The sequence below is a fragment of the Streptosporangium amethystogenes subsp. fukuiense genome (genome assembly GCF_042665875.1).
Lineage (GTDB): Bacteria > Actinomycetota > Actinomycetes > Streptosporangiales > Streptosporangiaceae > Streptosporangium > Streptosporangium fukuiense.
Genome location: NZ_JBHTEE010000001.1, coordinates 3,261,404 through 3,492,089, shown reverse-complemented (window position 1 = coordinate 3,492,089; position 230,686 = coordinate 3,261,404). Strand labels below are relative to the sequence as shown.

Sequence of the window (230,686 nt, the reverse complement as noted above, 5' to 3'; positions counted from 1 at the left end):
TCGTGTCGCCCAGCCGCCGTGGCCACCGCGCTCGATCCGGCGGAAGGCGTTTCGGCAGCTCACGACAAGTCCTCGATCAGCTGGCGGTCGGAGCTTACGTCCGCCAACACTAGGGGAATTACCTGATCGGCTGAGGCACAATCACCTGAACGGAACCCCTTGGTCTGGGGGAATCACATGATCGCCGACGCCGTGTTTCCGTCCAAGTTGTCCGCCAGAGATGAGGCAGGTAACGCGGATGAAGGAGTATCAGATGCGAATCCTGGTCACTGGCGGAGCTGGGTTCATCGGATCCCATTTCGTACGGTCGATGTTGGACGGCCGGTACCCCGGCCACGAGGACACCCGAATCACCGTTCTGGACAAGTTGACCTACGCCGGCAGGAGGGAGAACCTGCCCGAGGCGCATCCGAGGTTGACCTTCGTGTGTGGCGACATCTGCGACCGGGAACTGCTGGCCGATCTCCTGCCCGGACACGACGGAGTCGTGCATTTCGCCGCCGAGTCGCACGTCGACAGGGCGGTGAACGACGCGGAACCTTTCGTGTGGGCCAATGTGGTGGGCACCCACCGCCTTCTCGAACAGTGCGGGACGAGTGGAATCCAGCGCGTCGTGCACGTGTCCACCGACGAGGTGTACGGGTCGATCGAGCAGGGATCATGGACGGAACGGTTTCGGCTCGAACCCAACAACCCGTACTCGGCGTCGAAGGCGGCCAGTGACTGCCTCGCCCGATCGCACTGGCGCACTTACGGTCTGGATCTGTCGATCACCCGATGCTCCAACAACTATGGCCCCCGGCAGCATCTGGAGAAGATCATCCCCCGCTTCGTCACCCGCCTGCTCCAGGGCCGCGACCTCACGCTGCACGGCGATGGCAGTGCCGTCCGGGAATGGCTGCACGTCGACGACCACTGCCGCGGCATTTCCATGGTCCTCGACAAGGGCCGCGCCGGCGAGATCTACAACATCGGCGGGGGAGTGGAACTCACCAACCGTGAGCTGACCGGCCTGCTGCTCGAACTGGCCGGAGCCGACTGGGATCGTGTCCGCTACGTGCCGGACCGGCGGGTTCAGGACCACCGGTACTCGCTTGACTTTCGGAAGATCACCGAGGAGATCGGGTTCGAACCCGTGATCGATTTCAAAGAAGGTCTCGCGGACGCCGTCACCTGGTACCGGGAGAACCAATCCTGGTGGGCGTCTCTTGACGCGTAGTGATCGAGACCGGAAGCCCCGGTGACGGTTAGCGGGTTGGTGTGCGGAGCGATCCCGCGCGGCGGTGCGATTTCCAGCAGCCCGCCGCACGGGGACACGCGGGTACTCGTGCGCCCACCGTGATCAACGGTCTTCGTGTCCGGAACCGCCGGACCCACACCTGCCGCGATGGCGCCCTGCCCGACCTGGAGCGCACGGGCTCCGGTCATAGCGGATCGGGCGGGCACGCCGCGCTGTGACCGGAGCCGCTTCTACCTGGCCACGAACACGTCCTCGATCGCGCGAACCGCCATCCCCGCCCCGTCTTCCTCGCGGATCGCGGTGCCGAGCGCCCGAGCGCGGGCGGCCATACCGCTGTCGGTGAGCAGGCGATCGAGCGTGCCGCGCAACCAGCCGGCCCTGAGGGCGTGGTGGTGGCGAGGCGGGGGCCCGACGCCGAGCTGCGCGATCCTCCTTCCCCAGTGGAGCTGATCACCTTGGAGCCACACGACCGCCTGCGGGATACCGGCCCGGAACGCCGCCGCGGTCGTCCCGGCCCCTCCGTGATGGACGACGCACGCGGCGCGGGCATAGAGCCACCCGTGCGGGACGAAATCCGCCAGAAAGATGTTGGGCGGCAGCTCCTGGTCTCCGAGCCCCGCCCAGCCGGATTGCAGGACGACACGCCGGCCCAGGCCGCGAACCGCCTCAAGCAGCTGCTTTGTGACCGCACGGGCGTCGAACCCGTTGTTCGAGCCAAAGCCGATCACCACCGGCGGCTCGTCGGCGATGAACGCCGCGAGGTCGTCCGGGGGTACGTACTCCGGTTCCTCGAGAAACCAGTATCCCGTGGTGCGGTAGGTGGACTCGAAGAGTGGATCGTGCTTGAGAACGCTCGGGCTGATGGCGATGAGGTTGAGCAGGCGCGAATGGCTCGCGTCGAAGAGAACGTCGCGCCAGGGCGGAAGGCCGGCCGCGGCGACGACGGGGTTGAGCAGCTTGTCGGTCGCGAGCCTGACCCCTCCGCCAACGACCGACCACGCCAGGGCGTTGCCGACGGGCCCGAAATCGATGTTGTTCGGGCCATGCCCGCGCGCTCGGTGCAGTGGCCAGGTGTGGTGCACGCTCACCTGAGGCGTGCCGACCGCGCGCGCCGCGGCGACCGCGCCGATGGCCAGCGGTGAGTTGATGACGACGTCGGCCTCACGGGCCAGCGCCATCAGCTGCGGTACCGCGGCATGCTGCTCCTGCGCCAGGAATTCGATCACAACCGTCAGTTGCCGCAGCTTGTTCTTCTCGCTGAGAATACGGAGGTAGTTCGCCTGGAATTCCGCCTCGTTCCAAGACGGCCGGCCGGCGAAGGGAACACCGACGGCGTCGGCGCGTGCCGCGTAACCGTCGGAGGCCGAGAGCCTGACGTCGTGGCCCTCCGCGAGCAGGCGCTTTCCGAGGGCGAGAAAAGGCTGGAGATCCCCCTCCGAGCCGACGGTTACTATGAGGACACGCATCGTGTCAAAGCCGGACAGTCGAGGGTCGGATCAGCGGCGGTCGGAGTCGGGTTCACTCTTGATTGCCTCCCTGGATCGGCTGCCGAAGTGACATGTGCGACGGATCCGAGCAGCGATCTTGTTTTCCTGTCCGGCACATCCTGGTGCGACCGATTCCCGGAAATCATTAGAATCACGGCGCCGATGCGGGTGCTCGCCGCCGCACCGGGAAGCGGCACGCCGTCCCTCGTGGCCGGGGGCTTGCTCGTGCCGAGGAGGCGCTCCGTTATGGCCGGACGCCGTAGACCGCCGGCCACTTCGGGCGGGACGTAGGAGCGCCGCCTCGCGTCGTGCTCTGTCTCGGGCGGTCAGTCCACCGCCTTCGAAATACCGCATAACTCCGGCATATCTAATGCAAGGTCACCTAACGGTCATAAATCGCTTTTAATGATCTAAGTCACTAATTTCCGCCTTATTCACCAAGTCCTACTAGGTGTTCTCCTAGAAAAGTGTCCATAGCATCACCCATCGGCAAGGGGCCGGGGTCGGTGCCTGCATTACCGGAGCGGAGGTGGACGATGACGTTTTCCTGGATATCGTCCGAGCCTTCAATCGACAGGTGAGTGTCGGATGCCGGCCGCCTCCCGATGGAAGGTCAGGTCCGCTGCAGATCTCTCAACCTGCATGAAGTGGTCCGCTGGGATCTGACCAAGCAAACCGCTCACAAGAGCCGCGGTCGATTTCTGTAACGGACAAGGAGAGGGCCGGTTATGTGCGGGATCACGGGTTGGGTGTCCTACGACGCGGAGCTGACCGAACAGCAGGCCATGATCGACACGATGACCGCCACCATGGCGCTGCGTGGGCCCGACGCCTCCGGAACGTGGCTGCAACGGCATGTCGCGCTCGGTCACCGAAGGCTGGCGGTCATCGACCTGGAGGGTGGCGTGCAACCGATGGAGTTCGCCACGCCGAACGGTCCGGTGGTCCTGGTGTACAGCGGCGAGGCCTACAACTTCATCGAACTACGAAAGGAACTGCAGGCCCGAGGGCACCGGTTCCGTACCTCGAGCGACACCGAGGTCGTGTTGCACGGTTATCTCGAATGGGGGGAAAGTGTCGCCGATCACCTCAACGGAATGTTCGCATTCGCCGTCTGGGATACCCGTGATCAGAAGCTTGTTATGATTCGCGACCGGCTGGGGGTCAAGCCGCTCTACTACTACCCGACCCGTGACGGTGTGCTGTTCGGATCGGAACCGAAGGCGATTCTGGCCAACCCTCTCGCTCGCAGGGCGGTCGACCTCGACGGGATACGCACGGCGGTGACCGGCATCGGGCAGGGCCAGGCGATCTGGAAGGGAATGTACGAGGTCGAGCCGGGCACGGTCGTCACGGTCGACGCGAGCGGAATCCGCGACAGGACGTACTGGAGGCTCCAGACGGTGCCGCACACCGACGACCGGAAAGGCACGATCGAACGAGTGCGGCAGCTGCTCGGCGACACCGTCGGCCGGCAGCTGATCTCTGATGTGCCCCAGTGCGTTCTGCTTTCCGGCGGGCTGGACTCCAGCGCGATCGCCGGTCTCGCGTCGCCCAGGCTGGCCGCGGCCGGTGGACGGTTACGCACGTTCTCGGTCGACTTCGTCGACCACGTCGATCGCTTCAGGCCGGATGTGTTTCGGACCACCCCGGACGCGCCGTTCGTCAAGGAAATGGTCGACCTGATCAAGCCGGTACACCGGCAGGTGGAACTGAACGCGGAGGATCTGTCCGATCCGACCATTCGCCGTGCCGTGATCACGGCACGGGACACGCCGAACGCGTTCGGTGAAACAGACATCTCGATGTACCGGCTGTTCCGAGAAATACGCGCCGAGTCGACGGTGGCCCTGTCCGGCGAGGCGGCGGATGAGAACTTCGGTGGCTACCAGTGGTTCCACAACGACCTTCGCGAACTTCCCGTCTTTCCTTGGATGGCGGCGGTACTCGGTCCGCAGTCCAGCACCCCCGGCATCATGCCTTTCACCGCGGAAGCGCTGGCGGCCATGGAATTGGAAAGCTACCTGGGAGACCAGTACACGACGGCGGTGGCGGCTGTCGATCACCTCGACAACGCGTCGCGCATCGAGCGCCAGATGCGCGTCATGTTCCACATGCACCTGACCCGGTTCCTGCGGATGCTGCTCGACCGTAAGGACCGTCTCTCCATGGCGGTCGGCCTTGAGGTGCGGGTTCCGTACTGTGATCACCGTCTCGTCGAGTACGTCTACAACACGCCGTGGAAGCTCAAGTCGTTCGACGGCAGAGAGAAGAGCCTGCTGCGGCACGCCGTAAAGGATCTGCTTCCACCGTCGGTGGCCAATCGGGTGAAGAGCGGTTACCCGACGATGATGCATGACACGCGTTACTCGAACACCCTGCAGATTCAGGGCAAGGAGATGCTGGCGGACGCCCATAACCCGCTGTTCACGCTGTTCAACCGGGAATGGCTGAAGTACGCGGTCGAAATGGACTCGTCGAAGATATCGCACGGAGAGAAACTTCTCCTGGACAAAATAATCGACATGTACTACTGGATTGACATCTACTCGCCCGAGTTCGCCCTGTCCTGACCACTCTGCCGTGGGCCGTCCGCCAGGCGGCTCGGCGGTGGACGCGGTGATCGTCCAGCGGGTGCCCGCGGCCGGGCCGTCAGGCGGCTCGGCGGCACCGGAGCACCGGCTTCTAGTGATTTTGCGAGTTGTTGCCGGGGTTCACTGGTCTTCAGTGGTATTCGGCGCAATGAAGGGGCCAATGGATCGTGAGTATCGCCGACGACGTCAGCACCGAATGGGTCCGTCGCTATCATCCGGCGGCGGGGGCGGGTAAGCGCCTGGTGTGTTTTCCGCACGCGGGGGGATCGGCGAGCTTCTTTCGTCCGGTCTCGGCCAGGTTCTCGCCGGGGGTCGATGTGGTGGCGGTCCAGTATCCCGGGCGGCAGGATCGGTTGCGGGAGCCGTGCGTCACCGACATCGGTGTTCTGGCGGATCGGATCGTCGACGAGCTGATCACGTTGTCGGAGAAGCCGACGGTCTTCTTCGGTCACAGCATGGGGTCGGTGATCGGTTTTGAGGTGGCCTGCCGGCTTGACCGCAAAGGTGTCGGTGCGCCGTACGCGCTGGTCGCCTCGGGCCGTCGTGGGCCGTCGACCTGGCGGGACGAGTCGGTGCATCGGCGTGATGACGACGGTATCGTCGCCGAACTCAAGCTGCTGAACGGTACCGATGCCGGCTTGCTGGGTGACGAGGAGATCCTCCGGATGGCATTGCCCGCGCTGCGGGGTGATTATCGGGCGATCGAGACCTACCGTGGGGATCCGGGGCAGCGTATGTGTGGTTCGGTCACGGTGTTGACCGGGGACGCCGATCCGAGGACCACGGTGGAGGAGGCGGAGGCCTGGGAGCGGCACACCTCGGGGCGGTTCCGGGTCCGGGTGTTCTCCGGTGGTCATTTCTTCCTCACCCGGCATCAGCAGGCGGTGAACGAGGAGATCGCCCGGGAACTCGGGGTGTAGCGCGAGACATACGGCAAGGCAGAAGCGGATCTTCAGCGAAGCCTTCCCCGTCTCGCCCCAGGAGGCGGTCGCCACGCCTGTGAACCTGTCGTCACCGGCCACCGAGGCCGTGCCGCGGCGGCGACTCGGTGCTCCTGACGCGGCCGGATCCTGTATCGAGGGAACCGTCCTCGACGTGAACGTTCCCGTGCGGGAACCGACGGCGCCGTGATCGGCGGCCATGGCCTACGTGAGGGTGGGTGACGGATGAACGAGTCTGTCGTGAAGACGCCGGAGGCGACCGCGCCGGAGGGTGCCATCGCGCCTCTGGCGTGGGGTCCCGTTTCGGCCATCGCCGGAGCGGTCGCGGTGTTGCTGCTGGTGACCAGCGGCCGATACGGCTACTTCGCCGACGAGCTGTACTTCGTGGCGTCCGGTGGGCATCTGAACTGGGGATACGCCGATCAGCCGCCACTGCTGCCGCTGATCGCACACGTGATGGACACGCTGTTTCCCGGATCCCTTGTCGCGCTGCGACTTCCGGTGACGGTGCTCACGGCGTTGGGGGTCGTCGTCGCCACCCAGATCGCCCGGGAACTGGGCGGCCGGCGCCGGGCGCAGGTGATGACCGCCGCGGTGTCCGCCATCGGCATGGTCGTCAACGGTCACCTCCTGGCCACGAACGCCTTCGACGCGTTCCTGTGGGCGGTGGTCTCATGGCTGGTGGTCCGCTGGGTCCGGTTGCGGGAGGAAGGGCGGCAGGACGACCGCCCGCTGCTGTGGGCGGGGGTCGCCACGGCCGTCGCCCTTCAGGTCAAGTTCCTGATCCCGGTGCTGTGGCTGGCGCTGGCAGCCGGCGCGCTCGCGGTGGGACCACGGGACCTGCCGCGCAGGCCGCTACTGTGGGCCGGTGCCGCGATCACCCTGCTGACGCTGGTTCCCGGACTGGCCTGGCAGGCCGGCAACGGATGGCCGCAGCTTGGGATGATCCAGGCGGTGTCCGCGGAGGGAAGCCTGAACGGCGGCCGCGCGTTGTTCCTCCCGCTCGTGCTCGCCCAGCCCGGTCTGCTGATCGGGGCCGTGCTGGCCTGGTACGGCCTGTGGCGGCTCCTGCGGTCCACGCTGCTCAGGGCCTACCGGTTCTACGGCGTGGCCGCCGTCGCGGTGATCCTGATCTTCTGGCTGGCCGGTGGCCGATGGTACTACGTGATCGGGCTGTTCCCGGTGCTGTGGTCCGCGGCCGCGGTCGAACTGCAGCGGCGCCGGCCGGCGCGCTGGTGGCGTTGGGTGCCCACCTGGCCGGTCTTCGCGCTGTCGGTGCTGCCGGCCCTCTACTGGCTACCGGTCCTGCCCGCGGCCTGGGTGCAACAGCCCAAGGCCGGCGAGAACCTCGGGGTCAGCCTCATCACGATCGGCCAGTTCGGCTGGCCGGAGTTCACCGACACGGTCAGCCGGGCGTACCGGACACTGCCGCCGGACGAACGGCGGAACGCCGTAGTGATCACCAGCGTCTACTGGCAGGCCGCCGCCATCGAGTTCTACGGCGACGAGCGGGGGCTGCCGAAGCCGTACAGCGGCAGCCGTGGCTACTGGTACTTCGGCATGCCCCCCCAGGAGGCCGGCACGGTGCTGTACGTCGGCGATGAGGGTGAGCGGCTGCGAACGTACTTCGGCGACGTACAACAGGTGGCCACCGTGGACACCGCTCTTGGCCTGGAGGTCGGCACGCGCATCTGGCGGTGCCGCGATCCGCGGGCGTCGTGGCCGGAGCTGTGGCCGGAGTTCCGGCGGTTGACCATCTGAGGCGCACCGGCCGAGGACGCGAGAGGATCGGCCGGTCAGGCCGCCGAGTAGAACTCACGCACCTTCCCGATCACCCGGTCCTGGTCGGACTCGGTCAGCCCGGGGTCGGTGGGCAGATAGAGACCGTCGGCCGCGAAGCGGGCGGCGTTCAGCGCCGGCCAGTCGGGGTTGAAGTACATCGGCTGACGGCTCATGGGCTGGAAGAACGGCCGGGTCTCGATCCCCGCGGCGGTCAGGAACTCCCGCAGTTCCTCCCGCCGCCCCGCCCGGATGTCGTACATCCACAGGACGTCGCGGGGCGGCATGACGGTGATCCCGTCGATGCCGTCGAGCCCGCTGTCGTAGTGCTTCTCGATCCGCTTGCGGATGGCGAGTATCTCGTCGATCCGCTCCAGCTGGGCCAGGGCGACCGCGGCCTGCATGTTGGTCATGCGGAAGTTGTAGGCCAGCTTCTTGTGGATGAAGTCGTGTTCCTTGCTGAAGGCCATGCTGCGCAGGTGGGCCATCTGCTGGGCGAGCTGCTCGCTGTTCGTGACGCAGACACCCCCCTCACCGGCAGTGATGATCTTGTTGGCGAACAGCGAGAAGCACGCGATGTCGCCCACCGGGCGCACGCCGTGCGCCTCCGCCGAATCCTCCACCACCCTCAGGTTGTACTCGTGCGCGAGCTTCATGATCGCGTCCATGTCGCACCGCCGGCCATAGACGTGCACCGGCATGATGACCTTGGTGCGGGGGGTGATCCGAGCCTCGATCAGCGAGACGTCGATGTTGAGGTCGTCGGCGCAGTCCACGAACACCGGCACCGCGCCGGTGTAGGTGACCGCCCACGCGGTGGCGACCATGGTGAACTCGGGCACCAGGACCTCGTCGCCGGGGCCGACGCCGAGCGCCCGCAGCGCGAGGGTGAGAGCGGTCGTGCCCGAGGAGCACGCGACGCCGTACGAGACGCCGTTGTACTGGGCGAACTCCTCCTCGAAGCGCCTGACGAAGGGGCCCTGCGAGGATATCCAGCCGGATTGGACGGCCTCGGTGAGGTACTCCAGTTCCCGTCCTGCGAGGTACGGCTTTGACACCTGATATTCGAACGCCATGGAGTTCCTCACTCATCAGCCAGCCGGCTCGTCGGCACGGGGTGACAAGAGGCGCAAGGAAAGTCCCGCCTTCCCCGCCGCGCCGCGACGCGGGACTCTCCGGACACGCGCCGGGTCGACTACAGAAGAACCCGGGTGGCACTCGTGAAAACACTAGGATCCGCGCGCCACGGGGTATGAGACCGGGCCGGCTCACGAACGGCGCGGGGGCGTGGCCGGTGGGACGCCTGGCCTGATGAGGCGCCGAAGGCGGCTCCTTCCGCGTCACCGGGGCGCGGTCACGCCCGCACCGTCTTTTTCGCGCGGCCTGACCTGCGGCGCAGCACAACTAGTGAAACGCGCAGCGTGTGATCGGCATAGTTCGTGCTGGCCGTGAGGCCACGAGCCGGATGCGGCGATTCGAGCGCCCGCCCCTGCCGGGCGGCGAATCGAGTTTCCGCATGTCGGCATGACGACGTGTATGGGGAGCGGCGCGTGAATCGATCCGAGTCCATGCCTGGCCATGACTCCGGCACGGATGACGATCGCATCGCGATCGTCGGAGTGTCCTGCCGGTTGCCCTCCGCGCCAGGTCCGGCGGAGTTCTGGCGGCTGCTGCGCGACGGCGTGAGCGCCGTCTCCACGGTGCCGCCCGGCCGCTGGAGCGCGGATACGGAACTCGGCCCCGGCGCGCACGGCGCGTTCCTGGACGAGATCGACCGGTTCGACGCCGGGTTCTTCGGGATCTCACCCCGTGAGGCCCGCGCGATGGATCCCCAGCAGCGGCTGACGCTGGAGCTCGGCTGGGAGGCGCTGGAGAACGCGCGCACCGCGCCCGACTCCCTCCGCGGCACCGACGTCGGCGTGTTCATCGGCGCGATGGCCGACGACTACGCGTTGCTGAGCCGCCGGAGCGGCGCGGCGGGAATCGGCCATCACTCGCTCACGGGCGTCAACCGCAGCATCCTCGCCAACCGGGTCTCGCACTTCCTGGCGCTGACCGGCCCGAGCATGGCCGTGGACACCGGCCAGTCGTCATCGCTGGTGGCGGTGCACCTCGCCTGCGAGAGCATCCGCCGCGGCGAGTCCGACATGGCCCTCGCGGGCGGGGTCCAGCTCAACCTCGCCGCGGAGGGCGCCCTGGCGGCCGCGGAACTCGGCGCGCTGTCCCCGGACGGCAGGTGCTTCACCTTCGACGCGCGGGCGAACGGTTACGTCCGCGGCGAGGGTGGCGCCGTCGTCCTCCTCAAGCCGCTGTCGCGTGCCCTCGCGGACGGCGACCACGTGTACTGCGTCATCGCGGGCAGCGCGGTCAACAACGACGGTTCCGGCGAGGCGCTCACCACCCCGAGCTCCCGGGCACAGGAGCGGGTGCTGCGGTCGGCGTACCGGCGCGCCGGCGTGGACCCGGCGAGTGTCGGCTACGTCGAGTTGCACGGCACCGGCACCAGGGTGGGTGATCCCGTCGAGGCCGCCGCCCTCGGCGCGGTGCACGGCGCGGGCCGTTCGGACGCGCCGCTGTGGGTGGGATCGGCCAAGACCAACGTCGGCCATCTGGAGGGCGCCGCCGGCATCGTCGGGCTGCTCAAGACCGTGCTGGCCATCGAGCACCGCCTGCTGCCGCCGAGCCTGAACTTCGAGCGCCCGAACCCCGCGATCCGCTTCGACGAGTGGAACCTGCGGGTGGTGGGGATTCCGACGCCCTGGCCGGTGAGCCACGGCGACGGTGACGGCCGGCTCGTCGCGGGCGTCTCGTCCTTCGGCATCGGCGGCACCAACTGCCACCTCGTGCTGACCTCCGCCCCGGAGCGCGTCCACCCGATCCCGGTGACCGTCGAGGAGCGGCCCGAGACGTCGTCACCGGTGTCCTGGCCGCTGTCCGGCCACACCGAGAGCGCGCTGCGGGCACAGGCGGCCCGGCTCGCCCGCCACCTCAGGGAACGGGAGGACCTCACGACCGGCGACGTGGCCTGGTCGTTGGCGACGACGCGAGCCGGCCTGCGCCACCGGGCGGTCGTCATCGGGGACGGACGCGAGCGACTGCTCCAGGGGCTGGAGGCGCTGTCGGAAGGACGCCCCGCGCCGGGGCTGGTACGCGGCAGGACCGACGCCGATCCCGGTTTCGGTGGCATGCCCGACACCACGCCGCCGACCGGCGTACGGCGACACCCCGGCAGGCAGGTCTTCGTCTTTCCCGGCCAGGGATCGCAGTGGGCCGGGATGGGGGTGGAACTGCTCGACTCGTCGCCGGCGTTCGCCGCCGCCATGGCGGAATGCGAGGCGGCGCTGGCGCCGTTCGTCGACTGGTCGCTGACCAGCGTCGTGCGGGGGGAGCCCGGTGGCCCGCCCAGGGAACGCGCCGACGTGATCCAGCCGGTGCTGTGGTCGATCATGGTCTCCCTGGCGGCACTGTGGCGGTCGTACGGTGTGGAACCGGCCGCGGTGGTGGGCCACTCGCAGGGGGAGGTCGCCGCCGCGTGCGTCGCGGGCGCGCTGTCGCTGGAGGACGGTGCCTGGCTCGTGACCGCCAGATCGAAGCTGATCACCGAGGTCCTCTCCGGCAGGAGCGGCATGGTCTCGGTCGGGCTCCCACCGGAGGTCGTGGAGGACCGGCTGGCCCGCTGGGCGGGCCGCCTGTGTGTCGGCGCCGTGAACGGCCCCTCCTCCGTGGTGGTGTCCGGGGACAACGAGGCGCTGGCCGAGATGATGGCCGAGTGGGCGGACACGGTGCGGATGGGCCGGGTCAACATCGACTACGCCTCGCACTCCTCCGTGGTCGAGCAGCTCGAGGAGCGCCTGGCACCGCTGCTGGCGTCGATCCGGCCACGCAGCTCGGAGATCTCCTTCTACTCGACGGTGACCGGCTCCCCGCTGGACACGGCGGAGCTCGACGGTGACTACTGGTACCGCAACCTGCGCAGGCCGGTCGACTTCCAGGGCGCGGTCGAGCGGCTGCTTGCCGACGGTTTCGGACCCTTCATCGAGGTGAGCCCGAACCCGGTACTGGTCGGCAGCATCCAGGAGAGCGCGCGGACCGCCGGCCGTCCGGCGGTGGCCGTCTGCACCCTCCAGAGGAACAACGCCGGGCTCTCCCGGGTGACGACCTCGCTCGCCGAGCTCCACGTGAACGGGGTGGAGATCGGCTGGGAGAGGTTCCTGCCCGCGGGGTCCCGGGTCGAGCTGCCGACGTACGCGTTCCAGCGTGACCGCCACTGGCTGGAGGAACCCGGCCCGGAACGACAGCGGCAGGAAGCGAGGCCGCGGCCGGAGCCGGTCACGGCGGACGACGAAGGACCCGACGCCGGCCGGCGGCCCGGCTCCGGCGACCCGCTGGACCTGGTCCGCGACGCGTGCGCGGCGGTCCTCGGCACCTACGACCCCGATGGGATCGATCTCGGCCTGCCCTTCAAGGAGCTCGGCTTCGACTCCGCGATGCTCGTCGAGCTCACCGCCCGGCTCGGTTCGGCCGACGGGCCGGCGCTGACCGCCACCGCTCTCTTCGATCACCCCACGCCGGCCAGACTCGCCGCCTTCCTGGGGCCAACAGCCGCCACCGGTTCCGGCCCCCTGCCGCCGGAGCCGGTGGCCTCTCCTCCGACGGCCGACGAGCCCATCGCGATCATCGGTATGGCCTGCCGCTATCCGGGCGGGATCGACTCGCCGGAAAGCCTGTGGCGGCTGGTCGACGCCGGTGTGGACGCCGTGTCGGCGCTGCCCGCCGACCGGGGCTGGCGGATGGGGGACCTCGCCGCGGACCACCCCGGCGGCTTCCTCCACGACGCGGGAGACTTCGACGCCGCGTTCTTCGGGATCTCGCCGCGTGAGGCGCTGGCGATGGACCCGCAGCAGCGGCTGGCGCTGGAGGTCACCTGGGAGGCGGTGGAGCGGGCCGGAATCCCGCCGTCGTCGCTGGACGGCACCCGGACCGGTGTGTATCTCGGCGCGATGGCGCAGGACTACGGGGTCCGGATGCACGAGGCGTCCGGCGACGCCGAAGGCTACACGCTGACGGGCACCTCGCCCAGCGTCCTGTCCGGCCGGGTGGCGTACACCCTGGGGCTGGAAGGCCCCGCGATCACGGTGGACACCGCGTGCTCGTCGTCGCTGGTCGGCCTGCACCTGGCCGCGCAGGGGCTGCGGTCGGGGGAGTGCTCGCTGGCACTGGCGGGCGGGGTCACCGTCATGTCGACGCCGGGCATCTTCCTGGAGTTCGCCAAGCAGGGCGGCCTCTCCCCGGACGGGCGGTGCAAGGCGTTCGCCGACGCCGCCGACGGCACGGGATGGGCCGAGGGCGTCGGCGTGCTCGTGCTGGAACGCCTGTCGGACGCCCGCCGCAACGGCCACCGGGTGCTCGCCGTGCTTCGCGGGTCGGCCGTCAACTCCGACGGCGCCTCCAACGGCCTGACCGCTCCCAGCGGCGTCTCCCAGCAGCGGGTGATCCGGCAGGCCCTGGCCGGCGCCGGGCTCTCCCCCGCGGACGTGGACGTGGTGGAGGCGCACGGTACGGGCACCAGGCTGGGCGACCCGATCGAGCTCGGGGCCCTGCTGGCGACGTACGGTCAGGACCGGGACCGGCCGCTGCTGCTCGGGTCGATCAAGTCGAACATCGGTCACACCCAGGCGGCCGCGGGGGTCGCGGGCGTGATCAAGATGGTGATGGCCATGCGGCAGGGGATCGTGCCGCGAACCCTGCACGTCAACGCCCCCACGTCGCACGTGGACTGGTCGGCCGGCGCGGCCGATCTGGTGACCGAGCGCGCCGAGTGGCCGGAGACCGGGCGGCCCCGCCGGGCCGGGGTGTCGTCGTTCGGGATCAGCGGCACCAACGCGCACGTGATCGTCGAGCAGCCGTCCGGACAGGACGAGCCCTCCGGGTCCGGTACGACACCCGGTACGACATCGGGGGCGTCCACCGTGGTGCCCTGGGTGGTCTCCGGCAGGACCGAGGCCGCGCTCGACGCCCAGATCGATCGGCTGACGTCCTCCGTGGCCGGGGGCGGAGTGGGTCCGGCCGACATCGGCTACTCGCTGGTGACGGCCCGCTCGGAATTCGCCCACCGGGCGGTGCTGCTGGCAGGAGGCGACGGCGTGGCCGAGGTGGCGCGCGGCGTCGCCGGCGCCCCCGGCCCGCTGGCGGTGCTGTTCGCGGGGCAGGGCGCGCAGCGGATCGGGATGGGCCGCGATCTCGCCGTCCGGTTCCCGGTCTTCGCCCGCGCGCTGGACGACGTGTTCGCACGACTGGCCGACAGGCTGGAGAGGTCCCCGATCGAGGTGATGTTCGGCGCGGACGCCGCGCCACTGGACCGCACCGAGTACGCCCAGCCGGCGCTCTTCGCGATCGAGGTGGCACTCTTCCGCCTGGTCGAGTCCTGGGGCGTGACCCCGGATCTCCTGGTGGGGCACTCGATCGGCGAGATCGCCGCCGCCCACGTGGCCGGTGTGCTGTCGCTGGACGACGCCTGCACGCTGGTCGCCGCCCGGGGCCGGTTGATGCAGCGCCTGCCCGAGGGCGGGGCGATGGTGTCCGTCCAGGCCGGCGAGGCGCAGGTCGAGCCGGTGCTGGAGGACGGGGTCGTCATCGGCGCGGTGAACGGTCCGTCGTCCGTCGTGATCGCCGGAGCCGAGGACGCCGTCCTGCGAGTCGCCGCGCGCTTCGACAGGACCGTCCGCCTGCGGGTGAGCCACGCGTTCCACTCGCCGCTGATGGAGCCCATGCTGGCGGAGTTCCGGGAGATCGTCGAAGGGCTGACCTTCCAGCGTCCGGGGACGCCGATCGTCTCCACCGTGACCGGCGGGCCGGTCGACGCCGCCTACCTGTGCTCGCCGGAGTACTGGGTGGACCACGTCACGCGTCCGGTGCGCTTCGCCGACGCGATCCGCGCCGCCGGGGCGGCGGGGGCGGAGACGTTCCTGGAGCTCGGTCCGGACGGCGGGCTGTCGGCACTCGTCCACCAGAACCTGTCGGGACCGGTCGCCTTCCCCATCCTGCGCAAGGACCGTGGCGAGGAGGCCGCGGCACTGGCGGCGGCCGCCCGGCTGTACGTGCACGGGACGCCGGTGCGGTGGCCGGAGTTGTTCTCCGGTACGGCGGTTCACCGGGTGGACCTGCCGACCTACGCGTTCCAGCGGGAGCGGTACTGGTCCGAACCCGCCGCGGCCGTGGGCGACGTCGCCTCCGCCGGACTGGACCGGCCGCGACACCCGCTGCTCGGCGCGGCCGTTGAACTGCCCGACACCGGTGGATTCCTGTTCACCGGTCTGGTCTCGACAGCCGCGCACCCTTGGCTGGCCGACCACGTGGTGGCCGGACAGGTGCTGTTCCCCGGCACGGCCTTCGTCGAGCTGGCCGTACGGGCGGCCGCCGAGGTCGGCTGCGGCCTGGTGGAGGAACTCACGCTCACCGCGCCGCTCGTACTGGCCGAGCGGGGCGAGGTGCGACTGCAGGTGGCGCTCAGCGCCGCCGAAGACGGCGGCGGCCGGACGATCGGCGTGTACTCCCGGCCGGCGGACGAGCCGGACGCGCCCTGGGTTCGGCATGCCACCGGGCTGCTCACCCCTGGCGTGCCGCGCGTCCCCGACCCCGGCATGGACGTGTGGCCCCGCGCGGACGCCGTCCCGGTGGACCTCGGCGGTTTCTACGAGCGGCGGGCGGAGGCGGGCTTCTCCTACGGCCCCGCGTTCCAGGGGGTGCGCGCCGTCTGGCATACCGACCGGGAGGTGTTCGCCGAGGTCGCCCTGCCCGAGGGCCTGGCGGCCGACGCGGTCTCGTACGGACTGCACCCGGCCCTGCTCGACGCCGCGCTGCACGTGGCGTCCCTCGCCGGGCTCGACGAGGCGGGCGGCGGGCTGCTGCCGTTCTCCTGGACCGGGGTGGCCCTGCACGCGTCCGGCGCCTCGACGCTCCGGGTCCGGATGAGCGGGGCCGGTACGGACGCGATCACGCTGGTCGTGGCCGATGCCGAGGGCGGCGTGGTCGCCTCGGTGCGCTCCCTCGCGCTCCGGCCGAACGATCCGCGGCGCGCGGTGCGCACCGGCGGCGGACCGCTGTTGCGACTGGACTGGCCGCTCGCGCCGGAATCCGAGAGCGAGGAGCGCCCGGCCAGGCGCTGGTCGGTGCTCGGCTCCGACGATTGGGGTCTCGTCGCCGCCCTGCGCGCGGCCGGGCAGGCGGTGGACCTCGCGGGTGAGCCGGACCCGGCCGCGGACGTGACGCTCGTCGAGGTCCCGTCCCCGGCGGGGGACGACGTGCCGGCCGCCGTGCGGTCGGTGACCTCGGCGGTCCTGGCCCGGCTGCGGGAGAACCGGCGCGACGAGCACGCCGACACTCCTGTGATCTTCGTGACCCGTGGAGCGGTGGCCACCGATGCCGATACCGCTCCCGACCCCGTCGCGGCGGCGGTCTGGGGCCTGGTCCGCTCGGCGCAGCTGGAGGATCCGGAGCGGTTCGTCCTGCTGGACCTCGACGCCGAGCGGGTGACCGGCGAGACGCTGGTCGCGGCGGTCGATTCCGCCGAGCCGCAGATCGCGGTACGCGACGGCCTGCTCCGGGTGCCCCGGCTCATCGGGGTCGACGGTGACGTCACCTCGCCGACCCCGGAGACCTTCCGGGACACCGACGGCACCGTGCTCGTCACCGGAGGCCTGAGCGGACTGGGCGCGCTCGTCGCCCGCCACCTGGTGACCGAGCACGGCGTACGTCACCTGACGCTGGCCGGCCGGCGCGGCCCGGACACCGAGGGCGCCGCGGAACTGGTGGCGGAGCTGACCGCCGAGGGGGCCGAGGTCACGGCCGTCGCCTGTGACGTGTCCGACCGCGACGCCCTGGCCGGGCTGATCGCCGGAATCCCACCGGAGCACCCGCTCACCGGGGTGGTGCACGCCGCCGGCGTGCTCGACGACGGACTGGTCGGGGCACTGACGCCCGAGCGGATCGACACCGTGCTGCGGCCGAAGGCGGACGGCGCCTGGCACCTGCACGAGCTCACCCGCGACCTCGATCTGGCCGCGTTCGTGGTGTTCTCCTCGGTGTTCGGGACGCTCGGCAACGGCGGACAGGCGAGCTACACCGCGGCCAACGCGTTCCTCGACGCCCTCGTACGGCAGCGTGCCACTCAGGGGCTGGCGGGCCTGTCGATCGGCTGGGGGCCGTGGCCGCAGGACACCGGGATGACCGCCGCCCTCACCGAGACGGACCTGCGGCGCATGGCCCGGGTCGGGCTGCGCCCCCTGACCGGCGAGCAGGGACTCGCCTGGTTCGACGCCGCGATGGCGAGCCCCGAGCCGGTGGTGGTGGCGGCGCGGCTGGACCGGGCCGCACTCCGGGCGCGGAGCCACGTCCCGGCCGTCTTCCGCGCCCTGGTGCCCGCCCCCATGCGGCAGGCGGCTGTCGCGTCCGCCACCTCCGACGCACTCGGTGCCCTGTCGGGAGAGGCACTCGCCGAGGCCGTGTCCACGCTGGTGCTCGGGCAGGTGGCCGCCGTGCTGGGACATGCCTCGGCGAACGCGATCTCGCCGGACCTGACCTTCCAGGACCTCGGCCTCGACTCCCTCACCTCCGTGGAACTGCGCAACCGGCTGATCGAGGCGACCGGTATCCGACTGCCCGCCACGCTGGTGTTCGACCGGCCCACCCCGGCGGCGGTGACCGGCTTCATCCGGGAGCGACTCGACGACGTCGACGCGGTCTCCGCGCCGCCCGCCCCCGTCACGGCCCCCGTCACGGCCCCGGTCACCGGGGACCCGATCGTCATCGTCGGCATGGCCTGCCGGTATCCGGGCGGCGTCACCTCTCCGGAACAGCTCTGGGAGCTGGTCACCGAGGGCAGGGACGCCATCTCGGACTTCCCGGCCGACCGAGGCTGGGAGCTTCCGGACGCGTCCTTCGCCCGCGCGGGCGGATTCCTGCACGACGCCGCCGAGTTCGACGCGCGGTTCTTCGGGATCTCGCCGCGAGAGGCGCTGGCGACCGACGTCCAGCAGCGGCTGCTGCTGGAGACCTCCTGGGAGGCCGTCGAACGGGCCGGCATCGACCCGCTCACCCTGAAGGGAAGTCCGACGGGTGTCTTCGCCGGGCTGATGTACCACGACTACCCGTCAACGGGCGACGGGGCACCGGACGAGCTGCGGGGGATCGTGGTCAACGGGACCACGGGCAGCGTGACCTCCGGGCGGGTGTCGTACACGCTGGGCCTGGAGGGTCCGGCGGTGACGGTGGACACCGCGTGCTCGTCGTCGCTGGTGGCGCTGCACATGGCGGCGCAGGCGCTGCGCTCGGGCGAGTGCTCCCTGGCGCTGGCCGGTGGCGTGACCGTGATGTCCACCCCGAACACCTTCATCGACTTCTCCCGCCAGGGCGGTCTGAGCTCTGACGGACGGTGCAGGGCGTTCTCCGATTCCGCTGACGGCGTCGGCTGGTCGGAGGGCGTCGGAGTGCTGGTGCTGGAACGCCTCTCCGACGCGCGGCGCAACGGTCATCGAGTTCTCGCGGTCGTGCGCGGCTCGGCTGTCAACCAGGACGGGGCGTCGAATGGTCTGACGGCGCCCAACGGCCCTTCACAGCAGCGGGTGATCCGGCAGGCCCTGGCCGGCGCGGGATTGTCCTTCGCCGATGTCGACGTGGTGGAGGCGCACGGGACCGGGACGACGCTGGGCGACCCGATCGAGGCGCAGGCGTTGCTGGCGACCTACGGTCAGGACCGGCCGGAGGATCGGCCCGTGCTGCTGGGGTCGATCAAGTCGAACATCGGTCACACCCAGGCCGCGGCGGGTGTGGCGGGTGTGATCAAGATGGTCATGGCGATGCGCGAGGGCGTGGTGCCGCGCACGTTGCACGTGGACGAGCCGTCCTCGCACGTGGACTGGAGCGAGGGCGCGGTCGAGTTGGTGACCGAGGCACGATCGTGGCCGGAGTCCGGGCGCCCGCGCCGGGCCGCGGTGTCGTCGTTCGGGATCAGCGGTACCAACGCGCACGTGCTGCTGGAGCAGGTGGAGCAGGCGGCGCCCGCGGATGGCGGCGAGAGCGGGGCAGGGGTCGTTCCATGGGTGGTGTCCGCACGTTCCGAGGAGGCGTTGCGGGCGCAGGCGGCCCGGTTGTTGTCGCATGTGGAGAGCCTCCCCTGGGTGGGATCGGCCGAGCTGGGGGTGTCGCTGGCGACGGCTCGTTCGGTGTTCGAGCATCGGGCGGCGGTGGTGGGGGTTGAGCGTGCCGAGTTGATGCGAGGTCTGGCCGCGCTGGCGGAGGGGGTCCCGGCCGCAGGTGTGGTGACCGGTCCGACCCGGGGTGCGGCCAAGCCGGCGTTCTTGTTCACCGGTCAGGGCAGTCAGCGGGCGGGGATGGGCCGGGAGTTGTATGCGCGGTTCCCGGTGTTCGCGGCGGCGTTGGACGAGGTGGTCGCGGAGCTGGATCCGTTGCTGGGCGGGTCGTTGCGTGGGGTGTTGTTCGCCGAGCCTGGTTCGGCGGAGGCGGAGCTGCTGGATCGGACGGGGTGGGCGCAGCCAGCGCTGTTCGCGGTGGAGACCGCCCTGTTCCGGCTGGTGTCCTCGTGGGGGGTGCGGCCGGAGGTGCTGGCCGGCCACTCGGTCGGGGAGATCACCGCCGCCCATGTGGCGGGGGTGCTGTCGCTGGCCGACGCGTGTGCGCTGGTGGCGGCGCGGGCGCGGTTGATGCAGGCGTTGCCGTCCGGTGGGGCGATGGTGGCGGTGCGGGCCGCAGAGGAGGACATCGAGTCGTTGCTGGCCGGGCGTGAGGACGAGGTGTCGGTCGCGGCGGTGAACGGCCCGGCCTCGGTGGTGATCTCCGGGGTGGAGGAGGCGGTGCTGGAGGTCGCCGCCGCTTTGGAGGAGCGGGGGGTCAGGACGAAGCGGTTGCGGGTGTCGCACGCGTTCCATTCGCCGCTGATGGACCCGATGCTGGAGGACTTCCGCACGCTGGCCCGGACGTTGACCTACGGTGCGCCGCAGATCCCGGTGGTGTCCACGCTGACCGGTGAGGCGGCCACGGCCGAGCGGTTGTGCTCGCCGGACTACTGGGTGGACCAGGTCCGAGGTGCGGTCCGGTTCGCCGGCGCCGTCCGGACGCTGCACGCCCAGGGGGTGCGGGCCTATCTGGAGCTCGGCCCCGAGGGGGTGTTGACCGCGATGGCGGCCGACACCCTCGCCGCCGACCCGGATCGGCCCGTCGCGGACGCGGCGCTGGTGCCGGTACTGCGCGGGGACCAGGACGAGCAGACGGCGATCATGACGGCGCTGGCCAGGCTGCACGTCCACGGGGTGCCGATCGACTGGCGGGCGGTCTTCCCCGGCGCCCGCCAGGTGGAACTGCCCACGTACGCCTTCCAGAAGGAACGATTCTGGCCGAGCGGCCGGCGCGGCGGGGACGCGCGAGGCCTGGGGCTTGAGACGGCGCTCCACCCGCTGCTGGGAGCGGTGATGGTGTCGCCGGAGTCGGACGGGGTGATCCTGACCGGACGGCTGTCGGCGTCGACCCATCCGTGGATCTGCGACCACGAGGTGCTGGGACGGGTACTGCTGCCCGGGACGGGATTCGTGGAGCTGGTGGTCCGCGCGGGCGACGAGGTCGGCTGCGCGGTGCTGGAGGAGCTGGCACTGCAGGCGCCGCTGGTACTGCCCGAGACCGGCGGGGTGCGGATCCAGGTGGTGGTCGACGGCCCCGGCGAGACCGGCAGGCGCGCGGTCCGGGTGTATTCCCGGGCGGACGAGCCAGATGGTGGCGACTGGACGCTGCACGCTCAGGGAGTGCTGGCGGAGCGGACGGTGGAGCCGGAGTTCGATCTGACGCAGTGGCCGCCGGCGGGAGCGGCCGAGGTGGACATGACAGGGGCCTACGAACGGCTGGCCGGGATCGGTTATGGCTACGGACCGGCGTTTCAGGCGTTGCGCGCGGCGTGGCGCCGAGGGGAGGAGCTGTTCGCCGAGGTCGTACTGGGTGAGCGGGCGGCCACCGAGGCCGGGCGGTTCGGGATGCACCCGGCCCTGCTGGACGCGGCGATGCACGTGTCACTGATCGACCCGTCGGGCGTGGCGAGCGGCGGCCGGGCGGTGTTGCCGTTCGTGTGGCGGCAGGTGGTGCTGCACGCGGCGGGTGCCTCGACGCTGCGGGTACGGGTGCGGCATTCGGGCGAGCACACGTTGACCTTGGACGTGGCAGATGAGAACGGCCGTCCGGTGCTGTCGGCGGGGTCGATGGTGGGGCGTCCGGTGTCGGCGGAGCAACTGGGTGCGGCAGGGGAGCAGTCCCTGTTCCTGGTGGAGTGGAACCCGATCGAGACGCCCGTGGCCGGTGCGGCACGGGTGACGGAGTGGTCCGCGCTCGCCGCCGGCCGGTCACCTGACACGGCTGTCGATGCCGCCGATTCGGTTGCGGTGGTGGACTGCACGACACCGCCGGCCGGAGAGACGCCGGATGTGGTGCGCTCGGTGGCCGGCGGCGTGCTTGAGGCGCTGCAGGCGTGGCTGGAGCGGGAGGGCCCGGGGGCGGCACCTCTGGTCGTGGTGACCAGGGGTGCGGTGTCGGTGGAGGCGGGTGCGGACGTGGATGTGGCGGTCGCGCCGGTATGGGGGTTGGTGCGGGCGGCGCAGGCCGAGCATCCCGGCCGGTTCGTGCTGCTGGATCTGGAGGAGGGCCAGGAACGGGACGCGGCGGTCCGGGCGGCGGTGGCCTCCGGCGAACCGGAGACGGCGCTGCGCTCGGGGACGTTCCTGGCGCCCCGGCTGGTCAGAACGGCCCAGCCGGAGCGGTCCGTTCTGGACTCTGTCGAGCAGCCCGAGGGCTCCGTCGGGCTGGCGGCGGGGACGGTGCTGGTGACGGGTGGTACGAGCGGGTTGGGGGCGTTGCTGGCTCGCCGTCTGGTGACCGACCACGACGTGCGTTCCTTGCTGCTGGTGAGCCGGCGGGGACCGTCGGCCGAGGGGGCCGGGACGCTGGTGGCGGAGCTGACGGCGCTGGGGGCGGAGGTTCGCGTGACGGCGTGCGATGTCGGGGATCGGGACGCGCTGGCACAGGTCGTGGGGTCGATTCCTGATTCGGCCCCGCTGGTGGGCGTGGTGCACGCGGCGGGAGCGTCGGACAACGGTGTGGTGGAGGCGTTGTCGCGGAGCCGGCTGGACACGGTGCTGCGACCGAAGGCGGATGCGGCCTGGCACCTGCACGAGCTGACCAGGGAGCTGCCGCTGGCGATGTTCGTGCTGGTGTCCTCGGCCGGTGGGCTGGTCCTGGCGGCGGGACAGGGCAACTACGCGGCGGCCAACGTGTTCCTGAACGCGCTGGCGGCCTATCGGCGGTCGCGGGGGCTGGTGGCGACGTCGCTGGCGTACGGGCTGTGGGATGTGGCCACCGGAATGAGCTCCGAGCTGTCCGACGCCGACCGGGACCGGCTGGCCCGGCTCGGGTTGCCGGCCCTGTCCGCCGCCGAGGGGCTGCGGCTGTTCGACGTGAGCGTACGGACGGATGCGGCGATGACGGTGCCGCTGCGGGTGGACGTGGAGGTGTTGCGGGGCCGCGGCGGCGAGGTGCCGGCGTTGCTGCGAGGGTTGGTACCGGCGAGGCGGCCGGTCCGGGCGGCCGCCGGCGGCGGCGGAGAAGGCGGGCTGCGGCGGCGGCTGACCGGCCTGGACGTGGGCGAGCGCGAGCGGGCGCTGGAAGAGCTGGTACGGCGGCAGGTGGCGGTGGTGCTGGGTCACGCGTCGGGAGACGCGGTGGAGCCCGATCGGGCCTTCAGCAAGATGGGACTGGATTCGCTGGCCGCGGTGGAGTTGCGCAACCAGCTGGCCGCGGCGACGGGGTTGTCGTTGCCCGCGACACTGGTCTTCGACTACCCGACCTCGTACAGCGTGGCGGAATTCCTTTACGGGGAGCTGTTCGGCTCGGTGGACTCCGAGCAGGTCGCGGATCTGCCCGTGGTGCGGTCGGTGGCCGACGATCCGGTCGTGATCGTGGGGATGGCGTGTCGTTATCCGGGTGGGGTCTCCTCTCCGGAGGATCTGTGGCGGCTGGTCGTTGAGGAGACCGATGCGATCACTGGTTTCCCGACGAATCGGGGGTGGGATCTGGAGGGGATCTATGATCCGGATCCTGCTCGGGTGGGGACGTCGTATACGCGTCATGGTGGGTTTTTGCATGATGCCGATGAGTTCGATCCGGGGTTCTTCGGGATCTCGCCGCGTGAGGCGTTGGCGGTCGATCCGCAGCAGCGGTTGTTGCTGGAGGTGTCGTGGGAGGCGGTGGAGCGGGCCGGGATCGAGCCGGGGACGTTGCGGGGGAGCCGGACCGGGGTGTTCACCGGTCTGATGTACAACGATTACGGTCTGGCGCTGGGCAACGCCGCAGGCCGGGTCCACCAGGCCGTCGTCGGTGAGGTGGTCGAAGGGCTCGGCCAGCGCGATGCCGTCGAGGGCTACGAAGGTACCGGGACCGCGCCGAGTGTGGCCTCGGGCCGGGTGTCGTACACGCTGGGGTTGGAGGGGCCGGCGGTGACGGTGGACACGGCGTGTTCGTCGTCGCTGGTGGCGGTGCATCTGGCGGCGCAGGCGCTGCGGTCGGGGGATTGCTCGCTGGCGTTGGCGGGTGGGGCGACGGTGATGTCCACTCCGAACACCTTCATCGGGTTCGCCCGGCAGCGTGGTCTGTCGGTGGACGGGCGGTGCCGGTCGTTCTCCGAGTCGGCCGACGGGGTCGGCTGGTCGGAGGGTGTGGGTGTGCTGGTGTTGGAGCGGTTGTCGGACGCTCGGCGTAACGGTCATCAGGTGCTGGCGGTGGTGCGGGGTTCGGCGGTGAATCAGGACGGTGCGTCCAATGGGTTGACGGCGCCGAACGGTCCTTCGCAGCAGCGGGTGATCCGTCAGGCGCTGGCCGGGGCCGGGTTGTCGGCGTCGGATGTCGACGTGGTCGAGGCGCACGGCACCGGGACGCGGCTGGGTGATCCGATCGAGGCGCGGGCCCTGATGTCCACCTACGGGCAGGGCCGCGACGCCGTGGAGCCGTTGCTGCTCGGGTCGATCAAGTCGAACATCGGCCACACCCAGACGGCCGCCGGTGTGGCCGGGATCATCAAGATGGTCATGGCGATGCGCGAGGGCGTGGTGCCGCGCACGTTGCATGTGGACGAGCCGTCCTCGCACGTGGACTGGAGCGAGGGCGCGGTGGAGTTGGTGACCGAGGCGCGGTCGTGGCCTCGGGTGGAGCGGTCACGCCGGGCCGCGGTGTCGTCGTTCGGGATCAGTGGTACCAACGCGCATGTGATCTTGGAGCAGTCTCCGGTGTCGGTGGAGGCCGGGGTCGGTGAGGTTGATCGTGGGGCCGACGGCGAGGTTGTTCCGTGGGTGGTGTCGGCGCGGTCGGAGGTGGCATTGCGGGCACAGGCGGCTCGGTTGTTGTCGCATGTGGAGGGGGCGCCTGGTCTGGGGTTGGCCGAGGTGGGGGTGTCACTGGCGACGGCCCGGTCGGCGTTTGAGTATCGGGCGGTGGTGGTGGGTGCTGAGCGTACGGAGTTGGTGCGGGGTCTGGCCGCGGTGGCGCAGGGGGTGCCGGGTCCGGGTGTGGTGACCGGTTCGGTGCGGGGCGGGGCCAAGCCGGCGTTCTTGTTCACCGGTCAGGGGAGTCAGCGGGCGGGGATGGGCCGGGAGTTGTATGCGCGGTTCCCGGTGTTCGCGGCGGCGTTGGACGAGGTGGTCGCGGAGCTGGATCCGTTGCTGGGCGGGTCGTTGCGTGAGGTGTTGTTCGCCGAGCCGGGGTCGGCGGAGGCGGGGTTGCTGGATCGGACCGGGTGGGCGCAGCCTGCGCTGTTCGCGGTGGAGACGGCGCTGTTCCGGCTGGTGTCCTCGTGGGGTGTCGAGCCGGGTGTGCTGGCGGGGCATTCGATCGGGGAGATCACCGCGGCGCATGTGGCCGGGGTGCTGTCGCTGGCCGACGCGTGTGCGCTGGTGGCGGGCCGGGCGCGGTTGATGCAGGCGTTGCCCGCCGGTGGGGCGATGGTGGCGGTGCGGGCGTCCGAGGAGGAGGTCGCCGGGCTGCTGGCGGGGCGTGAGGGTGAGGTGTCGGTCGCGGCGGTGAACGGCCCGGCCTCGGTGGTGATCTCCGGGGTGGAGGAGGCGGTTCTTGAGGTCGCTGCCGCTTTGGAGGAGCGGGGGGTGCGGACGAAGCGGTTGCGGGTGTCGCACGCGTTCCATTCGCCGTTGATGGAGCCGATGCTGGAGGACTTCCGGGCCCTGGCCCGGACGCTGACCTACGGTCCGCCGCGGATCCCGGTGGTCTCCACCCTGACCGGGGAAACCGCCACCGCCGAGCAGCTGTGCTCGCCGGACTACTGGGTGGAGCAGGTGCGTGGCGCGGTCCGGTTCGCCGACGGCGTGCGCACGCTGTATGCCCAGGGGGTGCGGGCGTATCTGGAACTGGGCCCCGACGGGGTGCTCACCGCCATGGCCGACGACATCCTCACCGCGCTCACCGACCCGAACACGGACAGCGGTGGGGTAACGCGGGTGACCGCGCCTGTGGGTTCGGCGCGCGACGCCGAGGCGGGTCCGGTGGCGGACCTGGACGTGGTGCTGGTAGCGGCCCTGCGCGGAGGCCAGGACGAACAGAAAACGATCATGGCGGCGCTGGCCGCCCTGTACGTACGTAAGGTGCCGGTGAGCTGGCCGGCCATGTTCCCCGGTGTTCGCCGGGTGGAACTGCCCACCTACGCCTTCCAGCGTGAGCGGTTCTGGCCCGATGGCGGGGGCTCCCAGGTGGGAGACGTGACGGCGGCGGGACTCGCGGCCGCGAGCCATCCGCTGCTGGGAGCCGCCGTGGAGGTGGCCGGTTCGGACGGGGTGTTGCTGACCGGTCGTATCTCGCTGGGGTCGCATCCGTGGCTGGCCGATCACGCGGTGGGCGGGGTGGTGGTCTTCCCGGCCACCGGGTTCCTGGAGTTGGTGGTGCGGGCGGGTGATGAGGTCGGTTGTGATCTGGTCGAGGAGCTGACCCTGACCGCGCCGCTGGTGCTCGGCGAGCGGGACGCGGTGGCGGTGCAGGTGTGGGTGAGCACACCGGATGAGTCGGGTCGGCGTGAGGTGAGCGTTCATGCCCGGCCGGCCGGGGCTGGTGATCAGGAGGTGTGGGTGCGGCACGCGGTCGGTGTGCTGGTGGCCGGTGGCCAGGTCGGGGAGCGGTTCGATGTCGGGGTGTGGCCGCCGCGGGGTGCGTCGGTGGTCGAGTTGGACGGGTTGTATGAGCGGCTGGCCGAGGGTGGGCTGGGTTATGGGCCGGTGTTCCAGGGGGTGCGGGGAGCTTGGCGGGGTGCGGACGGTGTGATGTTCGCGGAGGTGGTTTTGCCGGAGCAGGTGGGTGATGCCGGTTTGTTCGGGTTGCATCCGGCGTTGCTGGATGCGGCGTTGCATGTGGTGGCCTTCGCCGGGTTGGAGGGTGCTGGGGGTGTGCGGTTGCCGTTCTCGTGGGGTGGGGTGTGTCTGCGGGCGGGTGGGGCGTCGGTGTTGCGGGTGCGGTTGGCCTGGGTGGGTGAGGATGCGGTGTCGTTGGTGGCGGTGGACGCGGCCGGGGAGCCGGTGCTGTCGGCGCGGTCGCTGCTGCTGCGCCCGATCGCGGTTGACGACCTCTCCGGTGCCGATGGTCGGGCGCCGGGGCGGGACGCGTTGTTCCGCCTGGAGTGGGTGAGATCGCCGGAGACGGCGTCTGGCCCCGTCACTCGTACGGCCGAGCTGATCCTGGATCCGGTGTCGGATCCGGTGGCGGAGTTGGCGGCGTTGGAAGTGGTGCCGGAGGTGGTGTCCGTTGTGGTCGGATCGGCCGGGTACGGGGATGTGGTGGGGGCGGTGCATGTGTTGGCCGCTCGTGTTCTGGGGTTGGTGCAGGGGTGGCTGGCCGATGAGCGGTGTGGTGGTTCGCGGCTGGTGGTGGTGACGCGGGGTGCGGTGTCGGCGTGGGCGGGGGATGTGGTCGCTGATCTGGGGGCCGCGGCGGTGTGGGGGTTGGTGCGGTCGGCGCAGTCGGAGAATCCTGGCCGGTTCGTGCTGGTCGACCTGGACGGGCAGGAGCTTTCGGCGTCGGTGCTGTCCGGGGTGCTGGCCTCGGGTGAGCCGCAGGTGGTGGTGCGTGGGGGTGAGGTGCGGGTTGCCCGGTTGGTGCGGGTGACATCCGGCTCCGGTTCAGGTTTCGCCGGTGGCTTCGGTGCTGATCCTGGTTCTGGTTCGGGTGAGGGACGTGTCTGGGATCCGGAGGGGACGGTGTTGATCACTGGTGGGACGGGTGGTCTGGGGGCGTTGTTCGCGCGGCATGTGGTGGCCGAGCGGGGGGTGCGGCGTCTGCTGCTGGCCGGCCGCCGGGGTCTGGACGCGCCCGGCGCGGTGGAGTTGCGGGCGGAGTTGGTCGCGCATGGGGTCGAGGTGGAGATCGCCGCGTGTGATGTGGCCGACCGCGACCAGGTGGCGGCGCTGCTGGCGCGGGTTCCGGCCGATCACCCGTTGACCGCGATCATCCATACCGCGGGTGTGCTGGACGACGGGACGATCCCGTCACTGACGGCCGGGCGGTTGGACGCGGTGTTGCGGCCGAAGGTGGACGCGGCCTGGCACCTGCACGAACTCAGCGCGGACCTGGATCTGGCGGGCTTCATCGTGTTCTCGTCGGTGGCGGGGACGTTCGGTGGGGCGGGGCAGGGCAATTACGCGGCGGCGAACGCGTTCCTGGACGCGCTGGCGGAGTTTCGGCGGGCGCAGGGTTTGGCGGGGTTGTCGCTGGCGTGGGGTCCGTGGGCGCAGGAGGCCGGGATGACCGGCGGGCTGGATGAGGTCGATCTGCGGCGGATGGCGCGGATGGGGATGCTGGCCCTGACGGTCGAACAGGGACTGGCGTTGTTCGACGCGGCGGGTGCGGTGGATCGCGCGGCGGCTGTGGCTCCGGTCCGGCTCGATCTGGCGGCGGTGCGGGCGGGTGGTGAGGTGCCGTATCTGCTGCGGGGGTTGGTGCGCGGGGTTCGCCGGTCGGCGGTGTCGGGGTCGGGGTCGGGTGACGGTGTGCTGGTGCGGCGGTTGGCCGGGTTGGGTGAGGCTGATCGGGTGCGGTTCGTGGTGGAGTTGGTGCGGGCGCAGGTGGCGGTGGTGCTGGGGCATGTCTCGTCGGAGTCGGTGGAGGTGCGTCGGGAGTTTCGGGAGTTGGGTTTCGACAGTTTGACCGCGGTGGAGTTGCGTAATCGGTTGAGCGGTGTGACGGGGTTGCGGTTGCCGGCGACGTTGGTGTTCGACTATCCGACGCCGGTGGTGCTGGCGGAGTTCCTGCTGGGTGAGTTGCTGGGGGAGCGGGCCGATGAGGGTGTGCTCTCGCCGGTGGTGCGGTCGGTGGCCGATGATCCGGTCGTGATCGTGGGGATGGCGTGTCGTTATCCGGGTGGGGTCTCCTCTCCGGAGGATCTGTGGCGGCTGGTCGTTGAGGAGACCGATGCGATCACTGGTTTCCCGACGAATCGGGGGTGGGATCTCGGAACGTTGTACAACCCGGATCGGGAGAGCCGGGGCACCAGTTACGTGCGTGAGGGTGGCTTCCTGCACGAGGCCGGGGAGTTCGATCCGGGGTTCTTCGGGATCTCGCCGCGTGAGGCGCTGGCGATGGACCCGCAGCAGCGGCTGCTTCTTGAGGTGTCCTGGGAGGCGGTCGAGCGGGCCGGGATCGATCCGGTCTCGCTGCGCGGCAGCCACACGGGCGTGTTCGCCGGGGTCATGTACCACGACTACGCGACCGGTGTGGAGTTTCCACCGGAGGTGATGAGCTTCTCCGGTACCGGGAGCGCCGGCAGTGTCGCGACCGGCCGGCTGTCCTACACGCTCGGCCTGGAAGGGCCGGCGGTGACCGTGGACACCGCGTGCTCCTCCTCACTGGTGGCGATGCACCTGGCCGCGCAGGCACTGCGCTCGGGTGAGTGCTCGCTGGCGCTGGCCGGTGGCGTGACGGTGATGGCCACGCCGAACTCGTTCATCGACTTCAGCGCACAGGGCGGTCTGGCCGCAGACGGGCGGTGCAAGGCGTTCGCCGACAGCGCCGACGGCGCGGGTTGGGCCGAGGGCGCGGGCATGCTGGTGCTGGAGCGGTTGTCGGACGCTCGGCGCAACGGTCATCAGGCGCTGGCGGTGGTGCGGGGTTCGGCGGTGAATCAGGACGGTGCGTCGAACGGGTTGACGGCGCCGAACGGTCCGTCGCAGCAGCGGGTGATCCGCCAGGCGCTGGCCGGGGCTGGGTTGTCGGCGTCGGATGTCGACGTGGTCGAGGCGCACGGCACCGGCACCACGCTGGGTGACCCGATCGAGGCGCAGGCCCTGCTGGCGACGTACGGTCAGGACAGACCGGACGACCGGCCGCTGTTGCTGGGTTCGATCAAGTCGAACATCGGTCACACCCAGGCCGCGGCGGGTGTGGCGGGTGTGATCAAGATGGTCATGGCGATGCGGCATGGGGTGCTGCCCAGGACGCTGCACGTGGATGCACCCTCGTCACATGTGGACTGGGCCTCGGGGGCGGTGGAACTGCTGACCGAGCCGACGGAGTGGCCGGAGGCCGACCGTCCGCGTCGGGCGGGTGTGTCGTCGTTCGGGATCAGTGGCACCAACGCGCATGTGATCGTCGAGCAGGGGCCGGAGGAGGCGCGGGTCGCGGTCGAAGCGCGGGACCGGGTGCCGGATGTCGTCGTGGAGCCGTCGGTGGTTCCGGTGGTGGTGTCGGGTCGTACGGCGGAGGCGTTGCGGGCGCAGGCCGGGCGGTTGGCGTCGTATGTGGGCAGCGACCCGGGTCCGGTGTTGAGGGATGTGGCGTTCTCGCTGGTGGCGACGCGGTCGGCGTTCGAGCATCGGGCGGTGGTGCTGGCCGAGGGCCGTGATGGTGCGCTGACCGGTCTCGGCAGGCTGGCCGAGGGCCTGCCGGGTGCGGGTGTGGTGTGCGGGGTGGCCGGGGCGGAGCCGCGCCTGGCGGTGTTGTTCACCGGTCAGGGGAGTCAGCGGGCGGGGATGGGCCGGGAGTTGTACGCGCGGTTCCCGGTGTTCGCGGCGGCGTTGGACGAGGTGGTCGCGGAGCTGGACCCGCTGCTGGACGGGTCGTTGCGCGAGGTGCTGTTCGCCGAGCCGGGCACGGCCGGGGCGGAGGCGCTCGACCAGACCGGGTGGGCGCAGCCGGCGTTGTTCGCGCTTGAGGTGGCGTTGTTCCGGTTGGTGTCCTCGTGGGGGGTGCGGCCGGGTGTGCTGGCGGGGCATTCGGTCGGGGAGATCACCGCGGCTCATGTGGCCGGGGTGCTGTCGCTGGCCGACGCGTGCGCGCTGGTGGCGGCGCGCGGCCGGTTGATGCAGGCGCTGCCGCAGGGCGGGGCGATGGTGGCGGTGCGGGCCTCCGAAGAGGAGATCGCCGGGCTGCTGGCGGGGCGTGAGGGTGAGGTGTCGGTCGCGGCGGTGAACGGTCCGGCTTCGGTGGTGATCTCCGGTGCAGAGGAGTCGGTGCTGGAGGTGGCCGCCGCCCTGGAGGCTCAAGGGGTTCGAGCCAAGCGGTTGCGGGTGTCGCACGCCTTCCATTCGCCGTTGATGGACCCGATGCTGGAGGACTTCCGGGCCCTGGCCCGCACCCTGACCTACGGCCCGCCGCAGATCCCGCTGGTGTCGACGGTGACCGGGCAGGTGGCCACGGCCGAGCGGTTGTGTTCGCCGGATTACTGGGTGGAGCAGGTGCGTGGCGCGGTCCGGTTCGCCGACGGGGTGCGCACGTTGCACGCCCAGGGGGTGCGGGCGTATCTGGAACTGGGCCCCGACGGGGTTTTGACCGCGATGGCCGATGACACCCTCGCCGGCGTGGACGAGGCTGTCCATTCGCGGGTGGCCACCGAAGGCTCGGACCCGGTGTTGGTGTCGGCGCTGCGCGGGGGCCAGGACGAGCAAACGACGATCATGATGGCTCTGGCCGGGCTGCACGTACGCGGGGTACCGGTGAGCTGGCCGGCCGTGTTCCCGGGTGCCCGCCGGGTGGAGTTGCCGACGTACGCCTTCCAGCGTCAGTGGTTCTGGCCGAGTGGCAGGCGGGCCGGAGATGCCGAAGGCCTCGGACAGGTTGTGGCGGGGCATCCGCTGCTGGGTGCCGCCGTGGGCCTGGCCGACACCGATGAGGCGCTGCTGACCGGTCGTATCTCGCTGGGGTCGCATCCGTGGCTGGCCGATCACGCGGTGGGCGGGGTGGTGGTCTTCCCGGCCACCGGGTTCCTGGAGTTGGTGGTGCGGGCGGGTGATGAGGTCGGTTGTGATCTGGTCGAGGAGCTGACCCTGACCGCGCCGCTGGTGCTGGGGGAGGACGACGCCTTCGCGGTGCAGGTGCGGGTCGGGCCCGTGCGCGGGGCGGGTCGGCGTGAGGTGAGCGTTCATGCCCGGCCGGCCGGGGCTGGTGATCAGGAGGTGTGGGTGCGGCACGCGGTCGGTGTGCTGGTGGCCGGTGGCCAGGTCGGGGAGCGGTTCGATGTCGGGGTGTGGCCGCCGCGGGGTGCGTCGGTGGTCGAGTTGGACGGGTTGTATGAGCGGCTGGCCGAGGGTGGGCTGGGTTATGGGCCGGTGTTCCAGGGGGTGCGGGGAGCTTGGCGGGGTGCGGACGGTGTGATGTTCGCGGAGGTGGTTTTGCCGGAGCAGGTGGGTGATGCCGGTTTGTTCGGGTTGCATCCGGCGTTGCTGGATGCGGCGTTGCATGTGGTGGCCTTCGCCGGGTTGGAGGGTGCTGGGGGTGTGCGGTTGCCGTTCTCGTGGGGTGGGGTGTGTCTGCGGGCGGGTGGGGCGTCGGTGTTGCGGGTGCGGTTGGCCTGGGTGGGTGAGGATGCGGTGTCGTTGGTGGCGGTGGACGCGGCCGGGGAGCCGGTGCTGTCGGCGCGGTCGCTGATGCTGCGGCCGGTCGCAACAGAGCGGTTGGCCGTCTCCGGCAGCGGCGGTGCCGTTGGGGACGCACTGTTCCAGGTGGAGTGGACGGCCATGGCCGGTGTACCGGAGGCCGATCCGGTGTCGGTGGCGGTGCTTGGCCTGGACGTGTTGGATGTCGCCGGGGCATGTCAGGCGGACGGACAAGCGGCCGCGGCTTACCCGGATCTGGCGTCGTTGGTGAAGACGGGGCCGGTGCCGGGTGTGGTGGTGGCCGGGCTGGTGTCGGATCCGGCGGGTGGGGTTGTGGAGTCCGCGCATGGGCTGGCCGCTGACGCTCTGGGTTTGGTGCAGGGGTGGCTGGCCGATGAGCGGTGTGGAGATTCGCGTCTGGTGGTCGTCACGCGGGGCGCGGTCGTGGTGGGGGATGGGGAGGTGGTCGCGGACGTGGCGGCCGCGGCGGTGTGGGGTCTGGTGCGGAGTGCGCAGTTGGAGAATCCGGGCCGGTTCGTGCTGGTCGATGTGGATGGGCGGGAGTCTTCACGGTCGGTGCTGCCCGGGGTGTTGGCCGGGGTGTTGGCGTCCGGTGAGCCGCAGGTGGCGGTGCGTGATGGTGAGGTGCGGGTGCCGAGGTTGGCGCGGGTGGCGCCCGGCTCTGATGTGAACGGGGGCGGTGTCCGGGTCTGGGATCCGGAGGGGACGGTGTTGATCACTGGTGGGACGGGTGGTCTGGGGGCGTTGTTCGCGCGGCATGTGGTGGCCGAGCGGGGGGTGCGGCGTCTGCTGCTGGCCGGTCGGCGGGGTCTGGAGGCTCCGGGTGCGGTGGAGTTGCGGGCGGAGTTGGTCGCGCATGGGGTCGAGGTGGAGATCGCCGCGTGTGATGTGGCTGATCGCGATCAGGTCGCGGGTCTGCTGGCGCGGGTTCCGGCCGATCATCCGTTGACCGCGATCATCCATACCGCGGGTGTGCTGGATGACGGGACGATCCCGTCACTGACGGCCGGGCGGTTGGACGCGGTGTTGCGGCCGAAGGTGGACGCGGCCTGGTATCTGCACGAGCTGACCCAGGACATGGATCTGGCTGGGTTTGTGGTGTTCTCGTCGGTGGCGGGGACGTTCGGTGGGGCGGGGCAGGGCAATTACGCGGCGGCGAACGCGTTCTTGGACGCGCTGGCGGAGTTTCGGCGGGCGCAGGGTTTGGCGGGGTTGTCGCTGGCGTGGGGTCCGTGGGCGCAGGACGCCGGAATGACCGGGGGTCTGAACGATGCTCAGATGCTCCGGTTGACCCGTGTCGGCATGTCGGCGCTCACCCCGGATCAGGGGGTCGCGCTGTTCGACGTGGCCGTCCGTTCGGGTGAGTCGGCTGTGGCTCCGGTCCGGCTCGATCTGGCGGCGGTGCGGGCGGGTGGTGAGGTGCCGTATCTGCTGCGGGGGTTGGTGCGCGGGGTTCGCCGGTCGGCGGTGTCGGGGTCGGGGTCGGGTGACGGTGTGCTGGTGCGGCGGTTGGCCGGGTTGGGTGAGGCTGATCGGGTGCGGTTCGTGGTGGAGTTGGTGCGGGCGCAGGTGGCGGTGGTGCTGGGGCATGTCTCGTCGGAGTCGGTGGAGGTGCGTCGGGAGTTTCGGGAGTTGGGTTTCGACAGTTTGACCGCGGTGGAGTTGCGTAATCGGTTGAGCGGTGTGACGGGGTTGCGGTTGCCGGCGACGTTGGTGTTCGACTATCCGACGCCGGTGGTGCTGGCGGAGTTCCTGCTGGGTGAGTTGCTGGGGGAGCGGGCCGATGAGGGTGTGCTCTCGCCGGTGGTGCGGTCGGTGGCCGATGATCCGGTCGTGATCGTGGGGATGGCGTGTCGTTATCCGGGTGGGGTCTCCTCTCCGGAGGATCTGTGGCGGCTGGTCGTTGAGGAGACCGATGCGATCACTGGTTTCCCGACGAATCGGGGGTGGGATCTGGAGGGGATCTATGATCCGGATCCTGCTCGGGTGGGGACGTCGTATACGCGTCATGGTGGGTTTTTGCATGATGCCGATGAGTTCGATCCGGGGTTCTTCGGGATCTCGCCGCGTGAGGCGTTGGCGGTCGATCCGCAGCAGCGGTTGTTGCTGGAGGTGTCGTGGGAGGCGGTGGAGCGGGCCGGGATCGAGCCGGGGACGTTGCGGGGGAGCCGGACCGGGGTGTTCACCGGTCTGATGTACAACGATTACGGTCTGGCGCTGGGAAACGCCGCAGGCCGGGTCCACCAGGCCACGACTGACGAGCGGGTCGTTCAGCGCGACGCCGTCGAGGGCTACGAAAGTACCGGGACCGCGCCGAGTGTGGCCTCGGGCCGGGTGTCGTACACGCTGGGGTTGGAGGGGCCGGCGGTGACGGTGGACACGGCGTGTTCGTCGTCGCTGGTGGCGGTGCATCTGGCGGCGCAGGCGCTGCGGTCGGGGGATTGCTCGCTGGCGCTGGCGGGTGGGGCGACGGTGATGTCCACTCCGAACACCTTCATCGGGTTCGCCCGGCAGCGTGGTCTGTCGGTGGACGGGCGGTGCCGGTCGTTCTCCGAGTCGGCCGACGGGGTCGGCTGGTCGGAGGGTGTCGGGGTGCTGGTGTTGGAGCGGTTGTCGGACGCTCGGCGCAACGGTCATCAAGTGCTGGCGGTGGTGCGGGGTTCGGCGGTGAATCAGGACGGTGCGTCGAACGGGTTGACGGCGCCGAACGGTCCGTCGCAGCAGCGGGTGATCCGCCAGGCGCTGGCGAGCGCGGGGCTGAACTCGTCCGAGGTGGACGCGGTGGAGGCGCACGGCACCGGCACCACGCTGGGTGACCCGATCGAGGCGCAGGCCCTGCTGGCGACGTACGGGCAGGACAGATCGGACGACCGGCCGCTGTTGCTGGGTTCGATCAAGTCGAACATCGGTCACACCCAGGCCGCGGCGGGTGTGGCGGGTGTGATCAAGATGGTCATGGCGATGCGCGAGGGCGTGGTGCCGCGCACGTTGCATGTGGACGAGCCGTCCTCGCACGTGGACTGGAGCGAGGGCGCGGTCGAGTTGGTGACCAAGGTGCGATCGTGGCCGGAGGCCGACCGTCCGCGCCGGGCGGGTGTGTCGTCGTTCGGGATCAGTGGCACCAACGCGCATGTGATCGTCGAGCAGGGGCCGGAGGAGGCGCGGGTCGCGGTCGAAGCGCGGGACCGGGTGCCGGATGTCGTCGTGGAGCCGTCGGTGGTTCCGGTGGTGGTGTCGGGTCGTACGGCGGAGGCGTTGCGGGCGCAGGCCGGGCGGTTGGCGTCGTATGTGGGCAGCGACCCGGGTCCGGGGGTGAGGGATGTGGCGTTCTCGCTGGTGGCGACGCGGTCGGCGTTCGAGCATCGGGCGGTGGTGCTGGCCGCTGATCGTGATGGTGTGCTGACCGGTTTGGGTTCGCTGGTCGAGGGCCTGCCGGGTGCGGGTGTGGTGTGCGGGGTGGCCGGGGCGGAGCCGCGCCTGGCGGTGTTGTTCACCGGTCAGGGGAGTCAGCGGGCGGGGATGGGCCGGGAGTTGTATGCGCGGTTCCCGGTGTTCGCGGCGGCGTTGGACGAGGTGGTCGCGGAGCTGGATTCGCTGCTGGGCGGGTCGTTGCGGGAGGTGTTGTTCGCCGAGCCGGGGTCGGCCGGGGCGGAGGCGCTCGACCAGACCGGGTGGGCGCAGCCGGCGTTGTTCGCGGTGGAGACGGCGCTGTTCCGGCTGGTCGAGTCCTGGGGGGTGCGGCCGGAGGTGCTGGCCGGGCACTCGATCGGGGAGATCACCGCGGCGCACGTGGCCGGGGTGTTGTCCCTGTCGGACGCCTGCGCGCTGGTGGCGGCGCGCGGCCGGTTGATGCAGGCGCTGCCGCAGGGCGGGGCGATGGTGGCGGTGCGGGCAGCCGAGGAGGAGGTCGCCGCTCTGCTGGCCGGGCACGAGGACCAGGTGTCGGTCGCGGCGGTGAACGGCCCGACCTCGGTGGTGATCTCCGGTGCCGAGCAGCCGGTCCTCGATGTCGCCGCCGCTTTGGAGGAACGGGGGGTCAGGACGAAGCGGTTGCGGGTGTCGCACGCGTTCCATTCGCCGCTGATGGAGCCGATGCTGGAGGACTTCCGGGCCCTGGCCCGGACGCTGACCTACGGCCCGCCGCGGATCCCGGTGGTCTCCACCCTGACCGGGGAAACCGCCACCGCCGAGCAGCTGTGCTCGCCGGACTACTGGGTGGAGCAGGTGCGTGGCGCGGTCCGGTTCGCCGACGGCGTGCGCACGTTGCAGGCCCAGGGGGTGCGGGCGTATCTGGAACTGGGCCCCGACGGGGTGCTCACCGCCATGGCGCAGGACGTTCTGACAGCCGAGGCCGGTACGGACGCGCCCGCGGGTTCGGCGCGCGACACCGGGACAGGGCCGGCGGATCCGGACGTGCTGCTGGTGCCCGTGCTGCGCGGGGGCCGGGACGAGCCGAACACGGTGATGACGGCGCTGGCCGCCCTGCACGTGCGCGGGGTGCCGGTGGACTGGTGTGCGGTGTTCCCCGGCGCCCGCCGGGTGGAGGTGCCCACCTACGCCTTCCAGCACCGGCGTTTCTGGCCGAGGCCTTCGCCCGCTCGCGCCGGCGATGTGACCGACGCCGGGCTCGGCGCGCCGGACCATCCCTTGCTGGGAGCCGCCGTTGAGCTGGCGGGCGGCGACGAGGTGCTCTTCACCGGCCGGTTGTCGGTGCGTTCCCAGCCGTGGCTGGCCGATCACGTGGTGTCGGGCCGGGTGGTGGTACCGGCGACGGCGTTCCTGGAACTGGCGATCCGAGCCGGTGACGAGGTCGGCTGCGCGCGGGTGGACGAGCTGACCCTGGCCGCGCCGTTGACGCTGCCCGAACAGGGCGGTGTCCAGGTACAGGTGCGGCTGGGCGAGCTCGACGAGAGGGGACAGCGGCCACTGAGCGTGCACGCGCGGCCGGAAGGCGAGGAGGAGCGTCCCTGGACGCGACACGCGGGCGGTCTCCTGGCAGTCGACGAGCCTCTTACCGCCCCCGATGCCGCACCGCCGTTCGACACGACGGTGTGGCCACCGGCCGGTGCGGAGCCGATCTCGTTGGAAGGCTTCTACGAGGGACGGGCGGCGGACGGTTTCGACTACGGGCCGGCGTTCCGCGGTCTGACCGCGGCCTGGCGATGCGGCTCGGACATGTACGCCGAAATCGGTCTGCCCGAGCAGGACGCGGCCGAGGCGGGTTCGTTCGGTGTGCATCCGGCGCTGCTGGACGCGGTGCTGCACCTGTGCCTGCTCCTCGACCAGAGCGAGGAGGCCCGGCGTAAGGTGCCCTTCGCGTGGGAGGGCGTGTCCTTGCACGCGGCGGGAGCGTCGGCGGTCCGGGTGCGGTTGTCCTGGGCCGGACCGGACGCGATGTCGATCGCGATCGCCGGCGCGGGCGGTCCGGTGGCCTCGGTCAGGTCGCTGACCCTGCGAGCCCTCTCGGACGAGCGGGCCGCCGGCTCGCGGGCGATCGGCAGGGACTCCCTGTTCCGGCTGAACTGGGTCCCGCCGGTCGCCCCGACTCCGCCGGTATCCGCGGTGTCGCCGAACACGCTGGCAGTAGTGGGTCCGGACGACTGGGGTCTCGCCGAAGCCCTCGCCGCCGCCGTGGGCGGCCCCATCAGGACAGGTGCCGACCTGCGGTCGCTGGGAGAGGCGTACGACGGCGGTGCTCTCGTGCCGCGCACGGTGCTGGTAGCGGTGGCCGGAGACCCGGGCGACGAGATGCCGGCGGCCGCGCACAGTCTGGCGTCGTCCGTGCTGGACCTGGTGCGATGCTGGCTCGCCGATGAGCGGTTCGCCGGTTCGCGACTGGCGTTCCTCACCCGGGGTGCGGTGGACGGCGACGAACCGGCTGCGGCGACGGTGTGGGGGCTCGTGCGTGCCGCCGAGGCGGAGCACCCAGGCCGGTTCGTACTGGTCGACCTCGACCGTGACCACACGGGCGCGTCGGCGGCCTCGATCGCCGCGCTGCCGCCGGCCCTGGCCGCCGCCGAGCCGCAGCTGGTGATCCGGGACGGTGCCGTGCTGGCCGGTCGGCTGGTCCGGGTCTTCCCGCCCGCTGAGCCACCGGGCCTGGCCTGGGACCCCGCGGGCACGGTGCTGATCACCGGCGGCACCGGCGGCCTGGGCGGCATGCTGGCCCGCCACCTGGTGACCGCGCACGGCATCAGACACCTGATGCTGGCGAGCCGTCGCGGTGACCGGGCGGAGGGTGCCGGCGAGCTGGTGGCGGAGCTTACCGGGCTCGGTGCCCGCGTGACCGTCGTGGCGTGCGATCTGGCGGATCGCGACGCCGTCGCCGGCCTGTTGGCCGGGGTGACCGCCGAGCACCCGCTGACCGCGGTGGTGCATACCGCGGGCGTACTGGACGACGGTCTGATCGGCACGTTGACGGAACGGAGCCTGGAGACGGTGTTCCGGTCCAAAGTGAACGCGGCCTGGCATCTTCACGAGCTGACCCGAGACGAGAATCTGTCCGCATTCGTACTGTTCTCGTCGGTGGCGGGGACGTTCGGGACGGCGGGCCAGGCCAACTACGCGGCGGCGAACGCCTTCCTGGACGCGCTCGCCCGCCGCCGCCGGGCCGAGGGCCTGCCGGGGCTCTCACTGGGATGGGGCCCGTGGGCCCAGGCCGGTGGCATGACCAGCGGCCTGAGCGAGGCCGACATGGGCAGGCTCGCCAGGCGCGGGATGCTCCCGCTGTCTCCGGATCACGGTCTGGCGTTGTTCGACGTGACGGTCACGGGCGACGAACCGGCCCTGGTGCCCGCGCGCCTGGATCTGGCGGCATTCCGTACCGGCCAGGACGTCCCATTCCTGCTCCGGGGGCTGGTCCGGTCGTCGGCCCGCCGGCAGGCGACGGCCGCAGCGGCGACCGCGCTCGCCGATCGCGTCGCGCCGCTTGGGGCGGGTGAGCGGACGGCCGCCCTGCTGGAGCTGGTCCGCGACCAGATCGCCCTGGTGCTGGGCCACGCGGACGGCGACGCGATCGAGCCGCTGAGCAGCTTCCAGAGCATGGGCTTCGACTCGCTGACCGCCGTCGAGGTGCGCAACAGGCTGTCCGCGGCCACCGGGCTGCGCCTGCCCGCGACACTGGTGTTCGACTACCCGAACGTCACGGCGCTGACGGAGTTCCTGCTGGCGGAGTTGCTGGGCGAGCACGGCGGCTCGGTGGCCGCGCGGACGGTCGCGCAGACGGACACCTCGGCCGGTGACGATCCCGTGGTGATCGTGTCGATGGCATGCCGGTACCCGGGCGGAGTGACCTCCCCCGAGGACCTGTGGCGGCTGGTCACCGAGGGCGCGGACGCGATCTCGGCGTTCCCGGCCTCTCGTGGCTGGGATCTGGAGTCGCTGTACGATCCCGGCCGCGAGCGCCGGGGCACCAGCTACGTCCGCGAAGGCGGATTCCTGCACGACGCCGGGGAGTTCGATCCCGGGTTCTTCGGGATCTCGCCGCGTGAGGCGCTGGCGATGGACCCGCAGCAGCGGCTGCTTCTTGAGGTGTCCTGGGAGGCGGTCGAGCGGGCCGGGATCGATCCGGTCTCGCTGCGCGGCAGCCACACGGGCGTGTTCGCCGGGGTCATGTACCACGACTACGCGACGAGCGCCGATTTCCCGCCGGACGTGGTGAGCTTCATGGGCACCGGCACGGCCGGCAGCGTCGCGTCCGGCAGGCTGTCCTACACGCTCGGCCTGGAAGGGCCGGCGGTGACCGTGGACACCGCGTGCTCCTCCTCACTGGTGGCGATGCACCTGGCCGCGCAGGCACTGCGCTCGGGTGAGTGCTCGCTGGCGCTGGCCGGTGGGGTGACCGTGATGGCCACCCCGGGGGCGTTCATCGACTTCAGCGCGCAGGGCGGGCTGGCCGGCGACGGCCGGTGCAAGTCCTTCTCCGAGGCCGCCGACGGTGTCGGCTGGTCCGAGGGCGTCGGGATGCTGGTGCTGGAACGCCTGTCCGACGCGCGGCGCAACGGCCACCAGGTGCTGGCCGTCATGCGCGGGTCGGCGGTGAACCAGGACGGCGCCTCCAACGGGCTGACCGCGCCGAACGGTCCCTCGCAGCAGCGGGTGATCCGCCAGGCACTGGCCGGCGCCGGGCTGGCAGCGGCGGACGTGGACGTGGTGGAGGGGCACGGGACCGGGACGAGACTGGGCGACCCGATCGAGGCGCAGGCGCTGCTGGCCACCTACGGTCAGGACCGGCCGGATGACCGCCCGCTGCTGCTGGGCTCGATCAAGTCGAACATCGGCCACACCCAGGCGGCCGCGGGCGTCGCCGGTGTGATCAAGATGGTCATGGCGATGCGCCACGAAGTGCTGCCGGGCACGCTGCACGTGGACACGCCCTCGTCGCACGTGGACTGGGACCAGGGCGCGGTGGAGCTGCTCACCGAGCACCGCCCCTGGTCGCAGATCGGGCGGCCACGGCGGGCCGGGGTGTCGTCGTTCGGCATCAGCGGGACCAACGCACACGTGATCCTCGAACAGGTGCAGCCGACCGTGGACGCGGCAACCGGTTCGGCGCCGGGTGCCGTGCCGGGTGTGGTTCCCCTGCTGCTCTCGGGGAAGACGAGTGACGCGCTGCGGGCCCAGGCGGCACGCCTGCTGTCGCGGATCCAGGACGATCCGGACGCCTCCCCCGTGGACATCGGGTTCTCGCTGGCGACGACCCGCTCGGCGTTCGAGCATCGGGCGGTGGTGCTGGCCGGTGACCGGGACGAGCTGCCGGCGGGCCTGGCGGCGGTGGCGGACGGGCATTCGGCGCCCGGGGTGGTCCACGGACGTGGCACGCGGCCGGGCAGGCTCGCGCTGCTGTTCACCGGGCAGGGCGCGCAGCGGGCCGGAATGGGCCGCGGGCTGTACGAGCGGTTCCCGGCGTTCGCCGAGGCTTTCGACGCCGTGCTCGCCCACCTGGACCCCGAACTGGACCACCCGCTGCGCGAGGTGATGTTCGGCGACACCGGACTGCTGGACCAGACCGGCTACACCCAGCCGGCGCTGTTCGCGCTGGAGGTGGCGCTGTTCCGGCTGGTGGAGTCCTGGGGCGTCGAGCCGGACTTCCTGTCCGGGCATTCGATCGGCGAGATCACGGCCGCGCACGTGGCCGGCGTGCTGTCGCTGGAGGACGCGTGCCGGCTGGTGGCGGCGCGCGCCCGGCTGATGCAGGCGCTGCCGCCGGGCGGGGCGATGGTCGCCGTCCAGGCTCCGGAGCAGGAGGTGCTGCCGCTTCTCGCCGGGCACGAGAACGAGGTCTCCGTCGCATCGGTGAACGGTCCCGCCTCGGTGGTGATCGCGGGCGCCGAGGGGCCGGTCGCCCGGATCGCCGCCCGGCTGGAGGCCGAAGGGCGCAGGACGACGCGGCTGAGGGTGAGCCACGCGTTCCATTCGCCGCTGATGGAGCCGATGCTGGCGGAGTACCGGCGGGTGGCCGAGGGCCTGGTCTTCGCGCCGCCGCGGATCCCGGTGGTCTCGAACGTGACCGGCGAGCCGGCATCGGCCGAGGAGCTGTGCTCGCCGGGCTACTGGGTGCGGCAGGTACGGAGCGCGGTCAGGTTCGCCGACGGCGTGGGGACGCTGCAGAGGCAAGGGGTCACCGCGTACCTCGAACTGGGACCCGACGGGGTGCTCACGGCGATGGCCGAGGACACCGTGTCGGCTGGGCCGACCCAGGTGGGCGCGGTGCTGGTCCCGGCGCTCCGCAGGGACCACGACGAGCAGACCGCGATCATGACGGCGGTGGCGAGGTTGCACACGCACGGTGTCGCGGTGGACTGGCCGGCCGTGTTCGGGACCGCGTTCGCCGGTGCCCGCCGGGTGGACCTGCCGACGTACGCCTTCCAGCATCGATGGTTCTGGCCGAGCGGGCGGCGGGTCGGGGACGTCCGGGATCTCGGGCTCGCCGCGGCGGCGCACCCGCTGCTGGGAGCGGCGGTGGAGCTGGCCGGGTCGGACGGCGTCGTGCTCACCGGCCGTCTCTCGCTGCGGTCGCACCCGTGGCTCGCGGACCACGCCGTTGGCGGGGCGGTGGTCTTCCCCGGCGCGGGGTTGCTGGAACTCGCCATCCGGGCCGGAGACCAGGCCGGGTGCGACCGGGTGGAGGAACTCACCATGGCCGCCCCGCTCGTGCTCGGCGAGCGGGACGCGATGGCCGTACAGGTGTCGGTGGGCGCGCCCGACGCGTCGGGCCACCGCGAGCTCGGCGTCTACGCGCGGCCCGCCGACGCCGCCGATGACGAGCCATGGGTACGGCATGCGACCGGTGTTCTCTCCGGCGGCGGCCGCGCGACCGCGGGCCGGGCCTGGGCGTTCGACACCGAGGTGTGGCCGCCGCGGGGAGCGTCCGCCGTCGAGCTGGACGGCCTCTACGACCGGTTCGCCGAAGGCGGGTTCGCCTACGGGCCGGTGTTCCAGGGGCTGCGCGCGGTCTGGCGGCGCGGCGATGAGGTGTTCGCGGAGATCGCCCTGCCGGAGCAGGTCGGCGACGCCGACGCGTACGGCGTGCACCCGGCGCTGCTGGACGCCGCCTTGCACGCGGTGCCGTTCCTGGAGGCGGCCGAGCCTGAGGCGGGACGCCTGCCGTTCGCGTGGGGCGGGGTGCACCTGCACGCCGGCGGTGCGACGATACTGCGCGTGCGCGTGACCAGGACCGGTGCGGACGCGGTGTCGGTGACCGCGGTGGACCTGGCGGGAGCGCCCGTGCTCACCGCCGAGTCGCTGGTGTCACGCCCGGCACCGCCCGGCGGGCCGGGCAGTGCCGGTGACCGTCGAGCACCACGGGACGCGCTGTTCCAGCTGGAGTGGACACCTCTGCCCGAGGGGCCGGTCTCCGTCGCGGAGTTGGACGCGACGGTGCTGGACGTGACGGTGCTGGACGTGACGGTGCTGGACATGGCGCTGCTGACCGGGGACCTCGCCGCGCCGGACGGCCCGCTCGCCGCCCGGCCGGCGGGGGCACCGGACGCGGTGCGGGACGGTGCGCCGCGTGCCGTGGTCGTGGACGTGGGCTCGTTCCGCACCGCGGACTCCGCCCGATCCATGGACGTCGTCGCCGCGGTGCGCGAGTCCACCGCCCGCGTTCTGGGCCTCCTGCAGCGCCGGCTCGCGGAGGACCGGTTCGGCGACACCCCTCTCATCGTGGTGACGCGCGGCGCGGTCACCGTCCCAGACCACGACCCGGACCACGACCGCGTGATCGACCTGGCGGGGGCCGCCGTGTGGGGTCTGGTCCGTGCCGCGCAGGCGGAGGACCCCGGCAGGTTCGTGCTCGTCGACCTCGACCTGCCGGGGGAGCCGTCCAAGGCGCTGCTGTCGGCCGTGCTGGCCTGCGGTGAGCCGCAGGTCGCGGTGCGTGACGGGGTGCTGAGCGTGGCGCGCCTGGCGCCGGTGGCGCCGGGCGAGGACGACGGCGACACCGTACGGCGGTGGGACCCCGAGGGCACGGTGCTGATCACCGGTGGTACGGGCGGTCTCGGCGTCGAGGTGGCGCGGCATCTGGTGAGCGGGCACGGGGTACGGCATCTGCTGCTGGCGGGCCGCCGGGGGCCGGAGGCGCCGGGCGCCCCCGCGCTGCGGGCCGAGCTGGCCGCCTGCGGTGCCGAGGTCACCATCGCCACGTGCGACGTGTCCGACCGGGACGCGCTCGCCGGCCTGCTGGCCGCCGTCCCCGCCGAGCATCCGCTGACCGCGGTCGTCCACGCGGCGGGGGTGCTGGACGACGCGACGATTCCCTCCCTGACGCCTGAGCGGCTGGACACCGTGCTGTTGCCCAAGGCGGGGGCCGCCTGGCATCTGCACGAGCTCACCCAGGGCATGGATCTCGCCGCGTTCGTGCTCTTCTCGTCGGTGGCCGGCCTGGCCGGGGGCGCGGGACAGGGCAACTACGCCGCGGCCAACGCCTTCCTCGACGGCCTGGCCCACCACCGGCGGGCCGCCGGGCTGCCCGCGACGTCGCTGGCCTGGGGGCCCTGGGCGCAGGACACCGGGATGACCGGTGGCATGACCGGCGGGCTTGACGACACCGATCGGCGGCGGATGGCACGCGCGGGTATCCGTCCGCTGTCGGTGAGGCAGGGGCTCCGGCTGTTCGACGCGGCCGTCGCCGTGGACCGCCCGGTGCTGGCGCCGGTCCGGCTCGACCTGCCGGCGCTGCGGGCGGGTGAGGACGTTCCGCCGCTGCTGCGGGGCCTGGTGTCCGCCAGGCGCCGTACGGCCACGGGCGGGCGGCGACAAGAACCGGAGACCCTGGTGCGCGGCCTGACCACGCTCGGCGCCGCCGAGCGTGCCGAGGTGCTCCTGGATCTCGTACGCGCCCAGGTGGCGGGCGTGCTCGGGCATGCCCGAGCCGACTCCGTCGAACCGGACCGCGCCTTCAAGGAGCTGGGCTTCGACTCGCTCACCGCCGTCGAGCTGCGCAACCGGTTGAACGGCGCCACCGGGCTGCGCCTGCCGGTCACCCTGGTGTTCGACCACCCCACGCCGCTCGCTCTCGTGGACCACCTGCTCGACCGGCTCGGCCTGACCGAGCTGACGGGGTCCGCGGCGCTCCTGGCCGAGCTCGCGAAACTGGAGAAGGCCTTCACCGAGATGACCGTCGACATCGACGTGCACAAGCAGGTCGCGGCGCGGCTGGATATCTTGAAGGCCAAATGGGCGGCGCTGTCGCACGATTCCAGCGGCACGGAGTTCGACCTCGATTCGGCCACGGACAGCGAGATGTTCGAGATCCTCGACAACGAGCTCGGCCTGTCGTGAACCCGTCACCGCTCCGGGTCGTGCGGAAGCCGGCCAGATCATGAAGGCGCCGGTGAGTGCCCTGCAGGTCGCCTGCGCCGAGAATCGGGGTGGAACCTCCCGTCCGGCACGGCCGGCCGTACCGGCCTCCGAACTCACGCCATGATCGAGGCTCTGCTGCCCTGCGGGATCATCTCGTCGGAGGCGTTCGACGATTCGCGGCCGTGCGCCCTGTTCCTCGCCGAGGAGGCAGTGATCAGCGGGGCGGTGGAGAAGCGCCGCCGCGAGTTCACCACGGCGCGCTGGTGCGCCCGCGACGCCCTGGGCCATCTGGGATACCCGCCGGTGCCGGTGCTGCCGGGAGCGAAGGGCGCACCGGTCTGGCCCTCGGGGGTCGTCGGCAGCATCACCCACTGCGCCGGATACCGTGCCGCCGCCGTCGCCCGGTCCGGCGACGTCGCGACCCTGGGGATCGACGCCGAGCCGAACAAGCCGCTGCCCTCAGGCATCCTGGAGGTCATCACGGTCGACGAGGAGCTGCGCCGGGTGACGGACCTGTTGCGGCGCGACCCGTCGGTGCGGTGGGACCGGCTGCTGTTCAGCGCCAAGGAGTCCGTCTACAAGGCGTGGTTCCCACTGGCCCCGCTGCGGGAACCACGCCTCGACTTCACGGAGGCGTCGATCACCTTCGATCCGGTCTGGGGCGGCTTCCAGGCCCGGCTGCTGGGCGAGGGACCGAGGCTGAGCGACGGTGTCGAGTTGACGGAGTTCTCCGGTCGCTGGCTGGTGGGCAGGGGTCTTGTGATCACGGCTGTCGCGGTCGTGGCCGCTCCCTCGGACGACCGGGATCCTGCCTCGCGCGGAGTCGCCGAGCGACAAAGGATCCGTTTCTGACCGGTGAGGTCACCGGTGTCGGCGGCGGATCGCAAGGCGTCCGGCCGTGAGCTCGCGACCACTTCCGAACGAAGCGCTCCAGGCCGATCCGGCTCCGGGGCGGGCTCGGAGGGTGGTGCAGGCGGTTCCGTTCAGTGCGAAGGCGGTGGGCAGGAGGTAGCCGAAACCCCGGGGGGCGTTTCGGATGATACTGGCGTATTACGGAGTGAATCAATGGCATGAATTGGCTAGCAAAAATCTAATATCCGGTCACAGAATATACCTCTTGACGCGAAAGTCCACAGGGGTAAAAATATGGTGACATCGTCCAGAAACCCGATATGTACTCTCCTTAACCATATTGCGGACCTAGTGTTTCATTTCGGGTGACTTGACAGGATGGCGCAAAGCCATTCCGGCCCATCGGACTCGCGGCCGCCGCCCGTCGAGTCCCTCCAGCCTGCCGACGAAATCCAACCTGAAGGTGTGAAGGAGAGACCTGTGCTGTCGGTCATCGAGAGGCTCAGCGACCGGTTACTCACCCGCTTCGTCCCCAAGGCGGAGGCTTCCGCCGGAAGCTGTACGTGCAACTGCGCTTACAACTATTACTACAGCTGCAAGAACTGCGTTAAGTGTTACCGCTGCACCGACTGCACGTCCGGTGGGACCTGCCTGCGGTGCAGCGACTGGGACGCCTGCTGCTGACCTTGGTGAACTACCTCTCCATCGGCTGCGCCTGCCTGATCATCGCCGTCTTCGCGCTGTCGGCGTTGAGTAAGTTGCGCAGCCGCAAGGCGTTCGGCGAGTTCCTGGCGGCGACGCGGACGCTGCTCGCCACCTCGGTCCGGGCGTCTCAGGTGAGCGGCACCGCAGCCAGGACCGCAGGGATGATGGTCGTCGCCGCCGAGGTGGCGATCACCGTGCTGGTCGCCTTGCCGTCGACCGCCCGTGCCGGGTTCGGCGTGGCGGCTCTCCTGCTCCTCTGCTTCAGCGTAGCCATCGTGGCGACCCTGCGCCGCGGTGTCCGTACGGAATGCCGGTGTTTCGGTCCGTCATCGGCACCGCTCTCTCGCCGGCATCTGGTGCGCAACGGGGTGTTGCTGGTGGTCGCACTCGGCGGACTGATCACAGCCGAAGGGCGTGGGGAGCGGGTTCACCCCGCAGGCGTGGCCATCGCGGTCGGCGCCGCGCTGGTGGCCGCCGCGCTGGTGGTCCGCTTCGATGACCTGGCCGATCTGTTCGTGACCCCCGCCAACGAGCGCCGGGGGTCATAGAGAAGGGAACACGATGCCGTTTCTCACCGCCGCGGTGGTCCTGGTGGGGATGCTGTGCCTGCTGGATCTGCTGCTGACCTTCGGAGTCATCCGGCGGCTCCGGGAGCACACGGCGCACCTGGAAAAACTCCTGGGTGACTCCCGGAGCAACGATCCCTTCCCGGTGCTCGGGGAGCGGGTCGGTGAGTTCGCCGCGACGACCACTGACGGCGAGCCGGTCTCCCGCGACCTGCTGGCCGGGGAGACCGTGGTGGCCTTCTTCAGCCCCGGCTGCGGGCCGTGCCGGGAGAAGGTTCCGGTCTTCGTCGAGCTCGCCCGGGAACGGTCTCTCGACCGGCAGCGGATCCTCGCGGTCGTCGTCGACGAGACCAAGGAGCCGGCGGGAACGGCGGGAACGGCGGGAACGGCGGGAACGGCGGGAACGGCGGGAACACAGTCGGGGGGCGTCGAGGCGAAGGAGATGGCCGAGGCGCTGGCACCGGTCGCCCGGGTCGTGCTGGAGGGCGAGGAGCACCCTGTGGCGACGGCTTTCACGGTGCATGCCTTCCCGGCGTTCTGCCTGGTCGACGCCGAGGGCGTGGTGCGGGCGGTCACATCCGACCTGGACCGGCTCCTGGTCGCGGCGCAGCCGTGAGCGTCGGCCAGGCCGCCGCCGGCGGTGTCCGGCCTGGCCGACGGGCACTGCTGGTCAGCGGGACGAAGGCGCTGCGGCTGGTGTGGCGTTCCGCGCCGGGCCAGATGCTGGGCTTCTCGGCGATCGCCGTGGCAGGCGGAGTCATCCCGATCGTGGCGGCGTGGTCAACCAAGATTGTTCTCGACCGCCTGGTCTCCCCGGGACCGGTCGGCGTCGTGGTCGGTCTCGCGATCGGCCTGGCCTGCGTCGGGGTGATCGGCGCGGTGAGCGCGCAACTCGGCCGGTATCTGCAGGGAGAGGTGGACCGGCGGGTCGGACTGCGTGCCCAGGACGAGCTGTTCACCGCCGTGGAGGGGTTCGCCGGCCTGGGCAGGTTCGAGGACCCGGCCTTCCTGGACCGGTTGCGGCTCGCGCAGCAGAGCGCCGACTCGGCCGGGCAGATCGTGAACTCGGTGTTCGGTCTGGGCCGCGACGCGATCACCCTCACCGGATTCGTCGGCTCCCTGGCGGTGATCAGCCCGGTGTTCACGGCGGTCGTCGTGGCGGCCGCGTTTCCCGCACTGATCGTCGAGCTCCGGGCCTCCCGGCGGCGGGCCGAGATGATGGTGCGGATCGGACCCGCAGAACGGTGGAGGTTCTTCTACGGCAACCTGCTCACGACGGTCGACGCCGCCAAGGAGATCCGGCTGTTCGGCCTCGGCCCCTACCTGCGCGGCCGGATGAACGACCAGCTGCGGGCGGCCGACGCCGCGCACCGGGACATGGACCGGCGGGAGCTGGCCACCCAGGGCGTCCTGGCTCTGGCGTCGGCGCTCATCTCCGGTGGCGGGCTGATCTGGATCCTGGTGGTCGCGGGCCGCCAGGGGTTCACCGTCGGCGACGTGTCCGTCTTCGTCGCGGCGACGGCCGGTGTGCAGAGCGCGCTGGGCGGCCTGGTTCACACCACCGCCATGACTCATCGGCAACTGCTGCTCTTCGATCACTACGTCGCGATCGTCGGGGCCTGCCCGGATCTCCCGGAGCCGGTGGCACCGCGGAGTCTGCCGCCGCTGCGCCACGGCATCGAGCTGTGCGACGTGTGGTTCCGCTACAGCGACGAGCACCCCTGGGTGCTGCGCGGCATCGACCTGTACATCCCGTGCGGCCGCTCGGTGGCGCTGGTCGGCCGCAACGGGGCCGGTAAGAGCACGCTGGTCAAGTTGCTGTGCCGGTTCTACGACCCGACGAAGGGCACGATCCGGTGGGACGGCGTGGACATCCGGGAGGTGCCGGTCACCGAGTTGCGTGAGCGCGTCGGCGCGGTCTTCCAGGACTTCATGGCGTACGACTTCAGCGCCGCGGACAACATCGCGATGGGCGATCTGGGCGCGATCGGCGACACCTCCCGGATCGAGGGCGCGGCCCGCCACGCCGGCGTCCATCACACCCTCGCGGCGCTGCCGCACGGCTACGACACGCTGCTGACCCGGACGTTCGCGAGCGCGTCCATCGACGACGACCCGCAGGTCGGCGTCACGTTGTCGGGCGGGCAGTGGCAGCGGGTGGCGCTGGCCAGGGCCTTCCTGCGCGAAGACCGGGACCTGATGATTCTGGACGAGCCCAGCGCCGGACTGGACGCCGAGGCCGAGCACGACGTCCACACGAGGCTGCGGCAGGTGCGAGCCGGTCGTACCAGCGTGCTCATCACCCATCGGCTCGGCGCCGTACGGGACGCCGATCTCATCGTCGTCATCTCCGGCGAGGAGATCGTCGAACAGGGCGACCACCCGGAACTGATGGCCGCGGGCGGCGCCTACGCCCGGATGTTCGCCCTGCAGGCGGCCGGCTACGTCGCCGCGCGGGAGGCCCCGGTGGACTCCGCCGATCTCAGCGGGGAGCGGCGATGAGCGCCCGACCGGTCGCCGTCGTGGCGGTGTGCGGTCCGCTGCTCCTCGCCGCCGCCACGCTGCTGTGGCTGCGCCGTCGCTACGTAGTGATCACGGTGAACGGGCTGAGCATGCATCCCACCTACGGCGACGGCGAGCGGGTGCTGATCCGACGGGTCCCGGTCCACGCGGTGCGGCCCGGCCAGGTCGTGGTCTTCGCCGCGCTACCTGACCGCGCGCGGCAGGAGCTGGAAGCCGAGGTGGGCGGCCGGGGGTCGCCTGAGGATCCCGTCCGCGTCGATGTTCCCCGATGGATGATCAAGCGGGCGATCGCGGTTCCCGGCGACCTCGTGCCGCGGCGAGAGTGCCCGGCGCTGCGTTCCGTTCCCGAGCCGACCGTTCCCGCCGGCCACCTCGTCGTTCTCGGCGACAATCCGAAACGGTCGTACGACTCACGGCAGTCCGGCTACGTGGCGCCGGGCAGGCTGATGGGTGTCGTCGTGCGCCGGCTGTCGCTTCCGCCCGGGAGCGCCCAGCGCGTAGCCCAGGGTCGCGGGCACCGACCGGCCGATGTGCCCCCACCGCCTCTCGGTCTCTAAGCCCGCGCCGTTGAACCACGAGTCCCCGGTCTCCACGAGCGGCGTCGTGTCCGAAGCGATCGGTGAGCTTATCTGGCGCGCTCTCGGCGCGGCTCCACCGCGTTCTGACGGCCATTCCGATGTGAAGTATTTCGAAACTTTCACTCCTCTGATTGCGCACTTCCAGGTCAGCTTGATGTGATCTTAGTGGCGCTTGATGGTTGAAATATTTCTGTGATGCTCAGAAGGTTTCAAGAAGAGGAGAGCAGATGAAACGACTCCTGGGCATCGTGGCGGCGTTGCTCGTCGCCGTCGGCCTGATGACGGCGCCGCCCGCCGGGGCCGCCTCGCTCGTCGAGGTGACAGGCTTCGGCACGAACCCGACCAACCTTCGCATGCACCTGTACGTCCCGAACAACGTCGCCGCGCGTCCCGCGATCCTGGTGGCCGTGCACTACTGCACCGGGTCGGGGCCGGCGTTCTACTCCGGCACCGAGTTCGCGTCGCTGGCCGACCGGTACGGCTTCATCGTCATCTACCCGTCGGCCACCCGCAGTGGCTCCTGCTTCGACGTCTACTCGCCCGGAGCCCTCACCCGCAACGGCAACAGCGACCCCGTCGGCATCGTGTCGATGGTCAACTACGTGACGTCCCGCTACAACGCCGACACCGGCCGGGTGTTCGTCACGGGCGCCTCCTCCGGCGGCATGATGACCAACGTCCTGCTGGGCGACTACCCCGACGTGTTCAAGGCCGGGGCGGCGTTCATGGGTGTGCCGTTCGGCTGCTTCGCCACGACCGACGGCTCGACGTGGAACAGCGCCTGCGCCAACGGGCAGGTGACGAAGACGCCGCAGCAGTGGGGAGACCTGGTCCGCGGTGCCTATCCGGGCTACACGGGGGCGCGCCCGAGGATGCAGGTCTGGCACGGCACCGAGGACACGACGCTGCGCTACCCGAACTTCACCGAGGAGATCAAGCAGTGGACCAACGTCCACGGCCTCTCCCAGACCCCCACCTCCACCGACAATCCCCAGCCGACCTGGACCCGCACCCGGTACGGGTCCGCCGTCGAGGCCATCAGCCTCCAGGGGGTGGGGCACAACCTGCCGCTGGGCGGCCAGGCCGCGATGGTCGTCTCGTTCTTCGGCCTGGACGGCACGCCCTCGCCGAACCCGACCCCCACCCCGACCCCCACTCCGACGCCGACCCCCACCCCGGGAACCGCGCCCTGCCGGGTCGCCTACACCACCAACGCGTGGAACACCGGCCTCACGGCCTCGGTGATCGTCACCAACACCGGCAGCTCCGCGATCAACGGCTGGACCCTGGGCTTCACGCTTCCTTCGGGCCAGACCGTCACCTCGGCGTGGAACGCCACGATCACGCCCGCGAGCGGCGCCGTGACCGCGAGGAACATGAGCTACAACGCGGCCATCCCGGCGGGTGGTTCGACCTCGTTCGGCTTCCAGGCCGGCCACACCGGCAACACCGGTGTACCGGCATCGTTCACCCTCAACGGCACGAACTGCACCACCTGATATCCGGCGGGCCGCCGACGCCGGGCACCGCCGTCGGCGAATGCCCGGTGAACGGCCTGGATCAGTCGTCGCGGCCCCCGCGGGGTTCCACCGCCCGACGTGACATCCGCCCGGTCGATGCCCCGCTCCTGTCACGTCGGCTGAGGCCGGCACGCCCCGATGCCGTGAGGACCGTCCACGTCACCGGGGCGTTCCCCTCAAAGGGCCGCTGCGGTCCCGTGCCAGGAGCGCCGTGCGGCTAGGTACAGGCCGGGTGAATCGATCACGGAGTGCCTGAGTATCTTGGCAAGGCCAGGCGCTACCGGCACGGGTCGCGCGGAATCGATCCGGAAGGAACAGCCGATGGCCGATCTTCACGGGACCGGCGTACCGCCGCTCGTCACCAAGGGGGAGGACCGGGCGCGGTCTTTCGGAGGTCGCGGATGAGCGCCACCCGCGCCGCCTACCTCGTCTCCGGGGTCCGCACCCCTGTCGGCAGGTACGCCGGCGCCCTCGCCGAGGTACGCCCCGACGACCTCGCGGCCCATGTCGTCCGCGAGCTGACCACCCGGTACGGCGGTGTCGACTGGGAGGCGACCGACGAGGTCGTCTTCGGCTGCGCCAACCAGGCGGGGGAGGACAACCGCAACGTCGCCCGGATGGCCGCCCTGCTGGCCGGCCTGCCGGTGGCCGTGCCGGGGGTGACGGTGAACCGGCTCTGCGGGTCCGGCCTAGACGCCGTGGCATATGGAGCCCGCGCCATCGTCGCGGGCGACGCCGACCTCGTCATCGCGGGCGGCACGGAGAGCATGAGCCGGGCGCCGTTCGTGCAGCCGAAGGCGGCCACCGCCTTCGGCCGTACCGCGGAGATCCACGACACGACGATCGGCTGGCGCTTCGTCAACCCCGAGATGCAGCGGACGTACGGCACGGACGCCATGCCGCGCACCGCGCAGAACGTCGCCGACGACCACGGCATCAGCCGCGAGGACCAGGACGCCTTCGCGCTGCGCTCCCAGGAACGGGCGGCGAAGGCACAGGCGAGCGGACGTCTGGGGCGCGAGATCGTCCCCGTGCCGGTGCCCCGGCGCAAGGGCGACCCCGTGATCGTCGCCGACGACGAGCATCCCCGCGAGACCTCGCTGGAGCGGCTCGCCGCGCTGCGGCCCCTCTTCGAGGGGGGCTCCGTCACCGCGGGCAACTCCTCAGGGGTCAACGACGGCGCCGCCGCCCTGCTCCTGGCCTCGGAGCGGGCGGTGTCCCGCCACGGGCTGGAACCTCTGGCGCGGATCGTCGCGACGACGAGCGTCGGCGTGGAGCCGCGGGTCATGGGCATCGGCCCGGTACCCGCGGTGCGGCGGCTCACCGAGCGGACCGGTGTCGGCCTGGACCGGGTCGGGACCATCGAGCTCAACGAGGCCTTCGCCGCCCAGTCCCTGGCGGTGCTGCGCGGGCTCGGGCTGCCCGACGACGCCGAACACGTCAACCCGCACGGCGGCGCGATCGCGCTCGGCCACCCGCTCGGCATGAGCGGCGCCCGCCTGGCGCTGAGCGCCGCGATGACCATGGCCGACGAGGGACACGAGCACGCCATCGCCACGATGTGCGTCGGCGTGGGGCAGGGGATCGCGACCCTTCTCGCACGCCCGTGACGCGCGGTGGCCGCCGGATCGGACGTCGCGTCCTGGTCCGGCGGCCACCGGAGCGACCGCCGGGTCCGGGGTCCTCCGCTCCCGGCAGCCGGCCGGCGGGCGGGCGTGCCGGGGAGGCGTCACGCGTAGAGGAACCAGAGGCCGTTCTGAGGGGTGCAGGTGTAGGAGGTCCACCAGCCCTCCTGGATGCCGAGGTTCCCGACCCGGTGGCAGTCCCAGTCGTAGTAGTAGACGTTCCTGAGTGTGGCGGCCTGCGCGGGCAGCACACCAACCGACAATGCCAGGCCGGTGGCCAGGAAGACCGAAACGAGTAAAGCTCGCACTCTGCGCATCAATTCTCCTGAGGCATCAACGAAGTGTGTTTCCCGGCACCGGAAGTATCACATCGGCGGCCGCCCGAAAGTAGGCGGCCACCAGCGCCGACTTCCAGTACGGGGATGACCTGCCAAAGCTTCGAAAAGGCGTGCGGCGAGCATGAAACATTCATTTGGCAGGCGTTTCACAGCGGACCTCCCGTCACGGCGAACGGCCGAAGGGACGCGCCCTCCCGCTGGGAGGAGGCGCCGCGACCGGCCGGGGAAGGACCGCTGTATCTGTTGGATGACCAGCGGATATCGTGTCCTCTGTGTCAGAGTCCCGCTCCCCCCTGCCCACCGTCGATCTTGCCCGTACGGTCGTCTTCGCCGCCTTCATCGCGGTGCTCGGGATCTTTCCCGGAATCTACGTCGGCGGTTCGAGCGTCCCCATCGTGATCCAGAACGCCGGCCCGTTGCTGGCCGGCAGCATCCTGGGCGCACGCCGTGGCGCCGCGTCCGTCGTGCTGTTCCTCGGGCTGGTCGCGATCGGCCTGCCGCTGCTCTCCGGCGGGCGGGGTGGTATCGCCTCGTTCTCCGTGCCGAGCAGTGGATTCCTGATCGGCTGGGTCCTGTCGGCGCTGGTCGCAGGTCTGATCGTGTCGCGCGCCCGGCGCGTCGGGCTGCCGGTGCTGCTGCTGGCCAACGCGGCAGGGCTGGCCGCCGACTACCTGATCGGCATCCCCTTCCTCGGCGTGTACATCGGGGACCTGCCGGCGGCCGCGCTGCAGTCGCTGATCTTCGTGCCGGGTGATCTGGTCAAGGTGGTGGCCGCCGCGCTGATCGCCGGCGTGGTGCATCGCGCCCTGCCGGGCCTGTCGGCGAGACCGGCGACGCGGACCGGATGAGGTGGAAGACGGCTCCGTGATCGAGTTCGAGAATGTCGGGCACGGCTACGGCGAGCGGGTCGTGCTGTCCGAGGTGAACCTCCGCCTGTCCGAGCGGCGGGTGGCCTTCGTCGGCGCGAACGGTTCCGGCAAGTCCACCCTGGCCCGCATGATCAACGGCCTGGTGCTGCCGAGCACGGGCCGGGTGCTGGTCGACGGGCTCGACCCGAGTCGCAAGGGTCGTGAGGTACGGCGGCGCGTCGGGTTCGTCTTCACCAATCCGGACAGCCAGATCGTGATGCCGACCGCGGGGGAGGACGTCGCCTTCTCCCTGCGGCGCAGCGGGCTCTCCGCCGGGGAGCGGGCCGCGCGGGCGGCCGAGATCCTGGCCGAACACGGGCTCGGCGGCTACGCGGACCACCCCGCGCACCAGCTCTCCGGCGGGCAGAAGCAGTTGCTCGCGCTGTGCGGGATGCTCGTGCTCGACCCCGACGTGCTCGTCTGTGACGAGCCGACGACGCTGCTCGACCTGCGGAACAAGAGGCAGTTCTGCGCCCTGCTCGCGAGGCTGAGGCAGCGGGTGGTGCTGGTTACCCATGATCTTGACCTGCTCGGCGACTTCGACCGGGTGATCGTGCTCGACGGGGGCCGCGTGGTGGCCGACGACGAGCCGGAACCCGCGCTGCGCCACTACCGGAAGCTCGTCGGCTGATGGTGGGCGGATGGTACGAGCCGGGATCGAGTCCGCTGCACCGGACACCGGCCGGCTGGAAGCTCCTCGCCCTGCTCGGGCTCGCGGCGGTGGTGTTCGTCCTGCGCTCTCCCGCCTGGCTCGGCGGGATCTGCGCCGCCGTGGTCCTGGGATACGCGCTGGCACGGGTCTCGCCCGGGCGCTGCCTGCGTCTCGCCCGCACACTCGGGATGCTGGTGGCGTTCATGTTCGCGCTGCAGTGGTGGCTGCTCGGCCCAGGCGCGGCCGTGCTGGTATGCCTGCGGATCGCGGCCGCGCTGACCGCGGCGAACCTGTTCACGATCACCACCAGGGTCGACGACGTGGTGTCCGCCGTCGAGCGCGGGCTGCGGCCGCTGCGGCGGTTCGGGGTGCGTCCGGACCGGGTCGGCCTGCTCGTCGGGCTCACCCTGCAGTCGGTGGCCGTGCTGTCCAAGATCGCCGCTGAGGTGGGCGAGGCGGCGAGGGCCCGCGGGGCGCAGCGCTCGGTCATCGCGTTCGCGGTGCCGTTCCTGATCCGTACCCTGCGGCACGCCGACGAGCTGGGCGAGGCCCTCGCCGCACGCGGCGAGGGCGATCGCTGAGCCGGCGTCATCCGCCCACCGGGTCGTACGTCCGGTACGCCAGGTCGCGGATCAGCAGGGTGCCAAGGTGCTCCAGGTCGGCTTGGAGCAGCTTGCCGATCTGGGCGAGCCGGTATCGCAGGCTGTCGCGGTGCGCGTGCAGAACCCGGGCCGTCATGTGCTGTCCGGCGTCCAGACGCAGGCAGATCCGCAGGGGGTGGAGCAGCTCGCCGCCGGCCTCGGCGTCGTGATCGATCGGCGGCCGCGGGAACTCCCGCGCGGCGTGCAGCCCATACCCGGTGTGTCCCGGCGTGGAACGCCCTGATCGTCCGTCCGGACGACCCCGGTCCGGGCTCCCCCCGTTGGAGCCGGGACCGGGGCGCTCAGCCGGTAACCAGGTGCTCGGCCTCGTGGTGCAGTACCTCGACCAGGATCAGCTCCAGACGGAGGTCCTGGTCCGCGACCATCTCGGATGATGCCATCGAATAACCTCCAGCCTCGCTAGTGGGGACGCTTCGCGCGCCGTGCGGGTTATCCGTCATAGCGGGCCGGTATGGACGGTGAGCGCCCGCCGGGAGCGGTAGGTCCCGGCGAGCCGGCCGAGAAGGCGGGTCAGCGGCCGGTGGGGGTCTCGGTAATATCTGCGGAGTTTTCAACGGATACGCAGGTCAGAGCTCCCTTAGGAACCTTCGGGCACAGCTTGGAAAGTGAGCCGATGCCGACCAGTATCGCCGGCCCGACCTTGTCTATCCAGGTCAGCCACTGTCTCGATGTCAGTTGGGCGAAGCCGACACCGGCTCGGCGAGGCAGTCGCCGAACCAGATTCGCAGCGCGTCGTCCAGGGTGTCGTCCGGGGTCCCGGCCCAGGCCACATAGCCGTCGGGTCGCAGGAGCAGTGCCGGCGGTGCCTGCACGGGCACCACGTCCACGCGCGAGTGCCGGACCCGGAGGCTGCCGGTGGGGTCGAGCAGCAGCGGCCGGGCCTTCGATGCGGGCTCGTGGAGCCGGGCGGGCAGGTCCGTCAGGAATCGGCCGAGGAGCGGGTGCGGCGGGGCGGGCATCGGGTAGGGCAGGTCGGCGCCGGCCAGGAGGGTGGCGATGCGGCGGCGGTTGACCTTCTCGGACAGCAGCTCGCCGAACAACTCGCGCAGCGCGGTGATCTCTGGCCCGGGGGCGGTCAGGGCGAGCTGGGCCTTGGAGTGCATCGCGACGCGCAGGGCGGCCGGCCGACGTTCGGCCTGGTAGGTGTCCAGCAGGCCGTGCGGGGCCCAGCCCCGCACGGCTGCGGCCAACTTCCAGGCCAGGTTCACAGCGTCCTGCAGGCCCAGGTTGAGCCCAGGGGCGCCCATGGCCGAGTGGACGTGGGCAGCGTCACCGGCCAGGAACACCCTGCCCTGGCGGTAGCGGTCGGCCACGCGGGTGTTGCGGCCGTTCAAGCGGCGCAGCAGATGTGGGCCATCCCCGGCGGGGGCGGCCAAGGGCAGGTCCGCACCGGCCACCCGGGCGAGGCTGGTGCGCAGCTCGGCAATGGTCATCGGCACTTCGTCGCCGGGCGCCGCACCGTCCCACTCCATCACGCTCACGGTCAGGACACCGGGTCCGGTGGGCAGCATGGCGTACGCGCCGCGCTCGGTCCGGTGCCAGGCGTACAGCCCGAACGTTCCGATCCCCGGCATCTCCAGCTCGGCTCGTTCAGGCCGCAAGGTTGCGCCAGGCACGCTGACCTGGGCGGCGCGGCTGACGATATCGCTCTGGCTCACCCCGGGGAAACCGATGCCGGCGAGCTTCCTGACCGTACTGTGTCCGCCGTCGCAACCGATCAGGTAGCGGGCGCGCAGCTCGTACGGGCCGTCGGGACCGGTCAGGCGTAGCGTCACGCCCTCAGCGTCCTGCGTCAGGCCGGTCAGCTCGTGTCCGCGCCTGATCCGCGCGCCCACCTCTACCGCCCGGCACTCCAGCTGTTCTTCAAGCTCTGGCTGCTTGATCTGCATCCCGGTCAGAGGGTTGTCCTCGAGGTCGGTCAGATTCAACGGCAGCGCGCCGAAGGCGAAGGCGGGCGCGGGTTCGGGCCGACCGCTGCCCAGGCCGCGTCGGTGCAGCAGATTCACGACCTGGCCGATGACGGCATTGGCCTTGGGCTGGTCACTGCGGCGCGGCAGGCGTTCGATGACCGGCGGCCGGATTCCGGCCAGGCCGAGCTCGCAGGCCAGCATCAGGCCATTGGGGCCGCCGCCGACGATGACGATGTCCGCGCTCATGTGTCTCCTGGTGTCGATGGGGCGGGAAGACCCGCCGCCAGCTGGCGCAACGCGTCTCGGAACAGCGGAACGATCGGGACAGGCGGGTCAGCGTGCAGCCAGTGCCCCACGACGGCCTGCACCGCAGCAGTCACGGTGACGGCGACCAGGTGGGGGTAGAGATCACGGTCGGGATCGCTGCCCGTGCGTTCGGCCACCGCGACGGCCAGCTCCCGTTGGGAGGCGAAGGTCAGCTTCAGCGCCTCGGCCTGCAGGCTGGGTTCGTCGACGAGCAGCCGGGTGGCCGCAAGCCGCTCCGGCCCTGGAGCAACGGGTTGGGGGCCCGTGTGCCGTTCCCATGCCTGGACCGTCGCCTCGGTCATCGCCTGCCACAACGGTTCCTGGGCGGGGCGCGCACGCAGCGCCGCGACTTGGTACGCGGCTCGGTCGGTGTGGCGAGCGGCCAGCACCTCGTACTTGCTGGAGAAGTAGTTGCTGAACGTTCGCGGGGACACTCCGGCCTCGGCGGAGATGTCCTCGATCCGTACGTTCTCCAGCCCTCGTTCCAGCGTCAGCCGCAGCGCCGCACTCATCAGCGCCTCGCGCGTGGCCTGCTTCTTGCGTTCCCTCAGCCCGCTCACACGATCGATCGTATCGAAACGTGCAGAGTCCGCAAATTTTCCGAAGCCGCAAATTATAGCTTTCGGACTCGGTCTTCTCCGGTGGCGAGGACGGCCGCGTGCATGAGCCGTCCCGGATCGGTGTCGGGGTCGTCGCGGACGACCGCCACGTCCAGGCCGGCGGCGGCCAGGCGGCCGAGTGACGCGGCGGCGTCGGCGGCCGTCCCGGCGGCGGCGAACAGGTCGAGCAGCGCGTCGTCGACGAGGTCGGTGCGCGGAGCGTCGGAAAGCCACCCCTCGCGGAACGCGGCGCACAACCCCGCGTCGAGCCCCGCGGTTCTGGTGATCTCGTGGTCGCCGTGCACGCCGAGGTAGGTCGCCACCATGGGGCGCAGCCGGTCGCGGGCCGCGCGCGCGTCCTCGCCCACCGACAGACCGACGTAGGCGGCCAGTTCCACCCCGGCTCCGACGCGCTCGCGGACCGAGGAGACGTAGGGCGCGGAGGAGAGGATGGACAGCAGCAGGCCGTCCGCCCGCTCGGCGGCCAGGGCCAGCGCCCGCGGACCCTTGACCCCCAGCACGATCGGCGGGGTGCGGCGTGGCGGGGTGAAGGACAGCCCGGCCGACACGCGGAAGTGCTCGCCCCGGTGGTCGACGCGCTCGCCGGTCATCATCGCCCTGACGACGTCGACCGCCTCGGCCAGGCGGCCGATCGGCCGGTCGAAGGGGATGCCGAGCTGGTCGGTCATCCAGCGGGAGTTGCTCGCGCCGAGGCCGAGGATCGCGCGCCCGCCGCTGATCTCCTCCAGGGCGGCGAGCTCCATGGCGATCAGCGCCGGGTGGCGGGTCCAGGGATTGACCACCCCGATGCCCACCCGGATCCGCCCGGTGACCGCGGCGATCGCGCCGGCCAGCGCGAAGGCGCCGCGCTCGCAGTAGTCCTCGGTGATCCACACGGTGTCGAACCCGGCATCCTCGGCGAGCCTGGCGACCGCGACGGCGGAGGCGGCGTCGCGGTGCCCGGAGATGGAGAACGCGAGTCTCATCGGTCGCCCTCCGCGCCGAGGCCGCCGCCCCGCCGGTCGAGTGCGGCGAGCCCCTGGTCGAGCGCGGCGGGCGTGGGTTCCACGACGGGCACCGGCGGCAGGGCGGCGGCGGTGGCCCCGACGTCCTTCAGGCCGGTGGAGGTGCCGACCACGACCACCGTGGCGTCGGCGGGCAGCGCGCCGGAACCGGCCAGGTCCTCCACCGCGACCAGCGCGGTGACGGACGATGCCTCCAGGTACAGGCCGGCCTCCCGGCCGAGCCTGCCCTGCGCGCCGAGGATGCGCGCGTCGTCAGGGACGGACACCGCCCGGCCGCCGGTCGCCCGCAGCGCGGCCAGGCCCTGGAAGGTCCCGTACGGCGAGGCGATGGAGAACGCGACCGACGGGGTGATCGGCACCGGTCCCGCGGTGTCCGTGCCGGCGGCCAGAGCGGTGCCGTGCGGGCCGAACGGCTCGGCCGCGACGAGGACCGGCATCCGGTCGGCCAGCCCGGCCTCCACGAGGTCGGCGAAGCCGCGCCGGATCCCGGCCAGCCCGTCGGCGTAGGCGACGGGCACGACCACGTGGTCGGGAGTCCGGCCGAGGTCGGCGACGATCTCGTAGGCGATCGTCTTGTAGCCGTCGATGCCGTAGGGGATGGACCCCACCGGTGGGTCGGCGTGCCCGGACATCGCCAGCCAGCCCCGCTCCTCGACGAGCCGCCGCATCAGGCGCCACCGATCCGGGGGGTTCTCCAGGGCGACGACGCGAGCACCGTACACCTGCATGAGGGTCTTCATCGTGGCCGGTACCGCCGCCACGGTCAGCACCACGCAGGGCAGCCCCGCGCGCGCCGCGTAGGCGGCGACCGCCGCCCCGTGGTTGCCGGTGCTCGCCACGACCACCGCGGGGGCGCCCAGTTCCACGGCCTTGGTGACCGCCACGGCGGCCAGCCGGTCCTTGTAGGACCAGGTCGGGTTGCGGGTCTCGTCCTTGACGAGGACCGCGCCGAGCCCGAGGCGTTCGGCGGTGCGGGGGAGCGGCACCAGCGGCGTGCCGCCCTCGCCCAGGCTCACCGCGGGTGTGGCACCGTCCAGCGGCAGCAGCGCGCGGTGGCGGAACAGCCCCGGCTGGGCGGGGTCACAGGGCAGGCCGCGCAGGCCGCCGAGGTCGTAGACCGGGAGCACGTTGGCGGGCGCCCCCTCCTTCTCACAGGCCGGGCAGCCGCGCCCGACGAGCTCCAGTGAGGGGTCGGGGTAGGTCGCCGAGCACCGCTGGCAGGCAAGCCGACCGAGGTAACGGGAGGCCGGGGTCATGCCGGCACCACCGTCAGCTCCCTCGGCGAGCGGGTGAACAGCTCCGCTCCGTCGCCGGTCACCACCAGGGTGTCCTCCACCATCATCCCGCCCCATCCGAGGTTGTAGTACGGCGTCTCGAAGCAGAATGTCATGCCCGGTTCCAGTGCCGTCTCCACGCCGGGGGAGACGATGGGCGGTTCGTAGACGGCGAGGCCGATGCCGTGCCCGCAGTGCTGGCGGCGGTAGGGCGTGACCCCCTCCCGCCGCACCGTCCGCATCGCGACGTCGAAGACCTCCGAGGCGGTCACGCCGGGGCGGGTCAGGGCGACCTGCTCGTCCAGGCCGGCGAGGATCGCCGCGTAGTGACCGGCCTGGCGCGCGTCGGGCGCGCCGAGCACCGCGGTGCGCCCGATGTCGGACCAGTAGCCGGCGTACAGGCAGCCGATGTCGAAGCGGGCCAGCTCGCCGGGGCGCCAGCGCCGGTCGGTCGGGTGGGCGTCGGCCAGGGCGGAGCGCGGGCCGGTGGTCGCCACCACGAAGCGGGGCTCGGCGCCCCCGGCGACCATCGTGGCGGCCACCGCCCGGGCGAGCTCGTGCTCGGTCACTCCCGCCACGGCGATCTCCAGAGCGGCGTGGACTCCGGCCTCGGCGAGCCGGGCGGCGTGGCGCAGCAGCGCCACCTCGCCGGGGAGCTTCACTCCGCGGACCAGGCTCGCCCAGCCGGTGGCGTCGGCGGCGGCGGGATCGCCCGCGGCCTCGCGCAGGGCCGGGTCGCCGTCGAGCCCCTCGACGCCGTAACGGAGCCCCGCCCCGGCGGCGCGGGTCGCGGTGGCGAGCGCCGCGTACAGGTCGGGGTGCCGGTCGGCGGCACCGGTGAGGGGCGTGGGACCGGACGACTCGAAGTAGAACCGGCCGAACGGCACCACCCGGTCCTCCGGCACGCCGCCGTCCACCGCGGGGGCGGTGTCGGCGGCCGGGCATACCAGCCAGCAGTCGTCGCCGGTCACCACGGCCGCCATCCGGTGGGCGCGGAACAGCGCCCCGGCCACGCTGCGGTAGCCGGTGGCGTACAGGACGCTCTCCGGAGTGGTGAGGACGACGGCGTCGAACGGAGCCTCGGCCAGGGCACCACGCAGCCGGGCGACCCGCTCCGACGCCAGCCGGCGCAGGTCGACGTCCGGGGCGGGGGGAACGGCGCTCATGACGGTGCTCATGGCTGCCCTCCCGCCTGCTTGGCGATGACGGTCTCGCTGAACTCGTGCATGGCGTCGAGCGTCTCCGGTACGGTGTCGGCCGCGAACAGCAGCCCGGCGAGGGTGTCGACGCCGGCCTGCCGGTAGGCGGCGATCTGCTCGGCCACGCTGTCCGGAGTGCCGATGAGGTTGCGGCTCGCCAGGTCGGAGACGCCCTGGTCCTTCAGCGTCGTGCCGGACAGCGAGACCATGTGGTTGTGGAGCTGGGAGGCGCGGAATCTGCGCCAGGCCTCCTCATGGGTGGGCGCCACGCAGACCGCCACCTGCAGCGCGACCTCGAACCCGCCGGGCAGCTCGCGGCCCGCGGCCGCCGCCTGCGCCCTGATGTCGGCGATGCCTGCGGCCACCTCGCCGGGGGTGAGGCAGGCGGGCAGCCATCCGCCGGCGTGCAGCGCCGCGCGGGTGCGGGAGCCCGGCGCGTTGCCGCCGGACAGGATCGGCAGCGCGGGCTGTGCCGGCTTGGGGTAGGACTCCACGTCCTCGAACTCGACCCAGCGTCCCTTGAAGGAGGCCCGCCGCTCGGTGAACAGCGCGTTGAGCGCCTGGATGGCCTCGGCCGCGTGCTCACCCCTGTTGATGCGCCGCCCGGGGTTCATCGCCTCGAACTCCTCGCGGTAGGCGCCGATGCCCACGCCCAGCACGGCCCTGCCTCCGGACAGCCGGTCGAGGGTGGCGACCTGCTTGGCGGCCACCACCGGGTTGCGGAACGGCAGCACCATGATCGCCGTGGCCAGCCGGATCCGGCTGGTGAGCGCCGCGACGTAGCTCAGATAGGCGAACGGGTCGTAGTAGCGGGGCGGGGTGTCGAACTCCTCGCGCACGTAGCCCTGCGTGGTCACGTGGTCGTTGCCCCAGACCGAGTCGAATCCCAGCCGCTCGGCCTGGACGGCCAGCTCGACCGCCTCGGCGGCGTCGGCGTAGGGGACGGGATACATCAGTCCCTCCGTGCCCGTGGGCACCCCCAGACCGAATCTCATCGAACATCTCCTTCCCGTGCGTCGGCCGTGACCGGGACCGGGGCGTTCCGCCTGAGAGCGGTCACCGCCCAGCCCAGTACGGCATAGCAGACGAACCCGTAGACCAACCCCTCGATCGCGTCGGTCAGCAGGACGTCGGTGTACTTCGCCAGCAGCGCCGCCACGACCCAGGCCACCAGGGCCTCGGCCCGCACGGCCGGTGCCGACTCCAGCAGCTGGTCGCCCGTGCGGTGGCGGGCCAGGATCCAGAAGTGCGCGATGAGCACGCCGGCGAACGGCGGTGCGATGATCGCGATGACGTTCAGGAAGACGAGGAACTGGGCGGCCAGGCCGGCGAAGGCGACCAGGACCGCGATGACGATCGAGATGATCGTCCAGGCGGGTTTGCCGACCCGCAGCCCCAGGGTGTTGGAGGCGTTGGTGAAGGCGAGCGAGGCCGAGTAGAGGTTGTTGTCGGCGGTGTTCCACAGGGCCAGCACCAGCATCACCGCGGCCGGGGCCAGCAGGCCCAGTCCCTGCATGACCAGCACGAAGTTGCTGTTGCCCACGGACATGGCCGAGACGGTGGCGATGATCTCGAAGACGCCCGCGCCCACGACGAACCCGGCGAAGCAGGAGATGATCACGTCGCGGCCGCGGGAGGCGAAACGCGTCACGTCCCCGACGAGCGCGGCGCCGGTGATCCAGGTCGAGATGACGGCGCCGACCGCGACGGCGAAACCGATGGGCACCGCGGGCTGCTGGGCGGCCACCTCGGCGAACCCGCCGTCCCCACCGCCGATCTTGAAGAGCGCCAGCAGCGCGATCGCGACCTCGATGGGCACCGCGATCGCGGAGAACTTCGCCAGCCCCTTGAACCCGAAGATCGCCGTCGTGGTGATGGCGGCGCCGAACGCCAGAATGAAGGCCCATGGCGGGATCGCCGGGATCAGCTTGTGCACCGCCCCGCTCCAGGTGTCCATCAGCACCCCGATGAACCCCATGGCGATCACACCGAGCAGCAGCGAGACCACGACGGCGCCCTGGCGGCCGAAGACGACCCTGGCGGCGAGGTAGCTGGACAGACCGGTCCGGTAGCCGACCAGTCCGATCAGCGCGGACACGGCCACCAGGACCAGGTTGCCGACGAGGATCGCCGCCATTCCCTCGCCGAAGGTGGTCCCGCCTCCCACGACACCACCGACGAGGAAGCTGCTGACGCTGATGTTCCAGCCGATCTGGACGATGATCATCTGGATCAGGGACTTGCGCCGGTGTGCGGGCACAGGTTCCAGCGCGTGGTCGTCGAGGTCGGTGGCGATCGACTCCGACTCCACTTTTGTACTCATAGCGCCCTCCTTGACTGGGACTGTGCCCTGGGATAGTCCATAGTCCATTAAGGGGCGTATGCCCAACTACGTGGCTCTGCCGGAAGATGGAGAGATCGCTTTTGTGGACATGACACAAAAGGCCCGCGGCCTCCTCGCACAGGTCGAGGAGATCGCGGCCACCCTGGTCGGTACCGTCTGGGAGCGCCTGCCCGGATATGACCAGGCGCGGATGGAGGTCGAGGACCTCACCGGGGTGGTCGCGCCCAACCTCACCGCCGTGCTCTCGGCGGTGGCCGAGCGGCGGGCCCTCACCGAGGCCGAACTGCTGTCCGCGGCGGCGCTCGGCCAGCGGCGGGCCATCCAGGGCGTGCCGATCGAGAGCCTGGTGGCCTCCTGGCACACCGCCGAGCGGGCGTTGCTGGAGCGGCTTGCCGCCGCGGCCGGGCCGTCGGCCCAGGGCCACGACCTCGCCGGACTCGTGCAGCGGCTGGCCGCGCTGACCGATTCCATGATCGACGCCTCGACCGACGCCTACCGTCAGACCCGCAGCGAGGCCGCCGCCCATCTCGACCAGATCGCCACCGACCTGGTGTCCCGGCTCGCCGGCGGGGAGCCGCTGGATCCCGCCGACGTCGAGGAACGCGCCCGGCTCGTCGGAGTGCCCGCCCAGGTGCCGCACCGCGCGGCCGCGATCGGCATGGCCGAGGTGACCAGCCCGCTCGCGCTCGCCAGGGCGCAGAAGGCGGTGCTCGACTCGCTGCGCCCCCGGCTGCGCAGCCGGATCCTCGCCGGGAGCAAGGGAGCCACCACGCTGCTGCTGCTCGCCGACGCGCCCGGCCTCGACGAGGCGCTGACCCGCGCCGCCCGCCGGCCGGGCATCCCGCCGGGCCTCGTCCTGGGCCTCGGCGAGCCGCGGCCCAGGCTCGGGGAGGCGGGCGGGTCGTGCCGGGAGGCGCTGGCCGCCCTGGAGGCCGGGCTGCGAATGGGGGCCGATCGTGTGGTCGTCCACTTCGAGCGTGTCATTCCCGAGGTGCTTCTCATCGGCAACCCCCTCGACGCCGGCCGCCTGGTGGACACGGTGCTGACCCCGTTGAGACCCAGTCCGGTGCTCATCGAGACCCTGCGGACCTACCTCGCCTGCGGCCTGTCGGTACGGCTGACCGCGCAGCACCTGTCGATCCATGAGAACACCGTCAGCTACCGGCTGCGCCGCATCCTCCGGCTACTGGACCTGGACGCCCCCTCCCGGCTGCTGCGCCCCGACGTCCTCCTCGCGCTGCGGGCCGACGAACTCGGTCAGGGCAGGCAGGACGCGCGCCTCGACGACCGCGGTCCGGAGTGACCGGCCCCGGCCTGCCAGGAGCGCCGGGCAAGGAGACGACGGCGTGCGCCGTGCTTCCCCCGCCCCGGCCCACGGCGGCCGAGGCCGGCGGATCCCGTTGAGGACACCGCGGCCGGTCGGACGATGAGCCGGACCTCACCGGGAGGCGTTCACCTGCGTCCGCACCGTCAGTCGAGGCCCGGTTCGGCCCAGAAGACCGTCCCGGAGCCGCGCAGGCGGACCGGTCCGGCGGCGCGGACGAAGACGGACTCGCCCGGCCGCAGCATCTGCCCGCCGACCTCGACCTCGCCCTCGGTGCACACCAGGATGCGCGGCACTCCGCCCTCCAGGGGGAGCCCGGAGCCCGGAACGGCCGTGCCGAGGCGGAACTCCGGGGCGGGAGTGCGGTAGAGGTTGCCGACCGGCTCGACCGGCAGGGGCGAGATCGAGGGGTCGGTGACGCGCAGCAGTTCGTCGATGTCCATCGGCTTGCTCGTCAGCCCCGCGCGGAGCACGTTGTCGGAGCTGCCCATGATCTCCACACCGAAACCGCCCAGGTAGCAGTGCAGGACTCCCGCGCCCAGGAACAGCGCCTCGCCGGGCCGCAGCTCGTGGCGGCGCAGGAAGAGCGGGGCGAGACAGGCCGGGTCTTCCGGATGGATACCGGTCAGGCGTACCACAAGTTCGCGGTCGGGGCCGCCCGCGGCCGACGCGGCCCGCGCGATCGCGGCCACCAGGTCCGCCCTGCCCTCCTTCGGCCACTCCACCAGCGCGCGGAGCGCGGCGGAGGCGTCCCCGGCGGCCAGCGGCGCCACGACGGGCTCCAGTTCCGGGACGCCAAGCCCGCCGATGAGCGCCGCGGCCTCCGCGGGCGGGCGGAATCCGGCCAGCGCGGTGAACGGGGTCAGCGCGCAGATCAGCTCGGGCTTGGGGAACGGGTCGACGTAGACGCCCCTGGCGTAGCCCTCCGCCGCCTGCTGCCGCGACGGATGAACCTGCAGCGACAGCGGCAGGTCCACGGCGATCAGCTTCAGCAGGTACGGCAACCGCGAGCCGAACCGCTCAACGGTCCTCTCTCCAAGCTCGGCCATCGGATCGGCGGCCACCGTCTCGGCGAGGGAGTGCCACGTCCCCCGTCGCAGCACCGACGAGGAGCCGGACGGGTGGGTGCCGAACCACATCTCCGCCTCGGGCCGCTCCGCGGGGGAGGGGCGCCCGGCCAGCGTGGCGATGGCCGTGCGCGAGCCCCAGTCGTAGTTCTTCACGGGATTGCGCAGCAGGCTCGTCACGACGCCTCCACCGTCTCCGCCGTCTTCGGCAGGGGAGAGCGCCGCGACGCGGGGATCTCGCCCGGCCCGGTCCGGTCGGCCGCCGCGCGGGCGGCGGGGATGAAGGGGCCGTTCATGATCCTCCGAGTCCATGAGTCCGAGCAGGAAACGAATGAAAGCCGCAGAACGCCGATGCTACGCGTCTTCGGTGGCTCCAGGCGGCCAATACGCGGCCAAGACCGGGTGAACAAGTCCGTCGACCGCGGGACCTCACCAGCCGGGGCGCCGCACCGCCACGCGACGGTCCTTACCGTGCCGGACCGCGGGCCGGATCCGGCTCCGCGTCGTACGCCGCCCCTTTCTCCCGGCCTTCCACCAGGACGGCGAGACCGTCGAGGAGGCGCCGCAGGCCGAACTCGAACCACTCGTCGATGTCGATCACGTCCCCCCGCTCCGTGTGGAGTCTGGACAGTATCGGGAACCGCCCGGACTCCAGGATCTCCAGGAGCGCCGGCGCCCTCGACACGCGCCACTGCCCGGCCGTGACCCCGGTGCGACGCTCGGCCTCCACTTCGTTCACCAGCAACAGGGCCGCGCCCTGCACCTGGGCGCTCACCGTCATGGCCACCCAGTGCGTTGTCGTCGGGTCGAGACCGAGGCCGTCCATGGCGCGCATCGCCCACTCGACATCGGCCAGCACGTTCGGCCCGATCGGCGGCCGGGGGGTGGCGATGACCCGCAGCACCCAGGGGTGCCTGGAGTACATGCGCCACTCCCGCCTCGCCGCGGCCTCCAGCCCTGTGCGCCAGCCACCGGGAACGGAGCCCGGATGCGGGTCCTCGCCGAAGACGGCCTCGACCATCAACTCGACGAGTGCGTCCTTGCCCGGCACGTAGCGATACAGCGACATCGCGCCGGTGCCCAACTCGGTCGCGACGCGCCGCATCGACAGCGCGTCCAGCCCCTCGGCGTCGGCGATCCGGACCGCGGTGCGCACGATCCGCTCGGTGCTCAAGCCGGCTGGGGGCTCGTGCCGTCCCGCCGGATCGCCGGTGCTCGGCGGGGGCGTGGGGAGAACGGTCCGCGGCGCGGGCTCGGCGCGGCGCGCGGCTCGTCCGGCGGTGCGGATCCGGTAGGCCCGTGCCTGACAGGCACGGGAGCAGTACCGCGGGCGTCGCCCCCGAGGCGCGGCGTCCAACGGCTTTCCACATTGCGCACACGTCAACATGCGTCCTCGTCCAATTCCGGCACACCCACTGGTGTGACGAAATTCTAACACGTGTTTTTTGTGACGTAATGAAAGGCGGCGGCGTGACGTTATGGCGAGTGAGATACGCCGTCACCTGGCTGGACTGCCTTGTTTTGAGGATATTTCTGCACGTTAGTGCGTGCCATCTTGGTCTGGATGACAGCTCTTGCGTGCGTCCAAAAATTTTGCGTACGATGTATATGCATATTTGGCGTACAGGGTATCCGAGGAGGTTTCGGCAATGGTGCGAACGGTGGCCACGGCAGGGCGGAGGGAATGGCTCGGACTCGCGGTGCTCGTCCTGCCCGTCCTGCTCGTCTCGGTGACCGTGACGGTGCTCTACTTCGCGCTGCCCTTCCTGAGCGCGGACCTCATGCCGACCGGCTCCCAGCTGCTGTGGATCGTCGACGTCTACGCCTTCCTGCTGGCCGGTCTGCTGATCACGATGGGTGCCCTGGGGGACAGGATCGGCCGCCGGAAGCTGCTGCTGATCGGAGCCGCCGCGTTCGGCGTCACGTCGGTCATCGCCGCGTACGCCCCCAACGCCGAGTCGCTCATCGCGGCCCGTGCCCTGCAGGGTGCCGCGGCGGCGAGCCTGATGCCGCCCACCCTCGCGCTGATCCGGGACATGTTCCGCGATCCGCGGCAGCGCCGGATGGCCGTCGCGGTATGGGCCGCCGGCTTCGCCGGGGGCAGCGTGCTGGGGCCGATCGTGGGCGGCCGGCTGCTGGAGCACCTCTGGTGGGGGTCGGTGTTCCTGATCAACGTGCCGGTCATGGTCCTGCTGCTGGTGCTGGGGCCGATCGTGCTCCCCGAGTACCGTGATCCGCGCCCCTGGAGGTTCGACCTGCCCAGTGCCGTGCTCTCACTGGCGGCCGTGCTGCCGACGGTCTACGGGATCAAGCAGTTCGCCGTCGACGGCCTCGGCCTCCAGGCGCTGCTCGGCGTCGTCGCCGGGTCGGTGTTCTGCGTCGCCTTTCTGTACAGGCAGCGGACGCTGCCCACCCCGATGCTCGACCTGAGACTGTTCGCCGACCGGGGCTTCACCGTGTCCCTGATCACGAGCACGCTCGCGGTCTTCGCCCTGGTGGGGCTGTTCTACTTCGTCGCGCAGTACCTGCAGATGGTGCTCGGGTTACGGCCGTTCGTCGCGGGGCTGCTGACCCTGCCCGCGGCCGGAACCGCCCTCGCCGGCTCGATGCTGGCCGCCGTGATCGCGCAGCGGGTACGCCCGGGACACATCATGGGCGGCGGCATGACGCTCGTCGCCGGAGGCTTCCTGGTGATGAGCGGGATCGAGGTGGACTCCGGGCGGTGGCCCCTCATCGGCGGCCTGCTCCTGCTGGGGACGGGGATCGGAGCGGTGCAGGCGACGGCCTCCGACATGATCGTCGCTGTCGCCCCGCCGGAGCGCGCGGGCTCGGCGTCCGCGATCATGGAGGCCGCCACAGAGCTGGGCGGCGCGCTCGGCGTCGCGATCCTGGGCAGCATCGGGCTGGCCGTCTACGGCGAGAGACTCACCGCGGCGGATCCCGTACTGCCCCCCGAGTACGCCGAGGTGGCGCGCGAGACCCTGGGCGGCGCCGTCGAGGTGGCCTCGCGGACACCGGGAGCGGCGGGAGCGGCCCTGCTCGACGTCGCCCGCTCGGCCTTCACCGACGGCATGCACCTGGCCGCCCTCCTCGGGGCAGCCTGCATGGCACTGACGGCGTTGCTGACCGTGCTCCTGCTCCGGCCGGTGCGGGTGGACACCTCGACGGCGGACGGCGGCGCCGAGTGACCCCTCTCGCACGTGCGAGACAGCATCGTGAATCTTGGGCTGTCCAGCCGGTTCTGCGGGCGGTCATGGGCTGGGCTCCTTGCGGGCGGCGTCGGCCTGACGTCCGCGATCGGCCGCGGAGTGGCGCGTCAGCCGTTCGGCGGTGCGTTCGTCTTGCTGCCGTCTGGCTCCGGGGCGGACTCATCACGCAGGCCCGGCTGATGGTCAATCCGGACAGGCTGATCGCGTGGCGCTGACACTCTTGCCAGACCTGCGAACATCGGCTTATCTCTTAGGAAACTTTACTTTTCATTCGCAGGTGGAAGGAGCCTCGTGAAAAGACGTGCTCTTCGGATGGGGATCATCGCTCTCGGCCTGACCGCGGTCACCCTCACTGCCTCCCCCGCCCACGCCGGCGTCGTCGGCGTCTATCCCAGCAGTGTCGCCTGCGAGGCCGCAGGGCAACGCGGCCTTGGTGCCGTCTGGCCCTGGTACAGCTGCTACCAGTCGGGCACGGTCTGGGCCCTCTGGGCACCCGGCTTCTAGGCCGCAGGACCGAGGGCCGTCTCGCCGGTGGGGGGCGGCCCTCAGGTCGTGAAGGCACCCGCTCCGTGCCCTCCGGCGGCCGGAGCGAACGCCCCGCCCCCGGCTTCGCGCCGTCCCTCGCGGGCTTGGCCTGTTCGGTGGTCGCCGCCGGCCGGCGATCGCCCGGGAGTGCACGTCCACCGCGAACGCGACGTAGACCACGCCGGCCCGGCTCGTCACATGGGTGAAGTCCACCTGAGGCGGCTCCCGGTGACCTTCTGACTGAGATCGAAAAAGGGCTTCGGAGAAGCTCCGAAGCCCTTCATGACCTGTATAGATCTGGTGGACGATACAGGGATTGAACCTGTGACCTCTTCCGTGTCAGGGAAGCGCTCTCCCGCTGAGCTAATCGTCCTCGCTGTGAACCAGAGGTGGAGACGGGATTTGAACCCGTGTACACGGCTTTGCAGGCCGTTGCCTCGCCTCTCGGCCACTCCACCGAGTGGGGGATCGAAGTCCCTTCCGAGCGGAAGACGGGATTCGAACCCGCGACCCTCACCTTGGCAAGGTGATGCTCTACCACTGAGCCACTTCCGCGTGCCTCCGGGGCCTGCCCGGACTCACTGCGAGAACTCTAGCGAATACCCGGCCACTCCCCAAACCGAGCGCTACCGGTATCGTGAGATGTAAGGAGCCAGTAAGAGGTTCACCAGTTACCAAGTTCAACCTACGCGAGAGAGTGACAGCATGCGCGACAACGAGGTCGTGAACGTCGGGCCGGAGCCGCTGAGCTTCGAGCAGGTCGTCGAGGTCGCCAGGTACGGTGCCCCCGTGCGCCTCACCGACGACGCCGTGGCCGCCATGGCCGCGGCCCGCACGCGCGTGGACGAACTGGCCGAGAGCCCCACCCCCGCCTACGGCGTCTCGACCGGGTTCGGCGCCCTGGCCACCCGGCACATCGACCCGGCGCTCCGCGCGCAGCTGCAGCGATCCCTGATCCGCTCGCACGCCGCCGGGTCCGGCCCCGAGGTCGAGGTCGAGGTGACCCGCGCGATGATGCTGCTGCGCCTGCACACCCTGGCCACCGGCCACACCGGCGTCCGCCCGAAGACGGCCAAGGTGCTGGAGAGCCTGCTCAACGCGCGGATCACCCCCGTCGTGCACGAGTACGGCAGCCTCGGCTGCTCGGGCGACCTCGCGCCGCTCTCCCACGTGGCCCTCACGATCATGGGTGAGGGTGTCGTCCGGGACGCCGCCGGAGAGCGGGCCGACGCCGCGGAGGCGCTCAAGCAGGCGGGCATCGAGCCCGTCGAACTGGTGGCCAAGGAGGGGCTCGCGCTCGTCAACGGCACCGACGGCATGCTCGGCATGCTCATCCTGGCCATGGACGACCTCGCCCGCCTGTTCAGGACCGCCGACATCGGCGCGGCCATGAGCGTGGAGGCGCTGCTGGGCACCGACCGGGTCTTCGCCGCCGACCTGCAGGCCCTGCGCCCGCACCCCGGGCAGGCGGCCAGCGCCGCCAACCTCAGGGCGCTGCTCGCGGGCTCGCAGATCATGGACTCCCACCGGGACGGCACCTGCACCCGGGTCCAGGACGCCTACTCCCTGCGGTGCGCCCCGCAGGTCGCCGGTGCCGCCCGGGACACCCTGGCGCACGCCGCCTCGGTCGCCGGACGGGAGCTCGCCTCGGCGATCGACAACCCGGTGGTTCTGGCCGACGGCCGGGTGGAGTCCAACGGCAACTTCCACGGCGCCCCCGTCGGCTACGTGCTCGACTTCCTGGCCATCGCGGTCGCGGACATGGCGAGCATCTCCGAACGCCGCACCGACCGCATGCTGGACGTGGCACGCAGCCACGGCCTACCGGCCTTCCTCGCCGACGATCCCGGCGTCGACTCCGGTCACATGATCGCCCAGTACACCCAGGCGGCGGTGGTCTCCGAGCTCAAGCGCCTGGCCGTGCCCGCGAGCGTCGACTCGATCCCGAGCTCCGCCATGCAGGAGGACCACGTCTCCATGGGCTGGTCGGCCGCGCGCAAGCTGCGCCGCTCGGTGGACGGCCTCACCCGGGTGCTCGCGGTGGAGATCCTCACCGCCGCGCGGGCCCTGGACCTGCGCGCCCCGCTGCGGCCCGCCCCGGCGACCGGAGCCGTGGTGGCCGCCCTGCGCCAGGCCGTCCCCGGCCCGGGACCCGACCGCTTCCTCGCACCGGAGATCGAGGCGGTGGTGGGGCTCGTCGCGGGCAACGCGGTCGTCGCCGCCGCCGAGACGGTCACCGGCCCCCTGGCCTAGTACCGTCCCGCCGGGACGGCGGCGATCACGTCCACCTCGATGAGCAGCCCGGGCGAGAACAGCCGTGACACCTCCACCGTCGTGCTGGCCGGGGGCTCGCCGGTGATGAGGCGCCCGCGCACGGCCGCGTACTCCGGCAGCAGTGACATGTCTGTCAGGTAGGTCCGGATGTGGGTCACGTCGTCGAACGTGCAGCCCTGGTCGGCGAGGACGCGGGACAGCTGGTCCATCACGTACTCGGACTGGCGGGTCATGTCCTCCTCGCCGACCACCTTCCCCTCCCCGTCCAGGGCCACCTGCCCGGAGACGAACAGCAGATCCCCCGCCCTGGTGGCGTGCGAGTAACGCCCGTTGGTGGCGGGGACCGTGGCCGGGTTTATCCTCTCCACGCCGGTACGGCCCCGCCGATCGCTCCGCTCCGTGTCCCGGGCCGCCCCCGCGGGACCGGTCGCGGTGAGGTACGCGAAGATCGCCGTCAGGTCCGCGTCGCCCAGCCCGGCCGCCGTCGCGCCGGCCAGCCGCCTCCCGGCCGCGGCGGCGAGGGTCCGGGGCCCGTGCGCGGCCAGCGCCATGTCCTTGGCGGCCAGGCCGAGGGCGTAGCGCGTCTCGTCCGGGCCGTTCTCGACGGCCGGGCGGACCCGTTCGACGAGCGCTCCCAGCGGTGTGCCGCCGAGCACGTCCAGCAGCGTCCCGGTGTCCACTCCGGTCGCCTCCGCGTGGGCGACGGTCTCGGCGAGCAGCACCTGGGCGGGCACCAGCGCGCTCATCACGGCCAGCTTCATCGCCGCGCCCGCGCCCGGGCCGCCCACCTTGCGCACCCGGCCGAACACCTCCAGCGCCTTCCGGCAGCGGGCCAGATCCTGGGCGAGCCCGCCGGCCAGCACCGTCAGCGTGCCGTCCCCGGCGGGCTCCACGCTGCCCAGGACCGGCGCGTCGACCAGTCCCACCCCGGGGGGAAGCAGGTCGCGGAGCCCGGCCACCGCCTCGGGGCCGATCGTGGACATCTCCACGACCACGGTCCCGGCCCGCAGCCCCGGCGCCGCGTCCGAGAGCACCCGCCGCACCACCGCCGGGTCGCTGAGCATCGTGATCACTAGTTCCGCGCCCGCCACCGCCGTCGCCGGTGAGGTCGCCGCGGCGGCCCCCTCGACCACGCGGGGGGTGCGGTTCCACACCGTCACCTCGTGCCCGGCCGCCACGAGCCGCCGGGCCATCAGGGCGCCCATACGCCCCAGACCAAGAAAAGAAATCACGCGCCTCACGCTAGGGGGCCGATAAGGCATTCCACCAGCGACTAGATTGCATGTAAGCCATGCGAAGGGGGAATGTGTTCGACATCGAAGGGCTCCGCCTGCTGGACACCGTGGCCCGCACCGGGTCTTTCACCGCGGCCGCCGCCAGGCTCAGCTACACCCAGTCCGCGGTCTCCCGGCGCATCGCCGCGCTCGAACACCGCGCGGGCGGACCGCTGTTCGAGCGGCTGCCGCGCGGGGTGCGGCTGACGCCCGCCGGCGAGGCGCTGCATCACCACGCCCAGGTGGTGCTGAACCAGCTGACCAGGGCGGAGGAGGAACTGGCCGGCATTCACGGCGGCTACCGGGGGCGGCTGCGGGTGGGCGCGTTCGCCACCGCCAACGTCGCGCTCGTGCCGGGTGCCCTGCGCGAGTTCCGCGAGGAGTTCCCCGAGGTCGAACTCGTCCCGATCGAGGGGCCCAGCCGCAGCCTGCTGCGCCGCATGCGAGAAGGCGGCCTGGATGTCGCGGTGGTCAGTGACCATCCCGCCGAACCGCCCCGCCAGGAGGAGGTGGAGATGGTCCAGCTGGCCGACGACGAGCTGTTCGTCGCGCTCCGTCGTGACCACCGGCTGGCCGGGGAGGAGGTCGTCGACCTGCGCGAGCTGCGGGAGGAGACCTGGATCGAGGCCTCTCCGCCGGGCCAGGCCACCGCTCTCGCCGCGGCCTGTGCCAGGGCCGGGTTCACTCCCCGCGCCTCGGTCAGGATCAGCGAGTGGACGGGTAAGTTCGGGTTCGTCGCGGCCGGGCTCGGCATCACGCTGGTGCCCGCCATCGCCGCGCACGCCGTACCACCCGATCTGGTGCTCCGCTCCCTCGGCGAGCTCGCCCCCCGCAGGGCCGTTTACGCGGCCCTGCCGCCCGTCCCGCTGCCCGCTGCCCGCACCCTGGTGCGTCTGTTGATCGGACAAGCGAGACAATAGGGAAGTGCATGACTCTTTTGCGCATGTCACTGGATATCTGGCCACGGGGCTCCGAGATGTCACCACCGACCTGACCGCTCTGGACGGCGAGGGGTGGTGGGCCGTCGTGGTCGACTACGAGGGCAAGGTGACGTGCGCCAGGTTCGACGACGTCCGTCAGGCCCCGCTGCCCGTGCCGCGCGGCCCCTGGCGCGGGCCGCACCCGTCGTCGTGGCGCAGCTCCCTGGACCGGGCCGGGTACGAGGACGGCGTGCGGCGCATCCGCTCGTACATCGAGCGTGGCGAGGTCTACCAGGCCAACCTGTGCCGGGTGCTGAACGCGCCGCTGCCCGCGGGAGGGGAGGCGGACCCGCTGGCCCTGGCCGTACGGCTGGCGGAGGGCAACCCCGCCCCCTACGCCGCGACGGTGAGCCTGCCGGGACTGAGCGTCGTGTCGGCCTCTCCCGAGCTCTACCTGTCCAGGGACGGCGACGTGGTCGAGTCCAGGCCGATCAAGGGGACCGGAGTCACCGAGGAGGACCTGCAGGAGAAGGACTACGCGGAGAACGTGATGATCGTCGATCTCGTCCGCAACGACCTGGGCAGGGTCGCCGAGGTCGGTTCGGTGAGCGTGCCCGCCCTGTGCGAGGTGGAGGAGCATCCCGGTCTCGTGCACCTGGTCTCCACGGTCAGGGCGCGGCTCGCGCCGGGATGCGGGTGGCCCGAGCTGTTCGGCGCGACCTTCCCGCCGGGGTCGGTGACCGGGGCCCCGAAATCCTCGGCCCTGCGTATCATCGATGAGCTCGAACCCGAGCCGCGCGGGCCGTACTGTGGGACCGTGGGCTGGGTCGACGCCGACCGGCGACGGGCGTCGCTGGCCGTGGGGATCCGCACGTTCTGGCTGTCGTCCGGTGAGATCCGTTTCGGCACGGGCGCGGGCATAACCTGGGGGAGCGACCCGCGCCGCGAATGGGACGAGACCGAGCTGAAGGCATCCCGGCTCGTCGCACTGGCATCGACATCAGGTTCAGAAGGAGTCGCGTCAACGACCCCCTCCTGAAGGAGGGGGCTTGAGGTGCAGCGATGCGCTTGACAAGCCCCGCGTTGACCAGCCCTGGCCGTCAGCTCAAGGAGGTGCGTTTTGATGGCCACGTTGAACACGAGATCGCAGACCGACCTTGGGGTGCTTCCTCAGCCCCAGGCTCTCGAATCCGTGGGAGCAGACACGCCCGAGGGTGGGCACGAAACGGCTCACGGACACCGCCGCCAGGCGGTACCTGGTGTTCAACCTGGGCGAGGGGAGATCGAACCGACCGGCACCCGGTCTGCTCGGCGTCACCCCGAGGACGCTTCGGCGTCCGAGGGAGCGAACCGTGAGGTTCACCCCGTCGTGTTCGTCTTGGACAGGCATGGCGACCCGCTCGATCCCTGCCATCCCGCCCGTGCCCGTCGCCTGCTGGCGGCCGGGCGGGCGGTGGTGGTGCGTCACACCCCGTTCGTCATCCGTCTCAAGGACCGGTCGGTGGCCGATTCCACCGTGGCAGGCGTGCAGGTCGGTATCGACCCCGGCTCCAAGCACACCGGCCTGGCCGTGTTCACCGACCGCGACGGGAGCCGGGCCGGACGGTACGCGATCCAACTCGACCACCGAGGCGGAGCGATCCTCGACAGGCTCGCCGCGCGGGCCGCACTGCGCCGGGGCCGCCGGGGGCGGAACCTGCGCCACCGCGCCCCCCGGTTCCTCAACCGCACCAAACCGACAGGGTGGCTCGCGCCGTCGCTGCAACACCGCGTCGAGACCACCCTGTCGCAGGTGGCGCGGCTGACCCGGTGGGCGCCCGTCAGCGCCATCCACGTGGAGAAGGTCTCCTTCGACACCCACGCCCTATCGGCCGGGCGACCGCTCGAAGGAGCCGAATACCAGCAGGGCACCCTCGCCGGGTACGAGGTCCGCGAATACCTGCTGGCCAAATGGGGGCGCACCTGCGCCTACTGCGGCGCGAGCGGCGTACCGCTCAACCTCGACCACATCCACCCCCGCAGCCGGGGCGGCTCGGACCGGATCAGCAACCTCACCCTGGCCTGCATCGGCTGCAACCAGACCAAGAACGCCACCCCCGTGCAGGAATTCCTCAAGGATAAGCCCGCCCTTCTCGCGAAGATCCTCAAGCAGGCCAAAGCGCCGCTGCACGACGCCGCCGCCGTCAACGCCACCCGCTGGGCGCTGTGGCGGGCCCTGGAAGCGACCGGCCTGCCCGTTCACACCGCCTCCGGCGGCCGCACGAAGTGGAACCGCTTCCGCACCGGCGCCGCCAAGTCCCACACGTTGGACGCGCTGCACGTCGGCCACCTGGAGACCGTGACCGCCTGGCCGTCGGCGGTCCTGGTGGTCAAGGCGACCGGGCGCGGCACCTACTGCCGTACCCGCACCGACCGCTACGGCTTCCCCCGCCTGCGACTGCCCCGGACCAAGCACGTCAAGGGGTTCGCCACCGGCGACCTGGTCCGCGCGACCGTCCCGACCGGCAAGAAGGCCGGAGTCCACACCGGACGGGTCGCGGTCCGCAGCACCGGCAGTTTCAACATCACCACCCGGCACGGCACCGTGCAGGGCATCGGCCACCGCCACGTCCGACTGCTCCAACGAGCAGACGGCTACGGCTACACAACCCACCCGGAAACGCGGCAAGGTGCCGCGTTTCCTCCCCCGCCTGAAGGCGGGGATATCCACGCTGGAGGTACCTGATGAAGACACCTGTATGGCTCAACGGGGAACTCGTCTCTCCGGATCAGGCCGCCGTCTCGGTTTTCGATCATGGTTTGATGGTCGGGGACGGGGTGTTCGAGACCATCAAGTGCGTGAACGGCACCACGTTCGCGCTCACCCGCCACCTTGACCGGCTCACGCTCTCGGCGCGGCGTATGGAACTGCCCGATCCCGACACCGACGCTATCGCCGCCGGGATCCGTGCCTGCCTGGCCGAAGCCCCGCCGTGGCGGCTCGGCCGCGTCCGGGTCACCTACACCAGCGGCCCGGGGCCGCTCGGCTCGGACCGGGGCGACCAGGGTTGCACGACCGTGGTGATCGTCGACGAGCAGAAGCCGTTCCCGGCCACCGCCGACGTCACGGTCGTGCCCTGGCCGCGCAACGAGCGAGGTGCGCTCGCCGGGGTGAAGAGCACCTCCTACGGTGACAACGCCAGGGCGCTGTTCTACGCCAAGGCCGCCGGCGGCGGTGAGGCGATCTTCGAGAACACCGCGGGAGACCTCTGCGAGGGCACCGGCAGCAACGTCTTCATCGTGCGTGACGGCCGGCTGGTCACCCCCACGCTCGCCTCGGGCTGCCTGGCCGGGGTCACCCGCGCGCTCGCGCTGGAGTGGTGCGGGGGAACCGAGGAGGACGTCCCGCTCTCGGCCCTGTACGAGGCGGACGAGGCGTTCCTGACCTCCACCACCCGTGACATCCAGCCGATCCGCGCGGTCGACCGGACCGTGCTGCCCGCCGCGCCCGGCCCGATCACCGCCAAGGCCATGCAGGTCTTCGCCGAGCGCTCCGCCGCCGACCTCAACCCCTGAGGCCCGGGGTTTCCGATTCCGGCGAGGGCGCACCCTCGCCGGAAGACCGGTCGCCCGGCGATCACGGATCGGCTAGTAGGACACCTGGGTCTGCGCGTTCAGCTCCTTGAGCCTGACCTTGGCGGCGGGGTCGGTCAGCGGGTCGTCGATGCGGAGCACGTCCAGGCCCCTGGTGATGTCACTGGAGTAGATGTGGCCGTTGTAGTAGTACGCCGACCACGAGCCGCCGACTCCCGAAATCGGGCCCCGCTCGAAGAAGCCGATCTCCCGAGGGCTGGCCGCGTCGGTGAAGTCCCAGATGGACACCCCGCCCTGGTACCAGGCCTGGACCATGATGTCCTTTCCCGGCACAGGTAGCAGCGACCCGTTGTGCGCGACGCAGTTCTCGTCAAACGCCTGCTCCCTCGGGATCTTGAAGTAGCCGCGGAGCGTGAGCCTGCGGTCCTTGCCGAGGTCGTACACGGCGCTGGCGCCCTTGGTCTTCGGGGTGCCGGAGTCGCAGGTCGCCCCCAGGCCGCCGCCCAGCTCGTCGCCGAAGACGACCTTGGTGGCGTCGTTGTTGAACGTCGCCGAGTGCCAGATGGCGAAGTTCTCCTTGTCGCTCACGTGCTGGAGCACCTTGGGGTTGGCCCGGTCGGCGATGTCCAGCAGGACCCCGTCGCCGAAGCAGGCCGCGGCGGCCAGGTTCTTCTCGGGGTAGGCCGTGATGTCGTGGCAGCCGCCGAGGCCGTCCTCGCCGGGCTTGTCGGAGAGCACCGGCTGTGAGATCACCTTGGCGGTCTGGGGAGCCTCGACGGGCACCTCGACCACGGAGATCTTGTTGTACGGCGCCGGGCAGGTCGTCGACTGCGGCTCGGGCCCCGGGGAGGAGATGTAGAGGTAGACCCTGTCGGCGTTCTCGCCGGGGACGAGGGTGTGGGTGTGCGAGCCGCAGTCGGTACGGACCGCCGAGACGAACCTGGGATGGGATTTGTCCGCGATGTCGAAGATCCGGATGCCCTCCCAGCTGTCCGACTCCGGATTGCCGCGCTGGGCGTCGCACTCCGGGCCGACCCGGACGGAGTCGATCGACAGGAACAGCAGGTTCCCGCTCACCGAGATGTCGTTCTGCTCGCCGGGGCAGAGCACCCGGCTGACCACCGAGGGGCGGGAGGGATCGGAGATGTCGAAGACGCTGAAGCCGTCGAAGTTGCCGACGAACGCGTAGTCGCCCTGGAAGGCCAGGTCGGTGCCCCACGCCTGGGGCCCGTTGAGCGGAGCGCCGAGCGGCACGTTGGCCAGGTGCGTGACGTTGTCGCTGTGAGTGCCGTCCCCTGAGATCCCGGGGGAGGGGGTCTCCACCGTCTGTTCAGTGTTCCGCGAGGCGGCCGCGGGCGGTGGGGCCTGGGGTGTCGGATCCGCCCCACACCCGGCCACAAGAAGTAGCGCGGCCAGGCCGAACGCCATGGTCGATCGCACGGTGCCCCCATTACGTCGGTCCACTTGCCCCATTATTGAAGCTATGCGGAGGATTCGTATGCCGAGTCAGATTATCGCGGTGATCATGGCGATATCGGTTCTTGGCGGATGCGCGGAGGCGGCGCAGCGAGGACCGGCACCGCTCGTCGCGGAGACCGGCGCGCCGGTGATAATCCCGGGTGGCCCCGGCGAGGCGGGTCGTACGGCGCGGCCGGGCGAGAATCTCGGGGAGTCCGAGGCCAGGGTCACGGCGGCCGACGTGAGGTTCGCCGAAGGCATGATCCCGCACCACCGGCAGGCACTGGAGATGGCGGAGCTGGTCCCGGCCAGGTCGTCCTCGCCGGTCCTGCGGAAGCTCGCCGAGCGGATCACCGCGGCGCAGCGGCCGGAGATCGCGGCCATGACGTCGTGGCTGGAGGCGGTCGGCCGGGCGCCGCAGGGGCACGAGGGGCATGACGAGCACGCCGTCACGCTGGAGGAGATGAACCGGCTCAGGGGGGCCAGGGGAGCGGCCTTCGACACGCTCTTCCTGACCCTCATGATCACTCACCACGAGGCGGCGGTCACGATGGCCGGGCTCCAGCTCCGCGAGGGCGCCGACCGGGCCATGCTGGCCGTCGCCAAGGACGTCGTCTCGGGCCAGGGCATCGAGATCGCCCGGATGCGGCGCCTGCTCAGGCCCGCGGCGTAGGCCGAGGCCCCGCGGGGGGGAGAGCCGGGTCAGGAACTCCAGAGCATGTTGCTGAGCTCGGCGTCCAGATCCATGAAGTCGGTCTCGCGGCCCGCGGGCACCAGCTCGTACGTTCGGTGCAGGAACTCCGTGAGCGGAGCCAGCGGCACCTCGAACAGCGCCTGTCCGAACGGCGAGGTGAGGCTGATGTGCAGCGTGCGCTCGCCGTCGGCGCGCGCCGGCCACACCTGCACGTCACCGTCGCCCACCCGCCGCACGATGCCGACGGTCAGCAACTCGCGGGCGAAGATCCACTCGACCGGCTCGTCGTTCCCCACGTGGAAGGCCATTCTGATCGCGTAAGGATCATCGGCCGTGTAGCTGAGTCCGGCAAGCAGGGGGACGGTGGTACGGTCGGGGACCACAAGCCGAAGGCCTAGCTCGGCAGAGACGGTGGCGCTGTTCATCGTCAGCCAAACCTTTTCGTCGTCGGTCCCCTCTTCGGGGCTTTCACTGCTCTCAAGCGGGCTTCGCTCCGCATGAGCCATCACGCGGAACAAAGAAACCTGTAGGAAAGATTCCGCCTCTGCGCCCTTCTGTAACGCACATCACAGCGCGACATTTGGGCATCTACCGGGCTAAACATCACCAACAGGGCCGTATTTGCAAGGGTTTTGCGTCTCGTTTTGGTCACCGTCGACTCCCTGGCGGGGCGTCTCGGGTGATTCGGGTCGAGCCCGGGTCGTTCGGTGCTTCTGTGGATCAGGACGATGCTATGACACCGTAGCCCCCCGTCGGATGCATCCTCAGAGCTTTGCCTCCCTGGCGCGTCATCTCTCAAGATCAACTTAGTGGCGGACACCGCTTCGCGGGCACTCCCGAATTGCTGTATGGTTTTCCACGTCGGCACCGCGAGGAGCCGGACAGGGCGGGCGATTAGCTCAGCGGGAGAGCGCTTCGTTCACACCGAAGAGGTCACTGGTTCGATCCCAGTATCGCCCACACTAGCAAGACGCAGATCAAGGCCCCCCGGTTGACGCCGATCGGGGGGCCTTCGTCTGTCCACAGGGGCGCCGCGCGACCGGCTGGGCGACTCCGCCTCCGGCGGTGCCAGGGAAGATCCGATCCATCGCCGCCGCACCCTTCGGCGGCACCGGTCAAGGGCGTAACCTGCCACACCTTCGTCGGCGCGGTCGGCCGCGGGAAGATGCGCCCCTCCCTCGTCGGAGGGGCCGCACCCGTCCCTTCGCCGCTCGGGCGGGGGTTGTTTCGCGTGTCGGTCAGACCACGGTGCAGGGGACGCCGTTGAGGGTGAAGGCGGTCGGTTCGGCGGTGTCGCCGGTGTGGGTGGCCTGGAAGCCGATGTCGATGGTGGCCCCGGGGGCGAGCGTGCCGTTGTAGCCGACGTTGCGGGCGCTCACCTGGCCGCTGGAGGGGGTGTAGGTGGCGTTCCAGCCCGAGGTGATGGTCTGGCCGGGGGGCAGGGTGAAGCCCAGCGTCCAGCCGTTGATCGTCGAGGTCCCGGTGTTGGTGATGCTGATGCCGGCGGTGAAGCCGTTGTTCCAGGAGCTCGTCGTGTAGGCCACCCGGCACAGGCCGGTGCCACCACTGGGCGACGGGCTGGGCGAGGGGCCGGAGCTCACGCCGGTCACGAAGGTCATCATGCTTCGGGCGGGAAGCGTGACGGTGAGGGAGCCGTTCGACACGCCGGTCGTTCCCTGGGGCGCAACGTTCCTGCTCGCGTCGGTCAGCCAGGACGAGACACCGGACGCGGTGCTGTTCGCCAGGGTGAACTGCTGGCTCACCGCGGAGGTGCCCTTGTTGACGGCGACGATGACGACCGTGGAGTCGCCGCCCCGGTACGCCGAGACGTAGACGTTCGACGCCGGGTTCGCCGTCGCTTCGATCCGCACATATCCGGGGCGGACGAACCTGGCGAAGTGCGCCATGATGGCGCCGCGCTTGCTGATCTGGCCGTCCTCCCGCATGGGGCCGTAGCCACGCCGGATGTACCACCAGATGTACGCCTGGAACTCGGCGTCCACCATGGCGCGGTGGATGTGCTCCCCCACGTCGAGCGCCTGGGGCCAAAGGTCCGCCGAATCGCTGCTGTTGGGGTAGTAGACCTCGGTCATCCAGAGCTCTTTGCCCGCGCCCTTCTGCTTGAAGAGGGGATAGGGGAAGTTCGCGAACGACGTGCCGTAGAGGTGAGCCCCGATGATGTCCACATTGGCGAGCGCCGCGGAGTCGTTGAGGATCGGGTCTGAGATGTTCTTCAGGTACTGGAAGGACTCGGGCGCGATGACCCTGGTACCGATCGAACCGGCGTTCTCCCTCAGGAACCGGACCAGCTCGGCGGGAGTCCACCACGTCCAGTCATGCGCGTAATCGGGCTCGTTCTGCACCGATATGCCGTACAGGTTCACCCCGTTGTTCCGCATGAAGTCGTTGAAGGCGTTCAGGTGCTGGGCGTAGGCGCCGTACATGTTGTACCTGAGGCGTTTCGCGTCGGTCTGACTGCCGCGGACGAAGGTCTCGACCATGTTGGCGGGGGGATTCCACGGCGACGCGATGACGGTGGCCCCGAGTTCGATCGCGCGCCTCGCCGTCGCCAGATCACGGCTCCAGTCCGCCTGGTTCTCGGGGACGGGGATCCGCAGCACGGAAAACCCCAGCCGGCCCTCGCCGGTGCCGAAGGCGGTGTCCCGCTGGGCGGCTGTCAGGTCGCCGATCCAGGCCGCGTGGGCCATGCCGCCGAAGCCTCGGATCGTCTGCCGCGGCGCCGACGGATCGATGACGGCCGTGGCGGCCTCGGCCTCCGAGGCCCCCAGGACCGAGGTCGTGGCCGCGAGGACCGGCAGGGCCCCCATCGTCGCCAGAACGGTTCTCCGGCTCAGCGATCCTCGCTCGCCGCTCGCGATCTCATTCTGATCTTGCGTCATGTCTTCTCCACTTGGCTGTTGGTGCCGGTCGGCGCCGGTCGCCGGCGTCGCCACGGGATGAACCTTGATCGTGTTGTCGGTGACGCTCTCCGCTTTGACCGGCCCCGGTAATTGTTAGCGTTAACATCACCTCGCGTGGACCGGCACGCGAGTGCGACGGGGGTGCGGACCGCTCAGGTGGTCACGCGGAGGGGCGACACCCCGCAGAGTGTGGTTCCGCCCTCGGCGGGGGTCAAGCGCCAAGCGGGCCCGCGGGCGGGCGAGCTGCGGGAACGTCTCGCCGGAGGGTGAAATTTTCAAGGTCGGGAATCCGCGCCTCGCGTCGACTCCGCTGTCGAGGACCGGCCGCAGGTCCGCGACGGGTGAGACGGGTTTCCGGCAGGGCGGGTCGTGCCCGGCGCCCGCGCGTCGGAGGCCGGTCCTCGGGGGCGGCTCCGCCTTTCCGGCCGCGGCCGCCCGAGGCGTCTCCCGCTCCGGGCTCGCCGTGCCGGCTCTTCCCCGCGGGTCCATGGGTGTTTTTCGCGCGGGGAAGAGGGGCCCGTGGGCCCCGGGGTAAGGGGGCGCACCCGGGACGGCAGGGCGAAGTAAGCCGTCCTTCTCGGCCCGTTGACGCGGCCGTAGCACGTATGTAACCTTTGGCCAACGCAATGCAAGAATATTGCAAAGTCCTGTTAAATTTTCTCTCTTCTTCGCAACTTCCGCTAGTGATGCGCCGCGCCACGCATCCGCCGTACCCCTCCGGAAGAGCCCCGGGTGACGTCGTTCGCGGCGTCGCGCGGGCGCACACGGCGACCAGCACCCCCCAGCGACGAACGAGGCGAGCTTCGCGGACCGACCCGCCGCAGGTCACAGCGGTCGGCCCAGCGGATGTCATGGACTCCGCGCCTCGCGCCGCACGGCGGAGGCCCCGGCCTCCCATCCCGACCCTGTCGTTCCAGCCGAGAGATAGAGGAACGCGATGAGAAAGCAGTACCTGGCGTTAAGGCTGGTGGCGGCGACGGCCGCGACCAGTCTGCTCGTCCTGGCCGGGGCGGTCACACCCGCCGCGGCGGCCGGCCCCAACCTCGCGGTGGGCAAAGCGGCCTCGTCAAGCAGCACCACCGCCCCCTACGGCGCGGCCAACGCCACCGACGGCGATGCCAACACCTACTGGGAGAGCGGCAACAACACCTTCCCGCAGTGGCTCCAGGTGGACCTCGGAGCCGTCACCAACGTGGACCAGATCGTCCTGAAGCTGCCCCCGGCGGCGGCCTGGGCCACCAGGACGCAGACCCTGTCGGTGCTGGCGGGCACGAGCGCCTCGCCCACCGCCACCATCGTCGGTTCCGCCGGCTACACCTTCAACCCGGCGACCGGCAACACGGTGACGATCAACTTCGCCGCGACCGCCGCCCGCTACCTCCGGCTGAACATCACCGCCAACACGGGCTGGCCGGCCGGCCAGGTCTCCGAGTTCGAGGTGTACGGCCCCACCGGCTCCGGCGGTGACACGTCGCCGCCGACCACGCCGTCGAACCTGGCCTACACCGAGCCGGGCTCCGGCCAGATCAGGCTGACCTGGGGCGCCTCGTCCGACAACGTGGGCGTGACCGGATACGACGTCTACGCCGACAACGCCCTGCGCGCCAGCGTGGCGGGCAACGTGCTGACCTACACCGACACCCAGCCGGCCACCGCGACGGTGTCCTACCACGTCAAGGCCAAGGACGCCGCGGGCAACCAGTCCGGCAACAGCAACACCGTCACCCGCACGGGCAGCACGCCACCGGGCTCCAACCTGGCCCTCGGCAAGGCGATCACCGCCTCCTCCTCGGTCTTCACCTTCGTGGCCACGAACGCCAACGACAACAACACGGCGACCTACTGGGAGGGCAACGGCGGCAGCTACCCCAACACGCTGACCGTCAGCCTGGGCGCGAACGCCACGCTCAACTCGGTCGTGCTGAAGCTGAACCCCGACAGCATCTGGGCGACGCGCACCCAGAACATCCAGGTGCTCGGACGTGAGCAGAACTCGACCTCCTTCACCAGCCTGGCGGCGGCGGCGAACCACACCTTCAATCCCGCCTCCGGCAACACGGTGACGATCCCGGTCAGCGGCTCCTACGCCGACGTCCAGCTCAGGATCACCTCCAACACCGGCGCCCCCGCCGGGCAGGTCGCCGAGTTCCAGGTCATCGGCACCCCGGCGCCGAACCCGGATCTGACGATCACCGGCCTGGCGGCGTCCCCCGCCTCCCCGGTCGAGACCGACGCGGTCACGCTGTCGGCCACGGTCAGGAACAGCGGCAACGCGGCCGCCGGCGCGACGAACGTCAACCTCTACCTGGGCGGCACCAAGGTCGGCACCGCCCCGGTCGCCGCGCTGGCCGCGGGGGCCTCGGCCACCGTCTCGGCCGGCATCGGCACCCGCGACGCCGGCAGCTACCCGCTCAGCGCCAAGGTCGACGAGGCGAACAGCGTCATCGAGCAGAACGAGTCGAACAACGACTTCTCCAGCGCCTCCCCGCTCGTGGTCAGGCCCGTCGACACCGCCGACCTGGTCGCGACGACCAGCTGGACCCCGAGCAACCCGGCGAACGGCAACGTCGTCACCTTCTCCGTGACGATCAGGAACCAGGGCACCGTGGCCTCCGCGGGCGGCGCCCACGGCATCACGCTGACCGTCGCCAACGAGGCGGGAACCGTGGTCCGCACGCTGACCGGCTCCCACACCGGGGTGATCGCGGCGGGCGCCACCACCGGCCCGGTCAACCTGGGCACCTGGACGGCGGCCAACGGCAAGTTCACCGTCAGGACGGTCCTCGCCGACGACGCCAACGAACTGCCGGTCAAGCGGGCCAACAACACGGTCACCCAGCCGTTCTTCGTCGGCCGCGGCGCCAACATGCCGTACGACATGTACGAGGCCGAGGACGCCGTCGTCGGCGGCGGGGCGGCCGTGGTCGGCCCGAGCCGTGACATCGGCACCCTGGCGGGTGAGGCGTCCGGCCGCAGGGCGGTGGCGCTGAACACGACGGGCAGCTACGTCGAGTTCACCACCAAGGCCAGCACCAACACCCTCGTCACCCGCTTCTCCATCCCCGACTCGGCGGGCGGCGGCGGCGTCGACTCGACGCTCAACGTCTACGTCGACGGCACCTTCCTCAAGGCCATCAACCTGACCTCCAAGTACGCCTGGCTGTACGGCCCCGAGGCCGGCCCGGGCAACTCGCCGAGCGCCGGCGCGCCGCGTCACATCTACGACGAGGCCGGCATGATGCTCGGGACCACCGTCCCGGCGGGCAGCAGGATCAGGCTGCAGAAGGACCCCGCCAACACCACGACGTACGCGATCGACTTCATCAACACCGAGCAGGTGTCGCCGATCGCCAACCCCGACCCCGCCAGGTACACGGTTCCCGCCGGATTCACCCACCAGGACGTGCAGAACGCGCTCGACAGGGTGCGGATGGACAACACCGGCACCCTCGTCGGCGTCTACCTGCCGCCGGGCACCTACCAGACGGCGAGCAAGTTCCAGGTCTACGGCAAGGCGGTCAAGGTGGTCGGCGCCGGTCCCTGGTACACCCAGTTCCGGGCGCCCTCGAACCAGGACAACACCGACATCGGGTTCCGGGCCGAGGGAACCGCGAACGGCTCGTCCTTCGCCAACTTCGCCTACTTCGGCAACTACACCTCGCGCATCGACGGTCCGGGCAAGGTGTTCGACTTCGCCAACGTCGCGGACGTGGTGATCGACAACATCTGGAACGAGCACATGGTCTGCCTCTACTGGGGCGCCAACACCGACCGCGTGACGATCAAGAACTCCCGCATCCGCAACATGTTCGCCGACGGCATCAACATGACCAACGGCAGCACCGACAACCTCGTCAGCAACAACGAGGCCCGTGCCACCGGTGACGACAGCTTCGCGCTGTTCTCGGCCATCGACGCCGGCGGCGCCGACATGAAGGGCAACGTCTACGAGAACCTGACCTCCATCCTGACCTGGCGGGCCGCCGGCGTCGCGGTCTACGGCGGGTACGACAACGTCTTCAGGAACATCTACATCGCCGACACGCTGGTCTACTCCGGCATCACGATCAGCTCGCTGGACTTCGGCTACCCGATGAACGGCTTCGGCGCCAGCCCGCCCACCCGGTTCGAGAACATCTCGATCGTCCGCGCCGGCGGTCACTTCTGGAACGGGCAGGTCTTCCCGGCGATCTGGCTCTTCTCCGCCTCCAAGGTCTTCCAGGGCATCCGCGTCAGCGACGTGGACATCGTGGACCCGACCTACGGCGGCATCATGTTCCAGACCAAGTACAACGGCAGCCAGCCGGAGAACCCGGTCACCGACACCATCCTCACCAACATCACGATCACCGGCGCCAAGAAGAGCGGCGACGCCTTCGACGCCAAGTCCGGCTGGGCGATCTGGGCGAACGAGATGCCCGAGCCCGGTCAGGGACCGGCGGTCGGCTCGGCGACGTTCAACAACCTCCGGATGAGCAACAACTTCCAGAACATCAGGAACACGACGTCGACCTTCACGATCAACGTCAACCCGTGAACCCGTAGCAGGAGCGGGAATGCGGCGCCGGTGCCACGGCGGCACCGGCGCCGTCCGTCCTTGTGGCCGGTTCACCCCCGGCTGTCGGGGGGGCCTCGTACAATGACCCGATGCCTTTCCCCGAGAACGACCCCGAGGTGAGCGACGCGTCGCGGGTCCTGCAGCGCGTCTTCGGCTACGACTCGTTCCGGGAGGGCCAACAGGAGATCATCGACCACGTCGTGGCCGGTGGTGACGCCCTGGTGCTCATGCCGACGGGGGGCGGCAAGTCGCTGTGCTACCAGATCCCCGCGCTCGTGCGGAAGGGCACGGGGGTGGTGATCTCACCGCTCATCGCGCTCATGCAGGACCAGGTCGACGCTCTGACGGCGCTCGGCGTGCGGGCCGGGTTCCTCAACTCCACCCAGGAGTTCGAGGAGCGTCGCCAGGTCGAGTCGGCCTTCCTCGCAGGTGAGCTGGACCTGCTCTACCTGGCGCCGGAGCGGCTGCGGGTCGACGCGACGCTGCGCCTGCTCGACAGCGGGACGATCTCGCTGTTCGCCATCGACGAGGCGCACTGCGTGGCCCAGTGGGGACACGACTTCCGGCCCGACTACCTCGCCCTGTCCGCGCTGCACGAGCGCTGGCCCGACGTGCCGCGCGTCGCGCTGACCGCCACGGCCACCAAGGCCACCCACGCCGAGATCGCCTCCAGGCTCAATCTGGAGCGGGCCCGCCACTTCGTGGCGAGCTTCGACCGGCCCAACATCCAGTACCGCATCGCTCCCAAGAACGAGCCGAAGCGGCAACTGCTCGAACTGCTCCGCGCCGAGCACGCCGGGGACGCGGGCATCGTCTACTGCCTGTCGCGCAACTCGGTCGAGAAGATCGCCGAGTTCCTGGTGGAGAACGGTGTCCAGGCGCTGCCCTACCACGCGGGCCTCGACGCCCGCACCCGCGCCGCCAACCAGGCGCGCTTCCTGCGCGAGGACGGCCTCGTCATGGTCGCCACGATCGCGTTCGGCATGGGCATCGACAAGCCCGACGTGCGGTTCGTCGCCCACCTCGACCTGCCCAAGTCCATCGAGGGTTACTACCAGGAGACCGGCAGGGCGGGGCGCGACGGCCTGCCCTCCACCGCCTGGCTCGCCTACGGCCTCCAGGACGTCGTGCAGCAGCGCAAGATGATCGACACCTCGGAGGGTGACGACGCCCACCGCCGCCGCCTGGCCACCCACCTGGACGCCATGCTCGCCCTGTGCGAGGCGGTCGAGTGCCGCCGCGTGCTGCTGCTCGCCTACTTCGGCCAGCAGACCGCCGCCTGCGGCAACTGCGACACCTGCCTGTCGCCGCCCGAGTCCTGGGACGGCACGGTCGCCGCGCAGAAGGTCCTGTCGACGGTGTTCCGGCTGATGCGCGAGCGCCGTCAGAAGTTCGGCGCGGGCCAGATCATCGACATCCTGCTCGGGAAGAAGACGGCCAAGGTCATCCAGCACGACCACGACGGCCTGACGGTGTTCGGCATCGGAACGGAGCTGGGCGAGGCCGAGTGGCGTGGCGTGGTACGCCAGCTGCTGGCGCAGGGGCTGCTGGCCGTCGAGGGGGACTACGGCACGCTGGTGCTGACCGAGGCGAGCGCGGAGGTGCTGGGGCGCCGGCGCCAGGTTCCGCTACGGCGCGAGCCTACGATGGCGGCCCGGCCCGCCAAGGCCGCGAAGACCTCCTCCTCGCGCCGGGCCGAGCCCGTCGAGCTGCCCGAGGAGGCGGTGCCGGTGTTCGAGCTGCTGCGGGCCTGGCGTGGAGCCACCGCGAAGGAACAGGGCGTACCCGCGTACGTGATCTTCCATGACGCGACCCTGCGTGAGATCGCGACCAGGTCCCCCTCGTCCCTGGCCGAGCTGGGCACGGTGAGCGGGGTCGGGGAGAACAAGCTGGCCAAGTACGGCCGGCAGGTCCTCGACACCCTCGCAGGCGCCGATTCCGGTACCGATCCGGCGGGAAGTGAGGAAGGCCTCCTGGCCTTCCCCTGAGGTAGAATCGGGCGGAATCCGGGCCTCAGCGCCCCAGTGACACGCAGGTAGGGGCCTGGAGGCTGTCGTCCACCTCCGGGCTCCTCGCGTTGACGGCCCCCCGCGGCTGCGGACTCCCGAAAGAGGACGATCGTTGCCTGACAGAAGGAACGACCCCGTGGTGGTCGTCGGGCTCGGCCGCTTCGGCGGTTCCCTCGCACTCGAGCTCTTCCGGAGGGGGACCGAGGTGCTGGCCATCGACAGCCGCCCCAAGGTGGTGCAGAGCCTGGCGGGGAAGCTCACCCATGTCGTCGTCGCCGACTCCACGGACATCGAGGCGCTGCGGCAGATCGGGGTGCCCGACTTCTACCGGGCGGTGGTCGCCATCGGCACCGACCTGGAGTCCAGCATCCTCACCACCTCCCTGCTCGTCGAGCTGGAGATCGAGGACGTCTGGGCCAAGGCGATCAGCCGCGAGCACGGCCGCATCCTGGAGCGGGTCGGCGCCCACCACGTGATCCTCCCCGAGCACGACATGGGGGAGCGGCTGGCCCACCTGCTCAACGGGCGGATGCTCGACTACATGGAGGTGGACGGCGACTACGCGGTGGTCAAGACCCGGCCGCCCCGCGAGTACGTCGGCGTGCCCCTGGGCGAGTCCAACCTGCGGCGCAAGTACGGCGTGACGGTGGTCTGCGTCAAGGGCCAGTACGACGAGTTCACCTACGCCGACTCCGGGACGGTGCTGAGCTACGGCGACGTGATCGTCATCGCGGGCAAGATCGAGCAGGTGGAGCGGTTCACCGAACTCCCGTGACCGCTTCCGCCACGCGGGGGATCGTCGTCGATCTACACTGGACGGAATCACTAGAACGGAGTTCGGTAGCGATGCGATTCGGACTGTTGCTCAACGAACCCAAAGAGCCGGACGTGCTCGGCAAGCTACGGGAGCGCATCGCCCGTGCGGCCGACGACGGCTTCTCCTCCGCCTGGATGTCCCACATCTTCGGCCTCGACGCGCTGACCGCGCTCGCCGTGGCCGGGAACCGGGTGCCCGGGATCGAACTCGGCACCGCCGTCGTCCCGACCTACCCGCGCCACCCGGCGGCCCTCGCCCAGCAGGCGCTCACGGTCAACGCCGCCCTCGACGGGCGGCTCACGCTCGGCATCGGGCTCTCGCACCAGCTGGTGATCGAGAGCATGTACGGCATCGGCTTCGAGCGGCCCGCCCGGCACATGCGCGAGTACCTGTCGATCCTGATGCCGCTGGTACGCGGGGAGAACGCGTCCTTCCAAGGGGAGACCCTCACCGGACAGCTCGGGCTGAGCACGCCGGGACCGAGGGACATGCCCGTGCTCATCGCCGCGCTGGCCCCCAGAATGCTCAGGCTGGCCGGGGAGATGGCCGACGGCACCGTGCTGTGGATGACCGGTCCCAGGACCGTGGCCGAGCACGTGGCGCCCGCCGTCACCGAGGCCGCGCGGGCCGCGGGGCGCCCCGAACCGAGGATCGTGTGCGCGCTGCCCATCTGCGTCACCGACGACGCCGAGGCGGCCAGGGCGCTGGCCGCGGAACAGTTCGAGATCTACGGCCAGCTGCCGTCCTACCGGGCGATGCTGGATCGGGAGGGGGCCGAGGGCCCGGCCGACGTGGCGATCGTCGGAGACGAGGACGAGGTGGCGGCGCGGATCGAGGCGCTCGCCAAGGCCGGGGTCACCGACTTCGTCGCCGCCGAGTACTCTCCCGGCACCCGGACGAGGGAGTTCCTCAAGAGCCTTCTCTGACGCCCCGCGCCCGCCCGGGTCAGACGCCGAAGGCGGTCAGGGCCGCCCAGGCCGTGCCGGCACCGGTCACGGCCCCGGCGGCGACCTGGGCGGGGGTGTGGTGGGTGAGCCGGACCCGCGCCCAGCACACCGTGGCCACCACCAGCGCGCCCACGACGAGGGTGGGCGCCGCGGGCAGCACGTGGGCCAGCACCACCACGGTGCCCGCGGACACGGCCGCGTGGAAGGAGATCTTCCACTTGAGAGTGATCGGGACCGTCACCGCGAGTGCGGCCAGCATCGCGGTCACCGTGGCCACCAGCAGACGCGGCGCGCCGAGGGAGATCAGCAGCACCAGCGCGACGACCACCGCCGCGACCGCCACCAGCAGCGGCCTGGTCCGGCTCGCCCGGTCCACCAGATGGTGGGAGTCCAGGCGTCCGGAACGGACCCCGGCCAGGATCACCAGGGCGGGAATGCCGCCGCACAGGGCTGAGGCCACCAGGCCCCATGCTCCGCCCCGCCACCCGTCGGCCATCAGCCCGACGACCGGGGGCAGCCCGATGACCAGCACCTGCGGTGCGAACAGCCCCGTCACCCACCGGGCCGCCGCCGTCGCGCCGCTCCCGTCGCCCGCCATCTCCTGACCGGTCATCTGAATCCTTCCAGCGCCAGGACCTCGGTCCAGGAGGCGCCCGCGTCGGGATGAGGTCCGTGGGAGCCACCCTGCCAGCTGGGAGACCCGGGGACGAGCACTCGCGGGCCCCACGGCCTCCGGCACACCTCCGCGAGCGCGGCGTGCCGGTGATCAGTCGTTGGCGTGCAGGATGCTGTTGAGCTCCACGCCCGTCCCCTGGCGGGGCACCACCTCGACGGCCCCCGAGGTGGAATTGCGGCGGAACAGCAGGCCGGAGGCGCCGGAGAGCTCGGCCGCCTTGACCACCTGCCCCTCGGGCAGGGTCACCTTGGTCCCGGCGGTGACGTAGAGGCCCGCCTCCACGACGCAGTCGTCGCCGAGGGAGATGCCGATACCGCTGTTGGCGCCCAGCAGGCAGCGCTGCCCGATGGAGATGACCTGCTTGCCGCCGCCGGACAGGGTGCCCATGATCGAGGCGCCGCCGCCGACGTCGGAGCCGTCGCCCACGACGACGCCCGCCGAGATACGGCCCTCGACCATGGAGCCGCCGAGTGTCCCGGCGTTGAAGTTGACGAAACCCTCGTGCATCACGGTCGTGCCGCTCGCCAGGTGCGCACCGAGACGGACCCGGTCGGCCTCGGCGATCCGGACGCCGCTGGGGACCACGTAGTCGACCATGCGCGGGAACTTGTCCACGCCGTAGACGGTCACCTGGCCCCGGGCGCGCAGACGCAGGCGCACCTGCTCGAAGCCCTCCACCGCGCACGGGCCGTGGTTGGTCCACACGACGTTACCGAGCAGGCCGAACAGCCCGTCCAGATTCAGGCCGTGCGGCTGGACGAGGCGTGCCGACAGCAGGTGCAGGCGCAGGTAGACGTCGTAGGTGTCGGCCGGGGCCTCCGACAGCTTGGCGATCTGGGTCCGCACCGCGACCACCTCCACGCCGCGGTCCTCGTCCACGCCGAGCAGCGCGGCGACCCCGGAGCCGAGCTCCTGGGCGGCCTCCTGCGCGCTCAGCCGCCTGGTGCCCGGAGCGGAGGACTCACCCAGCTGCGGGGACGGGAACCAGGTGTCGAGCACGGTCCCGCCGGAAGTTATGGTCGCGATGCCGGTCGCGTACGCGCCGGAGATCTGAGCTGCTGCGTTCACACCGACCAAGCCTAGCCAAAGCGGCCGCAACGGCAGTATGCCGAGGGAGCGTCGGGCGTGTGCCCGCGGCGCCCACCGGTTAGCGTGACCGCCATGCTGCAGGGGATCGACGTGTCGAACTGGCAGGGCGCCGTCGACTGGGGCGCGCAGGCGAAGGGCGGGGTCTCCTTCGCCTTCGCCAAGGCGAGCGAGGGGAGCACCTTCACCGACAAGTGGTTCGGCACCAACTGGAACGGCATGCGCGAGAGCTGGATCGTCTGCGGCGCCTACCACTTCGCCCGCCCCGCGGGCGACCCCGAGGTGCAGGCGGTGCACTTCCTGAAGATCGTGCAGCGGGCCGGGGGGCTGCGCAGGGGCGATCTGCTCGCCCTCGACCTGGAGACCAACGACCACCTGCCCGCCGCCAGGGTGGCGCGGTTCGCCCGCAGCTGGTGCCAGGCGGTCATCGCGCTGGCCGGGGTGAAGCCGGTGGTCTACACGTTCCAGGCGTTCGCACAGAACGGCAACTGCGCCGGGCTGGAGACCTACCCGCTGTGGATCGCCGCGCCCGACGCGCCCCGGGGGCGGCCACAGGTGCCCAGCCCGTGGCGGAGATGGACCATTCACCAGCACTCGCACAAGCCGTTGGATCGCAACGTCTTTCGCGGGACCCGGGCTGAGCTGACCTCGCTGGGCTACCGCCGGAGCCGCGACGCCTGAGAAAACGCGTCGCCGACACCGGTAGCATCGATTCCAGACCATCCATCGACGTCTCCCAGGGAGCAACCGTGTCGGCCGTGCCAGAACTTCGTATCACCCTCGCCGGAGCCGCGCGTGTGGTGGCGGGGGGCACGACGTACGGGGAGGCGCTGGAGGCGGACGGCCGCTCCGTGGTCGCCGCCCGGGTGGGCGGCGAGCTGAAGGACCTCGCGGCCCCGGTGGCCGAGGGCGACGTGATCGAACCGGTCGAGGCGGCCAGCCCCGACGGGCGCGCCATCGTCCGCCACTCCACCGCGCACGTCATGGCCCAGGCCGTTCAGGAGATCTTCCCCGAGGCCAGGCTGGGCATCGGCCCGCCGGTCGAGAACGGTTTCTACTACGACTTCGACGTCAAGAACCCCTTCACCCCCGACGACCTCAAGCGCATCGAGAAGCGCATGCGCGAGATCGTCAAGCAGGGTCAGCTCTTCTCCCGCAGGCCCGTCTCCGACGACGAGGCGGCCGAGGAGCTCGCCGCCGAGCCGTACAAGCTGGAGCTGATCGGCCTCAAGGGCGGGGCCGCCGACGAGGAGAGCGTCGAGGTGGGCGGTGCCGAGCTCACCATCTACGACAACCTCGACCCCAAGACCGGCGAGCTGTGCTGGAAGGACCTGTGCCGCGGCCCTCATGTGCCGACCACCCGGTCCATCCCGGCGTTCAAGCTGATGCGCACCGGCGGCGCCTACTGGCGGGGCAGCGAGAAGAACCCGCAGCTCCAGCGGATCTACGGCACCGCCTGGGAGTCGCGCGAGAAGCAGGATGAGTACCTCCACCTGCTGGAGGAGGCCGAGAAGCGGGATCACCGCAAGCTGGGCGCCGAGCTCGACCTGTTCTCCTTCCCCGACGAGCTGGGCTCCGGCCTGCCGGTCTTCCACCCCAAGGGCGGCGTGATCCGCCGCGTCATGGAGGACTACTCGCGCAAGCGGCACGAGGAGGCGGGCTACTCCTTCGTCAACACCCCGCACATCACCAAGAGCAAGCTCTACGAGATCTCCGGCCACCTCGACTGGTACAAGGACGGGATGTTCCCGGCCATGGAGCTGGAGGGTGCGGAGTACTACCTCAAGCCGATGAACTGCCCGATGCACAACCTGATCTTCAGGTCCCGCGGGCGTTCCTACCGGGAGCTGCCGCTGCGGCTGTTCGAGTTCGGCACGGTCTACCGCTACGAGAAGTCCGGCGTCATCCACGGCCTGACCCGGGTGCGCGGCATGACGCAGGACGACGCGCACATCTACTGCACCCACGAGCAGATGCGCGACGAGCTCAAGTCGCTGCTCCGCTTCGTGCTCGACCTGCTCCGCGACTACGGGCTCGACGACTTCTACCTGGAGCTGTCGACCAAGGACCCGGAGAAGTTCGTCGGCCCCGACGAGGTGTGGGAGGAGGCGACCGAGACGCTGCGCGAGGTCGCCGAGTCCGAGAAGCTGGAGCTCGTCCTCGACCCCGGCGGCGCGGCCTTCTACGGTCCGAAGATCTCCGTCCAGGCCCGGGACGCCATCGGCCGCACCTGGCAGATGTCGACCATCCAGCTGGACTTCAACCTGCCCGAGCTCTTCGAGCTCGAATACCAGGCCGCCGACGGCACCCGCCAGCGTCCCGTCAAGATCCACCGGGCGCTGTTCGGCTCGATCGAGCGCTTCTTCGGCGTCCTGGTCGAGCACTACGCGGGCGCGTTCCCCCCCTGGCTCGCGCCGGTCCAGGTGGTCGGCATCCCGATCGCCGAGGCACACGTGTCCTACCTTCAGGACGTCGCCAAGAAGGCTCGCGAGCGGGGCATCAGGATCGAGATCGACGCCTCCGACGACCGGATGCAAAAGAAGATCCGCAACGCGCAGAAGGCCAAGGTGCCCTTCATGCTCCTGGCGGGCGACGACGACATCGCAGCGGGTGCCGTCTCCTTCCGCTTCCGCAACGGCGAGCAGAAGAACGGGGTCCCGGTCGACGAGGCGATCGCCGAGATCGTAGACGCGATCGAGCGCCGCCTCCAGGTCTGAGCCTCCTCCGAGGCGTTCCGGGTCCGGCTTCCCCACGGGGGCCGGACCCGTCCCTTTGGCGGGGGCCCGTGGGGAAGCCGTGGCCGGGCTTCTCGGTGTCCCCGGATGTCGCCCCTGGGCGTTCCTAGTCGTGCTTCGCGGGTTCGGCGGGTGCCTCGGGCCGGACCTCGCCCGGCAGGCGGACGTCCTCCACGTCGACGTTGACCTCGACGACCCGCATGCCGAGCATCCGGCTGACGGTCCGGGCCACGTTGGTCTTCACCTCGTTGGCCACGTCCATCACCACGTGCCCGTACTCCGCCACGATCGACACGTCCACCGCGGCCGTACGGTCCTGCACGTGGGCGCTGACGCCCCGGGGACCGCGCCTGGCACCGACGCCGGCCCGCTCACGCACCGGCTCCACCGCGTGGGCGGCGTCGCCTCCCAGCTCGGCGACGCCCGTGACCTCGAGGGTGGCGAGGGCCGCGACCTTCTCCACCACCTCGTCCGCCACCTTGATCCGGCCCTTCACCACGGCCGAGGACACCGGGGTGACCGGGGCCGGGGGGGCCGGCGGAGAGAGCGGAGACACGGTCGCCGTCTCGGCGGGGGAAAGGGGGGACACCTCGTCCGCCGCCGGGATGATCGTCTCGACCACGGCCAGGACGGGCTCGCTCGTGGAGGACGCCGGCGGCTCCGTGTCGGCGGACAGGGACAGGCTGAGGGAGAACGGGCGGGTGGGCCTGCCGCCGATCTCGGCGGAAGACACGGTCTCCTCGGTCGGCTCCTCGACGGAGACGTCGGTCATGGCTACTCCTCGGCTGTCGGTGGTCTTGCTGGGGGATTCTGCCGGAAATTTGCGGCATTCGTCCGTTAATACGGTGAGATATAGATCAAGATCCCGTCCACCCGTCGAATCCCGGCCGGTCCCGGTGCCCCGGCGGGGGAGGCGCCAGACCGGAGGAATCGGCTTGGCAATATGCTGGCGACCATGAGCAACGAGCCGGAGGCGCAGTACGGAGCGGGAACACCGGACGCGTTCCAGAGACTCTGGACTCCACACCGGATGGCCTACATCAAGGGGGCCAGCAAACCGACGGGTTCGGGCCCCGAGGACGGCTGCCCGTTCTGCGAGATCCCCCACATGAGCGACGAGGACGGCCTGATCGTCGCCCGAGGCGACGCGGTCTTCGCGCTGCTCAACCTCTACCCGTACAACTCCGGCCATCTGATGGTCTGTCCCTACCGCCACGTGCCGGACTACGCGGACCTGGACGAGGCCGAGACCACCGAGCTCGCCGATTTCACCAAACGGGCGCTGGTCGCCCTGCGCAAGGCCAGCGGCGCGCAGGGTTTCAACGTGGGCATGAACCTGGGCGGTGTGGCGGGCGCCGGGATCGCCGCCCACCTTCACCAGCACGTGGTGCCCCGCTGGGGCGGCGACACCAACTTCATGCCCGTCGTCGGCCAGACCAGGGTGCTTCCTCAGCTGTTGCGTGACACCAGGGAACTGCTCGCCGGCTCCTGGCCCGCGTCGTCGTAGCGCGGGGCTCCGCCCAAGGTCCTGATGCCCACCGACAGTGTCAGCGGCACGGCGAGCGCCAGTGCCATGGAGAGCACCGCGGCACCCGAGTCGTTGACCAGCATGCCGACCACCCCGCTGACCAGGGTGCCGATCAACCCGGCCCGCAGCGCGGGGGAGTGCGCGAACGCGGCGGGCAGCACCCCCGCGGTCGCCTGCTCCGGCCGTAGCAGCGCGTAGACGAGGAACGCCGTCGCGGCGATCACGACCGGCATCAGGTTGGGGCTGAGCAGCGTGCCCAGCATCGCGCCGAGCTTGCGGCCGATCACCTCGACGGCCTCGCCGGTGAACACCTGGCCGACGAAGCGCCCCAGGTGCGTCTGGAAAGCCGGCGGGCGCAGGTAGTCGAGGTAGGCGATGCCCATCACGGTGACGCCGCCCGCCACGCAGAACGCGCCCAGCTTGACGATCGAGACCCGCCTGCCCGCGATCAGCAGCGCGGTCACCGCGATCCCCGGTACGAACGCGATCACGCCGCCGAAGTCGCTGCCCACACCCGGCCAGCCGCCCAGGATCATCGCGAAGCCGCCCAGCACCGCCACGGCGGTGACCGCCGCACCCGTGTGGCCTCCGCGGGTCAGCCGGTGCGCGATCGTGGCGGCCAGCAGCAGCACCGAGGTGGCGAAGAGCGCGAACGGGATGTTACCCAGGCCGTAGTAGCGGGCCCCGACCACGGCGCTGTAGCCCATCACGCTGTTGAGCTGCAGGGTCGTCCCGGTCAGCAGGTCGCCCGCGAGTACCGCCGCGGTCACCCCGGCCACCACCGCCAGCGGTCCGAGCGGTGCGCGCCGCCATGGCCCCGCCAGCGCCACCGCGGCCAGCAGCAGCGCGCATCCGGCGATCCCGCCGACCAGCGCGAGCAGCGGCGTCCGCACGTCCTGCCAGGGGGTGAGGTTCACCAGGTACGTCGAGGCGGGCACCGAGGCCAGCGCCACCGAGGCCACGCGCACGCGCCTCAGCCCGCGCCTGCGGCGCAGCAGCAGGAACGCGGTCAGGTAGAAGGCGACCTGCAGCACGGCGACCGAGGTGAAGAAGACGCCGCCCACGCTCCTGATCGTCTGCCCGGCGACGTCGGCCTTCTCCAGGTCGGCCCGCGCGGCCTCGGTGGTGCCGGTCCGCCTCTCGCTCGCCTGCCAGGGGAGCCCGACGATGCCCGGCGGTGCCTCGACGCCGGCCAGGGAGAGCATCGTCGCGGTGACGTCCGGCAGGATCGTGATGTCGTCGCGGTGGGTGGAGGCCGCTCCCAGGAATCGGCCGGAGAGGTCTCCGTCGCGCATCATGGCCACCCGAAGGTGCGGGTCGACGCCGTGGTCGGACAGGCCCGCCAGCAGCACGCGCGCATCCTTGGGCAGCACGCTCAGCACCGCCCCGGCCTTGGCGTCGGCCAGGCGCAGCGCCGCCGCCCGCTGCTGCGGGGTGAGCCGCTCCTCGACCTTGGGCAGTCGTCCGTCGGTGATGTAGGGCCTGATCAGATCGTCGACGTCGACGGCGATCACGCGGCACCTGGTGAGCACGCCTGAGCGGATCTGCGCGGGGGAGGGAGCGTACACGTCGACCCTGCCCGATCTGTCGGCCAGTGCCAGCGCGGCCCCCGGGCCGATCGCCAGCGTGCACTCCCCGGCGGCGTGCACGGCATCGCCGAGGGCGCCCGCGTTGCGCTGGCCGGCGACGTCGCGCAGGTATCCGTAGCCGGGGATGACGGCACTCGTTCCGTCGGACTCGGGCAGCGGAGGGAGCCCGCAGCCGTAGCCGACCGCGGACCTCACCCCGGCCGAGATCGTCAGCCACCCGTCATAGGGACAGGTCACCCGGCCCACTGCGCGGACCGACAGCGAGCCGATCGCGCTCTGGGTGGCCAGCCGCCACAGATTCGGGGTGCCGCCGGGGCTGAGGTCGCTCCACTGCAGGCCAGGAACGCCGATCAGTACCACCCGCCCGTCCACCCGCGCGGCGGACTGCGCGACACCCGGCCACAGCAAGCCCAGGACCAGCGCAAACGCGAAAAGCGTCCGCTTCACCGACGACCTCCCCTTTAGCTTCTGCCAGGTGCTCGCACCGTAGGGGAAGATCGTGTCACGGGTCCAGCGAATCCGGAGGCAGGTCGCGGGGCGACCGGGCGCTCACCGTCTCGCCTCGCCCGTCCCCCGGACACGCCCACGCCCGCACGGACGCGTGTCCGAGCGGGCGTGGGCAGGTCCCGGGAGTGTCAGGTCCCGGTGGCGTCGCTCTCGTTCTGCAGGCGGTCCAGGGCGGTGACCAGGTAGGTGCCGCCGCGCGTCGTGGTGAAGCTCTGACGGTCGCCGTCCACCGCGGGCACGACCGCGACCAGGTTGCGGGCGTCGGCGGTGGCGCACTCGCCCGGCTTGCCGGAGGCGATCCGGTAGACCGCGTACGAGCGGGCCTCCGGGGAGCTCTTCCAGCTGAGCGAGGTGCCCTGGAGCCGCAGGTCCGCGGGCTTGGCCGGGGCCTGCCCGCCGAGGTCCTTGATCAGCGGCAGCAGCGCCGGACGCGAGTAGTGGCTCTTGACGACGCGGTCCAGCACGCCCAGGGGGTCGGTGGACAGCTGCTTGGCGCTGAAGTAGACGTCGCCGGTGACCTGCTTGTGCCTGCGGTTCTGGGTGAGGTGGGAGGGCAGCTCGCCGGGTCTGGTCCAGGCGGGGGTGTCGGTGGCGCCGACCCGGTACAGGGCCTGGCCGATGTAGAGGTGCACGTCGGTGCCCTTGACCTCGTTCGCCCACCAGGGCATCAGCACGTCGTAGTCGGCGGCCTTGAAACCGCGCGGCCAGTAGAGCTGCGGGATGACGTAGTCGACGGTGCCCTTGCGGATCCAGTGGCGGGCGTCGGCGTAGATGGAGTCGTACGCCGACATGCCGCCGGTGGCCGAGCCGGTGGGGTCCTCGGACTTGTTGCGCCAGATCCCGAACGGGCTGACGCCGAACTTCACACTGCCCCTGACCTCGTGCACCGCCTTGTCGACCTGCGCGATCAGCTTGTTGACGTTGGCGCGGCGCCAGTCGGCGAGCTTGGCGCCCTTGCCGTACCTGGCGAAGGCGGCGTCGTCGGCGAACCTCGCGTTCCCCGACGGGTAGGGGTAGAAGTAGTCGTCGAAGTGGACCCCGTCGACGTCGTAGCGGCTCACCACGTCCTTGACGACCTTGGTGACATGGTCGCGGACCTCGGGCAGGCCGGGGTTGTAGTAGGCCTGGCCGCCGTGCTTGACGATCCAGCCGGGGTGGACCCGGGCGGGGTGGTTCGCGGGCAGCCTGGACAGGTCGCCGTCGGCGGAGGCGCGGTAGGGGTTGAACCACGCGTGGAACTCCAGGCCGCGCCGATGGGCCTCGGCGACGAGGAAGGGCAGCGGGTCCCAGCCGGGGTCCTTGCCCGCGGTGCCGGTCAGATACTGCGACCACGGCTCCAGGTTCGACCTGTACAGCGCGTCGGAGGCCGGACGGACCTGGACGAACACCGCGTTGAACCGCCGCTTGACCGCGTCGTCGAGAATCCTGACGTACTCCGCCTGCTGCCGGGCGGCGGACAGACCGGTCCGCGAGGGCCAGTCGATGTTCTTGACCGTGGCGATCCACACTCCGCGCAGCTGCCGCTTGGGGTATCTCGCGTCCACCGGGCACCGCGCCGAGGCGGAGGTCGTCGCGCCCGCCGTTTCGGCCGAGACCGCCGTGCTCTTGGTGCCCTTGGGCCGGGCCGGCGCGGTGTCGGGGCCGAAGGTGTACGCGGCACCCGTGGTCAGGACGGCGAGGGCGGCAGCGGCCAGAAGAGGGCGTCCGTTTCGCATGGTTCCCAAGTCTGACACCTGGACCGGTGTGCTCTGACCGAAAAAAAGAAATCGTTTCGTGATTACTTTGTTACGTGAGTGTGTGCTGGGAGGCGTGTGTCCGATGGGGTGTGTCCACCTGGTGGCGACGTGCCGCCGGGCACACGCCTCATCGCCCGGTCAGCCGGTGACCTTCTCCACCAGATGCGACGGGAGCGGCTCGTAGCGTAGGAAGTCCCGCTGGAAGGTCCCCGTGCCGTGTGACATGGATCTCAGATCGATCGAGTACCGGGTGATCTCCAGCTCGGGCACCTCGGCCCTGACCAGGGTACGTCCCACGCCCACCGGCTCCGTGCCGAGCACGCGGCCCCTGCGCGAGGACAGGTCGGACATCACCGCGCCCACGTGCTCGTCGGAGACCAGCACGGACACCTCGTCGACAGGTTCGAGCAGCAGTGTGGGCACCTTGGTCGCGGCCTCCTTCAGCGCGAGCGCCCCGGCGATCTGGAAGGCCATGTCGGAGGAGTCGACCGAGTGGGCCTTGCCGTCGTACAGCGTCACCCGCACGTCCACCATGGGGTAGCCGGCGAGGACCCCGCGCTGCATCTGGGTGCGTACCCCCTTCTCCACCGAGGGGATGAACTGGCGCGGCACCACACCGCCGACGATCTTGTCCACGAACTCGAAGCCGCCACCGGACGGCAGGGGCTCGACCTCAAGGTGGCAGACGGCGAACTGGCCGTGGCCGCCGGTCTGCTTGACGTTGCGGCCCAGGGCCTGGCAGCGGCCGCCGAAGGTCTCCCTGAGCGGCACCCGCAGCTCGATCTTCTCCACCTCCACGCCGTGCCGCCTGCTCAGCCGCTCCAGCAGCACGTCGGTGTGGGCCTCGCCCATGCACCACAGCACGAGCTGACGGGTCTCGGGGTTGTTCTCCAGCCGGAGTGTCGGGTCCTCGGCGACCAGCCGCTGCAACGCCTGGCTCAGCTTGTCGTCATCCGCCTTGGACCTGGGCTGGATCGCCACCGGCAGCAGCGGCTCCGGCATCGTCCAGGCCTTCATCACCAGCGGGTTCTCCCGGTCCGACAGGGTGTCGCCGGTCTCCGCGCGCGACAGTTTGGCCACCGCCGCGATGTCCCCGGCCACGCACTTGGCGGTCGTCCGCTGGAGCTTGCCCAGCGGCGAGGAGAGTGCCCCGATGCGCTCGTCCACATCGTGGTCCTCGTGCCCGCGGTCGGCCAGGCCGTGCCCCGAGACGTGCACCGTCATGTCGGGGCGCAGTGTGCCGGAGAAGACCCGCACCAGGCTGATCCGGCCCACGTACGGGTCACTGGTCGTCTTGACGATCTCCGCGACCAGTGGCCCGTCGGGGTCACAGGTGATGCCGGCGACGGGCCGGCCGTCGATCGAGGTGATCTCCGGCATCGGGTGCTCGGGTGGCGAGGGGAAGCCCTGGGTGATGAGCTCCAGGACCTCCAGCGCGCCCACGCCGGTCCCCGCGGCCAGCACCGGGTAGAAGCCGCCGCGCGCGACGGCCTTCTCCAGGTCCCCGATGAGGGCCTTGGTGTCGATCTCCTCGCCGGAGAGGTAACGGTCCATCAGGGACTCGTCCTCGCTCTCCTGGATGACGCCCTCGATCAGGGTGCTTCGGTAGATCTCGATCTGGTCGGCGTAGGCCGGGCCTGGGGAGTTCTCCGTCCTGGTGCCGGTCGCGTAGTTGTAGAACTTCTGGCTCAGCAGCCCGATCAGGCCGTTCACCTTGCCGTTGGTCACCACCGGCAGGTACAGCGGCGAGACGCCGTCGCCGAAGGCGTCCTGGCAGGCGGCGAGGACGTCCTCGAAGTTCGCCCGCTGGTGGTCGATCTTGGTGATCACGACCGCGCGGGGCATCCCGACCGCCGCGCACTCCTCCCAGAGCATCCTGGTCAGGCCGTCCACGCCCTCGACGGCCGAGACGACGAACAGCGCCGCGTCGGCCGCGCGCAACCCGGCGCGCAGGTCGCCGGCGAAGTCGGCGTAGCCGGGCGTGTCCAGCAGGTTGATTTTGATGTCGTTGTGGATCACGGGGGCCACGGTGAGGTTCACCGAGCGCTGCTGGCGCACCTCGACCTCGTCGAAGTCGCTGGCCGTCGTGCCGTCCTCGACCCGGCCGGGCCGCTGGACGGTCTTGGTCGCGGCCAGCAGCGCCTCCACGAGCGTTGTCTTCCCTGCACCGGAATGGCCGACCAGCACGACGTTTCTTATCTTGTCCGGCTGATCGACCGCGGGTGCCCTCCCCGCGGCTCCCGCTGTTCCGCCGGTCGCTCTCTCCGCCACATCGCCTCCCGCGTCGTTGCCGAAGGGGCGCGGCCTTGGTGGGGCCACACCCCCGGGATCCGCTGCCGCGTCCATACACCGCATGGACGCGGTGTGTTCACCAAATACCCATGTGGCGAATATCACAAGAGGGGTGGAGCGATCCTCTTGCGAGAGGGAAGTCTGATCGCTAAGTGTCCGAGCCTCCTCCGGAGAGCTCCCGCCGTATCGGCAACGCCTTGCCACACGGCTCGCCGATGCGCGCTCGCAGGCCGGGTGGCCTACGATCGGAGCGCGATGCTGAAACTTCTGCGCCCCGCCGTCACCCGAGTCTTGACCCCGCTGGGCAGGGCACTCACCCGCCGCGGGATCAGTCCCAACGTGATCACCGCCGTGGGCACGCTCGGCACCGTCGCCGCCGCGCTGTTCTTCTACCCCCGGGGTCAGCTGTTCGTGGGCACGATGGTGATCACCTTCTTCGTGCTGGCCGACCTCCTCGACGGGGTCATGGCCAGGATGACGGGCGCGGGAAGCACCTGGGGCGCCTTCCTCGACTCCACGCTCGACAGGGTCGGCGACGCGGGAATCTTCTCCGGGCTGGTGTTCTGGTTCATCGTGAGCGATCAGCGGACGCTGGCGGGGGTCGCGCTGTTCTGCCTCGTCGCCGGAGCGGTGGTGTCCTACGTCAAGGCCAGGGCGGAGGCGCTGGGCATGACGTGCGACGTCGGGCTCGCCGAGCGGCCGGAGCGCCTGGTGGTGGGCCTGGTCTCGGCGGGCCTCGGCGGCCTCGGTGTGCCGTACATCCTGGCCGCGGGGCTCTGGCTGCTCGCCGCGGCCAGCGCGGTCACGGTCGGCCAGCGCCTGCTGCACGTGCGCCGGCAGGCCGTCCCCACCTCGCCCAGGCCCCTCCGCTGATCGGAAGTCGGAAAATCGATGACAGACAAGCCCTCCCCCCAGGACCGTCTCGTCGCGGCCGCGTTCGGTGCCGGATGGACGGTCGTGCCCCGTCTGCCCGAGCTGCTCACCGCCTGGGCCTTCCGCGCCGCCGCCGACCGGCTGTGGAAGCACCGGGGAAAGTCGGTGCTCCGGCTGGAGGCCAACCTCGCCAGGGTCAAGGGCACCTCGCCGGACGACCCGGCGATCCGGGAGCTCAGCCGCGACGGCATGCGCTCCTACTTCCGCTACTTCCACGAGGTCTTCCGGCTGCCTTCGATCTCCGTCGCCGAACTCGTCTCCCGGATGCACGTGATCGGTGTGGAGCCCGTCTACGAGAACCTCGCCGCGGGGCGCGGCGTGGTCCTCGCCCTGCCGCACATGGGCAACTGGGACCAGGCGGGTGCCTGGTTCGCCGGGACGGGACATCCCTTCACCACGGTCGCCGAGCGGCTCAAACCCGAGTCGCTGTTCCATCGCTACACCGCCTTCCGCGAGGGACTGGGCATGGAGGTGCTGCCGCTCACCGGTGGTGACGGCCACACCTTCGGCACCCTGGCGCAGCGCCTGCGCGCCGGGCTCCCGGTCGCCCTGCCCGCCGAGCGGGACCTGACCGCGAACGGTGTCGAGGTGCAGTTCTTCGGCTCGTCCACACGGATGCCCGCCGGTCCCGGCCTGCTGGCCGTGCACACCGGGGCCGCCCTCATCCCGGCGATCCCCTACTTCAGGGGGACCGGCTGGGGCCTGCAGTTCCACGAGGAGATCGCGATCCCGGCCGAGGGCACCAGGAAGGAGAAGGTGGCCGTCGTCACGCAGAGCCTCGCGGGCGTCTTCGAGAAGGGCATCGCCGAGCACCCCGAGGACTGGCACATGCTCCAGCGCCTCTGGCTCGAGGACCTGGAGCCCAGGGGATGAGGATCGGCATCGTCTGCCCCTACACGTGGGACGTGCCGGGCGGAGTCCAGGTGCACATCCGCGATCTCACGGAGGCGCTCACCGAGGAGGGCCACCATGTCTCGGTGATCGCCCCCGCCGCGGACAACGCCCCGCTGCCCCCGTACGTGACCTCGGCGGGCCGCGCGGTTCCGGTGCCCTTCAACGGGTCGGTGGCCAGGCTGTCGTTCGGGTTCCTGTCGGCGAACCGGGTGCGCCGCTGGGTGCGCGAGGGCGCCTTCGACGTGCTGCACGTGCACGAACCGGCCATCCCCTCGCTGGGACTGCTCGCCTGCTGGGTGGCCAGGGGGCCGATCGTGGCCACCTTCCACGCCTCGTACGGCAACTCCCGGTCCCTCTCGGTCACGGCCTCGGTGCTGATGAGCGCGCTGGAGAAGATCACCGGCCGGATCGCCGTGTCCGACGCGGCCAGGAAGACCCTGGTCGAGTTCATGGGCGGCGACGCCGTGCTCATTCCCAACGGGGTGACGGTCGACCGCTACGCCGAGGGCGAGCCGCTGCCCGGCTGGGACCAGGGCGAGGTGATCGGCTTTCTCGGCAGGATGGACGAGCCGCGCAAGGGCCTGCCGGTGCTGCTGGAGGCGTTCGTCCTGCTGGCCGCCGAGCGGCCGGCGCTGCGACTGCTCCTGGCCGGGCCGGGTGACGCCGCCGAGGTGCTGGAGCGCGTCCCGGCCGCCCTCCACGACCGGATCGGCCTGCTCGGCATGGTCAGCGAGGAGGACAAGGTGCGCGCATACCACACGGTCGACGTCTTCTGCGCGCCCAACCTGGGGGGCGAGAGCTTCGGCATCGTGCTGACCGAGGCGATGTCGGCCGGCGCGGCGATCCTGGCGAGCGACATCCCGGCCTTCCGCAAGGTGCTCGACGACGGCCAGGCGGGAGCGCTGTTCGAGACGGGCAACGCCGAGTCGCTCGCCCGCCGGGCCGCCGAACTGCTCGACGACCCCGCGCGCCGGGCCAGGCTGTCACAGGAGGCCCGCGCCGCCGTGCGGAAGTACGACTGGTCGACGGTCGCCCGTGACGTCCTGCGGGTCTACGAGACGGTGGCGAGCTCGGCCGGGGTCGAGGAGGACGCCGAGGGCGCTGAGGGCGCCGAGGGCACCGAGGGCGTGGGGAGTGACGAGGGCACGGTGACGAGCAGGGGCTGGGCCGAGGGGAACGACACGCCGTGACGACCACGCTGATCCTGGTGGTGGGCGCCGTCGTGGTGCTCTGCGCCGTCTACATCTCCTGGCGGGCGGGCCGGCTCGACCGGCTGCACATCCGGCTGGAGCTGGCCCGCGAGTCCCTGGACGCCGCCCTGGTGCGGCGGACCGCAGTCAGCCTGGAGCTGGCCGCCTCCCGGCTGCTGGACCCGGCGACGAGCCTGGTGCTGGCCGCGGCCGCCCACGAGGCCCGTACGGCGGGCCCCGAGGAGCGTGAGCACGCCGAGAGCGACCTGTCGCGCGCCCTGCGGGCCGTCGTCGACCAGGAGCGCTTCCGCGACCGGCTGGCCGACACCGCGGCGGGTTCCGAGCTGCTGGAGGAACTGGGGGCCGCGGTGGCCAAGGTCCTCTACTCCCGCCGGTTCTACAACAACGCGGTGGGCGTGACCCGCGCGGCGCAACGCCGCTGGCTGGCCCGCACGCTGCGGCTGGCCGGGCATACCGAGTATCCGGGCTTCTTCGAGATCGACGATGCGCCGCCGAAGGCGCTGGCCGCCGAATAAGCCGCACACAAACTGGAGTAACTGACAAGTCGGACACCGGTAGGCTCTTGGCGGTTTGTGGCTGACTTGAGGAGATGAATCGTGCGGGTTTCTCGGATGATCGCCGTCACGCTGGCGGGAGTCGCGGCTCTCGCGCCGGTCGCGGCCTGTTCCTCCGACAAGCCCGCGCCGGCGGGCAATCCGGTGGCGGGTGAGCCGAGTGCGGCTCCGACCCCCACGCCCGAGCCGACGCACCCCTTCACCGGGCTGCCGGGCGCGGCCCGCAGGCCGGTGCTCGCAGCGAAGATCGAGAACACCTCGGCGGGCAAACCGCAGCTCGGCCTCAAAAGCGCGGACATCGTCTACATCGAGCAGGTCGAGGCGGGCCTGACCCGGCTGATGGCGATCTTCTCCTCCAAGATCCCGGCCAAGATCGGCCCGGTTCGCAGCGCCCGCATCTCCGACCTGCACATCGTCCCGCAGTTCGGCAGGCCCGCCTTCGCCTACTCGGGCGCGCAGACCAAGATGCTCCCCCTCATCGCCGAGGCGTCGCTGTTCGACGTCTCCGACAGCCGGGCGCCGGGCGCCTATTTCCGGCAGGAAGGACGCTTCGCCCCCTACAACCTGTTCGCCAACACCAGGCAGCTGCTGACCGAGGCGCCCAAGGCGAGCAGGGCCAAGGACATCGGACTCACCTTCGGCGACGCCCCCGAGGGCGGCGTGCCGCGGAAGGCGTACAGCGTGAAGTACCCGGCGGCCCGTTTCACCTTCGCCTGGTCGCAGGCGGCGGGCAAGTGGCTGATCTGGCAGGACGGCAAGAAGGACATGGCGGCCGAGGGCGGTCAGCTCGGCGCGCCCACGATCGTCGTGCAGTACACCAAGACGGAGCGCTCGGAGTTTCACGACAAGAACCAGAGCTACACGCCGCTGGTGCACAGCACGGGCAAGGGCAGGGCGATCGTGCTCCGCGACGGGCAGGCGTTCAAGGCCCGCTGGTCACGGGAGACGGAGAAGGACGGCACCGTCTTCACCACGGAGACGGGGGAGCCGATGAACTTCGCTCCCGGTCAGGTCTGGATCGCGCTGGCCTCCGCCAAACCCGTCATTCCCTGACGCGCGAGTGCTACATGATGTTCAAGAAGATCAGCTAAGAACGACAAGACGGCGTGTAGGGGGCATCCTGCCCAGCGCCTACGATGGAAGCGTAGTGGCCGTCCGGCGCGGGCGGCCCGTGATCCGCAGCCGTCGTGAGGTAGAGACCGTGTCCAGCAGCACGCCCGAAGTCAGCGATACCACCGTCACCGGAACCGCCCGGGTCAAGCGCGGCATGGCAGAGATGCTCAAGGGCGGCGTCATCATGGACGTCGTCAACGCCGAGCAGGCCAAGATCGCCGAGGACGCCGGTGCCGTGGCCGTCATGGCCCTCGAACGGGTACCCGCCGACATCCGCGCCCAGGGCGGCGTCTCCAGGATGAGCGACCCCGACATGATCGACGGCATCATCGCCGCCGTCTCGATCCCGGTCATGGCCAAGGCGCGCATCGGCCACTTCGTCGAGGCCCGGGTGCTCCAGTCGCTCGGGGTCGACTACATCGACGAGTCCGAGGTGCTCACCCCGGCCGACTACGCCAACCACATCGACAAGTGGCAGTTCACCGTGCCCTTCGTCTGTGGCGCGACCAACCTGGGCGAGGCGCTGCGCCGCATCACCGAGGGCGCGGCGATGATCCGCTCCAAGGGTGAGGCGGGCACCGGCGACGTCTCCAACGCCACCACCCACATGCGCAAGATCAGGGGCGAGATCAAGCGCCTGACCTCGTTGCCCGCCGACGAGCTCTATGTCGCGGCCAAGGAGCTCCAGGCGCCGTACGAGTTGGTGGCCGAGGTCGCCAAGACCGGCAAGCTGCCGGTCGTGCTGTTCACCGCCGGTGGCATCGCCACCCCGGCCGACGCCGCGATGATGATGCAGCTCGGCGCCGAGGGCGTGTTCGTCGGCTCGGGCATCTTCAAGTCCGGCAACCCCGCCGAGCGCGCCGCCGCGATCGTCAAGGCCACCACCTTCCACGACGACCCCGACGTCATCGCGAAGGTCTCCCGTGGTCTGGGCGAGGCCATGGTCGGCATCAACGTCGACGACATCCCGGCCCCGCACCGGCTGGCCGAGCGCGGCTGGTAGCGGAACCCAGGGAAACCGGCGGAGAGGCGGCCTCCTCGACGGAGGCCGCCTCTCTGGCGGTAGAAGGGCCGGCCAGGAAGGCCCAAGGCTGGCTATGAACCAGTTTGGGGTGATCTGGGAGGTGGCCATACCCTAAAAAGGCTGTTTCATTTCCAGGGGAAGGACCATTGGTGACCATCGTCCCCACGATCGGCGTGTTCGCGCTCCAAGGCGACGTGCGTGAGCACGTGCGCGCGCTGGAGGCCGTGGGCGCCAGAGCGGTCGCGGTACGGCGCCCCCACGAGCTGGAGGCGGTCGACGGCCTCGTCATCCCGGGCGGCGAGTCCACCACGATGTGGAAGCTCGCCGAGACCTTTGAACTGCTCGAACCGCTCCGGATGCGGATCAAGGCGGGTATGCCCGCCTATGGCTCCTGCGCCGGCATGATCATGCTGGCGGACCGGATCGAGGGCGGCATCGAGGGCCAGCAGACGATCGGCGGCATCGACATGGTCGTCCGGCGCAACGCCTTCGGCCGCCAGGTCGACTCCTTCGAGGCCGACATCGACTTCGCCGGCCGCGGTGCCATGCGGGCGGTCTTCATTCGCGCCCCCTGGGTGGAATCCGTGGGTTCGGGGGTCGAAGTGCTGGCGTTGGCCGAACCTGGAGATAGGATCGTCGCGGTCCGTCAAGGACCGCTGCTCGCCACATCCTTCCACCCGGAGATTACCGGGGATGTTGGTGTGCATTCATATTTCGCTGAGATGGTGAGGGAGCTCTAGGGGATGTCCGGCCACTCCAAATGGGCGACGACGAAGCACAAGAAGGCGGCGCTTGACTCCAAGCGCGGCAAGCTGTTCGCCAAGCTCATCAAGAACATCGAGGTCGCGGCACGGACGGGCGGCCCCGATCCGGACGGCAACCCGACGCTGTACGACGCCATCACCAAGGCGCGCAAGAGCTCGGTTCCGATCGACAACATCGAGCGCGCCCGCAAGCGCGGTGGCGGCCTGGAGGCCGGCGGCGCCGACTGGCAGACCATCATGTACGAGGGCTACGCCCCCGGCGGCGTCGCGGTGCTGATCGAGTGCCTCACCGACAACCGCAACCGGGCGGCCTCCGAGGTCCGTGTCGCGCTGACCCGCAACGGCGGTTCGCTGGCCGACCCGGGTTCGGTGTCCTACATGTTCAACCGCAAGGGCGTCGTGCTCGTCCCCAAGGGCGAGCTGGGTGAGGACGACGTGCTGACCGCGGTCCTCGACGCGGGCGCCGAGGAGGTCAACGACCTGGGGGACCAGTTCGAGGTCGTCTCCGAGGCCACCGACCTCGTGCCGGTCCGCAAGGCCCTGCAGGAGGCCGGGATCGACTACGACTCGGCCGAGTCCGGCTTCATGCCGACGATGAACGTCCCGCTCGACGAGGACGGCGCCCGCAAGGTCTTCAGGCTGATCGACGCCCTTGAGGACAGTGACGACGTGCAGAACGTCTGGGCCAACTTCGACGTCTCCGACGAGGTCATGGAGAAGCTCGACGCGTGATCTCGCGCTCGGCGTTCCCGTCGCGGAACTCCGGGCGGTGACCGCCGCTGACACTTCCCGCGGGCCCCGCGAGGGCCGTGCGCGACGTGCTCCCAGGCGGTAGAGTCTGGCACCGAACAGGTGTTCGGTGAGCGGAGGCGTGCCGGTGCGATTGCCCGAACTGCGGGTCATGGGGGTCGATCCCGGGCTTACCCGATGCGGGCTCGGCGCCGTCGAGGGGAGACCGGGCGCGCCGCTGAGCCTGGTCAAGGTCGGGGTGGTCCGAACCCCCGCCGACGACGAGATCGGCGCCCGGCTGGTGGCGATCGAGGCCGGCATAGAGCAGTGGCTCGACGAGCTCGAACCCGACGCGGTGGCCGTGGAACGGGTCTTCGCCCAGCACAACCTCAGGACGGTGATGGGCACCGCGCAGGCCTCCGCCGTGGCGATCCTGTGCGCCTCCCGCAGGGGGCTGCCGGTCGCCCTGCACACGCCGTCCGAGGTCAAGGCGGCGATCACCGGCAGCGGCACGGCCGACAAGCAGCAGGTCGGCACGATGGTGACCCGGCTGCTGCGGCTGGACGCCATGCCCAAGCCCGCCGACGCCGCCGACGCGCTCGCCCTCGCGATCTGCCACGTGTGGCGGGGCGGAGCCCAGAGCAGGCTGGCCGAGGCCGCGGCGAAGGCCGCGAGCGGCCCCGGCACGACCGCCGCGGCCTACTTCCGCGGCCGGGGCAGGGCCGGATACCCGAGAGGAACCACGAAGTGATCGCCTCGGTGCGAGGACAGGTGACCGTGATCGCCCCCGACGGGGCGGTCGTCGAGGTGGGCGGGGTGGGAGTGCTCGTGCACTGCACGCCGGGCACGCTGGCGACGCTCAGAACAGGCGAGGAGGCCCGGCTGGCCACCTCGCTGGTGGTCCGCGAGGAGTCGCTGACGCTGTTCGGCTTCGCCACCGACGACGAGCGCGGGATCTTCGAGATGCTGCAGACGGCCAACGGGGTCGGCCCCAAGGTCGCCCTGGCGATGCTGGCCGTGCACACCCCCAACGCGCTCAGGGTGGCCGTGGCCACCGCCGACGTCAAGGCGCTGACCAGGGTCCCCGGGGTGGGCCCGAAAGGCGCCCAGCGGATCATCGTCGATCTCAAGGGCAAGCTCGGCACGCCCGAGGAGGCGGTCAACGCCGCGCTCAACGGCCGCGCCGCCGCGCCCGTCTGGCGCAATCAGGTCCACTCCGGCCTGGTCGGCCTGGGTTACTCGGTACGGGACGCGGACGAGGCGGTCGCCGCCGTCGAGCCCCGGGCCGAGGCCGAACTGGCCGAGGGCCGCACCCCGCAGGTGGCGGCGCTGCTCAAGGCGGCACTCAGCGCGCTGAGCACGCGATGAGAGGCTCGACGGCGAAGGCGCGGCGGCCGGAGCGTGGGCGCCTCCGCCGTACGGTGAGCGGAGGTGGGACGGCGTGAGTTTCGAACGGGATCTGGTGTCGCCGGACGCCGAGGGCGACGAGAGGAACATCGAGGCGGCGCTGCGGCCCAAGCGGCTCGATGAGTTCATCGGCCAGGCACGGGTGCGCGAGCAGTTGTCCCTGGTGCTGCAGAGCGCGCTGCGGCGCAACCGGCCGCCGGACCACGTGCTGATGAGCGGCGGTCCCGGGCTGGGCAAGACGACCCTCTCCATGATCATTGCGACCGAGCTCTCCGTGCCGCTCCGGATCACCTCGGGGCCCGCGCTCGAGCGGGCCGGTGACCTCGCGGCGATCCTGTCGACCCTCTCGGAGGGCGAGGTCCTGTTCATCGACGAGATCCACCGCATGGCCAGGCCCGCCGAGGAGATGCTCTATCTGGCGATGGAGGACTTCCGCGTCGACATCGTGGTGGGCAAGGGGCCGGGGGCGACCGCGATCCCGCTGGAGATCGCCCCGTTCACCCTGGTCGGGGCCACCACCAGGGCCGGCATGCTTCCCGCGCCGCTGCGTGACCGCTTCGGCTTCGTCGCGCACATGGACTTCTACGGGGTCGCCGAACTGGAGGAGGTGCTGCACCGCTCCTCGCGCCTGCTGGGCGTGACGCTGCCGGACGACGCCGCCACCGAGATCGCCGGCCGCTCGCGGGGTACGCCCCGTATCGCCAACCGCCTGCTGCGCAGGGTCCGCGACTTCGCCGAGGTGCGCGCGGAAGGCGTCATCACCAGGGACGTCGCCTCCGCCGCGCTCAACCTCTACGAGGTCGACGCCGAGGGGCTCGACAGGCTCGACCGGGCGGTGCTCGGAGCGCTGCTGCGCAAGTTCGGCGGTGGCCCGGTGGGGCTGTCGACGCTGGCGGTCGCGGTGGGGGAGGAGCCGGAGACGGTCGAGGTGGTCGCCGAGCCGTTCCTGGTGCGGCAGGGCCTGCTGGCCCGCACCCCCCGTGGCCGGGTCGCGACCGCCGCGGCCTGGACCCATCTGGGGCTGGTGCCCCCGCCGGACGCCTTCGGTGCCTCGCTTCTCATCGATCTTGGGGATGATGCCGAGCAAATCTAGCGTTGTGCATCGGTAGGGGAGACGTACAAGGTTGATCACAGATAGATGACAACTGTATCGAAATGGGAACTTCCCTGCGTGCCGAATCGTGACTTCGTTGCCGTGCTTCTAACAACTCGCCTAAACTCCGAGCCTTGGCTGGCTGTGTAGGCTGACGTGCTGAGCGGCATGGTCGTATATGACGTCCGGTTTCACGCCGGTCATTCTCAAGAGAAGGAGCGGCCCTGTGGGCGGCAGCTATTCAAGTCTGATCATGATCGCTCTCATGGTCGTGGTTTTCTACTTCCTGCTGATCCGGCCGCAGCGTAAGCGGCAGCAGGAGCAGGTCAAGATGCAGAACAGCCTCGCGCCGGGCACCGGTGTCATGACCACGACGGGTCTTTTCGGGACCGTGGTGGCCATCGACGCCGACGACGTGATCCTGGAGATCGCCCCCGGCGTGGAGACCCGCTGGGTGAAGGCGGCGATCGGCCGCGTCCTGGTTCCCGTCGACGATGTGGAGGAGGATGTCAAGCCCGCCGACCACGACGTCGCGGAGACCGCCGAGCAGCAGAGCGAAGAGCGCGACTCGGCGAGCAAGAAACTGTGAGTAGGTTCACCACCAATCCCCTATAACCGAAAGTCGACCAGTGGCCCGACCGACCAGCGGCCAGAGCAAACCGGGGCGCATGCTCCTGCTGCTTCTGGCGATCATTCTCGCCATGGGAGGGGTGATGCTCCTCAACAAGGCGTACACCCCGGAATATGGCCTCGACCTCGCCGGCGGCACGACAGTGACGCTGCAGCCCATCACCCCGAACGGAAGCGCTCCCTCCCAGGAGAGTCTCGACCTGGCGGTGAACATCATCCGCGAGCGGGTGAACGGCAGCGGCATCTCCGACGCCGAGGTCGCCAAGTCCGGTGACAACATCGTCATCTCCGTCCCCGGAGTTGGCCAGGAGGAAGTCGTCAAGCTGGTCGGCACCACTGCGGAACTGCGGTTCCGCCAGGTGCTGGCGATCGGGGCCGGATCGCCTCCGCCCCCCGGAGAGCTGGCTACCCAGGCGCCGACGCCGTCTCCCTCGCCCACCACCTCCGGGGGCAAGGGGACCAGGGCGCCCAGGCCCACCGACTCCGCGGCGCCGAAGCCGTCCGCGACGGCCGCCCCCGACACGAACACCTCGCCCGCCGGGCGCGCCCTGTCGTCGGGGCTGCTCAAGCCAAGCCCGGGAGCCGGCTCCGAGTCCTCTACGGAGCCTGCTCAACCCGGCGACCAGTCTTCCAAGCCGGGTAACGGCAGCGCCGCGCCGACGGCCCCGCCGACAGCCCCGCCGACGGCGGCCGACGATCCCATGGCGGGCGTCGACCCCACCGGGATCGACCCGGCGGCCCTCAAGGAGTTCCAGACGCTCGACTGCGCCAAGCAGACGAACCGAGGGGCTCAGGACGCGCCGGACAAGCAGTACGTGGGCTGCAGCACCGACGGCAGCACCAAGTTCATCCTCGACAAGGCGGCCGTGACCGGCACCTCGATCGACAGCGCGTCCTCGGGCGTCGACCAGACCACCGGCGAGTGGCTCGTCCAGCTCTCCTTCAAGGGCCAGGGCCCCGACCAGTGGTCGAAGGTCACCACCACCGCCTTCAACTCGCAGGCCCCCCGCAACCAGATCGCCATGGTCCTCGACGGCATGGTCATCTCCGCGCCCGTCATCCAGGAGCCGATCACCGGCGGCCGTGCGCAGATCTCCGGCAACTTCACCCAGGTGAGCGCCGACGAGCTGGCCAACCAGCTCAAGTACGGCGCACTTCCGCTGAAGTTCGAGAAGAGCTCCATCGACGAGGTCTCCTCCACCCTGGGCGCCGACCAACTGCGCGGCGGCCTCATCGCTGGCGCGATCGGCCTGCTGCTGGTCGTGATCTACTCGATGCTCTACTACCGGGGCCTGGGCGTCGTCTCGGTGCTGAGCCTCCTGGTGGCGACGATCGTTACCTACCAGTCGGTGGTGCTGCTCGGCGCGTTCGCCGGCTTCCGCCTCTCGCTGCCGCACATCATCGGTCTGATCGTCTCGATCGGTATCACCGCCGACTCGTTCATCGTCTACTTCGAACGTATCCGTGACGAGATGAAGGAAGGCCGCCGTTCGCTGCGCACGGCGATCGAGGTCGCCTGGGTCCGGGCCCGGCGGACGATCCTCATCGCGGACGCCGTCATGTTCATCGCCGCCGTGGTGCTCTACTTCCTGGCGGTCGGCGGTGTGGCCGGGTTCGCCTTCGCGATGGGCCTGACCACGCTCATCGACATCGCGGTGGTGTTCATGTTCACCAAGCCGTTCGTCGCGATGCTGGCGAGGCTGAAGTTCTTCGCCAAGGGGCACAAGCTCTCCGGTCTCGACGCCGAGCGCATGAGCGAGACCGTCACCGCTCCCAAGTCCGCTCCGCAGGAGGCCTGATGTCCGGCATCGCGCGCCGGCTGTACCGGGGCGAGGTCAACGTCGACTTCGTCGGCCGCAGGAAGCTTTGGTACAGCCTCTCTGTAATCCTGCTGGTGATCTCCATCGCCGGTCTGGTCTTCAACGGCCTCAACCTGGGCGTGGAGTTCAAGGGCGGGTCCGTCTTCTCCTTCAAGGCCCCGGCGTCCGTCAACATCGAGCAGGTGCGCGGCACGTTCACCGATGCCGGTGTGCACCAGGTCATCGCGCAGACGACCCAGAACGGCTGGCGGGTCACCACGGAGAGCCTCCCGGCAGAGCAGGTCACCGCGGTCCAGAAGGCGGTGGCGAGCGAGTTCAAGCTGCCGCAGAACGAGGTCAACCTGCAGGTGATCGGTGCCTCGTGGGGCGGCCAGGTGGCCAACAAGGCCGTCATCGGACTGATCGTCTTCATGCTGGCGATCATCCTGTACCTGACGATGGCCTTCGAGTGGAAGATGGCGCTGTCGGCCGTCGTGGCGCTGCTGCACGACCTGGTGATCACCGCCGGTGTCTACGCCTGGTCCGGCTTCGAGGTCACCCCGGCGACCCTGCTGGGCTTCCTGACCATCCTCGGGTACTCGCTGTACGACGCCGTGGTCGTCTTCGACATGATCAAGGAGGTCACCGCCAAGCTCGGCACGACCTCCAAGATGACCTACACCGAGGCCGCCAACAACGCGCTGAACCACACGCTGATCCGGTCGCTGAACACCACCCTGGTGGCGATCCTGCCGGTCGCGGCGATCCTCTTCATCGGCACCACGCTGTTCGGCGCCGGTACCCTGAAGGACCTGTCGCTGGCCCTGTTCGTCGGCATGATCGTCGGAACCTACTCCTCGCTGTGCGTCGCGACGCCACTGCTGGTCACGCTGAAGGAGCGCGAGCCGCGCTACCAGGCGATCGCCCGCAGGCTCGCCGCCCACGGGGGTGGCTCCGGGGGCAGGACGACGCGTCAGCCGGTCACCGCCGGAGCGTCCAACGGGACCGTCAACGGGACCGCCAACGTGGCCAACGGGGCCGCGGCCGGCGGCGACAAACGCAAGAAGAAGTAAGCTCCGAGCAGTTCGCGCCTCCGCTCCCTGCCCAGGGGGCGGAGGCGTTTTCCTTCCCCCTCCCCAAGGAGTGCCGACCATGACCGAGCTGAGCAGGCTGATCCTCGATCGCATCCGTGACGTGCCCGACTACCCGCAGCCCGGGGTGATGTTCAAGGACATCACCCCGCTGCTCGCCGACCCGGTGGCGTTCGCCGCGGTGACCAGGGCGCTGGCCGGGCTGTACGAGGTGGACAAGATCGTTGGAATCGAGGCGCGGGGGTTCATCCTGGCCGCCCCGGTCGCCTGCCAGGCGGGCGCGGGCTTCGTCCCGGTACGGAAGAAAGGCAAACTGCCCGCTGAGACGCTTGAGGCGTCCTACGATCTGGAGTACGGCTCCGCCATCATCGAGGTTCACCGGGACGCCTTCATCCCCGGAGAGCGCGTTCTCATCGTCGACGACGTGCTCGCCACGGGAGGAACGGCGCGCGCGGCGGTGGAGCTGGTCCGCGAGGCGGGCGCCGAGGTCGTCGGCCTCGCCGTGCTCATGGAGCTGGCCTTCCTCAAGGGTCGCGAGCGCCTGACGGACGTCGAGTTGCACGCTCTCGTCGTCGTTTGATCGACCCCGCGGACAAAAGCACACAACCCTGTCTGGATACACTGAGGGATCTGGACTCGAACGTGAGGAGTCTGAGTGCCCCGTGATGTGGTCGTCCCCGACACGACCGCCAACGGTGGCGGTCCCGAGATGGCCGTCCCAGCAGGCGACGCCGGTTCCGCCATGTCCGGAGCCGCCGAGGAGAAGCCGGCGGTAAGGCGAAGGCTCGCACGTTTTGGGGGGCAATGGGGTGGCGGCATGAATCCGGTTCTGGAGCCGCTGTTCCGCACGGTCCGCGCCACCCATCCGAAGGCGGATCTGCGGCTCATCGAGCGCGCCTACGACGTGGCGGCCTATCACCACCGCGACCAGAAGCGCAAAAGCGGTGACCCGTACATCACCCACCCGCTGGCGGTGGCGACGATCCTGGCCGAGCTCGGCACCGACGACGAGACGCTGTGCGCCGCGCTGCTGCACGACACCGTCGAGGACACCGCGTACGGCCTGGACGAGCTGCGCTCGGACTTCGGCGACAACATCGCGCTGCTGGTCGACGGCGTCACCAAGCTCGACAAGGTCAAGTTCGGCGCCGCGGCCGAGGCCGAGACCGTACGCAAGATGGTCGTGGCGATGTCCCGGGACATCCGGGTGTTGGTGATCAAGCTCGCCGACCGGCTGCACAACATGCGCACCATGCGCTACCTGCCCGAGCACAAGCGGCACCAGAAGTCCCGCGAGACGCTGGAGATCTTCGCGCCGCTCGCCCACCGGCTGGGCATGAACACCATCAAGTGGGAGCTGGAGGACCTCGCGTTCGCCATGCTCTACCCCAAGCGCTACGACGAGATCGCCCGGATGGTCTCGGAACGGGCCCCGCGCAGGGACCTGTTCCTGCAGGAGGTCATCGAGAAGGTCTCCGGCGACCTGCGCGACGCCAAGATCCGCGCGGCCGTCAAGGGCCGTCCCAAGCACTACTACTCCGTCTACCAGAAGATGATCGCCAGGGACGTCGCCTTCGACGACATCTACGACCTGGTCGGCATCCGGGTGCTGGTCGACACGGTCCGCGACTGCTACGCGGCGCTCGGAACGATTCACGCGCGATGGAATCCGGTGCCCGGCCGGTTCAAGGACTACATCGCGATGCCCAAGTTCAACATGTACCAGTCGTTGCACACCACGGTCATCGGCCCGGAGGGCAAGCCGGTGGAGCTGCAGATCCGCACCCACGGGATGCACCACAGGGCCGAGTACGGTGTGGCGGCGCACTGGAAGTACAAGGAGGACATGACCACCTCCGGTCCTCCGGGGGCGAAGTTGAAGCCCGCCAGCGACATGGCGTGGCTGCGGCAGCTCCTCGACTGGCAGAAGGAGACCGCCGATCCGGGAGAGTTCCTGGAGTCGCTCAGGTTCGACCTGTCGGTCTCGGAGGTCTACGTCTTCACGCCCCGAGGCCAGGTCATCGCCCTGCCCGAGAACGCGACGCCCGTCGACTTCGCCTACGCCGTGCACACCGAGGTGGGGCACCGTTGCATCGGGGCCAGGGTCAACGGCCGCCTGGTGCCCCTGGAGTCGCGGCTGGGCAACGGTGACACAGTGGAGATCTTCACCTCCAAGTCGCCCGACGCGGGCCCCTCGCGTGACTGGCTGAAGTTCGTCAAGTCGGGACGGGCCCGTAACAAGATCCGGCAGTGGTTCTCCAAGGAGCGCCGCGAGACCGCGATCGAGGCGGGCAAGGAGGCGATCGGCCGCGCCATGCGCAAGCAGGGCCTGCCGCTGCAGCGCCTGATGTCCGGAGAGTCCCTCCTGGTCCTCGCCAGGGAGCTGCGCTACCCGGACGTCTCCGCGCTCTACGCGGCCGTGGGAGAGGGCCACATCGCCGCGCAGGCGGTCGTGCAGAAGCTCGTGACCTCCATCGGAGGAGTGGACGGCGCGGAAGAGGACATCGCCGAGGTCTCCGTGCCGACCAAGCTGCGCGGTCGTCCCCGGGGCAGTGGCGGCGCCGGAGTGGTCGTCGCGGGCGACTCCGACGTCTGGGTCCGCCTGTCGCGATGCTGCACTCCCGTGCCGGGCGATGAGATCGTCGGTTTCGTCACCCGCGGGCATGGCGTGTCGGTGCACCGCACCAACTGTCCCAACATGGATCAGCTCAAGTCCGAGCCCGACCGCCTGGTCGAGGTCGCCTGGTCCGCCGCGGACGACTCGGTGTTCCTGGTCGCGCTGCAGGTCGAGGCGCTCGACCGGCCGCGCCTGCTCTCGGATGTGACCCGCACGCTCTCCGACCAGCACGTCAACATCCTGTCGGCGTCGGTGACGACGTCCAGGGACAGGGTGGCGATCAGCAAGTTCACCTTCGAGATGGGCGACCCCAAGCATCTGGGGCACGTCCTGAAGGCCGTCCGCAACATCCAGGGCGTCTACGACGTCTACCGGGTCAGCGGCGCCGGTTCCTGAGCGTCGGGCGCGCCCTCGGACCCTCTCCGAGCCGGGGGCGGCGCCGACGCCTCATCACGAACGACAGGGCCGCGGAGGGCTCCCCGGTATGGGAGCCCTCCGCGGCCCTGTCGGTCCTTCAGATCGCGTCAGCCGCCCGCGGAAGGGGTCAGGAGAACTCGGCGAGCGTGCGCTCGGCCTCCTCCAGCCAGGAACGGCGGGCGGCCAGGGCCTCCTCGGCGTCCTTGACGTCCTTGTCCCTGCCCGCGTCCCTGGCCTTGGTCAGGCGGCCCTCCAACTGCGCGATCGACTTGCGCAGCTGGTCGACCGTGTTCTGGGCACGGGCGCGCGCCTCGGGGTTGGAGCGCTTCCACTCCGCCTCCTCGGCCTTGCGGACCGCGTCGTCGATCTTGCGCAGGCCGCCCTCCAGCCGGTCGCGCTGTTCGCGTGGGACCGGGCCCGCGGCCTCCCAGCGCTCCAGGATGCCGCGCAGGGCGTTCCTGGCCGCACGGACGTCGGTGACCGGGAGGATCTTCTCGGCCTCGGTCAGGAGTTGCTCCTTGGCCTCGGCGTTGGCCGCCAGCGAGGCGTCGCGCTCGGCGAAGACGGCCGAACGCGCCTGGAAGAACTGGTCCTGGGCGCCCTTGAAACGGCCCCAGAGCTCGTCCTCGACCTCCCGGGAGGCCCGGCCGGCGGACTTCCACTCCTGCATCAGCTCGCGGTAGGCAGACGCGGTGGCACCCCAGTCGGTGGACGAGGCCAGCGCCTCGGCCTCGGCCACGATGCGCTCCTTGGTGGAGCGCACGCCCTCGCGCTGCTCGTCCAGCCCGGCGAAATAGGCCTTGCGCCGCTTGGCGAAGGCCGTGCGGGCCGCCGACAGGCGCTTCCACAGCGCCGCCTCGGTCACCCGGTCGATGCGCTCGGCGGCCTTCCACTCATCGATCAGCTGGCGCAGCCGCTCGCCACCGGTCTTCCAGTGGGTGGTGTCGTCGGCGATGCGCTCGGCCTCGGCGACGATCCGCTCCTTGACGCCCTTGGCCTCGGCCCTGGCCACGTCACGAGCGGCCTTGACCTCCTCCCGGCGCTGGGCGACCAGCTCCGTGAGGGTGTTGAGGCGGTTCAGCAGCGCGTCGAGGTCACCGACCGCGTGCGCGTCGGTGATCGCCTCGCGGAGCTTGACGATGGTCGCCTCCGCCTGGGCGGGCGGCAGGTCAGTGCCGCGGAGCCGCTGTTCGAGCAGGGTGACCTGCCCGGCCAGCTCGTCGAACTTGCGATGGAAGTAGGCGAGTGCCTCTTCCGGTTCGCCGGCCTGCCAGGACCCGACGGCCCGTTCTCCCTCAGCCGTACGTACGTAGACGGTGCCGTCGTCGTCTACCCGGCCCCACGGGTCGGTGCTCACCGTGTCCTCCCGCACTTTCATCAGCCTTTCGGGACTTACCGCCCCTTGTATGTATTACGTCAGCTCTTGCTGGACATTGTCACGTCTTTGATTTCGAGGGTTTCCTTCGGTGCCCCGGTGCCGTCAGGCCCCGGAGTGATGACGCCCGCCTTGTTCACCTTGTCGAGGATCTCCAGGCCCTTGGTGACCGTACCGAAGGGGGTGTAGTCCGGCGTCAGCGGGGCGTCGCCGTACACGAGGAAGAACTGGCTGCCGTTGGTGTCGGGACCGCTGTTGGCCATGGCCACGACGCCGCGGGTGTACTTGGCGCCCTCCAGGTTCTCGTTGACGAAGCGGTAGCCGGGGCCACCCTGACCGTCGGTGGGGTTCTTGCCGTCGGCCTTGGCCAGCGGGTCGCCGCACTGCAACATCGGGAACTGGTCGGAGCCCAGCCGGTGACACTTGGAACCGTCAAAGTACTTCTTCTGCGCCAGGAAGGCGAAGGAGTTGACGGTGCACGGAGTCTTGTCGGCCGACACCTCGATGACGATGTCGCCCTGGTTGGTCTTCAGGGTCATCGTCGTGGGAGTCTTGTCGACCTTCGCCGGAGGCAGGCCCACGTTCTTGGTCGTGCCGCCTTCCGAGGCGACGTAGCCGCAGGTTCCGCTGGCCGCGTCGAAGGCCGTCGGCTGCGTGCCGGCCGCGGAGGCCGTCTCCGAGGGGTTCCCCGAGGGCGCCGGATCGGCGGTCGCCGTCGTGTCGGAACCCCCGAACACGCTGGTCGCGACGATCACACCCGCCACAGCCAGCACACCGACCACACTGGTGCCGATGAGTGCGATGCGCTTGGCCCTGGCGACCTTGGCCTCACGTTCGACGCGTCGCTTCATCTGCCGCTCGTAGTGCTCGCGCGCCAACTGCTTCTGGCGCTCCCTGCCGCTCACCGCTTCGCCCTCCCGAGTGCCGAGTCGTACTTAATGAGGTGGGCGAATCGTATCGGCCAATGGGTAATGGTTCGCAGCCCGCCGACCCGCACCGGTACCCTTCGGTTACATTCCCATCCGCATTCTTGACGAGATCAGCTGAGGCAGATGCTCATCGCCGGCTTTCCCGCAGGGTCCTTCCAGACCAACTGTTACGTCGTCGCTCCCGCCGCGGGCGAGGAGTGCGTGGTCGTCGATCCCGGCCAGAACGCCGTCGGCGACCTCGATGACCTGCTGCGCGAGCACCGGCTCAAACCGGTCGCGGTGCTGGTCACCCACGGGCACCTCGACCACATGTGGTCGGTGGCCCCGGTCTGCGGCGCGCGTGACGTCCCCGCGTGGATCCATCCCGAAGACCGCGAGCTGCTGTCCGATCCCGGCAAGGGGATGTCGCTGTCCGCGAAACAGCAGCTGTTCGGGGGACTGACCTTCACCGAGCCGGACGACGTGCGCGAGCTCGCGGACGGCGAGGTGCTGCGGCTGGCGGGCCTGGAGCTCACCGTCGACCACACCCCCGGCCATACCAGGGGGTCGGTGACCTTCAGGTTGCCCAGCACCGAGGAGATCCCCGACGTGCTGTTCTCGGGCGACCTGCTCTTCGCCGGCTCCATCGGCCGCACAGATCTTCCAGGCGGCGACTACCCGACCATCCTGCGCAGCCTGGCGGCCAAGTGCCTGCCGCTGCCGGCGGACACGGTGGTGCTGCCCGGCCACGGACCACAGACCACGATCGGCCAAGAGCGTGCCACCAACCCGTATCTCGCGGAGGCGGAGCAGGCCGCGGGCGCAGGCCCCGCGGGTCTCAGGCACGACCGCGGCCCCGGCAGGGGACTTTAGACAATGACTTTGCAGGCGCCCAAGGGCACCTTCGACTGGATCCCACCGCGTTCGGAGCGGGCACTCGCGGTACGCGAGGCGCTGACCGACCCCGTCCGCCGGGCGGGTTACGGCTACATCGAGACGCCGGTCTTCGAGGACACCGCGCTGTTCGTGCGCGGCGTCGGGGAGTCGACGGACATCGTCTCCAAGGAGATGTACACCTTCGAGGACAAGGGCGGGCGCTCCATCACGCTGCGCCCCGAGGGCACCGCCCCGGTGGTGCGCGCGGTCCTCCAGCACGGCCTGCACAACGGGCAGCTTCCGGTGAAGCTCTGGTACTCGGGCAGCCAGTTCCGCTACGAGCGGGCACAGAAGGGCCGCTACCGGCACTTCTGGCAGGTCGGCGCCGAGGCACTGGGCGCCGAGGACCCGGCGCTCGACGCCGAGCTGATCCTGCTGGCCGTCGACGGCTACGCCGCGCTGGGGCTCACCGGGGTCCGGCTGCTGATCAACACGCTGGGCGACAGGGAGTGCCGCCCCGTCTACCGGGCCGCGCTCCAGGACTTCCTGCGCGGCCTCGACCTCGACGAACCCACCCGGCAGCGGATCGAGATCAACCCGCTGCGCGTGCTCGACGACAAGCGCCCGGAGGTGCAGGAGCGGCTGGCCGGCGCGCCGCTGGTCGTCGACCACCTGTGCGGGGCGTGCAAGGCCTATCACGAGGAGGTCCGCTCGCTGCTGACCGCCTCCGGCGTGGCCTACACCGACGACCCCCGGCTGGTCCGCGGCCTCGACTACTACACGCGGACCACGTTCGAGTTCGTCCACGACGGGCTCGGCTCCCAGTCCGCGGTCGGCGGCGGAGGCCGCTACGACGGGCTGAGCGAGATGCTCGGCGGCCCCGCCCTGCCCAGCGTCGGCTGGGCGCTCGGCGTCGACCGTACGGTCCTGGCCATGGAGGCCGAGGGCCTGTTCGCGGGCGACGGCGAACAGGCGCGCGTACAGGTGTACGGTGTGCCGCTGGGTGAGGAGGCGCGCCGCCGGATGTTCCTTCTTGTCACCGAGTTGCGCCGGGCGGGCCTTGCCGCCGACATGTCGTTCGGCGGCAAGGGTGTCAAGGGCGCCATGAAGGGCGCCGACCGCTCGGGGGCGAGCCACGCGGTGATCCTCGGCGAGCGTGATATCGCCGCGGGGACCGCGCAGGTCAAGGACCTGGTCAGCGGAGAGCAGAGCGCCGTACCACTCGCTGAGATCGTCACGACGTTGAAGGAGAGACTGGACAAATGATCCGCACGCACGAAGCGGGATCACTGCGCGAGGAGCACGCCGGGCAGCAGGTGACGCTCGCCGGATGGGTGGGGCGCCGCCGCGACCACGGCGGCGTGGTCTTCATCGACCTGCGTGACGCCTCCGGCTCCGCCCAGGTGGTCTTCCGCGAGGAGGACGACGCCCACGGCCTGCGCGCCGAATACTGCGTCAAGGTCGTCGGGCAGGTGCGGGTCCGCCCCGAGGGCAACGAGAACCCCGACCTGCCGACCGGCGCGATCGAGGTCGTCGCCTCCGAGGTCGAGGTGCTCAGCGAGTCCGCCCCGCTGCCGTTCCCCATCGAGGGCGGGACCGGCATCTCGGAGGAGGCCAGGCTCAAGTACCGCTACCTCGACATCCGCCGCCCGCAGATCGCGCAGGCCATGCGCACCCGCTCCAAGGCCACCTACCTCGCCCACCAGGTGATGGACGAGCACGGGTTCAACTACGTCGAGACCCCGATGCTGACCCGCTCCACCCCGGAGGGTGCCCGCGACTTCCTGGTCCCGGTCCGGCTTCAGCCCGGGAACTGGTACGCCCTGCCGCAGTCGCCGCAGCTGTTCAAGCAGCTCCTGATGGTCGCCGGGCTGGAGCGCTATTACCAGCTCGCCCGCTGCTTTCGCGACGAGGACCTGCGCGCCGACCGGCAGCCGGAGTTCACCCAGATCGACGTCGAGATGTCCTTCGTCGACCAGGACGACGTCATGGCCCTGGGGGAGGCGCTGATCGGCCGGATCTGGAAGGAGACGGTCGGCTACGAGCTGCCGAACCCGCTACCCCGGATGACCTACCGGGACGCCATGGCCCGCTACGGCTCCGACAAGCCCGACCTGCGCTTCGGCCAGGAGCTCGTCGAGATGACGGAGTTCTTCGCCGACACCACCTTCAGGGTCTTCCAGGCACCGTACGTGGGCGCCGTGGTCATGCCCGGCGGCGCCTCCCAGAGCCGCAAGGAGCTGGACGCCTGGCAGGAGTGGGCCAAGTCGCGCGGCGCCAAAGGCCTGGCTTACGTGCTGGTGGGCCAGGACGGCACGCTCGGCGGCCCGGTCGCCAAGAACCTGTCCGAGACCGAGGCGGCGGGCCTGGCGGCCAAGGTGGCGGCTGAGCCCGGAGACGCGATCTTCTTCGCGGCCGGCGCGGCCTCCGCATCCCGCGACCTGCTCGGCGCGGCCCGGCTGGAGATCGGCCGCCGCTGCGGCCTGATCGACGAGTCGGCCTGGAACTTCCTGTGGATCGTCGATGCCCCCATGTTCGAGGAGGACGGCGAGGGCGGCTGGACCCCGGTCCACCATCCCTTCACCGGTCCGAAGCCCGAGTGGGCCGACAACTTCCAGGACCACCCTGGTGAGGCCCTGGCCTACGCCTACGACATGGTCTGCAACGGCATGGAGATCGGTGGTGGCTCGATCCGGATCCACCGCGCCGAGATGCAGCAGCGCGTCTTCGACGTGCTCGGCATCTCCAAGGAGGAGGCGGAGAACAAGTTCGGCTTCCTGCTGGAGGCGTTCAAGTACAGCCCGCCGCCGCACGGCGGCATCGCCTACGGCTGGGACCGGGTCTGCACGCTCCTGGTCGGCGGAGAGTCGATTCGCGACGTGATCGCCTTCCCGAAGACGGCCTCCGGTTTCGACCCGCTGACCGGCGCTCCCTCCCCGATCACGGTGGGGCAGCGCAGGGAGGCCGGGGTGGACGTCAAGCCCAAGGCGGAGGCCTACCCCCCTCGGCCGGCCCCGGTGAGCCGGGGCCGGCCGAGACGGGAACCTAGCGGTAGATCCTCCGCTGGAGGCCATACAGCTCGGAGTAGAGTCCGGAGCCCGCCAGCAGCGTGCGGTGGTCACCGTTCTCCACCACCCGGCCTCCGTCGAGGACGATGATCATGTCGGCCATCCGCACGGTGGAGAAGCGGTGGGAGACGAAGAGGGTGATCGCGCCGGAGCGGTGACCCGCCTCGTGCGAGGAGGCGGCGTAGCGGTCGAAGATCGCGTGTTCCGCGGCGGCGTCGAGCGCGGCCGCAGGTTCGTCCAGGACCAGCAGAAGCGCCTCCTGGCGCATCAGGCACCGGGCGAGCCCCAGCGTCTGCCACTGGCCGCCGGAGAGTTCGACGCCGTGGCCGTAGCCGTGGCCCAGCAGGCCGGAAAGCCCGCCGGGCACCGTCGCCACGATCCGGTCCGCGTGTGCCAGCCCGAGCGCCCGCGAGATCGCCTCCCGGTCCTCCAGCCGGGCGAGGTCACCGACTCCGACGTTCTCCCCGAGGCGCAACTCGAACCGGGCGAAGTCCTGGAACAGGGAGGCCACCCTGGCCTGCCACTCGCGGGGTGGCAGGTCGCGCAGGTCGATGCCGTCCACCAGGATCCGGCCCGAGGTGGGATGGTAGAGGCCGCACAGCAGCTTGACGAGGGTGCTCTTGCCCGCCCCGTTCTCGCCGACGAGCGCCACCGATCCGCCTGCGGGTATCGTCAGGCAGACGTCGCGCAGGATCATCCTGTCGGTCCCGGGGTAGGCGAAACTCACGTGCTCCAGCCTGATGCCCTCTCGTAGCCTCCCGGGGACGCCGCCTTCCACGGGGGAAGGGCTCTCACCCGGCTCCCGGAGCGAGGCCAGCCGGTCCAGCGTCCTGCCGACGCCCTGTAGGGCGGTGAGCAACGTGGAGGCTCCGGCCACCTGCACGCTCACCTGGACCGCCAGGGTGATGACCAGCACCACGTCGCCCGCGTCGGCCCTTCCCCGGGCGGCCTGCCAGATCACCAGCGTGATCGCGCCTCCGTAGGCGAGGGAGAAGGCAAGCTGGCCCAGCGCCCGTAGCCCGGCGGCCCTCAGGTGCGCGCCTCGCAGTGCCGCGCTGGTCTTCGACCAGCAGGTGTCCTGCTCCCGCAGGAGAGGAGGCTCGGCGTGAAAGAGCCGGATCTCCTTGATCGAGGCCGGGGTGGTCGCGAGTTCGAGCAGGTGGCGGGTGCGGCGGGTGCTCTCGGCGGTCGCCTCCTTCGCCAGCTCCAGCAGGTTCTGCGCCCGTCTGCCGATCAGCACCGACGGCAGCGCCGCCAAAGGCAGCAGGGCCAGCCAGGGATCGAGCATCACCAGCAGGACCGCGGTGAACCCGGTCTGCAGGACGAGCCCGCCCAGCTGGAGCACCGACTCCACCGCGGTGCGGGTCTTGCCCAGCTCCTGGCGGACGAGGTTCACGCTGTCGGCGAAGGCCGGGTCGTCCAGGCGCTCAAGCCGCGGCGAGCCGTTGACGTGGCGGACCAGTTCCTCGTGCAGCACGGTCTCGGCGAGTTCGCCGACCTCGAAGTAGGACAGGTGGGCGAAGTGCCCGAGCATCAGCTCCAGGACGAGGAGCACGGCGACGGCGCAGACGACCGCCGTCGCGACGTCGACCCTCCCCGCGACGGCGGCGTTGGTGAACTCCCGCAGCCCCACGGCCACGAGCGGGGTGGCCAGGTAGCCCACCGCCATCAGCCCGACCGCCTTGAGCAGGCGTACTCGGTCGACCCTCGCGGCGAGGCGCAGCACGAACAGCGCGCTGAGCACGATCCATCTCATCGGCCGGCCTCCGTCCCCGGCGGGCCGGTGGCGAAGCGCCGGGCCTGCAGGTCGAAGAGGTCGGCGTAGCGTCCACCGGACCTCAACAGTCCCGCGTGGTCACCCTGCTCGACCACGCGGCCGTGCTCGACGACCACGATCCGGTCGGCCCGCCGTACGGTGGAGAAGCGATGTGAGATGATCACCGTGGTCAGCCCGCCGGTGATGGCGAGGAAACGGTCGAAGAACTCCACCTCCGCCCGGACGTCCAGCTGGGCGGTGGGCTCGTCCAGGACCAGGACGGAGGCGCCCCGTTCGACGGCGAGAAAGGCGCGGGCCAAGGCGATCCGCTGCCACTGCCCGCCGGACAGGTCGCGCCCGCCCGCGTACTGCCCGGACAGCGGGGTGTCGAGGCCGGCGGGCAGGGAGTCCACCACCTCCAGCGCGCCCGCGCGCCGGGCGGCGGCGAGCAGGGCCGATCTGTCCCCGAGCGCGGCGGGGGCACCGAGGCCGATGTTGGCACCGGCGGGCAACTCGTAGCGGACGTAGTCCTGGAAGATCACGGCCAGCCGGCGCTGCCAGTCCCGGGGGTCCAGCCGCCGTAGGTCCTCACCGTCGACGAGAATTCTTCCCTCCGAGGGGTCGTAGAGGCGCGCCAGCAGCTTGACCAGGGTGGTCTTGCCGGCGCCGTTCAGCCCGACGATCGCGGTCGAACCCCCGGCGGGCAGCTCCAGGTCGAGGCCGTCCAGCACCTTCCGGCCGGTGCCGTAGGCGAAACCGACCCCTTCGAAGCGGATGCCGCGCCGGGGCAGCCCGCTCGCCGGGAGATCGCCCCGGGGAATCTCCCGTCGGCCGGCGGAGACCAGGTTCTCGAACTCCACCAGTGCCTCATAGGCGTTCAGCCCGTACTGGGTCTGCACATCACTCTCCGGAAAGAAGGTCCCGAACCGAATGGCGAGCAGCGCCGACTGGAGGGCGATGGAGAGTTCGAGTAGGCCGAGGTCGCCCAGTGCGGCGGAACGGGCGAGCCAGACCAGGAGTACGGTGCCCCCCACCAGGCCGACCAGGGTGTAGGCCACGAACGGCCAGAACAGGATGCGCCGCCGGCCACTCCACAGGGCCGTCAGGTACTCCCGCGCGTCCACGCGGTGGCGCCGCTCGTACCAGTCGATCAGACCCAGCGTCCTGAACTCCTTGGCGGCGGTGATCGCCGTGCCGATGTCGCGCAGATAGGTGACCCGCCGGCGCGGGCCGGACAGCTCGTGCCAGAGCGAGCCGAGGCGCCCCATGGATCCGCGCCTTCCGTGCCGGATCACCAGGGCGGTGACCGCCGCGACGGTGCCCGCGACCGGGGAGATCACGATTCCGATGAGGACCACCGCGCCGGCGAGCTGTGTGTACCTGGCGACCAGCGCGAGGGTGCCCGCCACCGCCTCCCCGGGAGTGGGCGGGAACCGGCCCAGGCCGTCGCGCGCGTCTCCGAGCCTGCCCGCGACGTTCTCACGTTCGAGCAGGGACAGTGGCGCCTCGGCCAGGGCGGAGCCCATCAACCGCCGGACGCAACCGCCGTCCACCCGGCGCGCGATCACCTCTCCCAGCGCGGCCTGGTAGGGCACCAGCGACTGCTGCAGGATGTAGGCGCCGACCGCGAGGGCCAGCGCCGCGCCGACGGTGACCGGGCCGGTTCCGCTCGCCGTGGTGGAGACCTCGGCGAGCATGACGCTCGTCCAGACGATGAAGCCGACGGGAAGCAGGCCCACCAGGAGGTTGATCGCGAGCGAGGTGCCCAGCGCGGCCGGACCCGCGAGGAGGAGCAGCCGGGCGAACGCGCGCCGGCGTTCCGCGGGGGACGCCGAAACGGGTGTTCCTGCGGTCATCGGGTTTCCCCGTCCCGGAGGGGAGGCGTTTGGACTATGATCGGCGGCAAAGCTGTGACGAAGCCAAGTAGGCCGGGACCATGCGAGCAACGAGAGAGCCGCCGGAGCTGGAAAGGCGGCCTCGCCCCCGGGCCGAAGACCCTTCCGAGCTGCGGGGAGGAACGGCGGGGCCACCGCGGTGACCGTCCAATGCCCCGCCGGTCGGCCCTCGTCATCGGGTCATAATGAGGTCCCGCCTCCGGCGGGGCAAAGGTGCGGTGGCACCGCGAGCGAAATGTCCCTGCTCGCCCGCACCTGATAGGGACTCCCGTAAGTTCTCTGTGCGGAGTTGCCATGCGAATTCTTTCCTCCCAGGTGTCCAAGCATGTCGGCGAAGAGGTGTGTCTCGCCGGTTGGCTGCATCGCGTTCGCGCGCTGAAGTCGGTGACCTTCGCCGTGCTTCGCGATCGGGACGGTCTCGTCCAGGTCGTCGCAGCCGACCCGGAGCTGGTGAGGCGCCTCGCCGAACTGCCCGAGGAGACCGTGGTCGAGGTGGTGGGCACCGCCACCGCCAACCCTCAGGCACCGGGTGGGGTGGAGATCACCTCGCCGACGTTTCGCGAACTCTCCGACCCGGCCGTCGCGCCCCCGTTCGACCTCTACCGGCCGGTGGTCTCGGCGAGTCTGCCCACCGTGCTCGACAACGCGGCGGTGGCCTTGCGTCACCCCAGGCTGCGCGCGCCGTTCGAGATCTCCGCGGCCTCGGTGGAGGGCTTCCGCCGGGCGATGGAGAGGCTGGACTTCATCGGGGCGCACACTCCCAAGGTGGTCTCCTCCGCCACCGAGTCCGGGGCCAACGTCTTCGCGCTGGACTGGTTCGGCCGCCGGGCCTACCTGGCGCAGTCGCCGCAGTTCTACAAGCAGACCCTGGTGGGGGTCTTCGAGCGGGTCTACGAGATCGGGCCGGTCTTCCGCGCCGAGCCGCACGACACCGCGCGGCATCTGGCCCAGTACACCAGCCTCGACGCCGAGATGGGCTTCGTGACCGACCACCGCGATGTCATGGCGGTCGTCCGCGAGGCGGTCGCCGACATGGTCTCCAGCGTCGCCCAGCGTGCCGCGGGGGCGGTGGAGCTGATCGGTGCCGAGCTTCCGGACGTACCGGCGGAGATCCCGTCGATCCACTTCGCCGACGCGCAGGAACTGCTGGCCCGCGAGAGCGGCGAGGACCCGCGGGGTGAGCCCGACCTGGCCCCCGCGCACGAGAGGTGGCTGTGCGAGTGGGCTGTTCGCGAGTACGGTTCGGAGTTGCTGTTCGTCACCGGTTACCCCATGGCGAAGCGACCGTTCTACACCCACCCCGACCCCCTGCGGCCGGAGTACTCCAACAGCTTCGACCTGCTCTTCCGCGGCCTGGAGCTGGTCACCGGCGGGCAGCGGCTGCACCGCCACTCCGACTATCTCGCCGCCCTGCGGGCCCGCGGGGAGAGTCCGGAGCCGTATGCCGGCTATCTGGCGGCCTTCGCGCACGGCATGCCGCCGCACGGTGGGTTCGCCCTGGGCCTTGAGCGCTTCGTCGCCAGGCTGACCGGGATGGACAATGTCCGCTGGACCACCCTCTTCCCGCGTGACCTGCACCGCCTGACCCCGTGAGCGGCGGGCCCCTCGCCGCCAGGGCGAGGGGCCCGTTCCTGGCAGGGCGGGGCTCACCCGCATAGATGCCGCTTGAGGCTGTGCAGGGCCGGGACGAGCAGCAGTGGTGAGAGCGCGACCAGCCAGGCGAGATGCCCGGCGGCCGAGGTGAGGTCGCCCTCGATCACCAGGGACCTGGACAGCTCCACACCGTGGTGCAGTGGGGAGACCTCGGCGACCGCGCGTAGCGCCGCGGGCAGCCTCTCCGTCGGAAAGAAGACCCCGCTGATCAGGGTGAGCGGGGTCAGCACCAGTGTGTAGAAGTAGGAGTAGGCGTTTATCGCCCGGACCGCGCCGGTGAACAGCAGGCCCGCACAGGCGAAGACCAGGCCGAGCGGGAGCAGGGCCGGTACGGCCAGCAGGGCGGTGCTCGCGGGCGCGTATCCCAGCGCGGCGAGGATCGCGAGGTAGACGCCGGTGTAGACCAGGCATCGGGTCAGTGCCCAGATCAGCTCGCCCAGCGCGATGTCCACCGGCTCGACGGGACTGGTCACGGCCGCGTCGTAGCTGCGGGCGTGGCGCAGCCGTACGAAGACGTTGTAGGTGACCTCGAAGACGGCGCCGTTCATCGCGGTGACGGCGAGCAGTCCCGGGGCGACGAAGCTCGCGTAGGAGGAACCCAGGGCCTGTCCGTCCACGTAGAAGCCCAGGCCGATCCCCAGAGCTGCCAGGGAGAAGACCGGTTCGAAGAAGTTGGGGACGATGGTGGTCTTGTAGGACTTCCTGAACAGGGTGAGGTCGCGCCACCAGATCCGGCCGGCCAGGCTGAGGGAGGGGGGCGGCACCGCCCGGCGCGGCCTGTGCCGACCGCGTGGCCTGGGGGGCGCGGGGAGGGGCGTGGGGAGATCAGCAGGGGGAACGGGGCGCTCGCGTTCCAGGGCGTGCAGCGCGTCCTGCAGCGAGCTCGGCCGGACCATGAGCTCCTCGGCTCCGGCCACCTGGAGCTCGCCGGCCAGGCCGGTGACGGAATCCCCGAACACCAGGAGCCGGTTGCCCACCCGCAGCCGGGTACGCGTCCGCGTCCAGGCGGGTTCCGTGGCCCCGGAGTGCGGGACGCCGAGCTCGACCACGTACCTCGGCACGGTCGCGGTGATCAACCGCCGCGGGCTGGAGGAGCGCAGCACGCGTCCGGAGCCGAGCACGGTGACGCCGTCGCAGAGGCGTTCGACCTCATCCATATGGTGCGTGGTGAGGATCAGGGTCTTGCCCGACTCACAGAGCGCGTCGAGCAGATCCCACAGCAGCAGACGCCCCTCGGGGTCGAGCCCGGTGCTCGGTTCGTCCAGCAGGATCAGGTCCGGATCGTTCACCAGGGCGCGGGCGATCAGCAGGCGCCGCTGCATGCCGCCGGAGAGCGTCTGGGGCATGGAGCGGGCGTGCGCGGTGAGATCCACCGTCTCCAGCAGTTCGTCGGCGCGGGCGGCCGCGCTCCGGCCGGAGAGCCCGTGGTAGCGGCCGAAGGTGGTGAGGTTCTCCCGGACGAGGATCTCGTTGTCGTAGGTCATCCCCTGCGGCACCACCCCGATCCGCGCCTTGACCTGTCTGGGGTGGAGCGCCACGTCGTGACCGAGGACCCGAAGCGACCCTCGGTCGGGTGCCAGAGTGGCGCTGAGCATACGCATCAGGGTCGTCTTGCCGGCCCCATTGGGCCCGACCAGGGCGTGACGCCCGCCTGCCGGGATCGAGAGGGAGATTCCCGCGAGGGCGAGATGGGAGTCATGCCAGCGGTACAGGTCGTGGCCCTCCACCGCAAGGGAGGGCGAATCGGCGACAGCGGTGCCGACCTTTTTGGGATCGACCGAATCTAAAGCGCTCAAGATGAGAAATACCTTTTCGGCAGAGATGATCCGATGATTCCCCGGGTGTTCGCATGGAGAGCGCGAGTGCTCCATCGGTAAGCGTCACGGTTGGTCCAGTCGACAGGCCATAGCCGCATATATGCAGACTTTGTTACGGTTGGCTCCGTCAGTGAAGTAAACGGGATAACTCTGGCGGTTTCATCAGGGGAATCCCTGAAGCTTTGCAGGCAATCATTACGCTTGGATGATTTCCGCAGTTGAGGCGCCTTCCGCTGCGGTCGACGCCGGCACGGGTGACGGCCGTGCGGGACCTCCTACCGAGGGGAAGAATGGGCGTTGTCGGCAGGGACCGTGAGCTCGACATGATCGGGACATGGATCGGCGACCGTGCCCCCGGTCCCTCGATGGCCGTGCTGAGCGGGGAGGCGGGCATCGGCAAGTCGGCCATCTGGTCCGGTGCCCTGAAGACGGCGGGGCCGGGGCGCGTTCTCTCCTGCCGGTTCGACGAGAGCGAGGCCACTCTGGCCTACGCCGGGCTGGGAGACCTGATCGGCGCCGTCGAGGGCTCCACGGCCGTACGCGGCCTGCGTGAGCCGTTGCGCCGGGCCTTGGCCGCCGCCCTGTGGTGGGAGCATCCCCGGCAGACGCCGCCGGACCGGCGTGCGGTGGCGCTCGCCGTCCTCGACCTGGTCAGGCGTCTGTCCGCCGAGGGAGCCTTGCTGATAGCCCTCGACGGAATCCAGTGGATGGACCCCGAGACGGAGGTCGTGCTCGCCTTCGTGTTCCGGCGCCTGAGCACCGAGCCCGTGAAACTGCTGGCCACCCTCAGGACCGGGGCGGACAACGGGGCGTGGCCCCCACTCGCCCGGGTGCTGCCCGCGGAGCGGGTGGTCTGCTGGGAGGTCGGCCCGTTGTGCCCCGACGCCCTGGCCGCGGTGCTGGAGAACCGCCATGGCATCGCCCTCACCCGCCACGTGCTGCGGCGCCTGCACGAGGCGTGCGGCGGCAACCCGCTGTTCGGCCTGGAGCTGGCCCGAGACCGGGCCTGGCGGCCGAACCTGGCCGACGACGTCTCCCTGCCGGGGAGCCTGCGGCACCTGCTGCGCGAGCACGTTTCGAACCTCTCGCCGGCCGCCGTCGAGGCGGCGTTGGTGGTCGCCTGCGCCGCCCGGTCCACGGTCGGCCTGGTCGAGCGGGTGACCGGCGGGCTGAAGGGACTGGTGGAGGCGACCACCGGCCGGCTGGTCGTCGTCGAAGGGGAATCGCCGCGCTTTCGCAACTCGCTGCTGCGCAGCACGGTGCTGGAGGTCGCGGGGCCGCTGCGGCGGCATCAGATGCACGTGCGGCTCGCCCGGGCGGTACGGGACCCGGAGGAGCGCGCCAGGCACCTGGCGCTGACCGCCGGCGAGCCCAACGCCGCGCTGGCCGAGACCCTCGACACGGCGGCCGGGCTCGCCGCCGCCCGGGCCGCGCCGCTCAGCGCGGCGGACCTGGCGGTTCACGCCGTCCGCCTGACCCCTGCCGACCAGGCCGAGGTCGCGTTGCGCCGCCGGCTCGCCGCCGCCGGCCACCTGATCTCCGGGGGAGACGGAGCACGGGCCCGCGCCATCCTGGAGGAGGCGCTGCCGCACTGCTCCTCCGGGCCCGACCGGGCGAACGTGTTCTTCCTGCTGGGGCACGCCGTCTTCGCGTCCGGTGACGTCGCGGGTTCGCTGATACCCCTGCAATGGGGCCGCGCGGAGATCGCCGACCAGCCCGAGCTGCTGATTCCGATCATGGCCAGCCTCACCTACTTCTGCATGCACGGGGGTGATCTCACCGCCGCACTGGGACACGCCAGGGAACTGCTCGGCCTGGCCGAGAGAGCCGGTGACCGCGCGATGTGCGACGAGGCCGCCGTCGTGCTGTGCACGCTTGAGCTCATGTGCGGTGCCCCGGCCCCCGCCGTGGTGCCGGTGCCCCACGGCGAGGCCGCCCTGGGGCGTCCGCCGCTGGTGGCGCTGCACATGTACGGATATCTGTGCCGTTGCATGGGTGACCTCCAGGCGGCTCAGGCCGCGTTCGGAACCCTCGACACCGCCGCCGAGACCGGGACCGCCGCCGGCTGGGGGATGGTCTGGGCCACCGAGGTGGAGTGCCTCGCCGGTGACCTCCAGGCGGCGGCACGGTACGCGGACCTGGTCGCCCGCACCGCCCAGGAGACGGGAGCCCCGCCGACCGCGGCCCTGCTGGCCGAAGGGCTCGTACTCGGCGTACGCGGTGAGCTGGAGCGGGCCCGGCAACTGGCGGAGGAGGCGTTGGCCGCGGCCGACGCCTCGGGCCATCGGATGGCGGTGTTGATGATCCGGGCGCTGCTGGGCTTCGTCGAGCTGTCCGGCGACGACCCGATGGCGGCCGTGCTGCACCTCGACGCCGCCGACCGGATATGCGGTGAGCTCGGAGCGATCCCAGAGGTGCTCTGTCCCACCGCGGGAGCCGACCATGTCGAGGCGCTGGTCCAGGTCGGACGCTACGAGCAGGCCGCCGAGCGCGCGGGCAGGATCCGCTGGGCCGGCCGCCTCATCGACCGCCCCCTGGTACGCGGTCTGGCTGCCAGGGCCGGCGGCGTGCTGCTGACGGCCACCGGCTCCCCCAAGAGAGGAGCCGGTGAGCTGGAAGCCGCGGTGGAGGAGTTCTCCGTGGCGGGTGTGCCCTTCGAACTCGGCCGTACCCTGCTGGCGCTGAGCAGGGTGCAGAGCCGCCTGCGGCGCAGGGAGGAGGCCCGGCGCACCGCCGAGCGGGCGGGCAGGATCTTCAGCGAGCTCGGTGCCGAGAGATGGGCCGCGCGGACCGTGCTCCGTTCCCGTCTCTCCGCGCCCAACCGCCTGACGATCTCTGAGGCCCGCGTCGTCGCGCTGGCGGCCGAGGGCCGGACGAATCAGGAGATCGCCGCGGAGCTGGCGATCGAGGTGAAGACGGTGGAGAGCCACCTGTCCAGCGCCTACCGCAAGCTCGGGGTGCGCAGCCGCACCGAACTCGCGGTCCGGATGAGCGCCGGCCGGCGGGATTCGGGTACGCCGGGAATATGACCGGCGGGCAGGTGCCCCTTTTCGAAATGGCCTTTCCGGGTTTTCCCCAATGACGAGGCAAGGACCGGCCTGTTTAATCGACTCCGACGAACCGATCGACCCGATCAACGTTCAGGCGGTCCAGGCGAGCGGAAAAGGAGGAGCAGGAACCCGCCCATACTCCGGGAATCGCGTTCTTCCTGGCCTTTCCCGTCGATCTGCCGCGTCACCCGGACGGGCATGAGAGCCACGGCAAGCGAACACCTCCGCAACGGAACGGATATCCGCCATGCCCAGATCGAGCGAGCCGCTGACAGAGATCTCCGTCGTCGAGCTTTCCGATGAGGAAAGGGAGAGCTTTCGCGCGGGAATCGGCTCTGTCGACGCCAACCCCTACGACGCGTTCGAACCGTTCCTGGCACAGGTCCGTGAAAGCCGGAAGGCACTGCCGCGACGTGTCCACGACGCGCTCGACGACCTCAGGAACGGTCGCGCGCCCGGCGCGCTGCTCGTGCGCAACCTGCCGATCGTCACCGATCTGCCGCCGACACCCGATCGTTCCTTCTCCGCACTGTCCGACCTCGCCGCGGTGGGCACCGAGGCGGTGCTGGCGAGTGCGGTGAACGTGCTCGGCGAGCCGTTCAGCTATCTGGAGTGGGACGCCGGCCACCTGGTCCACAACAAGTATCCGATCCATGCCCACCGCGACCTGCAGTTCGGTTCCAACGCGGTGGAGTTCCTGCTGCACACCGAGACACCCTTCCGTGACGTCTCTCCCGACTACCTCGCGCTGCTCTGCCTGCGCGCCGACCCGACCGGCCAGGCGAAGACCAAGGTCGCCGACATCACCAGGGTGGTCGACGCTCTGGACGAGGCCGACCTGGCGGTGCTCGCCAAGGCGCGCTACGCGTTCGAGACCGACAACCCGGTTGTCGTCGTCGACGGGCGCGGGCTCACCGAACCGCAGCCGATCGTCAGCTACCGGGACGGCACGAGGGTCGTCGAGTACGTCGGGGACCTGATCGCGACCGACGAGGAGTCACGGCGGGTACTGGAGATCCTCGGCCGCCGGGTCCTGGCGATCGCCGTCGATATCCCGCTGGCCGGAGGGGACCTGCTCGTTCTGGACAACTCGCGCGTGGTGCACGGGCGCAATGCCATCGTCCCGGGCTACGACGGGCGCGACCGCTGGCTGCAGCGCATGCTGGTGACCACGCGGCTACTGGACGGCGAGCACCGGGCCACCGGGCGGCTGGTCTCCGACCGGCGCTACGCGAACTACCCCACCGACTACCGCAAGGCGCTCCGCCAACCGGCCGCACGGTCGTAGGCGGGCCGGGCACCGTCACGACGCGGAGGAATCTGACCATGTGGAACGGCTATCAGGTCGTCGACGCAGACGGCCACGTCATCGAACCCGGCACCCTGTGGGAGGAGTATGTCGAGCCCGCCTTCCGCGAGAACTGCCTGCGGGTGGAGCGCGACCGCCTCGACGGTGACCGCCTCATCATCGAGGGCAGGCCCTCCCGGCTGATCCGCCGCCTCGGCGGCGTTCCTTACGATCCCGAGACGCCGATCACCGACTGGAACACGCTGCGTCGCGCGGAGTACGCCTCCTTCGCCGAGTCGTGCCCGCCGGCCTCCCACGACGGTGCCTCCAGGCTGCGCTGGCTGGACGAGCACGGGATCGAGGCGACCCTGCTCTTTCCCTCGCTGGGGCTCATCTGGCCGCGCGAGGTGGATCCCGCCTCCCCGTACGCCGTCGCCCACCTACGGGCCTACAACCGCTGGCTGGCCGACTACGCCTCGGCGGCCCCAGGCAGGCTCGTCCCCGTCGGGCAGCTCGCGCTCTCTCCGCTGGTACGGCTGGAGGAGGAGGTGGCGGCGCTCGCCGCCGCGGGTTTCGGGCACGTGATGCTTCCGCACGGAGTCGCCGGCGAACTCGACGCCCGCCTCGACCCGTTCTGGGCATCGGCCCAGCATCACGGCCTGGTGGTCCACCTGCACAAGGTCGCCGTGCCGCACCTGCTGCCCCTGCCGCTGCCGACCAGCGTCCACGCCCCGGGCCCCGGCGCCTTCTTCAACCACGTCAACGAGATCCTGCCCGGACAGCTCTTCCTGGCGGGGCTGCTCGACGCCCGCGTCCCCGACCGCTTTCCCGAACTGCGCCTCGCCTTTCACGAGTGCAACATCGGCTGGCTGCCCGCATGGCTGGAACGCGCGCAGGAATCCTTCGAGACGCTGCGCGAGACCGGGCGCGGCACCCCCGACCACCCGCCCAGGCACTATCTGCACGATCGTGACACCTTCTTCTTCTCAACCGGCCTCGGTGAACGACTCGACCGGCTTCCGGAGGAACTCCACTCCCGCGTTCTGCTGGCCACCGACTTTCCTCATCCCGGCACGCCTTTCCGTCCGCAGGAGGAGTGGGCGCCGGTGCTGAAGGGACTTCCAGCCGGCCTGCGTCCTGCCCTGCTCGGTGAGAACGCCGTGCGCCTGCTGGACAAGTGATCCGCCGCCGCACCACGACCACGCCCCCGACCAAGGATTCCCATGAAACGTGAGAGCCCTCATGGTTCCGACCTCCAGGTACGCCTGAGCAATCTCCACCGCGTGCGCATCGAAGAGGTCTTCCGGCTCGGCGCCCTGCGAGACGGGGTGCGCCTCGCCACCACGGACATCCGGCTGCCCTTGCTGGGGCAGGTGCTGCCGCGCGTCGAACTCGTGATCAACGGCCCGGACTTCCAAAAGAAGATCACCGTACGGATCAACCAGTCGTCACCCTTCGTCTTCGACGGCTCCCGGCTGCGCGCCCTGATCAACGATGAGGAGCGCGAGGTCGCCTGCGAGCAGTTCGTCGACGACGACCGAGCCCCCACCGGCATGTACAACTTCGGGCTGCTCAGGGAGAACGGCACCCGCAGTTTCGTCTTCGACTACCACACTTACTGCGCCTACTCCTGCGACTTCTGTTTCAAGGAGAGCGAGTGGGAGGTGCTCTCCGTCCAGCAGGCGAAGACGGGTAACTACCAGGCCAACTTCGACAAATGCCTGGCCTACGTCGAGGCGCACGCGCTGGACTTTCACACGAAGTACGACATCGTCTGGCTGTGCACCGGCAGCATCACCAACGAGGCCGTGGAGCTGGACCGTCACTGCCGGATGGCCAGGGCACTGCGAAAGGTCGGTTACACCGAGGGGATATACGTCTCGCAGGTCATCCCGCCCAGCCTCATCGGCGACCGGGAACGCCGGCTCGACTACCTCACCACCCTGCGGGAGGCGGGCGTCTCCCGCTTCAACAGCGGCATCGAGGTGGTCAGCGCCGACTACCGCCGCCGGCTCATCCACGGATACAAGGGCGACATCACCTTCGACGACTATGTGGAGATCTTCACCGACGCGGTGCAGGTATTCGGCCCGCACAACGTCGGCAGCTGCCTGCTGGCCGGGATCGAGCCCGCCGAGGAGACCCTGCGAGGGCTGCGCAAGATCGCCGAACTCGGGGTGGTCCCCTCGCCCACGGTCTTCACCGCGTTCGTGGTCAAGCAGCAGAGCATTCCCTTCGTATACGACCTCGACGAACTCATCGACGTGCACGTGCGGTTCAACGAGATCATCGACCAGCACGGGCTCCCCGTCTTCTCGGGGGTGTTCAGCCTTGCCTGAACCGGACACGCGCCGCAGGGAGAGACTGGACCTCTCGTGGGAGACGGCCGAGGAACTCGCCGAGTGGTGCGTCCCCCTGCCGGTGGACGCCTACGGCGACGCTCACCGGGCGACGGCGGAGCCGCTGCCCGCCGCAGCGTCCCAGCTGGCACGCGCGGCGGCCCGGTTCGGCCGCGACCTGGGGGAGGCAGGCCTGCTGCACGTCACCGGAGTCCTGCCTCCCCCCACGCTGCCGCCGACCCCCGGCCGCCCCTACGTCGAGCTGCGGCACCCGATCGGGACCGAACCGCTGATGCTGGCCCTCGGCGGCCTGGTCGGCGAGGTGATCTCCTTCGCGGACTGGCACGGAGGCGACCGGGTACAGAACCTGTATCCGCTGCGAGCCGAGGCGGCCCGGCAGAACGCCAGCAACGCGGTGTACCTGGAGATGCACACCGAGACGGCGTTCCGCCCCAACACGCCGGACGCCCTGATCCTGCTCTGTCTGCGCCCTGACCCCGGTGCCCGCACCCTGGTCTGCGATCTGCACGAGGTGTGGGACGGCCTCGACCCCGCTACCAGAGGGGCGCTGGCCGAGCCGGCCTTCGCCTTCCACCTGCCCGACGGCACGAGTACCGAGCCCAAGCCGGTGGCCACGCCAAGAGGGGGGCGGCTCCGTTTCAACTACGCCGACGCGCTGTGCGCGGTCGACGAGAGGCACCGGCTGCCACTGCGGACACTGCGGGAAGGGATCCTGGCCAGGACCGTCGAGATCACCCTGCGGGCCGGGGATCTGCTGTTCCTCGACAACCTCCACCTCGTCCACGGCCGCAGCGGTTACGGTCCGCGCTATGACGGCACCGACCGCTGGCTGCAACGCTGCCTGATCCGTGCCGCCGCGGAGCGGGGGTGAGATGGCCGGCGGGAGGCCGCCGGCCCGCAGGCTCCGGCTGGGGCTCGCCTGTACCGGCTGGATCGCAGACTGGGCCGTCCATCAGCCGATCCGGGACGGCTCTCCGGCCGACGTGGTGTTCGTCGCCTCCCGCGACCCCGGGCGGGCCCGCGAGTACGCGCGCCGGTGGTCCGTCCCCGCGTCGGGCGGCTGGTGGGAACTGCTGGAGCGACGCGACGTCGACGCCGTCTACGTCGCCACGCCCAACGCCGACCACGCCCGGCTCGCCCTCGACGCGGTCCTGGCGGGCAAGCACGTACTGTGCGAGAAGCCCCTGGGCCGTGACCCTCACGCCGTCGCCGAGCTGGCCGCCGAGGCTCACCGGCGGCACGTCCTGGTGCGCGAGGCCTACCACTACCGGGCCCATCCCGCGCCGGCCGGGGTACTGGCCGTGCTGAGGGCCGGCGTGCTCGGGACGATCCGCCGGATCGACGTCCGCTACGGCTGGTGGCTGGATCGGACGGACGACGTACGGCTGTCGCCCTCGCTGGACGGCGGCGCGCTGATGGACGTCGGCTGCTACGGACTCGACCTCGTGGGCCAGCTCACCCGGGGCCTTCCCGAGATCACCGGCACCCGGACGCTGACCGGTCCGACCGGGGTGGACCTGACCTGCGAGGTGAGGCTGCGGTCGGGACCGGTGCGGGCCAGGGTATGGGCGGGCCTGCGCGCGGCCCGGCCCGTCTGCGAGGCGCGCGTCACCGGCACGAAGGGAGGACTCAGGCTGCGCTCACCCTTTCTGCCGGTGATGCCGGGCGCGGTGGCGATACCCCTGTTCGGAGCGTCATGGAGCTCGCCGGTGGAGGTGACCGCCCCGCGCGCCGCGCCGTTCACCTCCTACAAGTATCAGCTCGACGCCTTCGCCCGCGACGTGGCCGCGGGCGCGTGGGGTGCGGAGGAGGGCATCGTCGGCCGGGCACACCTGCTGGGCCGGGTTCGGGAACGGATGACAGGAGAGAGATGAGCAACCTCTGCGACGTTGGCGTGGATCCCCGTCGCTGGTATCCGGCGTGCCGCACGGACGAACTGGGTCCGGGGCGGACAAGGGAGGTGCGCTTCCTCGGGCGGTCCTTCGTCGTCTTTCGCGACGGGCACGGTGCGGTTCACTGCCTCGACAACGCCTGCGTCCACCGGCGGGTCGCGCTGCACGAGGGCGAGGTGCGCGACTGCCGCATCGTCTGCCCGTACCACGGCTGGGAGTTCGGCCCGGACGGCGCGCTGTCCAGGATCCCCTACTGGGAGCCGGAGAAGGCGCTGCCGCGGCTGCGGGTGCGGAGTTTTCCCGTCGTCGAGCGCAGCGGACTCGTCTGGTTCGTCCCCGAGCCGGTCGACCCGCTTCCCCCGCAGCCGCCCGACACCTCCCCCTGGGACGGCGGAGAGTGGTTCTCCTTCCGGCAGGACCGGATCTTTCCCAACCACTACGGGATCGGCCTGCTGAACGGGATGGACTACACCCACTTCCATCTGCATCGCAGGTATCAGCCCTGGTCCCGGCTGACCCTGCGTGACCTCACCGCCGGAGACGAACGCGTCTTCGGGGCGTACGAGGTGACCAGCGGGCGTGGCAGGGCCGAGCGTGTGCTCAGGCTGCTGCTCGGCTCCGACGCGGGGGCCGACACCGTGACCCACCCGCTGGAGGTTTACTACGACTACCCCCATCACCACGCCCACCTCGGTGACGGCATGGTGGTGTGGGTCTTCTTCCGGCCCGAAGAGCGCGACCGGGTCACCGTCTACATCACCCTGTACATCAGGGCCCGGCGCGGCACCAGACACCTACGTCAGTTCGCCGAGCCCTTCTTCCGTCGCCTGGTGCTCGCCCGGATCCAGGAACAGGACGCCTGGATCGGGGTCCGCGAGCAGATCGCCTGGGAGAGCCGGCCAGACGAACCCCGTTGCGAGCTCAACCCTGTCTCGGCGGCGGCGGAACGGCTGCTGCGCTCCCGATGGCAGGCCTACGTGGAGGAGGCCGACCCCCGGCCCGGCCAGTGGCCGGCCGTCCGGCTGGGCGGTCCAGCGAGACACTCCGCCTCCCCACTCGGCGCGGGACGGCCCGATGACGGCGCGTAAGGCATCCGCCCCTTCGGGGGAGGGCGAGGCCGGGATCCACGGCCAGGCGCTGTCGAAGAGCTATGGTTCCGCACGGCGGGCGGTCCATGCCGTACGCGACGTCAGCCTGAAGGTCCGCTCCTCGGAGTTCCTGGCGATCATCGGCCCCTCCGGCTGCGGCAAGACCACCCTGCTGCGGATGGTGGCCGGGCTGGAGACGCCCACCTCGGGCACGATCAGCTGCTGGGGCCGCTCGCCGGCGGAGCTCGCGCGCGAACATCGCATCGGCATGGTCTTCCAGGACCCCGCGCTCCTGCCGTGGGCCTCCCTGCGGCGTAACGTGGAGTTCGTCTACCGCGCCGCCGGACGCCGCCCGGACCACGAACGCGTTCACGAGGCGCTGGATCTGGTCGGCCTCACCAGTCTCGCCCACCTGCGGCCTCACGAGGCGTCGGGAGGGATGCGCCAGCGCACCGCCCTGGCGCGGGCGCTGGTCATGGAACCGTCGCTGCTGCTGCTGGACGAGCCGTTCGGAGCGCTCGACGCCATCACCCGGCGCCGCCTCAACGGCGAACTCGAACGCGTCTGGACCGCCGTTCGGCCGACCACCGTCCTGATCACCCATTCGGTGGAGGAGGCGGTCATGCTCGCCGATCGTGTCGTGGTCATGTCGGACCGGCCCGCCACGATCCTCAGGGAGGTCACCGTGCCCCTGGCACGCCCCAGGCCCACCGTCCTGGACGAGACGTTCCGGGACACGGTCCGGGAGTGTATGGAGGCGCTCGATGCCTAGCCTTCGGCGGCGGGCCGGCACGTCGCTGCTGGGGCTGGCGTCGCTGGCGGCCGCCCTGCTGGTGTGGGACAAGTTCGCCTCGGGCGCCGGGCGCGGGGACGTCGCCTCCCTGGACGCGGTCGGCCGCCTCCTGGTGGACCGTCACGAACTACTCGTCGCGGCGGCCGCCGTCACTCTCGGCGAGGCGGCGCTCGGGTTGCTGACCGGGACCGCGTTCGCGGTCGTGGCGGCCTGGGCGGCTCATGTCGCCGCCGGAGCGCGCGGGCCGCTCCAGCACCTGATGCTGATCTGCTACGCGGTCCCGCTGGTCGCGCTCGGACCGCTGCTGACCGCGTCCGTGGACCGCGGAGCCATACCGGTGATCGCCGCGGCGATCAGCGCGGCGCTGCCGGTCTTCTCCTCGGCCGAGGCCGGGTTCGGCGCGGTACGGGAAGGGCTGCGTGACCTCCTCACGGTGCACGGCGCAGGTAGGTGGCGCCGGCTGGTCCTGCTGGAGGTGCCCGGCGCACTCCCGTACGCGATCGACGGGATCAAGTTCGCCGTACCGGGAGCCCTGCTCGGGGCGCTCATCGGAGAGTGGTTCGGCGTCGAGCGAGGGCTGGGGGTCCTGCTCGTCTCCGGCCTGCGGGAGGGCCAGAGCGACCTGGTCACGGCGGTGAGCGTGCTCGTCGTGGTGACCTCCTCCGCCGTCTACGCGCTCTTCGCCCGCTGGGCCCGGACGGTGCAGCGCCGCCGCGGCATCACCGGGAGTGTCACGTGAGGCGCACGGGTGCCCGCAGGCTACTGGGATACGGCTTCCTGCTGGGACTTCTCGCGGCGGGGTGGACCCTGGCCCGCGCCGGTACCGCCGTGCCGGCGCTGCTGGTGCCCGACCCGGCGCGGGTGGCCGAGAGCCTGATCACCAAGGTCGTCGCGGATCCGGCGGCGCTGCCGCTCACGTTCGCGCGAGCCCTCGCCGGAACCGTGCTCGGGCTCGCCTTGGGTACGGTGCTCGCCATCGTCTCGCACCTGGTCCCGATACTGGAGCCGCTCACCCGCGTCAGCGGAATGATCATGAGATGTGTGCCGGTGCTGGCCCTCAGCCCGCTGATCGCCACCTTCTTCGGCTACGGCGGCCCCGCGGCGGTGGCCACCGCGACAGTGATGAGCTTCTTTCCCTCCTTCGCCCTGGTGGGTGCCGCCCTGTGGCGGATCCCACCGGCCCTCCTTGACGTCATCCGGGTGACCGGTGGCGGTCGCGGCACGATCCTGCGCCGCGTCTCGCTCCCGATAGCCCTGCCCGAACTCGTGTTGGCGGCCAAGCTGACCTCCTGCGTCGGGGTGCTCGCCGCGCTCACCGCGGAGTTCCTCACCGCCAACGACGGGCTCGGCGCCCTGCTGGCCCGCTCCCAGGGGCTCCTGGACACGCCCACGGTGTGGGCGATCCTGCTGACGTCGCTGGCCGGTTCGCTGCTGGCCTACGAGGTCATGGACCTGGCCGAGAGGAAGACTCGCGCTCGCCTCTCACTGCACAAGAACTGACTCGCCTCGCACCGCACCGGAACAGAACGGCACGAGAAATGGATGGACTCAGGGTGGATCAGCTCTCTCGGCGCGGTTTCCTCCGCACCACCACGGTTTTGGGCGGGCTCGGCGCCGCCGGAATGCTCACCGCGTGTTCCTCGGCCACCGGCAACGCGACCGAGGGGGGCGGGAAGGCGGTACGCACCCAGCTGTCCTGGCTGAAGACCGTCACCTTCGCGGGCTTCTACATCGCCGAGCAGCAGGGCTACTTCAGGGACGAGGGACTGTCCGCGCCGCTCCTCGCGGGCGGGCCGAACATCCCCGACACCGTCAGCGTCGTCGCCGCGGGGGGTGCGGACGTCGCGCTGGTCGACTTCGCCGCGCTGGTCAAGGCCCGCGAGAGCGAGGCCGACCTGGTGGCCGTCGGCGCCGTCTTCCAGGAGACTCCCGGAGGTTTCGTCAGCCTCGCAGCCAACCCGGTACGCACGGCACAGGAACTCGTCGGCCGCAGGATCGGCCTGTCACCCGGCGCCGAGGTGCTGGTGGAGGCGATCCTGAAGGTCAACAACCTGCCCGTCCGCTACGAGCGGGTTCCGGTGGGCGCCGGAACCGGTCCCCTCACCAAGAAAGAGTGCGACGTGATGGCCTGCTACGTCACCGCCCAACCCCTCGCGCTGGAACAGCAGGGTGTCGACGTGGTCAGCGTGACCCAGGGAGAGCTCGGTCTGCCCGACTACGCGCTGGTGATGGCCGTCCGGCGTGCCGACCTCCAGGCCGACCGGGCGCGCTTCGCCGCCTACCTGCGCGCCGTGATCCGCGGCTACCGGCACAACGTCAAGGACCCCGAACTGGGGGTCAGACTCACCCTGGAGAGGTACGGCAAGGATCTCGGGCTCGACGCCGAGGCGGTCCGGCGCGAGAACGAGGTGCAGAACGATCTCATCCGCGGCGGTGCCGACGTGGGGGGACTGGGCCACATCGATCCCGTCCGGCTGGCGGGTCCCGTCTACGCCGGGCTCAGAGCCAGGGGCATCGGCACGCTCCCGCCCGTCTCCGAGCTACTCGACACCGCCCTGTTGCGGGAGGCAGTCGTTGACTGAACATCAGATTCCGGACATCTCGGTCGTCATCCCCACCTACAACCGATCGAGGGAGCTGGACCGCACCCTGCACACCCTGGCTCGCCAGGACCTGCCCCGGGACCGATACGAGGTGATCGTCGCCGACGACGGCTCGTCCGACGACACGCGAACCGTGGTCGAGAGCCACGCCGGCGCTCTTCACCTGGGCTACGTGTACCAGGAGGACCTTGGGTTCCGGGCCGGGCAGGCCCGCAACCTCGGCGCGGCACAGGCTCGCGGCCGGCTCCTGGTCTTCCTGGACAGCGGCACTCTCGCCTCCCGCCGGCTGCTGACCGGGCACCTGAGCGCGCACGAGGGCGGTGGCCGAGCGGTGATCGGCTACGTCTTCGGCTACGACCACGACGTCAGTGGCCGAGTTCGGCGTGACGACCTCGGCGACACCCCCGACGAGCTGATCGAGCGGTTCGTCCGGGCCGGCCGGCACCTGGACATGCGCGAGCCGAGTTACCGGAGTCTCGGCGACGCGCTGGAGGAGTACGCCGCTCCATGGATCTTCTTCTGGACCGCCAACGTGTCCGTCGCGGCGGACGACTTCCGGGCGCTCGGCGGTTTCGACCCCGACTTCGTGGGCTGGAGCGGGGAGGACGTCGAACTCGGCCGGCGCCTGTACGAGAAGGGGCTGACCTTCGTCCTGGCCCGAGAGGCGGCGAGCGTCGAGATCCCCCACGAGCGTGACCTGGACGCGCTACGTCCCAGCTACGACAGGCACGCGCTGCTCACGCTGAGAAAACACGTCGATCCGGTCGTCGAGGTCTCCACCGTCTGCTGGGCGCACGAACTGCACCCCCGCCTCGCCGAACTGCGCGCCGCCACCGTGACCCGGTTCGATCTGGCGCGATCCTGGCCGGAGACCGGGACCACGGGTCCGGGCCGCTCGACCGTCCTGTTCGGAGCCGACTGCCTGGCCGCGGTGGCGGGCGGTGACCTCTGCCTCGAAGCCGATCCCAGGCTGGTGGAGGAGGCCCGCCGCCGTGTCCCGGGCATCGAGATCCTGCCGCTGTACGGGTTCCGCACGCTGCTCGAATCCGACGCCTTCGACCACTGCCTGCTCGCCCCCTCGCTGCGGGCCTATCCTCGCTGGGCGCTGGAACTTCTGGAGGCCGAGGCGGCCAGGATCGGCCGACGGGTCAGCTGGTTGCCCGCACGGGCCACCGGCCGGCACGAGGAACGATGATGGCCTGCGCCCCGCGCATCAGTGTGGCCGTCATGTATCACCCGGCCAGGCAGGAAAGGCTTGCCCGGCTCGCCCGCGCATGCCTGCCGCTGCGGATCGTCCCTGTCGCCGACCCCGATCCCGGCTCCTTCCCCAGCCCGCTGCGGACGGCGAAACGGGCCTGGGCGGCGTACGGCGCGGACGCCACCCACCACCTCGTTCTTCAGGACGACGTGCTGCCGGTGGACGGGTTCTCCACTCACCTGCTCGCCGCGGTCGCCGCCAGGCCTGACGACGTGCTCGCCCTCTACGCGCACTGGAACTCCCCCTACAACTCCTACGCGATTCGCCAGGCGGCGGCGGGCGGCGCGCCGTGGGCGCGCCTGGTTCCCGGAGAGTGGACTCCGGCGCAGGGACTCGTCTTGCCGGTCGCGCTGGCCGCGGAACTCGGCGAGTACCTGGCGGATGTTCCCGACCATGTCCGCGACGACGACACGTTGATCGATCGCTTCCTGCGCGAACGGGACCGGTGCGCGCTGGCGGCCGTGCCCCATCTGCTCGACCATGACGAGGTCGCCAGCGTCGCGGGGAACGCCGGTCACGGCGTGCGGCGCGCCACCGTGCTCCTCCCTGGAGCGGATCTTCCCCCCGAGCACTGGTCGGCACCGCCGCGCTTCGACAAGGGGGCGGTGATGCGCGCCGCGGGCGCCCGTGACTGGGACTTCTCGGTGACCTTCGCCTTCGCCGGCTGCTTCCTCGGTTTCCTGCGACCGGTGAACGACGACTGTGTCCGGCATCCTTTCGGGCGGTGGAGCGACTGGTGCGGGGTGCTCGGTCTCGGCCGGGCGGACGTCCTCGGCCCCCTGGAGGCGTTCCTCGGCTCCTCGGCAGGCCGTGACCTCGCCGGTGTCCTCGAAGGCGCCGGGACGTCGCCGGAGATCGCGGCTGAGCTGTGGGCGGCCGCCTTCCTCCTCGGTACCGATGCCGCCGACGGGGCGCCGGCGGGCCCGCTCACCGCACGTCTGCGGCGGGCCGTGATCACCAGCTGGGTCGACTCCGGGCTCTCCGGCACCGAGAAGGCACGGCTCACCCCCGCGGCGCGCTCGGCACTGGTCGAGATGGGGGTCGAGGGCCTGGCGTGCGGCCTGGCGCACGGCCCGGTCCCCGGCGGCGGACGGCCCGTGATGTCACGGGGGCCGCTGCCCGGCGACGGCGCGGCCACCGAGGCGGAGACCTCACCCGATGACCGTACCGTCGCCGGCCTCGTCCGCCTGCTGGCCGCAAGGGAGGCGGAGGGACTCCAGCGGACGGTGTGCCACCCCGGCCTCCTGACGGTCGAGGTCGTCGTCTGCCCCGTCTGCGAGGCCGGAGCCGAGCAGGCCGCCGCCCACCTAGGGAAGACGGGGTTCTTCCCCCTGCGGGTGGTGTCTTCGGCGAGGCCGGGGGAGAGCGGCGCGGCCGATCCGCCGCGGTTGCGGATGCTCGGGTGCGAGCGCCTCCCCGTCCACGCGCTGAGCCTGGTGGGGCACGTGCGAGAACGCCTGCCGGAGGTCTCCGGCGAGTTCGTCACCCGATCGGCCTTCCTGCTGGACAACGGGTTCCCACTCGACCTGCCCGACCCACCGGCCGCCCTGAGGGCGGTGAACGCGGCAGAGCGATGGGCCGACGCCCTCTTCGATGGCGGCCTGTCGGCATCCACCGCCCCGGCCGTCATGGTCGTTCCCTCGGCCACCCTTCTCCGCCGACGGCCACCGGCGGCTGCCGGCGGCTGGATCGGGAAGGTGGGCCGGTACGGCCTGGAACTGGAGAGCCACCCGCTCACCCCGCATGCCCCCGCGCCGCCGCCGGGGCATGCCATCGGCGACTACGCCGCGCTCCGCGACGATCTCCTCCGGCGACGGCTGACTGAGATCACCCGCAACCATCCGCCGGGCCCCCGGGTGAACGGCAGGCTGGACCCCGCGCGGTTCGTGCGCCGCTGACGGGCACCCGCCACGCCCCGCCCCGGAGACGACAGAACGCGCCGGCGGTCACCCCGCCGGCGCGTTCCGATGGCGGCGAGCCGCCGCGGGTCAGGCTAGGAGAGCCGTACCGTCTTGATGATCACGGGGATCTTGGGAGCGTTGGAGCCGCCGTCGCCGGTGATGTCGTCGGGGTTGGTGATCCAGCCGCCCTTGTAGATCTTTTCGAGGATCTCCATGCCCTGGGAGACCACGCCGAAGGGGGTGTAGGCCTTCTCCACCTGGTCGGTCTCGTCGGCCAGCGAGATCCAGAACTGGCTGCCGTTCTGGTTGACGGCGTCGGACGCCTGGGCCACCGCGACCGTGCCCTTGGTGTACGGTATCCCGCCGAGGTTCTCGCTGTCGTAGACGTAGCCCGAGCTGCCCTGACCGTCGGTGGGGTTCTTGCCGTCGGCCTTGGCCTGCGGGTCGCCGCACTGCAGCAGGCCCAGGCCGGAGTTCTCCGGGGTGGCCAGGCGGTGGCACTTGGTGTTGTCGAAGAAGTGCTTCCTGGCCAGGAAGGCGAAGGAGTTGACCGTGCAGGGAGCCTGCGCGGTCGCCAGGTCGATCACGACGTCACCGTGGTTGGTGGTGATCGTCATGGTCTTCAACTTCAGGTTGGGCTTGGTCGGCGGCCTGCCCACGTTCTTCATCGGGCTGCCGCTGGTGTCCTTGCGGTAGGAACAGGTCGTGTCGGCCGGGGCGGCCGTGATGCTCGGCTCGGGCGTCGCGACAGGATCCTCGGACGGTGTGCTGCTCGCGTTGGGCGTCGCGGCGGCCTGGACGTCCTTGTTGTCACCTCCGAGGAGCCTCACCCCGGCGAACAGGCCTCCCGCGACGACGACCACCGCGATGACCGCTCCGATGACGGCGTTCCGCTTCGACGTGCTCTTCTGCTGCTCAGCACGCTTCGCCTGCCGCTCCTTGTGCTCCCGAGCCAACTGGCTCTGGCGGTCCTCGGCGCTCACCGCTATGTCCTCCAGGATTACTGTTACATGACTTACGGACTGGCGGAAAGCGTACCGGCCCTAACGTGTGCTGCATGTAAGTGGCGGAATTCACTAGATGGGGATGGAGGGGAAAGACCAGGATCTCTTCACACTCTCCATAACTCGTTCATGGTGAGATCCGTACCTGCCGATGACGAGCCACGCACCACCGGAGCACTCCATGTTCGACGAGATCCTCGGTCTGCCCCTTCACCCCCTGGTCGTCCACGCCGCCGTGGTCCTGACCCCGCTCCTGGCAGTGCTCGCCGTCGCGTACGCGCTGCTGCCCCGTACCCGCCCCATGCTCACCTGGGCGGTGGTCGGGCTCGCCCCGATCGTGCCGGTGAGCGTCTTCGTGGCACGGGAGAGCGGGGAGTCGCTGGAGGAGGGCCGTTTCGCCTCCGCGAGCGGGCAGCTCGGTGAGCGCATAGCCGAGCACGCGGGCTTCAGCATCCCCCTGCTGCTCGTCACCCTCGCCCTCGGAGTGATGTCGCTGGCTCTCGTCCACGTCTCGCGCGGGGACCGGTTCGGCCGTTCGGCGGGGCTGGCCGTCTCGGCGCTGACCGTGGTCCTGGCCGCCGTCGCGCTCTACTACGTGTTGCGGGCCGGGCACAGCGGGGCCGTCGCCGTCTGGGGGAACTGAGGCGCGACCGGGCAACGGTACTGTCTCAGGAGTGGACAGCCTGTTCGATTCGGCGGCGGAGGAGGCCCATCGTGGCCAGGAGCCCCTGGCGGTGCGGATGCGCCCCAGGAGCCTGGACGAGGTGATCGGCCAGCGGCACCTGCTGGGCCCCGGCACGCCGCTGCGCCGCCTCGTCGAGGCCGAGGCGCCCATGTCGCTGTTCCTCTGGGGCCCTCCGGGCACCGGCAAGACCACCCTCGCCTACGTGGTGGCGGGTGTCACCAAGCGTCGCTTCGTGGAGGTCTCCGCGGTCTCGGCGGGTGTCAAGGAGGTCCGCGCGGCCATCGAGCAGGCCCGGCGCGAGCTGGGTATGTCCGGCCGCCAGACCGTCCTGTTCGTCGACGAGGTGCACCGCTTCAACAAGGCGCAGCAGGACGCCCTGCTGCCCGCCGTGGAGAACCGCTGGGTCACCTTCATCGGCGCCACCACGGAGAACCCCTTCTTCTCCGTCATCTCGCCCCTGCTGTCGCGCTCGCTGCTGCTCACCCTGGAGTCACTGTCGGAGGACGACATCCGGGTGGTGCTGGAGCGTGCTGTCACCGACCCGCGCGGCCTGGACGCAAGGGTGAACCTCGCACCCGAGGCCGCCGAGCACCTGGTGCGGCTCGCCGGTGGCGACGCCCGCAGGTCGCTCACCTATCTGGAGGCCGCCGCGCTGATCGCCGACGGCGAGATCACCGTCGAGGTGGTGGAGCGGGCGGTGGACAAGGCCGCCGTGCGCTACGACCGTCAAGGCGACCAGCACTACGACGTGATCAGCGGTTTCATCAAGAGCATGCGGGGCTCCGACGCCGACGCCGCGCTGCACTACCTCGCCCGGATGGTCGAGGCGGGCGAGGACCCCCGGTTCATCGCCCGCAGGATCGTCATCTTCGCCTCCGAGGACGTCGGCATGGCCGATCCCACCTGCCTGCAGGTCGCGGTGGCCGCGGCCCAGGCGGTGGAGTTCATCGGCCTGCCGGAGGGACGGCTCAACCTGGCCCAGGCGGTCATCCACTGCGCGCTGGCCCCCAAGTCCAACGCGGTGATCAATGCCATCGGCGCCGCCTCCGAGGACGTGCGGCGCGGCAACATCGGTCATGTCCCCGACCATCTGCGTGACGCCCACTATCCGGGAGCCAAGAAGCTCGGCCACGGCAAGGGCTACAGGTACCCCCACGACTTCGAGCACGGCCTGGTCCGTCAGGAGTACGCGCCCGAGGAGCTCAGGGACCGGCGCTACTACCGGCCCACCCGGCACGGCGCCGAGGCGGGCTTCGCCGACCGCTGGTCCAGGATCCGCGCCTTCCTGCGCGGAGAGTGATCTGCCGTGCCGCGCGCCCGGTCTCGTGGCTCGTCCCGCTCACACCGCCCGGTTCTCGGGACGCGGGTCCCAGGGAGGACCGGACCCGGCCCGGAGGCATGAGCCGGCGGTGCGCGGTAAGTGAGGATGAGTGATATCGAGCACGATAGGGTTTTGCCAATCCACCCGACCACGGCCGGGGTCACCTATGAGGGGACGGGTCCGCACATGCTTACCGCAGGAGAGGTCGCGGGGCTGATCGTCGCGATGGCCTGGGCGATCCTGGTCTGTTTCATGGCCGTCGTCATGGTCAGGCTGGCTCGCCTGCTCACCGAGACCACCAAGATGGTCTCCCAGCTGGGCGACCGCGTCGTGCCGCTGCTGGAGGACGTGTCGGCCGCCGTCGGCGAGACCAACCGTCAACTGGTCGCCATCGAGGCGATCACCAGGGACGTCAAGCAGGTCAGCGGGCACGTGGCCAAGGTCAGCGACATCACCCAGAACCTGGTCACCGGGCCGCTGATCAAGGTCGCGGCCCTCGGCCACGGCGTCCGCCGGGCCGTGGGCGCCCGCAGGCGCGCCAGGCCCGCCGCGCAGGCGCTGGAAAGGCGGCGGAGATGATCCGCAGGCTGTTCTACATGGGCCTGGGCGCGTTCGGCGCGCTGTGGGTCATGCGTAAGCTTCAGGCACTGCACCCGAACCACCTGGCCCGCCGGGCCGTTCGGAACGCGGGCGGGGTCCTGGAGCAGGCGCGGGATCTCGCGGAGGACGCCCTGCGAGGTGCGGCCGAGCGGGAAACCGAGTTGCGATCCAGGTTCGGGCTCGACACTGTGGAAGACCCCTATCACTCCAACGTAAAGGATGGCCGCTGACATGGAGTCGGCAGAGATCGCCCGCCGCTTCCTGCGCTTCTTCGAGGAGCGTGGGCACACCGTTGTGCCCTCGGCCAGCCTCATCGCCGAGGACCCGACGCTGCTTCTGGTCAACGCGGGCATGGTGCCCTTCAAGCCCTACTTCCTGGGCCAGCAGAAGCCGCCCTACAAGCGGGCCACCAGCGTGCAGAAGGTCGTCAGGACCCTCGACATCGACGAGGTCGGCAAGACGACCAGGCACGCCAGCTTCTTCCAGATGCTCGGGAACTTCTCCTTCGGCGACTACTTCAAGGAGCAGGCGATTCCGTTCGCCTGGGAGCTGCTGACCAAGCCCGAGTCCGAGGGCGGGTTCGGCTTCCCCGAGGACCGTCTCTGGGTCACCGTCTACCTCGACGACGACGAGGCCGCCGACATCTGGCACCGGAAGGCCGGAGTGCCGCTGGAGCGCATCCAGCGCCGTGACCTGGCGGACAACTACTGGCACATGGGCGTTCCGGGCCCCGGCGGGCCGTGCAGCGAGATCTACTACGACCGCGGTGCCGAGTACGGGCGCGAGGGCGGTCCGATCGTCGACGAGAACCGCTACCTCGAGGTGTGGAACAACGTCTTCATGCAGTTCCAGCTCGGTGCGGTCCGCAGCAAGACCGACTTCGACATCGCCGGTGAGCTGCCGGCCAAGAGCGTCGACACGGGCATGGGCCTGGAGCGCATGGCGGCGATCCTGCAGGGCGTCGACAACATCTACGAGATCGACACCACGTACAAGATCCTTGACCGGGCCGCGGAGCTCACCAGGACGCGCTACGGCCGCGACGAGCGCGCCGACGTCTCGCTGCGGGTCGTCGCCGACCACGTCAGGACCGGCGTGATGCTCGTGGCCGACGGGGTGCTGCCCTCCAACGAGGGCCGGGGATACGTGCTCCGCCGCATCCTGCGCCGTGCCATCCGCAACCTTCGCCTGCTCGGCGCGGGCGAGGAGCGCTACATGCACGAGCTCACCGCGGTGACCGTCGATGTCATGGGCCAGCAGTACGCGGAACTCAAGGCCGACGCCCCGCAGATCCACGGCGTCATCGACGCGGAGGAGGGGTCCTTCCTCGGCACCCTCCGCACCGGCACCGCGATCTTCGATGTGGCGGCGGAGGAGACCAAGCGCAAGGGGCAGGGCACGCTCGCGGCCGACCAGGCCTTCCAGCTCCACGACACCTACGGGTTCCCGATCGACCTGACCCTGGAGATGGCCTCCGAACAGGGGCTGCAGGTCGACGAGGAGGGCTTCCGCCGGCTGATGAAGGAGCAGCGCGACCGGGCCAAGGCCGACGCCGCCTCCAAGAAGACCGGCAACGCCGACATCTCGGTCTTCGGCCAGATCCTGGAGAAGGCCGGCAAGGTCGAGTTCCTCGGCTACGACCACGTGACGGCCGAGGCCGAGGTCGCCGGCCTCCTCGTCGACGGCGCCTCCGTCGCCGCGGCGGGCGCGGGTACGACGGTCGAGGTCGTGCTGAGCCGCACCCCGTTCTACGCCGAGGGGGGCGGCCAGCTCTCCGACCAGGGCCTCATCCGCACCGGCGGGGCCGAGGTGGAGATCGTGGACGTGCAGTCCCCGGTCGCCGGCCTCGTCGTGCACCGGGGCAAGGTCCGCACCGGGGAGATCCGGGTGGGCGAGACGGCCCAAGCCGAGATCGACGTCGAGCGGCGCCGGGCCATCTCCCGCAGCCACACCGCCACCCACCTGGTGCACCGGGGCTTCCGCAACGCGCTGGGCGAGACCGCGGCGCAGGCCGGTTCCGAGAACTCGCCGGGCCGCTTCCGCTTCGACTTCACCGCCGCGGGCGCCGTGCCGCCCAGCGTGTTGCGCGACGTCGAGGACGAGGTCAACGCGGTCCTGATCAACGACCTGCGGGTCAACGCCTTCCACACCTCCCAGGCCGAGGCCCGCGCGATGGGCGCGCTGGCCCTGTTCGGTGAGAAGTACGGCGACACCGTCCGCATCGTCGAGGTCGGTGAGTACTCCCGCGAGCTCTGCGGTGGCACCCACGTCGCCAGCTCCGGGCAGCTGGGCCTGGTCAAGGTGCTGGGTGAGGCCTCGATCGGTGCGGGTGTGCGCCGCGTGGAGGCCCTGGTCGGCCTCGACGCGTTCCGCTTCCTGGCCAGGGAGAGCGTCCTCGTCGCCCAGTTGTCGGAGCAGCTCAAGGCCCGCAGGGAGGAGCTCCCCGAACGCGTCGAGGGCATCGTCTCCCGGTTGCGCTCCGCGGAGAAGGAACTGGCCACGTTGCGTTCGGCCCAGGCGCTCGCCGGTGCGGGGGAGATGGCGGGAAACGCCCGTGATCTGCATGGAGTCTCCGTTGTGACGCACCGTGCGCCTGATGGAACATCCCCTGATGATCTGCGTAAACTCGCCCTTGACGTGCGCGGCCGGTTCCCGAGCGACCGCGCCGCGGTCGTCGTCGTCGCCGGTGTCCCCAACGACCGGCCGGTCGTCGTGGCCGCGGTCAACGAGGTGGGACGCGACCGGGGTCTGAAGGCGGGCCGCCTGGTCGGCGTCGCCGCGAAGGCACTCGGAGGTGGCGGTGGCGGCAAGGATGACGTCGCTCAGGGAGGCGGTGTGCGTCCCGAGGCGATCGACGAGGCACTCGCGGCCGTCGAGCAGGCGATCACGCAGACGCTCACCTGATGGGGAACGACACTCTCGCGCCGCGGCCGGTACGAGGGTGGAGACAGAGATGATGAGAAACGGCATTCGGCTGGGTGTCGACGTCGGCTCGGTCCGTATCGGCGTGGCCAGAAGCGATCCCTCGGGGTTGCTGGCCACGCCGGTGGAGACCGTCCGGCGCGGCAAGGGCGACCTCGACCGGCTCGCGGAGATCACGGCCGAGTACGAGGTCGTCGAGGTGGTGGTCGGCCTGCCGACCTCGCTCTCCGGGCGCGAGGGGCAGGCGGCGGTCGTCGCCCGTGACTTCGCGAACCGGATCGCACTCCGGCTGGCGCCCGTCCCGGTGCGGCTGTTCGACGAGCGGTTGACCACCGTCACCGCCCAGCAGGGGCTGCGGGCCAGCGGGGTGAAGGCGAAGAACCAGCGCGGCGTGGTGGACCAGGCCGCCGCCGTCGTGCTGCTCCAGGCGGCACTGGACACCGAACGCGCCACCGGCAGGCCTCCCGGCAGCCCCGTCGAGCCTCCGGGCGGAAGGCCCGGTGACAGGCCCGCCGAGAGGCCGGGCGGCGGGACCGTTCGGTGAGCCGCCCGCGGCGGATATGGCCGCTGGTGGCCGGGGCGTCGGCGCTCGCCGTCGCCGCCGGGACGGCGGCCGGGCTCTGCGCGGTCCGCCCCTATCTGATGCCCGCCGACTTCGAGGGGCCGGGTTCCGGCACGGTCGTCGTCGAGATCCCCGAGGGGGCGAGCGCCGGCGCGATCGGGCTGGCGCTGGCCGACGCCGGAGTGGTGGCGAGTGCCAGGGCGTTCGTCCACGCGGCGCAGGAGCAGGCCAGGACGGGCAGCCTGCATCCCGGCCACTTCAGGCTCCGCAGGGGTATGGACGCCCGCTCGGCACTCGGCATGCTGGTGGCGCCCGAGTCGCGGATGGTGCGCAGGGTCACCGTCCCCGAGGGGCTCCGCCTGCCCGAACTGCTCGACCGGCTCGCCGAGGGCACCGGCATTCGCCGGGCCGACCTGGCCAGAGCCGCGGACGACGTGCGGGCGCTGGGCCTGCCACGGTACGCCAGGAACGCCGAGGGCTTCCTGTTCCCCGCCACCTACGAGATCGAGCCCGACACGACCGCTCAGGACGTGCTGGTCGCGATGGTGGAACGTTACAAACAGGCCGCCGAGCAACTCGACCTCAAGGAGCGGGCCGCCAGGAAGCGGCTGACCCCCCTGGAGGCTGTCACACTGGCGAGCATCGTTCAGGCGGAGGGCGGGCGGGACCCGGACTATCCGAAGATCGCTAGAGTGATCTACAACCGGATCAGGGCAGGAACCCCACTTCAACTGGACACCACGGTGCTGTACGCGCAGAGGCGCAGGACCCTGGAGGTGTCCGAGAAGGACACCGAGGTGAGGTCTCCGTACAACACCTATCGCAGACCTGGCCTGCCCCCCGGACCCATCGCGAACCCCGGGGAGAAGGCGTTGATCGCGGCACTTCGGCCAGATCAAGGTGATTGGTTCTGGTTTGTAACCACAGATCCGGAGCATAGAATCACGAAATTCACTGACAAAGAGAGTGAGTTTGTGAGATACCGGGAAGAGCTGAACAGATACCTCGGGAAGCGTTGATGCCCGGCGGAACACCCCTCGTTCCGTCGCATGCGGCGCCCCGTACCCGCGAACCAGACGACCACTCCCGGAAAACCGGGAGGTCTGGCCGGGGGCTTTCCTTCGGTTTGGCACACCCGCTTGACGCCAGGCCGTCCCTAGCGGGAGATTGGCCAGCGTCTCTATGAACGATCTCGATATGGACTTCCTGGTCGGCTCCGACGACGAAGGTCGGCCGGGCCGAAAATCTCGCGCGTCCTCAGGACGCGACTCCGGCGGCCGGCGTGGCCGGCGTAGGAAGCGCCGCCGCAACCGGGGCGGCTTCCTCGCCCCCATGCTCGCGGTCATCGTGCTGCTCGGCGGCATCGGCGCCGCCGGCTTCTACGGCTACACCTGGGTCCGTGACGTGATGACCCCGGACGACTACACCGGCCCCGGGTCCGGCGAGGTCGTCGTGGAGATCAAGGACGGCCAGAACGCCTCCGACGTCGCCCAGACCCTGGAGGAGCAGGGCGTGGTGAAGAGCGTCAAAGCCTTCGTCAACGCCGTCGCCCAGGCCGGCAAGAGTTCCTCCCTGCAGCCTGGCGAATACGCCATGCGCAAGCAGATGGCGGCCGCGGAGGCCGTCAAGCTTCTCGATCCGGAGAAGCGGCTGCTGGAGAGGATCACTCTCAAGGAGGGGCTGCGCCTGATCGACACCCTCAAGCAGCTCGCCGAGAAGACCGGAAAGCCGCTCAGGGAGTTCCAGCAGGCGGCCAAGAACAGCCGGAAGCTCGGCCTGCCGTCCTACGCCAGGGGCAGGCTGGAGGGCTACGCCTTCCCGGCCACCTACGAGATCAGGCCCAAGATGACGCCCTCCGAGATCCTGGGCGCACTGGTCGAGCGCTTCAAGCAGACGGCGGAGAAGGACGACCTGCAGGGCAAGGCCAAGGAGCTCGGGCGCACTCCGCACGAGATCATGACGATCGCCAGCATCGTCCAGGCCGAGTCCGGCACCAAGGAGGACATGGGCAAGGTGGCCCGCGTCATCTACAACCGGCTCGCCGGCAACCCCCGCCTCAATCTGTCGATGGACAGCACCGTGATGTACGGGCTGAACAAGTACGGCATCGAGTCCTCCCACAAGGACCTTGAGAGCACCTCGCCCTACAACACCTACAAGTTCGCGGGCCTGCCTCCCGGGCCGATCGCCAACCCGGGCGACGACGCCATCCAGGCGGCGCTCAACCCCACCAAGGGCGACTGGGGCTGGTTCGTGACCACCTGCCCGGCGAAGCAGCTCACCAAGTTCGCCTCGACGGAGGCGGATTTCTTCGCGCTCAAGGCCGAGTACGAGAGAAACAAGGGGAACGGATGCTGAGAGCGGCGGTCCTGGGGTCACCGATCGCCCACTCGCTCTCCCCGTACCTGCACCGCGCCGCCTACGAGGGCATGGGCCTGCACGACTGGCGGTACGAGGCGATCGAGTGCGACGAGGCCGGGCTCCCCGGCCTCCTCGACGGGCTGGACGCCGGCTGGGCGGGGCTCTCGCTCACCATGCCGCTCAAGCGGGCCGTGCTGCCGCTGCTCGACACCGTCTCGGAACTCGCACTCCAGGTGGGCGGGGTCAACACGGTGATCCTGCGTGACGGCGCCCGGCACGGGGACAACACCGACGTGTACGGCATCGTCCGGGCGCTCGCGGAGGCGGGCGTGGCCACGCCCGCCTCCGCGACCGTCCTCGGCGGGGGTGCGACGGCCTCCTCCGCGCTGGCGGCCCTGCGCGAGCTGGGTCTGGGCGAGGCGACCCTCGTGGTCCGTGACCCGTCCAGGGCGACGGAGACCGTCGAGACGGCCGGACGGCTGGGCATGAGCCTGACGGTGCAGACCTTCGACAAGCTCGACACCGTGCTGGGGGTCGACCTGGTCGTCTCGACCCTGCCCTCCGGTGCGGCCGACGCCTTCACCGAGTCGCTGGCGGACGTGCCGGCGCTCTTCGACGTGGTCTACGCCCCCTGGCCCACCCGGCCGGCGGCGGCGGTGGCCGAGCGGGGCGGGATCGTCGTCGGAGGGTTCCCGATGCTCCTGCACCAGGCGGTCCGGCAGGTCGAGATGATGACCGGCCGCGCGGACGTGCCGGTGGAGGCGATGCGCGAGGCGGGGAAGAGCGAGATCGTCAGGCGCGCCGCCCCAGCGGAATGATTCTGGGTGAGCGTGTCGTTGTGATAGAGTGACTAATCGATCGGTCCGGCGTTCCTGCTGGACGCGCAAGCGGAGGTCATCCTCCCACCTCGTCGGCCGCAAGGCTGACAGGTCAGGATCACACCGGGTAGGTTTCCGGCGAGCTTAACGGCATAAAGCCTTCGAGTTCATGTGGCCCCGCATGCGTGACGTGCGGGGCATCTTGCGTTCGACGCGCCTTCACAGGGTGCGTGTTCTGCGACTTCCCGGCACGATCGAGCATGTTGCGGCCTTTCGTAAGGAAGGCCGCGGATCGCAACCTAGGAGGCCCCATCAGCGCCGAGCCCCGCATCAATGACCGCATTCGCGTGCCCGAGGTCCGCCTCGTGGGCCCGAACGGCGAACAGGTGGGCATCGTCTCCATCGGCGATGCTTTGAAGCTGGCTCAAGAAGCCGACCTCGACCTGGTCGAGGTAGCGGCAACGGCTCGCCCGCCAGTGTGCAAGCTCATGGACTACGGCAAGTTCAAGTACGAGTCCGCGATGAAGGCACGCGAGGCGCGTCGTAACCAGGCGTACACCATCATCAAGGAGATCAAGCTCCGGCCGAAGATCGACCCGCACGACTACGAGACCAAGAAGGGTCACGTGGTGCGGTTCCTCAAGGCCGGCGACAAGGTCAAGGTCACCATCATGTTCCGTGGTCGGGAGCAGTCCCGGCCCGAGCTGGGCTTCCGGCTCCTGCAGCGGCTGGCGGAGGACGTGACGGAGCTCGGCTTCGTCGAGTCCCAGCCCAAGCAGGACGGCCGAAACATGATCATGGTGATCGGCCCGCACAAGAAGAAGGCCGAGGCCAAGGCCGAGAAGGCGGCGGCCAAGGCGCGGCATGACGAGAACCCCTCGGGGGACAGGTCACCGGCCGCCGACGAGACGCACGTCAACGACGAGGTGTCCGTCAACGGAGCGGTGGCGGCTCCGCAGGAGTAACTCGCATAGCCTGGATCGTCAGGTAGTCGCGATATCACGTCGAGACCGGGTCCGGTCTCGTAGTCAGGCATGCCCTTGACTTGGGTTACCGGCCCGGGACATCGGCACGATCGAGGGAGAGACGGCTGAGATGCCGAAGATGAAGACGCACAGCGGTGCGAAGAAGCGGTTCAGGCTCACGGGTTCCGGCAAGCTTGTGCGCCGCCGCGCCAACCGTGCGCACTACAACGAGCACAAGCCGTCCACCTTGACGCGTCGTCTCAAGCCCGAGGTCGTGCTCTCCGACGCCGACTCCAAGAAGATCAAGAAGCTGCTCGCTAAGTAACCGCCCCCGGGGAGATAGATACACATGGCACGCGTGAAGCGGGCGATCAACGCCAAGAAGAAGCGCAAGGTCGTTCTCGAGCGGGCGAAGGGCTATCGGGGTCAGCGTTCCAGGCTGTACCGCAAGGCCAAGGAGCAGATGCTCCACTCGATGACGTACGCCTACCGCGACCGCAAGGACCGCAAGGGCACCTTCCGCCGTCTCTGGATCCAGCGCATCAACGCCGCTGCCCGCCAGAACGGCATCACCTACAACAGGCTCATCCAGGGCCTGCGGCTCGCCTCCATCGAGGTCGACCGCAAGATCCTCGCTGATCTCGCGGTCAACGACGCCGCCACGTTCGCGACGCTGGTCGAGGCCGCCAAGAAGGCGCTCCCGGCCGACGTGAACGCGCCGGTCGCCGGCTGAGCGAGACACTGACGAACATGCGGTCCGCAGCGGTGACGCTGCGGGCCGCATTCGCATTCTTGGGGGACGGGCATGGCCGGGTCTGAGCTGACCAACATCAAGTCACCGCGGGTCAAGGCCGCGCGGAGGCTGACCAAGCGGGCCTTCAGGGACCGCGACCGCTCCTTCCTGGCAGAGGGGCCACAGGCGGTCCGTGAGGCGCTGGCGCTGGACGGCGTCGTGGTGGAGCTGTTCGCCACCGCCGAGGCCGAGCTGCGCCATGCCGACGTCGTCACCGCCGCCACCGCCGCGGGGGTGCCGCTCTTCCGGGCCAGCGGCGAGGTCATGGCCGAGCTGGCCCAGACGGTCACCCCCCAGGGACTGCTGGCCGTGTGCCGTTTCGTGCACGTTCCCCTGAACGACTCCGTCACCTCCGACGCCAGGCTGGTGGCCGTGCTCGCCCACGTCCGCGACCCGGGCAACGCGGGTACGGTGCTGCGCACCGCCGACGCAGCGGGTGCCGACTCGGTGGTCTTCACCGACGCCTCGGTCGATCCCTACAACGGCAAGTGCGTGCGGGCCAGCGCGGGCAGCCTGTTCCATCTCCCGGTCACCACGGGTGTCCATGTGACCCGGGTGGTGGAGCATCTGAAGGGTTCCGGGCTACGGGTGCTCGCCGCGGACGGCGCGGGCAAGCAGACCCTGGACGACATGGACCTGTCCGGCCCGACGGCCTGGATCTTCGGCAACGAGGCCTGGGGGCTTCCCGAGGAGATCCTGGAACTGGCCGACGACGTCGTCCGGGTTCCGATCTACGGGCGGGCCGAGAGCCTGAACCTCGCGACCGCCGCCGCGGTCTGTCTGTACGCATCTGCCCGGTCTCAGCGCACCGGTCCCGGCGCCAGGTGACGCCCCCCGCCCCGAGGCTGCCGTACGGCGCGGGAAACCCGCTATTGTCGGCCATGTAGCGTCGAGGAGGCGGGGTCGTGCACGGCGAACACACCGGCGAGCGGAGCACCGATCCCGCTTCTGTGATCGACGTCGACGAGCTTCCCGACGGTCTCGTGGTGACCGACGGAGACGGCCACGTGCTGACCGTCAACCGGGCCGCGGCCCGGTTGACCGGGGTCACCCGCGAGCAGGCAGCAGGGCGGCACCTGCGCGATGTGTTCTCCTTCCACGACCACGACGGGCGCGACTGGTGGAAGTGGCTCGACACCTACGGCGGTTTGCGCACCCGCACCCGCCAGCCCGAGCTGCCGCTGCGCACCCTCGGCGGCCAGGAGATGCTGGTGGCCGCCCGGCTGGTGCGAGAGCCCAGGAGGGGCGGCGAGGTGGTCCGGGTGGTCATCACGCTGCGTGACACCGGAGCCCGTGCCCGCCTGGAGCGCAGCCGCGCCGACCTGGTCTCCACGGTCGCCCACGAGCTGCGCTCCCCGCTGACCAGCGTCAAGGGGTTCACCGCGACCCTGCTGGCCAAGTGGACCCGTTTCACCGACGACCAGAAGCTGGTCATGCTGGAGACGGTCAACGCCGACGCCGACCGGGTGACCAGGCTGATCACCGAGCTGCTCGACGTCTCGCGTATCGAGTCGGGGCGGCTGGAGATCCATCGCCAGGTGGTCGACATCCCGGCCAGGATCTCCAAGGTCATCGCGGGGCGGGTGGCGGCGGGTGAGCCGGACGACCGCTTCCTGCTCCAGGTACGCGGTGAGCTGCCCGAGACCTGGCTCGACCAGGACAAGATCGATCAAGTGCTTGCCAACCTGGTGGAAAACGCGGTGCGGCACGGGCGCGGTACGGTGACAATAGTCGTCGAACCGAGCGAATGGGGAGTGACCGTGTCCGTCCGTGACCAGGGAGAGGGCATCCCGCCCGAGCTGGTCACGCGCGTCTTCCGGCAGTTCTGGCGGGGCAACGCCCGCCGCCGCGGCGGCACCGGACTAGGCCTGTTCATCGTCAAGGGGCTGATCGAGGCTCACGGTGGCACCATCTCCGTGCAGCGCGGACCCGAGGGCGGCGCCGAGTTTCGATTTATGGTGCCCACCGGCACCCCTGACTTCGCCTGAGCGCGAATGCCAGCCCGGTGGGCTTACCCGACTAGACTCGTGGCCGCTCAAGCCCTGGATTCGGAGCTCTCTCTTGTCAAACTACGACCCGGTCGAGGTGACCCCGCTGCACGCCGACGAGATGGCGCGCATGCAGGCCGACGCGATCGACGCCGTCAAGGCGGCGCGCGACCTCGAAGAACTCAAGCAGGTGCGTCTCGCGCACGCCGGTGATCGCTCGCCGATCGCCCTGGCCAACCGCGAGATCGGCGCCCTGCCCCCGGCGGCCCGCGCCGAGGCGGGCAAGCGTATCGGCGGTGCCCGCAAAGCCGTCGCCGAGGCTCTCGCCGAACGGCAGGCACAGCTGGAGGCCGAGCGCGACGAGCGAGTCCTCGTCGAGGAGACCGTCGACGTCACGCTGCCCTCCGGCCGCGCCTCCCGAGGCGCCAGGCATCCGCTGACCACCCTCCAGGAGCGCATAGCCGACGCCTTCGTCGCGATGGGCTACGAGGTGGCGGAGGGCCCCGAGCTGGAGGGGGAGTGGTTCAACTTCGACGCGTTGAACATCTCCGCCGACCACCCGGCGCGCTCGGAGCACGACACCTTCTTCGTGGAGTCCGTCGAATCGGGCAAGGTGCTGCGCACCCAGACCTCTCCCGTCCAGATCCGGGCGCTGCTCAGCAGGGAGCTTCCGATCTACGTGATCTCGCCGGGCAAGGTGTTCCGCACCGACGAGCTTGACGCCACCCACACCCCGGTCTTCCACCAGGTCGAGGGGCTGGCGATCGACGAGGGCCTGACCATGGCCCATCTCAAGGGCACCCTCGACCGGTTCGCCGAGGTCATGTTCGGTGAGGGCATCACCACCCGGTTCCGGCCCAACTACTTCCCGTTCACCGAGCCCTCAGCCGAGATGGACCTGAAGTGCTTCGTCTGCCGCGGGGCCTCCGCGGTGCCGGGAAACCCGTCCTGCCGCACCTGCAAATCGGAGGGCTGGATCGAGTGGGGCGGCTGCGGCATGGTCAACCCGCGGGTGCTCATCGCCTGCGGCGTCGACCCCGCCCGCTACAGCGGCTTCGCCTTCGGCATGGGCGTCGAACGCACCCTGATGTTCCGCCACAACGCCGAGGACATGCGCGACATGGTCGAGGGAGACGTCCGCTTCACACTCCCCTTCGGAATGGAGGTCTGATGAAGGTCTCGCTTTCATGGCTGCGGGAGTACGTCGATCTCCCCGCCGTCACGGCGCACGAGATCGCCGAGAAGCTCACCGCGGCCGGGCTCAAGCTCGAGTCCGTCATCTCCTACGGCCACGACATCAAGAACGTCGTGGTGGGCGAGGTGCTATCCATCGAGACCCTGGAGGGTTTCAAGAAGCCCATCCGCCACTGCCAGGTCGAGGTGGGGGAGGCCGCGCCTCGCGAGATCGTCTGCGGTGCGACCAACTTCGAGGCCGGCGACCGTGTCCCGGTCGCGTTGCCCGGCGCCGTGCTGCCCGGCGGGTTCGAGATCGCCTCCCGCAAGACCTACGGACGCCTGTCGGACGGCATGATCTGTTCGGAGGCGGAGCTCGGGGTGGCCGAGTCCTCACCCGGCATCCTCGTGCTGCCCGGGGACACCCCGATCGGCGCCGACGTGGTCGAGCTGCTCGGCCTGCGCGACGACGTGATCGAGCTTGAGATCACCCCGGACATCGGCTACGCGCTCTCCATCCGGGGCGTGGCCCGCGAGGCCGCCGCCGCCTTCGACTCGGCGTTCATCGACCCGGCGGACGTCTCCCCGCCCGTCGCGTCCGGTCCCGCCTACCCGGCCTCGATCGCCGACCCGTCGGCCTGCGACCGCTTCGTGCTCCGTGAGATCCGCGGGTTCGACCCGTCGGCGAGCAGCCCGCTGTGGATGCGCGCGCGGCTCAGCCGCGCCGGTATGCGCCCGGTCTCGCTGGCCGTCGACGTCACCAACTACGTCATGCTGGAGCTCGGTCAGCCGCTGCACGCCTTCGACGCCGCCAGGCTGACCGGTGAGATCGTGGTGCGCAGGGCCGAGCCCGGCGAGACGCTGGAGACGCTCGACCACGTGGTCCGCAAGCTCCATCCGGACGACATCCTGATCACCGACGGGTCGGGCGTGATCTCGATGGCAGGCACCATGGGCGGCCTGCACACCGAGATCTCCGACGCCTCCACCGACATCGTGATCGAGGCCGCCCACTTCTCCGCCAGCGGCATCGCGCGCATGTCGCGCCGGCACAACCTGGTCAGCGAGGCATCCAAGCGCTTCGAGCGGGGCGTCGACCGGGAGCTGCCGCTGTACGCCTCCTGGCGCGCGGCCCGGCTTCTGGCCGAGCTGGGCGGCGGCACGATCCAGCCGGGCGTCACCCACGCCGAGGTGGAGGTCGAGCCGCTCCGTGTCACCATCCCGAGCGGCTACCCCGGCAGGGTCGCGGGCACCGTCTACGACCGGGAGACGGTGATCCACCGCCTGGAGCAGGTGGGCTGCGCGGTCGAGGGCGCCGCCGACGAGACCGGCGGCACCGGCGGCACCGCCGCCGACGGGATCGCCGCGAAGCTCACGGTCGTCGGCGACGACATGCTGGTGGTCACCCCACCGTCGTGGCGGCCCGACCTGACCGACCCGAACGACCTCGCCGAGGAGGTCATCCGGCTGGAGGGCTACGAGAACCTGCCCTCGATCCTTCCCGCCGCCCCCGCGGGTGCCGGTCTCACCGAGAGCCAGCGCCTGCGCCGCAGGGTCGGCCGATCACTGGCCGCCGCCGGCTACGTCGAGACCCTCTCCTACCCGTTCAGCGGGGAGCGCGACTTCGACAACCTGCAGCTGCCCGCCGACGACGCGCGCCGCCTGGCCGTACGGCTGGCCAATCCGCTCAGCGAGGACGAGCCGCTGATGCGGACCACCCTGCTGCCGGGCCTGCTCAAGACGCTGGTCCGCAACGTGGGCCGGGGGTTCGGCGATGTGGCGCTGTTCGAGGCGGGTCTGGTCTACCGGCCCTCGCCGGACGCGCCCGCCGTCGCCCCCGTGCTGGGCGTCGACCGCAGGCCGAGCCCGGAGGAGCTGGCCTCGATCGAGTCCGCGCTGCCGGCTCAGCCGCTGCGGGTCGGGGTCGTGCTGGCCGGGGAGTTCGAGCCGTCCGGCTGGTGGGGCAAGGGCAGGGAAGCCGACTGGGCGGACGCGGTCGAGGCGGCCCGGGTGGTGGCCGCCGAGGCCGGCGTCACCCTCGATGTCCGCGCCGACCGGCACGAGCCCTGGCACCCGGGTCGCTGCGCCGCGCTGTACGCCGGTGACGTGCTCGTCGGTCACGCCGGTGAGCTGCACCCGCGCGTGGTCGAGGCGTACGGTCTGCCTCCGCGTACCTGCGCGATGGAACTGGAGCTGACCCGGCTGGAGCAGTCGCCGGTCGGTCGGCCGCAGGCACCGGCGATCTCCGGTTACCCGGTCGCGAGCCAGGACGTCGCACTCATCGTCGACGCGGCGACCCCGGTGGCCCCGGTGGAGGCGGCGCTGCGCGAGGGCGCGGGCGAGCTGCTGGAGTCGATCCGGCTGTTCGACGTCTACGCCGGTGCCCAGGTGGGGGAGGGCAAAAAGTCTCTCGCCTACTCCCTGCGCTTCCGGGCGGCCGACAGGACGCTCACGGTGGAGGAGACCACCGCGGCCCGTGACGCGGCCGTGGCCCTGGCCACCGAGCGCACCGGGGCGAGGCTGCGCGGCGCCTGACCGGCGGCTGAGGGGCTCGGGACACATCCCGAGCCCCTTTCATCGCTCCGGACTGGGATTCCCGCCGGTCCGGAACCTTCATTCCGCCCCATGGCCCGGCCACGGGCGGATCTTCCCTCGGGAGGGATGATGAGGCATCTGCTGGTGTTCGCCGAGCGCGACGCCGCCGAGGAGGTCGCCGAGATCGTGGCTGAGGAGTTTCCGATGATCGGCGTGCCTGCCGTGGTCAGGGAGACCCTCGCAGGTGAGGACGACGCCGAGGACGCCCAGTGGCTCGTGGTGGTCGAGGACCCCGCCGATACCCTCACGCCGGAGGGCCTGGCCCGCCTGGACGTCCTGCTCGAGGATTGCGACGGCTGGCGCGAGACCGGGTGACGGTCGGCCGGGTGCCGCGCCACGAGGGGCGTGGGCTCCGACCAGAGGACTCAGAGTTTGTCGATCTCGGTCAGGTCGATGTCGATGTCGAAGGGGGCCGAGATCTTGAGCCGGTCGTGGTGGATGCCGGTGAGGACGTAGGACCGGGCGACTGGGTCGAGTTCGTAGACGTAGACCGCTGGCCTTCCCGACTGGTTCTCGACCAGCCAGAAGTGCGCGATGCCCGCCTCGGCGTACAGCGTCGGTTTGCGGTCGCGGTCGCGCCGCTCGGAGTCCGGCGAGATGACCTCCACGGCCAGTACGACGTCCTCTGCCCGATAGTAGGTCTGTTCCGGGCTGTGCTCGGCGGAGGCGCGAATGACGCTCATATCGGGCTCGGGCCGCTGCTGCTTGCCCAGCACGACGCTCATCTCCCGGCGTGCTCGAAGATCGGCGGGTGCGGCGCGACGGAGGGCAGGAACCAGGAGGTCCGCCGCTCGCGTGTGAAAAGAAGCCTGAGAGCTCACGAAGACCAGACTTCCATCGATTAACTCTGTGTGTGCGGGCAACTGTGGAATGCGATCGAGATCCTCCGCGACGAACCCCTCCGGCGGGGGGAACGCCCAGTCGGGCAGAGAGGACTCCGTCATCGGATACCTCCAGTGTGGAGACCCTCGCCTTCGGGCTGGGGAGGAAACGTGGTACGGTGCCGCGTTTCCGGGTGGGTGGTGTAGCCGTAGCCGTCGGCTCGCTGGAGCAAGTGGATGTGGCGGTGGCCGATTCCCTGTACGGTGCCGTGCCGGGTGGCGATGTTGAAACTGCCGGTGCTGCGGACCGCGACGCGGCCGAGGTGGACTCCGGCCTTCTGACCGGTCGGGACGGTCGCGCGGACCAGGTCGCCGGTGGCGAACCCCTTGACCTGCTTGGTCCGGGGGAACCGCAGCCGGGGAAAGCCGTAGCGGTCGGTGCGGGTGCGGGCGTAGGTGCCGCGACCGGTCGCCTTGACCACCAGGACCGTGGACGGCCAGGTGGTGACGTTCTCCAGGTGGCCGACGTGCAGCGCGTCCAACGTGTGCGATTTGGCGGCACCGGTACGGGAACGGTTCCATTTCGTTCGGCCACCGGAGGCGGTGTGAACGGACAGACCGGTCGCCTCCAGAGCCCGCCACAGCGCCCACCGGATGGCGTTGACCGCTGCCGCGTCGCGCAGCGGCGCCTGCGCCTGCTTGAGGATCTTCGCCAGGAGGGCGGGCCTGCCCTTGAGGAACATCTCTACCGGGGTGGCGTTCTTGGCCTGGTTGCACCGGATGCAGGCCAGGGTGAGGTTGCCGATCCGGTCGGAGCCGCCCCGGCTGCGGGGGTGGAGGTGGTCGAGGTTGAGCGGCACGCCACTGGCGCCGCAGTACGCGCACGCCCGCCCCCATTTGGTGAGCAGGTATTCGCGGGCCTCGTACCCGGCGAGGGTGCCCTGCTGGTATTCCACACCTTGCAGCGGCTTGCCCGCGCTGAGGGCGTGGGTGTCGAACGCCACCCGCTCGACGTACACGGCCCGCATCGGTGCCCACCGGGTGAGCCGCGCCACCCACGACACGGTGGTGTCGACGCGGTGGCGCAGCGACGGCGCAAGCCACCCCTGGGGTCTGGTGCGGTTGAGGAAGCGGGGGGCGCGGTGACGCAGATTGCGTGACCGGCGAGCACGGCGCAGCGCGGCCCGCGCGCTGAGCCTGTCGCGGATCGCCGCGCCTCGGTGGTCGAGCCGGATCGTATACCTCCCGCTCCGGTTTCCGCCGTGGTCGGTGAACACCGCCAGGCCGGTGTGCTTGCTGCCGGGGTCGATGCCGACCTGTACGCCTTCGATGGCCGAGGTCGCCGCGTCGCGGTCTTTGAGGCGGATGACGAACGGGGTGTGGCGGTGAACCACCGCCCGCCCGGCCGACAGCAGGCGACGGGCGCGAGCAGGGTGACACGGGTCGAGCGGGCGGCCGTGGCGGTCGAGGACGAACACGGCCGGGTGAACCTCACGGTTCGCTCCCTCCGGCGCCGAGGCGCCCTCGGGGTGACGCCGGTGCGGCGGTGCGGCCGGACCGGTCTCCCCTCGCCCATGGTGAACACCAGGTACCACCTGGCGGCGGTGTCCGTGAGCCGTTTCGTGCCCACCCCCGGGCGTGTCTGCTCCCACGGATTCGAGAGCTTGGAGCTGAGGAAGCACCCCAAGGTCGGTCTGCGCTCTTGTGTTCAACGTAGCCATCTGGATCGCACTTCCAGTTCGTGACGGCTAGGGCTGGTCAACGCGGGGCTTGTGAAGCGCATCGCCGCGCCTCAAGCCCTCTCCCTCAGGAGGGGGTCGTTGACGACCTCACAGTAGCAACATGATTCCTCTCTGTGAGGGTGGTTGCGGGTAGCTTACCCCTGGACGGGAGTGGCCTCCTCGCGGCGGGCGCGTTCCCTGCGCGCGTGCTCGTCGGTGCGGGCGTCGTAGTCGCGGAACCTCGGCAGCAGCGCGGCCATCGCGGCCACCGCGCCGACGCACAGCAGGCCGCCCGCGCCCAGGGAGAAGCGGGTCCCGCCGAGCTGGGCCATCAGTCCGGCCCTGGCGTTGCCCAGCATCGGGCCGCTGGTGTAGGAGAGCAGCTCGATGCCCGCCAGGCGGCCGCGGAACTCGTCGGGGATGGTCTGGTTCCAGATGGTCGAGCGGAAGACGCCGCTGATCATGTCGGCGGCCCCGGCCACGGCCAGGAAGGCGAAGATGCCCCAAATGTTGGGCATCAGCGCCGCCACCGCCACCGCCACGCCCCACACGGCCGCCGCGACGATCACGCCGAGGCCGTGGCGGTGCACGTGCCTGGTCCAGCCGGAGGTGACCGAGGCGAGCAGCGAGCCGACGGCCGAGGCGGAGAAGAAGAGCCCCAGAGCCTCGGGGACGCCCAGCTCGTCGGCCAGGAACGGGTACAGCGCGGTGGAGAAGGCGAAGATCATCGCGGCGACGTCGACCAGGTAGGTGCCCATCAGGTCGGGGCGGCCCACGGCGTAGCGGACCCCGTCGACCAGTGACCTGATCGAGGCCGCGGGGGCGTTCTCCCGCCGCGGCTGGGCCCGCACCATCTGCAGCAGGACCAGGGAGACCAGGAAGGTCACCACGTTGACGCCGTACGCGACGGCGACGCCGAACCAGGCCGCGATCAGGCCGCTGAGGCCCGGGGCGACGATGGCGCCCAGGTTCCACCGGAAAGCGCTGAGCGCGGCGGCCGCGGTCAGCTGGTCGTGCCTGACCACGCGGGGCAGCAGCGACTCCAGGCTGGGCCGTTGCAGGCTGCCCAGCCCGGCCGAGAGCGCGCCGACCACGTACAGCACCCAGACCTGCGGCTTGGGCGACAGCGCGTTGACGGTCAGGATCAGAACCGTGAGGCAGAGCCCGACCTCGGTGTAAAGGATGATCTTGCGCCGGTCCAGCGCGTCGGCGATCGCCCCGCCCCAGAGCCCGCACACCACCATCGGGACGAACTCGGCCACGCTGACCAGGCCGACCGCCAGGTAGGAGCCGGTCAGCTCCTTCATCTGCAGCGGGACCGCGACCAGGGTCAGGAAGGTGCCGAACATCGTGACGACGCCGGAGCCGAAGAGCAGCCGGAAGTCACGGGAGTCGCGGAGCGGGCTGAGGTCCATCGTCAGGTGACGGAGCAGGGTTCTGATGGACCGGTCCGCTTTTTCTGGCACGAACAGGTAGTTTCAGCGGTGACCTGGGCGGGGGGCAACTCATTTTCCGGCAGGCCACCGCCGGGGCGAACGCGGCGGGCGTCAGGAGCCCAGTACCTCCCTGCGCAGGTGGGTTTTGAGGATCTTGCCACCGGGGTTGCGGGGAAGTTCCGTGTCGCGCACCCAGAACCTGACCGGGACCTTGAAGGGGGCGATCCGCTCGCGCAGGAAGGCCTGCAGTTCCTCGGCGGTCGCCGGGGACGACAGCCGCACCACCGCGCCGACCTCCTCGCCCAGCTCGTCATGGGGGATGCCGATCACCGCGGCGTCGTCGACCGCCGGGTGCTCGAACAGGGCGGCCTCGACCTCGGCGCAGTAGACGTTCTCACCGCCGCGGATGACCATGTCCTTGGCCCGGTCCACGATGAACACGAACCCCTCGGAGTCCACCCTGGCCAGGTCGCCGGTGTGCAGCCAGCCGCCGACGAAGGTCTCGGCGGTGGCCTCGGGACGGTTCCAGTAGCCCAGGATCACGTTCGGTCCGCGCAGGCAGAGTTCGCCGACCGCGCCGACCGGTAGCTCGTCGCCGAGCGGATCGGCGATCTTCACCTCGACCACCGCCATCGGCAGGCCGATGCTGTCGGGTTTGGCCAGGTAGTCGATGCCGGCGTTGTTGATGGCGAGCGCGGTGGTCTCGGTCATGCCGTACCCGTTGGAGGGGGCGCGGCTGGGCAGCTGCTCGGTGATGCGCTCCAGCAGTTTCGGCGGGGCGGGGGCACCGCCGTACCCGAGGGCGTTGAGGCTGGAGATGTCGTGCTTGTCCAGGTCGGGGTGGGACAGGAGCTGCCACACGTTGGTGGGCACGCCGGTGAGCCCCGTGATCTTCTCGCGCTCGATCAGCTCCAGCGCGCGGCCCGCGTCCCACTTGTACATCAGCACCAGGCCGCTTCCGCTGAACATGGTGGTGGTCATCACCGCGAAGCAGCCGGTGACGTGGAAGAGCGGAACGGTGAGCAGGGTGACTCGGCGCTGCCCCGCCGTCTCGCCCGGGTCCCTGCCCGCCCTGGCCGCGCCGCGGTACATGCCGTAGGCGACGGTCATGGGCGACTGCCCGACGTTGCGATGGCTGCCGAGCGCGCCCTTGGGGCGGCCCGTGGTGCCGGAGGTGTAGAAGATCGTCGCCGGATCCTCGGGGGAGAGGTCGACCGGCGGCAGCGTCACGTCCGCCTCCACCTCGCCCATCACGTCCTCGAACGCGCGGGCGCCCTCGGGCACCTCGCCGCGGGTCACGATCAGGGCCGGAGACAGGCCGGTGAGCCTGGCCGCCCGCTCGCCGTCGGCGATCAGCACCGTGGCGCCGGAGTCCGACAGGCCGTACTCCAGTTCCTGCGGGGTCCACCAGGCGTTGAGCGGAACCGCTATCGCCCCGATGGCCAGCGTGGCCGAGAAGGCGATCACCCACTCGGGGTAGTTGCGCATGGCGATGGCGACCCGGTCGCCCTTGACCACGCCGTACTCGTCCGCCAGGCGCCGCGCGAGCGTGGCCGCCCGCCTGAAGTGCTCCTCGTAGGTGATGTGCTCGTCCTCGTACGTCAGGAAGATCTTGTCGCCGTGAAACCGGCTCGTCTCGAGGAGCGCCCGGAAGTCACGGGGGGCGTGCTTCCAGGTTTTGACGGTCCCGCCGTGGCCGGGGACCTCGTCCATCTCGAAAAGCTGTCCGGGGCCGGTGAGCTGGGCCTGGACCTGGTCATGGGTGACAGTCATACGTTCGCACTCCCGAAGGGTGGAAGGGCCGGAGATCGCCACGATACTGACCGGTAGGTATGCGTAACAATGCCGAAACGCGACTGATTGCCTCGTCCCTGAAATGGCGAGCTAAAAAGCATGATTTTTGCGACTTTTTCGCTGCGCTGAGGCGCCCTGCGGGCCGGTAACCTCCGCGTAACCGGCTTGCATGACAATCCCTGGAGATGCATAATCTCTCTAGCAAGACCATGAGCGAGTGTGTATGAACATGCAGAGAACGGGGGGCCGATGAGAGCGGCGATCGCGGGTGCCAGCGGCTACGCCGGAGGTGAGCTCCTGCGCCTGCTGCTGTCCCACCCCGGCATCGAGATCGGCGCGCTGACCGCGGCCTCAAGCGCCGGCACGGCGCTCGGCGCCCACCAGCCACACCTGACCCCGCTGGCCGGCCGGATCCTGCTGGAGACCACCCCCGAGACCCTCGGCGGCCACGACCTCGTCTTCCTCGCCCTGCCGCACGGCCAGTCGGCCGCCGTCGCAGAGCAGCTCGGTGACGGCACCCTCGTCGTCGACTGCGGCGCCGACTTCCGGCTCACCGACCCGGCCGCCTGGGAGCACTTCTACGGCGGAACCCACGCCGGCACCTGGCCGTACGGGCTGCCCGAGCTGCCGGGCCGGCGCGAGGAACTGCGCGCGGCCTCCAGGATCGCCGTGCCCGGGTGCTACCCGACGGCGGTCACCCTGGCGATGTTCCCCGCCTTCGCCGCCGGCCTCGTCGATCCCGACGTGGTGGTGGTAGCCGCCAGCGGCACCAGCGGAGCGGGCCGTGCCCCCAAGCCGAACCTCCTGGGCAGCGAGGTGATGGGTTCGGCCAGCGCGTACGGCGTCGGCGGCGTCCACCGGCACACCCCGGAGATGGAGCAGAACCTCTCCCCGCTGGCGGGCGAGCCGGTCACCGTCTCCTTCACCCCCGTGCTGGCACCGATGAGCCGCGGCATCCTCGCCACCTGCAGCGCGCCCGCCAGAGCGGGCCTCACCCCGGCGGTCCTGCGCGAGGCATACGAGGTCGCCACCAAGGACGAGCCGTTCCTGCGGCTGCTCCCCGAGGGCCAGTGGCCCGCGACCTCGATGACCCTCGGAGCCAACACCGCCGCCCTCCAGGTCGTCCTGGACGAGCGTGCGGGTCGCGTCGTCGCCGTCGTCGCCATCGACAACCTGACCAAGGGAACGGCGGGCGGAGCCATCCAGAGCGCCAACCTCGCCCTCGGCCTGCCGGAAGAGCTAGGCCTTCCTCTCAATGGAGTCGCCCCATGAGCGTGACCGCCCCCCTCGGCTTCCGGGCGGCGGGTGTCGCCGCCGGAATCAAGTCCGGTGCCGCCCGCGACCTGGCACTGATCGTCAACGACGGCCCCTCTCGCGCCGCGGCGGGAGTCTTCACGGCCAACCGGGTGAAGGCCGCGCCCGTCCTGTGGTCCGCGCAGGTGCTGTCCGGGGGGCGGGTCCACGCGGTGGTCCTCAACTCCGGCGGTGCCAACGCCTGCACCGGGCCGCTGGGTTTCCAGGACACCCATGCCACCGCGGAGAAGGTCGCCGAGGCGCTGGGAGACTCGGCCGGCGAGATCGCGGTCTGCTCCACCGGCCTGATCGGTGAGCGCCTGCCGATGGAACCGCTGCTGGCGGGGGTCGATCTCGCGGTCTCCCAGCTCGCCAGGGACGGCGGGCTGGCCGCCGCCGACGCCATCCGCACCACCGACACCGTCTCGAAGATCTCCTTCAGGAAGGGCGCCGGCGGCTACATGGTCGGCGGCATGGCCAAGGGCGCGGGCATGCTCGCCCCGGGCCTCGCCACCATGCTCTCGGTGATCACCACCGACGCCGACCTGCCCGCCGAGCGGCTCGACGAGGTGCTCCGCAAGGTGACCCGGGTCACCTTCGACCGGCTCGACGCCGACGGTTGCATGTCCACCAACGACACGGTGCTGCTGCTGGCCAGCGGCGCCTCCGGTATCACTCCCGACCTCGCCGAGTTCGAGCAGGTCCTCCTCGCGGTCTGCGCCGACCTCGCCCGCCAGCTGCTGCTGGACGCCGAGGGCGCCTCCAAGGCGATCGCCATCGAGGTCGTCGGCGCCGTCTCCGAGGAGGACGCGGTCACCGTCGGCCGTACCGTCTCCCGGTCGAATCTCCTCAAGTGCGCCATCCACGGAGAGGACCCCAACTGGGGCCGGGTGCTGTCGGCCGTCGGCACCACCGACGCCGTCTTCGAGGCCGACCGGCTCAACGTGGCCATCAACGGCATCTGGATCTGCCGGGGCGGCGCCGCGGGCGACGACCGCTCCAAGGTCGACCTCACCCCGCGCGATGTGACGATCACCATCGACCTGTCGGCGGGCCCGCACTCGGCGACGATCCACACCACCGACCTCACCGCCGAGTACGTCCACGAGAACTCGGCGTACTCCTCATGAGGCGGACCGAGGCCCTGGCGAAGGCCACCACGCTGATCGAGGCGCTGCCCTGGCTCGCCAGCTTCCACGGTGCGACCGTCGTCATCAAGTACGGCGGCAACGCGATGACCGAGGAGCACCTGCGCGAGAAGTTCGCCGCCGATGTCGTCTTCCTGCGCTACGCCGGGCTCAGGCCGGTGATCGTGCACGGAGGAGGCCCGCAGATCAACGCCCACCTCGACCTGCTCGGCATCGAGTCCACCTTCACCGCCGGGCTCAGGGTCACCACCCCCGAGGCCATGCGGGTCGTCAGGATGGTCCTCGTCGGCCAGGTCAACCGCGACGTGGTCGGCCTGATCAACAGGCACGGGCCGTTCGCCATCGGCATGTCCGGTGAGGACGCCCACCTGTTCACCGCCGTGCGCAAGCACGCCGTCGTCGACGGCGCCAGCGTCGACATCGGCCAGGTCGGCGACATCGTCAACGTCGAGGCCGGAGCCGTGCGGGCGCTGCTGGGGGACGGGCGGATCCCGGTGATCTCATCGGTCGCGCGCAGTGAGGACGGCACCGTCTACAACGTCAACGCCGACACCGCCGCCGCCGCGCTCGCCGTGGCGCTCCAGGCGTCCAAGCTGATCGTCCTGACCGATGTCGAGGGCCTGTACCGTGACTGGAACCCCGGCGCCGTCGACAACGAGGTCATCGACGAGCTCTCCGCCACCGAGCTTGAGAAGCTCCTGCCGACACTGTCCAGCGGCATGATCCCCAAGATGGAGGCGTGCCTGACCGCCGTCCAGGGGGGCGTGCCGCAGGCCCACGTACTCGACGGCAGGGTGCCCCACTCGGTACTGCTGGAGATCTTCACGGACAGGGGCATCGGAACCATGGTGCTGCCGGACGCCCCCGCGGCGACGGCCACCGCCCAGCTGAAGGGGAACGACACGTGAGCCCGCAGGAAAGTCCCGCCACGGAGGCGCTCACCACGCGCTTCGAGGCCGCCTTCATGGCCAACTACGGGGTGCCCCCGGTGGCGCTGGCCCGAGGCGAGGGCACGAGGGTCTGGGACGTCGACGACCGCGAGTATCTCGACCTGATCGGCGGCATCGCGGTCAGCTCGCTCGGCCACGCCCACCCGGCGCTGGTGGAGGCCGTCTCCAGGCAGGTCGCCACCCTCGCCCACACCAGCAACCTCTTCCTGCACGAGCCCGAGGTGCGGCTCGCCGAGCGCCTGCTCGGCCTGCTCGGCGCCCCCGCCAAGGTGTTCTTCACCAACTCCGGCACCGAGGCCAACGAGGCCGCGCTGAAGCTCGCCATCAAGTACGGCAAGTCGAACGGCCGCACCTACTTCGTGGCCGCCGAGAACGCCTTCCACGGCCGGACCCTCGGCGCGCTCGCCCTGACCGGCAAACCCTCCATCCGTGACCAGTTCGGGCCGTTCCCGATCGACGTGCGCTTCGTGCCGTACGGTGACGCCGACGCGCTCAAGAGCGCGGTGACCGGCGAGTGCGCCGCGGTCTTCCTCGAACCCACCCAGGGGGAGGCGGGGGTCGTGCCCCCGCCCGAGGGCTACTTCACGGCGGCCAGGGAGATCTGCGACGCCGCAGGCGCGCTGCTGGTCGCGGACGAGATCCAGTCGGCGATCGGCCGCACCGGGCACTGGTTCGCCCACCAGCACGAAGGCATCCTGCCCGACGTGCTCACCTTGGCCAAGGGCCTTGGCGGAGGCATGCCGATCGGCGCCTGCGTCGGCTTCGGCGCGGCGGCCACGGTTTTCGCCCAGGGCGACCACGGGTCCACCTTCGGCGGCAACCCCGTCTCGACCGCCGCGGCGCTCGCCGTGCTCGACACGATCGACACCGACGGTCTGCTGGAGCACGTGCGTACCGTCGGAGCCGAACTCGCCGACGGCATCGCCGCGGTCGACCACCCGTTGCTCGCCGGTGTCCGGGGCAGGGGCCTGTGGCTGGCCATCCTGCTGACCGGCGACCGCTCCGCCCACTTCCAGACCGCCGCGCGGCGAGCCGGTTTCCTGGTCAACGCCCTCCAGCCCCACGCGGTGCGGCTCGCACCCCCACTGGTGATCACTTCCGCTCAGGTCGCCACCTTCGTGGCCGCGCTCCCAGCCATCCTCGACGAGGCCGCCGATGCCCAGTAACCTCTCCGCGCAGGCGCCCGTCAGGCACTTCCTGAAGGACGACGACCTCTCGCCCGCCGAGCAGGCCCAGGTGCTCGATCTGGCCGAGGCCATGAAGAAGGACCGTTACGGCTACCGTCCCTTCGAGGGCCCGCAGACCGTCGCCGTCCTCTTCGACAAGCCGTCCACCCGCACCCGGGTCTCCTTCGCCGTCGGCATCGGCGAGCTGGGCGGCCTTCCCCTGGTCGTCGACGCAGGCTCCTCCCAGATGGGCCGGGGCGAGTCGATCGAGGACACCGCCCGGGTCCTGGGGCGTCAGGTGAGCGCCATCGTGTGGCGCACCTCGGGCCAGGACCGGATCGAGGCCATGGCCTCGACCTCCTCGGTGCCGGTGGTCAACGCCCTCACCGACGAGTTCCACCCCTGCCAGATCCTCGCGGACCTGCAGACCGTCAAGGAGCACTTCGGCAGGACCGCCGGACTCACCCTGGCCTACTTCGGGGACGGCGCCAACAACATGGCCCACTCCTACCTGCTCGGCGGCGCCGTCGCCGGCATGCATGTGCGGGTCGCCGCCCCCGCCGGGTACCTGCCGGACCCGAAGATCCTCCGGCGGGCCGTCAAGGTCGCTGAGGAGACCGGCGGGTCGGTCACCGTGCTCGCCGACCCGGCCGAGGCAGCCGCGGGCGCGGATGTCCTCGCCACCGACACCTGGGTCTCCATGGGCCAGGACGGCAAGGAGCAACGGGTCGCCGACCTCATGCCCTACCAGGTCAACGCCACGCTGGTGGACCGGGCGGCGCCCGGCGCCATCGTCCTGCACTGCCTGCCCGCCTACCGCGAGCTGGAGATCTCCGCCGAGGTCCTCGACGGCCCGCGGAGCCTGGTGTGGGACCAGGCCGAGAACCGGCTGCACGCCCAGAAGGCCCTGTTGCACTGGCTGATCTCGGTGAGCGGTCCGGACGCGCCGGGGGGCGGGGTGGTCGCGTGACGATCCCGATGACCAAGGTCGCCCGTCAGGCCAGGATCGCCGACCTGCTGCAGCGGCAGCCCGTCAGATCCCAGCCGGAGCTGGCCAAGCTCCTGCTGGAGAGCGGGGTCGAGGTCACCCAGGCCACCCTCTCCCGGGACCTGGACGAGCTCGGTGCGCTCAAGCTGCGCGCCGAGGACGGCTCCCTGGTCTACGCTCTGCCCGGTGAGGGCGGCGGCCGGATAAGGCTGGCCAGGCTCGGCACCGGCGAATCCCCGGCCGCCCGGCTCAGCAGGCTCGCAGAGGAACTCCTCGTCTCGGCCGAGGCCTCCGCCAACCTGGTCATCGTCCGCACGCCACCGGGCGCCGCACAGTTCCTCGCCTCCGCCATCGACCACGCCGACTGGGAGTCCATCCTCGGCACGGTCGCCGGAGACGACACGATTCTCGTCATCAGCCGTGACCCGGTGGGCGGGGCAGCGGTCGCCGAGGGGTTGCTCAGGCACGCGGACCGACGTGTTCAGCCCGCTCAGGCGGGCGACCCTGGCACCATCTGAGACCTGTGACGAATGAATTACTTGGAGTGATCAATTATGACTGACCGGGTCGTGCTCGCCTTCTCCGGCGGCCTCGACACCTCCGTGGCCATCCCCTTCCTCGCCGAGAAGACCGGCGCCGAGGTGATCGCGGTCGCCGTCGACGTCGGCCAGGGCGGCGAGGACATGGAGATCATCCGCAAGCGGGCCATCGACTGCGGCGCCGTGGAGTCCGTCGTCGTGGACGCCCGCGAGGAGTTCGCCACCGACTTCTGCGTGCCCGCCCTGCAGGCCAACGCCCTCTACATGGACCGCTACCCGCTGGTCTCCGCCCTGTCGCGGCCACTGATCGTCAAGCACCTGGCCGCCGCGGCCAAGGAGTTCGGCGGCACCCACGTCTCGCATGGCTGCACCGGCAAGGGCAACGACCAGGTCCGGTTCGAGGCCGGCCTGGCCGCGCTCTTCCCCGAGCTCAAGGTCATCGCTCCGGCCCGCGACTACGCGTGGACCCGGGACAAGGCGATCGCCTACGCCGAGGAGAAGAGCCTGCCGATCGAGACCACCAAGAAGAACCCCTACTCGATCGACCAGAACATCTGGGGCCGGGCCGTCGAGACGGGCTTCCTTGAGGACATCTGGAACGGCCCCGTCGAGGACGTCTACTCCTACACCGCCGACCCCGCCCAGCCGCGCGAGGCGGACGAGGTCATCATCAGCTTCGTCAAGGGCGTCCCGGTGGCGTTGGACGGGCGGCACCTGACCCCGTTCCAGATCATCGCCGAGCTGAACCGGCGCGCGGGCGCCCAGGGGGTCGGCCGTCTCGACATGGTCGAGGACCGGCTCGTCGGCATCAAGTCCCGCGAGGTCTACGAGGCGCCGGGCGCCATCGCCCTGATCACCGCGCACATGGAGCTGGAGAACGTCACGGTCGAGCGCGACCTGGCCAGGTTCAAGCGGTCCGTGGACCAGCGCTGGGGCGAGCTCGTCTACGACGGTCTCTGGTTCTCCCCCCTCAAGAAGGCCCTGGACGTCTTCATCGCCGAGGCCCAGGAGCACGTCACCGGCGAGATCCGGATGACCCTGCACGGCGGCCGGGCCACGGTCACCGGCCGGCGCTCGGAGGCGTCGTTGTACGATTTCAACCTCGCCACCTACGACACCGGCGACACCTTCGACCAGTCTCTCGCCAAGGGCTTCGTCGAGCTGTGGAGCCTTCCCTCCAAGATTGCCTCGGCCCGGGACGCCCGGCTGGGCTGAGTGGGCTAAGGTCGCGGATTGAATGGGGAGGGAGAACAACGGTGACTGATGGTGGCAAGCCGATGCGGCTGTGGGGCGGCCGGTTCGAAGGAGGTCCGGCCGACGCGCTGACCAGGCTCTCTGTGAGCGTGCACTTCGACTGGCGGCTGGTGCCGTACGATCTGCTGGCCTCGCGCGCGCACGCCCGGGTGCTGCACCGCGCGAACCTGCTGACCGACGACGAACTGGCACGCATGCTCGGTGCCCTGGACGACCTGGAGCGAGCCTGCAAGGAGGGTGAGTTCCGACCGACCGTCGCCGACGAGGACGTCCACACCGCGCTGGAGCGCGGCCTGCTGGAACGCCTCGGCACGCTCGGCGGCAAGCTCAGAGCAGGTCGCAGCCGCAACGACCAGGTTGCCACTGATCTGCGGCTCTACCTCCGCGATCACGTCAGGCACATCGTGTCCCGGCTGGTGGAGCTGGAGACCGCGCTGATGAGCCAGGCCGAGGAGCACGCCGAGACGGCGGCCCCCGGCATGACCCACCTGCAGCACGCCCAGCCGGTCTCATTCGGCCACCAGCTCCTGGCGCACGTACACGCCTTCGCTCGCGACATCGAGCGGCTGCGCGACTGGGACCGGCGCGCGGCCGTCTCCCCGCTCGGCTCCGGGGCGCTGGCCGGGTCCTCCCTGCCGCTCGACCCGCAGGCCGTGGCCAGGGAACTGGGCTTCGACTCTGCAGCGCCCAACTCGATGGACGCGGTCGCCGACCGTGACTTCGCCGCCGAGTTCCTGTTCGACGCGGCGATGATCGGCGTGCATCTGTCCCGGCTGGGCGAGGAGATCGTCCTGTGGGCCTCGCAGGAGTTCCGCTGGATCGAGATGGACGACGCCTACTCCACCGGCTCGTCGATCATGCCGCAGAAGAAGAACCCCGACGTGGCCGAGCTCGCCCGGGGCAAGAGCGGCCGCCTCATCGGCAACCTGATGTCGCTGCTGACCACCCTCAAGGGCCTGCCGCTGACCTACAACCGGGACCTGCAGGAGGACAAGGAGCCGGTGTTCGACTCCGTCGACAGCCTGCTGCTCGTCCTTCCCGCCATGGCCGGGCTCGTCGCGACCATGCGCGTCAACACCGCCAAGCTGGAGGCCTCGGCCCCCGACGGGTTCGCGCTGGCCACCGACCTGGCCGAACTGCTGGTCCGCAGGGGCGTCGCCTTCCGCGAGGCCCACGAGGCGGTCGGGCACCTGGTCGTCTGGTGCCAGGTCAACGACAAGGATTTCGGCGAGCTCACCGACGACGAACTGGCCAAGGTCTCGCCGCACTTCACGCCTGACTCCCGCGAGGTCCTCTCGGTGCCGGGCGCGCTGGCCGCCCGCAAGGCGCACGGCGGTACGGCGCCGGACCGGGTCCGCGACCAGCTCGTCGCGCTCCGCGAGGTCGTCGACGCCCAGGCGGCCTGGGCGATCGGGAACTGATGCCCGTCGAAGAGCACGACGGGCACTCGCTCGCCGCGCCCGCGCCGCTGGCGCGTGACTTCTTCGACCGGCCCGCCCACGAGATCGCTCCGGATCTGCTGGGGCGAGTGCTCGTGCACGGGCCGGTCGCGCTGCGTCTCACCGAGGTCGAGGCGTACGGCGTGCCGGGTGAGGACCCCGCGTCGCACACCTATCGGGGCCGGACGCCGCGCAACGCGGTGATGTTCGGCCCACCGGGCCACCTGTACGTCTATTTCACCTACGGCATGCATTTTTGCGTCAATCTCACCTGCCTTCCCGAGGGGACAGGATCCGGGATACTGCTCAGGGCCGGAGAGGTGATCTCCGGTGCCGGGACCGCCATGGCCCGCCGGAGAGCGGGAAGCGCCCGTGCCGTCCGGGAAGTCGATCTGGCCAGGGGGCCGGCACGTCTGGCCGTGGCGCTCGGCTTCACCCTGGAGCACAACGGACTCGATGTCTGCGTCCCGGGGTCGCTCTTCGTGACCGAGGGTGACCCCGTCGTGGCCGCGTCCATCCGGTCGGGGCCACGTACCGGGGTCTCGTCGGGGAAGGAGACGCCCTGGCGTTTCTGGATCGACGGCGACCCCACCGTCTCGCCCCATCGCCCGCACGTGCCGCGCCGCCGGTAGGCCACCCTGCGCTCCTCCTGGCTTCCCCGCTGGTCCACTCGCGCTTTCGAGTGGCGCGACGGTGCCGCGATCGGGCAGGGTGTACGAGAGCGCTAAATGTCCCTTCGAGCATTGGAAAGCAAGGATCGTGACCGACATTCTGGATGACCTCGCCTGGCGCGGCCTGATCGCGCAGTCCACCGACATCGATGCCCTGCGCGGGGCGATGGCCGAGGGTCCGATCACGGTCTATTGCGGCTTCGACCCGACCGCACCCTCGCTGCACGTCGGCAACCTGGTCCCGTTGCTGACCCTCACCCGCCTGCAGCGGGCGGGTCACCGGGTCGTCGGCCTGGTGGGCGGCGCGACCGGCCTGATCGGCGACCCCAGCGGTCGGAGCACCGAGCGTTCGCTGAACTCGTCCGAGGTCGTGGCCGAATGGGTGGCGCGGATCCGGGTCCAGCTGGAGAAGTTCCTCGACTTCTCGGAGGAGACGGGCGGGATCCTCGTCAGCAACCTCGACTGGACCGAGGGCATGTCGGCGATCGACTTCCTGCGTGACGTCGGCAAGCACTTCCCGGTCAACCGGATGCTCGCCCGCGAGTCGGTCTCCGCCAGGTTGGGGGGAGAAGGGCTCAGCTACACCGAGTTCAGCTACCAGATCCTGCAGGCCAACGACTACCTGGAGCTGAACCGGCGCTACGGCTGCACGCTCCAGATCGGCGGCAGCGACCAGTGGGGCAACATCACCGCGGGCACCGACCTCATCCGCCGGGTGACGGGCGGACATGTACACGCCCTCACCGTGCCGTTGATCACCAAGGCGGACGGGACCAAGTTCGGCAAGACCGCCGGCGGCGCGGTCTGGCTCAACCCTGAGATGACCTCGCCGTACGCCTTCTACCAGTTCTGGCTGAACTCGGATGACAGGGACGTGGTGAAGTTCCTCAAGATCTACAGCTTCAGGTCCCGTGAGGAGATCGAGGAACTGGAGAAGGCCGCCGCCGCGCGGCCCGCCGCGCGTGAGGCCCAGCGGGCGCTCGCGGAGGAGTTCACCACGCTGCTGCACGGTGCCGACGAGTGCGCCGCGGTGATCGCCGCCTCGGCTGCCCTGTTCGGTCAGGGTTCCCTGGAGGAACTGCCCGCGCGCACGCTCGGAGAGGCTCTCGCCGAGGTTCCGCGTGCCGAGGTTCCCACGCTGGGAGCGTCCTTCGTCGACCTGCTCGCCGAGAGCGGCCTGGTCAAGTCGAAGTCCGAGGCGCGTCGCACCGTCAAGGAGGGCGGCGCCTACCTCAACAACACCAAGGTCACCGATGAGGCGTACGTGCCGTCGGCCGATGATCTGCTCCACGGACGCTTCCTGGTGCTGCGCCGGGGCAAGCGTTCGGTCGGTGGCGTCGAGATCGTCGAGGCCTGACCCCTCCCGCGCTGCCGACCTGCTCTCCCGCCAGGTAAAGGCGATGATTACGAGGGATGGACGCCCCGGCTTAGGCCGGGGCGTTCGCTGCCCCGACGCGTAACATTCCGGTAGCGAACCTCCCTCGGTTCTCTAAGCAACCCCTCTGACCTGCGGTTTTACCAAGCATGGCTGATTTGACGATGTTCCGGGAGGGGCATAATCTTTTTAATGCCCCGGGAGCGAGCCGGACGCCTGAGCTGGCGGACGGGCCCCAGGGACACTCCACTGAACGAACTTGAGAGTTCGGACTCCGCGTAGATCACCGGAAAACCGGTTGATTCGCCGTGGCCCGGATGACACGGTATGTTCAGGGAGCTGCTCCGGAAGCGGGGCAAAGAGAATCCTAGTAAGTCTGCAGGGTTTGTGACAAATGGCTGAGAGCTAGCAATTTGACACAGTCTTGACAAGCTGTAGGATTTAAGTATGAAGCAGAGCGCCCCTGGCTCTCCGATCAAGTGTTGATCGGGACGACGGTGTACGCGTCCGTTTCTTGAGAACTCAACAGTGTGTTAAAAGCCAGTGCATGAAGCACAACCCTGTCCAACCTGCCCTGTCATTGGGGTGGGGGACGGATTCCTTTGGTTGAACATCCATCATGTGTGATGGGTGCTTTCAGCCGGGAGCAACTGTTCAGACATTGTTTGGAGAGTTTGATCCTGGCTCAGGACGAACGCTGGCGGCGTGCTTAACACATGCAAGTCGAGCGGAAAGGCCCTTCGGGGTACTCGAGCGGCGAACGGGTGAGTAACACGTGAGTAACCTGCCCCTGACTCTGGGATAAGCCCGGGAAACTGGGTCTAATACCGGATACGACACCTCCCGGCATCGGGTGGGTGTGGAAAGTTTTTTCGGTTGGGGATGGACTCGCGGCCTATCAGCTTGTTGGTGGGGTAACGGCCTACCAAGGCGACGACGGGTAGCCGGCCTGAGAGGGCGACCGGCCACACTGGGACTGAGACACGGCCCAGACTCCTACGGGAGGCAGCAGTGGGGAATATTGCGCAATGGGCGAAAGCCTGACGCAGCGACGCCGCGTGGGGGATGACGGCCTTCGGGTTGTAAACCTCTTTCAGCAGGGACGAAGTTGACGTGTACCTGCAGAAGAAGCGCCGGCTAACTACGTGCCAGCAGCCGCGGTAATACGTAGGGCGCAAGCGTTGTCCGGAATTATTGGGCGTAAAGAGCTCGTAGGTGGCTTGTCACGTCGGGTGTGAAAGCTTGGGGCTTAACTCCAGGTCTGCATTCGATACGGGCTGGCTAGAGGTAGGTAGGGGAGAACGGAATTCCTGGTGTAGCGGTGAAATGCGCAGATATCAGGAGGAACACCGGTGGCGAAGGCGGTTCTCTGGGCCTTACCTGACGCTGAGGAGCGAAAGCGTGGGGAGCGAACAGGATTAGATACCCTGGTAGTCCACGCTGTAAACGTTGGGCGCTAGGTGTGGGGACCTTCCACGGTTTCCGCGCCGTAGCTAACGCATTAAGCGCCCCGCCTGGGGAGTACGGCCGCAAGGCTAAAACTCAAAGGAATTGACGGGGGCCCGCACAAGCGGCGGAGCATGTTGCTTAATTCGACGCAACGCGAAGAACCTTACCAAGGCTTGACATCGCCCGGAAAGCTTCAGAGATGGAGCCCTCTTCGGACTGGGTGACAGGTGGTGCATGGCTGTCGTCAGCTCGTGTCGTGAGATGTTGGGTTAAGTCCCGCAACGAGCGCAACCCTTGTTCAATGTTGCCAGCACGCTCCTTTTAGGGGTGGTGGGGACTCATTGGAGACTGCCGGGGTCAACTCGGAGGAAGGTGGGGATGACGTCAAGTCATCATGCCCCTTATGTCTTGGGCTGCAAACATGCTACAATGGCCGGTACAGAGGGTTGCGATACCGTGAGGTGGAGCGAATCCCTAAAAGCCGGTCTCAGTTCGGATTGGGGTCTGCAACTCGACCCCATGAAGTCGGAGTCGCTAGTAATCGCAGATCAGCAACGCTGCGGTGAATACGTTCCCGGGCCTTGTACACACCGCCCGTCACGTCACGAAAGTCGGCAACACCCGAAGCCCGTGGCCCAACCAGCTTGTCTGGGGGGAGCGGTCGAAGGTGGGGCTGGCGATTGGGACGAAGTCGTAACAAGGTAGCCGTACCGGAAGGTGCGGCTGGATCACCTCCTTTCTAAGGAGCATCGGTCGCGGTCATCTTCGGGTGGTCGTGGTCCATGCCGTGTTCGTGGGCGAACGTTCCACGCTCGGCGCGCTCATTAGTGGAGCACTGGCTATTCGGTTCGGCGGGATCGCTGATCGGTTAGTACCGCCCTGGTTCTTCGGAGTTGGGGAGTGGGAACGGCGGTTGTGGGGTTTCGCTGGGGTGAACACACTGTTGGGTCCTGAGGAAACGGACATTGTGGCGGGCCCGCTTGTGGCGGGCTTGCTGTCTGTTGGAGCCTCATGCGGGACCATCCTCCTGTCATACCAGCTCGGCCTGTTGAGGGTTCGGGTGTTGGTGGCGGGGTGGGTTTGGTCGCTGTTTGTTGTTTGAGATTTGCATAGTGGACGCGAGCATCTTTGTGGCCAAGTTTTTTAGGGCACACGGTGGATGCCTTGGCATCAGGAGCCGATGAAGGACGTGGGAGGCTGCGTTAAGCCCCGGGGAGTCGCCAACCAGACTTTGATCCGGGGATGTCCGAATGGGGAAACCTAGCACCAGTCATGTGGTGTTGCCTCCGCCTGAATGTATAGGGCGGTTGGTGGTAACGCGGGGAAGTGAAACATCTCAGTACCCGTAGGAAGAGAAAACAAATAGTGATTCCGTGAGTAGTGGTGAGCGAAAGCGGATCAGGCTAAACCGTAGGCGTGTGATAGCCGGCAGGCGTTGCGTTTACGGGGTTGTGGGACCCTCTGGGAGGAGCTGCCGTTCCTCCAGACAGTAAGAAATCCTTCCGATAGCTGAAGCTTCTGGGAAGTGGCGCCGTAGACCGTGAGAGTCGGGTAGGCGAAATTGGTTGGACTGTTGGAGGGGATCCCAAGTAGCACGGGGCCCGAGAAATCCTGTGTGAATCTGCCAGGACCACCTGGTAAGCCTAAATACTCCCTGATGACCGATAGTGAACAAGTACCGTGAGGGAAAGGTGAAAAGCGCCCCGGTGAGGGGTCGTGAAATAGTACCTGAAACCGTGTGCCTACAAGCCGTAGGAGCGTAAACGAGGCTTGCCTTGTTTGTGATGTGACTGCGTGCCTTTTGAAGAATGAGCCTGCGAGTTATGGTGTGTGGCGAGGTTAACCCGTGTGGGGGAGCCGTAGCGAAAGCGAGTCTGAATAGGGCGTTTGAGTCGCATGCTATAGACCCGAAGCGGAGTGATCTAGGCATGGGCAGGTTGAAGCGCGGGTAAGACCGCGTGGAGGACCGAACCCACCAGGGTTGAAAACCTGGGGGATGACCTGTGTTTAGGGGTGAAAGGCCAATCAAACTCCGTGATAGCTGGTTCTCCCCGAAATGCATTTAGGTGCAGCGTTGCGTGTTTCTTGCCGGAGGTAGAGCACTGGATGGCTAATGGGCCCGACAAGGTTACTGACGTCAGCCAAACTCCGAATGCCGGTAAGTGAGAGCGCAGCAGTGAGACTGCGGGGGATAAGCTCCGTAGTCGAGAGGGAAACAGCCCAGACCACCGACTAAGGCCCCTAAGCGTGTGCTAAGTGGGAAAGGATGTGGAGTCGCAGTGACAACCAGGAGGTTGGCTTAGAAGCAGCCATCCTTGAAAGAGTGCGTAATAGCTCACTGGTCAAGTGATTCCGCGCCGACAATGTAGCGGGGCTCAAGTACACCGCCGAAGTCGTGGCATTCACACGTATAACTGAGCCTTTGTGGTTTAGGTGTGTGGATGGGTAGGGGAGCGTCGTGCGGCCGGCGAAGCAGCGGAGTGATCCAGCTGTGGAGGCTGTGCGAGTGAGAATGCAGGCATGAGTAGCGAATCAGAAGTGAGAAACTTCTGCGCCGGATGACCAAGGGTTCCTGGGGCAGGCTAATCCGCCCAGGGTAAGTCGGGACCTAAGGCGAGGCCGACAGGCGTAGTCGATGGACAACGGGTTGATATTCCCGTACCCGCTACGATGCGCCAATACTGAATCCAGTGATACTAAGGGTCCTTAACCCCTCCGAGCCTTCGGGCTTGGGGTGAGGGTGAACGCCTGGCCTGAACTGGTAGTAGGTAAGCGATGGGGTGACGCAGGAAGGTAGCCCAGCCCAGGCGATGGTAGTCCTGGGGTAAGCATGTAGGACGTGTTGTAGGCAAATCCGCAACACATTGAGTCTGAGATGTGATGCCGAGCCGATTGTGGCGAAGTGGGTGATCCTATGCTGCCGAGAAAAGCCTCTAGTGAGTGTCGTGGCGGCCCGTACCCTAAACCGACTCAGGTGGTCAGGTAGAGAATACTAAGGCGATCGGGTGAACTGTGGTTAAGGAACTCGGCAAATTGCCCCCGTAACTTCGGGAGAAGGGGGGCCTTCGCTGGTGACGAACCTTTGCGTTCTGAGCTGGTGGGGGTCGCAGAGGCCAGGGGGAAGCGACTGTTTACTAAAAACACAGGTCCGTGCGAAGTCGTAAGACGATGTATACGGACTGACGCCTGCCCGGTGCTGGAACGTTAAGGGGACCGGTTAGTGGAGTTTCGACTTCGCGAAGCTGAGAACTTAAGCGCCAGTAAACGGCGGTGGTAACTATAACCATCCTAAGGTAGCGAAATTCCTTGTCGGGTAAGTTCCGACCTGCACGAATGGCGTAACGACTTCCCCGCTGTCTCAACCGCAGACCCGGCGAAATTGCACTACGAGTAAAGATGCTCGTTACGCGCAGCAGGACGGAAAGACCCCGGGACCTTCACTATAGCTTGACATTGGCGTTTGGAGCGTCTTGTGTAGGATAGGTGGGAGACGGTGAAGCTATCACGCTAGTGGTGGTGGAGTCATTGGTGAAATACCACTCTGGTCGTTTTGAACGTCTAACTTCGGTCCGTGATCCGGATCAGGGACAGTGTCTGGTGGGTAGTTTAACTGGGGCGGTTGCCTCCTAAAGAGTAACGGAGGCGCCCAAAGGTTCCCTCAGCCTGGTTGGCAATCAGGTGTCGAGTGTAAGTGCACAAGGGAGCTTGACTGTGAGACCGACGGGTCGAGCAGGAGCGAAAGCTGGGACTAGTGATCCGGCGGTGGCATGTGGAAGCGCCGTCGCTCAACGGCTAAAAGGTACCCCGGGGATAACAGGCTGATCTTCCCCAAGAGTCCATATCGACGGGATGGTTTGGCACCTCGATGTCGGCTCGTCGCATCCTGGGGCTGGAGTAGGTCCCAAGGGTTGGGCTGTTCGCCCATTAAAGCGGCACGCGAGCTGGGTTTAGAACGTCGCGAGACAGTTCGGTCCCTATCCGCTGCGCGCGCAGGAGACTTGAAAGGAGCTGTCCCTAGTACGAGAGGACCGGGACGGACGAACCTCTGGTGTGCCAGTTGTTCCGCCAGGAGCACGGCTGGTTGGCTACGTTCGGAAGGGATAACCGCTGAAAGCATCTAAGCGGGAAGCTCGCCTTGAGATGAGGTCTCCCACCCCGTGAGGGGGTAAGGCTCCCGGTAGACGACCGGGTTGATAGGCTGGAGGTGGAAGCGCAGTAATGTGTGGAGCTGACCAGTACTAATAGGCCGAGGACTTGACCACAAAGCAGTTCTTGCTCGCGTCCACTAGGCAATTCTGAGACAGCAAACGGTGGTTTGTGTGTTTCATAGTGTTACGGCGGTTATGGCGAAGGGGAAACACCCGGTTACATTCCGAACCCGGAAGTTAAGCTCTTCAGCGCCGATGGTACTGCACCGGGGACGGTGTGGGAGAGTAGGTCGCCGCCGGACAATCTTTCATATGAAGGCCCTCACCTTTCGGTGGGGGCCTTCGTGTTTTCCGAGGGGGTTCCGGAAGGGGCTTGCGGGGTTTCCTTCCGGAGTTTTCAGTGAGTTTCCGTGTTGAGGGCCGGCATCGGCTTCTACCGGTTTCGTAGTGATTTCCAGAGAGCCTCCGAACAAGGGGTTGCGGCTGGATCTCAAGACTTCCGATGGGCCGCTGGAGTCCTTTTGCCGTCAGGAAGAGCCTCCGCTGAGCGACCCCCCTGCTCCACCGAACCTGCGGTGGCAGGCGGGGATCGGACTCCGCAGCACTCTGAAATCCGGCTTCGTGATCATTTGCGGGTGTGGGTGAAGGGCGTATGGAGTTTCAATGGCTTGCTAGGCTGGAGAGGCCGGGCCACCCCACCAGCGGGTGGCCTTCGTCGCGCCAGACCACGATAGGGCGGGGCAGCGATAGCGAACGGGGCGCACCCCGCGGCCGGAGACCGCCCGCACAGCGACCGTCCCATCCGATCGAGGAGATGGGACGCGCTCGCAGAGTGAGCCAACGAATGGACCAGAAGTGAACAGTGACAACCGGCCTGAAGGCGCGGGTCGACGCGAAGAGGGCGAGAACCGCGGATCTGGCGGTCAGGGAGGTCACCGCGGCGATCGCGCAGGTGGCTACAGGGGACGTCCGGGAGACGGCCCCCGATATGGTGAGCGCCGAGAAGGGCGCCCGGGCGGTTCTTACGGCTCTCGTGACCGCGGCGACAGGCCGTCCTACAACCGTGACGACCGTGGTTCCGGTCGTCCTCCCTTCAATCGCGACGACCGGCCGGGCGGTGGGCAGAGGTCTTCGGGACCGCGTGCTGACAACCAGCGTTCCTACGGTGATCGCGACCAGTCCCGAGGCGGTTCCTACGGAGCCCGTGACCGCGGGGACAGGCCCTCCTACAACCGTGATGATCGTGGTGAGCGCAGGCCGTTCAACCGTGATGAGCGTCCCGGTGGGGACAGGCCGTCGTTCAACCGTGATGACCGTGGTGAGCGCAGGCCGTTCAACCGTGACGATCGTCCGGGTGGTGGTTACCGGGGAGATCGTCCGTCGTTCAACCGTGATGATCGTGGTGAGCGCAGGCCGTTCAACCGTGACGATCGTCCGGGTGGGGAGCGTCGTTCGTACGGTGACCGTGATCAGGCTCGTGGTCAGTACGGTTCGCGTCCCGATCGTGGTGAGCGTAGGCCGTTCAACCGTGATGACCGTCCGGGTGGTGGTTACCGGGGAGATCGTCCGTCGTTCAACCGTGATGACCGTGGTGAGCGTAGGCCGTTCAACCGTGACGATCGTCCCGGTGGGGACAGGCCGTCGTTCAACCGGGACGATCGTGGTGAGCGCAGGCCGTTCAACCGTGACGATCGTCCGGGTGGGGAGCGTCGTTCGTACGGTGACCGTGATCAGGCTCGTGGTCAGTACGGTTCGCGTCCCGATCGTGGTGAGCGTAGGCCGTTCAACCGTGATGACCGTCCGGGTGGTGGTTACCGGGGAGATCGTCCGTCGTTCAACCGTGATGACCGTGGTGAGCGTAGGCCGTTCAACCGTGACGATCGTCCCGGTGGGGACAGGCCGTCGTTCAACCGGGACGATCGTGGTGAGCGCAGGCCGTTCAACCGTGATGACCGTCCCGGTGGGGACAGGCCGTCGTTCAACCGTGATGATCGTGGTGAGCGCAGGCCGTTCAACCGTGACGATCGTCCGGGTGGGGAGCGTCGTTCGTACGGTGACCGTGATCAGGCTCGTGGTCAGTACGGTTCGCGTCCCGATCGTGGTGAGCGTAGGCCGTTCAACCGTGATGACCGTCCCGGTGGGGAGCGTCGTTCGTACGGTGACCGTGACCAGGCTCGTAGCCGTTATGGTTCGCGTCCTGACAGCGGTGAGCGCAGGCCGTTCAACCGGGATGACCGTCCGGGTGGGGACAGGCCGTCGTTCAACCGTGACGATCGTGGTGAGCGCAGGCCGTTCAACCGCGACGACCGTCCCGGTGGCGGTTACCGGGGAGACCGCGATGGCGAGGGGTCACGCACCCGTTATGGCCGGGATGACCGGTCCGGTGGCCGTGACGAGGCTCCCGGTCGCCAGCGTGAGGAATTGCCGGAGCTCGCCCCGGACATCACCGCGGAGGAGCTCGACAAGGAGATTCGCGAGGAGCTCCGTTCCCTCCCGCTCGACCTCGCGGAGCTGATCTCCCGCCACCTCGTGGCAGCCGAGAGGGCTCTGGGCGAGGGCGACGCGGAGCGGGCGTACGAGCACACCAAGGTCGCCCGCCGCTTCGCGGCCAGGATCGGAGTGATCCGCGAGGCGGTCGGCATCGCGGCCTACCATGCCGGCCACTTCTCCGAAGCACTCAGCGACCTGCGCGCGGCCCGCCGGATGACGGGTTCTGACTCGTTCCTGCCGATCATGGCGGACTGCGAGCGTGGCCTCGGCCGCCCCGAGCGCGCCCTCGATCTGGTCCGCTCCAAGGAGGCCGAGCGGCTCGACCGTGTCGGCAAGATCGAGCTCGCCATCGTGGAGTCCGGCGCCCGGCGTGATCTCGGTCAGCACGATGCCGCGGTCATCACCCTCCAGCGCCTGCCCGAGCTGCGCGACACGCGTCCCCAGCCCTGGTCGGCCCGTCTCGCCTTCGCCTACGCCGACGCGCTGTTCGAGGCGGGTCACGAGGGGCCCGCCACCGAGTGGTTCGGCCGGGCGATGGCTTTCGACGAGGACGGTGAGACCGATGCGGCCGAGCGTTACGCGGAGCTGACCGGGGCTGTCATCGAGGATCTCGAAGAGGACGACGATTTCGAGGACGAGGAAGCCGACGACGACCGCTTCCTGGACGACGTCGACGATGATGACGATGACGAGATCGACGCCGATCTCGACGACGTGGCGACGCTGGACGCGGACATCGAGGACGAAGACGATCTCTACGAGGAGGCGTTCGGCACGGGAAAGCCCGTGATCGGTGATGCCCTGTACAACGGCACTGCTGACCCGAACGGAACGGCCGGTACCGAGCGGAAGATCCAGGAGGCTGTCGAGCCGGCCTTCATCGAACCTGACTTCGGCGACATCCTCCGGGACGCCCCCGACGTCAACGACGATCGGGACGAGGACGACGAGCAGGGCCAGAACCGCCGGAGCAAGCCCGAGGAGAAGTAGTTCCCCGGGGGACTTCGCGGTATTTCGGGGGAGCGGGCGAACGGCCCGTTCCCCCGAAACGGCGATTCCAGCGCGGTCCTGGCTGGTAAGGACGCGTCCTTACGACTCCGTCCGGTCCAGCCAGTGCAGGATGCCGGCCACGTTGGACGGGGCGCCGCTCAGCAGTTCGAACTGCTCGGCGGTGGCCTCGTCCGCCTTCAGCGCCGCATAGCGGTCGCGGGTCCGCTCCCTGACCATGGCCACCGCGTGGTCCAGGTCCATGGCCTGTGAGCGAGCCTGACGGGTCAGGTCGACCCAGACGCGCAACTCCTCGGCGGAGCGTCCCAGAATCTCCTCCACGTCCGTGACCGGTCCGTAGTGGCTGAAGAGCAGCCGTTGCGGGCCCAGCGCCCTGAACAGGGCGATCGAGTCCAGCGCGGTCTGCAGGTCGAAGTCCGGCGGGGGCGTGGCGGGGCGTAGGTCGCCCGTCTCCGGAAGGTAGACCCCGGCCGCGTCGCCGACATAGAGGTCACCGGTACCGGAGTCGATGAGCCCCACGTGATGTTTGGCGTGTCCCGGGGAGTAGTGGCTGCTCAGCGTGCGTCCGTTGCCGAGGTCGATGGTGCCTGTGTCGCCTAGCGCGCGAATCCGCGAGGCTTCGGTGGGGGAGAGCTCGCCGAACAGGATGTCCAGCTTGTCACCCCAGACCATTCGCGCGCTGGCCATCAGCCTGGCCGGGTCGGCGAGATGCCGGGCGCCTTTCTCGTGAACCACGATCTCCGCGTCCGGGTAGAAACCGGCGAGGTCCCCGACTCCGCCCGCGTGGTCCAGGTGGATGTGCGTGACAGCGATCGTCGCGAGATCCGCCGGGCCGACGCCCAGCGAGGTCAGGGCGTCGCGTACCACGGGGGCCGAGGTGGAGGTGCCCGTCTCCACCAGGCAGGGCCGATCTCCGAGGATCAGGTATCCGGCCGTGATACTGGAGTATCCGGCCATCCTCGTGTCGATCTCATAGACGTCTCCGCCGAGGGCGGTGATGTTGTCCACAGGTCACCTCATATCTGGAACCGGCGTCCCCAGAACGGTATTCGGCCATTCCGGCGCAGCTCACATCGTAGAGAGTCGTCCTCGTCCGCTCACTTCCGTATGTGAAGAAAGGTGTCGTCTCGGAGGTGAACGCGTGAACCCGGTCACTGTTCGGACCTCCAGGAGCCAGAGACCTCAGAGTCGCTCAAAGCCCCGGCCTGCTGAGGGGCCGGGCCGCTCGTGAGCAGACGCAGCACCAGGCCGGTGCGGGGTTTGGGGCCGAAGGAGGTGGACTTGCGGGGTACCCGTTCCCCCCGGGCCGCGATCGCGAGCACGTCCTCGACCGCCAGCGGGCGCAGCAGCACCGCAGTCCCGCCGGAGGCCCGCGCGAGCTGTACGGCGGCCTCCGGATCGTGGTGGACGACGCGCACCGAACGCTCGTCGTCCCGCATCCCCCACACCTTCGGCAGAAGGAACTCCGCGAGGATGGAGGTGTTCAGCGCCCGCCACCCGGCCGAGCGGTCGGTCGGCATGGCGTGCGCGAGCCTGTCGGGGTCGGGATCGGTGAGCAGGTAGGCGGGACCCCCGCCGGACAGCAGGTAGGCCGGTCCGGTGCTCTCCTCCAGCGCGGCCAGCCCCTCGGTCAGGCCCGCGTGCTCCCGTACCTGCCAGGAGCTCCTGGCCTTGGCCAGTGCCTCCCCGAGCGGCAGTTCGGGAATGACCCGGTGGATGGCCTTCAGATGCGGGGGATAGGCGCTGGAGTCCACCAGGAGCGCGAGACCGAAGTCCCAGGGCCCGGGCTCGGGCCTCGCGGCGTGGTGTTCCCGCTGGAGTTCGAGATAGGTGGCGTAGCGGTGGTGCCCGTCGGCGATCAGAGCCTGGCGGGGGCGGAGATCGGCGTTGATGGAGGCGAGCTCACCGGTGTCGGTGACGGCCCACAGCCGGTGCCTGACCCCGTCGCCGGTCACCGCCTCCGCCAGCGGAGGCCGGGAGGTGGCGATCCGGTCGACGAGGCGGGTGGCGGCGCCGCCCGCGCCGTCGTAGAGCAGGAAGATCGGCTCCAGGTTGGCCTCCGTGGTGCGCATCAGCGCCAGCCGGTTGGCGACCGGTCCGGGCATCACGTTCTCGTGAGGCAGGACGATGTGCTGTTCCGGCCCCGCCAGGCCCACGTCGCCGATGAGTCCGCGCTGCAGGATCCCGGGCCCGGACTGCTCGTAGACGTAGATCGCGGGTGTCTCGTCGGCGGCCAGCACCCCGGAGGAGAGCCACTCCTGAAGTCTCTCCCGTGCCTCGGCGTACCTGGGCTGGTCGATGCCGGGAAGGATCAAACGCACCACGTTGTTGGGGTGGGTGTCGAGCAATTCCCGTACGCCCGCCTTGTCGATGAGATCGTAAGGCGGCGAGGTGACCCCGGCCAGATCGTCGACCGTGAACCGTACGCCGTGGAACGGGCGTAGCACCAGCCCGTCGGGCACCGGCAGTTCAGGATTCGCCATAGAGGGCATGCTGCCATAAAGGCCTGAAACGGCCGGGCGCCGTCTCGAGGCTGCGGTGGTGCCCGGTCCCGTCAGGGAGTCGGCCAGATCTGTCGTCTGTCGATGAAGGAGGCCTCACACAATGGTCCAAGGACGTAGCGGTCCGTCTGATTCCCCCAACCCCGAGACGGGCGCTCCGGTCGGGGACGTCTACGAATGGTTTCAACGAGGGATGAGGTTGCTGGCCGAGGGGAGCCCGGCGGCGGCCGCCGCGCTGCTGGAGCGGGCGGCCTACGCGGAGCCGGAGTCCCGGAGCATCCGTGAGGCTCTCGCCCGGGCGCAGTTCAACTCCCGGCAGTACGCCGACGCGGTCGACAGCTTTCGCTGGATCATCGATGCGAATCCAGCCGAGGACTACGCGTATTTCGGTCTCGGGCTCGCCCTGTGGCGGACCGGGGACATGGAAGGAGCCCAGGAGCCGCTGGCCATCGCCGTCGCGATGCGGCCCGACCAGCGGCACTACGTCTCCGCTTTGAAAAGCGTGCGCGCCACGTTACGGGCCCGCCGGATGTGATCCGTATGTGATCTGTGCGAGCAATGGAACGTGGATGATGAAATAGGTCGGTGGACACAGACGCGCTGATCGACCTGTATGACACCCTCCTCCTTGATCTCGATGGGGTGGTGTATCTCGGACGCGACGCCGTACCCGGGGCGCCCGAGGCGCTACGCCGGGCGGCGGAGCGCGGTGTGCGTCTCGCCTACGTCACCAACAACGCCTCACGCACCCCCGGCGCCATCGCCCAGCACCTGAGCGCGCTGGGCGCTCCGGCGACCCCGGACGACGTCGTCACCTCCGCCCAGGCAGCCGCACGGCTCGTGGCCGAGCGGGTCGCGCCGGGTGCCGCGGTGCTGGTGGTCGGCGGGATGGGACTGCGCACCGCGTTGCGCGCCCATGGTCTGCGTCCGGTCAGCACCGCCTTGGACAGCCCGGTCGCGGTCGTCCAGGGCATAGCCCCCGACCTCTCCTACGGTCTGCTGGCCGAGGGGACACTCGCGGTGCGTGAGGGAGCGCTCTTCGTGGCCGCGAACGCCGACTCGACCATGCCGACCGGCAGAGGCGAGTTTCCCGGCAACGGCGCGATGGTCAGGGTCATCGCCACGGCGACCGGAGTGGAGCCGATCGTCGCGGGCAAGCCCGAGCCGCCCCTGCACCGGGAGTCGATGCTCCGTACCGGATCACGGCGCCCCCTGGTGGTCGGCGACCGGCTCGACACCGACATCGAGGGGGCGACCAACGCCGGAGTCGACAGCCTGCTGGTTCTGACGGGGGTGGCGAACGCGCTCGACGTGCTGACCGCGGCTCCCGGACACCGGCCGACCTATGTCGCCGACGATCTGTCCGCACTGCACCGGCCCTATCCCGTGGTACGGCGGGCCCGGGACGGGTGGACCTGCGACGGGTGGACGGCCCGCTGGCAGGAGGGCGCCCTCGCCCTTGAGGGAGGAGGCGAGCCGCTCGACGGCCTCCGCGCCGCCTCAGCCGCGACCTGGGAGGCCGCGGGGGAGGGCCGGGCGGACGAGGACGCGGTGAAGGCGGCACTCGACTCCGCGTTCTCGCCCGCAGGCTGAGAGTGCCGTCCTCGTCCAGACGGCCCCCCAGGTGATCCCGCCCTCGGGCGGGACCCTCAGAGAAGCTTGCGCAGGCGGAGAAGGTCGCCGAAACTGGCGTCGACCCTGACCCGGCCGCCGAACACGGCCCGCCCCATGTCGAGTTCCCCGTTGACCAGGGCGACGAGATCATCGCTGCCGATGGTCAGTTTCACCTCTGCCTCCCTGCCGTCGTCCGAGGGCAGATCCTCGAAGGGGCCGAGACCGCCGTGGTGGATGCGGCCGTAGAAGGTCACGCCGAGATCCTTGATGTGGCAGCTGATACTGCGCTCGACCACGTGCTTGGCGCGGCTTGCCTGGTCAACCTCGTCGAACTGCTCGCCGAGTTTGCGCAGTGCCGCCCGGCACTCGTCGACGGTCGCCATCGCGTGGCGCTCCCTTCTCTTCCGGACCGGCCTGAATCCCTTTCAGGTACGGACGGTAGCGTTCCACATGGGTACGGCATGCAATCCGGCGCGGGGGTGTGCCGGGAAAGAGGCGTACGCCGCGGCGCACGAAACCCCGAGGAGGGTGTGCCTGGGCGGCCGCCGATCTTAATGAGATGACAACGCGCGAGCCCCCCGCGATAGTTCGCGCTTTACCCAGCTTTGAAGAAACCGCACTCCCGGCCCACGTCAGGGCGGCCGGAGGTGGGAGGCGACGGAACCGGGGAGGCCCGCCGGGGCGACGGGGGACGCGGGTTCCGATACGGTCGGGGAATTCACGGGCACGGGACCGGTGAGCGTCGCGTCCGTGCGGCGGCAAGGGGCGCCGGGACGGCCACGACGGCCGAGGCGGCCAGGAGAGGATCCGGAGGGGGCGCATGACGGACCTGCTTGAGGAGACGGGCGACGAGCGGGCGGACGCCGCGCTGGGCGGGCTCGCCCGGCTCGGCGCCCTGCCCGTCTCCGCGCACGCGGACGTCTTCGAGGAGGTGCTCACCGGACTGGAGCAGGCGCTCGCCTCGGTGGACGACGCCCCGGACCGGCACCCGTGAGCCGGCGGGTACGCCTCGACAGTGAACTCGTCCGCAGGAGGCTGGCGCGCTCCAGGGAACAGGCGGCCCAGCTCATCGAGGCAGGCAGGGTCAGCGTCGGCGGCCGGGTGGCGGCCAAGCCGGCGACCCAGGTCGACACCGCCTCGGCCATCGTGGTGGTGGAGGAGACCGGGGGCCCGGACTACGTCTCGCGAGGGGCGCACAAGCTCCTGGGCGCGCTGGAGGCGTTCGGTCCCCTCGGCCTCACGGTCGCCGGGCGCCGCTGCCTGGACGCCGGCGCCTCCACCGGAGGCTTCACAGACGTGCTGCTGCGCGGCGGTGCGGCCCACGTGCTGGCCGTCGACGTCGGCTACGGCCAGCTCGCGTGGTCGCTGCGGACCGACGACAGGGTCACGGTCATGGAGCGGGTCAACGTCAGGGACCTGACGCCGGACATGGTCGGCGAGGCGCCCACCCTGGTCGTCGGGGACCTCTCCTTCATCTCGCTGCGCCTGGTGCTGCCCGCCCTGGTGCGCTGCGCCGCTGAGCGGGCCGATTTCGCGATGCTGGTCAAGCCCCAGTTCGAGGTCGGCAGGGAGCGGGTCGGCGCGGGCGGCGTCGTCCGTGATCCCGCGCTCCGCGCGGAGGCCGTCCGGGACGTGGCCGAAACCGCGCGGGCGCTCGGCCTGGCCGTGCGAGGGGTCACCGCGAGCCCGCTGCCCGGCCCGTCGGGCAACGTCGAGTACGTCATCTGGCTGGGTAAGGGGGAGGGGGCTCCGCCGGTCGCCGACCTCGGCGCCGAGATCGAGCGAGCGGTGGCGGAGGGCCCCCGGTAGCGGGCGACCTGGGAGAACACGACCTGACATCCTGCCCGGAGCCGAAACTCGGGGCACCCACACTGGAAGAGCTGAGTTGGACTTCCTCCCCAGAGCCAGGGCTCGGGGTCTCCACGCTCGAGGAGATGAGATGACTGCCAAGCGCGTCGTGCTGGTCACCGCGCACACCGGCCGGCCGGCGGCCGTCGACAGCGCCCGGATGGTGATCCAGCGGTTCCTGGACGCCGGATTGACCGTGCGCGTCCTCAGCGCCGAGGCCGACGAGATCGCCTGCGCCGGGGCCGACGTGGTGCCCGCCGGTTCGGCGGCGGTCGACGACGCCGAGATGATGATCGTGCTCGGCGGCGACGGGAGCCTCCTGCGGGCGGCCGAGTTCGCCCGCCCGGCCGGCGTGCCGCTGCTGGGGGTGAACCTCGGGCATGTGGGCTTTCTGGCGGAGGCCGAGGTGGAGAACCTGGCGGTCGCGGTCGACAGCGTGGTGGAAGGTCGCTACGACGTCGAGGAGCGGATGACCATCGAGGTCACCGCCCGCCTCAACGGCAAGTTGCTGGCCGACAGCTGGGCGCTGAACGAGGCCACCGTCGAGAAGAGCGAGAGGATGCTCGAGGTGGTCGCCGAGATCGACGGGCGCCCGCTGTCGCGCTGGGGGTGTGACGGGGTGATCTGCGCCACGCCGACCGGTTCCACCGCGTACGCCTTCTCCGCGGGAGGGCCGGTTGTCTGGCCCGAGGTGGAGGCGTTGCTGCTGGTGCCGATCAGCGCCCACGCGCTGTTCTCCCGGCCCCTGGTGGTCTCGCCCCGCTCCAGGCTCGCGCTGGAGGTCCAGACGGAGACCGCGGGAGCGGTGCTGTGGTGCGACGGGCGCCGCAGGTTCGACCTGCCCGCCGGGGCGAGGGTGGAACTGCGACGGGCCGAGCTACCGGTACGACTGGCTCGGCTGCACGGTCTGGAGGACACGGGCGCGCCGTTCACCGACAGGTTGGTCGCCAAGTTCGATCTCCCTGTACAGGGGTGGCGCGGACGTGTGAGGCCCTAGTACGGCAGGGCGGGTGACGTCTCAAGCGCGTAGGATCGTGCCCGCGCACCGCACTGATGTTCGGTGAATTCGATGTGACGGGAGGGACCAGTGCGACCCAGGGTCGAGGAGGTCCGAATCCAGGGGCTCGGCGTGATCGACGAGGCCGTCCTGGTGCTATCGCCGGGATTCACCGTGGTCACGGGCGAGACGGGTGCGGGCAAGACCATGGTGGTGACCGGTCTGGGGCTGCTGTTCGGCGGCCGGGCCGATCCCGCCCGGGTCCGTCCCGGCTCCGAGCGGGCCACCATCGAGGGCACACTGATCGTCGATCCGGCGGGACGGGTCGCGCAGCAGGTCCAGGACGTGGGCGGCGAGGTCGAGGACGGCGAGTTGATCATCTCGCGGACCGTCTCCGTCGAGGGGCGCAGCCGTGCCTGGCTGGGCGGGCGTACCGTCCCCGTCGGCACGCTCACCTACCTGGCAGAGGACCTGGTGGCCGTGCACGGCCAGATGGACCAGCAGCGGCTGCTGCAGCCCGGCCGCCAGCGCGCCGCGCTGGACCGCTACGCGGGCGAGGAACTGGTCAAGCCGTTGCGCGCCTACGAGCAGGCGTACAAGCGGCACAGGAAGATCGCGGAACAGCTGGCCGAGCTGACCACCAGAGCCAGGGAGCGTGCCCAGGAGGCCGACCAGCTGAGGTTCGGGCTCGGTGAGATCGAGAGGGTCGACCCCAAGGCCGGCGAGGAGACCGAGCTGCGCGAGGAGGAGGAACGGCTCTCCCACGCGGACTCCCTCCGGAGCGCCGCCGAGACGGCGCACCGGGCGCTGCTCGGTGACCCGATGTCCGGTGAGCAGGCCATGCCGGACGCCATCGCGCTGGTCGGCGAGGCCCGCACGACGGTCGAGGCGGTGCGCGACTTCGACCCGGCGCTCGCCGGTATCGCCGAAAGGCTCGCCGAGGCGGGCTACCTGATCTCCGACGTCGCCACCGAGCTGGCCGCGTACGCCGAGTCGATCGACGCGGATCCGGGCCGGCTCGCGGCGGTGCAGGAGCGGCGGGCCGCGCTCATCCACGTCATCCGCAGGTACGGCCAGGACAGCGCCGAGGTGCTCGCCTGGGCCGCTCGGGCCGCCGCGCGTGTCGCGGAGCTCGACGGTGACGACGACCGCATCGGTGAGCTCACCCGCGAGCACGAGGAGCTCACCGGGCGCCTCACCGAGCTGGCCGCCGACCTGACCCGGGTCAGGTCGGTGGCCGCGGAGCGCTTCGGGCAGGCCGTGACCGAGGAGCTCACCGCGCTTGCCATGCCGCACGCCAGGGTGGTGGTCACCATCGCCGCCGCCCCCGAGTTCGGCCCGCACGGTGTCGACGAGGTCGAGCTGCGGCTGTCGCCACACCCCGCCTCGCCGCCCCTGCCGCTGAACAAGGGCGCCTCGGGCGGCGAGCTGAGCCGGGTGATGCTCGCCATCGAGGTGGTGTTCGCCGGCGCCGACCCGGTCCCGACGTTCGTCTTCGACGAGGTCGACGCGGGCGTGGGCGGCAAGGCCGCGGTGGAGATCGGCCGCAGGCTGGCGCGGCTGGCCAGGACCTCCCAGGTGATCGTCGTCACCCACCTTCCGCAGGTGGCGGCCTTCGCCGACCAGCATCTCGTCGTGGAGAAGGCCGATGACGGGAGCGTGGTGCGGAGCGGCGTGATCGCTCTCGACAAGGACGGCAGGGCGCGGGAGCTGTCCCGCATGCTCGCCGGGCTTGAGAACTCCGAGCTGGGCCGCGCGCACGCGGAGGAGCTCCTGTCGATCGCGGCCGCCGACAAGGTGTGACCGGACATCCCCGGGAGGGACGAGGGAGTAAGTAGCGGTTTGAAAGAGTAATCCGTATGTTCCGGGGGAGCAGGTGGCGGGGGTCACTGGTGACGTACCTGACACGCTGCCGACTGTTTGGCTCTCCTGGTCGTTCACTCTGGCAGGATGGTCGTGATGAAGGTGCCGATTGACGGGCTTCAAGACAGGCTCACCGGGTACCTCCGCCGCAGGAAGGTCACGGACCTTCCCGGGGTGACGGCAGTGGCGAGAATCGATCGGCGGACCAAGAGGCTGACCAAGCGCCTCAGGGCCGGGGAAATCGCGATTATCGATCACGTTGACGTTGACCGGGTCAGCGCGGAGGCGCTTGTCGCGTGCGGTGCGGCAGGCGTTGTCAACGTCGCCGCGGGCATCAGCGGCCGTTACCCCAACCTGGGCCCGCAGATCATCGTTGACGCCGGAGTGCCGTTCGTGGACAACGCCACCTCCGAGCTGTTCGAGCGGATCAAGGACGGAGACCTGGTCCGGCTGCACGAGGGCGTCGTCTACCTCGACGATGAGGCGGTCGGCAAGGGCGACGTGCAGACCCCCGAATCCGTCGAGGCCGCGATGACCGAGGCGCGGGCCGGGCTGACCGTGCAGATCGAGGCGTTCGCGGTCAACACCATGGAGTACGTCCGCCGCGAGCGTGACCTCCTCATCGACGGGATCGGCGTTCCCGACATCCGGACCGTCATGGAGGGCCGGCACGTCCTCATCGTGGTGCGCGGCTACCACTACAAGGAGGACATCGCCGCCCTCCGTCCCTACATCCGTGAGTACCGCCCGGTCATGATCGGGGTGGACGGCGGGGCCGACGCGCTGCTGGAGGCCGGCTACCTGCCGGACATCATCGTCGGCGACTTCGACTCGGTCTCCACCAAGGCGCTCACCACCGGTGCCGAGCTGGTCGTGCACGCCTACCGCGACGGCAGGGCGCCGGGACTGGAACGGGTCCAGCAGCTCGGCCGCAGCGCGGTGCTCTTCCCGGCGATCGGCACCAGCGAGGACATCGCCATGCTGCTCGCCGACGACAAGGGCGCCGACCTCATCGTCGCCGTCGGCACCCACGCGACGCTGGTGGAGTTCCTCGACAAGGGGCGCTCCGGCATGGCCAGCACCTTCCTCACCCGCCTGCGGGTGGGCAGCAAGCTCGTCGACGCAAAGGGCGTCAGCCGGCTCTACCGCAGCCGGATCTCCACCCCGTCCCTGCTCCTGCTCGTCGCCACCACGCTGATCACCATGGGAGTGGCGATCGTCGTCTCTCCGGTGGGCAAGATCTGGCTGGACAGCGTCCGCGACATCTGGAGCGGCTTCATCTTCTGGCTGGTCGGACTCTTCTCGTGATCGATTTCCGCTATCACCTCGTCTCCATCGTCGCGATCTTCCTCGCGCTGTCGGTGGGCATCGTGCTGGGCACCACCCTCCTCGAAGACCCCGTCATCAAGGCGAGCGAGGGCCTGGCCAACCAGCTTCGCGAGGGCAACAACGAGCTCCGCACCCAAGTGGAGGCCCTGCAGCGGCGCGAGGCGGGCAACGACGCCTTCGTGGCCGCCGACACCCCCCGGCTGGTCCAGGACGCGCTCGTGGGCAGGCGCGTCGTGGTCGTCGAGGCGCCGGGCGCCACGGTGAGCGTGCGTGAGTCGGCGCAGCAGGTGATCGAGGAGGCCGGGGCGATCGTGACCGGCCGGATCACCCTGACCGAGAGGTACATCGACCCCGCCCAGACGGGTTTCGTCGACAAGCTGGCCGTCGGGGCCAAGGCCGCCGAGACCGTCTTCCCCGTCGAGGACACGGCATACGACAAGGCGGCCCAGGTGCTCGCCGACGCGATCGTGACCAGCGACCCCGTCCAGGCGGGCAAGGAGCATCCGGCCGGCGTGGGCATCCTCGACGCCTTCCAGCGCGCCGGCCTGCTCACCGTCACCGACGATCCCGCCAAGCGCGCGGAACTGGCCCTGATGATCGCCCCCGCGGAGGCGTACACCGGAGAGACCGCCGCCGGGCGAGCGGGCGCGCTCGTGGCACTGGCGCTGGGCCTCGACGAGGTGGGCCAGGGCACGGTGGTGGCCGGTACGCAGACCTCCGCCGCGGCCGGTGGGATCATCACCGCGCTCCGCGAGGACACCTCCTTCACGGAGAAGGTCTCCAGTGTCGACACCGCGGATATGCCCGCGGGGCGGGTCGTGGTGGTCTACGCTCTCCGAGAGCAACTGGCCGGGCTCGCCGGCCAGTACGGCATAGGCTCCGGCGTCTCTGGTATCAAGCCCAGCGCGACGCCCACCCCCACGGCCGTCACGGCCACCTCCGGAGGATGACCCGATGGCTCGTCGTGCTTTTCTCGGTGCCCTCACCGGTGCGCTCCTCGGCGCGGTCGCCGCGCGTGCCGCGTACGCGGCCTTCACCCGCAGGCCTCCGGTCGGCGATGTGGAGACCTGGGCGCGCACGAACCACAGGGGCGAACCGATCACCCTGCTGGAGGGCCCGGCGTTCGTCGCCGGTGCCGGTGCCGCGGCGGCCGTGATCCCCGGTCTGACCGGCAGGGCCCGGGTGGCGGCGCTGCTGGCCGCCGTGGGGGCCGGTGGTCTTGGTGCCTACGACGACCTGTACGGCGCGACCTCCTCCAAGGGGTTCAAGGGGCATCTGAGCGCCCTGGCCAAGGGGGAGGTCACCAGCGGGGCCGTGAAGATCCTCGGTATCGGCGCGACCGGCCTGGCCGCCGCGGCCGCCGTCTCCCGCGCGCCCCTCGACGTCGCCGTCAACGGCACGCTGATCGCCGGGAGCGCCAACCTGGCCAACCTCTTCGATCTGCGTCCCGGGCGTGCCGTCAAGGTGGGGCTGCTCGCCGGCGCACCCCTGCTCGCCGCGGCTTTGTTCAGGGGCGACCCGGTCCCGGCCACCCTGGCCGCGCTTCCCATGGGCGCCGCCGCCGCGCTGCTGCCCGAGGACCTCGGCGAGCGGGCCATGCTCGGCGACGCGGGGGCCAACGCGCTGGGCGCGCTTGTCGGCCTGACCGCCGCCGTCACCCTGGGCCGTCCGGGACGCCTGGCCGTGCTCGGCACGGTGGTCGCGCTGACCGCCGCCTCGGAGAAGGTCAGTTTCACCAAGGTGATCGCGGGCAACCCCGTCCTGCACCGCTTCGACATGCTCGGCCGTCGTCCCGTGGAGCAGGCACCCGCCACCCGATGAGCAGCAGGATCGCCCGGGGGGTCGCGGGAGCGGCACTTCTCATCGGGATCGTGACCGTCCTGGCCCGGCTCGTCGGGTTCGGCCGCTATCTCGTCCAGTCGCAGACCGTCGGCAACCTCTGCCTGAGCACCGCCTACAACACCGCCAACTACGTGCCCAACATCGTCTTCGAGCTGGTGGCGGGCGGCGCGCTGGCCGGGATGGTGGTGCCGGTGCTGGCCTCGGCGGCCTCCCGGGCCGACGACGACCCCGAGGCCAGGGCGGAGGCCGGCCAGATCACCTCGGCGTTGCTCACCTGGGTGATGCTCGTCATGGTGCCGCTGACGCTGCTCATCGTGGCGTTCGCCGGGCCGGTCGTCGCGCTGCTGGTGGGCGGTCCGGGCGGCTGCGACCTGGCGGAGGTCGTCGAGGTCGGCACCGGCATGCTCGTCGTCTTCGCCCCCCGCATGATCTTCTTCGGGCTGGCAGTGGTCCTGTACGGCGTGCTCCAGGCACACCGGCGGTTCATGGGCCCGGCCCTGGCTCCGCTGGTCTCCAGCCTGCTCATCGTCGGCTCCATGCTGCTGTTCGAGGTGCTCAACGGGACGGCCGCCGGGGACCTGGCGGACCTGACCGCCGCGGGGCAGCTCTCGCTCTCCCTGGGCGCGACCGTCGCCGCCGCGGCGATGGTGCTCACCGTGGTCGTCCCGGTGGCCAGGCTCAAGCTCCGGCTGCGGCCCTCGCTGTCGTTCCCGCCCGGGGTCGCGGCCCGGGCGCGCGGGCTCGCCACCGCCGGTATCGCCGTGCTGATCGCGCAACAGGTCGCGCTGCTCGTCGTCATCCATCTGGCCAACGACCTGGGCGGCAAGGGCGCGATCGGTGTCTACACCTACGCCTGGGCGCTGTACCAGCTGCCGTACGCGGTGCTCGTGATGCCGATCGCCACCAGTTCCTTCCCGGTGCTGTCCACCCGCGCCGAAGAGGGGGATCTGCCCGGGTTCAACGCTTTGACCTCCTCCACCACTCGGATCGTGCTGCTGGTCACGGGGCTCGCGGCCGGAGTGATGGCGGCGGTCGCGCTGCCGGTGTCGCGGGTCTTCCTGGAGGAGACCCCGGGCGGGGAGCCCACCGAGATGGCCAGGGCCGTCGCGCTGTTCGCGCCCGGTGTGGTCGGGTACGCGCTCATGCTGCACCTGGCCCGCATCCTGTACGCCTGCGGTCTGGGGCGGTCGGCGGCGGTCGCCTCGGTGACCGGGTGGGCCGTCGCACTGGCGGCACAGGTCGTGCTCGCCCACGCCGCGGCGGGTCCGGCCGACGTGGTCGGGCAACTGGCGCTGGGCAGCACGATCGGCATGACCGTCGGCGGGCTGCTGCTGGTCCTCGCGGTGCTCCGGGCCAGGGGGGCGGCCGCGTTGGAGGGAACGCCGCGCACCTTCCTGGCCGCCCTGGTCGGCGGTGTCGCGGCCTGGGGGGCGGGGCTGACCCTGGTCGACGCCTTCGGAGCGGTGTCCAGGTGGGAGTCCGTGGCGGTCGGACTGGCCGCCGCGATCGCCGGGACGGCCGTGTTCACGGCCGTGGCGATGATGATCGACAGGCGAGACGCCCGGGCGCTGCTGGCACGACTGCGCGGGGGACCGGTGAAGGAGGGGAACGGCTTCGATGGCTGATCAGGGGACGCGGGTGGCGTTCGTGCTGGGCACGAGCGAGGGAGGGGTCGGCAGGCACGTCGCCATGCTGGCCGGAGGGCTGGTGCGCGGCGGCCACCGGGTGGTCGTGGCGGGTCCCCCGAGCACGGAGCGGGCCTTCGGGTTCGCCGCACTCGGCGCGCGCTTCGTGCCGGTGCCGATCTCCGATCGACCTCGCCCGCTCGACGATCTACGGGCGGTCACGGCGCTCAGGACGCTGCGCGGGGCGCATGCCGTGCACGCCCACGGGCTGAGAGCCGGGGCGCTGGCGGCGATCGCGCTGGCCGGAACCGGGACCGGCTTGGTGGTGACCCTGCACAACGCCGCGACGGCGGGTGGCGTGGTCGGCGCGGTCTACGGCCTCCTGGAACGGATCGTGGCCCGCCGTGCCGACCGGATCCTGGTCGTCTCCCCCGATCTGGGGGAGCGGATGGCCCACCTGGGGGCCGGGCACGTCGAGGCCGCCGTGGTCCCGGCGCCCGCGCTGCCCCCTTCCGGGCGTGAGGCCGGGGACATCCGGCGGGAGCTCGGTACGGGAGAGCGGGTGATCTTCCTGACGGTCGCCAGGCTCGCCCAGCAGAAGGGCCTGGAGACCCTGCTCGATGTCGCGAAGGCACTGCCGGAGGTTCGCCGGGACGCGGCGCGCGCGCCGGGGCCGGTGTTCCTGGTGGCGGGGGAGGGGCCGTTGCGGGCGGAGTTGCAGGAACGGATCGACCGGGAGAACCTGCCGGTGCGGCTGCTCGGTGCCCGTACCGACGTGGGGGATCTGCTCGGGGTGGCCAGGGCACTGCTGGTGCCGAGCCGCTGGGAGGGGCAGCCGCTCACCGTGCAGGAGGCCCTGCGGGCGGGGACGGCGGTCGTCGCCACCGCGGTGGGGGGCATCCCGGCGATGGTGGGTGAGGCGGGGCTGCTGGTGCCGTACGGGGATGTCGCGGCGATGCGCGACGCGGTCGCGAGGGTGCTCGCCGACGACGCTCTCGCGGCGGAACTGGCCGCCGCCGCCGCCAGGCGAGGCCGTGGGATGCCGGGTGAACCGGAGGCGCTGGAGGCGGTGCTGGTGGTCTACGCCGGGCTTTCCCCGAGGGGTTGAAGGGGCCCGCTCGCGGTCCGCACCAGGTCCTCCGGAGGGGGGTTGGAGCCTGCGGCGGGCGAGGCGGGAAGCCCGGCGGAACAGGCGGAGAGGCCGTGATGTTGGATTAGGTGCCACCATGCCGGAGACCTATACTGGCGTGTTTAGGGGGGGAGTATCCCTTCGCGGCAGTCTCGTCATCACGGTGTTGCCTCGCTCCACGAGGCCCCCGGGGCTGTCGGTCCGCACTTCGACTGACTCAGTTGATGCCTCATGCGGGCGGGAGAGACCTCCGGCAGTCTGTCGTGCGCGCCGCCGGAGGTTTATCAGTTGTGATTGTTCCTGTCTGGGCATGGTTGGCCGTTATCGGCGGTCTGCTCGTCGTTCTCGCCTTCGACCTGTGGATCGTCGACCGGGGTGAGCCGCGGGAGTTCTCCCTCAAGCAGGCCGGGTTCTGGGTCAGCTTCTACGTCACCCTCGCGGTGATCTTCGGTATCGTGCTGTGGATCTTCGCGGGCCCCACCTCCGCGGGACAGTTCTTCGCCGGTTACATCACCGAGTACAGCCTGAGCGTCGACAACCTTTTCGTCTTCTACATCATCATGACCCGCTTCGCGGTGCCGAGGATCTACCAGCACAAGGTGCTGCTGATCGGCATCCTGATGGCGCTGGTCATGCGCAGCATCTTCATCGCTCTCGGCGCCGCCGCCCTGGCCAACTTCGGCTGGCTGTTCTACGTCTTCGGCCTGTTCCTGATCTACACCGCGGTCCAGCTCGTCCGCCAGTTCGGCCAGGAGGAGGACCTTCCGGAGAACGCGGTCCTGCGCTGGGCCCGGCGGGTGCTGCCGCACACCGACGACTACGTGGGTTCCAAGGTCGTCGTCAAGGTCAACGGCAGGCGCATGGTCACCCCGCTGCTGATCGTCATGATCGCCATCGGCACCACCGACCTGCTGTTCGCGCTCGACTCGATTCCGGCGATTTTCGGCCTGACCACCGACGCCTTCATCGTCTTCACCGCGAACGCGTTCGCGCTGATGGGTCTGCGCCAGCTCTACTTCCTGCTGGGAGGTCTGCTCCAGCGGCTGGTCTACCTCAGCTACGGTCTCGCGTTCATCCTCGGTTTCATCGGGGTTAAGCTGATCCTCGAGGCGCTGCACTCCAGTGGCGTCTCCTGGGCTCCCGAGGTGCCGATCTGGGTGTCACTGTCGGTCATCGTCGTCACGATGGCCGTCACCACCGTGATCAGCCTCGCGAAGGTCCGGCGTGATGCTCGCGCAGGCAAGGAAAACACCACCCCGGCGAGTGTCGAGCAGGGCTAGCGAATCGGCGTGTGAGGCGCTTTGCTTGTCTCATTGCGCCTTATAAGGGCTAAGAGATGGGTAACATCCTGCCCCAGAGCGGGTAGACATACCGGTCTAATGCCGCAAGACATCACAAAAGGTTCCCTGTGTCCCACGATTCAGCAAGCCACCGGCCAGGTCCGCTGGGCCTGGCACGTGGCGTCTCCCCGTGGTTGCTTCCGACCGTGGCCGCCGCCACCGTGACCTCCCTGCTCAGCCGCCGTGACCGGCGCTGGGCGCTGGCGGCGGTTCCGCTGACCGCGCTCACCGGTGGGATGCTCTGGTTCTTCCGCGATCCGGATCGGACTCCGGGCACCGGGCGGATCCTGTCGCCCGCGGACGGTGTGGTGCAGAGCATCGATCCATGGCCGGACGGCCGGACCAGGGTGGCGATCTTCATGAGCCCACTGGACGTGCACGTCAACCGGGCGCCGCTGGCCGGCACGGTCACCTCGGTGAAGCACGTCTCCGGGGGGTACCTGCCCGCGTTCAACAAGGACAGTGACACCAACGAGCGGGTCGTCTGGCACCTGGACACCGCGCTCGGCGACATCGAGTTCGTCCAGATCGCCGGTGCGGTCGCCCGCCGCATCGTGCCCTACGTGGCCGAGGGGGCGAAGGTCGCCAGAGCCGAGCGGATCGGCCTGATCAGGCTTGGCTCGCGGGTCGACGTCTATCTCCCCGAGGGGATCGCCCCGGCCGTCTCGGTGGGCCAGCGGACCGTCGCGGGGGTGACCGGTCTTGACCACGGCTGACGCGAGCTGGCCGATGGACGAGACGGACGACGAGCCGCGAGGACCCGTGGGCAAGGCGTTCCGCCTGTCGGCCGCCGACTCCCTCTCGCTGGGCAACGCCCTCTGTGGCTTCCTGGCGGTCTGCGTGCTCTCCTGGTCGGCCATCAACGCGCTGCAGGAGGGCAAGCCCTTCGCGGCCGACCCCCGGTTCTTCGGCACCGCCGTGGTGCTCCTGCTGATCGGTGCCACCTGTGACCTGTTCGACGGCCTGGTGGCCAGGAAGTTCCGCGCCTCGGCCATGGGGGCCGAGCTGGACAACCTCGCCGACGTGATCAGCTTCGGCTTCGCCCCCGCCTTCATGGTGGTCATCTGGGCGGGGTTCAATCAGCAGATCCCGTTCCTGCTGGTGATGACCGCGGCGGCGTCCGTGTTGCTGGCCGGGGTCATCCGGCTGGCGCGTTTTGCCTGTGTGAAGACCAAGAGCGGCGACTTCATGGGCCTGCCCATCCCGATGGGCGCCATGACCGTGGTCTCGGTCGTACTGCTGTTCCCCCCGTCGATCTGGACGATCCTGCCCATCTTCGGTGTGGCGTATCTCATGGTGAGCCGGATCGAGTACCCCAAGCCCAAGGGCAACGTGGCCGCCGGGGTACTCGCCTGGATGATGATCAACGTTGCCTGCCTGACCATCTGGGTCGCGGGCCTGGCCGGTGGCGACACGCTGATCAAGGTCGGGGCCGTCATGCAGATGACGATCGTGGCGGCCATCCCGCTGCGTGTCCTGATGTTCAAGCGGGAGAAGCGCAAGGAGCAGCGCAGGGCGTCCGCCGAAGTCGGCTGACCGCCGGAACCGCCCGCGGGGACCGGCCGCGACCGGCGGTCCCCGCGGGCGGAGGATCCCCGGCGGCGTGGGCGGTGCGACCCCCGCGCCGCGAGCGTCACCAGCCCCGCTCGCGCCACTCGGGCAGGTGGGGGCGTTCGGCGCCGAGCGTGGTGTCCTTGCCGTGGCCCGGATAGACCCAGGTGTCGTCCGGCAGCCGGTCGAAGATCCGCTCTGACACGTCGGCGAAGAGCCGGGCGAACCGCTCGGGATCCTTGTTGGTGTTGCCGACGCCGCCGGGGAAGAGCGAGTCGCCGGTGAACAGGTGGCCGGGGTGGTACAGGGCGATCGAGCCCGGGGTGTGCCCGCGCAGGTGGATCACCTCCAGGCCGACCTCGCCGACGGTGATCTCCTCGCCGTGCTCCACCTCCAGGTCCACCGGCACCGGCAGCCCCGGCGCGTCGAGCGGGTGGGCGATCACCGAGGCACCGGTCGCCCCGGCGACCTCCGCCAGGGCCTGCCAGTGGTCGCCGTGCTGGTGGGTGGTGATGATCTTGCTGATCGGCCGGTCACCGATGAGTTCCAGCAGCCGGTCGGGCTCGGCGGCCGCGTCGATGAGCGCGCCGTCACCGGTCCGGGTGCACCGGAGCAGGTAGGCGTTGTTGTCGAACGGGCCGACGGCCAGCTTGGCGATCGTCAGGCCGGGCAGCTCACGCAGGTCTGCGGGGCCGCCGACCTGCACATCACCGGTGTACGTCACGGATTCTCCTCGGATGCTGTCACGGCAGGGCGGGGCGCGGGTGGTGCCCGTCCCCACCCTCATCATCGCCGCCCGGCGGGTGGGGCGGGGCATAAGGGGGGTGTTCACACTGTTGAAACCGGGGACGACCTGCCACATCCAAGGGAAGACCGTAGTCTGGAGAGGGCGGGGAACCCCTGAGCTCCGGACGCCGGCCCGGAAAATTGTCGGTCCCTCTCGCTAGTCTTCCCGCGACCGCTTCCAACCCTCTAAATCGACGTCGGGACTACCGTGGCTGACCGCCTCATCGTGCGTGGTGCACGCGAACACAACCTCAAGGACGTCTCGCTGGACCTCCCGCGAGACTCTCTGATCGTCTTCACCGGGCTGTCCGGCTCGGGCAAGTCCAGTCTGGCCTTCGACACGATCTTCGCCGAGGGCCAGCGCCGCTATGTCGAGTCGCTGTCGGCCTACGCGCGGCAGTTCCTCGGGCAGATGGACAAGCCCGACGTGGACTTCATCGAGGGTCTCTCACCCGCGGTGTCGATCGACCAGAAGTCGACGAGCCGCAACCCGCGCTCCACGGTCGGCACGATCACCGAGGTCTACGACTACCTGCGCCTGCTCTGGGCGCGCATCGGCAAGCCGCACTGTCCCCGGTGCGGGCGGGCGATCGCCAGGCAGAGTCCCGAGCAGATCGTCGACCGGGTGATGGAGCTTCCCGAGGGCACCCGCTTCCAGGTGCTCGCCCCGGTGGTCCGCGGCCGCAAGGGCGAGTACGCCGAGCTTTTCAGCCAGTTGCAGGCCAAGGGCTTCGCCCGGGCCCGCGTCGACGGCACGGTGGTCCGGCTGGACGAGCCGCCGACGCTGAAGAAGCAGGAGAAGCACGACATCGAGGTGATCGTCGACCGCCTGGCGGTGAAGGAGGGCGCGAGCAGCCGCCTGACCGGCTCGGTGGAGACCGCCCTGCAGCTGTCGGGCGGGACGATCACCCTGGAGTTCGTCGACCTGCCAGAGGACGACCCGAACCGCGAGCGCTTCTACTCGGAGCACCTCTACTGCCCCTACGACGACCTGTCGTTCGAGGAGCTGGAGCCCCGCTCGTTCTCCTTCAACTCGCCCTTCGGCGCCTGCCCGGAGTGCACGGGCCTGGGCGTTCGCATGGAGGTCGACCCCGACCTGATCGTGCCCGACCCGGAGAAGCCGCTGGGCGAGGGCGCGATCTCCCCGTGGGCCGGGGGTCACACCAGCGACTACTTCGTCCGCCTCGTCGAGGCGCTCGGCCTGAACATGGGATTCAGCCTCGACACCCCGTGGGAGCGGCTGCCGAAGAAGGCGCAGAAGGCCCTGCTCCACGGTCACGACGAGCAGGTCCACGTCCGCTACAGCAACCGCTACGGCCGAGAGCGCTCCTACTACACCACCTTCGAGGGGGCCATCCCCTGGGTGCAGCGTCGCCACGGTGAGTCCGACAGCGACGGCATGCGGGAGAAGTACGAAGGCTACATGCGGGAGATCCCGTGCCCGGCCTGCGAGGGAGCCAGGCTCAAGCCGGTCTCGCTGGCCGTCACGGTCGACGGCCGCTCGATCGCCGAGGTCTCGGCGATGTCGATCGGCGACTGCGCGACGTTCCTGGCGGGGCTGAGGCTGTCGGACCGTGACATGCACATCGCCGAGCGGGTGGTCAAGGAGATCAACGCCCGGATGGGCTTCCTGCTCGACGTGGGCCTCGACTACCTGACCATGGACCGGGCCTCAGGCACCCTCGCGGGTGGTGAGGCACAGCGCATCCGGCTCGCCACCCAGATCGGCTCCGGCCTGGTCGGTGTGCTGTACGTGCTGGACGAGCCCTCCATCGGTCTGCACCAGCGCGACAACCAGCGGCTGCTGGAGACCCTGATCAGGCTGCGCGACATGGGCAACACGCTCATCGTGGTCGAGCACGACGAGGACACCATCGCCGCCGCCGACTGGGTGGTCGACATCGGCCCGGGAGCGGGCGAGCACGGCGGCCAGGTCGTCGTCTCCGGCACCGTGGCCGACCTGCTGGCCTCGGAGGAGTCGATGACCGGTGCCTACCTGTCCGGCCGCAGGACCATCGCCATCCCCCCCGTACGCCGCAAGCGCGACAGGAAGCGGCAGCTCACCGTGAAGGGCGCCCGCGAGCACAACCTCAAGGGCGTCGACGTGGAGTTCCCCCTCGGGTTGCTGACCGCGGTCACCGGGGTCTCGGGGTCCGGCAAGTCCACCCTGGTCAACGACATCCTCTACAACGCGCTGGCCAAGGAGTTGAACGGCGCGCGTACCGTCCCCGGCCGGCACGCGCGGGTCAACGGGATGGACCTGGTCGACAAGGTCGTGCACGTGGACCAGTCGCCGATCGGCCGCACACCCCGTTCCAACCCGGCGACCTACACCGGCGTCTTCGACAAGGTCCGTGACCTGTTCGCGCAGACCACGGAGGCCAAGGTCCGGGGCTACCAGAAGGGGCGCTTCAGCTTCAACGTCAAGGGCGGCCGGTGTGAGGCGTGCTCGGGAGACGGCACTCTCAAGATCGAGATGAACTTCCTGCCGGACGTCTACGTGCCCTGCGAGGTCTGTCACGGGGCGCGCTACAACCGGGAGACCCTGGAGGTCCACTACAAGGGCAAGACGATCTCCGAGGTGCTCGACATGCCGATCGAGGAGGCCCTGGGCTTCTTCGACTCCATCCCGTCCATCAAGCGCTACCTGCAGACGCTTTACGACGTCGGCCTGGGGTACGTCAGGCTCGGCCAGCCCGCCACGACCCTGTCCGGCGGTGAGGCCCAGCGCGTCAAGCTCGCCTCCGAACTGCAGCGCCGCTCCACCGGCCGGACGATCTACGTGCTCGACGAGCCCACCACCGGCCTGCACTTCGAGGACATCCGCAGGCTGCTGGGCGTGCTGGGCAAGCTCGTCGACGGCGGCAACACGGTCATCGTCATCGAGCACAACCTCGACGTGATCAAGACCGCGGACTGGCTGATCGACATGGGCCCGGAGGGCGGCTCCAGGGGAGGCACCGTGCTCGCCGTCGGCACGCCCGAGGACGTCGCCCTGGTCGACGAGAGTCACACCGGCCGCTTCCTGCGCAAGATCCTCGGCACCTGAAGGCCGGATTCAGGACCGGGCTCCCACGTCAATACCCTTGACGCGAGAGCCCGGTTCTGACGGGGATGACGTTGCGAGAAGGGCCGCAATGAGCATGCAGGAAACCTCCGCCATGCCCGCGCGCAGGCAGGTGATCGCCGCCGCGGGGGCCGTGGCGTGCGGGGCGGCGCTGGCCGGGTGCGGCAGTGGGGAGCCCGCCGCCATCGTGCCGCCGGGGATCAAGGGGAAGGTCATCGCGAGGACCGCCGACATCCCGGTCGGCGGCGGCAAGGTGATCACCAAGTGGAAGATCGTGATCACCCAGCCGACCTCCGGACTGTTCAGGGCGTTCACGGCGAGCTGCCCGCACCGGGGATGCGCGGTCGGGAGAGTCGGGGACGGCGTCATCCACTGCCCCTGCCACGGCAGCGAGTTCGCCGCCGACTCCGGCAAATGCCTCAAGGGCCCGGCGGAGGCGCCGCTGGTCCAGTACGCGCTGAAGCTCGAGGGCGACGGGATCATCGTGGTCTGACGGTTCGCGCGGCCATCTCCTCCAGGGGGCGGATTCGTCGAGCTCGCCGGGGCCGAAATCCGCGATGAGGGTTACCGGGGGATTCTCCGGATGATCCGGAAAGAGCGCCAAGGGCTTGATTCTTCACAGTCTCCTGACACGGCGTACGGCATGCTGAACCGTCATCGGGGTGCCAGCCGTACCTGAAGATGATGATCCTGGAGGAGATACATGACTGAGACGACACGTCGCACGGTGATACTGGGTGCCGGAGGGGCCGGGGTGGCCGCGGTACTGACCGCGTGCGGTAGCTCGGAAGAGCCCGCGACGAGCGGTGGCGACACCTCGTCGACCGCGTCCTCGCAGGCGCCGGAGGCCGGCGCGGGCGACTCCGGGGCGAACGTTCTGGCCAAGACCGCGGACATCCCCGAGGGGGGCGGCAAGGTCTTCAAGGACCAGAAGATTGTGATCACCCAGCCGACCGCGGGCCAGTTCAAGGCGTTCAGCTCCGTCTGCACCCACCAGGGATGCGACGTGGACAAGGTCGCGGACGGCACCATCGACTGCCCGTGCCACAGCAGCAAGTTCAAGATCGCTGATGGTTCCGTGGCGGACGGCCCGGCCTCGAAGCCACTGGAGGAGAAGGCGATCAAGGTGGACGGCGACTCCATCAGCCTCGCCTGAATCCGGTCATGCCCCCGCCGCCGGAAGAACTCGCCCCGGCGGCGGGGGCGCGGTCACCGATTCTCCGGGCGCGGAGGCCGTGCCGGGAAAAGCGGTAAGGAAACCTGTCGGTCCGGGCCGATAGGCTTTCCGTGTGGCGAGATCTGTGGGTGGTCCGGCGAGTTTCCGGCCGAAGCCGGGGTCGATCCCCGAGTCCCCCGGCGTCTACCGGTTCAAGGACGCCGGAGGCCGGGTCGTCTACGTCGGCAAGGCCAAGAGCCTGCGTCAGCGGCTCAACTCCTACTTCGCGGACTTCGCGAGCCTGCATCCGCGCACCCAGACCATGCTCACGACCGCCGTGGACGTCGACTGGACCGTCGTCGGCACCGAGGTCGAGGCGCTCCAGCTCGAATACTCCTGGATCAAGGAGTACGACCCGCGGTTCAACGTCAAATACCGCGACGACAAGTCCTATCCCTACCTCGCGGTCTCCATGGGAGAGGAGTTTCCCCGGGTCCAGGTGCTACGCGGGGCCAAGCGCAAGGGCATCCGCTACTTCGGCCCCTACTCCCACGCCTGGGCGATCAGGGAGACCGTCGACCTGCTGCTCCGGGTGTTCCCGATCAGGAGCTGCTCGACGGGGGTGTTCCGGCGGGCCGCGCAGGTCGGGCGCCCCTGCCTGCTGGGTTATATCGACAAGTGCTCCGCCCCCTGCGTCGGCCGGGTCACCGCCGAGGAGCACCGGAAGCTGGCCGATGACTTCTGCGAGTTCATGGCCGGCAACACCGGCCGGTTCGTCAAGCGGCTGGAGCGCGAGATGCGCGAGGCCGCCGCCGCGCAGGAGTACGAGCGGGCGGCCAGGCTGCGTGACGACATCGGAGCCCTGCAGCGGGCGATGGAGAAGCAGGCGGTGGTCCTGGGCGACAACACCGACTGCGACGTGATCGCCCTGGCGGAGGATCCGCTGGAGGCCGCCGTCCAGGTCTTCTACGTCCGTGACGGGCGGATCAGGGGCCAGCGCGGCTGGGTGGTGGACAAGGTCGAGGAGGCCACGCCCGGCGAGCTGGTCGAGCAGTTCCTGCTGCAGATGTACGGTGACGCGGCCGCCGAGGCGCTGCCCAGGGAGGTGCTGGTCCCCGTCCTGCCACCCGACACGGAGGCGGTCTCCGAGCTGCTCGGCGAGCAGCGCGGGGCCAGGGTGGAGATCAGGGTTCCGCAGCGGGGTGACAAGAGGTCGCTGATGGAGACCGTCGAGCGCAACGCCGTGGAGTCCCTGAAACAGCACAAGCTCAGGCGGGCCAGCGACCTGACCGCACGGAGCAGGGCGCTGCAGGAGGTCGCCGACGCCCTCGGCCTGGACCAGGTGCCGCTCCGCATCGAGTGCTACGACGTCTCCCACATGCAGGGCACCGACGTGGTGGCCTCCATGGTGGTGTTCGAGGACGGCCTGGCCCGCAAGAGCGAGTACCGCAGGTTCTCGGTGCGCTCCACCGAGGGCGACGTCGCCTCCATCTACGAGGTGATCTCCCGCCGCTTCAAGCGCTACCTGGAGGAACGCTCGGCCACCGGGGACCTCGACGCCGACGCCATGGCAGAGCCGGGCGAGGGGCCGGGCGAGGGGCTGCGGACGCCGGGCATCGACCCGGAGACCGGCAAGCCGCGCAAGTTCGCCTACCCGCCCAACCTGGTCGTCGTCGACGGCGGTCCCGCGCAGGCCGCGGCGGCCCGCAGGGCGCTCGACGAACTGGGCGTCGACGACGTGGCGGTGTGCGGCCTGGCCAAACGGCTGGAGGAGGTCTGGCTGCCCGGTGAGGACCTGCCGGTGATCCTCGCCCGCTCCAGCGAGGCCCTTTACCTTCTTCAGCGAGTGCGCGACGAGGCTCACCGCTTCGCCATCACCTACCATCGATCCAAGCGGTCGAAGAGCGTCAAGGAAAGCGCTCTGGACGAGGTTCCCGGACTCGGCCCGGCCCGCAGGCAGGCGTTGATCAAGCATTTCGGATCGGTGAGACGGCTGCGGGAGGCGACCGCGGCGCAGATCTGCGAGGTTCCCGGGATCGGCCCCTCGACGGCCGAGACGATCGTGTCGGTCTTGAAGGGGCAGAACCCATGAGCGAAAGAGAGTCCGCGTTCGTCCTCGTCACCGGAATGTCGGGGGCGGGGCGGAGCACCGCCGCCAAGGCTCTGGAGGATCTGGGGTGGTTCGTCATCGACAACCTGCCGCCGGGGCTGCTGTTCGCCATGGCCGAGGAGGCGGGGCGGGCCAAGCTGGCCGCCGACAAGGTGGCCGCGGTGGTCGACGTACGCAGCCTGGCCTTCACCAGCGACCTCAACAGTGCCATCGAGGAGCTGGAGGGGCGCGGCGTCGGCGTGCGCGTGGTGTTCCTTGAGGCCAGTGACGAGGAACTGGTCCGCAGGTTCGAGAACGTCCGCCGCCCGCACCCGCTGCAGAGCGACGGCCGGCTGGTCGACGGGATCGCCCGCGAGCGCGGCATCCTGCGTGAGGTCCGGGCCAACGCCGACCTGGTGATCGACACCTCCAACCTCAACGTCCACGAGCTCAGGGGGAAGATCGTCGCCTTCTTCGGCGGCGAGGACCGTCCGGGCCTGCGGGTCAACGTCGTCTCCTTCGGCTACAAGTACGGCCTGCCGGTGGACGCGGACATGGTCGTCGACTGCCGGTTCCTGCCCAACCCCCACTGGGTTCCCGAACTTCGCCCCATGAACGGTCTGGACACCCCCGTACGGGAGTACGTTCTCAACCAGGCGGGGGCGAAGGAACTCCTTGACGCCTACGACGAGGTGTTCGCCATCATCGCCTCCGGCTACACCCGCGAGGGCAAGAGCTACGCCACGCTCGCCGTCGGCTGCACCGGTGGCAAGCACCGCAGCGTCGCCATGGCCGAGCAGATCGGCGGCCGGCTGCGTGATCGGGGCGGCATGGAGGTGCAGGTGAGCCATCGGGATGTGGGCCGGGAGTGAGTCGACGACCCCCTCCTGAAGGAGGGGGCCTGAGGCGCCGTAAGGCGCTTTGAAGCCCCGCGTTGACCAGCCCGAGTCATCTGGTTAGGGAGGTGCATTCAGATGACTACGTTTCACGTAGGCCAGCAGACCGACCCCGTCGTGCTTCCTCAGCGGCGGGCTCTCGAATCCGAGTCAGCAGACAACCCCGAGGGTGGGGACGAAACGGGACGCGGGCACTGCCACCTGGCGGTAACCGGCGTGGAACATGGGCGAGGGGAGATCGGATCGGAGGGCACCCGCCCGATCCGGCGTCACGCCGAGGGCGCTTCGGTGTCCGAGGGAGAGAACCGTGAGGTTCACCCGGTCGTGTTCGTCCTGGACGTCCGCGGCCACCCGCTCGACCCGTGCCACCCCGCCCGCGCCCGCCGCCTGCTGACGGCAGGCCGGGCCGTGGTTCACCGGCACACCGCGTTCGTCATCCGGCTGTGCCTGCTTCAACGAGCCGACGGCTACGGCTGCACCACCCATCCCGAAGTGCGGCGCCGTGCCGCGTTTCCTCCCCCGCCTGAAGGCAGGAGTATCCACGCTGGAGGTAATTGATGAAGGTCTCAAGGTCGTCGCGCTGGGTGGAGGACACGGGCTGTACGCCTCGCTGTCGGCACTGCGGAGGGTCACCTCCCGGCTGACGGCGGTGGTCACCGTGGCCGACGACGGAGGCTCCAGCGGCCGCCTCCGTCGCGAGTTCGGCGTGCTGCCCCCGGGAGACCTGAGGATGGCGCTGGCCGCCCTGTGCGGTGACGACGAGTGGGGCCACACCTGGAGTGAGGTCGTCCAGCATCGCTTCCGCAGCGATGGTGACCTGGACGGCCACGCGATCGGCAACCTGCTGATCGTGGCGCTCTGGGAGCGCCTGGGCGACACGGTCGCCGGGCTCGACTGGCTCGGGCGGCTGCTCGGCGCGCACGGGCGGGTGCTGCCGATGTCCTCGGTGCCGCTCGACATCGCCGCCGAGGTGGAACTGGACGGCCTGGTGAGCACGGTGCGCGGCCAGGTGGCCTGCGCGCTCACCCCGGGCAGGGTCCGGGCCATCTCGCTGGTCCCCGAGGACCCGCCGGCGTGCCCCGAGGCCGTCGAGGCGGTCCTCGACGCCGACTGGGTGGTGTTCGGCCCCGGCTCCTGGTTCACCAGCGTGCTGCCGCACCTGAAGGTGCCCGAGCTGGCCGAGGCGTTGCACACCACCCGCGCGCGGCGCCTGGTCGCGCTGAACCTCGCTCCCCAGACGGGGGAGACCGACGGTTTCTCCCCCCAGAAGCACCTGGAGGTGCTGCGCCAGCACGCGCCCTCCCTGGAGGTGGACGTGGTCGTCGCGGACACCGGCGTGACCGACGACGGTGAGGAGCTGGAGAAGGCCGTGGCCGGCCTGGGCGGGCGGCTGGTCCTGGCCTCCGTGGCGGATGAGGACGGCTCGCCGCGACACGATGCACAACGTCTTGCCTCCGTCCTGGACGAGATTTTCCGTGCGAAGCGTTGATCCTGGTCAGCGGTGCCCAGGAGTGCGAGAAACTGCTGTGAGCCCGATTCATCTCGGGCCGCATGGGGTCTGTATGGGGGAGGACGAACGCGCATGGCGATGACAGGTGTGGTCAAGGACGAGCTGAGCAGGCTGACGGTCCTGAAGCCTTGCTGCCGTAAGGCCGAGGTGTCGACGCTGCTGCGGTTCGCGAGCGGGTTGCACCTGGTGAGCGGCCGGATCGTGATCGAGGCCGAGTTGGACACCAATGTCACCGCCCGGCGGCTTATCAAAGACATCGGTGAAGTCTTCGGGCACAAGGCGGAGGTGCTCGTGCTGGCCCCGGCGGGGTTGCGCAAGGGATCGCGCTACCTCGTGCGGGTCTACCGCGACGGGGAGGCGCTGGCCCGCCAGACCGGCCTGATCGACAACCACGGGCGCCCGGTCCGTGGCCTGCCCCGCCAGGTCGTCGCCGGGGCGGCCTGCGATGCCGAGGCGGCCTGGCGGGGGGCGTTCCTGGCGCACGGCTCGCTCACCGAGCCCGGGCGCTCGATGTCGCTGGAGGTCACCTGCCCGGGGCCCGAGGCGGCGCTCGCGCTGGTCGGGTCGGCGCGGCGGCTGAAGATCCATGCCAAGGCCCGCGAGGTGCGCGGCGTCGACCGGGTGGTGGTCCGTGACGGCGACGCCATCGGCGCGCTGCTGACCAGGTTGGGCGCCCACGACAGCGTGCTGGCCTGGGAGGAGCGGCGGATGCGCCGCGAGGTCCGGGCGACGGCCAACCGGCTGGCCAACTTCGACGACGCCAACCTGCGCCGTTCGGCCCGCGCCGCGGTCGCCGCCGGAGCCAGGGTCCAGCGGGCGCTGGAGATCCTCGGGGAGGAGGCTCCGGAGCACCTGGTGATCGCCGGCCGCCTGCGGGTGGAGCACAAGCAGGCCTCCCTGGAGGAGCTGGGCCAGCTGGCCGACCCGCCCCTGACCAAGGACGCCATCGCCGGTCGCATCCGCCGGCTGCTGGCCATGGCCGACAAGCGCGCTCAGGACATCGGCATCCCCAACACCGAGGCCAATCTCACCGTCGACATGCTGGCCCCCTGACGCGCTCCCCGACCTGGCAGGGCGGCGCCGCGTTCCCGGTGACCGCACCGGGAACGCGGCGCCGACACGCGCCGTTCAAGGCCCGCTCAGGGCTGCTTCCTGGGAGCGAAGTAGTCCACGTGGTCGGCCTCGCCCGGCTGCGGGACGGACGAGGCGGCGTGGGCTTCGCGGGCGGCCTTGACTCTTCTGCTCACGAAGCCGAAGCCCGCGTAGGCGGCGATCGCCCAGAACAGCAGTGACTTGGGATCGCGCCTGAGATCCTCGGGGAAGGTGTTGAGGACCTGGGTCAGCGCCGAGCCGTAGTCGTCGCCGGAGGCTCGTACCCAGACGATCACGTATCCGGCGACCTGGCCGAGCGCGGCGCCGATCAGGGAGAAGAGGGCGGCCAGCGGCGGCAGCACAGGGCTCGTCGGCCTGACCGCCATCATGGCGAGGCCGACGAGGAGACCGACGCCGATGGCGGCGAAGCCGATCTCATACCCGCTGAAGCCGATGAGCGCGCCGTAGGCCGCGGCACCGACCAGGGTGGCGCCGAGGCCGGTAAAAATACCTGGTAGAAGCCCGTTTGCCAGATGTGGATCGTTATCTGTCACAACAGCTCCTCATGGGGTCTAAGGGTTTTCCGGTGATGAGTCGGGCACTCTACTTGAATGGTGCGATACCTGTTCATGGGTTAAGGAATAACGGACCTCCCCCCTCCAGTGGTCTACACCAATTTAGGTCCGATAAGGTTCGTGGTTGAGGTTTCAGCCAGCCCCAAGTCGCCGGTCCTCATGACCGGCGCACCGACGTACGAGGAGATCGGCACCGTGACCATCCGCGTAGGCGTCAATGGATTCGGCCGCATCGGCCGCAACTTCTGGCGCGCGGTCGCTGCCAGCGGCAAGGACATCGAGATCGTGGCGGTCAACGACCTGACCGACAACGCCACGCTCGCCCACCTGCTGAAGTACGACAGCATTCTCGGCCGCCTGCCGTACGAGGTGAAGAGCACCGCCGACGAGATCATCGTGGACGGCAAGGCCATCAAGGCCTTCGCCGAGCGCGACCCCGCCAAGCTGCCCTGGGGTGACCTGGGCGTGGACGTCGTGGTGGAGTCGACCGGCTTCTTCACCGATGCGAACAAGGCCCGAGTGCACGCCGAGAACGGTGCCAAGAAGGTCATCATCTCGGCCCCGGCCAAGAACGAGGACGTCACCGTCGTGATGGGCGTCAACCACGACAAGTACGACCCGGCCAAGCACACGGTCATCTCCAACGCCTCCTGCACCACCAACTGCCTGGCGCCGATGGCCAAGGTCATCAACGACACCTTCGGTATCGAGAAGGGTCTGATGACCACCATCCACGCCTACACGCAGGACCAGAACCTGCAGGACGCCCCGCACAGCGACCTGCGCCGCGCCCGCGCCGCCGCGATCAACATCGTGCCGACCTCGACCGGCGCGGCCAAGGCCATCGGCCTGGTGCTGCCCGAGCTCAAGGGCAAGCTCGACGGCTACGCGCTGCGGGTGCCGATCCCCACCGGCTCGGCCACCGACCTCACCGTCGAGGTCGGCCGCGAGACCACGGTCGAGGAGGTCAACGCCGCGCTCAAGGCCGCGGCCGAGGGCGAGCTCAAGGGCTACCTCACCTACACCGAGGACCCGATCGTCTCCTCCGACATCGTCACCGACCCCTCGTCCTGCATCTTCGACTCCGCCCTCACCAAGGTGATCGGCAACCAGGTCAAGGTCGTCGGCTGGTACGACAACGAGTGGGGCTACTCCAACCGTCTCGCCGACCTCATCGAGCTGGTCGGCGCCGACCTCTGATGAAGGACATCTCCGAGTTCGACGTGGACGGTCGGCGCGTCCTGGTACGCGCCGACCTCAACGTCCCCCTGGAGGGGGACGTCATCACCGACGACGGCCGCATCCGTGCCTCGGTGCCGACGATCGAGGAACTCGCCCGCAGGGGCGCCCGCGTGATCGTCGTCGCGCACCTGGGGCGCCCCAAGGGCAAGCCGAACCCGGACTACTCCCTGGCCCCCGTCGCCAAGCGGCTGGGCGAGCTCCTGGGCGCGGACGTCGCCTTCGCGACCGACGTGGTCGGGAAGTCGGCGCAGGAGGTCGTGGAGGCGCTTCAGGACGGTCAGGTGGCCCTGCTGGAGAACCTGCGCTTCGAGCCCGGCGAGGAGTCCAAGGACGACGCCGAGCGGGCCGAGTTCGCGGCCAGGCTGGCCGCCCTCGCCGACCTCTACGTGGGCGACGGCTTCGGCGCGGTGCACCGCAAGCACGCCAGCGTCTACGACGTGCCCGCCCTGCTGCCGCACGCCGCGGGCCGGCTGGTCCTGGCCGAGGTCGAGGTGCTCAAAAGGCTGACCGAGACCACCGAACGGCCGTACGCCGTGGTGCTGGGCGGTGCGAAGGTCTCCGACAAGCTCGGGGTCATCGGCAACCTGCTCACCAAGGTCGACAGGCTCCTCATCGGCGGCGGCATGGCCTACACCTTCCTGAAGGCACAGGGGTACGAGGTGGGCCGGTCGCTGCTCCAGGAGGACCAGCTCGACCAGGTGCGGGGCTTCCTGAACGAGGCGGCCAAGCGCGGCGTGCAGCTCGTCCTGCCGGTCGACGTGCTGGCGGCCACCGAGTTCGCCGAGGACGCCGAGTACGAGGTGGTCGACGCCACCGCGATCCCGGCCGACCGCCAGGGCCTCGACATCGGCCCGCGCACCCGCGAGCTTTTCGCGAGCAAGCTGGCCGACGCCAGGACCGTGTTCTGGAACGGCCCGATGGGCGTCTTCGAGTTCGAGGCGTTCTCCGGCGGAACCCGCGCGGTCGCCGAGGCGTTGATCGGTTCGGAGGCCTTCACGGTCGTCGGCGGGGGAGACTCGGCCGCCGCCGTGCGCAGGCTCGGCCTGCCCGAGGACGGGTTCTCGCACATCTCCACCGGTGGCGGGGCCAGCCTGGAATACCTGGAGGGCAAGACCCTCCCCGGACTCGTGGCGCTGGAGAGGTAGAGGTCAGATGAGCACCGCTCGCAAGCCGCTCATAGCCGGCAACTGGAAGATGAACCTCAACCACCTTGAGGCCATCGCCCACACCCAGAAGCTCGCCTTCGCGCTGGGCGACAAGGACTTCGATCGGGCCGACGTGGCCGTGCTGCCGCCCTTCACCGATCTGCGCAGCGTGCAGACCCTGGTGGACGGCGACAAGCTGCGGATCCTCTACGGTGCCCAGGACCTGTCGCAGCACGACGGCGGCGCCTACACCGGTGAGATCTCCGGGGCCATGCTCGCCAAACTCGGCTGCACCTTCGCCACGATCGGGCACTCCGAGCGCCGCCAGTACCACCACGAGGACGACGACGTCGTCAACGTCAAGGTGCAGGCGGCCTACCGGCACTCGCTCACCCCCATCCTGTGTGTGGGGGAGGGGCTGCCGGTGCGCCAGGCGGGCGGCCAGGTGGCCTACAGCGTCGCGCAGCTCGAAGGGGCGCTTCGCAAGGTCACCGCCGAGCAGGTCGCCTCAATCGTGCTCGCCTACGAGCCGGTTTGGGCGATCGGCACCGGCGAGGTGGCCACCCCCGACGACGCGCAGGAGGTCTGCGGGGCCCTCCGGGAGCGACTCGCCGAACTGTACGACGCCGATGTGGCCGCGGGTGTCCGTATCCTTTACGGTGGGTCGGTCAAGTCTGACAACATCGCGGGCATCATGGCACAGCCCGATGTCGACGGTGCCCTGGTCGGCGGCGCGAGCCTCGATGCCGGGGAATTCGTCAAAATTTGCCGTCTTGGCGAATTGTCGAGTTGACTGGTCCATTTGGGGGGTGTGATTTGACAGCACGTCATACCCTCTTAGAGCAGGTTTGAATCGTCACGCCTCTGGCGTACACAAGGGTCGTGCCCGGACGCGGGACACGCGCACATAGGGAACAGGTCAACGGTGACAATCGGAATCTCCATCGCCCTCATCCTGTCGAGCTTGCTGATGATGCTGCTCGTCCTGCTCCACAAGGGCAAGGGCGGTGGTCTCTCGGATCTGTTCGGTGGCGGTTTCTCGTCGTCGTTCGGAGGCTCCTCCGTGGTGGAGCGTAACCTTGACAGGCTCACCGTCATCACCGGTGTGGTCTGGTTCGTCTGCATCATCGCGCTGGGCCTGCTCCTGAGGCCCTGACCTGGCTTTGACAGGCGTGACAGTGGTTCAGTCCCCGCATCCCCAAGCGGCGGGGCCATCGAGCAAGGAGTTCATCCGTGGGTAGTGGCAACGCGATCCGTGGCAGCCGTGTCGGTGCCGGCCCGATGGGGGAGGCGGAGCGTGGCGAGGCGGCCCCCCGTGTGCGGGTCCCTTTCTGGTGCGCGAACATGCATGAGACGCGCCCCAGTTTCGCCAGCGACGCGGCCGTTCCCGAGTTCTGGGACTGCCCCCGGTGTGGTCTCCCCGCAGGTCAGGACGAGGCCAACCCGCCCGCGCCGCCGCGTAACGAGCCTTACAAGACGCACCTCGCGTATGTGAAGGAGCGCCGCAGCGACAAGGACGGCGCGCAGATCCTGGCCGAGGCCCTGGAGCGGCTGCGCTCCTCCTCGCGCCCGATCTACTAGCCGGACCCCTTGCGCGTGGTCCGCCGGTGAGCACGCCGAAGACCCCCGTGGGATCGCCCACGGGGGTCTTTCGCGTCTTCCGGGCCAGGTCGAGGCGCCTTTCGTCCACCGGCACGGGGGCCACTGAGCCCCCTCCGCGCCGGTCGCGGGTCAGCCCGCGGACTCGAAGAACAGGGCGACCGCGACGGCCCCGGGGTCGGGCGCTCCCAGGGCGGCCTCGCCGACATAGCTGGCCCGGCCCCGGCGGGCGATGATCGAGGAGGTGGAGTCGGCTCCGGCGCGGGCCGCCTCCGCCGCCAGTCGCAGAGCCCGCGCGGCGGGGACGTCGTCCTCCACGGCCTCGGCCAGGGCGTCGGCCGCCGGGGCCATGGCGTCGACCATCGTCCGGTCGCCCACCGAGGCGGAGCCCAGCCTGCGGACCGTGGCCACCCCGTTCCTGGCGGCGTCGGCGAGCAGGGCCGTGCTGAAGGCGGGACTGCCCTCCCCGGCCAGCGCGAACTCGCGGAACCACATGCCGAACAGCGGCCCGCTGGTGCCGCCGGAGTGTTCGAGGAAGGCCGTCGAGAGGCTGGAGAACGGCGCCCCGGCGTCGGCGGGTGCGGGCGAGAACTTCGCCTTGGCCCTGCTGAGCGCGGTGACCATGTTGGTGCCGAAGTCGCCGTCACCGCTGCGGCGGTCCAGCTCGGTCAACTCCTGGACCTGATCGTCGATCCGGGTGATGAACCGCTCGACCCACGACAGTACGGCCTGGGGTTCGAGGTCGTTCATGGATTTCTCCTTCGAGTACCGGGACGGGACGCGGGGCCGGTCGATCCGGTCTTACCCGGTGGCTGACCCGTGACGATGCTCATACGCGGAGAACCGGGCCGGTCGGGTGACCGTCGCCGATCGCCGGAGCCGTGGGCGGGTCACCAGGTGAGGGCGGCGGTGCGCACCGGGTCGTCCCACAGGCCGACGAGCTCCTCGTCCGCGCGGATCAGGGTGACCGAGCAGCCCGCCATGTCCAGGGCGGTGACATAGGAGCCCACCAGCTGCCGGGCGACCGTCACACCTCGCGCGTCAAGGAGCCGGGTCACCTGCCGGTAGGCCGCGAGCAGCTCCAGCTGGTGGGTGGAGCCGAGGCCGTTGACGATCACGAAGACCGCGTCGCCCCTGTTCAGCCCGAGGTCGTCGGCGACCGGCCCGGTCAGCGCGGCCACCAGCTCGTCGGCGGGGGCGACGGGGATCTTCCGGACTCCCCGCTCGCCGTGGATGCCGACGCCGAACTCGACCTGGCCCACTTCCAGGTCGAACGAGGGTACGGACTGGCCGGGGTGGGTGCAGGCCCGCAGGGCCAGGGACATGGTCCGGGCGTTGCCCGCGACACGGCGGCCGAGTGCGGCCACCGTGGACAGGTCGGCGCCCCGCTCGGCGGCGGCGCCGCAGATCTTCTCGACGGCGACGACGGCGGCGGTGCCCCGCCGCCCGGGGCCGCCCTCGACGGAGGTGTCGGTGGCCAGGTCGTCGTCGACGAGCACGGTCTCGATCCGGATGGCGCCGGAGATCTCGGCGGCGATGGTGAAGTTCAGCACGTCGCCGGTGTAGTTCTTGACCACGTGGACGACCCCTCGGCCGTCGTCGACCGCCTCGGTGGCCGCCTGGATCTGGATCGCGGTGGGGCTGGCGAAGACCGCTCCCGGCACCGCGGCGTCCAGCATGCCGTACCCCACGAAACCGGTGTGCAGGGGCTCGTGCCCGGAGCCGCCGCCGGACAGCACGCCGACCTTGTACGGCCGCCGGTCATCGGCCCTGATGACGAAGCTGGGGTCGCGGTTCCACCGCAGTCGCCCCCTCTGGCTGAGCTCCAGCCCTTCGAGCGCCTCGCCGACGAGCTCCTGCGGGTCGTTGACCAGCTGATGTGCGGCCACCTGGCCCCTCCTTGCCTCGCGAACGCTCTGTTCCTACCCGGTTTCAGACCCCTGACGTCCCCGGAGATCAGTCTCTGCTGTCCGCCTTGTCCAGCCTGGTGCGTACCCGAGCCCCGAAGCATGTGATCGGCCAGGTATGTTTTGTCGGTGGGTTTCAGTACCTTCGCCAGCATGTTCCGGCAAAACTATGAGGTGTACCCACGCCACGTGCTCTGCGTGCTCGGCTCGGGTCTGGATTTCGACGTGGTGGAGAAGGTCGTCGCGGAGGTCGGGGGGCCTGGCTTCAGCGTCGATCTGGAGCACTTTCAGCAGGCTCACGATCCGCGGATGCCTCGGTCGTTTGACGCCTCCCTGGCGAACGTCTCCTTCACCGAATCCGACTGGGGGGCGGTGGAGACACACGATTCGGTGGTGTACGTGCTGTCGCCGCCGATGAGGCAGAACAACGCGTTCGATCTCCATCGAAGAGTGATGGTCGGTCATGGTGACGGGGTTTTCGAGGAGGTGTGGGACAGAACGTTCGACGTCTCGCGGCGGATGCTGGCGGTGACGGCCGCGCTGTTGCGCTCCGGCGCCACGGCCGCGAAGGGCGAGAGCAGCGGTCTCGCGCACGGCCGGGAGCGGTGGCTCACCCTGGCCGATCGGGCGGCCGAGGCTAGGGATCGGGAAATGCTGGCCGTGATCCTCTTCCACGCCTGGGTCAAACGGCCGCTTTTGGATGGCAGCCTGTTGAAGAGCTGCGGCATGCATCTGCTGGGCGCACCCGATGTGCAGATCGACATCGGGTCGCCCGCGGGGAAACCGCTGCCCGCGACGCTGGTCGGCGAAGTCGTGGATCTGATCGACGAGGTGGCGCTCTACCTGCTGACCGAGCGGCGGGCGCGGGAGATGAGCGACGGCGAGGGTTACCGATCCACCCCCGACGGCCCGCGATGGATCATGGAAAGACACCCGTGCCTTGGCTACGAGGAAGACAGCTTCTTCTTCAACCCGTACGGATACTGGCGCTTCACCCCCGATGAGCCCTCCACGTCGACCCCCGCCGAACCGTGAGCCGTCTTCGGCGCGACGTCTGTACCCGGCCCCTTTTAGAGCGCTCCTGGCGGTCTCTGCCGGTCGCCGGGCTCGCCGGGGCCCGTGAACGGTCGAGGATCGCCTCGTAGGGGCGACGGAGACCCAAGGTAAACGCACATGTCGGTGGCCTGGTTGCCGAGGGAATCCGGTGCTGTTTTGCAGTGGACCTCCGGTAGTGCGGGAAACCTTGGAGGTCTGCTGAAAAATCGGGGTGAAGACCATGATGCCGCGGGTTATCCGGGATGTCCTGGGTAAGGGCTGGGAGATGCCCCCTTGCGCAGGTATGGGCAGGTGGGGAGATCGATATTGCCCCGGAGGTGGTCTCATGAAGGAGCAGCCGGGAACGCATGACCATCCGAAGAGCGCGCTGAACCTGCGGCTCGCTCTGGCGATCTTCGGCCTGGTGGTCTGTACGGTTCTGGCGGTCTTCGCGGCACAGGGTGGGTTCACACCGCTTACCGTGGCCTTTGCCGTACTGGCGGCCATCGCCGTCGTGGACATCGTGGTGGTCGGGGGCCGGATCGTACGGAGACGCCGGCGCGGTGAGCGGCACACCCTCTTCGAGTAGGTCATCCGTCCTGGCCGCGCTCGGCCGCGTCAGCGGGGTCCGTCAGCCGGAGACGGACTGAACGGCGCCCCAGACGCAACGGGGGCGGTCAGGTCAGGCGGCTGCCCGAACGGGTCGGCAGGGCGAAGGCGACGGCCTTGGCCGGTGCCTCGGCGGCGAAGGCCGTCGTGGCGTAGGCGCGGCAGTGTCCCCTCGGGTCCGCCGGGCCGCAGGAGGTTGGCCGCATGTGTGCACTCCGTTGCTGTCGGTGACTGTGTGCAGGCCGGCCGAAACCGGCGACGAGCACAGCGCGAAACAGGTCGAACGGCTTCTCGGCGAAGCCGAGCGAGCCTATGCCCAGGGAAGTACTGATCGTGATCCGGCCTGGATCGCCTGGTACGACGCTCCAGAGCTGACTGCCGAGATGGGTATGTGCTGGGAGTTGCTCGGAGAGCACCAGCGGGCGGCCGATTGCGCGGAACCGGCGGTGCGTGAGTTCGCGGGAAAGCGTCCCCACTCGGCGCAGCTCAACAGGGTGAACGCCGCAGATGCCTACCTCTCCATGGGGGAGGTGGAACAGGCGGTCGACTCGGCGAGGGTTGCGATTCCGATGGGCAGATCACTGACGTCCACCCGCTCAATCGAACGCGTCCGGAAGTTCTCCGAACGGCTGGAGCCGTACGACACCATCCAGGTCAGGGAGTTCCGGGCCTATCTGGATCGCGAGCTCGTCTCCTGACCCGCTGCCGGTTCGAAGACGACGGAAGCCCGGCCGGGGCCGGGCTCATGCTGGGTGCGGCGCTACCACCGCTGTCTCAGGCCGGACTGGGCCGCTGCCGTGGTGAGATCGTTCTCCTGGTGGAACGTGGCGGATATCGCTGGTGCTGAGCTGCGCACCCCTGACGCCCCTCGGAGGGGCGGCCGGAACGTGGGTGGCCTGAAGGCGGATGTCCCGTACAGCACCGGCGGGGCGGTCCT

At 70.1% G+C, this 230,686-nt stretch carries 163 protein-coding genes, 4 tRNA genes, 3 rRNA genes and 1 pseudogene; 127 read left to right on the top strand and 44 right to left on the bottom strand.

All coding sequences use genetic code 11. The features are described 5' to 3' along the window. The first annotated feature begins 253 nt into the window (after nt 1-253). The gene (gene rfbB / locus ACFQVD_RS15095) at nt 254-1,219 is read left to right on the top strand and encodes a dTDP-glucose 4,6-dehydratase (protein ID WP_364158575.1); all 966 of its coding nucleotides are present in this window, start codon (nt 254-256) and stop codon (nt 1,217-1,219) included. Nucleotides 1,220-1,470: 251 nt separating this feature from the next. Here rfbB and ACFQVD_RS15090 read toward each other — a convergent pair whose 3' ends face one another. Further along, nucleotides 1,471-2,706, bottom strand: a complete 1,236-nt coding sequence (locus ACFQVD_RS15090; RefSeq protein ID WP_343967949.1) for a glycosyltransferase — start codon at nt 2,704-2,706, stop codon at nt 1,471-1,473. Nucleotides 2,707-3,476: 770 nt separating this feature from the next. Here ACFQVD_RS15090 and asnB point away from each other — a divergent pair. The 3 genes from asnB (at nt 3,477) to ACFQVD_RS15075 (ending at nt 8,023) form a co-directional block, all read left to right on the top strand. Beyond that, the gene (gene asnB / locus ACFQVD_RS15085; RefSeq protein ID WP_449343692.1) at nt 3,477-5,300 is read left to right on the top strand and encodes an asparagine synthase (glutamine-hydrolyzing); all 1,824 of its coding nucleotides are present in this window, start codon (nt 3,477-3,479) and stop codon (nt 5,298-5,300) included. Between the two features lie 188 nt (nt 5,301-5,488). Then, nucleotides 5,489-6,241, top strand: a complete 753-nt coding sequence (locus ACFQVD_RS15080; protein WP_343967945.1) for a thioesterase II family protein — start codon at nt 5,489-5,491, stop codon at nt 6,239-6,241. Nucleotides 6,242-6,487: 246 nt separating this feature from the next. Continuing rightward, the gene (locus ACFQVD_RS15075) at nt 6,488-8,023 is read left to right on the top strand and encodes a glycosyltransferase family 39 protein (protein WP_343967943.1); all 1,536 of its coding nucleotides are present in this window, start codon (nt 6,488-6,490) and stop codon (nt 8,021-8,023) included. Nucleotides 8,024-8,058: 35 nt separating this feature from the next. Here the strand turns inward: ACFQVD_RS15075 and ACFQVD_RS15070 are convergent, their stop codons facing one another. Next, a complete protein-coding gene (locus ACFQVD_RS15070; RefSeq protein WP_343967941.1) occupies nt 8,059-9,117 on the bottom strand; it encodes a DegT/DnrJ/EryC1/StrS family aminotransferase in 1,059 nt (352 codons plus the stop codon). 474 nt (nt 9,118-9,591) lie between these two features. Between ACFQVD_RS15070 and ACFQVD_RS15065 the strand changes: the two genes are divergently transcribed. The 8 genes from ACFQVD_RS15065 (at nt 9,592) to pcaF (ending at nt 53,117) form a co-directional block, all read left to right on the top strand. Further along, the gene (locus ACFQVD_RS15065; RefSeq protein ID WP_386368520.1) at nt 9,592-44,742 is read left to right on the top strand and encodes an SDR family NAD(P)-dependent oxidoreductase; all 35,151 of its coding nucleotides are present in this window, start codon (nt 9,592-9,594) and stop codon (nt 44,740-44,742) included. Between the two features lie 141 nt (nt 44,743-44,883). Continuing rightward, nucleotides 44,884-45,615: a 4'-phosphopantetheinyl transferase family protein gene (locus tag ACFQVD_RS15060; protein WP_343982641.1), complete on the top strand. Its 732-nt coding sequence runs from the start codon at nt 44,884-44,886 to the stop codon at nt 45,613-45,615. Nucleotides 45,616-46,271: 656 nt separating this feature from the next. Further along, nucleotides 46,272-46,868 carry a MauE/DoxX family redox-associated membrane protein gene (locus tag ACFQVD_RS15055; RefSeq protein ID WP_343982644.1) on the top strand — a complete coding sequence of 199 codons (597 nt, stop codon included), beginning with the start codon at nt 46,272-46,274 and terminating at the stop codon, nt 46,866-46,868. 13 nt (nt 46,869-46,881) lie between these two features. Further along, nucleotides 46,882-47,502 (top strand): TlpA disulfide reductase family protein, encoded by a 621-nt coding sequence (locus ACFQVD_RS15050; protein WP_343982648.1) that lies wholly within the window; start codon nt 46,882-46,884, stop codon nt 47,500-47,502. Continuing rightward, entirely contained in the window at nt 47,499-49,388 is a 1,890-nt protein-coding gene (locus ACFQVD_RS15045) for an ABC transporter ATP-binding protein (RefSeq protein WP_343982651.1), read from the top strand. The genes ACFQVD_RS15050 and ACFQVD_RS15045 overlap by 4 nt, the downstream gene beginning before the upstream one ends. Continuing rightward, entirely contained in the window at nt 49,385-49,966 is a 582-nt protein-coding gene (locus ACFQVD_RS15040; protein WP_343982654.1) for a S26 family signal peptidase, read from the top strand. The genes ACFQVD_RS15045 and ACFQVD_RS15040 overlap by 4 nt, the downstream gene beginning before the upstream one ends. Before the next feature lie 248 nt (nt 49,967-50,214). Further along, nucleotides 50,215-51,486 (top strand): extracellular catalytic domain type 1 short-chain-length polyhydroxyalkanoate depolymerase, encoded by a 1,272-nt coding sequence (locus ACFQVD_RS15035; protein WP_343982657.1) that lies wholly within the window; start codon nt 50,215-50,217, stop codon nt 51,484-51,486. A gap of 422 nt (nt 51,487-51,908) precedes the next feature. Further along, nucleotides 51,909-53,117 carry a 3-oxoadipyl-CoA thiolase gene (pcaF, locus tag ACFQVD_RS15030; protein ID WP_343982660.1) on the top strand — a complete coding sequence of 403 codons (1,209 nt, stop codon included), beginning with the start codon at nt 51,909-51,911 and terminating at the stop codon, nt 53,115-53,117. A 119-nt stretch (nt 53,118-53,236) separates the two neighbouring features. Here pcaF and ACFQVD_RS15025 read toward each other — a convergent pair whose 3' ends face one another. Further along, a complete protein-coding gene (locus ACFQVD_RS15025) occupies nt 53,237-53,449 on the bottom strand; it encodes a hypothetical protein (RefSeq protein ID WP_343982663.1) in 213 nt (70 codons plus the stop codon). A 293-nt stretch (nt 53,450-53,742) separates the two neighbouring features. On the opposite strand from ACFQVD_RS15025, the gene ACFQVD_RS15020 reads away from it, so the two are divergent. The 3 genes from ACFQVD_RS15020 to ACFQVD_RS15010 are packed head-to-tail and all read left to right on the top strand — an operon-like array spanning nt 53,743 to nt 55,611. After that, complete coding sequence (locus tag ACFQVD_RS15020; protein ID WP_343982667.1) at nt 53,743-54,318, top strand: biotin transporter BioY; 576 nt, start codon at nt 53,743-53,745, stop codon at nt 54,316-54,318. Between the two features lie 16 nt (nt 54,319-54,334). Continuing rightward, entirely contained in the window at nt 54,335-55,009 is a 675-nt protein-coding gene (locus ACFQVD_RS15015; protein WP_343982670.1) for an energy-coupling factor ABC transporter ATP-binding protein, read from the top strand. Further along, nucleotides 55,009-55,611, top strand: a complete 603-nt coding sequence (locus ACFQVD_RS15010; protein WP_343982673.1) for an energy-coupling factor transporter transmembrane component T family protein — start codon at nt 55,009-55,011, stop codon at nt 55,609-55,611. The genes ACFQVD_RS15015 and ACFQVD_RS15010 overlap by 1 nt, the downstream gene beginning before the upstream one ends. 7 nt (nt 55,612-55,618) lie before the next feature. Here the strand turns inward: ACFQVD_RS15010 and ACFQVD_RS15005 are convergent, their stop codons facing one another. The 8 genes from ACFQVD_RS15005 to ACFQVD_RS14970 form a co-directional block, all read right to left on the bottom strand. After that, a complete protein-coding gene (locus ACFQVD_RS15005; protein ID WP_386274326.1) occupies nt 55,619-55,804 on the bottom strand; it encodes a helix-turn-helix domain-containing protein in 186 nt (61 codons plus the stop codon). 559 nt (nt 55,805-56,363) lie between these two features. After that, nucleotides 56,364-57,848 (bottom strand): FAD-dependent monooxygenase, encoded by a 1,485-nt coding sequence (locus ACFQVD_RS15000; protein WP_343982676.1) that lies wholly within the window; start codon nt 57,846-57,848, stop codon nt 56,364-56,366. Further along, on the bottom strand, nt 57,845-58,468 hold the full coding sequence (locus ACFQVD_RS14995; protein ID WP_343982679.1) for a TetR/AcrR family transcriptional regulator: 624 nt from the start codon (nt 58,466-58,468) through the stop codon (nt 57,845-57,847). Before ACFQVD_RS14995 ends, ACFQVD_RS15000 begins: the two co-directional genes overlap by 4 nt. Before the next feature lie 53 nt (nt 58,469-58,521). Then, nucleotides 58,522-59,493: an LLM class flavin-dependent oxidoreductase gene (locus tag ACFQVD_RS14990; RefSeq protein WP_343982682.1), complete on the bottom strand. Its 972-nt coding sequence runs from the start codon at nt 59,491-59,493 to the stop codon at nt 58,522-58,524. Beyond that, on the bottom strand, nt 59,490-60,788 hold the full coding sequence (locus ACFQVD_RS14985; RefSeq protein WP_386271325.1) for a threonine synthase: 1,299 nt from the start codon (nt 60,786-60,788) through the stop codon (nt 59,490-59,492). The genes ACFQVD_RS14990 and ACFQVD_RS14985 overlap by 4 nt, the downstream gene beginning before the upstream one ends. Beyond that, on the bottom strand, nt 60,785-61,984 hold the full coding sequence (locus ACFQVD_RS14980) for a M24 family metallopeptidase (RefSeq protein ID WP_364158664.1): 1,200 nt from the start codon (nt 61,982-61,984) through the stop codon (nt 60,785-60,787). The genes ACFQVD_RS14985 and ACFQVD_RS14980 overlap by 4 nt, the downstream gene beginning before the upstream one ends. After that, the gene (locus ACFQVD_RS14975) at nt 61,981-63,000 is read right to left on the bottom strand and encodes an LLM class flavin-dependent oxidoreductase (RefSeq protein ID WP_364158667.1); all 1,020 of its coding nucleotides are present in this window, start codon (nt 62,998-63,000) and stop codon (nt 61,981-61,983) included. Before ACFQVD_RS14975 ends, ACFQVD_RS14980 begins: the two co-directional genes overlap by 4 nt. After that, a complete protein-coding gene (locus ACFQVD_RS14970; protein ID WP_343965192.1) occupies nt 62,997-64,328 on the bottom strand; it encodes a purine-cytosine permease family protein in 1,332 nt (443 codons plus the stop codon). Before ACFQVD_RS14970 ends, ACFQVD_RS14975 begins: the two co-directional genes overlap by 4 nt. 109 nt (nt 64,329-64,437) lie before the next feature. Between ACFQVD_RS14970 and ACFQVD_RS14965 the strand changes: the two genes are divergently transcribed. Continuing rightward, complete coding sequence (locus tag ACFQVD_RS14965; RefSeq protein ID WP_386274323.1) at nt 64,438-65,652, top strand: PucR family transcriptional regulator; 1,215 nt, start codon at nt 64,438-64,440, stop codon at nt 65,650-65,652. 167 nt (nt 65,653-65,819) lie between these two features. Here ACFQVD_RS14965 and manA read toward each other — a convergent pair whose 3' ends face one another. Next, nucleotides 65,820-66,920, bottom strand: coding sequence for a mannose-6-phosphate isomerase, class I (manA, locus tag ACFQVD_RS14960; protein WP_343965190.1), 1,101 nt, complete (start codon nt 66,918-66,920; stop codon nt 65,820-65,822). 286 nt (nt 66,921-67,206) lie between these two features. Further along, nucleotides 67,207-67,914: a TetR/AcrR family transcriptional regulator gene (locus tag ACFQVD_RS14955; RefSeq protein WP_343965188.1), complete on the bottom strand. Its 708-nt coding sequence runs from the start codon at nt 67,912-67,914 to the stop codon at nt 67,207-67,209. A gap of 475 nt (nt 67,915-68,389) precedes the next feature. On the opposite strand from ACFQVD_RS14955, the gene ACFQVD_RS14950 reads away from it, so the two are divergent. Then, a complete protein-coding gene (locus ACFQVD_RS14950; protein WP_343965186.1) occupies nt 68,390-69,928 on the top strand; it encodes an MFS transporter in 1,539 nt (512 codons plus the stop codon). Between the two features lie 312 nt (nt 69,929-70,240). Next, nucleotides 70,241-70,453 (top strand): hypothetical protein, encoded by a 213-nt coding sequence (locus ACFQVD_RS14945; protein ID WP_343965184.1) that lies wholly within the window; start codon nt 70,241-70,243, stop codon nt 70,451-70,453. Nucleotides 70,454-70,772: 319 nt separating this feature from the next. On the opposite strand, the gene ACFQVD_RS14940 is transcribed toward ACFQVD_RS14945, so the two are convergent. The 3 genes from ACFQVD_RS14940 to ACFQVD_RS14930 form a co-directional block, all read right to left on the bottom strand. Next, nucleotides 70,773-70,847, bottom strand: a tRNA-Val gene (locus tag ACFQVD_RS14940). A 14-nt stretch (nt 70,848-70,861) separates the two neighbouring features. Then, nucleotides 70,862-70,932, bottom strand: a tRNA-Cys gene (locus ACFQVD_RS14935). 25 nt (nt 70,933-70,957) lie between these two features. Continuing rightward, a tRNA-Gly gene (locus tag ACFQVD_RS14930) sits at nt 70,958-71,029 on the bottom strand. Nucleotides 71,030-71,179: 150 nt separating this feature from the next. Between ACFQVD_RS14930 and hutH the strand changes: the two genes are divergently transcribed. Then, nucleotides 71,180-72,727, top strand: a complete 1,548-nt coding sequence (gene hutH / locus ACFQVD_RS14925; protein WP_343965182.1) for a histidine ammonia-lyase — start codon at nt 71,180-71,182, stop codon at nt 72,725-72,727. Here the strand turns inward: hutH and ACFQVD_RS14920 are convergent. After that, on the bottom strand, nt 72,724-73,980 hold the full coding sequence (locus ACFQVD_RS14920; RefSeq protein WP_343965180.1) for an NAD(P)-binding domain-containing protein: 1,257 nt from the start codon (nt 73,978-73,980) through the stop codon (nt 72,724-72,726). The two genes, hutH and ACFQVD_RS14920, sit on opposite strands and share 4 nt — an antisense overlap. Nucleotides 73,981-74,039: 59 nt before the next feature. On the opposite strand from ACFQVD_RS14920, the gene ACFQVD_RS14915 reads away from it, so the two are divergent. The 4 genes from ACFQVD_RS14915 to ACFQVD_RS14900 all read left to right on the top strand — a co-directional run bounded on the left by ACFQVD_RS14915 (nt 74,040) and on the right by ACFQVD_RS14900 (nt 78,497). Continuing rightward, nucleotides 74,040-74,942 (top strand): LysR family transcriptional regulator, encoded by a 903-nt coding sequence (locus ACFQVD_RS14915; RefSeq protein WP_343965178.1) that lies wholly within the window; start codon nt 74,040-74,042, stop codon nt 74,940-74,942. A gap of 4 nt (nt 74,943-74,946) precedes the next feature. Next, nucleotides 74,947-75,981: a chorismate-binding protein gene (locus ACFQVD_RS14910; protein WP_343965175.1), complete on the top strand. Its 1,035-nt coding sequence runs from the start codon at nt 74,947-74,949 to the stop codon at nt 75,979-75,981. A 330-nt stretch (nt 75,982-76,311) separates the two neighbouring features. Then, nucleotides 76,312-77,667, top strand: coding sequence for an RNA-guided endonuclease IscB (gene iscB / locus ACFQVD_RS14905; protein ID WP_343965173.1), 1,356 nt, complete (start codon nt 76,312-76,314; stop codon nt 77,665-77,667). Then, the gene (locus ACFQVD_RS14900; protein ID WP_343965171.1) at nt 77,667-78,497 is read left to right on the top strand and encodes an aminotransferase class IV; all 831 of its coding nucleotides are present in this window, start codon (nt 77,667-77,669) and stop codon (nt 78,495-78,497) included. The genes iscB (ACFQVD_RS14905) and ACFQVD_RS14900 overlap by 1 nt, the downstream gene beginning before the upstream one ends. 72 nt (nt 78,498-78,569) lie before the next feature. Here ACFQVD_RS14900 and ACFQVD_RS14895 read toward each other — a convergent pair whose 3' ends face one another. Then, entirely contained in the window at nt 78,570-79,943 is a 1,374-nt protein-coding gene (locus tag ACFQVD_RS14895) for an LVIVD repeat-containing protein (RefSeq protein ID WP_386368855.1), read from the bottom strand. A 70-nt stretch (nt 79,944-80,013) separates the two neighbouring features. Here ACFQVD_RS14895 and ACFQVD_RS14890 point away from each other — a divergent pair, with 70 nt between their 5' ends. After that, nucleotides 80,014-80,646 carry a DUF305 domain-containing protein gene (locus ACFQVD_RS14890; RefSeq protein WP_343965166.1) on the top strand — a complete coding sequence of 211 codons (633 nt, stop codon included), beginning with the start codon at nt 80,014-80,016 and terminating at the stop codon, nt 80,644-80,646. 29 nt (nt 80,647-80,675) lie between these two features. On the opposite strand, the gene ACFQVD_RS14885 is transcribed toward ACFQVD_RS14890, so the two are convergent. Beyond that, the gene (locus ACFQVD_RS14885; RefSeq protein WP_012892610.1) at nt 80,676-81,092 is read right to left on the bottom strand and encodes an SsgA family sporulation/cell division regulator; all 417 of its coding nucleotides are present in this window, start codon (nt 81,090-81,092) and stop codon (nt 80,676-80,678) included. A gap of 463 nt (nt 81,093-81,555) precedes the next feature. On the opposite strand from ACFQVD_RS14885, the gene ACFQVD_RS14880 reads away from it, so the two are divergent. After that, nucleotides 81,556-81,627, top strand: a tRNA-Val gene (locus tag ACFQVD_RS14880). A 278-nt stretch (nt 81,628-81,905) separates the two neighbouring features. Here the strand turns inward: ACFQVD_RS14880 and ACFQVD_RS14875 are convergent. Next, nucleotides 81,906-83,567, bottom strand: coding sequence for a cellulose binding domain-containing protein (locus tag ACFQVD_RS14875; RefSeq protein ID WP_343965158.1), 1,662 nt, complete (start codon nt 83,565-83,567; stop codon nt 81,906-81,908). A gap of 958 nt (nt 83,568-84,525) precedes the next feature. On the opposite strand from ACFQVD_RS14875, the gene ACFQVD_RS14870 reads away from it, so the two are divergent. From ACFQVD_RS14870 to ACFQVD_RS14855, 4 genes are all read left to right on the top strand, one after another. Next, a complete protein-coding gene (locus tag ACFQVD_RS14870; protein ID WP_343965156.1) occupies nt 84,526-88,125 on the top strand; it encodes a discoidin domain-containing protein in 3,600 nt (1,199 codons plus the stop codon). Nucleotides 88,126-88,235: 110 nt separating this feature from the next. Then, nucleotides 88,236-90,134: a DNA helicase RecQ gene (gene recQ / locus ACFQVD_RS14865; RefSeq protein ID WP_343965153.1), complete on the top strand. Its 1,899-nt coding sequence runs from the start codon at nt 88,236-88,238 to the stop codon at nt 90,132-90,134. Nucleotides 90,135-90,267: 133 nt separating this feature from the next. Beyond that, a complete protein-coding gene (locus tag ACFQVD_RS14860) occupies nt 90,268-90,930 on the top strand; it encodes a potassium channel family protein (RefSeq protein WP_343965151.1) in 663 nt (220 codons plus the stop codon). A 71-nt stretch (nt 90,931-91,001) separates the two neighbouring features. Next, a complete protein-coding gene (locus tag ACFQVD_RS14855) occupies nt 91,002-91,898 on the top strand; it encodes an LLM class F420-dependent oxidoreductase (protein ID WP_343965149.1) in 897 nt (298 codons plus the stop codon). 19 nt (nt 91,899-91,917) lie between these two features. On the opposite strand, the gene ACFQVD_RS14850 is transcribed toward ACFQVD_RS14855, so the two are convergent. Then, nucleotides 91,918-92,532 carry a hypothetical protein gene (locus ACFQVD_RS14850; protein ID WP_343965147.1) on the bottom strand — a complete coding sequence of 205 codons (615 nt, stop codon included), beginning with the start codon at nt 92,530-92,532 and terminating at the stop codon, nt 91,918-91,920. Nucleotides 92,533-92,685: 153 nt separating this feature from the next. Further along, entirely contained in the window at nt 92,686-93,663 is a 978-nt protein-coding gene (gene dapD / locus ACFQVD_RS14845; protein ID WP_343965145.1) for a 2,3,4,5-tetrahydropyridine-2,6-dicarboxylate N-succinyltransferase, read from the bottom strand. Nucleotides 93,664-93,756: 93 nt separating this feature from the next. Here dapD and ACFQVD_RS14840 point away from each other — a divergent pair, with 93 nt between their 5' ends. Both ACFQVD_RS14840 and thrS read left to right on the top strand, forming a co-directional pair. Next, entirely contained in the window at nt 93,757-94,362 is a 606-nt protein-coding gene (locus ACFQVD_RS14840; RefSeq protein WP_343965143.1) for a glycoside hydrolase family 25 protein, read from the top strand. Between the two features lie 68 nt (nt 94,363-94,430). Continuing rightward, a complete protein-coding gene (thrS, locus tag ACFQVD_RS14835) occupies nt 94,431-96,398 on the top strand; it encodes a threonine--tRNA ligase (RefSeq protein ID WP_343965141.1) in 1,968 nt (655 codons plus the stop codon). 124 nt (nt 96,399-96,522) lie between these two features. Here the strand turns inward: thrS and ACFQVD_RS14830 are convergent, their stop codons facing one another. Beyond that, the gene (locus ACFQVD_RS14830; protein ID WP_343965139.1) at nt 96,523-97,188 is read right to left on the bottom strand and encodes an Asp23/Gls24 family envelope stress response protein; all 666 of its coding nucleotides are present in this window, start codon (nt 97,186-97,188) and stop codon (nt 96,523-96,525) included. A gap of 183 nt (nt 97,189-97,371) precedes the next feature. Here ACFQVD_RS14830 and ACFQVD_RS14825 point away from each other — a divergent pair, with 183 nt between their 5' ends. Beyond that, nucleotides 97,372-97,923 carry an HIT family protein gene (locus ACFQVD_RS14825; protein ID WP_343965137.1) on the top strand — a complete coding sequence of 184 codons (552 nt, stop codon included), beginning with the start codon at nt 97,372-97,374 and terminating at the stop codon, nt 97,921-97,923. On the opposite strand, the gene ACFQVD_RS14820 is transcribed toward ACFQVD_RS14825, so the two are convergent. The 3 genes from ACFQVD_RS14820 to ACFQVD_RS14810 form a co-directional block, all read right to left on the bottom strand. Further along, the gene (locus ACFQVD_RS14820; protein WP_343965135.1) at nt 97,866-99,980 is read right to left on the bottom strand and encodes a hypothetical protein; all 2,115 of its coding nucleotides are present in this window, start codon (nt 99,978-99,980) and stop codon (nt 97,866-97,868) included. The genes ACFQVD_RS14825 and ACFQVD_RS14820 overlap by 58 nt on opposite strands. 188 nt (nt 99,981-100,168) lie before the next feature. Beyond that, nucleotides 100,169-101,755 (bottom strand): glycoside hydrolase family 10 protein, encoded by a 1,587-nt coding sequence (locus ACFQVD_RS14815; RefSeq protein ID WP_343965133.1) that lies wholly within the window; start codon nt 101,753-101,755, stop codon nt 100,169-100,171. Nucleotides 101,756-101,914: 159 nt separating this feature from the next. Further along, nucleotides 101,915-104,047: an elongation factor G-like protein EF-G2 gene (locus ACFQVD_RS14810; protein WP_343965131.1), complete on the bottom strand. Its 2,133-nt coding sequence runs from the start codon at nt 104,045-104,047 to the stop codon at nt 101,915-101,917. A gap of 276 nt (nt 104,048-104,323) precedes the next feature. Here ACFQVD_RS14810 and pgsA point away from each other — a divergent pair, with 276 nt between their 5' ends. From pgsA to ACFQVD_RS14730, 16 genes are all read left to right on the top strand, one after another. After that, entirely contained in the window at nt 104,324-104,941 is a 618-nt protein-coding gene (pgsA, locus tag ACFQVD_RS14805; RefSeq protein WP_343965129.1) for a phosphatidylinositol phosphate synthase, read from the top strand. An 18-nt stretch (nt 104,942-104,959) separates the two neighbouring features. After that, nucleotides 104,960-105,874, top strand: a complete 915-nt coding sequence (locus ACFQVD_RS14800) for a phosphatidylinositol mannoside acyltransferase (RefSeq protein WP_343965127.1) — start codon at nt 104,960-104,962, stop codon at nt 105,872-105,874. After that, the gene (locus tag ACFQVD_RS14795; RefSeq protein WP_343965125.1) at nt 105,871-107,085 is read left to right on the top strand and encodes a glycosyltransferase family 4 protein; all 1,215 of its coding nucleotides are present in this window, start codon (nt 105,871-105,873) and stop codon (nt 107,083-107,085) included. The genes ACFQVD_RS14800 and ACFQVD_RS14795 overlap by 4 nt, the downstream gene beginning before the upstream one ends. Further along, entirely contained in the window at nt 107,082-107,621 is a 540-nt protein-coding gene (locus ACFQVD_RS14790) for a hypothetical protein (RefSeq protein WP_343965123.1), read from the top strand. Before ACFQVD_RS14795 ends, ACFQVD_RS14790 begins: the two co-directional genes overlap by 4 nt. Before the next feature lie 81 nt (nt 107,622-107,702). Further along, a complete protein-coding gene (locus ACFQVD_RS14785; protein ID WP_343965121.1) occupies nt 107,703-108,713 on the top strand; it encodes a DUF3048 domain-containing protein in 1,011 nt (336 codons plus the stop codon). Between the two features lie 148 nt (nt 108,714-108,861). After that, nucleotides 108,862-109,776: a pyridoxal 5'-phosphate synthase lyase subunit PdxS gene (gene pdxS / locus ACFQVD_RS14780; protein WP_030919964.1), complete on the top strand. Its 915-nt coding sequence runs from the start codon at nt 108,862-108,864 to the stop codon at nt 109,774-109,776. Nucleotides 109,777-109,946: 170 nt separating this feature from the next. After that, entirely contained in the window at nt 109,947-110,537 is a 591-nt protein-coding gene (gene pdxT / locus ACFQVD_RS14775; RefSeq protein WP_343965118.1) for a pyridoxal 5'-phosphate synthase glutaminase subunit PdxT, read from the top strand. Nucleotides 110,538-110,540: 3 nt separating this feature from the next. Then, entirely contained in the window at nt 110,541-111,293 is a 753-nt protein-coding gene (locus ACFQVD_RS14770) for a YebC/PmpR family DNA-binding transcriptional regulator (RefSeq protein ID WP_326638806.1), read from the top strand. 160 nt (nt 111,294-111,453) lie between these two features. After that, the gene (gene ruvC / locus ACFQVD_RS14765) at nt 111,454-112,041 is read left to right on the top strand and encodes a crossover junction endodeoxyribonuclease RuvC (protein WP_037971696.1); all 588 of its coding nucleotides are present in this window, start codon (nt 111,454-111,456) and stop codon (nt 112,039-112,041) included. Next, nucleotides 112,038-112,658, top strand: coding sequence for a Holliday junction branch migration protein RuvA (ruvA, locus tag ACFQVD_RS14760; protein WP_343965114.1), 621 nt, complete (start codon nt 112,038-112,040; stop codon nt 112,656-112,658). Before ruvC ends, ruvA begins: the two co-directional genes overlap by 4 nt. A gap of 73 nt (nt 112,659-112,731) precedes the next feature. After that, on the top strand, nt 112,732-113,790 hold the full coding sequence (gene ruvB / locus ACFQVD_RS14755; RefSeq protein WP_343965112.1) for a Holliday junction branch migration DNA helicase RuvB: 1,059 nt from the start codon (nt 112,732-112,734) through the stop codon (nt 113,788-113,790). A 253-nt stretch (nt 113,791-114,043) separates the two neighbouring features. After that, complete coding sequence (gene yajC / locus ACFQVD_RS14750) at nt 114,044-114,379, top strand: preprotein translocase subunit YajC (protein ID WP_386271309.1); 336 nt, start codon at nt 114,044-114,046, stop codon at nt 114,377-114,379. A gap of 79 nt (nt 114,380-114,458) precedes the next feature. Further along, nucleotides 114,459-116,219, top strand: a complete 1,761-nt coding sequence (secD, locus tag ACFQVD_RS14745) for a protein translocase subunit SecD (RefSeq protein ID WP_343965108.1) — start codon at nt 114,459-114,461, stop codon at nt 116,217-116,219. Then, nucleotides 116,219-117,292, top strand: a complete 1,074-nt coding sequence (secF, locus tag ACFQVD_RS14740) for a protein translocase subunit SecF (protein WP_343965106.1) — start codon at nt 116,219-116,221, stop codon at nt 117,290-117,292. Before secD ends, secF begins: the two co-directional genes overlap by 1 nt. 79 nt (nt 117,293-117,371) lie before the next feature. After that, nucleotides 117,372-117,890, top strand: coding sequence for an adenine phosphoribosyltransferase (locus ACFQVD_RS14735; protein ID WP_343965104.1), 519 nt, complete (start codon nt 117,372-117,374; stop codon nt 117,888-117,890). Between the two features lie 237 nt (nt 117,891-118,127). Beyond that, nucleotides 118,128-120,323 (top strand): RelA/SpoT family protein, encoded by a 2,196-nt coding sequence (locus ACFQVD_RS14730; RefSeq protein ID WP_343965102.1) that lies wholly within the window; start codon nt 118,128-118,130, stop codon nt 120,321-120,323. 148 nt (nt 120,324-120,471) lie between these two features. On the opposite strand, the gene ACFQVD_RS14725 is transcribed toward ACFQVD_RS14730, so the two are convergent. After that, a complete protein-coding gene (locus ACFQVD_RS14725; RefSeq protein ID WP_343965100.1) occupies nt 120,472-121,701 on the bottom strand; it encodes a DUF349 domain-containing protein in 1,230 nt (409 codons plus the stop codon). A 59-nt stretch (nt 121,702-121,760) separates the two neighbouring features. Beyond that, nucleotides 121,761-122,624, bottom strand: a complete 864-nt coding sequence (locus ACFQVD_RS14720) for a peptidylprolyl isomerase (protein ID WP_343965098.1) — start codon at nt 122,622-122,624, stop codon at nt 121,761-121,763. Nucleotides 122,625-122,771: 147 nt separating this feature from the next. On the opposite strand from ACFQVD_RS14720, the gene ACFQVD_RS14715 reads away from it, so the two are divergent. From ACFQVD_RS14715 to aspS (ACFQVD_RS14705), 3 genes and pseudogenes are all read left to right on the top strand, one after another. Next, nucleotides 122,772-123,500, top strand: a complete 729-nt coding sequence (locus tag ACFQVD_RS14715) for an MBL fold metallo-hydrolase (RefSeq protein WP_343965096.1) — start codon at nt 122,772-122,774, stop codon at nt 123,498-123,500. A gap of 3 nt (nt 123,501-123,503) precedes the next feature. Next, a complete protein-coding gene (hisS, locus tag ACFQVD_RS14710; protein ID WP_343965094.1) occupies nt 123,504-124,769 on the top strand; it encodes a histidine--tRNA ligase in 1,266 nt (421 codons plus the stop codon). Beyond that, a pseudogene (aspS, locus tag ACFQVD_RS14705) lies at nt 124,766-126,490 on the top strand (aspartate--tRNA ligase); the annotation flags it as partial. The gene hisS and the pseudogene aspS (ACFQVD_RS14705), both read left to right, overlap by 4 nt. A 58-nt stretch (nt 126,491-126,548) precedes the next feature. Here the strand turns inward: aspS (ACFQVD_RS14705) and ACFQVD_RS14700 are convergent. Both ACFQVD_RS14700 and ACFQVD_RS14695 read right to left on the bottom strand, forming a co-directional pair. Continuing rightward, nucleotides 126,549-128,327: an ABC transporter ATP-binding protein gene (locus ACFQVD_RS14700; RefSeq protein ID WP_343965090.1), complete on the bottom strand. Its 1,779-nt coding sequence runs from the start codon at nt 128,325-128,327 to the stop codon at nt 126,549-126,551. Next, nucleotides 128,324-130,183 carry an ABC transporter ATP-binding protein gene (locus ACFQVD_RS14695; protein ID WP_343965088.1) on the bottom strand — a complete coding sequence of 620 codons (1,860 nt, stop codon included), beginning with the start codon at nt 130,181-130,183 and terminating at the stop codon, nt 128,324-128,326. Before ACFQVD_RS14695 ends, ACFQVD_RS14700 begins: the two co-directional genes overlap by 4 nt. 333 nt (nt 130,184-130,516) lie before the next feature. Here ACFQVD_RS14695 and aspS (ACFQVD_RS14690) point away from each other — a divergent pair, with 333 nt between their 5' ends. Further along, complete coding sequence (aspS, locus tag ACFQVD_RS14690) at nt 130,517-131,815, top strand: aspartate--tRNA(Asn) ligase (protein ID WP_343965086.1); 1,299 nt, start codon at nt 130,517-130,519, stop codon at nt 131,813-131,815. A gap of 53 nt (nt 131,816-131,868) precedes the next feature. On the opposite strand, the gene ACFQVD_RS14685 is transcribed toward aspS (ACFQVD_RS14690), so the two are convergent. Continuing rightward, nucleotides 131,869-133,671, bottom strand: coding sequence for an ABC transporter ATP-binding protein/permease (locus tag ACFQVD_RS14685; RefSeq protein WP_343965084.1), 1,803 nt, complete (start codon nt 133,669-133,671; stop codon nt 131,869-131,871). Nucleotides 133,672-133,982: 311 nt separating this feature from the next. Here ACFQVD_RS14685 and ACFQVD_RS14680 point away from each other — a divergent pair, with 311 nt between their 5' ends. The 13 genes from ACFQVD_RS14680 (at nt 133,983) to ACFQVD_RS14620 (ending at nt 149,922) form a co-directional block, all read left to right on the top strand. Beyond that, nucleotides 133,983-136,721: a helix-turn-helix transcriptional regulator gene (locus ACFQVD_RS14680; protein ID WP_386271303.1), complete on the top strand. Its 2,739-nt coding sequence runs from the start codon at nt 133,983-133,985 to the stop codon at nt 136,719-136,721. A gap of 268 nt (nt 136,722-136,989) precedes the next feature. Next, nucleotides 136,990-138,030, top strand: a complete 1,041-nt coding sequence (locus tag ACFQVD_RS14675) for a TauD/TfdA family dioxygenase (protein WP_343966426.1) — start codon at nt 136,990-136,992, stop codon at nt 138,028-138,030. 38 nt (nt 138,031-138,068) lie between these two features. Next, nucleotides 138,069-139,211, top strand: coding sequence for an amidohydrolase family protein (locus tag ACFQVD_RS14670; RefSeq protein ID WP_343966424.1), 1,143 nt, complete (start codon nt 138,069-138,071; stop codon nt 139,209-139,211). A gap of 42 nt (nt 139,212-139,253) precedes the next feature. Beyond that, entirely contained in the window at nt 139,254-140,369 is a 1,116-nt protein-coding gene (locus ACFQVD_RS14665; protein ID WP_343966422.1) for a hypothetical protein, read from the top strand. Beyond that, complete coding sequence (locus tag ACFQVD_RS14660) at nt 140,362-141,261, top strand: TauD/TfdA family dioxygenase (RefSeq protein WP_343966420.1); 900 nt, start codon at nt 140,362-140,364, stop codon at nt 141,259-141,261. Before ACFQVD_RS14665 ends, ACFQVD_RS14660 begins: the two co-directional genes overlap by 8 nt. Before the next feature lies 1 nt (nt 141,262). Next, nucleotides 141,263-142,264 (top strand): Gfo/Idh/MocA family protein, encoded by a 1,002-nt coding sequence (locus tag ACFQVD_RS14655; protein WP_343966417.1) that lies wholly within the window; start codon nt 141,263-141,265, stop codon nt 142,262-142,264. Continuing rightward, nucleotides 142,261-143,370, top strand: coding sequence for a Rieske (2Fe-2S) protein (locus ACFQVD_RS14650; protein ID WP_343966415.1), 1,110 nt, complete (start codon nt 142,261-142,263; stop codon nt 143,368-143,370). The genes ACFQVD_RS14655 and ACFQVD_RS14650 overlap by 4 nt, the downstream gene beginning before the upstream one ends. Then, nucleotides 143,357-144,142 carry an ABC transporter ATP-binding protein gene (locus tag ACFQVD_RS14645; RefSeq protein ID WP_343966413.1) on the top strand — a complete coding sequence of 262 codons (786 nt, stop codon included), beginning with the start codon at nt 143,357-143,359 and terminating at the stop codon, nt 144,140-144,142. Before ACFQVD_RS14650 ends, ACFQVD_RS14645 begins: the two co-directional genes overlap by 14 nt. After that, nucleotides 144,135-144,902 (top strand): ABC transporter permease, encoded by a 768-nt coding sequence (locus ACFQVD_RS14640; protein ID WP_343966411.1) that lies wholly within the window; start codon nt 144,135-144,137, stop codon nt 144,900-144,902. The genes ACFQVD_RS14645 and ACFQVD_RS14640 overlap by 8 nt, the downstream gene beginning before the upstream one ends. Beyond that, a complete protein-coding gene (locus ACFQVD_RS14635; protein WP_343966409.1) occupies nt 144,899-145,663 on the top strand; it encodes an ABC transporter permease in 765 nt (254 codons plus the stop codon). Before ACFQVD_RS14640 ends, ACFQVD_RS14635 begins: the two co-directional genes overlap by 4 nt. A gap of 53 nt (nt 145,664-145,716) precedes the next feature. Continuing rightward, the gene (locus ACFQVD_RS14630; RefSeq protein ID WP_343966407.1) at nt 145,717-146,745 is read left to right on the top strand and encodes an ABC transporter substrate-binding protein; all 1,029 of its coding nucleotides are present in this window, start codon (nt 145,717-145,719) and stop codon (nt 146,743-146,745) included. After that, nucleotides 146,738-147,961: a glycosyltransferase gene (locus ACFQVD_RS14625; RefSeq protein ID WP_343966405.1), complete on the top strand. Its 1,224-nt coding sequence runs from the start codon at nt 146,738-146,740 to the stop codon at nt 147,959-147,961. Before ACFQVD_RS14630 ends, ACFQVD_RS14625 begins: the two co-directional genes overlap by 8 nt. After that, entirely contained in the window at nt 147,958-149,922 is a 1,965-nt protein-coding gene (locus ACFQVD_RS14620; protein ID WP_386368514.1) for a hypothetical protein, read from the top strand. The genes ACFQVD_RS14625 and ACFQVD_RS14620 overlap by 4 nt, the downstream gene beginning before the upstream one ends. Nucleotides 149,923-150,017: 95 nt before the next feature. Here ACFQVD_RS14620 and ACFQVD_RS14615 read toward each other — a convergent pair whose 3' ends face one another. Next, nucleotides 150,018-150,908: a peptidylprolyl isomerase gene (locus ACFQVD_RS14615; protein WP_343966400.1), complete on the bottom strand. Its 891-nt coding sequence runs from the start codon at nt 150,906-150,908 to the stop codon at nt 150,018-150,020. Nucleotides 150,909-151,110: 202 nt separating this feature from the next. On the opposite strand from ACFQVD_RS14615, the gene ACFQVD_RS14610 reads away from it, so the two are divergent. From ACFQVD_RS14610 to ACFQVD_RS14530, 17 genes are all read left to right on the top strand, one after another. Next, complete coding sequence (locus ACFQVD_RS14610) at nt 151,111-151,572, top strand: hypothetical protein (RefSeq protein WP_343966398.1); 462 nt, start codon at nt 151,111-151,113, stop codon at nt 151,570-151,572. Nucleotides 151,573-151,603: 31 nt separating this feature from the next. Then, nucleotides 151,604-152,914, top strand: coding sequence for a replication-associated recombination protein A (locus ACFQVD_RS14605; RefSeq protein ID WP_343966396.1), 1,311 nt, complete (start codon nt 151,604-151,606; stop codon nt 152,912-152,914). A gap of 207 nt (nt 152,915-153,121) precedes the next feature. After that, nucleotides 153,122-153,514, top strand: a complete 393-nt coding sequence (locus ACFQVD_RS14600) for a DUF948 domain-containing protein (RefSeq protein ID WP_343966394.1) — start codon at nt 153,122-153,124, stop codon at nt 153,512-153,514. Continuing rightward, nucleotides 153,511-153,765 (top strand): hypothetical protein, encoded by a 255-nt coding sequence (locus ACFQVD_RS14595; protein ID WP_343966392.1) that lies wholly within the window; start codon nt 153,511-153,513, stop codon nt 153,763-153,765. The genes ACFQVD_RS14600 and ACFQVD_RS14595 overlap by 4 nt, the downstream gene beginning before the upstream one ends. Before the next feature lies 1 nt (nt 153,766). Beyond that, nucleotides 153,767-156,439, top strand: a complete 2,673-nt coding sequence (gene alaS / locus ACFQVD_RS14590) for an alanine--tRNA ligase (RefSeq protein WP_343966390.1) — start codon at nt 153,767-153,769, stop codon at nt 156,437-156,439. Nucleotides 156,440-156,491: 52 nt separating this feature from the next. Then, nucleotides 156,492-157,001, top strand: coding sequence for a Holliday junction resolvase RuvX (ruvX, locus tag ACFQVD_RS14585; RefSeq protein ID WP_343966388.1), 510 nt, complete (start codon nt 156,492-156,494; stop codon nt 156,999-157,001). Further along, nucleotides 156,998-158,038 carry an endolytic transglycosylase MltG gene (gene mltG / locus ACFQVD_RS14580; protein WP_343966386.1) on the top strand — a complete coding sequence of 347 codons (1,041 nt, stop codon included), beginning with the start codon at nt 156,998-157,000 and terminating at the stop codon, nt 158,036-158,038. The genes ruvX and mltG (ACFQVD_RS14580) overlap by 4 nt, the downstream gene beginning before the upstream one ends. Before the next feature lie 163 nt (nt 158,039-158,201). Further along, nucleotides 158,202-159,377: an endolytic transglycosylase MltG gene (gene mltG / locus ACFQVD_RS14575; RefSeq protein ID WP_343966384.1), complete on the top strand. Its 1,176-nt coding sequence runs from the start codon at nt 158,202-158,204 to the stop codon at nt 159,375-159,377. Beyond that, nucleotides 159,371-160,198 carry a shikimate dehydrogenase gene (locus ACFQVD_RS14570; RefSeq protein ID WP_343966382.1) on the top strand — a complete coding sequence of 276 codons (828 nt, stop codon included), beginning with the start codon at nt 159,371-159,373 and terminating at the stop codon, nt 160,196-160,198. The genes mltG (ACFQVD_RS14575) and ACFQVD_RS14570 overlap by 7 nt, the downstream gene beginning before the upstream one ends. Before the next feature lie 347 nt (nt 160,199-160,545). Next, nucleotides 160,546-161,163 (top strand): translation initiation factor IF-3, encoded by a 618-nt coding sequence (infC, locus tag ACFQVD_RS14565; protein ID WP_425580380.1) that lies wholly within the window; start codon nt 160,546-160,548, stop codon nt 161,161-161,163. Nucleotides 161,164-161,293: 130 nt separating this feature from the next. Then, nucleotides 161,294-161,488 (top strand): 50S ribosomal protein L35, encoded by a 195-nt coding sequence (gene rpmI / locus ACFQVD_RS14560; protein WP_030920046.1) that lies wholly within the window; start codon nt 161,294-161,296, stop codon nt 161,486-161,488. 24 nt (nt 161,489-161,512) lie between these two features. Then, nucleotides 161,513-161,896, top strand: a complete 384-nt coding sequence (rplT, locus tag ACFQVD_RS14555) for a 50S ribosomal protein L20 (protein ID WP_012892552.1) — start codon at nt 161,513-161,515, stop codon at nt 161,894-161,896. 72 nt (nt 161,897-161,968) lie between these two features. After that, nucleotides 161,969-162,784: a TrmH family RNA methyltransferase gene (locus ACFQVD_RS14550; RefSeq protein ID WP_343966369.1), complete on the top strand. Its 816-nt coding sequence runs from the start codon at nt 161,969-161,971 to the stop codon at nt 162,782-162,784. Between the two features lie 77 nt (nt 162,785-162,861). Further along, a complete protein-coding gene (locus ACFQVD_RS14545) occupies nt 162,862-163,944 on the top strand; it encodes a sensor histidine kinase (RefSeq protein WP_343966367.1) in 1,083 nt (360 codons plus the stop codon). Nucleotides 163,945-164,065: 121 nt separating this feature from the next. Continuing rightward, complete coding sequence (gene pheS / locus ACFQVD_RS14540) at nt 164,066-165,115, top strand: phenylalanine--tRNA ligase subunit alpha (RefSeq protein ID WP_343966434.1); 1,050 nt, start codon at nt 164,066-164,068, stop codon at nt 165,113-165,115. Beyond that, the gene (locus ACFQVD_RS14535) at nt 165,115-167,652 is read left to right on the top strand and encodes a phenylalanine--tRNA ligase subunit beta (protein ID WP_343966365.1); all 2,538 of its coding nucleotides are present in this window, start codon (nt 165,115-165,117) and stop codon (nt 167,650-167,652) included. Before pheS ends, ACFQVD_RS14535 begins: the two co-directional genes overlap by 1 nt. A 129-nt stretch (nt 167,653-167,781) precedes the next feature. Then, nucleotides 167,782-168,027, top strand: a complete 246-nt coding sequence (locus tag ACFQVD_RS14530; protein ID WP_343966363.1) for a hypothetical protein — start codon at nt 167,782-167,784, stop codon at nt 168,025-168,027. A 50-nt stretch (nt 168,028-168,077) separates the two neighbouring features. On the opposite strand, the gene ACFQVD_RS14525 is transcribed toward ACFQVD_RS14530, so the two are convergent. The 4 genes from ACFQVD_RS14525 to ACFQVD_RS14510 all read right to left on the bottom strand — a co-directional run bounded on the left by ACFQVD_RS14525 (nt 168,078) and on the right by ACFQVD_RS14510 (nt 173,463). Next, complete coding sequence (locus tag ACFQVD_RS14525) at nt 168,078-168,656, bottom strand: Uma2 family endonuclease (protein WP_343966361.1); 579 nt, start codon at nt 168,654-168,656, stop codon at nt 168,078-168,080. Further along, nucleotides 168,653-170,011, bottom strand: coding sequence for an RNA-guided endonuclease IscB (gene iscB, locus ACFQVD_RS14520; protein ID WP_343966359.1), 1,359 nt, complete (start codon nt 170,009-170,011; stop codon nt 168,653-168,655). Before iscB (ACFQVD_RS14520) ends, ACFQVD_RS14525 begins: the two co-directional genes overlap by 4 nt. Nucleotides 170,012-170,409: 398 nt before the next feature. Continuing rightward, nucleotides 170,410-171,720, bottom strand: a complete 1,311-nt coding sequence (locus tag ACFQVD_RS14515) for an MFS transporter (protein ID WP_343966356.1) — start codon at nt 171,718-171,720, stop codon at nt 170,410-170,412. Nucleotides 171,721-171,801: 81 nt separating this feature from the next. Then, a complete protein-coding gene (locus ACFQVD_RS14510; RefSeq protein ID WP_343966354.1) occupies nt 171,802-173,463 on the bottom strand; it encodes a class I adenylate-forming enzyme family protein in 1,662 nt (553 codons plus the stop codon). A 270-nt stretch (nt 173,464-173,733) separates the two neighbouring features. Here ACFQVD_RS14510 and argC point away from each other — a divergent pair, with 270 nt between their 5' ends. The 15 genes from argC to ACFQVD_RS14435 all read left to right on the top strand — a co-directional run bounded on the left by argC (nt 173,734) and on the right by ACFQVD_RS14435 (nt 193,384). Further along, nucleotides 173,734-174,756 (top strand): N-acetyl-gamma-glutamyl-phosphate reductase, encoded by a 1,023-nt coding sequence (argC, locus tag ACFQVD_RS14505; protein WP_343966352.1) that lies wholly within the window; start codon nt 173,734-173,736, stop codon nt 174,754-174,756. Continuing rightward, nucleotides 174,753-175,907, top strand: coding sequence for a bifunctional glutamate N-acetyltransferase/amino-acid acetyltransferase ArgJ (gene argJ / locus ACFQVD_RS14500; RefSeq protein ID WP_364157376.1), 1,155 nt, complete (start codon nt 174,753-174,755; stop codon nt 175,905-175,907). The genes argC and argJ overlap by 4 nt, the downstream gene beginning before the upstream one ends. Then, entirely contained in the window at nt 175,904-176,833 is a 930-nt protein-coding gene (gene argB / locus ACFQVD_RS14495) for an acetylglutamate kinase (RefSeq protein WP_343966346.1), read from the top strand. Before argJ ends, argB begins: the two co-directional genes overlap by 4 nt. Before the next feature lie 56 nt (nt 176,834-176,889). Beyond that, a complete protein-coding gene (locus ACFQVD_RS14490; protein WP_343966432.1) occupies nt 176,890-178,041 on the top strand; it encodes an acetylornithine transaminase in 1,152 nt (383 codons plus the stop codon). Continuing rightward, a complete protein-coding gene (argF, locus tag ACFQVD_RS14485) occupies nt 178,031-179,011 on the top strand; it encodes an ornithine carbamoyltransferase (RefSeq protein ID WP_343966344.1) in 981 nt (326 codons plus the stop codon). Before ACFQVD_RS14490 ends, argF begins: the two co-directional genes overlap by 11 nt. Nucleotides 179,012-179,019: 8 nt before the next feature. After that, nucleotides 179,020-179,547: an arginine repressor gene (locus ACFQVD_RS14480; protein ID WP_343966430.1), complete on the top strand. Its 528-nt coding sequence runs from the start codon at nt 179,020-179,022 to the stop codon at nt 179,545-179,547. Between the two features lie 36 nt (nt 179,548-179,583). Beyond that, nucleotides 179,584-180,783: an argininosuccinate synthase gene (locus tag ACFQVD_RS14475; RefSeq protein WP_343966342.1), complete on the top strand. Its 1,200-nt coding sequence runs from the start codon at nt 179,584-179,586 to the stop codon at nt 180,781-180,783. A gap of 41 nt (nt 180,784-180,824) precedes the next feature. Further along, nucleotides 180,825-182,243, top strand: coding sequence for an argininosuccinate lyase (gene argH, locus ACFQVD_RS14470; RefSeq protein WP_343966340.1), 1,419 nt, complete (start codon nt 180,825-180,827; stop codon nt 182,241-182,243). After that, the gene (locus ACFQVD_RS14465; RefSeq protein WP_343966337.1) at nt 182,243-182,893 is read left to right on the top strand and encodes a DNA-3-methyladenine glycosylase; all 651 of its coding nucleotides are present in this window, start codon (nt 182,243-182,245) and stop codon (nt 182,891-182,893) included. The genes argH and ACFQVD_RS14465 overlap by 1 nt, the downstream gene beginning before the upstream one ends. A gap of 127 nt (nt 182,894-183,020) precedes the next feature. Continuing rightward, nucleotides 183,021-184,289: a tyrosine--tRNA ligase gene (gene tyrS, locus ACFQVD_RS14460; RefSeq protein WP_343966334.1), complete on the top strand. Its 1,269-nt coding sequence runs from the start codon at nt 183,021-183,023 to the stop codon at nt 184,287-184,289. A 680-nt stretch (nt 184,290-184,969) separates the two neighbouring features. Next, nucleotides 184,970-186,495 (top strand): 16S ribosomal RNA (locus ACFQVD_RS14455). Between the two features lie 393 nt (nt 186,496-186,888). Then, nucleotides 186,889-190,018, top strand: a 23S ribosomal RNA gene (locus tag ACFQVD_RS14450). Nucleotides 190,019-190,089: 71 nt separating this feature from the next. Beyond that, nucleotides 190,090-190,206: ribosomal RNA gene (gene rrf, locus ACFQVD_RS14445) — 5S ribosomal RNA — on the top strand. Together the 16S, 23S and 5S rRNA genes form the textbook arrangement of a ribosomal RNA operon. Nucleotides 190,207-190,766: 560 nt before the next feature. Then, the gene (locus ACFQVD_RS14440; RefSeq protein ID WP_386368511.1) at nt 190,767-192,419 is read left to right on the top strand and encodes a hypothetical protein; all 1,653 of its coding nucleotides are present in this window, start codon (nt 190,767-190,769) and stop codon (nt 192,417-192,419) included. Continuing rightward, entirely contained in the window at nt 192,326-193,384 is a 1,059-nt protein-coding gene (locus tag ACFQVD_RS14435; RefSeq protein WP_386271286.1) for a hypothetical protein, read from the top strand. Before ACFQVD_RS14440 ends, ACFQVD_RS14435 begins: the two co-directional genes overlap by 94 nt. 99 nt (nt 193,385-193,483) lie before the next feature. Here the strand turns inward: ACFQVD_RS14435 and ACFQVD_RS14430 are convergent, their stop codons facing one another. Further along, on the bottom strand, nt 193,484-194,410 hold the full coding sequence (locus tag ACFQVD_RS14430) for an MBL fold metallo-hydrolase (RefSeq protein WP_343968968.1): 927 nt from the start codon (nt 194,408-194,410) through the stop codon (nt 193,484-193,486). Nucleotides 194,411-194,553: 143 nt separating this feature from the next. Further along, a complete protein-coding gene (locus tag ACFQVD_RS14425; RefSeq protein ID WP_425580407.1) occupies nt 194,554-195,894 on the bottom strand; it encodes a DUF1015 family protein in 1,341 nt (446 codons plus the stop codon). A gap of 202 nt (nt 195,895-196,096) precedes the next feature. On the opposite strand from ACFQVD_RS14425, the gene ACFQVD_RS14420 reads away from it, so the two are divergent. Both ACFQVD_RS14420 and ACFQVD_RS14415 read left to right on the top strand, forming a co-directional pair. Beyond that, on the top strand, nt 196,097-196,438 hold the full coding sequence (locus ACFQVD_RS14420) for a tetratricopeptide repeat protein (protein ID WP_350966146.1): 342 nt from the start codon (nt 196,097-196,099) through the stop codon (nt 196,436-196,438). A 50-nt stretch (nt 196,439-196,488) separates the two neighbouring features. Next, nucleotides 196,489-197,496, top strand: coding sequence for an HAD-IIA family hydrolase (locus ACFQVD_RS14415; RefSeq protein WP_343968974.1), 1,008 nt, complete (start codon nt 196,489-196,491; stop codon nt 197,494-197,496). A gap of 56 nt (nt 197,497-197,552) precedes the next feature. Here the strand turns inward: ACFQVD_RS14415 and ACFQVD_RS14410 are convergent, their stop codons facing one another. Further along, the gene (locus tag ACFQVD_RS14410) at nt 197,553-197,900 is read right to left on the bottom strand and encodes an SCP2 sterol-binding domain-containing protein (protein ID WP_030905074.1); all 348 of its coding nucleotides are present in this window, start codon (nt 197,898-197,900) and stop codon (nt 197,553-197,555) included. Between the two features lie 437 nt (nt 197,901-198,337). Here ACFQVD_RS14410 and ACFQVD_RS14405 point away from each other — a divergent pair, with 437 nt between their 5' ends. The 12 genes from ACFQVD_RS14405 (at nt 198,338) to pssA (ending at nt 211,026) form a co-directional block, all read left to right on the top strand. Next, nucleotides 198,338-198,511, top strand: a complete 174-nt coding sequence (locus ACFQVD_RS14405; RefSeq protein WP_343968977.1) for a hypothetical protein — start codon at nt 198,338-198,340, stop codon at nt 198,509-198,511. Next, nucleotides 198,508-199,326, top strand: coding sequence for a TlyA family RNA methyltransferase (locus ACFQVD_RS14400; RefSeq protein WP_343968979.1), 819 nt, complete (start codon nt 198,508-198,510; stop codon nt 199,324-199,326). Before ACFQVD_RS14405 ends, ACFQVD_RS14400 begins: the two co-directional genes overlap by 4 nt. A 130-nt stretch (nt 199,327-199,456) precedes the next feature. After that, nucleotides 199,457-200,362: an NAD kinase gene (locus ACFQVD_RS14395; RefSeq protein ID WP_343968981.1), complete on the top strand. Its 906-nt coding sequence runs from the start codon at nt 199,457-199,459 to the stop codon at nt 200,360-200,362. Nucleotides 200,363-200,452: 90 nt separating this feature from the next. Further along, a complete protein-coding gene (recN, locus tag ACFQVD_RS14390) occupies nt 200,453-202,165 on the top strand; it encodes a DNA repair protein RecN (protein ID WP_364151260.1) in 1,713 nt (570 codons plus the stop codon). Nucleotides 202,166-202,321: 156 nt separating this feature from the next. After that, a complete protein-coding gene (gene steA, locus ACFQVD_RS14385; protein WP_343968985.1) occupies nt 202,322-203,533 on the top strand; it encodes a putative cytokinetic ring protein SteA in 1,212 nt (403 codons plus the stop codon). Further along, a complete protein-coding gene (locus ACFQVD_RS14380) occupies nt 203,530-204,504 on the top strand; it encodes a copper transporter (protein ID WP_343968987.1) in 975 nt (324 codons plus the stop codon). Before steA ends, ACFQVD_RS14380 begins: the two co-directional genes overlap by 4 nt. Before the next feature lie 4 nt (nt 204,505-204,508). After that, on the top strand, nt 204,509-205,375 hold the full coding sequence (locus ACFQVD_RS14375) for a hypothetical protein (RefSeq protein ID WP_343968989.1): 867 nt from the start codon (nt 204,509-204,511) through the stop codon (nt 205,373-205,375). Continuing rightward, nucleotides 205,372-207,021 carry a murein biosynthesis integral membrane protein MurJ gene (murJ, locus tag ACFQVD_RS14370; protein ID WP_343968991.1) on the top strand — a complete coding sequence of 550 codons (1,650 nt, stop codon included), beginning with the start codon at nt 205,372-205,374 and terminating at the stop codon, nt 207,019-207,021. Before ACFQVD_RS14375 ends, murJ begins: the two co-directional genes overlap by 4 nt. After that, nucleotides 207,014-208,129, top strand: a complete 1,116-nt coding sequence (locus ACFQVD_RS14365; RefSeq protein ID WP_343968993.1) for a glycosyltransferase family 4 protein — start codon at nt 207,014-207,016, stop codon at nt 208,127-208,129. Before murJ ends, ACFQVD_RS14365 begins: the two co-directional genes overlap by 8 nt. Before the next feature lie 311 nt (nt 208,130-208,440). Beyond that, nucleotides 208,441-209,430, top strand: a complete 990-nt coding sequence (locus ACFQVD_RS14360) for a TerC family protein (protein ID WP_343968995.1) — start codon at nt 208,441-208,443, stop codon at nt 209,428-209,430. 128 nt (nt 209,431-209,558) lie between these two features. Then, complete coding sequence (locus ACFQVD_RS14355; RefSeq protein WP_343968997.1) at nt 209,559-210,206, top strand: phosphatidylserine decarboxylase; 648 nt, start codon at nt 209,559-209,561, stop codon at nt 210,204-210,206. Beyond that, on the top strand, nt 210,193-211,026 hold the full coding sequence (pssA, locus tag ACFQVD_RS14350) for a CDP-diacylglycerol--serine O-phosphatidyltransferase (RefSeq protein WP_343968999.1): 834 nt from the start codon (nt 210,193-210,195) through the stop codon (nt 211,024-211,026). The genes ACFQVD_RS14355 and pssA overlap by 14 nt, the downstream gene beginning before the upstream one ends. Before the next feature lie 97 nt (nt 211,027-211,123). Here pssA and ACFQVD_RS14345 read toward each other — a convergent pair whose 3' ends face one another. Beyond that, the gene (locus ACFQVD_RS14345) at nt 211,124-211,765 is read right to left on the bottom strand and encodes an MBL fold metallo-hydrolase (RefSeq protein ID WP_343969001.1); all 642 of its coding nucleotides are present in this window, start codon (nt 211,763-211,765) and stop codon (nt 211,124-211,126) included. 270 nt (nt 211,766-212,035) lie between these two features. On the opposite strand from ACFQVD_RS14345, the gene uvrA reads away from it, so the two are divergent. The 8 genes from uvrA to whiA all read left to right on the top strand — a co-directional run bounded on the left by uvrA (nt 212,036) and on the right by whiA (nt 221,598). Further along, nucleotides 212,036-214,876 (top strand): excinuclease ABC subunit UvrA, encoded by a 2,841-nt coding sequence (uvrA, locus tag ACFQVD_RS14340; protein ID WP_343969003.1) that lies wholly within the window; start codon nt 212,036-212,038, stop codon nt 214,874-214,876. Nucleotides 214,877-214,964: 88 nt separating this feature from the next. After that, entirely contained in the window at nt 214,965-215,387 is a 423-nt protein-coding gene (locus ACFQVD_RS14335; RefSeq protein WP_343969005.1) for a Rieske (2Fe-2S) protein, read from the top strand. 210 nt (nt 215,388-215,597) lie between these two features. Continuing rightward, nucleotides 215,598-216,050 (top strand): Rieske (2Fe-2S) protein, encoded by a 453-nt coding sequence (locus ACFQVD_RS14330; protein ID WP_343969007.1) that lies wholly within the window; start codon nt 215,598-215,600, stop codon nt 216,048-216,050. A 145-nt stretch (nt 216,051-216,195) separates the two neighbouring features. Beyond that, nucleotides 216,196-218,142, top strand: a complete 1,947-nt coding sequence (gene uvrC / locus ACFQVD_RS14325; RefSeq protein WP_343969063.1) for an excinuclease ABC subunit UvrC — start codon at nt 216,196-216,198, stop codon at nt 218,140-218,142. Further along, nucleotides 218,139-219,011 (top strand): RNase adapter RapZ, encoded by an 873-nt coding sequence (gene rapZ / locus ACFQVD_RS14320; RefSeq protein ID WP_343969009.1) that lies wholly within the window; start codon nt 218,139-218,141, stop codon nt 219,009-219,011. The genes uvrC and rapZ overlap by 4 nt, the downstream gene beginning before the upstream one ends. Before the next feature lie 102 nt (nt 219,012-219,113). Then, nucleotides 219,114-219,593, top strand: coding sequence for an RRXRR domain-containing protein (locus ACFQVD_RS14315; protein WP_343969011.1), 480 nt, complete (start codon nt 219,114-219,116; stop codon nt 219,591-219,593). Then, on the top strand, nt 219,589-220,524 hold the full coding sequence (locus tag ACFQVD_RS14310) for a gluconeogenesis factor YvcK family protein (protein ID WP_343969065.1): 936 nt from the start codon (nt 219,589-219,591) through the stop codon (nt 220,522-220,524). The genes ACFQVD_RS14315 and ACFQVD_RS14310 overlap by 5 nt, the downstream gene beginning before the upstream one ends. A 93-nt stretch (nt 220,525-220,617) precedes the next feature. Further along, complete coding sequence (gene whiA, locus ACFQVD_RS14305) at nt 220,618-221,598, top strand: DNA-binding protein WhiA (protein WP_030905033.1); 981 nt, start codon at nt 220,618-220,620, stop codon at nt 221,596-221,598. Nucleotides 221,599-221,684: 86 nt separating this feature from the next. On the opposite strand, the gene ACFQVD_RS14300 is transcribed toward whiA, so the two are convergent. Further along, the gene (locus ACFQVD_RS14300; protein WP_343969014.1) at nt 221,685-222,191 is read right to left on the bottom strand and encodes a hypothetical protein; all 507 of its coding nucleotides are present in this window, start codon (nt 222,189-222,191) and stop codon (nt 221,685-221,687) included. Between the two features lie 216 nt (nt 222,192-222,407). On the opposite strand from ACFQVD_RS14300, the gene gap reads away from it, so the two are divergent. The 5 genes from gap to ACFQVD_RS14275 all read left to right on the top strand — a co-directional run bounded on the left by gap (nt 222,408) and on the right by ACFQVD_RS14275 (nt 226,180). Beyond that, nucleotides 222,408-223,412 carry a type I glyceraldehyde-3-phosphate dehydrogenase gene (gene gap, locus ACFQVD_RS14295; protein WP_030905029.1) on the top strand — a complete coding sequence of 335 codons (1,005 nt, stop codon included), beginning with the start codon at nt 222,408-222,410 and terminating at the stop codon, nt 223,410-223,412. After that, the gene (locus ACFQVD_RS14290; RefSeq protein ID WP_343969016.1) at nt 223,412-224,599 is read left to right on the top strand and encodes a phosphoglycerate kinase; all 1,188 of its coding nucleotides are present in this window, start codon (nt 223,412-223,414) and stop codon (nt 224,597-224,599) included. The genes gap and ACFQVD_RS14290 overlap by 1 nt, the downstream gene beginning before the upstream one ends. A gap of 7 nt (nt 224,600-224,606) precedes the next feature. Continuing rightward, on the top strand, nt 224,607-225,392 hold the full coding sequence (gene tpiA / locus ACFQVD_RS14285) for a triose-phosphate isomerase (RefSeq protein WP_343969018.1): 786 nt from the start codon (nt 224,607-224,609) through the stop codon (nt 225,390-225,392). 132 nt (nt 225,393-225,524) lie between these two features. Further along, entirely contained in the window at nt 225,525-225,755 is a 231-nt protein-coding gene (gene secG / locus ACFQVD_RS14280) for a preprotein translocase subunit SecG (protein WP_030905020.1), read from the top strand. A gap of 77 nt (nt 225,756-225,832) precedes the next feature. Then, nucleotides 225,833-226,180 carry an RNA polymerase-binding protein RbpA gene (locus ACFQVD_RS14275; protein WP_012892502.1) on the top strand — a complete coding sequence of 116 codons (348 nt, stop codon included), beginning with the start codon at nt 225,833-225,835 and terminating at the stop codon, nt 226,178-226,180. A gap of 150 nt (nt 226,181-226,330) precedes the next feature. Here ACFQVD_RS14275 and dhaL read toward each other — a convergent pair whose 3' ends face one another. Then, the gene (gene dhaL, locus ACFQVD_RS14270) at nt 226,331-226,948 is read right to left on the bottom strand and encodes a dihydroxyacetone kinase subunit DhaL (protein ID WP_343969031.1); all 618 of its coding nucleotides are present in this window, start codon (nt 226,946-226,948) and stop codon (nt 226,331-226,333) included. Nucleotides 226,949-227,088: 140 nt separating this feature from the next. Next, entirely contained in the window at nt 227,089-228,087 is a 999-nt protein-coding gene (locus tag ACFQVD_RS14265) for a dihydroxyacetone kinase subunit DhaK (RefSeq protein ID WP_343969033.1), read from the bottom strand. Between the two features lie 171 nt (nt 228,088-228,258). On the opposite strand from ACFQVD_RS14265, the gene ACFQVD_RS14260 reads away from it, so the two are divergent. Both ACFQVD_RS14260 and ACFQVD_RS14255 read left to right on the top strand, forming a co-directional pair. Next, the gene (locus tag ACFQVD_RS14260) at nt 228,259-229,140 is read left to right on the top strand and encodes a hypothetical protein (RefSeq protein ID WP_343969035.1); all 882 of its coding nucleotides are present in this window, start codon (nt 228,259-228,261) and stop codon (nt 229,138-229,140) included. A 346-nt stretch (nt 229,141-229,486) separates the two neighbouring features. Then, nucleotides 229,487-229,729: a DUF6343 family protein gene (locus ACFQVD_RS14255; protein WP_343969037.1), complete on the top strand. Its 243-nt coding sequence runs from the start codon at nt 229,487-229,489 to the stop codon at nt 229,727-229,729. 88 nt (nt 229,730-229,817) lie between these two features. Here ACFQVD_RS14255 and ACFQVD_RS14250 read toward each other — a convergent pair whose 3' ends face one another. Continuing rightward, on the bottom strand, nt 229,818-229,955 hold the full coding sequence (locus ACFQVD_RS14250; RefSeq protein WP_343969039.1) for a hypothetical protein: 138 nt from the start codon (nt 229,953-229,955) through the stop codon (nt 229,818-229,820). Between the two features lie 21 nt (nt 229,956-229,976). On the opposite strand from ACFQVD_RS14250, the gene ACFQVD_RS14245 reads away from it, so the two are divergent. After that, nucleotides 229,977-230,447: a hypothetical protein gene (locus tag ACFQVD_RS14245; RefSeq protein WP_343969041.1), complete on the top strand. Its 471-nt coding sequence runs from the start codon at nt 229,977-229,979 to the stop codon at nt 230,445-230,447. Nucleotides 230,448-230,686: the final 239 nt, after the last annotated feature.

What these genes read in the sequence shown, in the direction of transcription:
- ACFQVD_RS14965 (WP_386274323.1), top strand. Translation starts at nt 64,438, where the DNA reads ATGACACAAAAGGCCCGCGGCCTCCTCGCACAGGTCGAGGAGATCGCG.
- ACFQVD_RS14420 (WP_350966146.1), top strand. Translation starts at nt 196,097, where the DNA reads ATGAGGTTGCTGGCCGAGGGGAGCCCGGCGGCGGCCGCCGCGCTGCTG.
- ACFQVD_RS14475 (WP_343966342.1), top strand. Translation starts at nt 179,584, where the DNA reads ATGACTGACCGGGTCGTGCTCGCCTTCTCCGGCGGCCTCGACACCTCC.
- ACFQVD_RS14915 (WP_343965178.1), top strand. Translation starts at nt 74,040, where the DNA reads ATGCGAAGGGGGAATGTGTTCGACATCGAAGGGCTCCGCCTGCTGGAC.
- ACFQVD_RS15025 (WP_343982663.1), bottom strand. Translation starts at nt 53,449, where the DNA reads ATGCGCAGAGTGCGAGCTTTACTCGTTTCGGTCTTCCTGGCCACCGGC.
- ACFQVD_RS14950 (WP_343965186.1), top strand. Translation starts at nt 68,390, where the DNA reads ATGGTGCGAACGGTGGCCACGGCAGGGCGGAGGGAATGGCTCGGACTC.
- ACFQVD_RS14970 (WP_343965192.1), bottom strand. Translation starts at nt 64,328, where the DNA reads ATGAGTACAAAAGTGGAGTCGGAGTCGATCGCCACCGACCTCGACGAC.
- ACFQVD_RS14465 (WP_343966337.1), top strand. Translation starts at nt 182,243, where the DNA reads ATGCCCGTCGAAGAGCACGACGGGCACTCGCTCGCCGCGCCCGCGCCG.
- ACFQVD_RS15060 (WP_343982641.1), top strand. Translation starts at nt 44,884, where the DNA reads ATGATCGAGGCTCTGCTGCCCTGCGGGATCATCTCGTCGGAGGCGTTC.
- ACFQVD_RS15000 (WP_343982676.1), bottom strand. Translation starts at nt 57,848, where the DNA reads ATGAGCGCGGACATCGTCATCGTCGGCGGCGGCCCCAATGGCCTGATG.
- ACFQVD_RS15040 (WP_343982654.1), top strand. Translation starts at nt 49,385, where the DNA reads ATGAGCGCCCGACCGGTCGCCGTCGTGGCGGTGTGCGGTCCGCTGCTC.
- ACFQVD_RS14985 (WP_386271325.1), bottom strand. Translation starts at nt 60,788, where the DNA reads ATGACCCCGGCCTCCCGTTACCTCGGTCGGCTTGCCTGCCAGCGGTGC.
- rplT (WP_012892552.1), top strand. Translation starts at nt 161,513, where the DNA reads ATGGCACGCGTGAAGCGGGCGATCAACGCCAAGAAGAAGCGCAAGGTC.
- pcaF (WP_343982660.1), top strand. Translation starts at nt 51,909, where the DNA reads ATGAGCGCCACCCGCGCCGCCTACCTCGTCTCCGGGGTCCGCACCCCT.
- ACFQVD_RS14600 (WP_343966394.1), top strand. Translation starts at nt 153,122, where the DNA reads ATGCTTACCGCAGGAGAGGTCGCGGGGCTGATCGTCGCGATGGCCTGG.
- recQ (WP_343965153.1), top strand. Translation starts at nt 88,236, where the DNA reads ATGCCTTTCCCCGAGAACGACCCCGAGGTGAGCGACGCGTCGCGGGTC.
- ACFQVD_RS14525 (WP_343966361.1), bottom strand. Translation starts at nt 168,656, where the DNA reads ATGACGGAGTCCTCTCTGCCCGACTGGGCGTTCCCCCCGCCGGAGGGG.
- ACFQVD_RS14410 (WP_030905074.1), bottom strand. Translation starts at nt 197,900, where the DNA reads ATGGCGACCGTCGACGAGTGCCGGGCGGCACTGCGCAAACTCGGCGAG.
- ACFQVD_RS14250 (WP_343969039.1), bottom strand. Translation starts at nt 229,955, where the DNA reads ATGCGGCCAACCTCCTGCGGCCCGGCGGACCCGAGGGGACACTGCCGC.
- ACFQVD_RS14825 (WP_343965137.1), top strand. Translation starts at nt 97,372, where the DNA reads ATGAGCAACGAGCCGGAGGCGCAGTACGGAGCGGGAACACCGGACGCG.
- ACFQVD_RS14890 (WP_343965166.1), top strand. Translation starts at nt 80,014, where the DNA reads ATGCCGAGTCAGATTATCGCGGTGATCATGGCGATATCGGTTCTTGGC.
- rapZ (WP_343969009.1), top strand. Translation starts at nt 218,139, where the DNA reads ATGAGCGAAAGAGAGTCCGCGTTCGTCCTCGTCACCGGAATGTCGGGG.
- ACFQVD_RS14675 (WP_343966426.1), top strand. Translation starts at nt 136,990, where the DNA reads ATGCCCAGATCGAGCGAGCCGCTGACAGAGATCTCCGTCGTCGAGCTT.
- ACFQVD_RS14795 (WP_343965125.1), top strand. Translation starts at nt 105,871, where the DNA reads ATGAGGATCGGCATCGTCTGCCCCTACACGTGGGACGTGCCGGGCGGA.
- ACFQVD_RS14480 (WP_343966430.1), top strand. Translation starts at nt 179,020, where the DNA reads ATGACCAAGGTCGCCCGTCAGGCCAGGATCGCCGACCTGCTGCAGCGG.
- ACFQVD_RS14885 (WP_012892610.1), bottom strand. Translation starts at nt 81,092, where the DNA reads ATGAACAGCGCCACCGTCTCTGCCGAGCTAGGCCTTCGGCTTGTGGTC.
- ACFQVD_RS14570 (WP_343966382.1), top strand. Translation starts at nt 159,371, where the DNA reads ATGCTGAGAGCGGCGGTCCTGGGGTCACCGATCGCCCACTCGCTCTCC.
- ACFQVD_RS14735 (WP_343965104.1), top strand. Translation starts at nt 117,372, where the DNA reads ATGACCGAGCTGAGCAGGCTGATCCTCGATCGCATCCGTGACGTGCCC.
- ACFQVD_RS14700 (WP_343965090.1), bottom strand. Translation starts at nt 128,327, where the DNA reads ATGAGATGGATCGTGCTCAGCGCGCTGTTCGTGCTGCGCCTCGCCGCG.
- ACFQVD_RS14870 (WP_343965156.1), top strand. Translation starts at nt 84,526, where the DNA reads ATGAGAAAGCAGTACCTGGCGTTAAGGCTGGTGGCGGCGACGGCCGCG.
- rfbB (WP_364158575.1), top strand. Translation starts at nt 254, where the DNA reads ATGCGAATCCTGGTCACTGGCGGAGCTGGGTTCATCGGATCCCATTTC.
- ACFQVD_RS15010 (WP_343982673.1), top strand. Translation starts at nt 55,009, where the DNA reads ATGGTGGGCGGATGGTACGAGCCGGGATCGAGTCCGCTGCACCGGACA.
- secD (WP_343965108.1), top strand. Translation starts at nt 114,459, where the DNA reads ATGCTCCTGCTGCTTCTGGCGATCATTCTCGCCATGGGAGGGGTGATG.
- ACFQVD_RS14695 (WP_343965088.1), bottom strand. Translation starts at nt 130,183, where the DNA reads ATGACCGCAGGAACACCCGTTTCGGCGTCCCCCGCGGAACGCCGGCGC.
- ACFQVD_RS14900 (WP_343965171.1), top strand. Translation starts at nt 77,667, where the DNA reads ATGAAGACACCTGTATGGCTCAACGGGGAACTCGTCTCTCCGGATCAG.
- ACFQVD_RS14990 (WP_343982682.1), bottom strand. Translation starts at nt 59,493, where the DNA reads ATGAGACTCGCGTTCTCCATCTCCGGGCACCGCGACGCCGCCTCCGCC.
- ACFQVD_RS14335 (WP_343969005.1), top strand. Translation starts at nt 214,965, where the DNA reads ATGAGCATGCAGGAAACCTCCGCCATGCCCGCGCGCAGGCAGGTGATC.
- ACFQVD_RS14595 (WP_343966392.1), top strand. Translation starts at nt 153,511, where the DNA reads ATGATCCGCAGGCTGTTCTACATGGGCCTGGGCGCGTTCGGCGCGCTG.
- ACFQVD_RS14535 (WP_343966365.1), top strand. Translation starts at nt 165,115, where the DNA reads ATGAAGGTCTCGCTTTCATGGCTGCGGGAGTACGTCGATCTCCCCGCC.
- ACFQVD_RS14550 (WP_343966369.1), top strand. Translation starts at nt 161,969, where the DNA reads ATGGCCGGGTCTGAGCTGACCAACATCAAGTCACCGCGGGTCAAGGCC.
- yajC (WP_386271309.1), top strand. Translation starts at nt 114,044, where the DNA reads ATGATCGCTCTCATGGTCGTGGTTTTCTACTTCCTGCTGATCCGGCCG.
- rpmI (WP_030920046.1), top strand. Translation starts at nt 161,294, where the DNA reads ATGCCGAAGATGAAGACGCACAGCGGTGCGAAGAAGCGGTTCAGGCTC.
- ACFQVD_RS14980 (WP_364158664.1), bottom strand. Translation starts at nt 61,984, where the DNA reads ATGAGCACCGTCATGAGCGCCGTTCCCCCCGCCCCGGACGTCGACCTG.
- ACFQVD_RS14510 (WP_343966354.1), bottom strand. Translation starts at nt 173,463, where the DNA reads ATGACTGTCACCCATGACCAGGTCCAGGCCCAGCTCACCGGCCCCGGA.
- ACFQVD_RS14770 (WP_326638806.1), top strand. Translation starts at nt 110,541, where the DNA reads ATGTCCGGCCACTCCAAATGGGCGACGACGAAGCACAAGAAGGCGGCG.
- steA (WP_343968985.1), top strand. Translation starts at nt 202,322, where the DNA reads ATGAAGGTGCCGATTGACGGGCTTCAAGACAGGCTCACCGGGTACCTC.
- ACFQVD_RS14895 (WP_386368855.1), bottom strand. Translation starts at nt 79,943, where the DNA reads ATGGCGTTCGGCCTGGCCGCGCTACTTCTTGTGGCCGGGTGTGGGGCG.
- ruvX (WP_343966388.1), top strand. Translation starts at nt 156,492, where the DNA reads ATGAGAAACGGCATTCGGCTGGGTGTCGACGTCGGCTCGGTCCGTATC.
- ACFQVD_RS14610 (WP_343966398.1), top strand. Translation starts at nt 151,111, where the DNA reads ATGTTCGACGAGATCCTCGGTCTGCCCCTTCACCCCCTGGTCGTCCAC.
- hisS (WP_343965094.1), top strand. Translation starts at nt 123,504, where the DNA reads ATGACTTTGCAGGCGCCCAAGGGCACCTTCGACTGGATCCCACCGCGT.
- whiA (WP_030905033.1), top strand. Translation starts at nt 220,618, where the DNA reads ATGGCGATGACAGGTGTGGTCAAGGACGAGCTGAGCAGGCTGACGGTC.
- ACFQVD_RS15090 (WP_343967949.1), bottom strand. Translation starts at nt 2,706, where the DNA reads ATGCGTGTCCTCATAGTAACCGTCGGCTCGGAGGGGGATCTCCAGCCT.
- ACFQVD_RS14670 (WP_343966424.1), top strand. Translation starts at nt 138,069, where the DNA reads ATGTGGAACGGCTATCAGGTCGTCGACGCAGACGGCCACGTCATCGAA.
- ACFQVD_RS15070 (WP_343967941.1), bottom strand. Translation starts at nt 9,117, where the DNA reads ATGGCGTTCGAATATCAGGTGTCAAAGCCGTACCTCGCAGGACGGGAA.
- ACFQVD_RS14425 (WP_425580407.1), bottom strand. Translation starts at nt 195,894, where the DNA reads ATGCCCTCTATGGCGAATCCTGAACTGCCGGTGCCCGACGGGCTGGTG.
- ACFQVD_RS14260 (WP_343969035.1), top strand. Translation starts at nt 228,259, where the DNA reads ATGTTCCGGCAAAACTATGAGGTGTACCCACGCCACGTGCTCTGCGTG.
- murJ (WP_343968991.1), top strand. Translation starts at nt 205,372, where the DNA reads ATGAGCAGCAGGATCGCCCGGGGGGTCGCGGGAGCGGCACTTCTCATC.
- aspS (WP_343965086.1), top strand. Translation starts at nt 130,517, where the DNA reads ATGCGAATTCTTTCCTCCCAGGTGTCCAAGCATGTCGGCGAAGAGGTG.
- ACFQVD_RS14975 (WP_364158667.1), bottom strand. Translation starts at nt 63,000, where the DNA reads ATGAGATTCGGTCTGGGGGTGCCCACGGGCACGGAGGGACTGATGTAT.
- ACFQVD_RS14715 (WP_343965096.1), top strand. Translation starts at nt 122,772, where the DNA reads ATGCTCATCGCCGGCTTTCCCGCAGGGTCCTTCCAGACCAACTGTTAC.
- ACFQVD_RS14855 (WP_343965149.1), top strand. Translation starts at nt 91,002, where the DNA reads ATGCGATTCGGACTGTTGCTCAACGAACCCAAAGAGCCGGACGTGCTC.
- ACFQVD_RS14375 (WP_343968989.1), top strand. Translation starts at nt 204,509, where the DNA reads ATGGCTCGTCGTGCTTTTCTCGGTGCCCTCACCGGTGCGCTCCTCGGC.
- argB (WP_343966346.1), top strand. Translation starts at nt 175,904, where the DNA reads ATGAGGCGGACCGAGGCCCTGGCGAAGGCCACCACGCTGATCGAGGCG.
- ACFQVD_RS14650 (WP_343966415.1), top strand. Translation starts at nt 142,261, where the DNA reads ATGAGCAACCTCTGCGACGTTGGCGTGGATCCCCGTCGCTGGTATCCG.
- ACFQVD_RS14680 (WP_386271303.1), top strand. Translation starts at nt 133,983, where the DNA reads ATGGGCGTTGTCGGCAGGGACCGTGAGCTCGACATGATCGGGACATGG.
- ACFQVD_RS14875 (WP_343965158.1), bottom strand. Translation starts at nt 83,567, where the DNA reads ATGACGCAAGATCAGAATGAGATCGCGAGCGGCGAGCGAGGATCGCTG.
- ACFQVD_RS14850 (WP_343965147.1), bottom strand. Translation starts at nt 92,532, where the DNA reads ATGACCGGTCAGGAGATGGCGGGCGACGGGAGCGGCGCGACGGCGGCG.
- ACFQVD_RS15050 (WP_343982648.1), top strand. Translation starts at nt 46,882, where the DNA reads ATGCCGTTTCTCACCGCCGCGGTGGTCCTGGTGGGGATGCTGTGCCTG.
- ACFQVD_RS14330 (WP_343969007.1), top strand. Translation starts at nt 215,598, where the DNA reads ATGACTGAGACGACACGTCGCACGGTGATACTGGGTGCCGGAGGGGCC.
- ACFQVD_RS14395 (WP_343968981.1), top strand. Translation starts at nt 199,457, where the DNA reads ATGACTGCCAAGCGCGTCGTGCTGGTCACCGCGCACACCGGCCGGCCG.
- argF (WP_343966344.1), top strand. Translation starts at nt 178,031, where the DNA reads ATGCCCAGTAACCTCTCCGCGCAGGCGCCCGTCAGGCACTTCCTGAAG.
- ACFQVD_RS14620 (WP_386368514.1), top strand. Translation starts at nt 147,958, where the DNA reads ATGATGGCCTGCGCCCCGCGCATCAGTGTGGCCGTCATGTATCACCCG.
- ACFQVD_RS14365 (WP_343968993.1), top strand. Translation starts at nt 207,014, where the DNA reads ATGGCTGATCAGGGGACGCGGGTGGCGTTCGTGCTGGGCACGAGCGAG.
- alaS (WP_343966390.1), top strand. Translation starts at nt 153,767, where the DNA reads ATGGAGTCGGCAGAGATCGCCCGCCGCTTCCTGCGCTTCTTCGAGGAG.
- ACFQVD_RS14665 (WP_343966422.1), top strand. Translation starts at nt 139,254, where the DNA reads ATGAAACGTGAGAGCCCTCATGGTTCCGACCTCCAGGTACGCCTGAGC.
- pgsA (WP_343965129.1), top strand. Translation starts at nt 104,324, where the DNA reads ATGCTGAAACTTCTGCGCCCCGCCGTCACCCGAGTCTTGACCCCGCTG.
- ACFQVD_RS14645 (WP_343966413.1), top strand. Translation starts at nt 143,357, where the DNA reads ATGACGGCGCGTAAGGCATCCGCCCCTTCGGGGGAGGGCGAGGCCGGG.
- ACFQVD_RS14830 (WP_343965139.1), bottom strand. Translation starts at nt 97,188, where the DNA reads ATGACCGACGTCTCCGTCGAGGAGCCGACCGAGGAGACCGTGTCTTCC.
- ACFQVD_RS14255 (WP_343969037.1), top strand. Translation starts at nt 229,487, where the DNA reads ATGAAGGAGCAGCCGGGAACGCATGACCATCCGAAGAGCGCGCTGAAC.
- mltG (WP_343966384.1), top strand. Translation starts at nt 158,202, where the DNA reads ATGAACGATCTCGATATGGACTTCCTGGTCGGCTCCGACGACGAAGGT.
- argC (WP_343966352.1), top strand. Translation starts at nt 173,734, where the DNA reads ATGAGAGCGGCGATCGCGGGTGCCAGCGGCTACGCCGGAGGTGAGCTC.
- ACFQVD_RS14815 (WP_343965133.1), bottom strand. Translation starts at nt 101,755, where the DNA reads ATGCGAAACGGACGCCCTCTTCTGGCCGCTGCCGCCCTCGCCGTCCTG.
- ACFQVD_RS14730 (WP_343965102.1), top strand. Translation starts at nt 118,128, where the DNA reads ATGAATCCGGTTCTGGAGCCGCTGTTCCGCACGGTCCGCGCCACCCAT.
- secF (WP_343965106.1), top strand. Translation starts at nt 116,219, where the DNA reads ATGTCCGGCATCGCGCGCCGGCTGTACCGGGGCGAGGTCAACGTCGAC.
- ACFQVD_RS14490 (WP_343966432.1), top strand. Translation starts at nt 176,890, where the DNA reads ATGGCCAACTACGGGGTGCCCCCGGTGGCGCTGGCCCGAGGCGAGGGC.
- hutH (WP_343965182.1), top strand. Translation starts at nt 71,180, where the DNA reads ATGCGCGACAACGAGGTCGTGAACGTCGGGCCGGAGCCGCTGAGCTTC.
- ACFQVD_RS14655 (WP_343966417.1), top strand. Translation starts at nt 141,263, where the DNA reads ATGGCCGGCGGGAGGCCGCCGGCCCGCAGGCTCCGGCTGGGGCTCGCC.
- tpiA (WP_343969018.1), top strand. Translation starts at nt 224,607, where the DNA reads ATGAGCACCGCTCGCAAGCCGCTCATAGCCGGCAACTGGAAGATGAAC.
- ACFQVD_RS14290 (WP_343969016.1), top strand. Translation starts at nt 223,412, where the DNA reads ATGAAGGACATCTCCGAGTTCGACGTGGACGGTCGGCGCGTCCTGGTA.
- ACFQVD_RS15035 (WP_343982657.1), top strand. Translation starts at nt 50,215, where the DNA reads ATGAAACGACTCCTGGGCATCGTGGCGGCGTTGCTCGTCGCCGTCGGC.
- ACFQVD_RS15075 (WP_343967943.1), top strand. Translation starts at nt 6,488, where the DNA reads ATGAACGAGTCTGTCGTGAAGACGCCGGAGGCGACCGCGCCGGAGGGT.
- dhaL (WP_343969031.1), bottom strand. Translation starts at nt 226,948, where the DNA reads ATGAACGACCTCGAACCCCAGGCCGTACTGTCGTGGGTCGAGCGGTTC.
- pheS (WP_343966434.1), top strand. Translation starts at nt 164,066, where the DNA reads ATGGCGCGCATGCAGGCCGACGCGATCGACGCCGTCAAGGCGGCGCGC.
- argJ (WP_364157376.1), top strand. Translation starts at nt 174,753, where the DNA reads ATGAGCGTGACCGCCCCCCTCGGCTTCCGGGCGGCGGGTGTCGCCGCC.
- ACFQVD_RS14315 (WP_343969011.1), top strand. Translation starts at nt 219,114, where the DNA reads ATGACTACGTTTCACGTAGGCCAGCAGACCGACCCCGTCGTGCTTCCT.
- ACFQVD_RS14530 (WP_343966363.1), top strand. Translation starts at nt 167,782, where the DNA reads ATGAGGCATCTGCTGGTGTTCGCCGAGCGCGACGCCGCCGAGGAGGTC.
- ACFQVD_RS14640 (WP_343966411.1), top strand. Translation starts at nt 144,135, where the DNA reads ATGCCTAGCCTTCGGCGGCGGGCCGGCACGTCGCTGCTGGGGCTGGCG.
- ACFQVD_RS14405 (WP_343968977.1), top strand. Translation starts at nt 198,338, where the DNA reads ATGACGGACCTGCTTGAGGAGACGGGCGACGAGCGGGCGGACGCCGCG.
- ACFQVD_RS14800 (WP_343965127.1), top strand. Translation starts at nt 104,960, where the DNA reads ATGACAGACAAGCCCTCCCCCCAGGACCGTCTCGTCGCGGCCGCGTTC.
- ACFQVD_RS14840 (WP_343965143.1), top strand. Translation starts at nt 93,757, where the DNA reads ATGCTGCAGGGGATCGACGTGTCGAACTGGCAGGGCGCCGTCGACTGG.